Origin of the sequence: Aeromonas sp. QDB34 (genome assembly GCF_027705405.1) — a bacterium.
Lineage (GTDB): Bacteria > Pseudomonadota > Gammaproteobacteria > Enterobacterales > Aeromonadaceae > Aeromonas > Aeromonas hydrophila.
In genome coordinates this window covers 1-230686 of record NZ_JAPDBT010000004.1, presented here as the reverse complement: position 1 = coordinate 230686, position 230686 = coordinate 1, and the positions used below count along the sequence as shown (strand labels likewise).

The window sequence follows — 230686 nt, the reverse complement described above, 5'->3', positions numbered from 1 at the left end:
GCAGCAGATCGATACCCAGATCCGACCAGGGCACCACCGCATAGATCATCAGCAGGAAGGTGCCGAAGAAGACCAGCATGGTGAGCTTCTGCTTGCCGCTGAAGGCGAGGTTGCCGCTCTTCATCTGGGAGAACTCGTCGTCATAGGCGATGTCGGCCAGCACGGAGCGGGACTTGTCCTGCTGCACCTGCTTGGCGTAGCGCATCACGAACCAGGAGGCGAAGATCACCAGCAGCAGCCACTGCACAACCCTAAGGCCAATCCCCTCACCGATGGGGATACCGGCAAAACCGGAGGCGATGCCGGTGGCAAACGGGTTGACGGTGGAGGCAAGCACCCCGACCCCGGAGCCAAGCAGGATGATCCCTGCCGCCACCATGCGATCGAAGCCCGCCGCCATCATCACCGGCACGATCAGTGCCCAGAAGGCCACCGTCTCCTCCGCCATGCCGAAGGTGGAGCCGCCCAAGGCAAACAGGGCGATCAGCACCGGGATCAGCAGCCGCTCGCGCCCGGCAAAACCGCGCACTATGGCCCCCACCCCGGCATCCAGTGCCCCGCTCTGCATGGTCACCGCGAGAAAACCGCCGATGATGAGCACGAACAGCGCCACGTCGGCCGCCTTGTGAAAGCCCTGGATCGGCGCCTTGAGCACATCGAATACCCCCTGCGGTTGGGAGGGGAGCTCGGTGTAGCTGCCGGGCACCGGCAACAGCCGCTCGTCGCCGCTGTAGTCGGCCACGGCCGCCGCCGCAATCGGCTGCTGGGTCTTGGCCGTCACGTAGTTGTATTTGCCCGCCGGCAGCACCCAGGTCAGGGCCGCCATCAGGGCGATGATGATGAAAAGCAGGGTATAGACAGTGGGGAGTTGGCGCTTTTTGGGCGCTTCATGTGGAGTGGTCATAGCTTCCGTACCTCGGCAATGCCGTCATGTGATCCGATCACCGCCAGACTAGCGGGTTTGATATGGGAAAAAGGTGATCGCGGATAATAAAATTCCGCAACTTAACGGGATTTTTGCCAAAAAAACAGGGCCCCGCGGGGCCCTGTTTTCACTTGGATCAGACTCAGAGCTCGACCACATCGAATTTCACGTCCGGATTCACATCCGCATCGTAATCCACTTCGTCCAGCCCGAAACCGAACAGGCGCAGGAACTCCTGCTTGTAACCGGTGTAGTCGGTCAGTTCGGAGAGGTTCTCGCTGGTGATGGACGGCCACAGGTCGCGGCAGGTCTGCTGCACGTCTTCGCGCAGTTCCCAGTCATCCATGCGGATGCGAGCCTGATCGTCCAGCGCCATGTCGGACGCGTAGAGACGGGTGCGCATCATGCGGTCCACCTGCTCCATGCAGCCTTCGTGAATGCCCTTCTCCTTCATGATCTTGAAGGCCATGGAGATATAGAGCGGCATCACCGGAATGGCGGAGGAGGCCTGGGTCACCACGGATTTCAGCACGGCCACGTGGGCGGTGCCGCCCTTGGCAGCCAGATCGCCACGGATGGCGGCGGCGGCGCGATCCAGATCTTCCTTGGCACGGCCCAGAGTACCGTGCCAGTAGATTGGCCAGGTCAGGTCGGTGCCGATGTAGGAGTAGGCCACGGACTTGGCGCCGTCGGCCAGCACGCCTGCATCGCGCAGGGCAGCCATCCACAGTTCCCAGTCCTGGCCGCCCATGACGGTGATGGTGTTCTGGATCTCTTCCTCGTTCGCCGGCTCGACGGTGGCGGTGATGATCTGATCCTTGTTGGTGTCGATGGCGGTGGTGGTGTAGACCTCGCCGATGGGCTTCAGGGCAGAGCGCACCACTTCGCCGGTATCCGGCAGCTTGCGCACCGGTGAGGCCAGGGAGTAGACCACCAGATCGATTTGACCCAGATCCTGCTTGATGAGCTCGATCACCTTGGCGCGGCATTCGTTGGAGAAGGCATCGCCGTTGATGCTCTTGGCGTAGAGGCCCGCCTCTTTGGCGGCCTTGTCGAAGGCAGCGGAGTTGTACCAGCCGGCGGTGGCAGTCTTGGTCTCGCTACCGGCTTTTTCGAAGAAGACACCGAGGGTGGCAGCGCCAGAGCCAAAGGCGGCGGCAATGCGGGAAGCCAGGCCATAACCGGTGGAAGCGCCGATCACCAGCACCTTCTTGGGACCATTCTCGATGGTGCCCTTGGCCTTGGTATAAGCGATCTGGCGACGAACATTGGCTTCACAACCGACCGGATGAGTGGTGGTGCAGATAAAGCCGCGAACCTTGGGTTTGATGATCATATGGGGTCTCGGATCCGTTTAATGGATGAAATCGGGGCATAAGATACCTCATCTTGCCGCGATAAGGTGCTCTGATGTGTTGAATCGCAGGGAAAATGAGCAAAGCGTGGGACAAATGCCGCCCAAGGGGCCAGCCGTCAGCCTGCCGGAGCAGGACCGGCCTCCCCGCCCCTCTGCACGGCTTGTCAACATGGCAAGATCGATAATGATAAAACAAACAATTAACCCTGATGGTTGAGGCGACGACCAAACAACCTGTACTAGTATTCAGCCGGTCGGGTATTGTCATGAAAGGCCTCACCAGGGTCTTAACAAGGAGCTCCGCCATGTTTTGGAATCGCACGGGTAAAAGTGAACAGAGTGAACAAGCGGCACAGATCGCAGAACTTGGCGCCTTTGAGCAGGCCATCCAGTCACGGGTTCCCTATATCGAGTTCACCCCGGAAGGGGTGGTCACCTTCGTCAACGATCGTTTTCTCGCCATCGTGGGCTATGCCCGGGAGGAGGTGATCGGCAAGCACCACAGTTCTCTCTGCTTTCCCGAGGACGTGAAAACCCGCGAATATGAGCAGCTGTGGCAGGATCTGCGCAGAGGGGAGTCGCGCAACGGCCGTTTCATCCGGCAGGCCAAATCGGGCAAGGCGGTCTGGCTCGAAGCCAGCTACTTCCCGATCCTCCTCGATGGCAAGGTGATCAAGGTGGCCAAGGTGGCCTCCAACGTCACCGAGCAGCAATCCACCCTGGAACGCACCCAGGCCCTGCTGGCGGCACTGGACAAATCCCTGGCCGTCATCGACTTCCAGCCCGATGGTACCGTCATCACCGCCAACCAGAATTTCCTGCACTGCTTCGGCTACCGGCTGGACGAGGTGGTGGGCCAGTCCCACCGCATGTTCTGTGACGAGGCCTTCTATCAGCAGAACCCCAACTTCTGGCGGGATCTGGGGACGGGCTCCATCCAGTCCGGGCTCTTCATGCGCCGTGGCCGCCACGGCGAGAAGATCTGGCTGGAGGCCACCTACAACCCCATCTTCAACCATGAGGGCAAGGTGATCAAAATCATCAAGCTGGCGAGCAACATCAGCGAGCGGGTGGAGAAGTCCATCTCGGTGCGCGAAGCGGCCCAGAAGGCCTGCGCCATCGCCGGAGAAACGGTGCTGAGCGCCGCCAGGGGACGGGAGGTGATCGACAAGGTGCTGGAAACCTCGGCCCACATCAACAGCTCGGTCAGTGAAGTCAGCCGGCAGATAGAGAACCTCAACCAGCAATCCAGAAGCATAGAGTCCATCATCTCGACCATCAGCAGCATCGCGGATCAGACCAATCTGCTGGCGCTCAACGCCGCCATCGAGGCGGCCCGCGCCGGCGAGCAGGGCCGTGGGTTTGCGGTGGTGGCCGATGAAGTGCGCCAGCTGGCGGCCAGAACCTCCACCTCCACCGGCGAGATAGTCTCCGTCATCCGGCTCAACTCCGACATCACCTCGAGGATCACCCAGACCGTCTCGGTGGTATCGGACAAGGCGATGGCGGGCCAGGCCCAGGCCGACATCATCGCCGGCGTCATTCAGGAGATCATCGAGGACGCCAACTCGGTGTCGGACACCGTCAAGGGCCTCTCCATCTAGGGGCCTCACCATCACAACACACGGGGCCAGGCCCCGTGTTTTTTATCTTCCGATCAAAGCGTCAATCCCGCCCCGACAGATAGTGCCTGGCCTCATCATCCGCCTGCAGCAGGGCGCACTCCCACAGCTCGGCGATGCAGAGCCCCTCCTCGCCCACCGCTTCCTCTTCCAACGCCTCCAGTGCCCGTGCATCGGCCAGGGTGAAGGGATGGTGGCCAAGCAGCAGTCACGCCTGCGCCAGTAACCTCATGTCACTCATGATCCCGCTCCTCGCTGCTACCTGCCCTGACTGTAGTCAATTTGCGGCCCTCACGGGCCTGTGGTGGCCGTCGGCATCCGGGCGCGCCTGGCCGGCAGCTGTCCCACCGCGATCCCCAGCAGCACGGCGCCACAGGCCACCCATTGCAAGGCGTTGAGGGTCTCTCCCAGCAGCAGATAGGCCAGCAGCAGGGTGAACACCGGGATGAGATTGACGTAGGCCGCCGCCAGCGTCACCTTCACCTGGGTCACCGACCAGTTGTAGAGCAGGTAGGCCCCCAGGGTCACGCAGGCGCCGAGAAAGACGATGACCGCCATGTCCTGCCAGACCCAGGCCGTCGGCCAGGGTTCGCCAAAGGCAAAGGGGGCGAAGAAGAGGGTGCCGACAAACGCCTGCAACGCAGTCAGGGTCAACACGCTGTAGCGGCTGCAGAGCTTCTTGAACACCACCGAGTAGGTGGCGGCGCACAGCATGGCCGCCATCTCCAGGCTGTTGCCAAGCAGGGCATTGGGGGCAAATTCATCCGCCCCGCTGCCAAAACCTAGCAGCGCGATGCCGAAGATGGCGATGGCAAAGCCGAGCAACTGGCGCCGGCTCACCCGCTCGCGGATCAGCACGAAGGCCACCAGCGCCACGATGAGCGGCAACAGGGCACAGACCATGCCAGCCTGACCGGCACTGGTGTAGCGCAGGGCGTTGACCTCCAGCAGGAAATAGAGACAGGGCTCCAATGCCCCCATCAACGCCAGCCAGCGCCAGTCCCCCTTCTGATAGCGGAAATTGCCGAGATAGCGGTAGCAGCACAGCCAGCAGAGCGCCGCCACGCTCATGCGCATGAACAGCACCTGACCGAAGCCCCAGACCCCCAGCACGTGCTTGAGCGCGATGAAGGAGCTGGACCAGAGCAGCATCGCCAGGGTCAGGGTAAAAATGGGTAAAGGGCGCACGTTTCCTCCATGAAATTGGCTATTTGAATAATAACCATGCGGCCTTGCGGTTGTTAAAAGGCACCTAAAATCAGATAATACCGCCGCCTTCACACCGGATAACCAACCTGCAATGACTGAGTACCTGCTTTTATTGGTCGGCACTGTGCTGATTAACAACTTCGTGCTGGTGAAATTCCTCGGCCTGTGCCCCTTCATGGGCGTCTCCGGCAAGCTGGAAACCGCCATCGGCATGGGGCTGGCGACCACCTTCGTGATGACCCTGGCCAGCGCCTGTTCCTATCTGATGGAACACTATATCCTGATCCCGCTGAACATCGCCTACCTGCGCACGCTCGCCTTCATTCTTGTGATCGCCGTCGTGGTTCAATTCACCGAGATGGTTATCCGCAAAAGCAGCCCCACCCTCTATCGTCTGCTGGGCATCTTCCTGCCGCTCATCACCACCAACTGCGCCGTGCTGGGGGTGGCCCTGCTCAGCATCAACGAGCACCACAATTTCATCCAGAGCATCATCTATGGCTTCGGCGCCGCCACCGGTTTCTCGCTGGTGCTGATCCTGTTTGCCGCCATGCGTGAACGTCTGGTGGCCGCCGACGTCCCGACCCCGTTTCGCGGCGTCTCCATCGCCATGATCACCGCCGGCCTGATGTCGCTGGCCTTTATGGGCTTTACCGGCCTCATCAAGATATAGCGCTATGACTCACATACTCTTTGCCGTTCTGGTGTTGGCTCTGCTGGCTCTGGCCTTCGGCATCATCCTGGGCTTTGCCGCCGTCAAATTTCATGTGGAAGCCGATCCCATCGTCGATCAGCTCGACGCCCTGCTGCCGCAAACCCAGTGCGGCCAGTGCGGCTACCCGGGCTGCAAGCCCTACGCCGAGGCGCTGGCCAATGGCGATCAGATCAACAAATGCGTGCCAGGTGGCGATGCCACCATGCGCAAGATTGCCGACCTGATGGGGGTCGAACCCCAGCCGCTGGGCGGCGCCGAGGCCGCCGCCCCCATCAAGAAAGTCGCCTTCATTCATGAAGATCAATGCATCGGCTGCACCAAGTGCATCCAGGCCTGTCCGGTCGATGCCATCGTCGGCGCCACCAAGGCGATGCACACCGTCATTGCCGACGAGTGCACCGGCTGCGATCTCTGTGTCGATCCCTGCCCGACCGACTGTATCGAAATGATCCCGGTGCCGACCACGGTCGACAACTGGAAGTGGGATCTGGCCAACGTCGCCATTCCGGTCAAGATAGTGGAATAAGTAACCATGCAGTCCTTACTCGAACGCATCAAAGCCGGCACTCTGTGGGATTTTCACGGCGGCATTCACCCTCCCGAGAACAAAGACCAATCCAGTCTCACCCCGGTGGTGGACGCGGGTCTGCCGCCCCAGCTCATCATCCCGGTGCGCCAGCACGCGGGCCCGGCCGGCGACCTGCTGGTGCGGGTCGGCGACAAGGTCAAGAAGGGCCAGCCGCTCACTCGCCATGACAAGGGGCGTTTCGTGCCGGTGCACGCTTCCACCTCTGGCACCATCACCGCCATCGGTCACCACACGGTGGCCCACCCCTCCGGTCTCGACGATCTCTGCATCACCCTCACCCCAGATGGCGAAGATGCCTGGGGCGAGCGTCAGGGCCGCAGCGACTACTGGAATCTGGAGCGGGGCGAGCTGCTCGAACGCATCCAGCAGGCCGGCATCGCGGGCCTCGGCGGCGCCGTGTTCCCGACCCACAGCAAGCTCGATGGCCGCGGTCAGCTGACCGAGATCCTGATCGTCAACGGGCTGGAGTGCGAGCCCTACATCACCACCGATGACCGGCTGATGCAGGAGTACGCCGACGAGATCATGGACGGCATCCGGGTGCTCAAGCACCTGCTCAAGCCCAAGCTGACCCTGATCGGGGTGGAAGACAACAAGCCGGCCGCCATCGGTGAGCTGACCCGTCATGCCACAGACGAAGACGTACTGGTCAAGACGGTGCCCACCAAATACCCCTCTGGCGGCGCCAAGCAGACCATCGAGCTGCTCACCGGCCGCCAGGTTCCCAAGGGGGGCCGCGCCGTGGACATGGGCATCATGGTGCTCAACGTGGCCACCGTGTTTGCCATCAAGCGCGCCATCATCGACGGCGAACCGCTCATCTCCCGCATCGTCACCCTCACCGGCGACGCCTTCAAGAAACCGGGCAACGCCTGGGTGCTGCTGGGCACCCCGGTACGCTGGTTGCTGCAGCGTTTCGAGCTGCAACCCGAGGCGGATCAGCGGGTGATCATGGGCGGCCCCATGATGGGCTTCACCCTGCCCCATGCCATGGTGCCGGTGGTCAAGGCCACCAACTGCCTGCTCTCCCCCACCCGGGCCGAGCTGCCACCACCCGGTCCGGAGCAGGCCTGCATTCGCTGCAGTGCCTGTGCCGACGCCTGCCCGGCCAACCTGCTGCCCCAAGAGCTCTACTGGTACAGCCGGGCCAAGGAGTACGACAAGGCCGAGGGGCTCAACCTGTTCGACTGCATCGAGTGCGGCGCCTGTGCCTGGGTCTGCCCGAGCGAGATCCCGCTGGTGCAGTACTACAAGATTGCCAAGGATGACATCCGCGAGGCGCGCGCCGAGGCCGAGAAGGCCGAGCGCGCCAAGCAGCGCTTCGAGGCCAAGCAGGCCCGCTTCGAGCGGGAAAAAGCCGCCCGCGAAGCCCGCCATGCCGAGGCTGCCGCCCAGCGTCGCCAAGCCATGACGGCGGCCGGCGGAGAAGATCCGGTGGCCGCGGCACTGGCCCGCATCAAGGCCAAGCAGGACGCAGCGCCAGTCGGTGCCAGCGAACTCGCGCCGGACAACAGCGCCATGATTGCCGCCCGCGAGGCGCGCAAGCAGGAGGCCATCGCCCGCCGCGCCGCCAAGGCGGCCGCCAGCGAGCCCGACTCGGCCCAGACCGATGCACCGGCAACGAACGGGCAGGATGCCAAGAAAGCGGCCATTGCGGCGGCGCTGGCCCGTGCCAAGGCCAAAAAAGCGGCTCAGGAGCCAGGCGAATCAGCAGCTGTGGATAGCCCTGCTGCTGCGCCTCAGTCTGACCCCGTTACCGACACGGATCCCAAGAAGGCGGCCATCGCGGCAGCCATCGCCCGTGCCAAGGCCAAGAAGGCTGCTCAGGCGCAAGGGGACGCAGCCGTAACCGAAAATGAAGAGGCCGCCGTGGCAGCCCCTGCAACAGCGCCGCAGCCTGACTCAGCCGCCGACGCGGATCCCAAGAAGGCGGCCATTGCAGCCGCCATCGCCCGCGCCAAGGCCAAGAAGGCCGCTCAGGCGCAAGGGGACGCAGCCGTGACCGAAGGTGACGAGGCCGCCGTGGCAGCCCCTGCTGCTGCACCGCAGCCTGACACAGCCGACGCGGATCCCAAGAAGGCGGCCATCGCTGCCGCCATCGCCCGCGCCAAGGCCAAAAAAGCCGCGCAAGCGCAAGGTGAGGATGCCGTTGCCAAGCCCGCAGAGGCGCAAGACGAGGAGGCCACTGCCAAGCCCGAGGTGACCACCGTGGCGGCACCGGCTGCCGATGCGTCGCAGCCAGCTGCCGATGCGGATCCCAAGAAAGCGGCCATTGCCGCCGCCGTAGCCCGTGCCAAGGCCCGGAAACTGGCGGCCGAGGCAGCAGCCCAGGCCTCTCCTTCTCCATCGACCGACAAGAGCCACTGATCCATGTTCAATATCGCGAGTGCGCCGTTTGCCCACAACCGCAAACAGACCCAAACCCTGATGTTGCTGGTGATCCTGGCCTGCCTGCCCGGTTTTCTGGCGCAGAGCTGGTTCTTTGGTTGGGGCACCCTGATCCAGATCCTGCTGGCGCTGGTCACGGCGCTGGGCTCGGAGGCGCTGGTGCTGCGCCTGCGCGGACGCCCCGTCAAACCGGCCCTGTTGGATGGCAGCGCGGCCCTGACCGCCGTGCTGATCGGTCTCTCCCTACCGCCGCTGCTGCCCTGGTGGATGCTGGTGCTGGGCACGGCGTTTGCCATCATCATCGCCAAACACCTCTATGGCGGGCTGGGTCAAAACCTATTCAACCCCGCCATGGTGGCCTATGTGCTGCTGCTGGTCTCCTTCCCGGTACAGATGACCAGCTGGCTGCCGCCCTCCAGCATCGCCGCCTATGACATCGGCTTTGGCGATGCGGCCTCGGTGATCTTCACCGGCTTCAGCCTCGACGGTTACAGCATGGCGCAGCTGAAACAGGGGGTGGATGGGCTGACCATGGCCACGCCGCTCGACACCCTGAAAACCGGGCTGACTCAGGGCCTCACCGCCGGCGAGGTGATGACCCACACCGTATTCGAAGGCTGGGGCGGCATCGGCTGGAGCTGGGTCAACCTTGGCTACCTGCTGGGCGGCCTGTTCCTGCTGCAGCAGAAGGTGATCAACTGGCGCATTCCGGGGGCCATCCTCGGCTCCTTGCTGCTGGCGGCCACCCTGGGTTATCTGATGACCCCGGATGCCACCGCCACTCCCATGTTCCACCTGTTCAGCGGCGCCACCATGCTGGGGGCCTTCTTCATCGCCACCGATCCGGTGAGTGCCAGCACCACCCCGCGCGGCCGCCTGGTCTATGGCGTGCTCATCGGCGTGCTGGTCTATGTCATCCGCCGCTTTGGCGGCTATCCGGATGCCTTCGCCTTTGCCGTGCTGCTGGCCAACCTGTGCGTACCGCTGATCGACAGCCTGACGCGCCCGCAAGTCTACGGAGCCCGCCGCAAATGATCCTCGCGCACACTTCACCCTCAGGAATGATGCAATGTTAAAGAGCATGCGCAAAAACGGCGTCACACTCGCCCTGTTTGCCCTCGCCTGCACCGCCGTGGTGGTGCTGACCAACGAGCTGACCCAGGGGCGGATCGCCCATCAGCAGCAGCTGGAGAAGCTGCGCACCCTCTCCGCCCTGCTGCCGGAGGGGAGCTATGACAACGATCTGGTCGCCAGCTGCAAGCTGGTGCAGAGCCGACGCTATCTGGGCAGCGACCAAGCCATGCCGCTCTACACCGCGACCAAGCAGGGCGAAATCACCGGCTATGCGCTGGAAACCGTCGCCCCCGACGGCTACAGTGGGGCCATTCGCCTCATCGTGGGCACCGATGCCAAGGGCGCCGTGAGCGCGGTACGGGTGTTGGCCCACAAGGAAACCCCCGGCCTTGGCGACAAGATCGAGCTGAAGAAGTCGGACTGGATCAACAGCTTCGTCGGCAAGTTTCTCAGCCACGACAACGAGGCCAGCTGGGCCGTGAAGAAAGACGGCGGCGAGTTCGACGCCTTCACCGGTGCCACCATCACCCCCCGGGCCGTGGTCAAGGCGGTGAAGAACCTGTTGCTGCTGCAACAGGAGCACCCAGAGTTGCTGCGCGACGCCCCCGCCTGTGACGCCACCCCCTAACGCCGGAGCACAAGCTATGGAACAAGTCGATGTGATTGACGGGCAGAGCCCGCTCAGCGAGAGCAATGGCCGCCGCGAAGAGCTCAAGGAGCTGATGCTGCAGGGGCTGTGGAAGAACAACCCCTCGCTGGTGCAGGTGCTGGGCCTCTGCCCCACCCTGGCGGTCTCTTCCACCTTCACCAATGCGCTGGGGCTCGGCCTTGCCACCATGGCGGTGCTGGTCAGCTCCAACCTCGCCATCTCGCTGGTGCGCAACCTGGTACCCAAGGATATTCGCATCCCGGTCTACGTGATGATCATCGCGGCGCTGGTGACCAGCGTGCAGTTGCTGATGAACGCCTACACCTACGGCCTCTATCAGGCGCTCGGCATCTTCATCGCCCTCATCGTCACCAACTGCGTCATCATCGGCCGGGCCGAAGCCTATGCCTCCAAGAACCCGCCGCTGCTGGCGGCCCTCGACGGTTTCATGATGGGGCTCGGCTTTACTCTGGTGCTGCTGGTGCTGGGTGGGCTGCGCGAGATCATCGGCATGGGCACCCTGTTCGACGGTGCCGATCTGCTGCTGGGAGAGTGGGCCAAGTCACTGCGCATCGAGCTGTTCCACGCCGATGCCAGCCTGCTGCTGGCAATCCTGCCCCCTGGCGGCTTCATCGGTCTCGGCCTGATGATCGCCGGCAAGAACGCCATCAACGACTGGATGGGTCGCAAGCAGAGCGCCGAGAAGGCCCACTGCAGCGTGCCGGCCGCGGGTGCCCGCGCGACCCAGCTCTGAGCCAAGAGAGAGCCATGAACAATCAGAAACGTAGGCAGATACTGGAGCGACTGCGGGACGACAACCCCCACCCCACCACCGAGCTCAACTTCAAGACGCCGTTCGAGCTGCTGATCGCCGTGCTGCTGTCGGCCCAGGCCACCGATGTCAGCGTCAACAAGGCCACCGACAAGCTCTACCCGGTGGCCAACACCCCCCAGGCCATGCTGGAACTGGGGGTAGACGGGGTCAAGGAGTACATCAAGACCATTGGCCTGTTCAACACCAAGGCCGAGAACGTCATCAAGACCTGCGCCATCCTGCTGGAGCGCCACGGCGGTGAAGTGCCGGAGAACCGCGAAGCCCTCGAGGCCCTGCCCGGGGTCGGCCGCAAGACCGCCAACGTGGTGCTCAACACCGCCTTCGGCTGGCCCACCATCGCCGTCGATACCCATATCTTCCGGGTCTCCAACCGCACCGGCTTTGCGGTGGGCAAGAACGTCGATCAGGTGGAGGAGAAGCTACTCAAGGTGGTCCCCGCCGAATTCAAGCTGGACGTGCACCACTGGCTGATCCTGCACGGGCGCTACACCTGTCTGGCTCGCAAACCGCGCTGCGGTTCCTGTATCATCGAGGACTTGTGCGAGTACAAGGAAAAGGTCTACCCGGAGAGCTGAACACGGCTGCCGGCTCGCAAACGGCGCAGCCATGGCGCCGCTTCTGGCGAGCACGGGCTTGAGCCAAACGCCGGTATCCGTCCCCTGGGCGGCACCCATACCACAAGAACCACTACCCGGAGAATTGAGCAATGAGAATCCTGCATACCATGTTGCGCGTCGGCGATCTGCAACGCTCCATCGACTTCTATACCCGAGTGCTGGGGATGAAACTGCTGCGCAAGAGCGAGAACAGCGAATACAAGTACACCCTGGCCTTCGTCGGCTACGGTGACGAGAAAGATGAAGCGGTGATCGAACTCACCTACAACTGGGGTGTCAGCGAGTACGAGCTGGGCTCGGCCTATGGTCACATCGCGCTGGAAGCGGACGACATCTACGCCACCTGCGAGGCGCTGCGCGCCGCTGGCGCCAAGATCACCCGCGAGCCGGGCCCGGTCAAGGGCGGCACCACCGTCATCGCCTTCGTGGAAGATCCGGACGGTTACAAGATTGAGCTGATCGCCAAGAAGGATGCCGGCAGCGGCCTCGGCGACAGTTTCTGATCCAGACTGAGCCCCGAAAAACAAAAAGAGCGCCAAGGCGCTCTTTTTTATGGATTCGTTTTCTTCAGATGGCGCCGTTGCGGCCCATGTTGATCACCACCCGCCGGTTCTTGGCGCGACCATCTTCGGTTTCGTTGGAAGCGACGTGCTGCTTCTCGCCGTGCCCCTCCACCGAGATCTTGCCGGGTTCGATGCCCAGATCCACAAACACCTTCTTGATGGCATCGGCCCGTTTCTCGGAGAGCTTCTGGTTCGGCCAGCGGCCGCCATAGCTATCGCTGTAAGCGTCGATCACCACCACGTCGATGCTCTTGTCCACCTTCACATACTCGCCGATCATCGCCAGCCGCCGCTTGGAAGCCAGCGACAGCTCGTCACTGTTCTTGTCATAGGTGAGCACACTGAAGGCGATGTCGTTGAAACTGTAGGGCAGCAGACCATTGAGGCAATCCACGAAGGCCTGATACTTGACCCGGAAGTTGACCGAGGAGAGCGAGACCCGCACCGGTCGATTCTGCCGATACCAGTCGCGATACTGGAAGGTCGGCATGCGACCCCCTTCCAGCTCGTCCAGCATGGTCCAGGCGGTCTGCCCCTCCACCAGCCCGTCAAACTGCTGGTAAAAGCGCAACTGGCTCACTTCCCGCCCGGCGATACCGGGGCGCCAGACCGGCGGCATGATGCCCAGGCTGACGGTCTGGGTCTGGGCCTGCTGGCGCAGCCCCTTGAGCTCGAAGTCCAGATTGATCTTGCGACCAGCGCGGCTGACGAATGCCCCCGTGCCCCAGTTGGGGATGGGGTGCTCGAGCCGGCACTCCACCTGGGTGTCGGAGGTCAAACGCCAGACGGATTGATCCAGGCCGGCACCGAATTCGGTGACTCCCGCCTGTAACTGCATACTCACGGATATGCTGACCAACCCCAACATCCAAGCGTTCAACTGCCTGCCCTCCACACGATCTCAGGTTAGATATCGGCAGGGGCAGGACAAGCTTTAGGGCAAACCGATCAGTGGGTCGAGGCGGCGTCCATCAGTTTGAATCGGGCGATACGCCCCGCCAGCTCCCGTGCCAGCTGATCCAGCTCGGTGCTGTTTTGCTGCAGGGTTTCCGAGTGCAGGCGATGCGCCTCGTATACCTCGCGAATGGTCATCACGTTGTGCTGGATGTCGTCGGTGACATAGCGCTGCTCCTCGGTGGCGGTGGCCACCTGGGCGGTCATGTCGCTCACCTTGCGCACTTCGTTGACGATGTCGGTCAGCTCGCTGCCCGCCCGCTTGGCCTCGGTCACGCTCAGCCCCGCCTGCTCGGTCCCCAGGTGCATGGCGGTGACCGCCTGATTGGCCCCCTGTCGCAGCCGCACCAGCATCCGCTCTATGTCGTCGGCGGCCTGCTGGGTGCGCGACGCCAGCGCCCGCACCTCTTCCGCCACCACCGCAAAACCGCGGCCGGATTCGCCGGCGCGGGCCGCCTCGATGGCGGCGTTGAGGGCCAGCAGGTTGGTGCGATCCGAGATCTGTTTGATGAGGTTGAGCGCCTCACCCACCGATTCGGTGTCCTGATGCAGGCTATCCACCAGCTGCTGGGTATCACTCAAGGTACCCGCGACCTGCTGGATGGCATCGATGGTCTGATCCACCTCTTTGTCACCCTGCCGGGCCCGGCCGATGGCCTGCTGGGTCGCCAGCGAGGTCTGGGTCGCGTTGCGTGCGATCTCGGCGACCGTCGAAGCCATCTCGGTGGCGGCCGTCGCCACCAGATCCACCTGGCCAAACCCCTTGGCCACCCCGGCGTTGACGTCGGCAATGACGTTGGCCGAGGCGGCGGCGCTGCGGGCCAGCACCTCGCAGGAACGGCGCACCGCCAGCATCAGTCCCTCCAGATGTTCGAGGAAGTGGTTCAGATCCCGCGACAGCGCACCCAGTTCATCACCGGATCGCCAGTTGACCCGCACCGTCAGATCGTTCTCCTGCACCAGCCGCTTGAAGGTATGGTGCAGGGCCATGAAGCCCAGGTGCAGATCCCGCACCACCCGCCAGCAGATGAAGCTGGTGAGCAGCACGCACAGCAGGACTCCGGTGGCGGCCCACCAGAAGTCGCTGGCGCTCTTCGCCCGCATCTGGTCCACCCGCTCGGACAGCTGCTGATAGAGGCGGTCTTCGCTCTCCTTGAGCAGGCTGATCTTGTCGGTGCTCAAGGCAAACCAGGCCTCGGCATCCACCCCGAAGCCGCCGCTGGCCGCCTTGTCCAGCGCCAGCTTCTCCATGGCGGCCACCTTGCTCACCACCGGCGAGGCCAGGCTGTCGGCCAGCAGCTGACGCTGGGAGGGGCTCGCCACCGCCTGAAAACGCTCAAGATAGGTATTTTGGGCCGCCAACAGGGAGATGAACTGCTGCAACAGCGCCGGCGTGAAGCTGTCGCGGCCGAACACGTTGCTTAAGGTTGCCCGCTCCAGCCCCATCCGCTCCTTGCTCTGCAAGAAGGCGGCATAGGCATTGGTCTGCAGCGCTATGGTGGCATCCCGGCTATTGATGCTGATCTGATCCACCACCGCCAGCAACTGGGTGATCATCCGGGTATAGAAGCTGACCTGCTCCGCCACCTCGACCCCTAACGCACTGACCCGCTCGCGCATGGCGGTGAGCCCGGCCAGCTCCTGCTGCACCTCTTTGAGTGCCAGCAGGGCGGGATCCTCACGAAAGCGCTGCAGCAGGGTGTCGACCTGCTTGCGCTGCGTCGGCAGGGCATCGCGAAACTTGTTGCCACCGGACCCCAGGAAGCCAGCCGACATGCCACGCTCCTTTTGCAGCTCGTGGGCCAATTGCGCCGCTTCCCGCACCACCGCCAGTGCGGCCTGGGCCTGACTCATCTCCTGCTCGACCCGATAACGCTCATAGACGTATCGGCCGGAGAAGAACAGCAAGGCCAGCAGTGGCAGGCAGACCACCAGCAACATTTTGTGCGCCAATCCCAGCTTCTTCATCGTTGCTCCCCATTCCATTGTTGAAGTGGTCAATTATAAGTCCGCGTGTCGATAATAGAATCGGCCAGCGTGCCGATGGTGGCCGATGAGGGACAAAGGCCGGCTTTTTTGCCATAATGCCGCCTCATTTCACGCCGACCGAGATACCATGACCGACGCTGTTCACACCCTCAAGGGCCGTTTTCGTGGCTTTTACCCCGTCGTCATCGATGTTGAAACCGCCGGGTTCAATGCCAGAACCGACGCCTTGCTGGAAATCGCCGCCTATACCCTCAAGATGGACGAGCAGGGCTGGCTCGTGCCCGACCAGATCTTCCATTTTCATGTCGAGCCGTTTGAAGGGGCCAATCTGGAAAAAGCGGCGCTGGAGTTCACCGGCATCGATCCCTTCAATCCGCTGCGCGGCGCCGTCAGCGAGAAAGAGGCGCTGACCGAGATCTTCAAGGGCATCCGCAAGGGGATGAAGGAGCAGGATTGCGGCCGCGCCATCATAGTGGCTCACAACGCCACCTTCGATCACGGCTTCGTCATGGCCGCCGCCGAGCGGGCCGGCCTCAAGCGCAATCCGTTCCATCCGTTTGCCACCTTCGACACCGCCGCCCTCTCCGGCCTGGCGCTGGGCCAGACGGTGCTGGCCAAGGCGTGCCAGAGCGCGCGCATTCCGTTTGACAATAAAGAGGCGCACTCCGCCCTCTACGACACCGAGCGCACCACCGAGCTGTTCTGTCATATCGTCAACCGCTGGAAGAGCCTGGGTGGCTGGCCCCCGGCCCACCCGGACGAGGTAGCCGACGACGCCAGCGAGTAACGACGCTCCCTTCCCAAGAGGCTGCCACGGCAGCCTCTTTTCTTGCGCCATCTGGTTTGACCAGAATGTCGAAAAAAGGCCCATCCAGCACCGTTTTTTATCTCTCTCGACTCTTCACCTGGGTTGAACCGCCGGGAATGCTGTAGATAGGCCATTCACCTGATTTTTTACTCGACATTTGTCACATTTTTCGCAAACTAACTGCCTTTCACACGACAGACAGCAACACAAACTATAAGGAAAGCAAATGAATCCTGTTGTTATCGCGGTGGCGCTGATGCTGGTGCTCAGCCTGCTGCGGATCAATGTGGTGGTCTCTCTCGCCATCGGCGCCATCGTCGGCGGTCTGATCGGCGGTCTCTCCCTCGAGCAGACCCTCAGCACCTTCAGCGGTGGCCTGGGTGGCGGCGCCGAGATCGCCCTCTCCTACGCCATGCTGGGGGCCTTCGCAGTCGCCATCTCCCGCTCCGGCATCACGGATCTGCTGGCACGCAAGGTGATCAGCCAACTCGGCAAGGATGCCAGCAGCTCCCGCATCCTCTGGGTCAAGGCCCTGCTGCTCAGCTCGGTACTGGGGGTCTCCATCTCCTCCCAGAACCTGATCCCGGTCCATATCGCCTTCATTCCCATCCTGATCCCGCCACTGTTGCACGTCATGGCCCAGATGCAGATCGACCGTCGTCAGGTGGCCTGCGTCATCACCTTTGGCCTGACCGCGACCTATATGCTGCTGCCGGTGGGCTTTGGCGGCATCTTCCTCAACAACATCCTGGCCAAGAACCTGATCGACAACGGCGTGCCGGTCGAGCACAGCCAGCTGCCGCTGGCGATGGCCATTCCGGTGCTGGGTATGTTCGTCGGCCTGCTGATCGCCGTCTTCTTCAGCTACCGCAAACCGCGCCAGTATGATCTGGAGAAGATCCTGGCCGCCGAGCCGGAAACGGTCGATCTCAACCTCAACCACATCTGGGTCGCCCTGCTGGCCATCGCCGTGGCACTGGGGCTGCAGCTGATGACCAACAGCATCGTGCTGGGGGCGCTGGCCGGCTTCGTCATCTTCACCTGTGGCGGCGTCATCAAGTTCCGCGAGAGCCAGGATGCCTTCACCCAGGGCGTGCGCATGATGTCCCTCATCGGTTTCATCATGATCTCCGCCGCCGGCTTCGCCGCCGTGATGAAAGAGACCCACGGGGTGGAGAGCCTGGTCCAGGCCGTCTCCGGCATGATGGCGGGCCACAAGGGGCTGGCCGCCTTCTTGATGCTGCTGGTGGGCTTGCTCATCACCATGGGGATCGGCTCCTCCTTCTCCACCGTGCCCATCATCGCCACCATCTATGTGCCGCTGTGCCTGCACCTCGGCTTCTCCCCGCTGGCGACCATCTCTCTGGTCGGCACCGCCGGCGCCCTGGGGGATGCGGGCTCCCCCGCCTCCGACTCGACCCTGGGCCCCACCTCGGGCCTCAACGCCGACGGCCAGCACGACCATATCTGGGACAGCGTGGTACCCACCTTCATCCACTACAACATCCCGCTCATCATCTTCGGCTGGATTGCCGCCATGGTGCTCTAAGCCCCCAAGATAGATGCATAAACATAAAAGGCGACCCCGGGTCGCCTTTTTGCTGCCTTCATCGCGATGGCATAGACCCGGACAAACCAGCCCGGGCACCCCTCTCAGCCTCAGCCTGCTATTCTGCTGACCCCTTTCCTTTTATGCGGATGTGGCTCGCAGCCCCCCGCTACCCAGCATTTACCCGTCTCTTCCCTGCCCTATCCCATTCCACACAGCCAGGACGATGTCAGGCCAACCCATCGACGATATCCACGGTGCGCCATAAACTTACCCATCCACATCACCCATGTGGCACTGCGGCGCCTCCTGGGTGAACGACGGGTAACAAAAAGGCCGCTCGATGAGCGGCCTTTTTAGCTAGCAGTCAGGGTTTAGCTGTCGCGGCGCTTGCCACCGAATTTGCGACCCTTGTCGAAACCGCCTTCACGGCGATCCTTGTTGAAGGGACGGTCACCCTGCGGACGGCGATCCTTGTTGAAAGGACGGTCGCCACGGAACGGACGATCACCACGGGGCGGACGGGGAGCAGTGTTGCTGCCGGCCGGCACTTCGGTGTAGCGGCTGATCTGCAGCGGACGCTGGCAGACACGGGCCTTCTTGATCACTTCCAGCACTTCGGCGCTCATGCCCTTGGGCAGATCGACGGTGGAGAAGTCATCGGCGATGTCGATGTTGCCGATGAAACGGCTCTCGATGTTCGCTTCGTTGGCGATGGCACCCACGATCTGGCCCGGCTTGACGCCGTGATGGGCACCCACGTCGACGCGGTAACGCTCCATCTCCACGTCCGGGTTGTCTTTGAGCGGACGCGGCTCCAGGGACGGCATGCGACGAGCCGGGCGATCGCCACGGTCGGCGAAATCACGGCCACCACGGTCGTTGAAGTCACGACGCTCGAAACCACCGCGATCGTTGCCGGCGTTGAACACCGGATCCGGAATGGAGTCATCCAGCAGCAGCGGTTGGTCGCCCTGTACCAGCTTGGCCAGTGCGGCAGCCAGCTCCAGCGGATCGGCAGAGTCTTCTTCGATCAGCTCGTTCACCAGGTTCACGTAGATCTCGAGCTCTTCGCCCATCATGGTTTCGCGGATGCGCTCCTTGAACTTGGCCAGACGGTGCTGGTTGATGTCCTCGGTGCTCGGCATCTTCATCGGCTCGATGGCCTGACGGGTTGCGTGCTCGATGGCGCGCAGCATGCGACGCTCGCGCGGTGCCACGAACAGGATGGCTTCGCCCTTGCGACCGGCACGACCGGTACGGCCGATACGGTGAACGTAGGATTCGGTGTCGTAGGGGATGTCGTAGTTCACCACGTGGGTGATGCGCTCAACGTCCAGACCACGGGCGACCACGTCGGTGGCGATCAGGATGTCCAGCTGGCCTTGACGCAGCTTGTCGACGGTACGCTCACGCAGCTTCTGCGGGATGTCACCGTGCAGCGCTTCACAGGCGTGACCACGGGCAGCCAGCTTGCCAGCCAGTTCTTCGGCGGCGTTCTTGGTGCGTACAAACACCAGCAGGGCTTCGTAGGGTTCGACTTCCAGCAGACGGGTCATGGCGTCCAGCTTGTGCAGACCGGTCACCTGCCAGTAACGCTGGCGGATGGTGGTAGCGGTCGCAGTCTTGGAAGCGATCTTGATCTCTTTGGGCTGCTTCAGATGCTTCTGGGCCACACGACGGATCTGCTCCGGCATGGTGGCGGAGAACAGGGCAACCTGACGACCGGCCGGGCACTGTTCCATGATCCAGTCCACGTCGTCGATGAAGCCCATGCGCAGCATCTCGTCCGCTTCGTCCAGCACCAGGGCTTTCAGGCCGGAGAGGTCCAGGTTCTTGCGACGGATCAGGTCCATCACGCGGCCCGGGGTACCCACGACAACCTGAGCACCGCGGCGCAGGGCGCGGGTCTGGGTTTCGTAGGAGGCGCCGCCGTAGATGGGCAGCACGTGGAAATCAGGCATGTGGTGGGCATAGCGTTGGCACGCTTCAGCCACCTGCAGGGCCAGTTCACGCGTCGGTGCCAGCACCAGGATCTGGGTGTTGCGGTTACCAGCTTCCAGACGAGACAACAGAGGCAAGGCAAAAGCAGCGGTCTTCCCTGTACCGGTTTGCGCCTGCCCCAGCAGATCGTGGCCCGCCATCAGGTGGGGAATTGCTGCGGCCTGGATGGGGGACGGGCGCTCATAGCCCACGTCCTGCAGCGCTTTCAGTACAGGCGCGGCCAGTCCAAGCTCACTAAAAAGGGGCAGTTGTTCGGTATCAGACATAGATTCTTCCAGATTAAGGCAGGCGGCTAACACCGCGGAATAGCAAAAAGGCGGCGATTATAGCGCCACTTTGTTCTGCTGTCTTGAAAAATGTGATAAGCCTCTCAAGACGTTGGCAATTATAGAGGGATCTTGCGACTATGGCTTGCTTATTTTTCACTCATGGTGCGTTATTGCAGATCACGCTTCGCCAGAGTCCTTGTCCCGCTTGTGTTTGAGCACCGCCATGGTCAACCGGCTGGTGCACAATAAACGACCACGTTCATCGCGAATTTCTATCTGCCACACCTGAGTCGTCGCCCCCAGATGCAGTGGCGTGCAGCGCCCCGTCACCACCCCTTCCCGCTTGGCCCTCAGGTGGTTGGCATTGACCTCCAGCCCGACACAATAACTGTCAGGCCCGACCGCCATGTTGGCCGCGAGCGATCCCAGCGTCTCCGCCAGCACCACAGAGGCGCCGCCGTGCAGCATGCCGAGCGGCTGATGGGTACGGTGATCCACCGGCATGGTGGCCTCCAGCCAGTCGGGACCAAAGGCGGTATAGACGATGTCGAGGTGAGCCATCAGGGTGTTGCGAGAGCTGGCGTTGAGCCCTTCAAGGCTCATGGGCTTGCGCCAGATGGTGCTGCTTTCTTGACTCATGGTGAACGGACTCCTTGCGTGATCAACGGGTTATCGCTGCGCCGTAGCGGCAAACCAGCAGTGTCGGCGAAAAAGGAGCAAAAAAAAAGATGCCCACGCTGGGGCATCTTGCATCGAGGTTGACCCTCACCAGGGATAGGTCACCCCTGGCCACTCGGCCCAGGGCTGGTCCCGCCCCGGCAGGCGCGGCGCGGGCCACTGCCATACCTTGCCCAGCCAGGCGCGCAGTTCGGCCTCCAGTTCGGCATCGGTGAGCGGCGCCTCGGCCACCTTCCAGAAGAAGAGCTCCACCGTCACCTCCGGCAGCACCGAGGGGTAGAGGTAAACCCCGCCCCAGAACTCGGGCTCCCGCGCCGGGCTCCAGAGGCCATAGGCAAAGGAGCGCTTGGCCAGAAATTCGGAGTGCTGCCACTCCAGATCGGCCTCGTGCTGACTCAGGCTGAAATTGGCGGAGGGCCACACATCGTCCGGGCGAAACAGCTGATGAAGCTGCTCGCGCTCGCGCAGCATGGCGACGAACTCCACCACCGCCTGGGTCGGATTGACCGGCAGCAGCAGGAAGTGCGGGTGCCGGTAGGCTTGCGGCACCCGAAACCGCTTGGGCAGGGTCAGCATCAGAGCAGTTCCAGCAGGGCCTGCAACGGGTGTTTGAGCTTCTCCCCCTCCATCCGCTTGACCTGGCTGCGGCACGAATAACCGGTGGCCAGACAACGGGCTTGCGGCAGGCGAGCCAGGGGCTCGGCCCAGCTCAGGCCATAGATGCCCTTGGAGTTCTCCACCTGTTTGGCATCGTGGCCATAAGTGCCCGCCATGCCGCAGCAGCCCACCGACACCGGTTGCAGGGTGGCACCGAAGCGGCGGAACAGGGCACTCCAGTCACCGTGAGTCGACGGCTTGGCGGTCTTCTCGGTGCAGTGGGCGAACAGATACCAGGGCTCGGCGCCGGCGTCTGCTTCTCGCACCGGCAACGCATCGGCCGGCAAGGAGAGCAGCCACTCCTGGGGCAGCAGCACCTGGAAGTCGCCACGGGCGGGGCCGAGCGCCTTCACGTATTCGTCCCGATAGCAGAGCACCAGGGAAGGATCGACCCCCACCATGGGGATGCCGAGCGCCGCCACCTTGTTGAGGAACTGGGCGCTGCTGGCGGCAGTACGGGCGAAGGCGCGCAGGAAACCCTTCACGTGCTGGGGCTTGCCGTTGGGCTTGAACGGCAGCAGATAGGGCTGCAGGCCGAGCTTGCTGGCGAGCTTCACCAGGTCACGCACAACGGGGGCGTCGTAGTAGCTGGTGAAGGGATCCTGCACGATGAGCACCACTTTTTTACGCTGCTCGGGGCTCATGGCCTCCAGGCCCGGCAAGTCGAAATAGCGGGCGCGATGGTCGCGCAGCTCCTCGGACAGGGTCGGCACGCTCAATAGCGGCACGTCCACCATGCCGATGCTCTTCTCGGTCGCCTTCTGGGCCCACTCTTTCTCGAGGAAGAAGTTGACCAGTTTCGGCGCTTTGGCCAGCAGGGGGGCATAGCTCTCCACCGTGCCGACGAAGTAATCCTTGGGGCCGCGCAGGTAGCGGCTGTGATAGAGCTGCATGAAGCGGGCGCGGAAGGTGGGCACATCCACCTTGATGGGGCACTGGCTGGTGCACGCCTTGCAGGCCAGACACCCCTCCATCGCCTCCATCACCTCGTGGGAGAAGTCATACTCGCCGCGGGCGCGGGCCACTGTGTTGCGAAACTTGTCGACAATCTGCTTGAAGCGCAGACCGCCGCTTTGCAGGGCCACCTCCTCACTCAGCGGATCGAAGCCCTGCTCGGCCAGCTGGCGCAGCCATTCGCGCATCAGGCCGGCCCGCCCCTTGGGAGAGTGACGGCGGTCGCGGCTGATCTTGACCGAGGGGCACATGGGGGAGTCTGTCTCGAAGGTGAAGCAGAGACCATTGCCGTTGCAATCCAGCGCCCGGGTATAGCTGGTGCGCACCGCCAGCGGGATCTGGCGGTCGAACTTGCCGCGCTTGGGCCCATCCACCGACACCAGCTCGGCGCCACTGCCATAAGGCATGCAGATCTTGCCCGGGTTGATGCGGTTGGCGGGGTCAAACGCCCCCTTGACCCGTTGCAGCTCCTCCCACAGCTCACCGAAGAAGGCGGGGCTGTATTCGGAGCGAAAGCCCTTGCCGTGCTCCCCCCACATCAGGCCGCCATATTTGGCGGTGAGCGCCACCACCTGATCGGAGATGCGCCGCAGCAACACCTCCTGCTCGGGATCGCACAAGTCCAGCGCCGGGCGCACGTGCAGCACCCCGGCATCGACGTGGCCGAACATGCCGTAGTCAAGGCCGTGAGCATCCAGCAGGGCTCGAAACTCCATGATGAAGTCCGCCAGCGACTCCGGCGGCACGGCGGTGTCTTCGGTGAAGGCCACCGGCTTCTTGCGCCCTTCAGCGTTGCCGAGCAGCCCCACCGACTTCTTGCGCATGGCGTAGATGGTCTCGATGCTGGCCAGGTGGTTGCACACCTGATAGCCGATGATCCCCGCCTCCCCCTTGGCCAGCAGGCCGTCGATGCGCCGACACAGCTCGGCCACCTTGGCCTTGTGCTCATTCTCGTCAGTGTCGGCAAATTCGACGATGTTGAGCCCCTGCAGATCCTTGCCCGGCACCTCCTGAATGAACTCTTTGACCGAGTGCCAGATGATGTCAGCACGGGCCAGCCCCAGCACCCGGGAGTCCACCGTCTCCACCGACAGCGCCTGGGCCTGTACCATAAAGGGGGCATTGCGCAGGGCCGACGGGAAGCTGTCGTACTTGACGTTGACCAGGGTACGGTAGCGCGGGATGGGGGTGATGTTGAGCCTGGCCTCGGTGATAAAGCCCAAGGAGCCTTCCGAGCCACACAGCACCCGGCTGACGTCCAGAGTGTCGGTATCGGGTTGATAGAGGTGCTTGAGATCGTAACCAGTCAGAAAGCGGTTGAGCTTGGGGAAGGTGGCCTCGATGTCGGCGCGCCGCTCCTTGCCGATGCGATAGAGGGTGCGATAGATCTCCCCTTCACGGCTCTCCAGCGCCAGCTTGTCCGCCAGACGCGGGCCGGTCACCGGCTCGGTGGCCATGAGATCGCCGTTTTCCAGCACGGCCTTGAGGCCGAGCACGTGATCCGAGGTCTTGCCGTACACCAAGGAGCCCTGCCCCGAGGCGTCGGTGTTGACCATGCCGCCCAGGGTAGCGCGGTTGGAGGTGGAGAGATCCGGCGAGAAGAAGTAGCCGTGGGGCTTCAAATAGGCGTTGAGCTGATCTTTGACCACCCCGGCCTGGGCCCGCACCCAGCCCTCTTCCAGATTAATTTCCATGATCTGGTTCATATGGCGCGAGAGATCGACGATAATGCCGCCGCCCAAGGATTGACCATTGGTGCCGGTACCGCCGCCGCGAGGGAAGAAACTCAAGGTTGCGTACTCGGGCCCCTGGGCCAGCTTGAGCATCACCGCAATATCGTCCGCACTGCGCGGATAGAGAACCGCCTGAGGTACTACCTGATAGACGCTGTTATCCGTCGCCATCGCCAACCGGCTTGCATAAGACTTTTCGATATCACCACGAAATGCTGATCGCGCCAGCAACTCAAGAAACTGCAGGGTTGTAGGTGACAAACTGTCCTGGTAATCGAGTCTCGGGATCATGAATCCTTGTTCCCTTCCTTTGCTTGATGCCGGAACTCCGGCGACAACGACCGTTCGGGCCAGCCTCTTCGCGGGCCCCCGAACCAGTCCGCTCACATGTGAGCGGGCAGTATATCAGCTAGAAAACCGCTTGCGCGCGCAATCTTCACCATTTGAAAGGAGGACTTTTATGGCTCATTACAGCCATGTTATCAGTACGCTGATCCGCACCGAAAAACAGGCGCTGACCCTGTCGCTGTTTGGTTGCATCACCTTTGCCATTTTCGGGATCGGCTATGGCCTGTTCGTCGGTTCCAACGCCATCATGCTGGACGGCATCTTCACCCTGTTCAGCATGGGCATGACGGGGCTGGGGCTCATCACCGCCTACCTGGTTACCCGCCCCTCCGACGCCCGCTTTCAATACGGCTACGCCCACTTCGAGCCCATCGCCAACGTCATCAACGGCACCATCATTCTGCTGCTCTGTCTGGCGGCACTCTACAACGGCCTCACTACCCTGCTGGCGGGCGGACGGGAGATCGATCTCGGCCACGCCCTCATCTATGCCGTCGTCTCCACCTTCTTCTGCGGCATCATCTACCGGGTCGAGGCCGACGTGGCCGAGCGGGTCAACTCCGAGCTGGTGCGGGTGGACTCCAAGGAGTGGCTGGTCGACACCCTGCTCAGCACCACCCTGCTCATCGGCTTCGTGGTCGCCATCGGCCTCGATGCCATCGGCTACGGCCACTACAACCGCTACATAGACCCGGTGCTGGTCTCGCTGCTGGCCCTGTGCGCCACCCTCATCCCCATCAAGGTGCTCGGTCGCAACCTGCGGGAAGTGCTGAAGATCGCCCCCAAGGGGGATGTCTCCCGGCTGGTGGCCAGCGAAGTCGAGGCCCTGCGCCTGCGCCATGGCATCGAGTGCTACAGCCATCTGGCGAAAAGCGGTCGCCGCTTCGATCTCGAACTCAACATTCTGGTAGCCCCCGGCCAGGAGTGGCCCGTCGAACGCCAGGATGCCCTGCGCCAGGAGCTCTGGTCCCGCCTCGGCGATACCCTGGGGGACGCCTGGCTGTCGGTCTGCTTCACCCGCGAGAAACGCTGGCTGTAAGCCGCAAGGCGGGGCTTGCCTGGCAAGCTCCGCCCGCCTCTGTCGCCCGCTGGGCGAGCGCGCCTCCCCCGGTGCTTCCCGCCCCCTCTTGCCAAATACGGGATTCCCGTTATCATCAGGGCTCACTTTTAACCCGAGGTTTTATTGCCCATCATGGACAATCCCCGAAGTTGCCCTTCGTTTCTTCCCGTCAAAGCCTATCTTTATCTGCTTAATCAGCGCCTCTGAATAACGCCATTGCCTTGCTGTCACTGCGGCCATCGTACGCCGTGCTCACTCTCTGCTCTGTCTGTTTTTTATTGAGGTCACTACATGGAATTGCTGCTGGATCCCCACATCTGGATCGGTCTGTTTACCCTGATCGTTTTGGAAATCGTGCTCGGGATCGACAACCTGGTCTTCATCGCCATCCTGGTGAAAAAGCTGCCCCCCGCCCAGCGCGACAAGGCCCGCGTCATCGGCCTGTCGCTGGCCCTGCTGATGCGCCTGGGGCTCCTGAGCGTGATGTCCTGGCTGGTCACCCTGACCACCCCCATTTTGCACCTGTGGGATCACCCCTTCTCCGGTCGGGACCTGATCCTGATGGGGGGCGGCCTGTTCCTGCTGTTCAAGGCCACCTCCGAGCTGCATGAGCGGCTGGAGGCCAAGCCGCCCGAAGACGGGCCGGTTGGCGCCTACGCCAGCTTCGGCGTGGTGATCACCCAGATCCTGGTGCTGGATGCCATCTTCTCGCTGGACTCCATCATCACCGCCGTCGGCATGGTGGAACACCTCGGCGTCATGATGGCGGCCGTCACCATCGCCATGGTGGTGATGGTGCTGGCCTCCAAGCCGCTGACCCGCTTCGTCAACGCCCACCCCACAGTGGTGGTGCTCTGTCTGAGCTTCCTGCTGATGATCGGCTTTAGCCTGGTGGCGGAAGGGTTCGGCTTCCATATTCCGAAGGGTTACCTCTACGCGGCCATTGGCTTCTCGGTGCTGATCGAGTTCTTCAACCAGCTCTCCCAGCGCAGTGCCGAGCGCCACGAAGCCAAGCAGCCCCTGCGCGAGCGCACCACCGCCGCCATTTTCAAACTGATGGGCAGCAAGGCGTATCAGGACCGACCGGACGACGATCTGGACGCCCCCGCCGCCGAGCCGGTCAGCTTTGGCGAGGAGGAGCGCTACATGGTGACCGGGGTGCTGTCGCTGGCCGAACGCTCCATCCGCACCATCATGACCCCGCGCTCCGAGATGGCCTGGATCGACGTCAACGACTCCAATGACGAGATCCGTGCTCTGTTGCAGCAGGAGCCCCACAGCCTGTTCCCGGTCTGTGACGGAGATCTGGACGAGGTGATCGGGGTGGTCAAGGCGCGCGACCTGCTGTTTGCCCTCAACGAAGGGCAATCCTTGAGCGAGCTGGCCAAGCAGAACGACCCCATCATAGTGCCGCAGACCATCAACGTGATTAAGCTGCTGGCGGAGCTGCGCCAGGCCAAGGGCAGCCTCATCCTGGTGGCCGACGAGTTCGGCGTGATCCAGGGGCTGGTGACCACCCACGACCTGCTGGAGGCCATCGTCGGCGAACTGCCCGACGAAGACGAAACGCCAGACATCATCCGCGATGGGGAAGGCTGGCTCATCAACGGCAGCACCAACATCCACCACGTGGAGCAGGTGCTGGAACACGAAGGGCTGGTGAGCGAGAGCGACGAGTACGTGACCCTGGCCGGCATGCTGCTCTCCCACTTCGGCACCCTGCCCGCCCCGGGCCAGCAGCTGCAACTGCAGCAGCTTGGCTTCGAGGTGGTCGAGGTGAGCGAGCGGCGCATCGAGCGGGTGCGCGTCATGCCGCTGGATGCCTGACGTCATTGCGTGAACCATGCAGAAAGGGGGCCTTGCGGGCCCCCTTTTTTATTCAGGTGCCCCCCTGCCCCCTCTTTTCACCATTGCTGTCATCAGCGCAATTCTTTTCTGCAATTACCCCTCTTTTTCGCAAGGGATACCGGCACTAGAGTGAGCCCATCATCACCATGAGGAATTCACCATGCACCACGATCACCTGTTCTGCCCCCTGCGTCTCGGCCAGCTGCACCTCAACAATCGCATCGTCATGCCTCCCATGACCCGCTCCCGCGCCAGCCAGCCCGGTGACGTGGCCAATGCCATGATGGCCACCTACTACGCCCAGCGCGCCGGGGCCGGCCTCATCATCAGCGAAGGCACCCAGATTGACCCCATGGGCAAGGGCTACGCCTGGACGCCGGGGATCCACAGCGCCGAGCAAGTGGCCGGCTGGAAGCAGGTGACCGACGCCGTCCACGCCAAGGGCGGCACCATGTTCGCCCAGCTCTGGCACGTGGGCCGGGTCACTCACCCCGACAACCTCGGCGGTGCCCAGCCCATCTCCTCCTCCGCCATTCAGGCGAAAGGGGTGCGGGTGTTCGTCGACAACGGCAGCGATGCCCCCGGGTTCGTCGAAACCGTCACCCCGCGCGCCATGAGCCAGGCCGATATCGACGCGGTAGTGGGGCAGTTCCGTCAGGCGGCTCGCAACGCCATGCTGGCCGGCTTTGACGGCATCGAGCTGCACGCCGCCAACGGCTACCTCATCAACCAGTTCCTCGACTCCGAGTCCAATACCCGCACCGACGGCTACGGCGGTTCCTTGGAGAACCGGCTGCGTTTCCTCAAAGAGGTGACCGAGGCAGTCTGCAGCGAGATCGGGGCCGACCGGGTCGGGGTGCGCCTCGCGCCGCTCACCACCCTCAACGGCACCGTGGATGCCAACCCGCAGGAGACCTATCTGGCCGCCGCCCGCCTGCTGGGCCGGCTCGACGTGGTCTACCTGCACATCGCCGAGGCGGACTGGGACGATGCCCCGCTGATGGCGGAGGGCTTCAAGCAGGGGCTGCGCGACGCCTTCCCCAACACCCTCATCTATGCCGGCAAGTACGACGGCGAACGTGCCCGGGCGGCGCTCGAGGCGGGATGGGCCGACATGATAGGCTTCGGTCGCCCCTTCGTGGCCAACCCCGATCTGCCCGAGCGGCTGCGCCACGGTTATCCGCTGGCCCCTCACGACCCGGCCACCCTGTTCGGCGGTGGCGAAAAGGGCTTGATTGACTACCCGACCTATCAGGCGGCCCCCCAGCCCCACACGGCCTGAGTCACACCCGCCCAGGCATAAAAAAACGCGCCCACCCTCTCTGGTGGGCGCGTTTTTTTGCCTGTCATGCTTGCCGGCGCCGCAGGCTAATGGAGGCTGACCCCGTAGCAGGCGGCGTAGCTTCTGATCTCCCGGGTCAGCCGCGCCTTGTCGGCCAGGCTCAGCCAGCTCGCCTCCACCGCGTTCAGTGACAAGCGGCAGAGCTGGTTCATGCTGGCCCCCAGCTTATGGGCCAGGGCGTGGAAGTTGGCATTCATGTAGCCGCCGAAATAGGCGGGATCGTCGGAGTTGATGGTGACGCACAGCCCCTGCTCCAGCAGCGCCAGCACGTTGTGGTGGGCCATCTTGTCAAACACCTTGAGACGGGTGTTGGAGAGGGGGCAGACGGTGAGCGGCAGCCGGGTATCGGCCAGATAGCGCAGCAGATCGGGATCGTCGACGCAGCGCACCCCGTGATCGATGCGCCGCACCTCAAGTTCCCGGATAGCCTGCCAGATATACTGCGCCGGCCCCTCTTCGCCGGCGTGGGCCACCACCGGCAGCCCCAGCTCGCGGCAGCGGGCAAAGACCCGGGCAAACTTGCTGGGCGGGTTGCCCTGCTCCCCCGAGTCGAGGCCGATGCCGTGAATGCGCGACAGGAAGGGAGTGGCCTGTGCCAACGTGGCAAAGGCATCTTCTTCGGGCAGGTGGCGCAAGAAGCTCATGATGAGCCGCCAGCTAATGCCAAACTCCCGCTCTCCGCGCTGCAGCGCCCGCTCGATGCCGCCCAGCACAATGGCGAAGGGCACGCCACGGGCGGTGTGGGTCTGGGGGTCGAAGAAGATCTCCACGTGCACCACCTTGTCGGCGGCGCAGCGTTCCAGATAGGCCCAGGTGAGGTCGAAGAAATCCTGCTCGGTGATGAGCACGCTGGCCCCCAGGTAGTAGAGATCAAGGAAGGATTGCAGACAGTCGAACTCGTAGGCGGCGCGCACGCTGGCCACGTCGGGCCAGGGCAGGGCCACGCCGTTGCGCTGGCCCAGGGCAAACATCAGTTCCGGCTCGAGCGAGCCTTCGATATGGAGGTGCAGCTCCAGCTTGGGCAGACCGGCAATAAAGTTATCCATGATGACGGCTCCATCGGTTCACAGACAGCGGGACCAGCCAGTGGCAGAGCGGATCCCTCCCCTCTGTCGTTCATTGTGCACCTATCTCTGTTTATGGGGGAGACTTGTCATCAAACAGACTTATAATGGCGTCACAAAAACAACATAACTATTTGAAGATCTTGAGAGTTGGCGCAACTTTCCGCCGCCTCTTGCGCCTACACAAGGAGTCCCCATGAAGAAAAACGTCATCTGCGACATCGACGGCGTCATCCTGCACAACAACGATCTGGTGCCCGGTGCCGACCGCTTCGTCCACCGCCTGCTGGAGCAGGGCAGCAAGCTGCTGTTTCTGACCAACTACCCGGCCCAGACCCAGAAAGATCTGCAAAACCGCTTCCGCTCCGCCGGGATCGAGGTGCCGGAGGAGTGCTTCTACACCTCCGCCATGGGCACCGCCGACTTTCTCAAGCGCCAGGACGGCAAGAAGGCCTATGTGATCGGCGAAGGGGCGCTGACCCACGAGCTCTACAAGGCCGGCTTCACCATCACCGACATCGACCCCGACTTCGTGGTGGTGGGTGAGACCCGCAACTACAACTGGACCATGATGCAGCTGGGGGCCAAGTTCGTCGATCAGGGGGCCCGCTTCATCGCCACCAACCCGGATACCCACGGCCCCATGATGCACCCGGCCTGCGGCGCCCTGTGCGCCCCCATCGAGCGGATGACCGGCAAGAAGCCGTTCTACGTCGGCAAGCCAAGCGCCTGGATCATCCGCGCGGCGCTCAACCGGATGGAGGCCCACTCCGACGACACCATCATCATCGGCGACAACCTGCGCACCGACATTCTGGCAGGCTTCCAGGCCGGCCTCGAGACGGTGCTGGTGCTCTCCGGGGTGAGCAAGGTGGCCGACATCGACCGCATGCCGTTTCGGCCGAACCACATCTTCGATTCAGTGGTGGATATCGACATCGTCTGATCCCTGCCGGCTGACGGGCCGGCCTGGCGCAAGGCCAAGGCCTGCCTCGTTACCCCTGAAGGACGCGCAATGGAACCTGTCATGATCGCCGTGGCCTTTGGCTGCGGCATGCTGGTCAACCTCATCGGCCTGCCGCCCCTGCTGGGCTTTCTGGCGGCCGGCTTTCTGCTCAACGGCATGGGCTATCAGAACACCCCGGCCCTGAACGAAATCGCCGATCTGGGCGTCACCCTGCTGCTGTTCACCATCGGCCTCAAACTCAACGTCAAGATCCTGATGCGGCGCGACGTCTGGGGCACCACCAGTTTGCACCTGCTGCTCTCCACCCTGCTGTTCACCGTGGTGCTGCTGGTGTGCAAGGGGCTCGGGCTGGCACTGGCCATGTCGCTGGACTGGCGGCTGGCGCTGCTGCTGGGCTTTGCCCTCTCCTTCTCCAGTACCGTGTTTGCGGTCAAGGTGCTGGAGGAGCGCAGCGACATGAACGCCCTCTATGCCCGCCTCGCCGTCGGCGTGCTGGTGATGCAGGATCTGTTCGCGGTGGCCTTCCTGGCGGTCTCCAGCGGCCAGTGGCCCAGCATCTGGGCGCTCTGGATCCTGGGCCTGCCACTGCTGCGCCCCTTGCTGCTGAAATTGCTGGAGCGGGCCGGTCACGGCGAGCTGCAGGTGCTGTTCGGGATCTTCCTGGCGCTGGTGGTGGGGGCTGCCGGCTTCGAGGTGGTGGGTCTCAAACCGGATCTGGGGGCGTTGGTCATCGGCATGCTGATCGCCTCCCACCCCGCCTCCGCGGGGCTGGCCAAGTCACTCTTTAACCTCAAAGATCTGTTTCTCATCTGCTTCTTTCTCACCATCGGCCTCAACGGCCTGCCGACCCACGACACCATGTTGCTGGCGCTGGCGTTGGTGCTGGCCCTGCCGCTGAAAAGCGCGCTCTACTACCTGGTCTACAGCGGCGCCCACCTGCGGGTGCGCACCGCCCTGCTCTCCACCCTGGCGCTCACCAACTTCTCGGAGTTTGGCCTGATCGTCGCGGCCATCGCCGCCAAGGCGGGCTGGATCTCCCACGAGTGGCTGGTTGCGCTCTCCTTGGCGCTGGCGGCCAGCTTCATGATCTCGGCCCCCCTCAACGGCCAGAGCGAGCGCATTTACCATCGGCTCGGCAACTGGCTGCGCGGCATGCAGGCCACTACTTTGCACCCGGAGGACAGGCCCATCGAGCTCGGCGATGCCGAGGTGATCATCCTCGGCATGGGGCGGATCGGTCAGGGCGCCTACTTCGAGCTGGAAAACAAGTACGGCACCGTGATCCTCGGGGTGGAGAACGACAGCGAGAAGCTGCCTACCCTGCGCGCTCAGGGCATGAACGTGATCGAGGGGGATGCCACCGATACCGACTTCTGGGACAAGGTGCTGCTCTCCAACCAGGTCAACCTGGTGCTGCTGGCCATGCCCCACCACTCGGGCAACCTCTACGCCATCGAGAAGCTGCGCAGCCACGGCTTTGCCGGCAAGATTGCCGCCATCGTCCGCTTCGAGGACGACATCGCCTCCCTGAAAGAGCAAGGGGTGGATGCGGTGTTCAACGTCTACGACGAAGCGGGCAGCGGCTTTGCCCGTCACGTCATCAAACGGCTGCAGCCACGCTGACGGAGGGCGGCGGTCCCCTTGGCAAGGGAGACGGTATCGTTTACGTTATACGCAACCTCGTTTAATAAAACGAACAACCACGGGGCCTGGATGGCCCCGTTTTTTATCCCTTGCCAAGGAGGCAGCATGAAGACCCTTAACGACTGGATCCTGCTCGACCGCCACGAGGCGGCCCCCACCCCGCTGATGCCCACCCCCGAGCGCCTGCGCGCCGGCAATCCGCGCCAGACGGTATGGAACCACTACTCAGACCCGAGCCAGCAGTTTCACGTCGGCTTCTGGGCTTGCGAGCCCGGCCGCTGGGCCATCCACTACACCGAGCACGAGTATTGCCAGCTGCTGGAAGGCGAGGCAGTGATCCACGACGGCCAGGGCGGCAGACTGCCCCTCAAGCCCGGCGATCAGTTCGTCATCCCGGCCGGCTTTGTCGGGGAGTGGGAGACCCTCACCCCCTGCCGCAAGCTCTATGTGATCTTCGAGCCCGCCGCGACTTGACGTCTGCGTCAACCCCGGCCGCCGTAGCCGCCCTTTTTCAGGCCGATCGGGTTGACGTGTACGGCATGATTTTCTGCGGTTTTCCCGCTTGCAAAAGGTTTTTGCACTAGGCATTGTGATTGGCGAGGAATGTAAATGGAATTTCGAGCCCGAACGTGGGGGGCTCATATAAAAATCAAGAGGATTACCGCCAATGTGTTCTATTTTCGGCATTCTGGACATCAAATCCGATGCGGCCGCGCTGCGCAAATCGGCGCTGGAGATGTCCAAGCGATTGCGTCACCGCGGTCCTGACTGGTCCGGCGTCTACAGCTCCGACAAAGCCATTCTGGTGCACGAGCGCCTGGCCATCGTCGATCCGGGCAACGGCGCCCAGCCGCTCTACAACCCCGAGCGCACCCACGTGCTGGCCGTCAACGGCGAGATCTACAACCACAAGGAGCTGGAGAAGAACCTCAAGGTCGACTTCCAGTTCCAGACCCACTCCGACTGCGAGGTGCTGCTGGCCCTCTACAAGGAGAAGGGCCCCGCCTTTTTGGATGATCTCAACGGCATCTTCGCCTTCATCCTCTATGACGCCGAGCAGGATGCCTACCTGATTGGTCGCGACCACATGGGGATCATCCCCCTCTACACCGGCCGCGACGAGCACGGCAACTTCTACGTCGCCTCCGAGATGAAGGCGCTGGTACCGGTCTGCAAGAGCGTCGAAACCTTCCCGCCGGGACACTACCTGTGGAGCAAGGATGGCGAGCTTAAAACTTGGTACAAGCGCGACTGGATGGAGTACGGCGCGGTCGAGCACAACGTCAGCGACAAGGCCGAGCTGAAAGCCGCGCTGGAAGCGGCGGTCAAGCGCCAGCTGATGTGCGACGTGCCCTACGGCGTGCTGCTCTCCGGCGGGCTGGATTCGTCCGTCATCTCCGCCATCACCAAGCTCTATGCCGCCCGTCGGGTTGAAGACGATGGCAAGAGCGAAGCCTGGTGGCCACAGCTGCACTCCTTCGCCGTCGGCCTGGAAGGCTCGCCGGATCTCGCCGCCGCCCGCAAGGTGGCTGATCACCTCGGCACCATCCACCACCAGATCCACTTCACCGTGCAGGAAGGACTGGATGCCCTGCGGGACGTCATCTATCACCTCGAGACCTATGACGTCACCACCATCCGCGCCTCCACGCCGATGTATCTGATGGCCCGCTACATCAAGGCGATGGGCATCAAGATGGTGCTCTCCGGCGAAGGCTCCGACGAGCTGTTCGGCGGCTACCTCTACTTCCACAAGGCGCCCAACGCCCGCGAATTCCACGAAGAGAACGTGCGCAAGCTCGCCTCTTTGCACCTCTATGACTGCCTGCGCGCCAACAAGTCGATGGCCGCCTGGGGGGTGGAGGGTCGCGTGCCCTTCCTCGACAAGGAGTTCATGGACGTGGCGATGCGCCTGCAGCCTGCCGACAAGATGTGTGGCAAAGGAAAGATCGAGAAGCACATCCTGCGCGAAGCGTTCGAGGATCTGCTGCCCCACGAAGTGGCGTGGCGCCAGAAGGAGCAGTTCTCCGACGGCGTAGGCTATTCGTGGATCGACAGCCTCAAAGCCATGGTCGAGGAAGAGGTGACGGATCAGATGTTCGAGGCGGCGGCCTTCCGCTTCCCCGTCAACACCCCGCTCACCAAGGAGGCCTACTTCTATCGCGCCATCTTTGACGAGCACTTCCCGCTGGAGTCCGCGGCCCGTACCGTGCCTTACGGCAAGTCGGTCGCCTGCTCCACCCCGACCGCGCTGGAGTGGGATGCCAAGTTCAAGGAGATGGCCGACCCCTCCGGTCGCGCCGTGATGGACGTCCACCAGCAGGGTTACTGATCTGCCGGCGACCGCCCTTGCCTGAATGCCAAGCCCCTCCTGCGAGGGGCTTTGTTTTTTCCCGCCGACCCATTCCCGCTTTTTGCATAACAAGCGCCCATCTCGCCCTTGGCGGCCGGGCTCGCTCGTGTCACATTGTTGCGGCTTGGAAGCAACTACAACAACACAAGGAGCACGTGATGAACCGACTGCTATTGCCGCTGGTGCTTGGCACCGCCCTGTTTCATGGCGAGGCGTACAGCGCCGGCCACCTCTGGAGCCAGAGCCTGCCCGATTACAGCCAGGGCTATGACGAGCAGCGGGACCCGGCCCGCGATCTCGCCACCGCCAAGGCCAGCGCCGAGGGCAAGAAAGTCCTGCTGCTGGTGGGCGGCGAGTGGTGCAGCTGGTGTCAGGAGATGAACCACTTTCTGGACCAACAACCCGATCTTGCCGGCCAGCTCAACCGCACCTTCGTGGTGGTCAAGGTGAACGTCAGCAAACAGAACAAGAACGAATCCTTCCTCAAAGGTTATCCCGAGTATCTGGGGGTGCCCCACTTCTACGTGCTGGATGCCAAGGGCAAGCTGCTGGAATCCTTCAACACCGGGCTGCTGGAGAAGGGGGACAGCTACGACGGGGAGAAATTCGGCAAGTTCATCGCCTTCTTCCAGCCCAAGACCACCCACGGCTGACTCGCCAATCGATGCAATCGGGGCCCAGCACGGTCGGTGACTGTGCTGGGCCCCGATGGCCGTGCAAGCAGGGGTTGTAGGCCTGCGGCAAGCCGGCCATCCCCTCGACAAGGACGAAAAGATGTTACGGATACTGGGCAAAGCCTCCTCCATCAATGTGCGCAAGGTGCTGTGGACCTGCGCCGAGCTGGATCTCCCGTTCGAGCTGGAGGAGTGGGGGTCCGGCTTCAAGCCGACGGATACCCCGGCGTTTCTGGCACTCAACCCCAATGCCATGGTGCCGGTCATTCAGGATGACGACTTCACCCTGTGGGAGTCGAACACCATCATCCGCTATCTGGCGACGCGCTACGGCGACAACGCGATCTATCCCGCCGAGGCGAGAGCCAGGGCCCGGGTCGATCAATGGATTGACTGGCAGGCATCGGACTTGAACAGCGCCTGGCGCTACGCCTTCCTGTCGCTGGTGCGGCGCTCCCCCCAGCATCAGGACAGCCAGGCCCTTCACGCAGCTTGCCTGCAGTGGTCTCACTGCATGCAGATCCTGGAGAGACAGCTTCAAGCAACCGGGGGATATGTGGCCGGCCCCCACTTCTCGCTAGCGGACATTCCCATCGGGCTGTCGGTCAACCGCTGGCTGGAGACGCCCTATGATCGTCCGCTACTGCCGGCCGTGAATGACTACTACCAGCGACTGGGCGAGCGACCCGGCTTTCGGCGCTATGGGTGCAACGGAACGCCCTGAGGCGAACGGGAAAGGAGGGAGTTGGCAGAGTAAGCACGGCAGGCCGGGCCGGGATGACCGGGCCCGGCCTGCCGTATGTCAGGGTTGGGCATCCGGCTGCTGCTCTGGCGCGGCCTTGATAAACGCCTGCAACTGCTCGCAGTTGGCGACGATGCGGTTGATGGTGGGGTAGTCTTCCAGCGACATGTCGTAGCGGCGGGCGTTGTAGACCTGGGGCACCAGCATGCAGTCCGCCAGGGTCACCTCGTTGCCGACGCAATAGATGCCGGCGGTGGTCATCAGCAGTTGCTCCAGCGCGGTGAAGGTCTCGTCAATCCAGTGGCGATACCATTCGTCGCGGTGTGCCTTGCCCTGCCCCAGCGATTGCTCCAGATAGTTGAGCACCCGCAGGTTGTTGAGGGGGTGGATGTCGCAGGCGATCATGTTGACGATCTGGCGGACCCGGGCGCGCTCCTGCGGGGCCGAGGGCATCAGCGGGTGGGCGGGGTAGGTTTCGTCGAGGTACTCCATGATGGCCACCGACTGGCCCACCTGCACCTCGCCATCCACCAGAAACGGCACCAGCCCCTGGGGGTTGAGCCGGCGATAGGCCTTCTCACGCTGCTCGCCCTGCCGCAGATTGACCGGATGCTGCTCATAATCGAGCCCCTTGAGCTGCATCACGATCCGTACCCGATAACTTGCCGATGAACGCCAATATCCAAACAACTGCAACATAATCTGTCCCTGTGTTGGCAAGTGCAAGGGCACCTACCGCTCACCAGCCGGCCTCGTATCCATGCTGGCCCCTCACTTCGTCTGACTGGCCCCAGCCGGCGTGACCCGCTGCAAAATGGTGCCAAACAGACTCATCCCGTTGCGATCTTGCATCGCGATGGACACTGTATCACCAAAGCGCAGAAAGGGTGTAGTGGCTTGACCTGACTCGATAATTTCCAGCATGCGCAGCTCGGCGAGGCAGGATGAGCCGCGGCTTCTGTCGTAGTTGGAGACGGTCCCCGAGCCGATGATGCAGCCCGCCCCGAGCGGCCGGGTCTTGGCGGCATGGGCGATCAGCTCATAAAAGTTGAAGGTCATGTCCACCCCGGCGTCCGGGGCCCCGAACAGGGCGCCGTTGAGGTGGGTCTCGAGGGGCAGATGCACCTTGCCGTCGCGCCAGTCATCCCCCAGCTCGTCCGGGGTGATGGCCAGCGGTGAGAAGCTGCTGGAGGGCTTGGACTGGAAGAAGCCAAAGCCCTTGGCCAGCTCCCCCGGGATGAGGTTGCGCAGGCTCACGTCATTGACCAGCATCAGCAGCTTGATGTGGCCGGCGGCCGCCTGCGGGCTGGTGCCCATCGGCACGTCGTCGGTGATGACGGCGATCTCCGACTCGAAATCAATGCCCCACTCCTCCGACCCCATCGGGATGGTGCCACGGGGCGGCAGGAAGCTGTCCGAGCCCCCCTGATACATCAGGGGATCATGCCAGAAGCTTTCTGGCATCTCGGCGCCGCGGGCCTTGCGCACCAGCTCCACATGGTTGACATAGGCGCTGCCGTCGGCCCACTGGTAGGCGCGCGGCAGCGGGGAGAGACAGGCCGTCTCGTCGAACGGGAAGGCGTCGGCGCAGGCGCCATCGTTGAGCTGCTGATAGACGGCGGTCAGTTTGGGCGCAAGCTCGGCCCACTCGTCGAGGGCCGCCTGCAGGGTGGCGGCCAGCTGCGGCACGCGCACCGCACGGCTCAGATCGCGACTCACCACTACCAGGGCGCCGTCCCGTTTGCCATTGTTCAGGGTTGCCAGTTTCATAGGGATTCCTTTTATTTGCCGTTGGTGGCTGGCGTGAGTTCCGGGCGCAACCAGCTGGTGACGTAACGCGGGTTTTCCACCCCGTCACACAGGCTGCCGACGTTGAGCGCATCGCGGGTATCGAGCATCACCGCCACCTCGTCGGTGAACTTCTTGGCATAGGCCTGACCCGCCGCAAACGCCTTGGGATGGGGGCCGTGGGTGAACCCGGCGGGATGGAAGGTGACCATGCCCCGCTCGATGTTGTCCCGGCTGAAGAAATCCCCGGCGTGGTAGAAGAGCACCTCGTCGTAGTCGTCGTTGCTGTGGTAGAAGGGCACCTTGAGGGCACCGGGATCGCTCTCGATGGGGCGTGGCACAAAGGTGCAGACCACAAACCGGCTCGCCACGAAGGTGGAGTGGGCCGAGGGTGGCAGGTGGTAGCGATGACTCATCAGCGGGCGGATATCCCGCCAGTTGAGGCGCACCACGCAGAGATCCCCGTGCCAGCCCTGCGCATCCAGCGGGTTGAACGGCCAGGTGATGACCGAGACCTGGTTGTGACGCTTCACCTGCAGCGACCAGGGGTTCTCATCCTGCTGGGCCAGGAAGCGCTCGTTGATGGCCGGCACGTCCAGCGCCGCCGGATCGAAGATGGCGTGATTGCCCACCAGCCCCTTGTCCGGCAACTGGTAGCTGTCGTTGGTCGCCTCGATCATCAGGATGAACAGGGGCGCCGTCGGCTCGATGCGCCACATGGTGCCGCGGGGGATCACCAGGTAATCGCCATCGCGCAGGGTCAGGTGACCGTAATCGCAATAGAACTCGCCGCTCCCCTCGTGGATGAACAGGAGCTCGTCGCCATCGGCGTTGCGCACCAGAAACGGCATGGGCTCATGCAGGCGCCAGATGCGGTAGCGGCAGTGGGGGTTGCTGAGAATATCCGGCATCACCCAGGGGGAGAGGGAGCTCACCTCCTCGCCGAGGGCGTTGAGATCGAACAGGCGCGGGCGCAGCGGCCCCTCCCAGTTGACCCAGTCGGTGGGGGCATGCTTGTGGTGCATGTGGGTGGCCGGCCCGAAAAAGCCGGAGCGGCCCAGTTCACGCTCATAGATGGCCTGCTCGGGCAGGTCGGCATGAGCCTGGCGGGAGTGTGTCCCCTCCCGGTGGGGAAAGTTAATCCAGTTGCGCATCGCCAACCTCCCTTGCTTGACAACCAACCCGCGTGTGGCGGTTCCCGTTACGCATCATTGAGCACCCCACGGCGGATCTGATCCAGCTCGATGGATTCGAACAGTGCCTGGAAGTTGCCCTCGCCAAAGCCTTCGTTGCCCTTGCGCTGGATGATCTCGAAGAACACCGGGCCGATCACAGTGTCGGTGAAGATCTGCAGCAGGATGCCGTCCTTGGTGGGAGAGCCGTCGATCAGGATACGCAGCTCTTTGAGCGCCGCCAGATCCTCCTGGTGCCCCTCGACCCGGCTGTCCACCTTCTCGTAGTAGGTGTCCGGGGTCGGCATAAAGCCGGTACCACGGCCACGCAGGGTGCGGATGGTGTGGTAGATGTCGCTCGACGCCATGGCGATGTGCTGGATCCCCTCCCCCTTGTACTGACGCAGGTACTCCTCGATCTGGGACTTGTCGTCGGAGGATTCATTGATGGGAATGCGAATTTTGCCGCAGGGGGCTGTCATGGCGCGGGAATGCAGGCCGGTCAGCTTGCCCTCGATGTCGAAGTAGCGGATCTCCCGGAAGTTGCCGATCCGCTCGTAGAAATTGGACCAGACATCCATGTTGCCGCGCTGCACGTTGTGGGTCAGGTGGTCAATCTCGTACAGCCCGGCATCCACCTCGGCCATGCGCGCCTGCCAGTCGGGATAGAAGACGAAGTCCACGTCATAGATGGAGCCCTTGTCGCCGTAGCGGTCGACGAAAGAGAGGGTGCTCTCGCCGATGCCGTAGATGGCGGGGATGTTGAGCTCCATGGGGCCAATCTTGCCGACGAACGGCTTGGCGCCCTTGCCGATGGCGTACTGCTGGGCCTTGCCTGCATCGCTCACCCGAAATGCCATGCCGCAGACGCTCGGCCCGTGCAGGCTGGCAAACTGCTCGGCCTGGGAGTGGGGCTCGGCATTGACCACGAAGTTGATGTCTCCCTGGCGGTAGAGCCAGCACTGCTTGTGCTTGTGCTGCGCCACCTCGGCAAAGCCCAGCGAGACGAACAGCGCCTTGAGGGCGGCAATCCCTTTGGCATCCGGCGCCGTGTACTCGACGAATTCGAAACCATCGGTGCCGAGCGGATTGATGGTGTGAGTACGGGTAGAAGAAGTGGTCGTCATGATGCGCTCCTTGCGATTGACTGATAACGAAGAGGGTAACACCGGGGCGCTGCGGGCAGCCGCCACCGGCATTGTTAACAACTTGTTTCATTAGAGGTGGCAGCGCGGCGGAAGAGAAGAGGCGGCGTTCAGATAGTTTGCCGGGAGGGATGGCCAAAAGATGTAAATAGATTGTGACATTAAGGCCGCAGCCTTGTGGCGCGCTCGGTGGCGCCCCGCAAGGCTGTCAGCTTTGCCTTACAGGGACCAGTATCTGGGCTCGATACGGGGCAATGCGTGCCTCGCCTGTTGCAGCCGCGCCGGGGTGGGATTGATGAGCCAGGCCGCCTGCCCCTCTGCCAGCAGTGGCAAGTCGTGCAGGCTGTCGCTCAGGGCCAGGGTGGCGCCAAGGGCGTGGATCCCGGGCAGGATCTTGTGACGGCCGTGGCAGTAAAAACGCGGCATCAGACCGCCGAGGCGATAGTGCATCCGCGAACCCAGAATGCGATGGGGCAGATGGCCGGGCAGTTGCTGATGGAGCTGGCCCCGCACCAGGGCGCGAGGGCTGGCGGAGAGCACCCAGCAGCGCTGCCCTTCGTCCAGCAGCAGGGCGCGCGCCTCACGAAACAACCCAGGCCGGGAGCGGCAGTAGGCTCGCACCAGGCGTCGCCACCCCAGCGGCGACAGCCCGAGGGTGATGGCCCACCAGATCAGTGAAATGCCGCGCCGACGCTGGCTTGGCAGCAGATAGACCAGCCCGCCCAGCGCCATCACCGGCCACAGCAGCAGCGGCCAGATGCGGCGGCGCAGGATGAAACGCAGCAGCCCGGCATGGCTGTCATCCGGCGCCAGGGTGTCGTCAAAATCCGCCAGGATCCAGCCGCTGGCGGGCAGATCCGGCACGCCTGGCACTGTTGCCCCCTTCATTCGGCCAGCCCCGCAATGGCGGCGTGCAACTCGGGCAGCACAAACAGCGTGCCTTCGTCGGGCGAGCAAACGAAGTCGAACGCCTCCCCCGCCAGGGTGAACGCGAGGCGCCAGGCGTGCAGATAGCCGCGATCGGCCGCCGTGCCGCCGTAGCGCTCATCCCCGAGGATCGGCGCCCCCACACTCTTCAAGGCCACCCGGATCTGGTGGGTCTTGCCGGTTTGAGGCTTGATGCGATAAAGGCGCAGCCCCTCGCGTACCGACACGGAGTCGAACCAGCTGATGGCGGGGTTGTCGAGTGTGCGGGTCAGCATCCAGCTGCCGCCCCGCCCCTTCTGCATGTCCCCCTTCACCCAGCCCTGCTTCTTCTTGGGCTTGCGATCGGAGAGGGCCAGATACTGCTTGCTCACTTCCCGCGCGGCAAAGGCCATGCTGAGGGCACGGTTGGCCTCGGTGGTGCGCGCCAAGAGCACCAGCCCGGAGGTCATCTTGTCGAGCCGATGCACCGGATAGAGCTGCATACCAGTGTCGGCCTTGACCCGACTGACCAGGCCCGGATGGAGCAGGCCGGCCTCGTCGGTCTCGTCATGCATGCCGAGCCCGGGCCCCTTGTTGATAACCATGAAATCTTTGTGCTGCGCTAGTATCCGGTACATCAATAACCCTTTAGAATGTTTTTAATTACAAGAACATGACCCTGCGGGGTCGCACCCCATGAACACTCAGAACAAGACTCGCACGGATGAAGAGATACCTGCTTTGGCTGCTGCTGATTGGCATCAGTCATGCTGTTCCCCTGCGGGCCAGCGAATCCACCCTTGAAGCGCCGGAGCGGGTCGTACTCCAGCTGCGCTGGCTGCATCAGCCCCAGTTCGTTGGCTATCACATGGCCAAGGCCAAGGGCTTTTATGCCAGTGCCGGGCTGGACGTCGAGATACGGCCCGGCGGCAAGGACATCAGCCCGGTAGAAGAGGTGCTGAGCGGGCGGGCCGACTTCGGGGTCGGCAACACCGAGGTGCTCACCAGCTACGCCAGCGGCCAACCACTGTTGGCGCTTGCCAGTGTCTACCAGCACTCCCCGTCCATCTTTCTGGCTCGCCGTGACAGCGGCATTCTCACCGTTGACGACATGCGTGGCAAACGGATCATGATGTTTTCGGCCCATCAGGACGCCGAACTGCTGGCCACTCTCTTCTATCAGGGGCTCAATGAGCACCAGCTGATCCCGCTGCCCACCTCGGTCAACATCGAGGATCTCATCGAGGGGCGGGTCGATATCTTCAACGCCTACCTCAGCAACGAGCCCTTCTATCTGGAGGAGCGCGGCATCCCCGTCTCCGTCATCAATCCGCGCAACTACGGCATCGATTTCTACAGCGACATCCTGTTCACCACCCAGGCACAGGAGCGCGCCCATCCGGATCGGGTGGCCCGGTTTCGGGCCGCGAGCCTGGCGGGCTGGCGCTACGCCCTCGCCCACCCGCAGGAGGCCATCGCCCTGCTGCGCAAGGAGTATGGCGTCAACCGCAGTCAGGCCCACATGGAGTACGAGCTGCAGGTGAGCAAGGAGATGATCCAGCCGCTCTATGTGGAGATCGGGTATATGAATCCCGATCGCATGACCCACATCATGCAGCAGCTGGTCGAGATCGGGCTGGTGTCCAAGCCGGTCTCCTTGCACGAGTTTCTCTATCAGGCCCCTTCCGAGCAGTGGATCTTCTGGCGTCCCTGGTTCCTGCTGAGCCTGGCGGCCTGCGTACTGATCCTGCTGCTGGCCCTCTATCTATTGATGTGCAACCAGCGGCTCAATCGCGAAATCGCCCTGCGCCGCCAGCGGGAGGAGGAGATCTGGCAACTGGCCCGCCGCGACCCGCTCACCGGCCTGCCCAACCGGCTGAGCCTGATGGAGCGGCTCGATGCCCAGGTCAAGGGTCCGGCCCCCGGCTGCCTGCTGTTTTGCGACCTCGACGACTTCAAGCAGGTCAACGACAACTTCGGCCACAGCCACGGCGACGCCCTCCTCTGCCAGCTGGCGGAGCGGATCAGCCGCAGTCTCGGGCCACAGCACTTTTTCGCCAGACTGGCCGGCGACGAGTTCGTGCTGCTGTTGCCGGGCCACGATCAGGCGCAGGCCGACGCCATCGCCGAGCAGATCAGGGTCACCATGCAGTCGCCGTTCGAGGTGGAAGGAGTTCCGCTGGCGGTCGGCATCAGCGTCGGCATCAGCCAGTACCAGCCGGGCTGGCGCGCCGAGCAGTGGCTGATCCAGGCCGACCGCGCCATGTACCACGACAAGGGGTCTCCGCTGGCAGCGCCCCCAGGCTGACCCCAAGCCCCATACAACAACAAGGCCACCCGCAGGTGGCCTTGTTGTTGTATGGATGGCAGCGGCGGCTAGCCGAAGGTCTGCCCCAGGGACTTGAGCTGTCTGGCCTTGGTCAGCAGGATCTCGCTCGACTCGTCCACATCCTGCATCTTGCTGCTGTTGGCATGGGAGTGCTGGGAGATGAGGTTGACGTTCTGGCTGATGTCTTCCACCACCGCCTGCTGCTCCTCCGCCGCCGCCGAGATCTGGGCCGAGAAGTCCATCACCAGCTCGATCTCCGCCAGCACCTGATGCAGGCTGTCCGACCCCATCCGGGTCATCTCTACGCAGGCCTGGGTCTGTTGCAGGTTGTTCTGCATCATCCCCTTCCAGCCGTTCAGGGTGCGCTGGATCTGGCCGATGCTGCTCTGGATCTGTTCGGTCGCCTTGTGGGTGCGGGTAGACAGGGTGCGCACCTCGTCCGCCACCACCGCAAAGCCGCGCCCCTGTTCGCCGGCCCGGGCCGCCTCGATGGCGGCGTTGAGCGCCAGCAGGTTGGTCTGATCGGCAATGCCCTGGATTTCCCCCATCAGCACCCCGATGCGATCCGACTCGCTGGCCAGCGCCACCGCCGAGGCAAAGGCGTGCTCCGCCTCCTTCGCCAGATCGGTGATCTTGTGCTCGGTCTCGATCAACTGCTGATCCGTGTGCTGGCAGTGGGACTTGGCCTCGGCAATCTGGCTGTTGGTGTCCTGGATGTTGCGGGCGATCTCCTGGGCCGTGCTCGCCATCTCGGTGATGGCGGCCGCCATCTGCTGGGTCTGGGCATCCTGCTCGGCGATGTCCGAGCTGGCCTCGCTGGAGGCACTCTTCAGATGCACCGCCAGATCCTGCAGGGCGTGAGTGGCATCATCCACCCGGCCGAGCACGGTGCGAATACGGGCCTGCAGCAGCTTGATGTGGAAGTCGGCGATGGCGCTTGGCTCCTGGCCCGAGTAGATGAGCCGGGTCAGGCTGTCGTACTCGCCGGCCAGTTGCTGCAAGTAACGGGGGGTGGTGATCAGTTCGTGGCGATAGAGCAGCCCCAGCAAGATCAGCGGCAGCGCCATGTAAAGCGCGGCCCAGCCGCCCAGTTGCACGGTGCCGAGCCAGCCCAGCGCCAGCAACCCGGCCACCGCGACCCCGTGGCGCAGCCGCGCCAGCGAAATCCTGGGCTTGCCGCCGCCCTGCTCCGCCGCCCGCAGCCGCGCATAGGTACGGGCTGCGATCTGCTTCATCTGCGGATCGGCGCGGCAGCGCACCGACTGGTAGCCGCTGATCTTGCCCTGCTCGAAGATGGGGGTGACGTAGGCATCCACCCAGTAATAGCGACCATCCTGGCAGCGGTTCTTCACCATGCCGCGCCATGGCTGGCCCTGCTTGAGTTTGCCCCACAAGTCGGCAAATGCCGCCTTGGGCATGTCGGGATGGCGCACCATGTTGTGGTGCTGCCCCACCAGCTCGGCCCGGCTGTAACCGGCGACCCGGCAAAAGTTGTCATTGGCGTAGGTGATCACGCCCCGCAGATCCGTGGTGGACACCAGCTGTTCATCAGCTGCGAAATCCACTTCCTGATCAACAAGATGGCCTTTTTGTTCGCGCATGTAGCCCCCACTTTTACGCTGTTGCTCAGTAGAGTGTTGGGAAGCAATCAGCACCTGTAAAGGTCAATTCAAAAAGATTCTGACGGGGCGAGAACGGATCGGGTCGGCAGGAAATAATCATTGATTCAAATCAATGTTTCCTGCCTTTACGCGATATTTATTGCAGTGACAGATGGCTGGCAATGGCCTTGAACAGCACCGGATAGTCATCCTCGAAATGGTGCGAACCGGGCAGGGTCACCGTGGTCACGTTGGGCTGCTGCAGACGGGGACAGAGCCGCACCGGCGAGTCGTCATCAGCCCCCTGCACGCAGAGCATCGGCAGGGTGTGGATGGCGTTGACCTCGGGCTGGGTGGGATAGCTGCCCGCCTTGTCGTGGGTCACCATGTCGCTGACATGGATCTCGAAGTCGGAGGCGGTCGAAGGCGAGAGCATCACGGCCCCGACCAGGCTCTTGCGATAAGGTTCGGGCAATCGATTGATGACGAAGGGCACTATCTCGGCACCGAAGGAGAAGCCCACCAGCAGCCAACGCTGGCGCCCCCAGCGGGACTGGTAATCATCCAGGATCCGCACCAGATCGGCGGTGACCTGCTCTGGATCCTTCTTCTTCCAGTAGTAGGTGAGTGAGCTCCAGCCCACCACCGGCATGCCGTGCTGCTGCAACTGGGCACTGAGCCCCTTGTCCAGCGCCGCCCAGCCGCCGTCACCGCTCATGAACACCACCATGGGGGCGCTTGAGGCTTGCGCCACCGGCAGCTCCACCAGCCCCAACTCCTCTTTCACCGACGCGGCAGAGAGCGAAAAGGCGCAGCACGCCAGCAGCAATAACAGGATTTTCATGGCCGACTCCTATTTTTTGATGAGCCCGAACGGGCCTCGGCTGATCAGGGATATCAGGTTGGTCAGCACCCTCGGCAGCACCAGCTTGCTGGTACAGAGCAGGTAGCGCGGCTCCCAGTCCGGCGAGAACTTCTCCTTGTAGCGTCTGAGCCCCTGGAAATTGTAGAAACGGCTGCCCCGGGTGAAGATGGTATTGCCAAGCCGGGTCCAGTAGCCGCTCAGGGGGTGATCGTTGAAACCGGACATGGGCGCCATGCCAAGGTTGAAACTGGCATAGCCCTCGGCCTTGCCCCACAGCAGCAGCTCGACGAACAGGAAGTCCATGATGGGCGCGGTGCCCGTGTCCAGGCTGTAGCGCATCAGGTCGATGGAGAGGCTCTCCTTGTTGTCGCTGACCCAGAGGTTGGCAAAGCCGACTATCTGCCCCTCGTGACGCACCAGCGCGGCTGGGCTCAGGCTGAGGTAGGCGGGCTCGAAACTGCCCACCGAGAAGCCCTTCTCCTTGCCCTGCTTGCTCTGCAGCCAGGTGTCCGACACCTCTTTGAGGCGTGGCAACAGTGCAGGCACACATTCAGGCGCCACCACCTCGAACGACAACCCCTCCCGCTTGCCCTTGGCATGACTCTGGCGCAGGTTTCGCAGCCGGCTGCCGGCCAGCTCGAAGGCCGCCAGATCGACAATGGCCTCCTCCCCCAGCTTGAACGGGATCAGACCCAGCTCCAGGTAGAGCGGCAGGTAGCGGGCCGACACCTGGTAGAACACCGGGCTGGCATCGTGCTGGTCGCACAGCTCGCGAAACTGCCAGAGCAACTCCTCGATAAGCTCAGGCTGACCGATGGGATCCCCCATCACGATCCAGCCATTGCCCTCGACGCCGTACATCAAAAACGCCTCGCCGCCGGGATGAAACAGCAGCGACTTGTCGCCAAGCTGGGCCAGGTAGCCATGACCGCCCCCCTCCCGCAGCACCAGGGCATGGGCTCGGGTCAGCTCCTCTGCTTCCGGCTTGCGCCCCGAGACCCGCAGCGGCGCCAGCAGTTGGGCCACCCCAACCACGGCCAGCACGGCCACCACGCTGCCCATGGCCCGCAGCCCGCGAGAGGCGGCACCATGGGGCGAGAAGTGGAACCAGAGGGCGTGGTCATATTCCACCTGACGGTAGGAGAAGAGCAGCAGCCAGAGCGCCCCCAGCAGTACGGCCCCCACCGAGATGAGCCAGCCCGGGGTGAACTGGGCGTGCAGCAGGGAGCCCTTGCGATAGAACAGTGAGCGGCAGGGAGTGATGATGAGCAGGAACAGCCCGAGCAGCAGGGCCGACTCCCAGTCGAACCCCTTGAGCAGGGAGAAGATCATCCCCAGCCCCAGCAGCAACTGGGTGATGCGAAACGCCGCATCGTGGCGCCGGTAGAGGCTGCGGGCCAGCAGGATCAGCAGCACACCGCTGACGCTGCCAAGCACATGGGAGAGCTCCAGCAGGTGCAGCGGCAATACCTGCAGGAACATCTCGATGCGCCCGCGCATGGTGGGGATCATCCCCGAGCAGAGCAGCAGGCTGCCCGCCGCGAACGCTCCCAGGCTGATCAGCGCCGGTAGGAACTCGCGCACCGCCGTCATGATGCCCTGCAGCCGGCTCCAGCGCGCCTTCTGCTGCAACAGCTCCTGGCTGGTGAACAGCAGCAGGGCGCACAGGAAAGGCAGCACATAGTAGATGCAGCGATAGAGCAGCAGGGAGGCCAGCAGCTTGTCCACCGGCAGGTATTTGGCCAGCAGCAGGCTCATGCTCGCCTCGAACACCCCGATCCCGCCGGGCACATGGGCCAGCACCCCGAGGAAGCTGGCCAGCACGAAGGCACTGAGCAGCACCGGATAGGAGACGCTGTCCGCCGGCAGCAGCACATAGAGCACGGCAGCGGCCGCCATCCAGTCCAGCAGCGCCACCAGCAGTTGCAGCAGCCGGGTTCTGAATACCGGCAACACCAGCTCGTGGCCACGCCAGACCAACGCAGGCTTTGGCCAGAACAGGTAGCCAAGCACCGCCAAGAGCGCCAGAGCGCCCGCCACGTTGAGCAGCTGATCGGCCCACAGCGGCCAGTCCGGCAGCAAGGTGGTAGCCTGCCCCACCAGCAGTGCCGTGCCCCCCCAGGCCAGCAGGCCGAGGAAGAAGGTCACCGAGCAGAAGACGATGATCCTGGCCACCTCCCCGGTGCCCAGCCCCAGCGACGAGTAGATGCGATAGCGCACCGACGAGCCGGTCAGCAGGGCGAAACCCAGAGTATTGGAGAAGGTGTAGGCGATAAACGAGGTGACCCCCACCTGCTGCCAGGGCAGCCGCTTGCCGAGGGCGTGCACCGCCAGCATGTCGTAGCAGCAGAGGCAGGCATAGCTGAGCAGGGTCAGCAACAGGGCACCGCCCAGCAGCGGCAGCGGCAAAGACCAGATGGCCAGCCGGATGTCGTGCCAGTGCCAGAGGTGAGTCAGACGATAGAGCACGGCCAGCGCCGCCCCCAACAACAACAAGCTACATAACGGGCCTAACCAGATAAACAGATGACGCCGCATTGCCGATCCCTACCGACGCGAGGCCATGGCCATGCGCGTCACGTTGCTGAACATGGCCACCCGCAGCGAGAAACGCAGACTGCACTCCTTCGCGCCTTGGCCTTCAAATAGATGTTTTATGGGCCGTGGGCGGCGAACGGTCGGCACTGATGACATGGCCAATTTGGCCCTGGCTGCCCGGAAAATGCCCCCGCCCAGCATGGCATCCCACTTTATATCGACTTTTTTGCAAAAGACGAGCCTTGCCCCCGAAATAAAATTACTCAGCTGCTGGCAGATTAATTCGCCGCTTATCCTGGCGGTCAGCCCCACCACATCCCGTTGGCTCACAGCACAATTAATGAGCAGTGACATCATACACCAGATAACGCGGTTTACCCGACCCATCTGGTCAGGCTGGCAAGCCGCTCACGGGTCATCATCAGGCTGCGCCCAAATAAAAAGGGGAGCCAGGCTCCCCTTTATCTCAATATGGCGTTACTGCACGCTGCGACACTGACTGAAGATATCCAGCTGCTGGTTATATACCGCCGTATTCACATCCCAGATCCCCAGCATGGACGAGAACAGGTTGTCGTGGGAATAACGGGTATTGGCTGCCTTTTGCTGCAGACAATCGAGGTTCATTCCCTTCTCTTTGGAGAAACCGGGCGACATCCACACCTGCATGGGCACCCGGGTCTGATCATCCGGTGCAAATTTGTAAGGGGTACCGTGCAGATAGAGCCCCAATGCCCCCAGTGACTCGCCATGGTCGGAAATATAGATCAGCGCCGTGTTGTATTTGTCTTCATATTTTTTCAGCCGTTCGATCATGCTGGCAATCACAAAATCGGTGTAGCGAATGGTGTTGTCGTAGGTATTCTCCAGCTCCTGATCGGTGCAGTTCTCGATATCGCTGCGCTGGCAATCCGGCAGGAAATGGCGATGCGACCCCGGATAACGCTTGTAATAGGTCGGGCCATGGCTGCCGATGAGGTGAAAGCCCACCAGCTTGTCCCCCTTCATGGCGGCCAGCTCGTCGTCCAGCCCCTCCAGCACCACCTCGTCATAGCAGGTGTTCTTGTCGCAGAACTTGGGGTGATCCTTGGGCTTGACCACCATGTTCGGCACCCGATCGCACACGCCCTTGCAGCCGCCGTCATTCTCCTTCCAGAAGATGGAGATACCGCTCTTTTGCAGCACATCCAGCAGCCCTTCGCTGTTGCGGGCCTGGTTGCCGTCGAACTGGTTGCGCCCCATGTTGGAGAACATGCAGGGTACCGAGACCGCCGTCGCCGTACCGCAGGAGCGCACGTCGTTGAAGGAGATGATCCCCGCCTGCTTGCTGGTGAAGGGGTTGGTCTCCTTGTGATAGCCGTTCATGGAGAAGTTCTTGCCGCGCGCCGTCTCCCCCACCACCAGGAACATCATGGTCGGCTTCTCCTTGCCGGCCACCCGCTTGGCGTCGTCGCCCATGCGCTGGAACGGTACCGGCTCCGCCAGATAGCGTTTGTAGAGATACTTGGTGGTGCTGTACATGTAGTTGGCCGGCGTGATCTCCCGGTTCAGGGTCTGGTTGTTGCGCCCGACCGAGGCATAGTCCTGATAGTAGGCTGCGGCGATGATCCCCAATACCGCCAGCGAGGCCAGCATGGAGAGGCCGCGCTGCAACAGGCCCTGATACCATTTGGCCGGATACTCTATCTTGACGAAGAACAGCAGTACCGCCGGCACCACTCCGGCCAGCAATACCCAGACCACGATGGGCACGCTCAGGTAGGAGTAAGCCTCGCTCTGGTTGGTCTCAAAGATGTTCTGGATCATGTCGCCATCAAACAGCACCTTGTATTTCATCATGGTGTAGCTGGCAATGGCACCGGTGATAAACAGAAAGGCAAAGAAAGGCTTGATGAAATAACGCACAGAGAATGGCATGAATACAAAGTTCAATGCCGCTACCAATACGATGGGTATGGAGATGGCAAACCCGATTTTAAAATGCTCAAGCTGCGTCAATATCTCATAAAAATGCAGCAGGACTGGCCAGTTGAGCAAGAAGGCAAAAATAAATGCCAACAACAAAATAAATGGAACAATTCTTATTCTAAGAAAAGAAGGCATGCATATCTCCCTGTTACGCTTCTTTATTACACGTCGAAATAGCCGAACCAGAGTCGACACGCCGATATTTGGCGCCGGATAGTAACAGCGTGCTGAAAACACCAAATATACTATTTTCAAATATCTTCAATAATGTGATGTATATCAACAATCATCAGCAAACTGACAGCCTAGCCGACGATACTTAAGGAAAAATTAAGATACCCGCGTTATGCAATCGATCGAAAAACAGCCACACATATACGACTCACCTCCCCACCTGGTACTCGCACCACTCTTTTTCAAGACGGCCGCTCGTCCTTAAGTTTTGCTTAAGACTGCTCGGCGAGGCTGTTCCCTGACGAGTCCTCGTCACACGACAGATGCGAGAGAGGGTTAACATGCACAACAGCAACAGCGCAGCAATCAGCAAGGTGCCAGAGATCACCCTGGCATTCTGGGTCATCAAGATTCTGGCGACCACCCTGGGGGAGACGGGGGGTGACGCCGTCTCCATGTCGATGGAACTCGGTTATCTGGTGAGCACGGCCATCTTTGCCGTGATCTTTTTCGTGTCGGTCAGCGCGCAGATCGCGGCAACCGCCTATAACCCCCTCCTTTACTGGACCACCATCATCGCCACCACCACGGTCGGCACCACCCTGGCAGACTTTGCCGATCGCTCGCTCGGGCTGGGCTATGCCGGTGGTTCTACCCTGCTGCTGGCTTTGCTGATGGGCTCCTTCCTGCTCTGGTATCGGCTGCAGGGCAGCATCTCCACCGGCAGCATTACCACCCCGCGCACCGAGCTGTTCTACTGGGTCACCATCATGTTCTCCCAGACGCTGGGCACCGCACTGGGTGACTGGACCGCAGACGAGGCCGGCTTTGGTTATGCAGGCAGTGCCGTGCTGTTCGGCGGCATGCTGGCCGCCATCGTCGCTACCTACTACCTGACCCGGGTGTCGCGGACCCTGCTGTTCTGGGCCGCCTTCATTCTGACCAGGCCGCTGGGAGCCGTGGTGGGGGATTTTCTGGACAAGCCGCTCAGCAAGGGCGGGCTGGAGCTGAGCCGTTACTCCGCCTCCTTCACCCTGCTGGCCGCCATCGCCGCGCTGGTGCTGATCTCGACCCTGCGCAACCGGCAAGCGGTTCGGGCTGAGCTCGATATCGAACAGTAATCACGCAGCAAGCCAGCCCGGCCGCCTCTGGGTCGCCGGGCTGGCTATGCTCTGTGGGAACTGATGCGAGGCAAGGCTCCCCCGATGACGACAGGCAACAGACAAGACCCGGTTCCTCCCTCCCGCCGGATCCCGCGCGGGGTCTGGGTGCTGGGCTTCGTCAGCCTGCTGATGGACATCTCGTCCGAGATGATCCACAGCCTGCTGCCCCTGTTCATGGTGACGGTGCTCGGCAGCAGCGCCCTCACCATCGGGCTCATCGAAGGGATGGCGGAGGCCACGGCACTGATGGTCAAGGTCTTCTCCGGCACCTTGAGCGACTATCTGGGGAGACGAAAAGGGCTGGCCCTGCTCGGTTACGGGCTGGGAGCCCTGACCAAGCCGCTGTTCGCCATCGCCAATGGCAGCGGGTTGATACTGACCGCCCGCCTGCTGGACCGAATCGGCAAAGGCATTCGCGGCGCCCCCCGCGATGCGCTGGTGGCCGACCTCACTCCCCTTGAGCTGCGCGGCGCCGCCTTTGGCCTGCGCCAGTCCCTCGACACGGTCGGCGCCCTGCTGGGGCCACTGCTGGCCGTGGGATTGATGCTGCTCTGGCACGATGATTTTCGCGCCATCTTCTGGCTGGCGGTCATTCCTGGGCTGGCCTCGGTCGCCCTGCTCGCCATCGGCCTGCGTGAACCCAAAGAGAGCGATGGGCGCGAGCGCCGCAACCCCCTGCGACGCGACAACCTGCGCCGGCTGGGTAAACCCTATCGCTGGGTGCTGTTGATCGGCGCCCTGTTCACCCTGGCCCGCTTCAGCGAAGCCTTTCTGGTGCTGCGTGCCCAGCAAAGCGGTATGGCGCTGGCGCTGGTGCCGCTGGTCATGGTGGCGATGAATCTGATCTATGCCCTCAGCGCCTACCCGTTCGGCCGCCTCTCGGATCGCATGAGCCACCGCACCCTGCTGATCTGGGGGTTGCTGGTGCTGATTGCCGCCGACCTGGTGCTGGCGACCAGCACCCACTGGGTCGTGCTGCTGGTGGGGGTGGCACTGTGGGGCTTGCACATGGGGATGACCCAGGGGCTGCTGGCCGCCATGGTGGCCGCCACGGCCCCGGCGGATCTGCGCGGCAGCGCGTTTGGCTTCTTCAACCTCGTCTGCGGCCTCGCCATGTTGCTGGCTAGCCTGCTGGCCGGCCTGCTGTGGGACCATCTGGACCCCGCCTTCACCTTCTACGCCGGCGCCGCCTGCTGCCTGCTCACCCTGATGGTACTCAGCCAACACCAGCCGCCGCCATCCACCACGGCACCATGACCCGAAAACACCGGCGTCCAGACAGCAAAAAGCCCCCGGCAACCAGGTTGCCGGGGGCTTTTCTAAAGATGGCGGAGGAGGTGGGATTTGAACCCACGGATGGTCGCCCATCGCCGGTTTTCAAGACCGGTGCATTCAGCCGCTCTGCCACCCCTCCGAACGGCGTGCATACTACGTCAGGCCCTTGTTCATATGCAATACATATTTGATTTGGGATAGTAGGGGGCAACAGGCTGGGGTGGGGCTTGAAATCAGCGCTCGTCATCCCGACATTCAGTGCATACAATGCGTTAACGAGGCGGATTGCCGCCTCACCCCGGAAATCAAGAGGACACCCAAGATGGATACCCGTTCTATCTATACCGGCACCCAGAGTGCCGCGCGCGATACCAACAAGGTACTGCGCAACACCTATATGCTGCTCTCCCTCACTCTTGGCTTCTCTGCCGTGGTGGCCGGGGTAGCCACCGTGATGAACATGCCGCCCCTGCACTGGGCCATCTTCCTCATCGGCGTCTACGGTCTGATGTTCCTGACCGAGAAGAATCGCGAAAACGGCATGGGGCTGGTGTTCACCTTCGCCCTGACCGGTCTGCTGGGCTACAGCCTGGGCCCCATCATCAACATGTACATGAACAATGGCGGCGGCGAGATCGTGATGACTGCGCTCGGCGGCACCGCGCTCACCTTCTTCGGTCTGTCGGCCTATGCCCTGACCACCAAGCGTGACCTCTCCTTCATCGGCGGCATGCTGTTCGTCGGTTTCTGGGTACTGCTGGTGGCCATGATCGCCAACATCTTCCTGCAGATGAGCGCCCTGAGCCTGGCCCTGTCCGCCATGTTCATGCTGTTCTCCTCCGGCGCCATCCTGCTGACCACCCAGCAGATCGTGCGCGGCGGCGAGACCAACTACATCTCCGCCACCGTCACCCTGTACGTCTCCATCTACAACATCTTCCTGAGCCTGCTGAGTCTGCTCGGCGGCAACCGCAACTAATCAAACACCCCGCTTCGGCGGGGTTTTTATTGGCACCTGTTTCTGTCAGGATAAGTTGTAAATCAAGGATATGAAGCGAAGTGGCCCTGATCCAAATCAGGGCCGTTTCGTTGTTGACCGGTTATGCTCTGGTTTTCGTTTCGCTCAAGGGTTGCGCTCTCCCATGCCCATGGATTTCTCTGGCCTGTTGCGCCGTTTGCTGACTGACAGTCATATCTATTTCGCCCTCAAGGTACTGCTGGCCATCATGGGGCTGCTTGCCTTCACCCTGGCGACCGGTGACATCCAGCTCACCGTGCTGCTCTCCCTTGGGGTGGTGGCCGGCGCCATTGCCGAGACCGACGACAGTCTGTGGGGCCGGGTCAAGAACCTCGCCATGACCCTGCTCTGCTTCCTGTTCGCTTCCCTGTGCGTGCAGTACCTCTTCCCCACGCCCTGGCTGTTCGCCCTGGGGCTGGCGGGTTCCACCTTTATCTTCGTGATGGTGGGGGCGCTCGGTCAGCGCTACGCCACCATCAGCTTCGGCTCCCTGCTGATTGCCATCTACACCATGCTGGGGGCCGCCAAGGCGCCGGATCTCTTCTATCAGCCGCTGGCCCTCGGCGCCGGGGCTCTCTGGTATGGCCTGGTGTCGCTGGTCTGGCTCTGGCTGCTGCCCTACAAGACCCTGCACGAACAGCTGGCCCAGAGCTACTTTGCCCTCTCCCGCTATCTGCTGGAAAAATCCCGCTTCTTTCCGGCCGACGAGCACGGTGCTCAGGCCATTCGTCACAACCTGGCCCAGCTCAACATCAACCTGGTCAACGCCCTGACGCTCACCAAGTCGGCGCTCAACGCCCGCCTCAGCCCCCGTCACCGGGCCTCCCCCGAGCTGGCCAGCCTGCTGCGCCTCTACCTGCTGGCGCTGGAGATCCACGAGCGGGCCACTTCCAGCCACTACCCCTACAGCAAGCTGGAGGCCGAGCTCAAGCAGGGCATAGTGCTTGACGGCTTTCAGGAGGTGTTCCTGCAGCTCTCCGAGGCGTGTCAGCGGCTCGGCTACGCCATCCTGGTACACAAGCCCTATGCCCACAACAAGCGCATCCACTGGACGCTGGAGGCCCTCGGCGATCAGCTGGAGTTCACCCACCTCAAGCAGCACTACCCGAAGACCCTGCTGACGCCGATGAAGTTTCTGCGCCGCAATCTGGCCAGCATCAACCAGCTGCTGCAAAGCGCCGAGGAGCTGCAAAATCCCGAGCAAGCCCCGCAGAGCCTGCCGCCCCTGGCCCGCCCCGCCCGCCTGCCGCTATTGACCCAGCTCAAACAGCACCTGACCCCCAACTCCATGGTGTTTCGCCATGCCCTGCGGCTGTCGCTCGGGCTGGTGGTGGGCTATGGCATTCTGCAGGCGTTCCACCTGGACAAGGGCTACTGGATCCTGCTGACCGTGCTGTTCGTCTGTCAGCCGAGCTACAGCGCCACCCGCCGCCGGCTGGTGCAGCGCATGCTCGGCACCTTCGCCGGCCTGCTGGTGGGGATCCCGGTGCTCTGGTTGTTCCCGGAATTGCACGTACAGCTGGTGGTGATGGGGCTGGCCGCCTTCCTCTTCTTCACCCAGGTGCGCAGCAACTACAGCGCCGCGGTCTGCTTCATCACCCTCTACGTGTTGATGGCGTTCAACCTGCTGGACGGCATCGGCTTCGCCATCCTGGGGCCGCGCATGCTCGATACCTTCCTCGGCTGCCTGCTCTCCTACGCCCTGGTGGCCTGGCTGTGGCCGGACTGGCAGTACAAGCGGCTGCCGACCCTGATCGCCAATTCGCTCTCGGCCAACGCCCGCTACCTCTCGGCGGTGCTCGCCAGCCTGCAGCAGCAGCGGGATGAGTCCATCGACTACCGGGTGGCGCGCAAGAGCGCCCATCTGGCAGACAGCGAGCTGGCCATGGCCTGGCAGAGCATGCTGGTGGAGCCACAGAAGCGCCGTCGTTTTCTCGACCTCTGCTTCACCCTCACCTGGCGCAACCACGCCCTGCTCTCCTACATCTCGGCGCTGGGGGCCCATCGCGACAAGCTGGAGGCCATCGGCGAGCTGGACGAGATCAGCCGTCATCTGAGCCACACCCTGGAGCGGGCTGCCGGCCACCTGGCGGGAGAGATGCCGGAGCAGATCGAGGGGCAGTGCCCGGTCATCACCCCGGACAGCAGCGAGGAGCAGCTGATGCTGACCCAGCAGCTCAACCTCATCAGCCAGCTGGCGGATGAGTTGCTCACCCTGGCCAACGAGAGCCGGTTGCTCACCCGGGAACAAGGCGCTACCATGCCCGCCCAATCCTGACAGGCCACAAGGAGCCCACCATGTCCGAGCATCACCAGCTGGAATTCAACGGCCAACTCATCGACACCGATGCCAAGGGTTATCTGCTCAACAGCAGCGACTGGAGCGAGGCGCTGGCACTGGTTCTGGCCGAGCAGGAAGGTATCGTGCTGGAGGAGCCGCACTGGGAAGTGGTGCGCTTCGTGCGCGCCTTCTATCTGGAGTTCAACACCTCCCCCGCCATTCGTGCCCTGGTCAAGGCGATGGAGAAGCAGTACGGCCCCGAGAAGGGCAACAGCCGCTACCTCTACAAGCTGTTCCCGGAAGGCCCCGCCAAGCAGGCCACCAAGATTGGCGGCCTGCCCAAACCGGTGAAATGTATCTAAAAAAAATACCGCGCCCATCCAAGATGCAGCGCGGTATTTTTTTACCTTGTCGACCCTCTTAAGGGTTGTAAGCCACTACGGAACCACTCAAGCCGGTCATCTGGCCGATGCGGCTCTGCATGCCCTGCAGCTTTGCCTTGGAGACATCCGGCCCGATGAAGACCCGGTTGAGCTGACCCTGGACCGGCGTGCGTGGCGAGGTGTGCGCCGAGTAGCCCGCAGCCCGCAGCTTGCCCACCAGCGCATTGACGCTGTCGACGTTCTTGAAGGCGCCGAGCTGCAGGATCCAGCTGCCCTGGGCCGGCGCAGTAGCGGCAGGCGCCGGGGCTGTCGTCGTGGTCGGTTGTCCCATCTTGCTGGCGATGAGATCGTCCATCGACTTGATCTGGCCCGCCTGCGGCTTGTTCTCAACCGGTTTTTGCACCTCGACCGGCTTGGGCGGCACCACCTTGGGCTTGGGCTGCTCCACCGGTTTCTTGGCGATCACTTCAGGCTTGGGCTGGGGCTTGACCACAGGCGGAGTGACGGGCTGGGTCACCGGCTTGGCGGCCGGTTGCTGCACCGGCGGCTGGCCCTGCTTGGCCCCCAGGGTTACCGGCTCAGATACCTCTTCCACCTGCCACTGCTGGGCAGCAGAGGCCTGCTGCTGGCTGGCCAGGTGCTCCGCCGGCAAGGTGCTGGCGGCCGATACCTGCAAAGCGGGCTTGGCGGGCTCCAGCTCCGGGCGCAGCGGGATCTTGGCAAACGCCTCTTCCTTCTGCTCCAGCTTGTGGCCGTCCATCAAATCCGGCAGAAAAATGACAACCAGGGCCACCAGGATGACGGTGCCCACCAGACGGTTTTGAAACTTAGAGGCCAAGTTGAATCCTACCTTTACGTAACTCAATATGCGATTCGGCTCCCCGCCAGAGGGCCGGGGAGCCGGGGTGTGGCCTAGACGGCGACACCCGCCAGAATGTCGGCAACAGTGTAAAACGAACCAAACACAATGACCATATCATCAGGACTCGATGCGGCCAACGCAGCAGCATAGGCCAGCCCCACGCTGTCAAAGGTGGTCGCCGGCCCCCGCTCGCTGCCAAGGGCGGCCGCCAGCTGGGCCGCGCTCGCCGCCCGCGGGCCGGTCAGGCTGGCCAGATACCATTCGCCGATGAGGCCATCGAGCTCGGCGAGCGAGCCCGCCATGTCCTTGTCCTTGAGCATGCCGACCACGGCGCGGCGCACGCCGGTGCAGGGCATCTTGCGCAGCTGGGCTGCCAGGTAGGCTGCCGAATGGGGGTTGTGGGCCACATCGACGATGACCAGCGGCGCGCTTTGCAGTTGCTGCATCCGGCCGGCCAGCCGGGCATTGGCCAGCCCTTGTCGAATAGCCTCTTCCGGCAGCGGCAGGCCGAGGGACTCCAGCGCCGCCAGCACGGTGACCGCGTTCATCAGCGGCAGGCCCGGTTTGGGCAGGTCGCGCCACTGATGAAGGCCGTGATAATCCCAGCCGCTGGCGTGCTCATCACCACGAAAATCAATGCCGACCTGACGCAGGCAGGCGCCGAGGCGGGCAGCCTCGCTGGCGATGGTGACGGGCGGATTGGGCTCACCGCTGATGGCAGGTTTGCCGGCGCGATACACGCCTGCCTTCTCCACTGCCACCGCCTCGCGGGTATCACCCAGCCAGTCGCAGTGATCGAGCGCAATGGAGGTGATCATGGCGACATCGGATTCCACCACATTGGTGGCATCCAGCCGACCGCCCAGCCCTACTTCCAGCAGCAGCACGTCCGGCGCGGCGCGGCGGAACAGCCACAAGCCGGCCAGGGTGGCGAACTCGAAGAAGGTAAGGGCAATCTCGCCGCGGGCCGCTTCCACCTCGGCAAAGGCGGTGCAGTGGTCGCTGTCGGCCAGTTCGGCCCCGTTGATCCGCACCCGCTCGGTAAAGCGCAGCAGATGGGGAGAGGAGTAGACGCCGACCTGGTAGCCGGCTTCCATCAGTATGCTGGCCGCCATGGCGCAGCTGGAGCCCTTGCCGTTGGTGCCCGCCACCGTGATCACCTTGAACGGCAGTTGGGTTAAGCCCATGCGGCGGGCCACGGCGCCGACCCGATCCAGCCCCATGTCGATGTTGACCGGGTGGATCTGCTCCAAATAAGAAAGCCAGTCGACCAGCGACCGGCTTTGGGATTGTTGCATGTTGGAACTCATCTTCACTCTTCGATGACGTGAGTATTCAGCATTTTAGCGAGCAGGCTGGCCAGACGGTTACGCATCTCGCGGCGATCGATGATGAGGTCGATGGCGCCCTTCTCCAGCAGGAACTCGGAGCGCTGGAAGCCTTCCGGCAGCTTCTCGCGCACGGTCTGCTCGATGACGCGCGGACCGGCAAAGCCGATCAGTGCCTTGGGCTCGCCCACGTTGATGTCACCCAGCATGGCCAGACTGGCGGAGACGCCACCCATGGTGGGGTCGGTCAGCACGGAGATATAGGGCAGGCCGGCTTTGGACAGACGGTCCAGCGCCGCACTGGTCTTGGCCATCTGCATCAGGGAGAACAGCGCCTCCTGCATGCGGGCACCACCCGAGGTGGAGAAACAGACCAGACCGCGACCTTCCTTGATGCTCTCCTCGACGGCGCGCACGAAGCGGGCACCGACCACGGAGGACATGGAGCCACCGATGAAGGAGAACTCGAATGAACAGGCGACGACCGGCACCCCCTTGAGGGTCCCCTTCATCACCACCAGCGCATCTTTTTCTCCCGTCTCTTTCTGGGCGGCAGACAAACGATCCTTGTAGCGCTTGGAATCCTTGAATTTCAAGACATCCTGCGGCTCCAGCTCGGCACCGATCTCGGTGCGGCCCTGCTCGTCGAGAAAGCTCTCGAGACGGGCACGGGCGCTGATGCGCATATGATGATCACACTTGGGGCACACTTCGAGATTGCGCTCCAACTCTGCCCGGTAGAGCACCTGTTCACAAGCACTGCACTTGGTCCACACCCCTTCCGGAATGTTGTGACGACGAGGTGTAGTGATCTTGCTCTTGGGAAGGATCTTCTCAAGCCAGCTCATGGAATTCCTTAATGCTTTTGTGCCTGACAAAACGCATCGAGCCTAGATTGTTCAATGACTTAATAGCTCGATGGCAATAAATGACGGATCATTAAACCACAAATTTTCGGGGCCAGTTACTAAAAACTGGTCGTACCCGGTGCCGAGTCCGGCAGCCACAACGGGCCCAGCGGCATCCGCGGCAACCCCAGCTCCGCCGGGTAATCCACGTCCACCAGATAGAGTCCCCCCGCCTTGGCGGTCGGGCCCGCCAGGTTGCGATCCCGGGCTGCCAACACCTCGGCAATCCACTCCACCGGCTGGAGCCCCTGCCCCACCAGCAGCAGGGAGCCGGTGATGTTGCGCACCATGTGGTGCAGGAAGGCGTTGGCCTTGATGTCGAGCACGATGTAGGGGCCGGAGCGGCTGACACAGAGGTGGGTCACATTGCGCCAGGGGGTGTTGGACTGACAGGCGACGGCCCGGAAGGTGCTGAAGTCGTGCTCCCCGAGCAGGCTCTGGCCCGCCTGGTGCATCAGATCGGCATCGATGGTTTCGTGGTAGTGACTGACGCCACTGCCGAGGATGGCCGGCCGGTAGTTGTGGTTGTAGATGACGTAGCGGTAGCGACGGGCGGTGGCGCTGAAGCGGGCATGAAACCCCTCGTCTACCTGCTTGACCCAGCGCACGGCGATGTCCGGCGGCAGGTTGGAGTTGAGGCCCAGGGTCCAGGCCCCTTCGGCGCGATTCGCATCGGTATCGAAGTGGATCACCTGGCCGGTGGCGTGGACACCGGCATCGGTGCGCCCTGCACACTGGATGGAGACGGGGTGATTGGCGATCCGGCTGAGGGCCTTTTCCAGCTCCTCCTGTACGCTGATCACTTCGCGCTGACGCTGCCAGCCGAAATACCGGCTGCCGTCGTATTCAATACCTAGGGCAATTCGCATGGATAAACTTGTCTTCTGATGAAAAGGGGCGGTGAATGAAACGGGGCGGATTATACGCGTCTCGCCTCAAAAATCCCAAATAGCCGCGTCCAGGCCGGACCAGACGCCAAAACACAGGGACCAAAAACAAGGGGCAGCCCATCGGCTGCCCCTGCTTTCACCACTATGCGCTGGCTCTCTAACCAAGGCGCTTGAGCAGCTTCTCGGCCTCGGCCCGCTGATGCTCGGTGCCCTGCTCCGCCGCTTCTTGCAGCAGTTCGCGGGCGCTATCCTTGTCGTCGATCTCGAGGTAGGCACGAGCCAGATCCAGCTTGGCACCCACACCGCCATCATCGGCATCCACGTCAAACCCGGTGGACTCCGGCAGCACCTCGGGGAAGCCATCCAGCCCCACGTCCAGCGAGAAGCCCTGATAGGGTTCCTGCTCGGTGGTGGTGGCGTCCGCCTCGGCCAGCAGCTTGTCGATCTCGACATAGCCGCTCTCCTGGGCCTGCTCCCGTGGCTTCACTTCGCCCGGATGGGACTCCACCTCGGCGAAGGCATCCTCGAAATCGGCCAGGGCCAGCTCGTTGGGATCCCACTCCAGATCTGCAGCGGCCTCCTGTTTCCCCTTGGTCGGCTCGGGCTCCAGCCCCAGCTCCGCCAACAGCTCATCGGCGCTGGCGTCGGCCGTGGCACTGGTAGCCTTGTCGGCGCCCGGCTCGGCAAAGGCGGTCTCGAAATCGCTCAAATCGAAGGAGGCGAGATCCTCGTCGCTGACCATGGGGTCGGCATCGGGTTGACCGTCATCGCTGCCGTCCAGCGCCAAATCGGCTTCCAGATCTGCGTCCAACTCGGCGAACAGGGCTGCCTGCAGCTCCTCTTCGCTCATGATCTCGTTGCCAGCCTTGGGCTTGGGATTGAATTCGCTGGCAAGGTCCAGATCCGGCTCGGTGTCGAGGGTGATGGACTCGTCATGGGCCAGATCCAGCTCGGGCACCAGATCCGGATCCCGGATGGCGGCCTTGGCAGGCGGGGCCGGCTCGGCATCGAAGCTGGCCAGATCCATCTCGCCGTCGTCGCTGAACACCAGGTCGGCTGGCGCGGCAGGTTCTTCCACCGCCATGTAGCCATCCGGCGTATTGAGATCCGGGCGCGGTCGTACCGGCTCGTCGTCGGTGATGCCGACCGTCATCAGCTCGTCAAATTCGCTGCTCTCCTGATCCATCACCATGGCGGTGGATTCGGACAGGCTCTTCTCCTGCTCTTCCAGCTCACGACGGGCCCGCGCCCGCAGCCACAGGGTCACCAGCGCCAGCACCAGCAGCACCGGCAACAGGATGATCATGGCCAGGTTGAGCGGCGAGGAGAGCAGGTCCATCAGCCAGTTCTGCTTGGGCTCGGGGGCCGGCGCCACCGGCGGAACCGGCTTGGCCTTGAGCTCGGCAATCTCTTTTTGCAGCGCAGTCTGATCCTGCAACTGGGCCTTGAGAGTCTCCACCTCTTCGGTCAGGGATTGCAGCCGCAGCTTGAGCCTGTGGTTCATTTCGGTGACCTGGCCGAGCTGGGCATTGGCATCTTCCAGCGCCAGCGCCATCTCGGTGGAGGGCTTGCCGACCGGTTGATTGACATCGGCCGGCAACGGCGCCGGTGCGCTGGCCGTGGCGGCGCTGGTGGCAGCCGCCTGGCTGGCGACCGGCTCGGGAGCCTTGGCGACCGCCTTCACCTCGGTGGCCGGCTGGGGTGTCTCCACCTTGGGTGCCGGGGCCGGAATGGGCGCCGCCTTGGCGGGTGCGACCTTGGCTACCTCGGGTTTGGCCGGCTCGGCCGCCTTGGTCGGGGCCGCTTTGGTGGTCACCGGCTTGGCCGGCTGGGTATGCTTGCTGGCCAGGTATTTCGGGCTCAGCCCTTTCCAGCTGGCGTTGTCACTGCGGAATTTGGCGCGGGCCTCGGCATCGGTGATGACGCTGGCCTCGGCGGTGGTGGGCAGCTGGATGCGCGAGCCCACCAGAATGTGGTTGATGTTGCCATCGGCAAAACTGCGGGGGTTCTTCTCGTAGATCGCCACCATGGTCTGGTAGACGCTGACACTGCTGGAGGGGCGGTACTTGCTCGCCAGGCTCCAGAGGGTGTCGGTGGGACGAATGGGGCCATAACTGCCGGCATTGCTCGCGACCTGCCGCACGATAGGCTGGGCCGTGGCTCGGCTGGGTTGAGACGTGGCGCGGGGAGCGGCGACGGGTTGTGCCAGCGGCTGGGAATTGACGGCGGGCGGAGCCGGCTCGTCCGGGCCTTTGAGCTCAACAAAAAAAGGCTCCCGCGCCGAGTCTTCGGCCTGGGCCGTGCCCAGCAGACCCAATGCGAGTAGCGTTGCCAATGTTATGCGGGAATGTCCCATATTCGTTCCTTCGTATGACGGCCCTATCACATTGAAAAATCTGGATAGTTACCCCAAAACAGTCGGTTCAATATAAATCAGGCTCAGGTTGCAAGCCAGCAGTCCGACACATTTAGCACCCAACTTGCCCCTGAGTGTAGGAAAAAACTTAATCAGTTGATATCGCGAAAAATTCTCGGGGCTGCAGAGTGCGCCCCCGGCCACATCCACCCCATGGGTACACAGGCTGGCAGCCTGGCGGATTTCCCTCCCCGCCAGGCCAATGGACCCGACGATCAGAGGTAATCGCGCACCAGCAGTTCGGCAATCTGCACGCTGTTGGTCGCCGCGCCCTTACGAACGTTATCGGCCACGATCCACATATTTATACCGCAGGGGTGAGAAATATCCTGGCGAACCCGGCCCACCAGCACCTCGTCCTTGCCGGTGGCGTCGCGCACCGGGGTCGGATAGTCGTTCTCGTCGTCGAACAGGGTGACGCCCGGCGCATTGCGCAGCAGCTCTTTTACCTGTTCGGCGTCGAGCGGCTGGTGCAGCTCGACGTGGACCGCCTCGGCATGGCCGTAGAACACCGGCACCCGCACGCAGGTGGGGTTCACGGCGATGCTGGCATCCCCCAGGATCTTCTGGGTCTCCCACACCATCTTCATCTCTTCGCGGGTGTAGCCGTTGTCGGTGAAGCTGTCGATCTGCGGGATCAGGTTGAAGGCGATCTGCTGCGGGTAGAGGCTCGGCTCCACCGGACGACCGTTGAGCAGGTGGGCGGTCTGGCCGGCCAGCTCGCTCACCCCCTCCTTGCCGGAGCCGGAGACGGACTGATAGGTCGCCACGTTGATACGGGAGATACCTACTTCATCGTGCAACGGCTTGAGCGCCACCAGCATCTGGATGGTGGAGCAGTTGGGGTTGGCGATGATGTTGCGGTTGCGAAAATCGGCCAGCGCATCCGGGTTCACTTCCGGAATGACCAGCGGGATGTCTTCGTCGTAACGGAAGCAGGAGGTGTTGTCGATGACGATGCAGCCGTGCTCGGCGGCAATCGGTGCCCACTTGGCAGAGACCTCGGCCCCGGCGGAGAAGAGGGCGATCTGCACCTGGCTCCAGTCAAACTCCTCCACATCCAGGATCTCGACGTTCTTGCCGGCAAAACGCACCGTGTCGCCGGCGCTGCGGCTGGAGGCCAGCGGATAGAGGGTGGCGATCGGGAAGGCACGCTCTTCCAGGATCTCGATCATCGCCTCGCCCACGGCGCCGCTGGCGCCCAATACCGCTACGTTGAATTGCTGACTCACTGCTGTTCTCTCCTATGATGGTGCCGGTGACGCGCGCTGGCATCACCGCTGGCAGGCGGACCTGCCTGATAGCGGGTCTGGCGTCGGGCCAGACCGGGTATGGGCGGGACAAGGCTCCCGCCCCTTCAAGTATGTAAAGTGTTCAGTCTGGCTGGCAGACAAACCCGAGCCTGGCCAGGGCATCGCTGGCAAACGGCCCTTTCAGCTGCAGGGAAGAGAGCTCGCGCCGCTCCGGATAGTGTTTGCGCTGCTCATCGAAGCTGCCCGCCACACCGAGTCGGTTGCGAAAACGGGCGTCATCGCGGCGCACGTCATAAATAAGGTGGACCAGTTGCTTGATCAAGGCCTGATCCGCCGGCTGGCCCGGCATCACCTCGCGCACCTCGGGGATGGGCAACAAGCTCTGCAGATCCTGGCGCGGCGTGCGGCCCAGCTGGCGGCAGAGTGCCTCATAGAGCATCCAGGTACCGCGGGCCTTGCCTTCCAGGCTGTAACCCGCGATGTGCGGGGTCGCGAGCTCGGTGTGGGGTACCAGGGCCTGCAGCGGCTCCGGCTCCCCTTCCCACACGTCCATCACCAGCCGCAGCGGCGCCTGGCTCTGCTGGCGCGCCAGCAAGGCCCGGTTGTCCCACACTTCGCCACGGGAGGCGTTGATGAGGATCTGCCCGGCCGGGCGGGCGGCAATCTGCGCCGCATCCAGCAGGTGGAAGGTGGCGTCCGGCCCCTGATGGGTGATGGGAACGTGGAAGCTGACGATGTCGGCGCCAAGGGCCTGCTGGTAGTCGACAAACTGCGCCGCCTCGCTGGCCTCGGCGGCGCGGGCACGGGGCGGATCGCAGCGCAGTACCCGCATGCCGAGGGCCTCGGCCTTGCCTGCCACACACTCGCCGGTATTGCCGGCACCGATGACCGCCAGGCTCATCTCGCTCAAGTTGAGCTCATGGCGCTCGGCCAGCACCAGCAGGGCGGAGAGCACATAGTCGCCGACCGAATATTTGTTGCAGCCAGGGGCGCTGAAGAAGGGAATGCCCCGCTCGGCCAGCAGCCCCTTGTCCACGTGATCGGTGCCGATGGTGGCGGTGCCGACGAAGCTCAGTCGCGGACAGCTGGCCAGCAGTGCGGCGTCCACCCGGGTGACGGAGCGCACCAGCAGCACGTCGGCCTCTTGCAGATCCGCCGCCTGCATCTGCCTGCCGGGCAGCGGGATGACCTCGCCAAATTCGGCAAACAGCTCACGGGCGTGGGGCATATTTTCATCAACGACGATCTTCATCGGGCTCTCTCACTTCGCTAGCGGCCACAAGCGCGCCATTCTAGCCCAAACAGACCGAAGTTTCAGATGCTTATTCATCCATGAGCGGCCCTCGTCGCGACTTTCTGGCGGGAACCTGCGCGCTGCTGATTCATCTCTGCTCAACCGAGTGGGCAGCCTGCACGGACAACCCCAGGTGCTCCCCCTTGCCACCAGCCGGATTGCACGCGGCGGGTCAGCCATCACCACACTCATTTGTAACCCCGTGTTACAGCGAGCGGGGCGCGACTTGACCGACCGCACTGGGCTGGCACAATGGCGCCTCTTTTTTTGCTGCCCCTGAATGGGCACCTTGCCGAGCCCCGTTATGCCGACTCACGCCTCTTCCCTGCCGCGCCGCCAGGTGCTGTGTTTCAATGCCGCCCTGATCCTGCCGCTGCTCCTGCTGGCCTGCCTGCCCTGGCAACCGTTCATGAGCCAGGCCCTTCACTCGGACTGGCTCTGGTGGCCCTACGCCCTCACCCGCATGGTGGATGTGCCCGGCATCGGCGTCAGCATCCTGGCCCTGCTGCTGCTGACCCGACACAAGCTGACGCTGAGTCTGCCGGCACTGCTGGCCCTCGGCGCCGCCCTGTTTGCCGTGCTGGCCGGCGACTGGCTCATCAAGAGCCTGATCAAGCATCTGACCGAGGAGCCCCGCCCCTACCTGCTCTGGCTGGAGAGCCAGCAGCTGATCCCCGCCATCCAGCAGTTCTACGCCGGCAAGGTGGAGGTGCGCAGCGAGCAGGTCCATGCCGCCAGCCAGCTGCTGGCACTGCCCGAGTGGCTCGCCAACCACTGGCAGGCGGAGGTGAACTACGCCTTCCCCTCCGGCCACAGCATCGCTGCCATGAGCCTGGCCCAATTCTTCGGCCTGATCTGGCTGGCGCGCGCCCCTGCCGGCGCCTGGCTGCTGCCGCTGTGGGCCATCGGTGTCGGCCTCTCGCGCATGCTGATCGGCATGCACTGGCCGCTGGATGTGCTGGCAAGCGCCCTGCTCGGCAGCCTCACCGCGTTGTTCGCCGCCCGCTGGTGGCTGCGCCATTACTGACATGTGCACGACACAAAAAAACGGGCACCCGCGGGTGCCCGTTTTTGTTCAAAGCCTGTGACGCTGGCCACTCAGTTGCTGGCGCTCGCTCCCTGCCACCCTTCGGGGTACTTGTAACCGACGAAGCGCTTGGCGGCATAAGCCTTGAAGGCGGCCGAGTTGTAAGCCGCTGCCACATCCTTGGCAAAGGGCTTGTCCGCATCGGCACTTTTTACTACCACCCAGTTGATGAAGTCATAGCTGCGCTCAAGGAACAGGCCTGAGCTGAAGGGAATGCCGCTTGAGGCGGCAAAGTTGCCGTTGATGACCGAGAAGTCCACGTCTTCTCGCGAGCGGGGCAGTTGAGCCGCCTCCAGCAACACCAGCTTGAGGTTGTGCGGGTTTTTCACCACGTCGAACTCGCTCGCCTTGAGCGGGTTGATCCCCTCCTTCAGGGTCAGCCAGCCCAGATCCTGCAGCATCAGCAGCGCCCGCGCCTGATTGGTGGGGTCGTTCGGAATGGCTACCGTGCTCCCCTCCTGCACCGCCTTCAGATCTACCAGCTTGCCGGCATAGAGGCCCATGGGGCCGGTCGGTACCTGGGTGATGGGGGCGAGTGACAGCCCCCGATCCTTGGCAAAGCTCTCCAGATAGGGCTTGTGCTGGAAACAGTTCACATCGAGCGAGCCGTCGGCCAGCGCGATATTGGGGGTCACGTAGTCGGTGAACTCCACCAGTTTGACCTGATAACCCTTGGCTTCGAGCTGCGGCTTGATGGAGTCGGTCACCATGTCGGCAAAATCCCCTACCGTGGTACCGATGACGATCTCCTGTTTGGCCGGATCGGCGGCCAGCGCGGCCAATGGCAGAGTACCGGCCAGCAGGGCCAGGGCGGAAAGGGCAAAGAAGGAACGACGCTGCATAAAAACTCCCTGTAAACATCTCAACGGCTGGCGCGATGGCAGAGTCGTGCTTTAACCACTGCAACCATCTAGCCATCCAAACGGCTAATTAAACACACCATAACAGAGCCGTTTCTCTTCGCCAAGCAACAAAACCGGGCAAGCTTTACCGGATGGCAGTGAAGCCCGGCACTCGGCTCTGCCGGGCATCCATGACAAGAAATCTTTGATAAACCACACAGTTATTGCTTGACCCCCTCCCCAAGCCGGCCTCAAGTGACTTATTGTGGTCACTTGATAGCTGTTGTATTTGATTAACCTTGTTATTCAATCAGCAAAGGAACTGCTGTGGACACATATCTGGGAGTCAATGCTCACATTTTGCAGGCTGAGCATATTCCATGCATGCAGCAGACTGCCGCACAGTTATTATTCCAAACAGGGATAGTGTCTAGACCGTGATACGTTTTTTACAACTGGATTTATTGTGATGACAGGAGGTCACTTGAAGGATAAAGAGAAAATAGCGGTCTTTATCGATGCAGATAATGCGCCAGCCGGCAAGATGGACAGGGTATTGTCAGAACTGGCTCGCTATGGTGTAGTCAATATTCGTAAGGCATATGGTAACTGGAAAAACCCAACCCTCAAGTCATGGGAGGAAATATTGCACGAGTTTGCAATTCAACCAATCCAGCAATTCGACTTGACCAAGGGGAAAAATGCCACCGATATGGCACTGGTGATTGATGTCATGGATGTTCTCTATACCAAGGATGTCGACGTTATTTGTCTCGTCTCTTCTGATTGTGACTTCACCCCACTTGTTACTCGATGTCTGGCTGATGGCAAGTTTGTGATCGGGTTTGGCGAACGGAAAGCCCCGATGCCTTTCGTCAATAGCTGCTCTCGTTTTCTCTATCTGGATGCAGAGTGTAATAACATTAAAGAAGATCTTCCAATCGCAAAACAGATAAAAAACATTAAAAGTGATACTCGTCTAATTAATTTGCTACGCCAAGCCATCGATGCTGTTGAAGAAGGTGGTGGTTGGGCAATGCTGGGAGCGATAGGAAATCATATATCAAATCATGCTTCTTTCGATCAAAGAAATTATGGCTTTAGAAAGCTCAGCGATCTGTTCATGGCAATTGATCTGTTCGAAATGAAGAAAACTGACAACTCGGTCTTATGGGTAAGAGATAAAAAGCGGGCATCCCAATTGACCAAATCCAAGTGAAGCGATGATCGTTTTTTCGACTGGCAAGCTGACATAAGGAAAACGCCTTACCTCAAGTTTTCATTGTATAGCCAGGCTGCAACTAAATTTACATTTTGCATTACTTTATTTTTGACCTGTTCCAGCCCTGCCGGTAGTTTGCGGAAGTGATTCACATCGTCATCCCAAACGTAACAGATACCACCTTCAGGAGTAACCATGACCCCCAAACAACACCTGCTTGCCAAGGCCATCTTTATCGTTGCCACCATGCTCTCCCTCGCCATGATTGCATTCGTTGCCTGGGCCGTCGTCACGGTCAGCCCGCTCCACCCGGCTGACATGGCACCGTCGCAGAGTCTCAGCCTTGGCCTGGCAACCGCCATCGCCCTGTTTGTGCTCGCCTTCAACTATGTGGCGTACCGCGGGCTCACCGAACAGGTGACGGCCTTCAAGGTGGTCTTCTGGTGCTTCGTCGCCCTGCAGTTGTTCGCCTTTCCGATCGGTACCGTCATCGCGCTGACCCTCATCTATCTGTGGAACCAGTCGCGCGCATCCCTCGCCCGCCCACTCGGCGCCACTGTCTCACTCTGATCCGGGAGAGTATCCATGCTGACCATCACGAACACCGGCCTGCTGGTCGTCGATATTCAAGGCAAACTGGCCCGTCTGGTCGAGGGGAGCGACGCCCTGATCGCCAACACCGCCAGACTGGTGGCGGGGGCCAGACTGCTGGGCCTGCCGGTTGTCTGGCTGGAGCAGAACCCGGACAAGCTCGGGGCTACCGTGCCCGAGCTGCAGTTGATGCAGGCAGGCGATCTTGTGCTGCCCAAGCACAGCTTCGGCGCCCTGGGGGAACCGGTGCTGGCCGACGCCCTCGCCCGCCAGGGCGTCAGCCACTGGCTGGTGTGCGGCATCGAGGCCCATATCTGCGTCTACCAGACTGTGCTGGGACTGCTGGACGCGGGCAGCCAGGTGTCGCTGGTGGTGGATGCGGTGTCGTCGCGCAGCGCCGCCAACCGGGAGCTCGCCATCCACAAGCTGGCGGCGCACGGGGCCGAACTCACCTCGGTGGAGATGTGCCTCTACGAGCTGCTGGGCGATTGCCGCCATCCGGCGTTTCGCGCCATTCTGGCGTTGATCAAATAACCCTCCTGCCGACCGGCCCCACCATCCGGCATTTCGCGCCATATTGCTGGCGCTGATCAAATCACCTTCCCTGTCGACCTGCGACTTCATCCGACACGGCGCCATTGGCGCCGTGAGGCTTGCCTGCACTGACCCTCACTCTGTTTTCGATCTCGGCGGCACTCCGCCAGCACGGGGCGCCTCCCATTTCACGCCGCTCCCCCCGTCCCCTTTCGTAGCGCCCCCCACCACCAAACGTTAATGAACAGTTACTAATAGGTTGATCTACAAAGATAAATATCAACATCAGCCAGCTGAGAAAAGTTCTCAATACACCACACAAAAGGATTCACAGGAACCCCCAGATGGTCTGTAAAATATTTGTTGTGGGATTTTTTTGAGCCTTATCTCAGAATCAAAACGAGTGCTTTTTGACTCTGTTTTTCCCGTGTATAGATGCCAGTCGCACCCAGGACGGTGCGATATAAGATGGAGTTTATTAATGAGAAAAACATCGTTAGCGTTGGCAATCTCGGCCCTGCTCTCGGCCCTGCCCATCGCTTCAGTTCAGGCGAGTGAGAGTTGCACCCCATTGACCGGCAAGGAAGCCGGCCTCGATACCGGCCGCAGCAGCGCAGCGCGCTGCCTGCCCGGCATCAACCCGCTGCAGGATCAGCAGTGGCACCTGCTCAACAGCGGCCAGAATGCCTTCAGCTCCCGCGGCGGCGTGGCAGGCAACGACCTCAACCTCTGGTGGGCACACCGTACCGGCGTGCAGGGTCAGGGCATCAACGTGGCCGTGGTGGATGACGGCCTGGCCATCGCCCACCCGGACTTGGCCGACAATGTGCGCCCCGGCTCAAAGAACGTGGTGACCGGCAGCAGCGACCCCACTCCGACCGATCCGGACAGTGCCCATGGCACCTCGGTCTCCGGCCTGATCGGAGCGGTCGACAACCGCATCGGCACCCTGGGGGTGGCGCCCCACGTCCAGCTGCAGGGGTTCAACCTGCTGGATGAGCGCAGCAAGCAGCTGCAGAAAGACTGGATCTATGCGCTGGGCGGCAGCACCGCCACCGCCGACAACCGGGTCTTCAACCAGAGCTACGGCATGAGCCTGGTGGATCCGCAAAGCGCCAACGGGCTGGATCAGGTTCAGCTCGATCGGCTGTTCGAGCAGCAGACCCAGCAGGCGCAGGGCGCAGCCTATATCAAGGCGGCAGGCAACGGCTTCAACCGCATCGCCGCGGGTGACTACATGTTCAGCCGCACCGGCGCCCTGCCCAAGCTGCCGTTCGAAAACAGCAACATAGACCCCTCCAACAGCAACTTCTGGAACCTGGTGGTGAGCGCCATCAACGCCGATGGAGTGCGTTCCTCCTACTCCAGCGTCGGCAGCAACGTCTTCCTGAGCGCCCCCGGCGGGGAGTACGGTACCGATGCGCCGGCCATGGTGACCACGGATCTGCCCGGCTGCGACATGGGCTACAACCGCACCGACGATCCCAGCACCAACCGGCTGCACAACAACCCGCAGCTGGATGCCACCTGCGACTACAACGGCGTGATGAACGGCACCTCGTCGGCCACCCCCAACACCTCGGGCGCCATGGCGCTGCTGATGTCCGCCTATCCGGATCTGTCGGTGCGGGATCTGCGCGATCTGCTGGCCCGCAACGCTACCCGCATCGATGCCGGCCAGCAGCCGGTCCAGGTCAGCTATACCGCCGCCAACGGTCAACCCCGTCAGGTCATCGGCCTGGAAGGGTGGGAGCGCAACGCCGCCGGCCTCTGGTACAGCCCCACCTACGGCTTTGGCCTCATCGATGTGAACAAGACCCTGACGGCCGCCGCCAACCACACCCCGCTGCCGCCGCTGGTGCAGTTGCCGGCTCAGAAGGTGACGGTGCCGCGCAGTGAAGGGAGCATCGCGGATGTGGGCAGCAGTGCCACCCGCTCCAGCACCCAGGTGGCGCAAGCCTTGACCGTGGAAGCGGTCCAGGTCACGGTGAGCCTGGATCATCAGCGCCTGCCCGACCTGCTGATCGAGCTGGTCTCCCCGTCCGGCACCCGCAGCGTGCTGCTCAACCCCAACAACAGCCTGGTGGGGCAATCCCTCGACCGGCAGCAGCTGGGTTATGTGCGCACCAAGGGGCTGCGCGACATGCGCATGCTCTCCCACAAGTTCTATGGCGAAGCGGCCCTGGGCGAGTGGCGACTGGAGGTGACCGACGTCTCCAACAGCAGCCGCCAGCTGACGCTGGTTGACCTCAACACCAACCGCCGCAGCACCCTGACCGAGCGTAACAACAGCCAGCCGGGTCAACTGCTCAACTGGTCCCTGCGGGTGATCGGCCACGATGCCGCCCGCTCATGATCACAAGGAGTCACAAGATGAAACACAGCTTACTCGGCCTGGTCCTGGCCGGCCTCCTGGCTTCGGCCGGCGTGCACGCCGCCGATGAGTCGGTGGTGATCGACGGCAAGCAGTACCGCACCATCGAGGTGAACGGTCAGACCTACCTCACCCCGGACAACGGCAGCAAGCAGCGGGTCGCCCGCAGCGCGGACGGCAAGGCGCCCCGGCAAACCCTGCGCAGCGGCGACGTGTTGCTGCAAGGGGTGGCCAGCCCGGAACTCACCGCCAGCGGCACCCTGCTGGTGGAAGCCGATGACAACCAGGCCAGCGCGCTGGCCAGCCGTCACGGCCTGCGCTTCAAGCAGAGCAGCGGCGGCATCGCCCTGCTGGAAGCCAAGCCGGGCACCGATCTGAACGCCGTCGCCACGGCGCTCAAGCAGGAGGGGGTCAACGTGCAGATTGAACTCGCCGGGGCCCTCAAACAGCCCAAGTGAGCCGTCCCGGGCCATTGCCCGGGCATATCAGCTGATCTTCGAGGGGGCCGCCGGCCCCCTCGCGCGTTGCTCGCAGTCATCCTCAGTGACCATCAGGCCACCCGTTTTCCCAATCTCCCCTGCCCTTCTCCCCTCTGTCACTTTCAGTCCCTGGTTTGGCACTGTCTTTCGATGCGACCTTGCTCACAACTCGGCCCCCTTGCTCCCGTCGGCACATTTCTCGCTCCCCCGGGGCAAGGCGGCCATCGCCCGGCTTGTTAACCTGCCTGCAGCCAAACGTCTGCCCACGGGCCCGTTCGGCCTTCCTTGCGATATCCAATGGCAGCCGCCAGCAGAGCGGCCCAGCCCGGACGGATGCCTTCCACCCGGTGTCGATATCTCCTTTTTATTTTTATTCAGACAGTTACGAGGACGTCTTCATGCCTATCACCACAAAATTGAAAGCGGTTTCACTGGGCGTCAGCCTGGCGCTGGCCGGCCTGCTGGTCGGTTGCAACCAGAATGACTCGGATCCCCTGGCCAAGGACGATGCCTATTACCGCGGCCAGGCCGAGGCCATGGTGGCCAAGCTGACCCTCGGCGAGAAGCTGGACCTGCTCTCCGGCCCCGGTTACGGCAGTGCCAACGGCGCCATCAACGTCAAGCAGGACGTGCCCGGCGTGGCGGGTTACATCAACGGCGTGCTGCGCAGCGCCGACGGCATCGACATTCCGGCCCTCAAACTGGCGGACGGGCCGGCCGGGGTGCGGATCAACGCCAACCGCGACGGTGACAGCGCCAGCTACTACGCCACCGCCTGGCCCATCGGCTCGCTGCTCGCCTCCAGCTGGGACGTCAAGCTGGTCAAGGCCGTCGGCGAAGCCATGGGGGACGAGGTGCGCCAGTACGGGGTCGACATCCTGCTGGCCCCAGGCATGAACATCCAGCGCAACCCGCTCAATGGCCGCAACTTCGAGTACTACTCGGAAGACCCCCTGCTGACCGGCAAAATCGGCGCCGCCATGGTCAACGGGGTGGAGAGCAACGGGGTAGGCACCACCATCAAGCACTACTTCGGCAACAACTCCGAGACCAACCGCAACCAGATCAACGACATCGGTGAACCGAGAACCTTCCGCGAGATCTACCTGCGCGGCTTCCAGATAGCGGTGGACGAGGCCCAGCCCTGGGCGGTGATGACCTCCTACAACAAGGTCAACGGCACCTATGTCAACGAACGCAAGGACGCGGTGACCGACCTGCTGCGCGGCGAGTGGAAGTTCGACGGCCTGGTGATGTCCGACTGGTTTGCTGGCGATGTGGCCAACAACGCCTACAAGCAGGTGCTGGCGGGACAGGATTTGATCGAGCCGGGCAACGTCAAGGAGCAGTTGCAGCAATCCATCGAGCACGGCGACCTTGACGAGACCAAGGTGAACGAGGCCGCCATCCACATCCTGACCCAGGTGATGAAGAGCCCCTCCTACAGCCAGCTGGCCATCAGCAACAGCCCGGATCTGACCGCCCACGCCAAACTGGCCCGTCAGGCCGGCGCCGAGAGCATGGTGCTGCTGCGCAACGACGCCGCGGCCCTGCCGCTGGCGGCAAGCAGCACCCTGGCCAGTTTTGGCATCAACCAGATCAACACCTACAAGGGTGGCACCGGCAGCGGGGATGTGAACGCCGCCAGCACCACCACCATCGCGCAGGGACTGGCGGCACGCTTCCCGGTCAACGAGGCGTTGCAGAGCTATTACCGCGATTTTTACGAGAACAACAAGGTCTATCACGAGGGGCAATTTGGCGCCAAGGGCTATTACACCTGCGCCGAGGCGCCAATCAGCGGCGATCTGGCGGCCCTGATCGCCAGTGCGGCCACCACCCAGCAAGCCGCCGTCATCAGCATCGGCCGCCAGGCCGGGGAAGGGGCGGATCGCAGCAGCGGCAAGGGGGACTATCTGCTCGGTGATGACGAGCGTGCCCTCATCGATGCGGTGAGCAGCGCCTTCCACGCCCAGGGCAAGAAGGTGGTGGTGGTGCTCAACGTCAACGGCGTCATCGACACCGCCCAGTGGAGCGACAAGGTGGATGGCATCCTGCTGGCCTACATGGCTGGCCAAGAGACCGGCCATGCGGTGGCGGACGTGCTCTCCGGCGCGGTCAACCCGAGCGGCAAGCTGGCCCAGAGCTTCCCGCACAGCTACGCCAGCGTTCCCTCCGCCAGCACCTTCCCGGGTGAGGACACCGACGGGGACGGCGAACCGGACGATCTCTACTACAACGAGGGGATCTACGTGGGCTATCGCTACTACAGCACCTTCGAGCAGGCGGTCTCCTACCCATTCGGCTTCGGCCTCTCCTACACCAGCTTCAGCTACACCAGCCCCGCCATCGCCAGCAATACCCTGGAGGGCGGCAGTGCCGGCAGCCTGGTGCTGACCGCCACCATCACCAACACCGGCGCCGTGGCAGGCAAGGAGGCGGCCCAGGTCTATGTGACCGCCCCCGAGGTCAAGCTGAAGAAACCGCTCATCGAACTCAAGGCCTTTGCCAAGACGGCGCAGCTGACACCGGGGGCCAGCGAACAGCTGAGCTTCACCATTCCGGCCAACATCCTCGCCAGCTTCGATGAGGCCAGCAACCAGTGGATCGTTGAGCCGGGTCGCTACAGTGCCTACATCAGCCCCTCGTCGGATGTCTCCGCCAGCACGCCGGTCAGCTTCACGGTGAGCAAGGAGATAGTGGTGAGCAACACCACGCCAGGGGCACTGGCGCTGCCGGCCGGGGTGGATCCCGCCAGCGTCACCACAATCACCCGCTAACAGAGGCAGGCAAGGCCGGGCTCCCAGCCCGGCCTTGCCCGAAAATTGCCCAGTAATGACCCGACCACGGGACCGGCCTTGCGCCGGTCCCGTTCTTATTGGCGGGCGTTGCGATAAGCCAGCGGCGTCATTCGGGTGTTGGCCTTGAAGAAACGGTTGAAGGCGCTCTGGGATGAAAAGCCGACCCGATCGCTGATGTTCTGCAGCGGTTGATCCCCCTCGCCCAGCAAGCGGCAGGCTTCGCTCACCCTCGCTTCCCTGAGCAGGGTCGAGAAGCTGCTCCCCTCCCCCTGCAATTTGCGATTGAGGGTCCAGCGGCTGACGTTCATGGCCGCGCACACCTCCTTGAGCAGGCTCTCGTCGCTCTCCAGCTCCCCTTCCCGGATCTTGTGGCGGATCCGCTCCCCCACCAGATAGGCAAAGGGGGCACGCTCAGCGATGTCAGCGCAAATCTGTGCCAGCTGAGCCAGTTGCAGATGACCCAGCGGTTCGTTGTAGCAGTGGCTGGGACAGTCGAGCTGGACGTTGTCGATGGTCAGGGTGTTTTCCCCCTGCTCCCAGCGGCAGCGGGTGGCGAAGAACTGATCCAGCAGCTGATGGCGCGGTGGCGGCCGCCCCGTGAAGCCCACCGAGACCCGGGGATCCGCCAGGTAGACCCGCAAAATCCGGTAGAGGATGATGAAGTTGGGGATGGCCTGACTCGCCCCTAGGCTGGCAGGCCCCTGATTGACATACAGGTATTGGCTGGCCTGCGCCCCCCGCCGCACCCGCAGCTCGTCACAACTGCCGATGATGGGGCGATAGGCCAACAGCACCTCGAGCGCCGCCCGCGGCGAGGGCTGGTTCAGGCACAGGCTGATGAGGGGTGGATAGTGCTGGTAGAGCTGGCCGATGTCGTAGGAGAGGATGGTTTCGTGAAAACTGGCCAGATAGGGCTGCATCAGTTGCAGCATCCGGTAGTGGCTGTGGGCCGGCAGCCGGCCCTGCTCCCGCTCGATGTCGAACGACGTGAGGCCGCCCGCCATGAGAATGGCATCGGGATCGCCCCCCTGCTGCTGGCAGGCTCCCAGCATTCGTCTGATCACCTGGTTTGATACGCTCTGTGACATCTGCCGTCCTGGCCTCCGTGCTGACAGGAAACTGCTCGTGATCCCCCGGCCCGCCACTGGCGGCGGGCCTGCCACCCCGTGCAGCGGGCTGGCGCGACCATTATGGGGCGGTTGCAAAGCGAGCAGATGTAACGGAGTGTAAAAGCACGCGCCAGCGCGCCATTTTGGGCACATCTGGCCGCCATATCGGACCAGTTGCGTCAGGTTCGGCCATGAAAAATGGCGCCCGTGGGCGCCATTTTGATGGGGGCTGTGCAGCCTGCGTCAGCTCGCCTTGTGCTGCTCGGCCAGATAGAGCCAGGTGTCGACCACGGTATCCGGGTTGAGGGACACAGAGTCTATGCCCTGCTCGACCAGCCAGGCGGCGAAGTCCGGGTGATCGGACGGCCCCTGGCCGCAGATCCCCACGTACTTGCCCGCCTTGCGGGCGGCGGTAATGGCCATCGCCAGCAGCGCCTTGACCGCCTCGTTGCGCTCATCGAACAGGTGGGCGATAAGGCCCGAGTCCCTATCAAGTCCGAGCGTCAGCTGGGTCATGTCGTTGGAGCCGATGGAGAAGCCGTCCACGTGCTCGAGGAACTTGTCTGCCAGCAGGGCGTTGCTCGGGATCTCGCACATCATGATCACCTTGAGCCCCCGCTCGCCACGGCGCAGACCGTTCTCGGCCAGGATGTCGATCACCTGCTCCGCCTCACCCACGGTGCGCACGAAGGGGATCATCACCTCGACGTTGGTCAGCCCCATGACGTCACGCACCCGCTTGATCGCCTCGCACTCGAGGGCAAAACAGGGGCGGAAGCTGTCGGCGATGTAGCGCGACGCACCACGAAAACCGATCATCGGGTTCTCTTCGTGCGGCTCGTAGCCACGGCCACCCACCAGGTTGGCGTACTCGTTGGACTTGAAGTCCGACATCCGCACGATCACCCGCTCCGGCCAGAAGGCGGCGGCCAGGGTGGCGATGCCCTCGGTCAGCTTGGCGACGTAGAACTCACGCGGGCTCTCGTAGCCGGCAATCATCTTGCCGATGGTGGCCTTGAGCTCGGGGCTCTGGCTGTCGAACTCCAGCAGCGCCTTGGGGTGTACCCCAATCATCCGGTTGATGATGAACTCGAGGCGGGCCAGCCCGACGCCGGCGTTCGGCAGCTGGGCGAAGTCGAACGCCCTGTCCGGGTTGCCGACGTTCATCATGATCTTGATGGGCAGGCGCGGCATGTTGCCCACCTCGGTCACCGCCACGTCAAAGTCGAGTTCGCCGTCGTAGATGAAGCCGGTGTCCCCTTCCGCACAGGAGACGGTAATGAGCTGGCCCGGTTCAATGCGCTTGGTGGCATCACCGCAACCCACCACCGCCGGAATCCCCAGTTCGCGGGCGATGATGGCGGCGTGACAGGTACGACCGCCCCGGTTGGTGACGATGGCGGAGGCCCGCTTCATGATGGGCTCCCAGTCCGGGTCGGTCATGTCGGTGACCAGCACGTCACCGGGCTGCACTTCGTCCATCTGGCTGATGGAGGAGATGACCCGCGCCGGGCCCGCGCCGATCTTGTGGCCGATGGCGCGCCCCTCGATCAGCACCTTGCCCGCTTGCTTGAGGGCGAAGCGCTCGAGGGTGTTGGCCTCCTGGCGGCTGCGCACGGTTTCCGGGCGAGCCTGGACGATGTAGAGCTTGCCATCCTGCCCGTCCTTGGCCCACTCGATGTCCATCGGGCGGCCATAGTGCTGCTCGATGATGAGGGCCTGCTTGGCCAGCTCCATCACCTCGGCATCCGTGATGCAGAAGCGGCTGCGCTCGGCCTCATTGGTGTCGACGATCTGCACCTGGCGGCCGTGGCTGGCATCGCCGGAATAGGTCATCTTGATGAGCTTGGAGCCGAGCGTCTTGCGCACCACCGCCGGGCGTCCTGCCTTGAGGGTCGGTTTGTGCACGTAGAACTCGTCGGGGTTGACCGCGCCCTGCACCACCATCTCGCCAAGGCCCTGGGCGCCGGTGATAAACACCACATCGTTGAAGCCCGACTCGGTATCCAGGGTGAACATGACGCCGGAGGCGGCCAAGTCCGAGCGCACCATGCGCTGGATCCCGGCCGACAGGGCGACCCCCTTGTGGTCATAGCCCTGATGCACCCGATAGGAGATGGCGCGATCGTTGAACAGTGAAGCAAACACATGCTTGACGGCAATCATGACGGCGTCGATGCCGCGCACGTTGAGGAAGGTCTCCTGCTGGCCGGCAAACGAGGCATCCGGCATGTCCTCGGCAGTGGCGGAGGAGCGCACCGCAAAGGACGCGTCAAGCCCACCGCTGAGCTGGTCGTAGGCAACCCGGATCGCCTGTTCCAGCGCGCTCTGGAACGGGGCTTCGATCACCCAGTCACGGATCTGCTGGCCGGCCCGGTTGAGGGCGGCGATGTCGTCCACATCCAGGCTGTCGAGCAGATCGTGGATCTTGCCGTTGAGGCCGCTTGACTCCAGAAACTCGTTAAACGCAAAGGCGGTGGTGGCAAACCCGCCCGGCACGGATACGCCGGCACCAGAGAGGTTGCTGATCATCTCGCCAAGGGATGCATTTTTGCCGCCAACTCGTTCTACGTCCTGCATTCCGAGTTGCTCGTACCAGAGTACGTACTGTTGCACTTGCATGTCTCCAGGTTGGTGGGCACTGTGCCGCCATGGCACCTTGTGCGCCAGTTTATGTGCGTTATTGTCTGTTTCTACTGTTGCCAACGACCATGAAAACGTTTTCTACTTATTGTCAAAAAAATCCCCGAGCAAGATTTGGGGATGGTCGAATGACACAGACATTCTACAATGCCAACACAAAAAGGTAACGACTCAGGTTTGCAAGCCACTTCACAACTTGGGCACGGCAGACCGGTTGACAAAAACGATATGGTTTCGAGAGATACTTCTTGCTTGCCAGCTCGCCGACCCCCTCACAGGAGCCTCCAGTGCACACCGTATTCTATGTTTCAGACGGCACCGCCATCACCGCCGAAGTGTTCGGCCACGCCGTGTTGAGCCAGTTTCCGCTGGCCTTCGAGCAGATCACCATCCCCTTTGTCGAAACCCTGGAGAAGGCGCGCCAGGTACGGATGCGCATCGACGAGCAGTTCCGCCAGACCGGGGTACGCCCCATTTTGTTCCACACCATCGTCGATCATCAGGTGCGCGAGGAGGTGCTCAAGGCCCAGGCCAGCAGCCACGACTTTCTCAACACCTTCGTCAGCCCGCTGGAACACGAGCTTGGGGTAAAGGCCGAGCCCAGGCTGCACCGCACCCACGGCATGGAGAACCGCAAGCTCTATGACGATCGCATCGAGGCAGTCAACTTCGCGCTGGCCAACGACGATGGCATCACCACCAAGGAGTATGAGGAGGCCGACATCATCCTGATCGGGGTCTCCCGCTGCGGCAAAACCCCGACCAGCCTCTATCTGGCGCTGCAGTTCGGCATTCGCGCCGCCAACTACCCCTTCATCGAGCAGGACATGGGGGTCCTGGATCTGCCGGCCGCCCTCAAGGCCAATCGCCACAAGCTGTTCGGTCTTACCATCGCTCCCCAGCGGCTGCACGAGATCCGCAACCAGCGTCGCGCCAACAGCCGCTACTCCTCGCTGGAGCAGTGCGAACAGGAGCTGGCCTGCGTCGAGCGGCTGTTTCGCCAGGAGGCGATCCGCTTCCTCGACACCAGCTCCCACTCAGTGGAGGAGATCAGCGCCAAGATCCTCGAGGCCACCGGCCTGCGCCGTCAGCTTTATTGAGCTGCGCCGCCCGCCGGCAAGCTGACGACACGGCAAACGCCAATAAAAAAGCGCCGGATACAACCGTATCCGGCGCTTGTCGACTGGACCTCAGCGGGGCTGGGAGCCCGGGCGGTTCAGCTCTTTGTTGTTCATCAGCATGGCGTAGAAGTTGAGCACACCGTGACGCCGGCGTACCCGCTCGGTCAGCCAGAGGGCCGGCAGCAGGCCGATGGCACCGGCGATCAACAAGACCGTCCGCAAGTGCATCACCAGATAGTCATCACCCTGTACGGCCCATACCAGCAGACACCCCGCCGCCATGGTCAGCAGCAGGGGCGAAAGCCACACAGTGAGCCACAGCGCGACGGCCAGCAAACTGCCAATAATACGTTGCATGAAGTGCATCCTTGTTGCAAAGGAGGCTTCATAAAACAGGAATTGCCGACAGAGTCAACCAAACAGAGCCTAACTGCTCATAATACAACCAAACACTTCCCTGCCAGCTTCACCGCTCCCTAAAAACCTGCCTTTCGCCGAAAAAACCAGCGAATGATGAGGAAAACAGGTGCATCGGCGATGGATTATCACTATTCTGCTTCCGTTGGTAGTCGCCATAAAAAACAGAAAGCGGCTCACTGTAACGAAATAAATACGGATTTCGTCACGTTTCAGGCACGCTTTGCCGTGCTCGGTCACATGGAGTGACCCGACGGACGAGATGACAGACGAATGACTTCAGAAGACGTAAGGAAGGAAGAATGGATCTTCAACAAAACGGCGAGGAGCTGAAACGCGGTTTGAAAAACCGCCATATCCAGCTCATCGCGCTGGGCGGCGCCATCGGCACCGGCCTGTTTCTCGGCATTGCCCAGACCATCAAGATGGCGGGCCCCTCCGTGCTGCTTGGCTATGCCATCGGTGGTTTTATCGCCTTCCTGATCATGCGCCAGCTGGGCGAGATGGTGGTGGAAGAGCCGGTAGCCGGCTCCTTCAGCCACTTCGCCTACAAATACTGGGGTGACTTCGCCGGCTTTGCCTCCGGCTGGAACTACTGGGTGCTCTACGTGCTGGTGAGCATGGCCGAGCTGACCGCGGTGGGCATTTATGTCCAGTACTGGTGGCCCGAGATCCCGACCTGGATGTCGGCGGCCTTCTTCTTCGTGTTGATCAACGCCATCAACCTCTCCAACGTCAAGGCGTTTGGCGAGATGGAGTTCTGGTTCGCCATCATCAAGGTGGTGGCCATCATCGGCATGATCGGCTTCGGCGGCTACCTGCTGGCCAGCGGCAACGGCGGCCCGGACGCCAGCGTCAGCAACCTGTGGGCCCAGGGCGGCTTCTTCCCCAACGGCATCAGCGGTCTGGTGATGGCGATGGCGGTGATCATGTTCTCGTTTGGCGGGCTCGAGCTGGTCGGCATCACGGCTGCCGAAGCCGACAATCCCGAGAAGAGCATCCCCAAGGCCACCAATCAGGTGATCTACCGGATCCTCATCTTCTACATCGGCGCCCTGGCCGTGCTGATGTCCCTCTACCCCTGGGGCAAGGTGATAGAAGGCGGCAGTCCCTTCGTCATGATCTTCCACGCACTGGACAGCAATCTGGTGGCTACCGTGCTCAACATGGTGGTACTGACCGCGGCCCTGTCGGTTTACAACAGCTGCGTCTACTGCAACAGCCGCATGCTGTTTGGTCTGGCCAAGCAGGGCAACGGCCCGCGCAGCCTGCTCAAGACCAACAAGAGCGGGGTGCCGGTGGTGGCCATCTCCGTCTCCGCCGCAGCCACCCTGCTGTGCGTACTCATCAACTACCTGATGCCGGGCAAGGCGTTCGAGCTGTTGATGGCGCTGGTGGTCTCCGCCCTCGTCATCAACTGGGCCATGATAAGCTTGGCGCACCTGAAGTTTCGCAAGAGCAAGCAGGCCGAAGGTGTGGTTCCCAAGTTCAAGGCGTTCTGGTACCCGTTCGGCAATTACCTCTGCCTCGCCTTCATGGCCGGCATTCTGGTCATCATGTATCTGACCCCGGGCATCCAGATCTCGGTACTGCTCATCCCGGTCTGGATCATCGTGCTGGCCATCGGCTATCAATTCAAACAAAAGCGCCAGGCTCGCGTCGCGGCCAACCTTGGCTGATGGCATCAGCCTCATCCCCCTCAAAAGCCGGTCACTGACCGGCTTTTTTCTACCCGGATATGACCCCTGCAGGCTGGTATCGCCCGCCTCCCTTCTCCAGTCCACCATGGCACTGTGAGCACGAGCTCAGCCAGCAGCAATCGCCAGCCCTCTTTAACTAGCAAGCATCCTGCTCGTCTAAAAACAACAAGCCCGAGACAGAGTGCTCGGGCTTGATGCAGATAGGCAGGTAGAAAACTGCGGGATTATTCCAGCAGGAAGACGGCTTCCACGTTGTCCGTGATGGTGATCTGCTGCTGTTGGTAGCTGTTTTCCATCATGTCGGCGGCAGGTGCCATGGCGGCAGCCTTGAGGGCCCGGCTGTAGATCGGCATGGGGCTATTGTTGCGGTACTCGACGCTGTAAACCTTGCCGAGTTTCATGCCAAACGCCTTGGCCAGAGACTCAGCCTTGGTTTTGGCATCTTCAACCGCTCCGAGGCGCGCCTGCTCCTTGATGGTTTGCGGCGCCTTGAGCCCGTACTCAATCTGGGACACGGATTCCAGCCCGGCCTTGAGTGCGGTGTCCATCAGCTCGCTCAGCTTGTCGAGTTGATAGAGTTTGACCGCAAGCTGGCGCTGGGCACGGTAGCCCACCAGTTCCGGCTTCTTGTTCTGCGGATACTGGTATTCCGGAGAGATCACCAGATTGCCTGCCTCAACATCGCTGCGCTTGATGCCCAGCCCTTCCAGCTGGCCAAAGAAGGCGGCAACCTTGCCATCCACCTGCTGCTTGGCCTTGATGCCCTGCTTTTCCAGCGCTGTTACAGAGACATTCAGCGTCAGCATGTCGGGCTCGGCTTTTTGCTCGGCATAACCGCTCACCACCAGATGGGGGGCTTGCGGCACTTCAAGGGCCAACAGGGGTGCACTGATAACCAGGGCAAACAGGGTAAGCAGGGGACGCCACATAAAAAAAAGACCTCAATCTATTGGAGTGAGGTCATTATGCCCGTCGTCGAATGGGATTCATATATCGTGCAACGGCGGGATCTGATCCAGTACCTGATTGGTCATATCGATATTGATGCTGATCTCGCTACCTGGCAGCCCCTGATGAGCAGCAGCCAGTGGTGTGGCGCCGCGGGCCCCCAGCAGCACATCATCATCAAAATGGAAGGAGTCCCACGACAGAACATGTCCGGCCAGCGGAGCTACCGGCTCCGTCATCGTGGTGGTCACCAGGGGTACACAGTCGATGTTGTCGGAGTGGCCGAGCAGATCCTGCAGGCAGACATCGCTCAAACTCTGCAACGTATACTCCTGCTGCCCTTGTTCATGACCGACCAGCACCATCATGTGGGGTGGCGCTGCATCGACGGCTGGCGTGAATGAGATAGTGGCTGCCGCAAAGTCCACATTCAGTGAACCAGCAACCTCGCCATCATCACTCTCCAGATCCAGCGCATCAATCCGATCACCCGCCATCGTGGCATGATAGCCAAACTGGCCGGTACAGGTAATGCTGCCCTGCCCGTCCCAGCTATAGCGAATGCCATCGATATCGACCCAATTAAATGACTGCATGGTGACCCTCTCCTGTACTGCCGCTATCTTAGCCGCCCCCTCAGTCAAAAAACAGGGGCCAGGTATTACCCAGCCCCCTTGGCTGGTTACGGATCAACCTTGAGGTTGCCTTGATCCAGCAAGTCTTGAATGATCTGTTGATCTGTTCTTGTGCCTCCGAGAGTGAGATCCACATTATCGAAGAAGATGGTATGAGTTGTAGACGCACTTCCCGAACCATCCAAATCGATAGTTAATGTTGACTTGTTACTACCAGGACCAGATGCGAAGTTGAAATACTGATCCAGCGTGGCAGCATTGGTATGCTCACCACTCAACAATTCACTCAGGTCGAGTACATCCCCATTGGCCCCAGTGGTGAAGTCCTTGATGGTATCAACACCACCGGCGTCACCCGCCATCCACTTGAAGGTATCCTTGCCAGTGCCACCGGTCATGGTGTCACTGCCTGTTCCTCCTATCAGCATGTCATCGCCACCACCACCTATCAGGATGTCATTGCCGGCAAGACCACTGAGAACATTGGCATTGCCATCCCCAGTCAGAGAGTCATTGAACATTGAGCCAATCAGGTTCTCCATGTTGCTCAAACTGTCCGTACCTGCGCCGCCAGTGATCTGGTTATTACCATTAACCGTGACAGTGACTCCTGCTGTGCTATCAAGGTAGCTCGCGGTATCATTACCATTGCCACCATTCAGGGTGTCATTGCCCGCTCCACCGACAAGAATATCGTTACCCTCACCACCATTCAGATTGTCATTGCCTGCTCCCCCAAGCAGGATATCGTTACCAGCATTTCCGTTAAGCGTGTCATTCCCTGAACCACCAATCAGGACTTCATCAAGGTAACTGCCCGTGAGCGTAGAACCACTCTGTACATCTACGAAAACCTTGGCCGGATCCGTTGTCGTACTGTTTGTGTAGTTGAATGAACCATCATAGGCACTGGGTGTTGCACTACCCGACGTGTCGTCAAACACAACAGAGCCTGCTCCGTCTGTTACCGTGCCCCCAACCGCACCAGATACACCAGTAATGACTTGAGTGGCTGCCAATGGCCCAGTGTCATTGGCAAGCAGTGCCCAATCAGGAATAGTCGAGGGATCTTGATTGGTAATGACAAAGTCATCACGCACCACTGTCGGCCCGATAGCTGGGTTGATGATGAGAGACAGAGTGCTTGCAGCCGTGTCTCCATCATGGTCAATCACGTTGTAGCCAAATACCTGACTTATCCCACCGGACGGAATTACCGATGGCGGAGTAAAGGTATAGGCACCATTATCCATATCAACTTTCAGGATGCCGCCAGCAACCGAGATAGACCACTCATTGGTAGCAGTGTTGAATGTTCCCGCAGAGGTACCACCGGTAACACTTGAGATGTCAGTTTTCTGGTCGTAATGGTAGGTAACACCAGCAACTGTAATAGAGCCAATCCATCCACCATCAGCACCGGTACTGGCTGTTAACCCTCCGTTGAGCAATTGCCCGGACAATGGAGGAGCAACAACAGTGCTCAGCAGCGTGGCTGCCAGTTGACTGAAGTCAGTCACAATCAACGAAGTTGTATTCACCTCACTGACACCGTTATAGGCAATAGGATCCAATGCAGAGGCAGTTGAACCACTTCCCATACCTAAAGCAAATGAATTGATGTCATTCGCCTTCAGGAAATCAGCCCAGTCTTTTGCCTCACCAGTGAGAGTGGTCCCATCGCCATCAATACCATCCCCGCCACCCAAGCTGTTGTTGCCATCAGGTACTGTGGCTGAACTACCGCTCAGAGCATTTGCATTAGGCTCACCATCAGACATGAAGTAAGAGACATTCTGGGCATTAGGAAGCTTGCCTGTATCGCCGAATGCTTTGATAGCCTCATTGAGTGCATCGTCATAGTTTGTTGAATCTGTTGATACCAGACCTAGGATAATCGCCTTGGCTGTATCCACATTGACCCAAACACCTGTCGGATTCGTCGCAGAAGTAGCAAATGTGATGATATTGACCATGACATTGCCATAAGCACTGTACTTGTCGAGCAACTCCAATGCTGATTTCTGCATGACTTGCATTCGAGTCATACCTTGATAACCAGAGTCATAATCCATGCTTCCGGATATATCGAGGATAAGCATCAGGTTGGTATTTTGAACCTGAGTTGCTTGACCGGCATTGGTTACAGGGTTTGCTGTCGGTACGTCATCCTCGAAGCGGATGTTGCCGCCAAGGTCCGCACTCACCGTCCCGGTCGCGGTGTCGTTGTCGCCATCCACCACCGTCACCGTCGCACTCAGCAGTACCTTGCCATTGGCCAGGCTGATGAGGTTGTTGTCGTTGCTGTTGTCCACGTCCTCCGGCAGATGGTCCAGCTCCGCCGACTGCGTCAGCGTCACCGTGCCATTGCTCGCCACGCTGATACGGAACACCTCCCCGGCCGAAGTCGAGCCAACGATGTCGCTGCCCACCTTGGTCAGGGTGATGGCCAGCCCGTTGCTGGTCAGCCCGCTGTTGCTGTCGGTCACGCTCAGGCTGTAGCCACTCACCGTGGTGGTGCCCGGACCGTCCGCGCCATAGCTCGGTACCGCCGCCGCCAGGAACGCCGCCGCAAAGCTGCCGGTCGCCGTGTCACTGGCCGCATCAATGGTTTGTGCATCCTGGGTAGTCAGGGTGATGCCACCGTCTGCCACCGCGTTGATGGTCACGCTCGGTACGTCATCCTCGAAGCGGAACACGCCATTGGCGCCCAGATCTACCGCCGCACTGGCGCTATCGCCATCGGCGTCGGTCACGGTCTGCACCAGGGTCAGTACGCCCTGACCCAGCGTCAGGGCCACGCTGTCATCCGCATTGGTGGTGTCGCCGTGCCAGACGTTGTCCAGCAGGGCCAGGGTCACTTCCCCGCTGCTCGGGTTGATAGTCAGAGTGAAGTAGTCCACCCCACCGGCGCTGCCGGTGATGACGTTGCCCACCTGATTGAGCACGATGGCGGCACCTTGGCCGTTGGCCGTGGCCGGATCGACCGCATACAGGCCGCTCGCCACGTTGGTGCCGGTCAGCGCCAGGCTGTAGCCAATGCTGCCCGCCCCGTCAGCCCCGAAGGCCGGGTTGAACTGGGCCTGTACATTGGCGGCGCTCAGGGTGGCACTGGCCACTCCGTCAGTGCCAACGCCACCCAGGCTGACCAGGCTTTCATCCACGGTCGCACCCAGGCTCGGCGCTTCTACCGCCAGCCCGGCCCGCGGGCCGTCATCCTCGAAGCGGAACACGCCATTGGCACCCAGATCCACCGCCGCACTGGCGCTATCGCCATCGGCATCGGTCACGGTCTGCACCAGGGTCAGCACGCCCTGGCCCAGGGTCAGTGCCACGCTGTCATCCGCATTGGTGGTGTCGCCGTGCCAGACGTTGTCCAGCAGGGCCAGGGTCACTTCCCCGGTGCTCGGGTTGATAGTCAGAGTGAAGTAGTCCACCCCACCGGCGCTGCCGGTGATGACGTTGCCCACCTGATTGAGCACGATGGCGGCACCTTGGCCGTTGGCCGTGGCCGGATCGACCGCATACAGGCCGCTCGCCACGTTGGTGCCGGTCAGCGCCAGGCTGTAGCCAATGCTGCCCGCCCCGTCAGCCCCGAAGGCCGGGTTGAACTGGGCCTGTACATTGGCGGCGCTCAGGGTGGCACTGGCCACCCCGTCAGTGCCAGCACCGCCCAGGCTGACCAGGCTTTCATCCACGGACACCGCATCCAATCCTTCAGAATTGGAAGTAAGGGTGACGCTGGGAACATCATCCAGAATGACCACATCCAGGCTGCCGCTGGTATTGTCACCATCAGTATCAACCAGTACGACGCTGAAACTCTCACTAAGCGAATTATCATTGGCAGGTTGGGTATGGGTTTCACTCCCTCCCAAGGTGTAGCTGTAGTTCACGCTACCAGTGCCGGTCACGGGATTGTAATTAATGCCGGTAACGATCAATTGATTACCAAGTGGGCTGGTAATGGTTTGCGGGAAGGCTGTAACAGCTTGCCCATTGGTGACCAAAGCGACGCCTCCCAGCGTCAGACTCTGCACACCATCGGCTGCACTGAAGGTAAAAGTACCGATCTGAGTCACAGCGGCGGCATTCGGATTACTCCCTCCTGCCAATGAGGCTTCATTTAATGTCAGTTCTCCCCCCTCCAGCTGCAGACCGGCAAGCTCAACCGGCTCATCAACAGGAGTGATCGTGATTGTCAGTATGGACTGTACTGAATCTGTGCCATCTGTGACGGTATAACTCACCGCCGGGACAGGGCCGTCATAATTGGTGGCGGGCGTAAATTGATAACTGCCATCTGCATTGACCAGCAGGGTACCGACCCCTGCCAGAGTGACGGGGGTGCCCAGAATCGAGTTGGCAACCCCACCCCAGCTAAATCCGGTGACAGTAGCAGCCTGAGGCCCATCATTATCGACGGTGTTATCAAGCAAATTGCCCGATACCGTCGCATCCTCCGTCACCACGACGTTCTCACCCTGATCAGCAAGATCATTGACTGGCGTAATAGTGAGTTCCAAGGTGGATTGGACCGTATCGGTGCCATCCGTAACCGTGTATACGACAGGGGGAACAGCACCGTCGTAGTTGGGAGCCGGGGTGAATGTGAAGCTGCCATCGCCATTGACGACAAGCGTACCGATCCCGTCGATTGTCACACTGGTTCCAACAGCCACATTGGCGTTGCCTCCCCAGCTGAAGAGCAGAACCGACGCAGCTGACGGCCCATCGGTATTGACCGTATTGTCCAGCAAATTGCCATTCAATACACCGTCTTCCGCAACAACCAGCTGCTCACCCTGATCCGTCAGTTCATTGACCAGCAAGGGCTCTACTACTTGTTGTGTATCTACAATCGGCTCTGTCTGATATGTGGTGTCAAAGCCTGCAGCAGCAATGGTTGCATCACCAATGCGGTCAATGGTGACAAAGCCACCATTGCCACTGGCACCGGCTACACCACCGATCCCGCCACCACCACCGGCGGCAGGTGCCCCACCGGCAGCAGAAGCTTCAAAGTTTTGTGTCGGGTCTACCCCTTGCAGAATTGATTTTTGCAATGCAGCGATATCAGGAGAAGCCGCAGTACCCGCATCAGGGGCTTGAGGTTGACCAGGGGCTGGTGCGTCATGAGCGGGAGCATCTGGAGTAGCAGCGGCAGGAGAATCGTCATAGGGAGCCAATACCAGTTTGGCGTCATCTGCAATATTAAGCTTGGCTCCCGGCTGGAGGATCTCGCCTTTTTGCAATGGGCGGCTGCTTCCATCAGCCAGCACGATTTGAACATTGCCTTCAATGGAAGAAACCACAACCGTTTTGTCGATGATTTGAGTGCGCATATCCTTTGCTCCAACGTGACAGATCTCGATGTCTACACCATAGATGTCTGTACGCTTCGCATCCGTTGCAAAAATGTATTGGATTTGTTCCGTCTTGGCGGGATGCAATGTATTAAATCGAAGGGTCTTTTTTATAATGTCAAATCAATCACTTGGTGGCGCTTCAATCGAACCTCAAACAGAGAGGTGCCCTAAAAACACCTATTCTTATTCATCTTTAGAATAAAAAAAGGGTCCTTATGGACCCCTTTTGATTTGATAACGTTCAAGCCAGTGGGAATGCGGGATGCACAAAACCCTGATAGCCATCGATATGCAATTTGGCAAGCAGCTCAACCTGATGTTGATCTTCAACCCGAGTCGCAATGGTTGTGACGCCTGCATTGTGAGCGGCGCGGCACACTGCTGCCAGGAAGGAGGTATCCGCCCCCGGCTCCATCACCTGACTGGTGTAGCCATGGTCGACCTTGACATAGGCAGGAGCCAGCTCTTCCAGATATCCCAGTGACTGGAAGTGGCGTCCATAATGATCCACCCCCCACTGGAATCCATGTTCCTGCAAGTCCTTAACCAAGGCGGTGACATGATCTTTATGCTTCATGATGGCGGCTTCCGGGATTTCAAACAGCAGCCGTTCTTGCAGCTCGGCATGATCCGTCAGATAGCCGGTCAACCACGCCCTGAACTCATCGGAGCACAGCGAGCCAGCGGTAATATTGACCGCCAAGACCAGATCCGCCTGTTGCTGGAGCAATGGAATAGAAGCTTCAAGTATCGCCTGATCGAATTCGCCGCCCAATTTGAACTGTTCGATGGCCGGCAAGAATTGACCTGCAAAATAATCGGTGCCATCACGAGAAATAGAGGCAAACAATTCGGCATGCAAACGAACACCGTTATCAAATCTGCAGGCAGGTTGCGCCTTGAAGCGCCACAAGTGCCGAGCGATGGCATCTTGTACCAGATCGCGCCAAGCCAGACGTCCCATCAGTCCTTGATCAACACCGCCCTCCATGACTACTGCGCCACGACGTTCATTACGCGCTTTGCCCAACGCGTTGTCGGCCTTGGTCAGCAACGCTGACAAATCATCATTGCCATCGCGCCCTGCAATACCGATAACTGAGAGTGCACCACCCTCACCCATGGGGTTCACAACCAGGTCGGCAATGCGACTATTGATCACTTCCGCCAAATCTTTCAGCTGGGCCAGATCATCAGTAGGACACAGCAAGGCATATTCCGTGGCCGAAATCCGCGCCAGTGCCGACCCATCCCAGCCTTTCAATTGCTCCTTCAGAGCCTGTGCTATCGACTTGACCATGTTGTCGCGAGCGGCAAACCCCTCCTCACGGTACAGGTCATCCAGCATATCGACAGCGACCAGCATGACGCCGCCTTGTCCCGCCTCGGCAATCCATGCGTTTACCTGACCCACGAAATAAGCCCGGTTGCCCAAGCCGGATACGGCGTCCACATAAACCCGCTCCCGCAATTTTTCAGCCTCATCAGCCTGTTCCTTGAACTGCAGGGCCAGCTTGCTGGAAAGTGTATTGATGGCTTGTACCACCTGTTTCAATTCATGGGTTTTTGGTTCAGGAATGGCATGGCCAAAGTGGTGCAGTTCGATCTCCACTGCCTGCTCGCAGATCTGCTTGAGCGGCTTGAGCAAATAGTTGAGCGCACGCATCAACAAAATGGTAGTGATGAGAAAACCTATCAGAAACCAGCTCGCCAGTTCGCTCATGCCACGCCACAGCTCGTAGTAGGCTTGCCCGGGGTGACCAACAACCTTCAATTTGCCCAGTTGCAGCCAGCCGGAGGTCAGAATCGATTCGTTGGATACTTCCGGAAACAGGCCCAAATTAATGAACCACTGCGGCACCCCCTGAATATTGTTGGTATTTTCCTGCTCAATGACATCCTTGGAAGCCAACAAGTCCAGACGGACCAAGCGATAATATCCCCCATCAAATATCGCCTGGATGACGGATTCAGCCCCCACCTTGTCACCATTTTCCAGATAAGGTGTCAACGCCAATCCCAGGGATGTGGCGGTGTTGATGACTGTGGTTTCCTGCTGCTGCGCCAGATAGGTACGAGTCGAGTTGAATTGCACCCAATAGGTGGCTGCAAACAACAACCCGAACAGGATCAACATGGTGGCCAGTAATTGTCTGTAGAGCGTCATAGGTTAATCATCCAAATTCAACACAGGCTGAGCCAATCGCCCCGAAGTCATGCGATTGCGTAAATCATTCCATAATCCCAGGCGTGAGGACTGTCCAGCCAGTTCCCCTTGACCACGCGCCTTCATCAACCACAAGTGACTACCGTTAAAGCTGTATATCGGCATCAGATCCCGGCGCTGGCTGGCCGGCCGGATCGACCCAATCAAGTTATCCAAAATCACGGGGACTGAGGATGGCGTGTCATAGTAAGCAACCACCATATGAAACTGGTTGTAATCCAGTGCCTTGACATAGACCATCCGCATTTTTTCATCCGGCACCCCCAATTCCAGCAGGGTAAAGTACTTTGAAATGCTGAAGTCTTCACAATCACCACCCGCCGCGCCTAAAAATTCCAACGGGGTCGCCCAATAGTCTTTTTTGCGCCACAACTTGATGTCGTCAATAAAACGCATCTGGTTGAAAAACTGGTTTACCTTCTCCAGTTTCTGGCGATCCGTCAGACCGGCGGCACGATTCTGCATGACCAGCGTACGCCAAGTCGTGACCCGTTTGCCGGCTCTGACACCGTACGTTTCCTGTGCCCGCTGTACCAGTTTGAGATCTTCAGGGGTAAGAGGCTGGCTGGCAGAAAGCAGCAAAGGTAGAGAAACCAACAGCAGCCAGAGTGACCAGCGCAACCAGCGCGCGCGCAAAAACGGAGCCAAACCGAAGCTTGACGCCATGCCGACACTGCCTGCCCGATACTGCTCAGTCACATGCATCTTCAAAAGATCCATTGGCTGTTACTACGCTGGCCAGAAGTGGCCGTCAGAGACAAGGGATGGCGGCAGCCCGGCTGCAGCCATCCCTTTCACTCGCATCAAACCTGATGCGCACTCCATTACTGTTTAGCTTGCCAATCGGCGGGCTGCTTCACATTAAACGCATTGAGCAGACTGCCAGTGGCATTGAGGATCCGATAATCCGCCAACAAGGAGTCGTACTCGGCCGTGATGTAGCTGCGACGGGCCTCAAACAGTTCGTTCTCGGTGTTCAGTACGTCCAGCAAGGTACGCTGGCCCAATCCGAACTGCTTCTTGTAGGCCTGTACTGTGTCATAGCTGGCATCCACGTGCTCTTTCAGGAAGGTCTTCTGTTTGGTCAAAGACTCTTTGGCGTTCCAGGCCAGGCGGGTTCCCTCTTCAACCTGACGGAAAGCATTCATATGAATATCTTTCGCCTGGGAATAGAGAGCGGACGTCGCCTTGCTCTGCGCCAGATCGGAACCACCACGGAACAGGTTGTAACGCATGCGCACCATGGCAGTCAGATCGTCATTGCGTCCTTTTACTGCATCAATGTCCTCGTTCCAGTTCTGATCCACTTCAAACGTGACGTTGGGATAAAAACCGGACTTGGAGCCTTCATGCTGATACTTGGCGGCTTCGATATCCTGCAAGGATGACAGCAAGGTAGGATGCACTTCGGTCGCCGTCTTCAAGGCGGCATCCAGGCTGCTCGGAATGAGCTGAGCATCCGGCACCGGCTGAACCAAATCTTTTGGCATCTCGTTGACTACCCGGATGAACTCGCTCTCGGCATCCCGGTAGTTATTTTCGGCAGCCGCCTGATTGGCGTAGGCTCTGGCAACACGACCATCAATTTGAGTCTGGTCTGCCGTGGATCCCAAACCAGAATCGGTCCGCTTGCTGATGTCGCTGCGGATCTGCTCGTGCGTTTCCAGGTTCTGTTTGGACAGCTCCAGGATCTCCTGCTGACGCAGCATGTTGAGGTAAACCTCAGCCACGCGCAGGGCGGTATTCTCCGCCTCAGAGATCATGGCCAGACGCTGAGCATTGGCTTCGGCATCGGTACGAGCTACGTTGCTGCTGACGTTGAAACCATCAAATAGCATCTGGCGCAGGCTGATACCGGCCTCTTTACGGGTCATGGAGTCATCGATGGTGGTCGAGTTAGCGCCGGCCGCACGAGTTGACGGGCTGTCAGTCTTCTCATAGCCGACACCACCACGCAGATCGATGGTGGGATAGTAACCACCTTTGGCTCCATCATGCTGATACAATCGCGCCTGATAGAGATCAAAAGCTTCCTTGATTTTGGGATGGGTAGCCAGTGACTGTGCCACTGACTGTTCCAGTGTTTGGGCCTGGGTAAGGCCCGGGAACAGCACGGCGCCACTTACTAACATGGCAACAATCGTCTTCTTCATGGTATCTCCAGTCATGTTGTTTTTAGATTGTTGGCTTATCGTTCTCTCAGTGCCGACTGCTTTGCCCGTAAAATCGGCTTAAGCAAATAGTCTAGGACACTTTTTTTACCAGTAATAATATCTGCACTGGCTAACATACCGGGGATGATGGGAAGTGCGTTAAGCTCATCGCCCAAGTAACTTTTCTCGGTGCGTACTCGTACCAGGTAAAAGGAGTTGCCATCTTCATCCTGGATCGAGTCAGCACTTATCTGTTCAACCTTGCCATGTAATCCTCCATAAATTGTGAAGTCATAGGCAGTAATCTTGACCACGGCCTCCAGCCCTGGCCGCAAGAACGCGATATCTTTGGGCGACACTTTGGCCTCGACCAGCAGAGTGTCTTCCAGCGGAACAATTTCCATCAGATCCATGCCCGGTTGGACCACACCACCCAGCGTGTTGATCTTGAGCTTCTTGATGGTGCCCTTGAGCGGCGCGATCACGCTGGTGCGATCCACCCGATCCCGCAGCCCAACCTGGCCTTCTGACAGCTGGCTCAATTTGCCTTGCCGTTCATTGAGCTCGGTCTGTGAATCGGCCCGGAATTTCAAGGCAATGTCGTTGCGCTTGGAGATGGTCTCCCGCAACACGGAATTGAGCTTGGGAATAAGCAGCCGGTTGCTCTCCAATTCCCCCTGCATTTCGTTGACCTGCCGTTCCAGCTTGATCAGTTCGACCTGGGGCACGATCCCCTCCTTGGCCAAGGGGCGACTGATATTGAGCTCCTGCCGCGCCAGATCCACGCTACGCGCCACCGTCCTGATCTTGGCGTTGAGCTCTATGGTTTCCTGCTCTTTCTGTTCAATCTGTTGCCCCAGAATATAGAGCTGGTTGTTCAAGTTGTTGAGGCGTTCATCCTGAACTGATTTTTCTCGAGCCGCATATTCGGCAAAGACGTTTTCGAAACCATCAGGGAAATCGATGGGTTGCTTGTCGACCACAACCTGTTCACGCCACCCCAAATTGGGACCGGTCTTGACCACCACGCTCTGGATTTCGGAACGCAGCCTGGCAATATCCCCCTTGAGGGTCACCAGCTCCTGCTCCCGTTCACGAAAATCGGAGCGGAAGCGAGTGTCATCGATGCGCAAGAGCGGCTGCCCTTTTTCAACGATGTCACCCTCTTTGACGAAGATCTCCTTGACGATCCCCCCCTCCAGGTTCTGGATCACCTGCAATTGACGGGAAGGGATGACCTTGCCCTGGCCAACGGTGACCTCATCGAGCTCGGCCCAGGCGGCCCAGACGATGGCGCTCATGAAAAACAGGAAGCATGCCCACAGCAATGCCCTGGCTCGAGTCGGGGTACTCAGTAGTACCGCAGCCGCGCCGTCATCGACGAATTCAAGGTGCTCCGGTGCTGGCAGTACAGTATCGGATGGCGCCTTCTTGAACAGGCCAAATTTAGCCATTGGACGCCTCCTGCACACGCACCTTGCCCTCTTTCAACTGTTGCAGCACAACCTCTTTGGGCCCATCGGCCACCACCTGCCCTTGCTCAACCACGATGACCCGTGAAGCGACATCGAGCATGGAGGTTTTGTGAGTGATCAGGATCAGGGTCGTTTCCGGCCCCAATCGTGCCAACTCATGCTTGACCTGCATCTCGGACTGGTTATCCATGTTGGAGGTAGGTTCGTCCATCACCAGAATGGGGGGGTCGTTGAGCAAGGCTCGCGCCAGCAGAATAGCCTGGCGCTGACCACCCGAGAGCTGACGGCCTCCTTCGCCGATCTGCCGGTCCAGCCCGTTGGGATCCCGATTGGTAAAATTGGTGACGCCGGCCCGTTTGGCGGCACGCATGACCCGCACATCGTCCACCAGCGGATTGCCCAGCATGATGTTGTCGCGCACCGAGCCAAAAAACAGGGTCACGTCCTGCGGGACACAACCTATGTTGCGTCGGATCACCGAGGCTGGCAGCTGATCCAGCTCGAACCCATCGAGTCGCACCGAGCCATCGGTAGGCCGATACAAGCCCATCAAGATCTTCTCGAGCGTGGTTTTGCCCGCCCCGATCCGGCCTATGATGGCTACCTTCTCGCCCGGTTCGATACGCAGATTGATGTTGTGCAGGGTGCTGGTTTCCATTCCCGGGTACTTGAACGATACATTGTCAAACTCGATCCGACCGGAGATCACGGGATGGTGGATATACTGCTTGCCCTCTTCCTGCTCACCCGGTGTCACCATGATTTTTTCCAGGATTTCCAGTGCGGACTTGGCCTGGTTGTAGCGGGTGGAGAGCACTGACAACTGCACCATGGGCGCAATGGCACGGCTTGACAGCATGACGGCAGCAATCATGCCCCCCATGGTGACCAACCCTTCCGAGATCTGATAAACGCCGACAATCACCAGTGCCACCGTCACCACCTGCTGGATGTAACTGGCCAGCGAAGACATGGAGTTGGTGATGCGGCGGGTCTGCACTCCCCAGGTCGAGATATGGGAGACGGCCTGCTCCCAGCGATGCTGGAACATGCTCTCGGCCCCGAAAATCTTGACGGTCTCAAGGCCTGAAATGCTCTCGATCAGGTTGGCGTTCTTCTGGGAAGCAAGCCGCGATCCCTCTTCGATGGACTGCTTGAGCGGCGCCTGAATATAGAAGCTGTAAATGATGAGGATCAGCATGGCGACGATCGGCACCACGACCATGACCCCGGCGAAAATCCAGATAATGAACAGGAAGAAGACCGCGAACGGCAGGTCGATGAGGGTAGAGACGGTGGCGGAGGTAAAAAACTCCCGTACCGATTCAAACTCCTGCAGATGTTTGGCAAACGCACCGGTCGAGGCCGGCCGCGACTCCATCCTCATGCCCATCACCTTGGCGAAGATCTTGGCCGACAACAGCACATCCGATTTTTTACCGGCGATGTCGATGAAGTAGCTGCGCAGCTGGCGCATCACGAAATCGAAGGTGAACACCACCATGGCCCCGACGGCAAGCACCCAAAGGGAATCGAATGCCAGATTGGGCACTATCTTGTCGTAGACGTTCATGGTGAACAGCGGGCTGGCGATGGCAAACAGGTTGATCAGGATGGACGCGATCAGTACGTCCCGATAGATGCCACGGGATTCAAACAGAGTGCTCCAGAACCAGTGCCCGTCACGGGTCTCCAGCACCTTGGGGGAGCGCTCATCAAATTTGAACTGCTTTTTGACAAAAAACAGTCTTCCCAGATACTCATCACCCAGCTGGGCTGCATTGAGCCACTGGGCCGCATCTCCCGCCTGAGGAAAGATGACCTTGCCCTGGCTTCTGTCTTCATTCCACTCCAGCAGAATGCAGGCGCCACCATTGCGCATCTGCAGCACGCAAGGCAGCAACAAGGGAGAGATTTCGGCAAGCGGCTGGATCACTTCCCGGGCCGACAGTCCGCCCCGCTCGGCGGCACGGCCAAACAGGTTGGGTGTCAGCAGGCCGGACACCAGTGGCAAACCGGTCGTCAGGGCATCCTTGCTGTTGGGCACCCCATAAAAGCGGGTCAGAAAGACCAGGCACTCCAACAACTCGTCAATACGGTTAGTTTCTGCTTGCATAGCATCCTGTCACTGCATGATTGGGCCGGCTCTATCGCCACACCGATATTCAAGCTTCACGGGCGCAGTTTGGCGCAGACGATCCCGTGACATAAAGAACAGAGCTCCCCGAGAAGGGATCAACAGCCTGATACACATTAAGCACAGGTACATGACACTGAATGTCATTGGCAGACCTGATAGATTACACCCAAAGGCGAGACGGGCAGCTTGGTTGCGGATCGCGACACAAGATGGCGCCATATCCGATATATCCCGTCCAAATTGGAAATAATACAAGCTTATTGATAATGATATCTTTTTCAAGCCAAGTACTATATCAAGACAATTTTACCGAAACTATACCGCAAAGACTGAATTTCATCTAATAACTCACTGTTTTTTTGATGAAATCTGATTACCTAGTCGATATTGCCAGAAAGCGAAAAAGGGCGCCCCAGCGCATGACCCTGGGCGCCGGAGCGGGCCAGTTCATTAGCAATGTCAGCCATGGCTGTCCAGCGATTCTCGCACCAGGCTGGCGCCAACAGAGTCGGGCGGCGTGCCGACGCCGAGATGCGGTGGTACACCACCTCGGGCGGCGTGTGCTGGATCATGGCAACCGCCGCTTCCACATACTGCGCCAGGCTCGGCACCTCCAGTCGACCCGCCTGCCACGCCTTGCCAAGGGTGCTTCCCTCTACCACGTGCAGCGGGTGTAGCTTTATCCCTTCCACGCCCGTCTCCACGATGCGCTGCAGCGTATTCAGGCTGTCCATGGCGACTTCACCAGGCAGACCGACGATCAGGTGTGCGCACACCTTGATGCCGCGCTGATGAGCCCTGGTCACAGCGTCAACATAGGCGGCATAGCCATGGCCCCGGTTGATGCGCTGCAGCGTCCTGTCGTTGGCGCTCTGCAGCCCGAGCTCCAGCCACACCTCGTAACCCCGGGCCTGATAGCCGGCCAGCAGGTCCAATACCGCATCCGGCACGCAATCTGGGCGCGTCCCTACACACAAGCCCACCATGTCGCTCACCGACAGCGCCTCTTCATACATGCGCTGCAGGTACTCCACCTCGGCATAGGTGCTGGTATAGGCCTGAAAGTAGGCGAGATAACGTTTGGCCCGGGTCACTTCATCCCGGCGAGCCAGCAGTTGCTGCACCACCGAAAGCTGCTGGGCCGACTCGTCGGCAAAGGAGGAGACATTGCAGAAAGTGCAGCCGCCACGGCCCAGCGTGCCGTCCCGGTTCGGGCAGGTGAAGGCACCGTGAATGGAGAGCTTGTGGATCTTCTGGCCATGGCGCTGCTTGAGATCCTGGCCGAATGTATTGACGAGTTCGTGTAACTGCATGACACCTCCAGTAAAGGGGCGTCATTGTACGAGCCTGAGCGCGCACAGCGCTGCGCTGGATCAAGGGAGGAGAGAGTCGGGAAAACATATAAATATTCACCAATAACCGGATAAATATCAGCAAATGGGTAGTTATCGACGCTTTCGAGACTCATCCCCAATTTGACGAAGGCTCAACACCACCACAAAACCACCTTCTAACAGTTTGTTGAATAATGAAAATTTTCTCATAGACGGTGGTTTTGCAAATGCAAGTCATCTGCTTCGTTATTGTGATCTCGGCCATTCACTTGTCGAGTGGATTGGTAAAATTACTACAAATCCTTGCCCCCATTGAGTCAACCAGCAAAGTCCAATATGACAATACAAAATTCCACAAAAACAAAAATAACCAGAGCAATTGCCAGTTAATACCCCATATAGACCCGTATCCCGACATTTTGTTATGAGTTTGTGATAATGAAAACAGCCGGGATGTCCAATTGACCTTGCCGAAAAATCCCATTAGTTTGGAGATTCGCCACCTCAGGCGGACGGAACCACAAGAGCCAATCGCAATTTATGCAGTCTGTTGATGACAGTGCGATGCAAGGCCGAGCAAGGGAGAAATGCAATGTCACTATATGATCCAAAGCTGGAGAGGGATAACTGTGGCTTCGGCCTGTTGGCCCACATGGAAGGTGAAGCCAGCCACAAGCTTGTCCGTCTCGCGATGTCAGCATTGGCTCGCATGCAGCACCGCGGCGGTATCTCCGCCGACGGCAAGACCGGCGACGGCTGCGGTCTGTTGCTGCAAAAACCCGACAGCTTCTTCAGAGCTGTCGCCGAAGAGAAGGGATGGCACCTGGGCCGCAACTACGCGGTCGGCATGCTGTTTCTCAACCCCGATCCCGTCTTGGCGCAAGCCACTCGCGACATCATCGACGAAGAGCTGGAAAAGGAGACCCTGAGCTTGGTCGGCTGGCGCAAGGTGCCTATCGATACCAATGTACTCGGCCCCATCGCCAAGGCCTCTTTGCCCAGCATCGAACAGGTCTTTGTCAACGCCCCCCCCGGCTGGGTCGACAAGGATCTCGAGCGCCGCCTCTATATCGTGCGCCGCCGCATCGAGAAACGCATCAGCGACGACTACTTCTACGTGGTCAGCCTCTCCAACCTGGTCACCGTCTACAAAGGACTGTGCATGCCGGTGGACCTGCCGCGCTTTTATCTAGATTTGGCCGACATCCGCATGCAGGCAGCCATCTGCGTGTTCCACCAGCGTTTCTCCACCAACACCAGCCCGCGCTGGCCGCTGGCGCAGCCGTTCCGCTATCTGGCCCACAACGGCGAGATCAACACCATCGCCGGCAACCGCCAGTGGGCCAAGGCGCGCAGCTACAAGTTCGCCACCCCGCTGATCCCGGATCTGCAAGAGGCCGCCCCGTTCGTCAACACCACGGGGTCGGATTCCTCCAGCCTCGACAACATGCTGGATCTGTTCCTGGCCGGTGGTATGGACCTGTTCCGCGCCATGCGCCTGTTGATCCCGCCTGCGTGGCAGAAGCACCCGAACATGGATGACGACCTGCGCGCCTTCTACGACTTCAACTCCATGCACATGGAGCCCTGGGATGGCCCGGCCGGCATCGTCATGACCGACGGTCGCTACGCCACCTGCGCGCTCGACAGAAACGGTCTGCGTCCGGCCCGCTACGTCATCACCAAGGACAAGTTCATCACGCTGGCCTCTGAAGTGGGCACCTGGGACTACACCCCGGACGAAGTGCTGGAGAAGGGCCGGGTCGGCCCGGGCGAGCTGTTCGTGGTGGATACCAGCAACGGCAAGATCTGGACCAGCTTCGAGATCGATGACGATCTCAAGAGCCGTCACACCTACAAGCAGTGGATGGACAAGCACTGCAAGCGGCTGGTGCCGTTCGAGCAGATGGATGACGCCAGCACCGGCGCCCGCGAATTCTCCGACGATCAGCTGAAAACCTATCAGAAACTGTTCGGCTACTCCTATGAGGAGCTGGATCAGATCATCCGGGTACTGGGTGAAAACGGCCAGGAGGCGGTGGGCTCCATGGGAGATGACACCCCGATGGCGGTGCTCTCCTCCAGCCAGCGCACCCTGTACGACTACTTCCGCCAGATGTTCGCCCAGGTCACCAACCCGCCCATCGATCCGCTGCGGGAAAACCACGTGATGTCGCTGGCCACCTGTATCGGCCGCGAGCAGAACGTGTTCAACGAGACCTTCGGCCACGCCCACCGGGTGCTGTTCCAGTCGCCGATCCTGCTCTACTCCGACTTCCACCAGCTGCTGGCACTGGAAGGGGAGCACTATCGCCATCAGGTGATCAGCCTCAACTTCAAACCCGAAGAGGGACTGGAAGCGGCCATCCTGCGCATCTGTGAAGAGGCCAAGGCTGCCGCCAAGGCCGGTACCGTGCTGCTGATCCTCTCGGATCGGGACGTCAGTGCCGACACCCTGCCCATCCCGGCCGCCATGGCGGTGGGGGCGGTGCAGCGTACCCTGGTGGACAACAACCTGCGCTGCGACGCCAACATCCTGGTGGAAACCGCCAGCGTGCGCGACCCGCACCACTTCTCTGTGCTGCTGGGCTTTGGCGCCACCGCCATCTACCCCTACCTCGCTTACGAGACGCTCGCCAAGCAGGTAGAAGAGGGCGTGCTAAAGATGAGCCTGCGCCAGGCCATGCTCAACTACCGCAACGGCATCAACAAGGGGCTCTACAAGGTGATGTCCAAGATGGGCATCAGCACGGTGGCCAGCTACCGCTGCTCCCAGCTGTTCGAAGCGGTGGGCCTCTCCAAAGCCGTGGTCGAAATGTGTTTTCGCGGTGTATCGAGCCGCATCCAGGGCGCCGATTTTGCCGACATCCAGCAGGATCAGTTCAATCTGGCCCGTCAGGCCTGGCTGGCCCGCAAGGCCCTCACTCAGGGCGGCCTGCTCAAATTCGTCCACGGCGGCGAGTACCACACCTACAACCCGGACGTGGTACAGACCCTGCAAGTGGCGGTGCGCTCCGGCAACTATGCCGATTACAAGGAGTACGCCCGCCTGGTGAACGAGCGTCCCGTCGCCACCCTGCGCGATCTGCTTACCCTCAAAAAGGTCGACAACCCGGTCGCACTGGAGCAGGTGGAGCCGGCGGCCAAGCTGTTCCCCCGCTTCGACTCCGCCGCCATGTCCATCGGCGCGCTGGGCCCGGAAGCCCACGAGGCGCTGGCGGTGGCCATGAACCGGCTCGGCGGCCAGAGCAACTCCGGCGAAGGCGGCGAGGATCCCAAGCGCTTTGGTACCGAGAAGAATTCGCGCATCAAGCAGGTGGCCTCGGGGCGCTTTGGCGTCACCCCCCACTACCTGATGAACGCCGACGTGGTGCAGATCAAGGTGGCCCAGGGCGCCAAGCCCGGCGAAGGGGGCCAGCTGCCCGGTGACAAGGTGACGGCCCAGATCGCCAAGCTGCGTTACTCCGTGCCTGGCGTGACCCTGATCTCGCCGCCGCCCCACCACGACATCTACTCCATCGAGGATCTGGCCCAGCTCATCTTCGACATCAAGCAAATCAACCCAAACTGTCTGGTGTCGGTGAAACTGGTGTCCGAGCCCGGCGTTGGCACCATCGCCTGCGGCGTGGCCAAGGCCTATGCGGACTTCATTACCGTCTCCGGCTACGACGGCGGCACCGGAGCAAGCCCGCTCACCTCGGTCAAATACGCCGGCTCCCCCTGGGAGCTGGGCCTGGCCGAGACTCAGCAGGCGCTAGTGGCCAACGGCCTGCGCCACAAGGTGCGTCTGCAGGTGGATGGCGGTCTCAAAACGGGTCTGGACATCATCAAGGCGGCCATCCTCGGCGCCGAGAGCTTTGGCTTCGGTACCGGCCCCATGGTGGCGCTCGGCTGCAAGTACCTGCGTATCTGCCACCTGAACAACTGCGCCACCGGCGTCGCCACCCAGGATGAGAAGCTGCGTCGCGAGCACTTCACCGGCCTGCCGGAGATGGTGATGAACTACTTCAAGTTCATCGCCGAGGAGACCCGCGAGCTGATGGCCCAGCTGGGCGTCACCCAGCTGACCGACCTCATCGGTCGCACCGACCTGCTGGAAGCGCTGCCCGGCCTCACCGCCCGTCAGGCCAAGCTGGATCTCTCCGGTATTCTGGCCAGCCCGGTGGCACCGGCAGGCTCCAGCCTGTTCAGCCAGCAGCACAACCCCACCTTCGACAAGGGGCCACTGAACCTCAAGATGGTGGAAGATCTGCTGGAGGCGGTGGAAAACATGAGCGGCGGCGAGTTTCGCTACGACATCCGCAACACCGACCGCTCAGTGGGTGCGCGCCTGTCCGGCGAGATCGTCAAGCGGCACGGCAACCAGGGCATGGCGGCCGATCCGGTGCGGGTCCACTTCAATGGCACCGCTGGCCAGAGCTTCGGCGTCTGGAACGCGGGTGGCCTCGAGATGATCCTCACGGGGGATGCCAACGACTACGTGGGCAAGGGGATGACCGGCGGCAAGCTGGTGATCAAACCCCACGTCGGCGTGGCATTCAAATCCCACGAGGCGGCCATCATCGGCAACACCTGCCTCTATGGCGCCACCGGCGGCAAACTTTACGCTGCAGGTACTGCCGGCGAGCGCTTCGCGGTGCGCAACTCAGGGGCTCTCGCGGTAGTCGAGGGGATCGGTGACAACGGTTGTGAATACATGACCGGCGGCATCGTCACCGTGCTCGGCACCACAGGCGTCAACTTCGCGGCGGGCATGACCGGCGGCTTCGCCTACGTGCTCGACGAGTGCGGCAACTTCGCCAAGCGCACCAACCCCGAGCTGGTGGAACTGCTGGACGTGGCGGATCTCGCCATCCATCAGGAGCACCTGCGCGGCATCATCACGGCGCACCTCAATGAAACCGGCAGCTCGCGCGCCGAGGAGATCCTGGCCAACTTCGACTCCTATGTGCCCAAGTTCAGGCTGATCAAACCCAAGTCCAGCGACGTCAAATCGCTGCTTGGCCACACCAGCCGTTCCAGTGCAGAACTCAGAATCCAGGCGCAATAAGGAGGGAACCCTATGAGCCAGAACGTATTTCAGTTTATCGACGTGCAGCGGGTCGACCCGCCCAAGAAGCCGCTCAAGATCCGCAAGATCCAGTTCGTGGAGATCTACGAGTCCTTCAACCAGGCCCAGGTCGGCATGCAGGCGGATCGCTGCCTCGACTGCGGCAACCCTTACTGCGAGTGGAAGTGCCCGGTGCACAACTACATCCCCAACTGGCTGAAGCTGGCCAACGAGGGGCGCATTCTGGAGGCGGTAGAACTATCCCACCAGACCAACAGCCTGCCGGAGGTGTGTGGCCGGGTCTGTCCGCAAGACAGACTGTGTGAGGGTGCCTGCACCCTCAACGATCGCTTCGGCGCCGTCACCATCGGCAACATCGAAAAATACATCACCGACAAGGCGTTCGAGATGGGCTGGAAGCCCGATCTCTCCAAGGTGGTCAGGACCGGCAAGCGGGTCGCCGTCATCGGCGCCGGCCCGGCGGGTCTCGCCTGCGCCGACGTGCTGGCACGGGGCGGCGTCACCCCGGTGGTGTTCGACAAGTATCCGGAGATCGGCGGTCTGCTCACCTTCGGCATTCCCTCCTTCAAGCTGGAAAAAGAGGTGATGCAGCGTCGCCGCGAGATCTTCGAGGGGATGGGCGTGGAGTTTCGTCTCGAGACCGAGGTGGGTCGCGATGTCACCTTCGCCGACCTGCTCGGCGAGTTCGATGCAATCTTCCTCGGGGTCGGCACCTACAAGTACATGAAGGGCGGCTTTGCCAACGAGGAGGCACCGGGAGTCTACGACGCCCTGCCCTACCTCATCGCCAACGCCAACCGGCTGCTGGGCTTTGAGAAGGCGCAAGCCGATTACATCGACTTCGCCGGCAAGCAGGTGGTGGTGCTCGGCGGCGGTGATACCGCCATGGACTGCGTACGTACCGCCATCCGTCAGGGGGCCGCCAAGGTGATCTGCGCCTATCGCCGTGACGAGGAGAACATGCCGGGTTCCAAGCGGGAGGTGAAGAATGCCCGCGAGGAGGGGGTTGAGTTCATGTTCAACCTGCAGCCGGTCGGCGTCGAGCTGGACGCCCAGGGCCGCACCTGCGGCATCAAGGTGGTGAGCACCGAGCTCGGCGCCCCCGATGCCAATGGCCGCCGCAACCCGGTGGTTGTGACAGGCTCCGAGCAGGTGCTGGCTGCCGATGCGGTGGTGATGGCGTTCGGCTTCCAGCCCAATCCCCAACCCTGGATGGCGGAACACGGCATCGAGCTTGACGGCCGGGATCGCATCAAGGCCTCGGAGCAGGCCGAACATGCCTTCCAGACCAGCAACCCCAAGGTGTTCGCCGGTGGCGACGCGGTACGTGGCTCCGATCTGGTGGTGACCGCCATCTATGAGGGGCGCAAAGCGGCCGAAGGGATCATGGACTATCTGGCCGTGTGATCTGCCGTCGTAACCAAACTGCCATGCAAACAGCCCCGCTCGTGCGGGGCTGTTTTTTTATCTCGCTCTCGATCAGGCAGAACCGGCTAGATGCTCCAACTCTCCGGCAGCCGCTCGGTGAGGGTGGAGATGTATTCGAAGGTACGCGCCCGCTTGGGGGTAGTGAACATCTGGCGCGTACTGCCCGCCTCCACCACCTCTCCCGCCTCCAGAAAGATCACCTGCTGGGCGATCTGGGCCGCCAGGCGCAAGTCATGGGTGGCGATCAACATGGTGGTGCCCTCATTGGCCAGCTGGCGCAGTACCGCCACCACCTCCTGGGCAAGCTCAGGATCCAGCGCCGAGGTGGGCTCGTCACAGAGCAGCACCTTGGGGGCCGGCGCCAGTGCCCGGGCAATAGCCACCCGCTGCTGCTGACCGCCGGAGAGGGTGGCAGGTACCGCCTGAGCCTTGTGCCTGAGCCCCACCTTGTCGAGCAGTTGCAGGCCGCGCGCCGCCGCTCTCTCCCTGGGCCACTTCAACACAGTCACCAACCCTTCCATCACGTTCTCCAGCACCGTCATGTGCGGGAACAGCTGAAAGTTCTGGAACACCATGCCGGTCTGCTGGCGCAGGGCCAGCACGCTTTGCCGTGACAGATGTCGGGTAAAGTCGAGCTCGCTGCCCCCCAGTACCAGCTGGCCCGCATCGGGCCTCTCCAGCAGGTTCACGCAGCGCAGCAAAGTACTCTTGCCGCTGCCGGAGGGGCCGATCAGGGCGGTGACGCTGCCCGCGGCCATCGCCAGCCCTACCCCTTTCAACACTCGCTGCCCCGCAAACTGTTTCTCGATGCCACTCAAGCGGATCATAGGGCGACCTCCCGGGTCTCTTTGTAAGCCAGTCGCTGCTCCAGCTTGTCTTGCAGGGTGGAGAGTACCGAGCTGAACAACAGGTAGATGAGGGCCGTCTCGACATAGAGAATGAGCGGCTCATAGGTGACGGAGGCGAGTCGCTGGGCCGCCTGAAACAGCTCGGGCACGGTCACCGCCGCCGCCAGTGAAGTGTCTTTGACCAGGGAGATAAAGGTGTTGGAGAGCGGCGGCACCGCGATGCGCGCCGCCTGCGGCAGGATCACCCGCCACATCACCTGGGGCCAGTTCATGCCAATGGAATAGGCCGCCTCCCACTGCCCTTTCGGGATCGCCGCCAGGGTGGCACGGATGATCTCCGAGCTGTAGGCACCGATGTTGAGGGTGAAACCGATAACGGCGGCGGTGAAGGCATCCAGCACTATGCCGGCGCTCGGCAGACCGTAAAAGATCAGAAAAAGCTGCACCAGCAGCGGGGTGCCCCGAATAAGCCAGACATAAAACCGGACCAGCATCACCAGCGGGGCCGGACCATATAATCTGGCCAGCGCCACCGACAAGCCGAGCACGATTCCCAGCACGAAGGTAATCAGGGTGAGTGGCACGGTAAAAATAAGCCCCGCACTGAGCAGGGGCCAAAAAGAGTCGATCATTAACTGCAACCAGGCCGGCACGTTAATACCCTCAGTTGTTATTATGTTGCCGCGATATTATTGCGAAACGTCGGTGCCGAAATATTTCTGCGATATTTTCTGATATGCGCCATCCTGCTTGGCATTGCGCAGCGCCTGATTGATGGCGGCCAGCAACTCGGGTTGTCCCTTGGCGAGCAGGGCCCCCGATTGATCCCCCTTGGCCTCGGTGGCCGCCACCTTCAATTTGGCGTCCGGCTTCTGTTTCTTGAAGTCGAGGAACGAGAGGCTGTCGTTGAGGGTGGCATCCACCCGCCCGGTCAGCACCAGTTCGAGGGACTGGTTGAATCCCTCGGTGGCCACCACCTCGGCGCCCGATGCTTTCGCCAGCTGGGCGAAGTTGCTGGTCAGCGACTGGGAGGATTTCTTGCCCTTCAGATCGGCAAAACTCTTGATGCTGTGGTTGTCGCTGTGCACCACGATCACCGCTTTGGAGGTGATGTAGGGGTCTGAAAAATCATACTTTTTCAGCCGCTCAGGGGTGATGGCCACTTCGTTGAGCACCAGGTCGTAGCGCTTGGCGTCCACCCCGGCGATGAGCCCGTCCCACTTGCCCTCGACGAACTGCGGCTTCACGCCGAGACCGCTTGCAATCAGCTCGCCGATCTCCACGTCAAAGCCCACCAGCTTGCCGCTCTTGTCGTGATAGGTGAAGGGAGGATAGGCCCCTTCGGTACCGATCTTGATCACCCCGGCCCGCTGGATCTCGGCCAGGCTTGACTGTGCCTGTACCGATGTCATCAGTGCCAGCGGAAGTGCCGCCATCAAAAACAGGGAGTGCCGTTTTTTCATTATTCACCTCGTTATATTTATGAACATCCAGAACGCTTGCCAACCACCACAAAATAAAACCAGCCGGTTATCATGTTTAAATTAATTGTCGGCAGAGAGAACTTTCATAATGCTTGCCGGCGGTATGGATGAAACATAACGTGGCTCATGGCATGACCCAACCATGAAATACGGGGATATTTATCGAAATAATGGATAACGAAAAAATAGTGGCCGGACTGGCCGAGGAATAGCCCCGCTGGCGGCGCTCCGCCAGCGGAAACCATGTCAGGCGGGTTGCGACTCCCGCGGGATGCTGGTGACCCAGTGACGACGCCAGTGCGGCGCCTCGTAGAGATCGGGCCAGAATTCGGTCTGATGGCAGATGGTATTGCCACGCACCGTGTGGAAGGTGATGGCGCGCGCCTCGACTTCACCGTCGGTGATCACCACTTCGGTCACCACCTCCCGCCCCTGCTCCAGCAGGCGGACGATGTCAAAATCCCAGGGCCCGGCCGCCGGGTAGCGCCGATTGATCTCGACGAAGTTGGCCCGCCCCTCGATCCGCTCCCCCGACTGGGGCCAGTCACAGAGGAAGTCATCGCTCAGCCACCTGGAGGCCTTGACGAAATCGTTGCTCTGCATGGCCTGCCAATAGGCCTCCACCACTGCTTTTGGTTCCATGGTCTTGTTTTCCATGCCTGTCCCCTACAACCGCACCACCAGCCACTCCCCCTTGCCCACCGGCACCAGCGAGGTCGCAAACGCCGGATCCTGCTCCACCTGTGCCATCCACTCGGCCAGCTCCTCCCGATGGGAGATGGCATTGTCCACCACCAGCAGACCGCGGGGGGCCAGCAGGCGCTGGATCTCGGGCCACCAGGCCTGGTAGTGCAGGCGATCGGAGTCGAGGAAGATGAGCGGGTAAGCGGCCGTCGGCAGGGTGGGCAACAGCGTACCGGCTTCCCCTGCCAACTGCTCAATCCAGGCTTCAAGCCCGGCCCGCTCAAAGTTGGCGGCCGCCATGGTCCGCTTGCCCTCGTCCAGCTCGATGGTGGTGACCCGGCCCCCCAGCCGTTTTACTGCCTCGGCCAGCCAGAGGGTGGAGTAACCGTTGGAGGTGCCGATCTCCAGCACCGCAGCGGCCCCCCTCGCCTGTACCAGCACCGCCAGCAACTCGCCGGTATCGCGGGTAATGTTGAGCATCTTGCTGCCACGGGACTGTTGCGCGCCGTCATTCTGCTCGCCAAACAGCTCCAACTCCCGTTTCAGTTGTTCCAGTGCCATGTCTCCTCCTTGACGGTGTAAACGAGTCGGCCCGGTGCATGGCATGGCTGGACCGCCCCTCATGTTCATCATTTTGCTGCCGGCCCGCTCGGTGGCGTATCCCCCAGCAGGTAGCGGGGACCCTCGCCCTGCCCGGCGGCCTGATCATCCGGATTGTAAAGTGCGCAGTGCTCCAGCGAGAGGCAACCGCAACCAATGCAGGCGCCAAGTTTCTCCTTGAGCTGCTGCAGCGCCGTGATGCGCCGATCGAGCAGGCTCTGCCACTGGCCGGCAATGCCGTCCCAGTCGCGGCGATCCGGGGTGCGCCCTTCCGGCAGACCGGCCAGGGCCTCCCCTATCTCGCCCAGACTCAACCCCATGCCCTGCGCCACCCGGATGAAGGCGATGCGGCGCAGCACATCCTGCGGATAGAGCCGCTGCCCCCCCTCGCTGCGCACACTGCCAATCAGCCCCTTCTGCTCGTAGAAGCGCAGGGCGCTGGCCTTGACGCCCGAGCGTTTGGCTATCTGGCCGATGGCCAGCCATTTGCGTTCCATCGCCACGCTTGACCTCAAGTTAGCTTTAACTTGCACAATCCTGTCTCCCCTTATGAAAGGAGTCAAATGATTATGCATCATCTTCATCATCTTCATCATCTGCTCGATGCCAATCGAGCCTTTGCCCTCAACGGACGCGGCACCACCAATCACTGCCCGATGGCATTGCACGCCCTGCACGAGATGGGCGCCAATCCCCACCAGCTGCAGCAGTTCTTCGCACACTGGCAGGCCAACTATGCCCTGCCGGGGGGTGAACAACAGCAGGGGGATGAGGAGGAGCTGCAGTTTGTCCGGCTGCGTCAGCAGTTGGCAACACGGCTGGCCGACGAGGGGTGGCTGCCCACCTTTGTCAGCCTGCTGGAGCAGGGTCTCTCGCCGGCCGGCGGCGCCTTCCATCCGCTGATCCGCTTTGCCTGCGCGCTGGAAAATGGCCATCTGGGAGAACAGGCCGCCGCATTGGCCGCCTGGCAGTGCAGACCCTTGCGGGTGCCGGCCGGGCAGCGGGCGCCGGTGCAGGATATCGATGCTCTGCTGAGCGCGCTGGCCCGGCAGTGGGAAGGCGCACGCTGGCAGGGCGAGTGGATCACCGAGCGACTGCGGCAGGTGACGGATGCGCCGACCTGGGCGAGTGGGTTACCGAGCGGGGTATCATCATCGGATCTGCTGGTGCAGCTGGCCGACGCGGCCCTCGCCCTCTACTGGCAGACCGGCAATTTTACCGTGCTGCACATGGTGACCGGCAGCCGCGCCGCCGCCATCGTCGCCAGCCACCTGCCAACGCCATGGCAAGCGCGCTGGCAGACCCTGATGTGGCAGGCGGTGGCGGCCGCCTATGTCACGGTCGGCGCGCCGTCACTGCAGACGCCGGTCTGGCCCGATACCGGCAAGCTGTCGTGGCAAAACGTGCTGGCCCGGGCAGTGGCGAGCCTCGACGATCATGTGATCAAGCTGGTGCATTGCTGCTGGCGAGAGGGGCTCGCCAGGCCTTTGCTGGCAGACCGTTATCTGGCGGTGGCCGCCCGCGCGGCAGGGCTGCTGGCGCCGCTCACCGGGCCGGATGCCATCTAGGTCGTACGCAGGGGCCGCCCTAGGAGGCGGGCAGCCGGGTGAAGTGAATGACGGGGCAGCGGGGAGCCACGCCCCGGGTCAGGGTCAGCGGCTGGGCGCGGTAGCTCAGTTGGTAGCGGCCAGGGCGGGAGAGATCATAGGCCAGGGTCAGATCCGCGTCGGCCTGGCTCTGCTGACCGGCCCCCAGCAAGAAGAAATCCTCGGCGCCCGGGTTGCCCCGCTTGGCCAGCGGGCCCTTGTAGGGTATCGGCCGATCATCGAGGGTGAGATCGATGGCATCGGCAAACCAGCCTTCAAACGGCGTGAACCAGCTCAGCACCTCGAGTGGCCCCTCTCCCCGGTTGGTCAGGGTCATCACCAGCGGCAGTGGCTCGTTGACCCGGCTTTGTGTCTTGACCGACAGATCGCACTGCAGGGGGGCCAGCGCCAGGGTGGTGAGCAAGAGTGTCATCATGGTCGCTCCTTCCTATGACAAACGACATGGACAAGAAGGGGCCTTGCGGCCCCCGGTCGGCAAATCAGTTTTCGCTCGGCGTATTCTCGGCGAAGTACTCATGGTTGTCGGCGTTGTTGAGCGCCTTGACCGGATCCGTCTTCGCCAGATTGCGGGCATTGGCCTGACCGTAACCCAGATCGTCGGTGCCCGCCACCACGTTGAAGTGGCTCAGCTCGTGGACGATGGTGCCGGCACGGGAGTCGGTCCCGCTGACCGGTGCGGTCCAGAAGCTCTTGCACAGGTAGACCTTGTAGGGCTGATCCGGATAGACATAGGCAAAGTAGCTCTGCTTGCAACCGCAGTCGAAGGTGAGCGGCTTGTTGTCGATGGCATCCTTGATCTTGCTGAAGTGGGTCTCGGCCTGATCCCAGCGCGATGCATCATAGGCGCCAAACCAGCTGCGATAACGCTGGCCTTCCGGCTTGTCCACCGCCAGGTAGCTGCTGGAGTTGTTGGTGATGCCGCTGGCGGCATCGAGCGCCGCCAGGATGTCGCTCTTCTGGGTGTTGGTGCAGCGGCCGCTGAAGCTAACCGAGGCGGTCACCGCCTGCGGCTCGGCCAGGGAGGCCGCCTTGGCCAGCACCCGCTCGTCACTCACCCCGTCCACCCACAGGGTCACCGCATTGGATTCGCTCGCCTGGGCCTGCTTGGCCTTGGCGGCTTTCGCCTCTTGCGGCAACGTCGGCAGCAGGTAGCGGATGCTGTACTGGCCCTGGGCACTCATGTCGTAGAGACCGGAGACCTCGGCCTGCACCGTCAGGCTCTGGCCAGCCTTGAGCAGCTGGAAGTCCTTGTCGGTCGGGGCTGCCCGCTTGATCAAGGCCCCCTCGTAGCTGACCGGCTGGCCGTCCCGCTCCACCAGGAACAGGGGGGCATCTTCGCTGCCCGGCAGTTGCCATTTGAGCAGGCGAACCGGCTTGTCCCCGCTGTTGGTCAGGGTCAGGTTGACGCGCACGTCGTCACTGTTGCCATCCACCAGGGTGAGCTGGGCGTCGAGCCCTGCGGCGCAGAGCGGGGAGGCCAGCACGCCGGCCAGCAACAGGGCAATGGGAGTCGCTTTCATCATGTTTCCTCATTCATTGAGTGTCGCCTTGTCAGGCGGTTTGCTTCCTTCAAGGCCCTCTTTGGGGCCCACTCACCCTAGAGCAGTTTTTTTCCGCGACCATCCCACCATATGGGGGACGCCCCCCAGGATAGGGGGAATGCCCAATGTCCCCGCTTGCTGCGACAAGAGTCGCGGTGCCCTCCCCCTTTCCCCTGCCTGCCACCCCGCCCCGCGCTCATAAAAAACCCCGGCACCGGGCCGGGGTTCTCAGACAAATGAAGCAGACCCAGCTCAGGGGCCTACCAGCAGCGCCAGCGCTGGCTGCGCGTTGCCCGGCACCAGCCGGTAAGCCTTGTGGTGCTTGACCAGGGTGGTTTTCTTGTTGCCCTGGCTCAGCAGCAGGCGGTGGGCAAAGGCCGCCCGTGCCAGCCGGGCCTCGTCGCCGCGCACATAGAGGGTGAGCGGCTTGATAAGCTCGCCGGCCTCGATGTGGCCCTGATACTCGCTGGCACTGATGATGAGGCTCGGCTGACCGCCCGATTGCAGGCGCAGCTTGGCGCTCACCTCGCTGTCGGTAATCACTAACCAACCCTCGGCCGCGAGCTCGGCCAACAGGGCGGCCAGCCGGCTGCCGAGCCCGGTCGGCTCGGCCATGGCCCGCTCATATTGGCTCATGATCCGCTCAAGCAGCCCCTTGAGATCGGCGCCGGCCCCCAGGGTGCGGCCAAGTTGCACCCAATCCTTCAAATCCTCCATCACCAGCCGGGAGAAGCGCTTCTCCTTGAGGGAGTCGGCCATCCAGGTGCAGAGAAAGTGGCTCTCTTGCGCCGGGGTACGCTTGCCAGCCTTCTGCTCGGCGGTGCGGGCCAGTTCGGCCAGACTCTGGCTGGCCATCTCGAACAGGGCCTGATTGTAGGTAGGAGCGGTCATAAGCAATCCTTGAGTTGACTACCAAGGGTCAACACCGATGACAGAGATGGCAAAGGCGCCAGTGGCGCCTTTGCGGTTCAATAGAGCGGCCTGCGCGCCTTATTTCGGCTGGCGCGGCTTCTTGGCGGCAGCCAGGCGCTTGAGACGCTGGCCCTGCAGCTTGGCCTCGGCCATGGCCTGGGCGGCGGCGTTGTCTTCCCGCTGCGGGCGCTTGCCGAAGCGGCGGCGCTCCTGCAGCTGCTTGATCAGCTCGTCGCGGCTGCTCACCTCGTAGCCCGGCACCATGATGCGGCGGATCTTCTGGCCGATCAGCGCCTCGATCTCCAGCAGGGTGCGCTCTTCCTCGCGGCTGACGAAGGAGATGGCCATGCCGCTCTTGCCGGCGCGGCCGGTACGGCCGATGCGTTGCACGTAGTCTTCCGCCAGGAACGGCAGATCATAGTTGACCACGTACTCGAGATCCGGGATATCCAGGCCACGGGCGGCCACTTCGGTGGCCACTAGCACCCGCAGCTTGCCTTCGGTGAACTCGCGCAGGGCGCGGCGACGGCTGCCCTGCGCCTTGTCGCCGTGCACCACGGCGGACTTGATGCCGTCGAGGTTCAGCTCGGCCACCAGCTCGTCGCAGCTCTCGCGGGTACTGGCAAACACCAGCACCTGCGGCCAGTTCTGCTTGCCGATGAGCTCGGAGAGCAGCTCGCGCTTGCGCTTCTGCTCCACCGGATAGACGGTGTGGCTGACGGTATCGGCGGTGGAGTTCTGCTTGTTGACGCTCACTATCTGAGGCTTGTCCAGCATCAGGTTGGCCAGCTTCTTCACCGCCTCGGAGAAGGTGGCGGAGAACAGCAGGTTCTGACGGGTCTTGTTGACCGCCTGCAGGATCTGCTGCACATCGGCACTGAAGCCCATGTCGAGGATACGGTCCGCTTCATCCAGCACCAGGCACTCGACACCGGAGAGGCTCAGGTTGCAGGCGGTGAGGTGCTCCAGCAGCCGACCCGGGGTCGCCACTATGATGTGAGCGCCCGCTTTCAGTTTTCTGGCCTGCACATCCTGCTTGCCACCGCCGTAGATGGTGAGGGTGGTGATATCCAGATGCTTGGCGAAGTCATTGATGTTGCTCGCCACCTGGGCCGCCAGCTCGCGGGTCGGGGTCAGGATCAGCACCCGGGCGTTGGAAGGCTGCACCGGTGCCGGATTGTCCACCAGCCGCTGCAGGATGGGCAGGGCAAAGGCGGCGGTCTTGCCGGTACCGGTCTGGGCGCTGGCCAGCACGTCACGACCGCGGCGGATGGCCGGGATCGCCTGCTGCTGCACAGGGGTCATCTCCTGATAACCGCACTCTGAGATGGCGCGCAAAATCTCGGGGGCAAAATCGAACGATTCAAATCTCATAATGGGTTCCTGTGTTCCAGCTGGACTGTGGCTGGCTTGGTTAGCTCGGCATGAGCGAAAAGTCGGTGCAGACCACCGACGGCTGTGCCTGACATCAAGTCAGAGAGTGGCCGGAAAATGGCGGGCGCGAAGTGTAACAGATAGATGGCGCAAATTCTGCCTCAAATACGCGCCCTTTTCATGGCACCAGGGCCGCCTGGCTGGCAAGGCGAACACGCCCAACCAGCAGCCATTCATGTCCGCACGGGAGTTCAGCCACCTCGACCATTCTGGGCCAGGAAGTCTCTTTGGAACAGGCACATGCGAATGGCGGTGCGATATTGCCCATCGATGAAGAACTCCTCTTTGAGCTCCCCCTCCGGCTCGAAGCCCAGCTCCTGATAGATGTGGATCGCCCGGGCGTTGTCCCGATCGACGATGAGATAGAGCTTGTGCAGGTTGAGCACGTTGAAGCCGTACTTCATCGCCTTCAAGGTGGCGGTCTTGGCATAGCCCTTCCCCTGATGGGCGGGGGCGATGATGATCTGGAATTCGGCGCGGCGATGGATGCTGCGGATGTCCACCAGCTCCACCAGCCCCACGTTGTCCCCCGCCACCTCGAGGATGAAACGGCGCTCGTGCTGGTCGTGGATGTGCTTGTCATAGAGCTGGGCCAGCTCCATGTACGCCTCGTAAGGCTCCTCGAACCAGTAGCGCATGATGCTGGCGTTGTTGTTGAGTTGATGGACGAACTTGAGATCCTCGCGCTCGAGGGGGCGAAGGGTCAAGGTGTCATGGGATGACATAAGGTACCTGCTTGCAGCGTGAAGGGGCGCCGGCCAGCCAGGGGCGGCGGCGCCATGAAGAATGAGAGCAACAGACGGCGGGGCCCCTGCCCCGGCCGGTCAGCGAATGCGGTTGGTCGGGCGCTTGAGCAGCCGGATGGCGATGGCGGCCATGGCGATGACGAACAGGCCGAGGGAGGTCACCAGCAGGCACTTGGTCAGCAGCTCGTGATACTGGGCGAACACCGGGGCCGCCATCACCGCCTTGCCCACCAGGCTCAGCACCAGGGCCCAGAGGAAGGCGCTGGCAAAACTGGCGATCATCACCCGCGGCAGGTGCAGCCGCGAGACCCCCATCAGCATGGGGGTCAGCACCCGCACGAAGGGTACGAAACGGGAGGAGAACATGGCCCAGAAGCCGTAGTTGTGCAGCAGGCGGGAGGCCCGCGGCAGGCTGCCGTCCGGGATCATCCGCTCCACGTGGCCCATGAAGGCGGTACCGTGCAGCGCCTGCCCCTGCACATAGGCGATCAGGCTGCCAAGCCCCGCCGCCAGCGGCATGTAGAGCAGCGTCACTTCGGGGCCGAGCACCCCCATCCCCACCAGCCCGCCGGCCAGCAGCACCAGGCTGTCACCGGGCAGGGGCAGAAACACGAAACTCGATTCGAGAAAAAGGATCACCACCAGGCAGGTGACGAGCAGGCCCACCGCCTGCATCTGGATCAATTGGTCAAAGTCCTGTTGCCATATGGCAAGCAGCATGTCCTGCATCTGGTGACTCCCATCAACTTCGTGAGCATCCATCCTGGGTGGCCTGACGGCCTCCGGTGCGGCAGACCCTCCCTGTCGCCAACCCCTTTTATCCCTGAGGGTGGCCCGTTATACACCCGGCCAAGTGAACAAGAAATTAATACAGGTCATGGATAAGGGAGATAATCGGCCAGGGCCATCAAAAAAATCGGGCCCGCTCCGGCTGGAGAGGCCAAGACAGCAAAACGGCGTCAACTGCGCTTGAGGCGCTGCAACTTGGTGAGGGTGAGCAGGGTCTGGGCCGAGAGATCGCACACCGACAGCACGAAGGCGAGTTCGTCGGGATGCCATACCTCGCTCAGCCTGGCCCGCTCGGCGATGATGAAGCCGAGCAGCTCATCCCCCTGCTTGAGGGGCGCCATCAGGATGGTGCCGGAGAGCCCCTCCAGCCCAAGCTGGGCCAGCATGGCGCCAAAGCGCGCCAGATCGTAGGACTCGCGCAGGATGAGGCAGGGTTCATGCTCGGGCTTGGAGACCTCGTAGCGCCCCTGGATCAAGGCATACGGCAGGTGAAAGCCCTGCTGGTGATGGAGCTTGGGCAAAAAGAACAGATCCTGGCAGTACATGCTCTGCTTGTCTTCGGCACTGAACCAGACGCTGGCCCGCGCCGCGCCGGTGCCCGAGCAGATCGCCTCGTTGATGTGGCGCGCCGCCTGACCCGGATCCTCGCCGCTCAGCAGATCGCTCTTGGCCAGATGAATGAGGGCGCCGTGCTGCAGTTTCTGGCGGGCTTCGCTGTCGAGCTGGCGCTGACGCAGGCTGTCCAGATGATCGAGCATCCGATTGCAGTCGATGGCCACCTGGGAGATCTCGTCGTTGCCCTCCACCAGCAGCCGGCGCACCGCACCGTCGTCACCGATGAGCCGCAAATTGGCGCTCAGCCGCTGCAAACGGGCGGCGATATAGCCGTTGAGGATCAGCAGCACCAGAGCCCCGAACAGCAAGGTCCCCAGGCTCAGCAGCCAGAAAATGTGCCGCTCGATGGCCTTGCCCTCCAGCATCAGATCCCGTGGCAGGGTGAAGCGAAAGATGAGCGGGGAGTCCTCCTGCAGGGTATCTATTTGGGCCAGGGTGAGCAGTCGCTCCTCCTGCGGCAGGATCAGGCTGTCATTGGCCCTGAGCCGGGCCAGGGTGGTGACCCCCAGGCTGGTGGCCAGCTGCTGCGGGCTCAAAAAGGAGAGCGAGAGATTGGTGCGCTTTTGCAGCTGATGGACTAACCGGGTGGTGAAGGCCTTGAGCAGCAACAGGGTGCCGCGACTCGGCCCCTCCCCCTCGCTGGTCAGGATCTGGGTGGCGGCCAGCAGGTAGTAACGCTCGCCGTCAAACCAGATGCCGGCATTGGGCTTGAGGCTGCCGTAGCGCACCAGATAATCGGTCAGAGGCGCCAGCTGGGCCGGGGTCTGCGTCACCAGCTGGCCGCCATGATAGGCAAACGCCGCCTGTGGCTGCTTGTCGGCATCATAGAGGGCCACCAGATCCACCCCCAGGGTCTCGAAGGTGCGCACGTTGAGATTGGCCGCCAAATAGGCGGGATCGCGGCTCACCATGTAGGCGTAGGTCTCGTCCCATTCGGACCAGTCCTGCCCCAGCATGGTGAGCTGGCCAAGCTCGGCCTGCACCACGGCCCGGACCCGCTCGCGGTTGCGCTCCACGCTCATGCGCTCCAGCTCGCCAAACTTGTTGCCGACCACATAATGAAGGCCGACATAGCCGACCCCCAGCAACAGCAGCAGCGTCAGCACTATGGTCAGCGTAATCTTGCGGCTGATCTTCATCTTTAATCCACACTCCCGGACAGGTGACCCATTGAGTTTAATGGATTTTGCCTCTGCGCCTCTCCCTTGCGCGAAAAAGCTCGCCAGGGCGACCAACCTGCACTGCCATGGCGTGAATGAGCAAAAATGGCGTCATCCGGCTCACGGTGGGGCTGCCAAGCGAGCAAATAATCGCTACAGTGTAACCGTGCCTCATCGGAAGAGGCTTCACGGGATCCCGGCATGTTCACACCTCTCCCCCTTCCACTGCGCCCCGCTCTGCTGCTCGGCCTGCTGTGCAGCTGCCAGGCCATGGCCGATGACGACTCGCGGGTGCAACAGCGCGCCAACGCCGTGGTGTCGCTGATGACCTTCACCGTGGTGCCCGACATCACCGCCAGCAACATCAACATCGGCAGTGGCACCAATCAATCCTCGGCCCTCAACATGACCCAGATCGGCGGCGGCGCCACCATGAGCGAGAGCGTCCCGATTTATCTGGAAGGGACCCTGGGATTCAGCCGCTACGATCCCCAGTTCGTGGTCAGCAGCGGCAGCGAGAGCCGCACCGTTCCCACCAAGTGGAACAGCCTGACCGCCACCGGCGGGATTGGCTGGGACATAGGGCTGCACCGGGACAGCCACGGCGGCAACTGGGTGCTGCGCCCCATCGGCAACGTCACCCTCGGCACGGTGGCGAGCGATCTGCGCATCGGCAACTGGCTGCTGGGCCAGTACACCGGCAAGAACCTCGATTTTCTCGATGGCGGCCGGCTCGACGTCTACGGCCTCGGTGGCGCCATGATGCTGGACTACGAGCTGTTTTCCCCCGGCCAGGACATCGACGCCGAGCTGCGCTACTCCTATCAACACCTGCAGAGCTTTGGCGGCACCGCCGCCAGCGTGACCGGCCAGGCCAATGCCGAAAACCTCGGCCTCTATCTGCGCCGGCGCGCCCCCATCGGCAATCTGACGCTGCTGGGCAAACCTGTGCGCTACGTGATGGAGGGAGCCCGCACCGAATACCTGGGCGAGCAGCGCGGCCTGCTCGGCTTCAACTCCCTCAACTCCCTCGGCCTCGGGGTAGAGCTCGACAGCAGCAAGTACGATATCTTCGTCACCCGCACCCGGCTGGTGGCCCGCTATATGTTCAGCCACAACACCAGCGGCTACGGCGTTGGGCTGGCGATGAGCTTCTAACCAGATCGAAGGGCTATATCCCTTTGCACTGTTCCACCAGCCCACAACAAGATTCAATTTGAACCGTCCAGAATGTTATCCTGACCGGCCCAATGCTTCTGGAACCATCCCATGCTCATTACAACACTTTTGGTATCCGCTCTCGGCTCGTCTATTGAAGGGCTCTCTTTTCAACACAAGGACTGGGAACTGGCCTGTGACAACACACGCACATGCCGAGCCGCAGGTTATAGCGCAGAATCAGGGGGACTCTCGGTTTTGCTCACCCGAGAGGCTGGCGCCAAAGGTACATTGCATGCAGAACTTGCCATAGCAGAGGTTGATGAACAGACACCGGGAGCCCCCGCTGATGGTTTGATCACACTGCGCATCAATGGTGAAGTGCTTGGCACCGTAAAAGAGCGGACTCCGTTCAGCCAGCCTCAAATCGCAGCACTGGTCCGAGCGATCAAGGGGACTGGCAAGGTGGTATTTGAATGGAGCAAGCATCAGGAACCGCTATCCGGCGCCGGAGCTTATGCCATTTTTCTCAAAATGGATGAGTTCCAAGGCCGCCTCAATACCAGTACAGCCCTGACCAAACAGGGCCCATTACCCACTACATCCATTCCTCCTGCCTTGGCGGCTCCCGTGATCCATGCTGGCGCCGTAGCCGCAGACAACCTCTCCCGCCCGCTCACCAAGCCGGAGCAACAGAACATAGGCAAGTGGCTGAAGCGGCAAGTCGATAAAGACACCTGCCCCATGGTCGATGAAAATTCAGAGGGCGGCATGCTCTATCCCCTGAACCAAGAACGAGCCTTGGTCCAACTACCCTGCTGGCTCGCTGCTTACAACGACGGTTCGGCCTTCATTGTGATTGACACAAACCTTGATACCGCCAGTGCGACTCTCATCAGCACTGATGCAAATGGCTATGGAATGGGTGAACTGAGTGCCTCGCACAAAGGAAGAGGGATAGGAGATTGTTTTTCTTTCGAAAGCTGGGTGTGGGATGGCAAAACCTTCGTGCAGAGTGAGCAAAGCACTACCGGAAGCTGCCGCATGATTGCACTGGGGGGAACCTGGCATCTGCCGACCTTGACCAGCAAGGTAGTCAAAGCACAGTAAACAAAGGCGGCCCAGTGGCCGCCTTTGTTATTGCAGTTACAGCGACCCCAGCCGCTTGAGGCAGGTTTGCTGGCGCCACTGCACTCGCTTGGCAAACCAGGCAGTGGTGAGGTTGCGGGTGATCTTGGGGCTCTTGAGAGAGATGCCCGGCAGCACAGCGCGTGGCAGCCGGCTGCCCGCCTTGCGATCGGCCAGTACGAAGACCCTGTGGTAGAGATCGCTTTGGGCAAACTCGCTGGTGTCGCCAAGCTTCAGGCTCTGGTGGATGGCCTGCTGGCTCATGTTGAGCTGGCCGGCGATGGTATGCACCGCCAACTCGGTCTTGCCCGGCAGCTCGGAGTCGTAGCGAATGAGATCCCCATCCAGCGCCAGCGGCTTGCCGCTCAACCGGCTCACCGCCGCCTGGAAGGCCGCGTTGCGGCTCGCATACCAGCCGGCATTGAAGTCGGCATAGCGGTAGAGGTGATCCGGATACTGGGCCGGGTAGTTGAGCAGGTGGCGGGTGCCGAACCAGATGCCGCCACGGCGACTGAATACCTCGTGGCGAATGGACTCCTTGATCGGATAGGGATAGCCGTCGCTGTTGGCCTCGGCAAAGGCGATACTCACCTGCATGGGGCCGCCGGTGCGCACCGGGTTCATGTTGCCAAACAGGGTCTTGCCCATGGGCACCTCCCCTATCATGTCCTCGAAGATCTCGCTCATCTCCCGCTCGGTGCGCAACTTGTCGATGCGCTCGGCGTAAGTTTTGCCGGTGGGCGAGTTGATGGAGAGCGCGGTACGCACCACGAACTCGGGGATCAGCAGCTTGCCGGCGCGGGCGTTGATCTCCTTCCAGGCGATCTTGCCAAGGCCCGGCACCACGGGGTCGGCCTGAAAGGTGGACTCCTGCTCCGCCACCGCCAGCACGGAGCAGACGTTCTCGTCGGTCACCGCCAGATCCTGTTTGGCGAGGGCGGTGACGATATCCTGGGCCCAGCCGTTGCGATCCACGGTGCGGGCCGGCAGCAGCCGCACAATGCGTGACTGCATGCTGGCGGGCGCCCGGGGGACCTGGGCCTTGGGCAGCGGGGCGGGCTTGGCGATGGCCGGCCCGGTGACGGCGGCGCTGCCAGGCTTGCTGGCATCGCCCTGACTGACGGGTTCACTGGCACAGGCGGCCAGCAGCAAGGTGGCCAGCAGCGGGGCCAGATAATGACGACAGATGATGAGATGAGACATGAATGCTTCCCGGTGGATGAGGCGTCCCGGCCCCCGCAAGGGGTATCCGGACGCAGACAGGCAGGGCATTGTAGAGGATTGGGACGGGGAGCAGAAGCCATCAATGACAAGGGCCCCCGCCTGCGTGGCGAGGGCCCCCAAGGGTCGATATGGCGCCGGGATCAGGCGCTCTGGCGCAGCGCCTCTATCTGGGCGGCGCCATTGATCACCGCCTGCAGGGAGGCGCTGACCACGTCGCGGCCGATGGCCACCCCGCAGGTACGGGTCCCGTCGACACTCAGCAGTACGTAGGCGGCGGCGCGGGACTCGGTGCCGGCGCTTAAGGCATGCTCCGAGTAATCCAGCACGTCGATGTGCATCCCGGTCTGGCGCTGCCAGCCGTTGACCAGCGCCGTGATGGCTCCCTCCCCTTCACCACTGAGCTGCAGCGAGCCGGTCGGGGTCTGCAGCTCAAGGCGCAGGCTCTCCTGGCTGTCGCGACCGAGCTGGAAGCGACCAATGCGATAGCCGTGGGCGGGTTCGAGATAGTGGCGCTCGAACAGGGTGCGGATCTGCTCCGGACTTATCTCGCTGCTGCAAGCCTCAGCCTCGGCCTGCACCCGGCGGCTGAAGTCAATTTGCAGCCAGCGCGGCAGTTGCAGACCAAGGTCGCGCTCCAGCAGGTAGGTGACGCCCCCCTTGCCGGACTGGCTGTTGATGCGGATCACCGCCTCGTAGCTGCGACCGAGATCGGCAGGGTCGATGGGCAGGTAAGCCACGTCCCAGTAGTGATCCGGCTTCTCCGCCGCCAGGGATTTGCGGATAGCGTCCTGGTGGCTGCCGGAAAACGCCGTGTAGACCAGCTCGCCGGCATAGGGATGACGCGGGTGCAGGGCAATCTGGGTGCAGGCTCCTACAGTGGCGACGATGGCATCCATGTCCGCCAGGTTGAGTTCGGGATCGATCCCCTGGCTGTAGAGGTTCATGGCCATGGTGACGATGTCCATGTTGCCGGTGCGCTCGCCGTTGCCGAGCAGGGTGCCCTCGATGCGATCCGCCCCCGCCAGCACCGCCAGCTCGGCGGCGGCCACCCCGCAGCCTCTGTCGTTGTGGGTGTGGATAGAGATGCTCACCTCGGGTCGCGCCTTGAGGTGGCGGCAGAACCACTCAACCTGATCGGCAAACACATTGGGGGTGCTCACCTCCACCGTGGCGGGCAGGTTCAGGATCATCGGGCGGGCCGCCGGGCGCCACTGGTCGATCACCGCGTCACACACCTCGACGGCGAACTCCACCTCGGTGCTGCTGAAGCTCTCCGGTGAGTACTGAAAACTCCACTCGGTACCCGGATTGCGGGCCGCATACTCGCGCACCCAGCGCGCACCCTGCACGGCGATGGCCTTGACCCCTTCGCACCCCGAGTTGAACACATAGTTGCGCTGGGTCGGGTTGACCGAGTTGTAGACGTGGACGATGGCCCGCTTGGCCCCCTTGAGGGCCTCGAAGGTGCGGGCAATCAGATCTTCGCGCGCCTGCACCAACACCTGGATGGTGACGTCGTCCGGAATCAGGTTGCGATCGATAAGCTCGCGCACGAAGTCGAAATCAGGCTGGGAGGCGGCCGGAAAGCCCACCTCGATGTGCTTGAAGCCGATGTGCACCATCAGCGCCCACATCTGCAGCTTTTGCACCACCGTCATCGGCTCGACCAGCGCCTGGTTGCCGTCGCGCAGATCCACCGCGCACCAGAGCGGCGCCCGCTCCAGCACCCGGTTGGGCCACTGGCGATCCGCCAGATTGATGACGGGGGCACGGCGGTATTTGCGATGATCGAAGCTCATATTCTGATTCCCTTGGCAGATGTCCTGGCGGTACGGCTGGGCTGATTGACGGGGACAAGGAGGGGAAGCGGGTTGGCGCGGTAACGCTGGCCCTGGCCGGTCGTGCGGCGGTAGCCCCACGCCCGGTTTCCTGTGGCCCCTTCCGGTAAGGGGGCCGGCCGCACAACCCGATAAGGCTGCGGGCCCGATCTGCTCGCCCCTGCGTTGGCAGGCGCAGACGACCTGGGTCGATAAATCCTGTGACGAGAAACCAGTATAGAGAGGCGACGCGAGCGAGAGATTGCAAAGAAGGCTGTCAAATACATCTATTGCGCAATCATTGCGACACTTTCTGCTTCATGGTGGTGAATATCACCCAGAGCCTGTTGCTCGGTGACGCCCGTGGCCATGACAGGCCAATCTCTTTGCCAATAAAAAACCCCGCCATCGCTGGCGGGGTTTTATCGAGTCACGAAGGAGGCGTCCCTCCTTCATCACGCGGTCTTAGCGGCTTTTCAGCTGGCTTTCGACCTTCTGGTGCAGCTCCTGCACCGAGTTGACGTTGGCGGTGGCATCCACGCTGATGGCCATGCAGGTGGCAAAGGCGGCGTGCAGCGTGGTGGTGTAGGCCACCTTGTGCTGCAGGGCGCCGCGGCGCAGCTGCTTGGAATCCTGGATGGCCTGACGACCCTCGGCGGTGTTGACGATGTAGGTGTACTCGCCATTCTTGATGCGATCCAGAATGTGCGGGCGCCCCTCGTGCACCTTGTTGACCAGGCGCGGGTTGATGCTCGCCTCGCCCAAGGTCACCGCGGTGCCGTGGGTGGCGTCGAGGTCATAGCCCAGCTCCAGCAGCTTGGCGGCCAGGTTCACCACCCGCTCCTTGTCGCTGTGGCGAACGGAGAGCAGGGCGCGCCCTTCTCGCGGCACCTGGTGACCGGCCCCCAGCTGCGCCTTGGCATAGGCCTCGGCAAAGCTGCTGCCCACACCCATCACTTCACCAGTGGAGCGCATCTCCGGCCCCAGCAGCGGGTCGACACCCGGGAACTTGGCGAACGGCAGTACCACTTCCTTCACCGAGTAGTAGGGCGGGATGATCTCCTGGGTAAAGCCCTGTTCTTTCAGGCTCTGGCCGGCCATCACGCGGGCAGCGATCTTGGCCAGCGGTGCACCGGTGGCCTTGGAGACGAACGGCACGGTACGGGCGGCACGGGGGTTCACCTCGATGAGGTAGATCTCGTTGTCTTTCACCGCGAACTGCACGTTCATCAGACCGACCACGCCAAGCTCCAGCGCCAGTTTGCGCACCTGCTCGCGCATCTCGTCCTGGATGGCCTTGGACAAGGTGTAGGGCGGCAGGGAGCAGGCGGAGTCACCGGAGTGGATGCCGGCCTGTTCGATGTGCTCCATGATGCCGCCGATGACCACATCGGTACCGTCGCAGATGGCGTCCACGTCCACCTCGGTGGCGTCGTCCAGGAAGCGGTCCAGCAGTACCGGCGACTCGTTGGAGACGCTCACCGCCTCGGCGAAGTAGCGGCGCAGGTCTTGCTCGTCATAGACGATCTCCATGGCGCGGCCACCCAGCACGTAGGAGGGACGGACCACCAGCGGGTAGGTGATGCGCTCGGCGGTCAGCACCGCCTGCTCCAGCGCGGTGACGGTGCCGTTCTCCGGCTGCTTGAGGCCGAGGCGCTCGACGGCAGACTGGAAGCGCTCGCGGTCTTCGGCGCGGTCGATGGCATCCGGGCTGGTACCGATGACCGGCACGCCGTTGGCTTCCAGGGCGCGGGCCAGCTTGAGCGGAGTCTGGCCGCCGTACTGGACGATGACGCCCTTGGGCTGCTCGACGCGCACGATTTCCAGCACGTCTTCCAGGGTGACCGGTTCGAAGTAGAGACGGTCGGAGGTGTCGTAGTCGGTGGAGACGGTCTCCGGGTTGCAGTTGACCATGATGGTCTCGTAACCGTCTTCGCGCAGAGCCAGCGCCGCGTGTACGCAGCAGTAGTCAAACTCGATGCCCTGACCGATGCGGTTCGGGCCGCCACCGATGACCATGATCTTGTCACGGTTGGTGGGGTTGGCCTCGCACTCCTCGTCATAGCTGGAGTACATGTAGGCGGTGTTGGTGGCAAACTCGGCGGCGCAGGTATCGACCCGCTTGTAGACCGGGAAGATGTTGTGGCGGGCACGCAGCTTGCGCACTTCCCCTTCGGCCACGCCGAGGATCTTGGCCAGACGGGCGTCGGCAAAGCCCTTGCGCTTGAGGGCGCGCAGGAAGTCGGCATCGAGGCCAGCCATGCCGCGCTCTTTCACCTGCTCTTCCAGCTTCACCAGCTCTTCAATCTGCACCAGGAACCAGGGGTCAATCTTGGTCAGCTTGAACACGCCGTCCATGGAGAGACCGGCGCGGAAGGCGTCGGCGATGTAGAAGATACGCTCGGCACCGGCATCCTGCAGCTCGTGGCGGATGCGGGTCAGGGAGTCAGGGGCGTTCAGGTCAACCATGGGGTCGAAGCCGGTCTTGCCGGTCTCGAGGCCGCGCAGCGCCTTGTGCAGGGACTCCTGGAAGTTGCGGCCGATGGCCATCACTTCGCCGACGGACTTCATCTGGGTGGTCAGGCGGTCGTTGGCGCCGGCAAACTTCTCGAAGTTGAAGCGCGGCACCTTGGTAACCACGTAGTCGATGGCCGGCTCGAAGGAGGCCGGGGTGCGACCGCCGGTGATGTCGTTCATCAGCTCGTCCAAGGTGTAACCGATGGCGAGCTTGGCGGCGATCTTGGCGATGGGGAAGCCGGTGGCCTTGGAGGCCAGCGCAGAGGAGCGCGACACCCGCGGGTTCATCTCGATGATGACCATGCGGCCATCTTTCGGGTTGATGCCGAACTGGACGTTGGAGCCACCGGTCTCGACGCCGATCTCGCGCAGCACCGCCATGGAGGCGTTGCGCATCAGCTGGTACTCCTTGTCGGTCAGCGTCTGGGCTGGCGCGACCGTGATGGAGTCACCGGTGTGGATGCCCATGGGGTCGAAGTTCTCGATGGCGCAGACGATGATGCAGTTGTCGTTGCGATCCCGTACCACCTCCATCTCGTACTCTTTCCAGCCGATCAGCGACTCGTCGATGAGCAGCTCCTTGGTCGGCGACAGGTCTAGACCGCGCTCGCAGATCTCGACGAACTCTTCCGGGTTGTAGGCGATGCCGCCGCCGGAGCCACCCATGGTAAAGGAAGGACGGATGATGCAGGGGAAACCCACCATCTGTTGCACGCCCCAGGCCTCTTCCATGTTGTGGGCGATGCCGGCACGCGGGCACTCCAGGCCAATGCTGCGCATCGCCTTGTCAAAGCGGGAGCGGTCTTCTGCCTTGTCGATGGCATCGGCGGTGGCGCCGATCATCTCCACGCCGAACTCGGCCAGCACGCCGTGCTTTTCCAGATCCAGCGCGCAGTTGAGTGCGGTCTGGCCACCCATGGTGGGCAGGATGGCGTCCGGGCGCTCTTTCTTGATGATCTCGCGCACCACTTCCCAGGTGATGGGCTCGATGTAGGTGGCGTCGGCCATCTCCGGGTCGGTCATGATGGTGGCCGGGTTGGAGTTCACCAGAATTACGCGGTAGCCCTCCTCGCGCAGGGCCTTGCAGGCCTGGGCGCCGGAGTAGTCGAATTCGCAGGCCTGGCCGATGACGATGGGGCCGGCGCCGAGGATCAGGATGCTCTGTAGGTCGTTACGTTTTGGCATGGCTTCTCTTTTCCTCTTAAGCGCGATACTGCTTGATCAATTCAATAAAGTGGTCGAACAGACCGGCACAGTCGTGCGGGCCCGGGCTCGCTTCGGGGTGACCCTGGAAGCTGAAGGCCGGCCGGTCGGTGCGATGGATGCCCTGCAGTGACCCGTCGAACAGGGAGACGTGGGTCGCGCGCAGGCAATCCGGCAGGGTCTGCTCGTCCACCGCAAAGCCGTGGTTCTGGGCGGTAATCATGACGGTGTTGTCGTCCAGGCTCTTCACCGGGTGGTTGGCACCGTGGTGGCCGAACTTCATCTTGATGGTCTTGGCGCCGGAGGCCAGACCCAGCAACTGGTGACCCAGGCAGATGCCGAACACCGGGATATTGGTCTTGAGGAAGGCCTCGATGGCCTCGATGGCGTAGTCGCACGGCTCGGGGTCACCGGGGCCGTTGGAGAGGAAGATGCCATCCGGGTTCAGCGCCAGTACCTCGGCAGCCGGGGTCTTGGCCGGCACCACGGTCAGGCGGCAGCCGCGGTCCACCAGCATGCGCAGGATGTTGCGCTTGACGCCAAAGTCATAGGCCACCACGTGGTATTTGAGCTGGTCGGCAGCCGGGGTGACGTGCCCCTTGCCGAGCTGCCAGCTGCCTTCGGTCCAGTTGTACGCCTCGCCAACCGTGACCTCTTTGGCCAGGTCCATCCCCTTCAGGCCGGGGAAGGCGCGGGCCTGTTCGAGGGCAAACCCTTCATCTATCTGCTTGCCCGCCAGAATGCAGCCGGCCTGGGCGCCTTTCTCGCGCAGGATGCGGGTCAGTTTGCGGGTGTCGATGTCGGCGATGCCAACGATGTTGTGAGACTTGAGGTATTCGGAGAGGGATTGCTGATTGCGGAAATTGGAGGCAAGTATCGGAAGGTCCCGGATTATCAATCCCTGCGCGTGGATTTGACTGGACTCTTCATCTTCGCTGTTGGTGCCGGTGTTGCCTATATGGGGGTAAGTGAGGGTGACTATCTGACGGGAATAAGAGGGATCGGTGAGGATTTCCTGATAGCCCGTCATCGACGTATTGAAAACCACTTCACCAACGGAACATCCCTCGGCGCCTATCGACACGCCTTTGAACACAGTTCCATCTTCCAGCACTAGCAATGCAGTGTGATTCAAGACAACCTCCAGTTATTTAGCTTTAAATTCAGCAATTTACCTGGGTGTTGCGGGCTCGGTTCCGGCCTTGGACAGGACTCGAACCCGGCAGATTTCTGGCAAATTGGGCGCATTCTACTTAAAAACGATCGCATTTCAACGTCTTTTCTCATCTGAAATGCATCTAAATTCAATAAACAAGCAACATTACCCATTATCTATGCACTCAATCGCTTTGCAACCCCCACCCTGAAAAGAAAAGGCAAAAGTTGCTTCCAATCCAGACCAAGAGACCAAGATTGATACAGAAACCAATTTTTAATCCTTAAAAAACAATGCAATGAAGTTTCATATAAAAAATCTCAATGCCTGCAAACAGCTTTTTTAGGGAGGATGAGTGTCCTTGGAAAATGGAAAACGTTTTTCTGCGTTTGAATTTTTAGTCTGTTTTGATGGATGTAAAAAAATGCCCTGACGGGGGCTATTGAGGCCCAATTTCGTTACCAGCCGATGACATTTGTGCAATGGCAGATCCGGCGCAGCAGCAGAGAGGAAGGGTTTATGCTACTTCGCATGAAAATCGCTTCGTAAGCGTCATTTATACAAAATCACCAATAAAAAACCCCGCATGAGCGGGGTTTCTAGCAGACGAACGGGCCGGGCAGCCTCTCCGTGCGCACCACGGGGCCCCTGGTGTCAGCTGATGTGATTACTTGAGGCCGAGCACGTCCTGCATGTCATAGAGGCCGGCGCCCTGCCCCTTGAGCCATTTGCCGGCGCGCACCGCACCGTTGGCGAAGGTGAGGCGGCTGGAGGCCTTGTGGCTGATCTCCACCCGCTCGCCGATGTCGGCGAACATGACGGTGTGCTCCCCCACCAGATCGCCGGCGCGAATGGTGGCAAAGCCGATGGTGTTGCGATCCCGCTCGCCGGTGATCCCCTCGCGGCCGTAAACGGCGCACTCTTTCAAGTCACGTCCGAGCGTCTTGGCCACCACCTCGCCCATGGAGAGCGCGGTACCGGACGGTGCATCCACCTTGTGTCTGTGGTGCCCCTCGATGATCTCGATGTCGGTGTAATCCCCCATCACCTTGGCGGCCTGCTCCAGCAGCTTGAACACCAGGTTGACGCCGACCGAGTAGTTGGAGGCGAAGACGATGCCGATCTCGCCGGCGGCGGCCTTGAGCGCCGCCTTGCCCGCGTCGTCAAAGCCGGTGGTGCCGATCACCATCTGCTTGTGGTGAGCCCGGGCGAAGGCCAGGTTGGCCAGGGTCACCTCGGGGCGGGTGAAGTCGATGATGAGATCAAACTCATCCCGTACCTTGTCCAGGCTGTCGCTGATGATGACGCCGAGCCGACCCAGCCCGTTGAGTTCGCCGGCATCCAGCCCGATCACGGCGGAGCCCGGTCGCTCCAGCGCCGCCCCGACCACCACGCCCTCAGCATGGCTGATCGCCTCCAGCAGCACCTTGCCCATACGACCATTACAGCCCATCACGGCCACACGGATCGGATTGTCCATCTCCACCCTCTCATCTCTATTAAGGAAAAAGACCGTTTTACCAGCCTGCGTCCGCTTTGAAAAGCCCGCCGTGGCCGCCGTTAGCCACCCGAAAATTCAACGACATATCTCTTTAAATCCGAATATTTGACGGATTTAATCAATTAAGCAAAATCACCAGACAAAAAGCAGTATCCATCTGGACGGCTATCTTGACCCGGCGGGCATGACTCACTACTGTAGACGCCCCATAGCGGCAGGATGCCCGCCACGCTCACCCCACTGCGGGCTGGCTGAGACAGGGAGGTCATGTTCAACCATCGAGGAACACATGATCCAGACTCAACCCAGCGCCAGAGCCCTGCTGCCTCTGCTGGTCTTTCTTGCTCTCTTTATCGGTACCGGCACCTGGCTGACCCTGCAGGGGGTCGAGTTCGCCTTCTATCAGCTGCCCGCCCCCGTCGCCGCCCTCCCCGCCGTCATGCTGGCGCTGGTGCTGGGCAAGGAGGGGTTCAACAAGAACCTCGAGACCTTCTTCAAAGGGGTCGGTGACAGCAACATCATGGCGATGTGCCTCATTTATCTGCTGGCGGGCGCCTTCGCCACCGTGGCCAAGGCCACCGGCGGGGTGGATGCCACGGTCGCGCTCGGCCTCTCCCTCATCCCCGGCTGGTTCCTGCTGCCGGGGCTGTTCCTCATCTCCGCCTTCATCGCCACCGCCATGGGTACCTCCATGGGCACCATCGGCGCCGTGGCACCGGTGGCGCTCGGCGTGGCCCAGGCCGCCGGCATCGATCCGGTACTGATGGCCGGCACCATCCTCTCCGGCGCCATGTTTGGCGACAACCTCTCCATCATCTCCGACACCACCATTGCGGCCACCCGCAGCCAGGGCTGCGAGATGAAAGACAAGTTTCGCGAGAACTTCAAGATTGCCGCCCCAGCCGCCATCGGGGTGATCCTGCTCTATCTGACCCTGGGGTCGGTCGGGGATGCCCCCGCCACCGAGGCCCATGTCGAGCTGCTCAAGGTGATGCCCTACCTGCTGATCCTGGTGCTGGCCCTCTCTGGCATGAACGTCTTCATGGTGCTGGGGCTCGGCATTCTGGCGGCCGGCGGGGTCGGTCTGCTGGGGGATTACCCCCTCAGCCAGTTCAGCAAGGACATCTATCAGGGCTTCACCGGCATGCAGGAGATCTTCCTGCTCTCCATGCTGATCGGCGGCCTCGGCGCCCTGATGGAGCGCCAGGGAGGGCTGGCCTGGATAAGCGCCCGCATCAGCGCCCTCATCGCCCGCTTCACCCGTCAGCATGACGGCGAGCAGAACGAGAAGGCGGCCGAGCTCGGCATCGCCGGGGTGGTGAGCCTCACCAACCTCTGCACCGCCAACAACACGGTGGCCATTATCGTCGCCAGCAAGGTGGCCAAGGAGCTGGCGGATCATCACGGGGTTACCCCGCGCCGCGCCGCCTCCATGCTCGACATCTTCTCCTGCGTGGTGCAGGGGCTCATCCCCTGGGGTGCTCAGGCACTGCTGCTGGGCTCCATCTTTGCCCTCTCGCCGCTGGCGGTGGTGAGCATGAGCTTCTACCCCATGGCGCTGGCGCTGGCCGCCCTGGCGGCGGTGTTCGTCAAGCACCAGATGCGCAAAGCCGCCCACGCCTGATAGTGCGGCCGCCGGATCCCCGAGGATCCGGCGGCCGAGCCGCGCTGTTCAACCCGGCGCGGCCTTGTTAAGGTGATCGCCTGTCAGCGCGATCCGCTCGTCGCCCCCGCCCGTTCATCAGAGGAGCCCCCATGCCGGATACCCAGCCTGAAAGACAATCCCTGCGCCAACTCATCCGCCAGCGCAGAAAGAGCCTGACCCAGGCCGAGCAGCAGCAGGCGGCCCAGCAGCTGGTTGCCCAGTTCAAGCAGCATCCCGAGATCCTGACGGCCAAACGCATCGCCCTCTATCTGGCCAACGACGGCGAGCTCAACCCCTTGCCCGCCATCCACTGGCTGTGGGCCCAGCAAAAAGAGGTCTACCTGCCGGTGCTGCACCCCTTCACCCCGGGCCACCTGCTCTTCTTGCGCTACACCGCCACCAGCCCCATGACCCGCAACCGTTACGGCATCGCCGAACCGGAGCTCGACATGCAGCAGGTGGTGCCCCACAGCACCCTCGATCTGATTTGCACCCCGCTGGTGGCGTTCGATGCGGCAGGCAACCGGCTCGGTATGGGCGGCGGCTACTACGATCGTACCCTCGCCTGCTGGCATGAACACAGGCTCGGCCCCAAGCCACTGGGGCTCGCCCACGACTGCCAGCAGGTGGACGCGGTGCCACAGGAGGAGTGGGACGTACCGCTGCCCCAGATCATCACCCCCAGCCGCTGCTGGTACTTTCCCGGCTAGGACCATCCGCCCCCTCTACCGCGATCGTCACGCCCTGCTGCCACAGCCATGATGCAATGACATGGCACAATAAACAGGCAAACGATTTACATCTTGTGAGTTTTTGGCCCGGAACGTGAGCTGGGTGGTCGCTCTGGGGGGGCGGCTTGGATATAATGCGGCCGCTTTTTTCCAAAGGATCGATCATGACTCAAGATGAAATGAAGAAGGCGGCCGGTTGGGCTGCGCTCAAGTATGTGGTTCCCGGCACCATCGTCGGGGTAGGCACCGGCTCTACCGTCAACCACTTCATCGATGCACTGGCGACCATGAAGGACGAGATCAAGGGGGCGGTATCCAGCTCCGTGGCCTCCACCGAACGCCTCAAGGGCTTCGGCATCACAGTGTATGACCTCAACGAGATCGACGCCCTCTCCGTCTACGTGGACGGTGCCGACGAGATCAACGGCACCCGCGACATGATCAAGGGCGGCGGCGCAGCCCTCACCCGCGAGAAGATCGTCGCCGCCGTGGCCGACAAGTTCATCTGCATCATCGACAACACCAAGACGGTCGACGTGCTCGGCACCTTCCCGCTGCCGGTGGAAGTGATCCCCATGGCCCGCGAATACGTGGCCCGCGAGATCAGAAAGCTCGGCGGCAACCCGGTCTGGCGTGAAGGGGTGGTCACCGACAACGGCAACCACATCCTGGACGTGAAAGGCATGGCCATCACCGACGCCAAGGGGCTGGAAGTGCAGCTCAATGCCATCGTCGGCACCGTCACCAACGGTCTGTTTGCCCACCGCGGTGCGGACGTGGTGCTGATTGGTACTCCCGACGGGGTCATCACCCAATAAGGTTGCCTGCCAAGACGCAGCTCAATGGCATCATGGTCGGCACCGTCACCAACGGCCTGTTCGCCCACCGCGGAGCAGACGTGGTGCTGATTGGTACTCCCGACGGGGTCATCACCCAATAAGGTTGCCTGCCAAAACGCAGCTCAACGGCATCATGGTCGGCACCGTCACCAACGGTCTGTTCGCCCACCGTGGTGCAGACGTGGTGCTGATTGGTACTCCCGACGGGGTCATCACCCAATAAGGTGCCTGCCAAGACACCCCAATGAAAGACGGCGCCCCATGGCGCCGTTTTTATTGGTTGTTCAATGAGTTGCAAACCCTCGTTTACAACTATCGTTGAAAACTTCAAAGAATTTGACTTTCGTCACAAATATTCCCTCTCCCAAACGTTTTTGCTACTTTACGGTTTTCTTCACACACCATATCTGCACTCACTTTTGCAAACATAGAGGGATCGTCATGACTGCCAAGTTTTCACTGGACAAGGATAAAATCAAGGTACTGCTGCTGGAGGGGGTTCACCCCAACACGGTGGAAACCTTTCGTGCCGCAGGTTACACCAGTGTGGAGTATCTGAAGACCTCTCTCTCCGAAGAAGATCTGATCGAGCGCATTCGTGACGTGCATTTCGTGGGGCTGCGCTCGCGCACCCAGATCACCGAGAAGGTGCTGGATGCCGCCAACAAGCTGGTGGCCATCGGCTGCTTCTGCATCGGTACCAACCAGGTCGAGCTCGACGCCGCCCATCTGCGCGGTATCCCGGTGTTCAACGCCCCCTTCTCCAACACCCGCTCGGTGGCCGAACTGGTGCTGGGCGAGATCCTGCTGCTGCTGCGCGGCATCCCGGAGAAGAACGCCAAGTGCCATCGCGGTGTGTGGGAAAAGCTGGCCAACCGCTCGGTGGAAGCCCGTGGCAAGAAACTCGGCATCATCGGCTACGGCCATATCGGCACCCAGCTCGGCATCATCGCCGAGAGCATCGGCATGAAGGTCTACTACTACGACATCGAGAACAAGCTCTCGCTCGGCAACGCCATCCAGGTGCCAAGCATGGTCGAACTGCTCAACATGTCCGACGTCATCAGCCTGCACGTGCCTGAGACCGCCTCTACCAAGGATCTGATCGGTGCCGAGCAACTGCGCATGATGAAACCGGGCGCCATCTTCATCAACGCCTCCCGCGGCACCGTGGTGGATATCGATGCCCTGGCCGACGTCATCAAGAGCGGTCACATCTCCGGCGCCGCCATCGACGTCTTCCCCAGCGAGCCCAAGTCCAATCACGAGGAGTTCCTCACCCCGCTGCGCGGGCTGGACAACGTGATCCTGACCCCTCACATCGGCGGCTCCACCCAGGAGGCCCAGGAGAACATCGGGCTGGAAGTGGCCAACAAGCTGGTCAAATACTCGGACAACGGCTCCACCCTCTCCGCCGTCAACTTCCCCGAGGTCTCCCTGCCCGGCCACAAGGGCTCCAGCCGCCTGCTGCACATTCACCGCAACCAGCCCGGCGTGATGAACCAGATCAACCAGATCTTCGCCGACGAGGGGATCAACATCGCCGGCCAATACCTGCAGACCAGCAGCCACATCGGCTACGTGGTGATCGACGTGGAGACCGAGCACAGCGAGAAGGCGCTGGCCAAGCTCAAGGAGATCGGCGGCACCATCCGTGCCCGTATCCTGCACTGATTGGCCTGCAGAGCCGTCCAGCAAAAAGCCCGTCGTGATGACGGGCTTTTTTATGCTGCGATGCTAAGCGCACATCCGAGTCGTTGCTTCTTTGCCCCCTCTCCCCTCGCGGGAGAAGGGGTGGGGATGAGGGAGAGAAGAGACCTCCCTCACCCAGTCATCTCCCAAATGGAGAGAGCAATGACGCGAGAGAAAATGCAGCCTGACTTACCACCAACCCAGCAGGTTGCGGCCAACCAACGCGCCCCACACCAGGGCGTTCAGGGCTAGCGCGATAAAGACGGCGGCGGAGCCCAGATCCTTGGCGCGACCGGAGAGCTCATGATGTTCGGAGCCGATGCGATCCACCACCGCCTCGACGGCGGAGTTGAGCACCTCGACGATCACCACCAGCCAGCTGATGCAGACGAGCAGCAGGATTTGCTCGAGGGTATCGCCGATCCAGAATGCCAGCGGCATCAACAGCAGGATCAGCATCAGCTCCTGCCGGAAAGCGGCCTCGTTGATCCAGGCTGACTTGAGCCCCTTCATGCTGTAACCGGTTGCATTGATGATGCGGGTGACCCCGGTTGCCCCTGGCTTTGCCACGCTATCTACCTCATTTGGAATCGTTTTGGGGCTCACATCCTATCAGAGCCCCTCGAGGTTTCCATCAGGGGTTTTTTGCTTTATTTTATCCCTTTGCCTCTTCGGCACTCAGTCATTGCTACTGCCCACGCCACCCATTTCGAGAATCGAGTCGTATGTCCATTCACACCGATGAATTGCGCACCCGTCGCCTGGAGTCCCTGATCACTCCCAGCGAACTGGCGCACGCCTTCCCGTTAAGCGACACCGTTGCCCAGAATCTGCTGGATGCCCGCCGCGAAGTGGAAGCGATCCTGGCCGGTGAGGATCAGCGCCTGCTGGTCATCGTCGGTCCCTGCTCCATTCACGATCCGGCCGCCGCCCACGAGTACGCCCTGCGCCTCAATGCCCTGCGCGCGCAGTATAAAGAGAGCCTGTGCATCGTGATGCGCACCTATTTCGAGAAGCCGCGCACCATCGTCGGCTGGAAAGGCCTCATCAATGATCCGCGCCTCGATGGCAGCTTCGACGTCAACGAAGGGCTGAAACTGGCTCGCAAGCTGCTGGTGGACATCAACGCCCTCGGCATGCCCACCGCCACCGAGTTCCTCGACATGGTGACCGGCCAGTACATCAGCGATCTCATCACCTGGGGTGCCATCGGCGCTCGCACCACCGAATCCCAGGTGCACCGCGAGATGGCCTCCGCCCTCTCCTGCCCGGTCGGCTTCAAGAACGGCACCGATGGCAACACCCGCATCGCCATCGATGCGGTGCGCGCCGCCCGTCACAGCCACATCTTCTACTCCCCGGACAAGGACGGCAAGATGACCATCTACCGTACCGCCGGCAACCCCTATGGCCACGTGATCCTGCGCGGCGGCCACCGCCCCAACTACGACACCGCCAGCATCGATGAAGCGTGCGAAGCGCTGGCCGACGTCGGCCTGCCCGAGCGGCTGGTGGTGGACTTCAGCCACGGCAACAGCATGAAGGATCACCGTCGCCAGTTGCTGGTGGCGCAGGACATCTGCGATCAGCTGCGCCGCGGCCGCACCGGTATCGCCGGCATCATGGCCGAGAGCTTCCTGGTGGAAGGGCGGCAGGATGTGGAGAACGGCTGCGCCGTCACCTTCGGCCAGAGCATCACCGATGCCTGTCTGTCGTGGAGCGACACCGAAACCCTGCTGGCCATGCTGGCCGAGGCCGCCCAGGTGCGCCTTGCCAAGCAGCAGGCCTGAGTGCGGATGACGAACGCCGACTGGCGGATAGTGCCCCTCGACGAGACGCTGCTGGCGCAGTGGGCAACCCTGCGCCAGCAGCTGTGGCCGCACCACGGGATGGTGGCCCATCTGCAGGAAGGGACCGAACTGCTGGCCGCTGCCCATCTCAACGCCTTTCTGGTGCTGGATGCGCAGAGCCAGGCGGTCGCCTTTGCCGATGCCGCCCTGCGCCGCGATTACGTGAACGGCTGCGAGAGCAGCCCGGTGGTCTATCTGGAAGGGGTCTATGTGCAGCCGACTTCACGCCGGCGCGGGTTGGCCCAGGCCTTGATCGCCCGGGTGGCCCAGTGGGGCCGCGAGCTGGGTTGTCGCGAGCTGGCCTCCGATGCCGCCATCGACAACTTCGCCTCCCAGCAGCTGCACCAGCGACTCGGCTTTGCCGAAACGGAGCGGGTCGTCTTCTTCAAAAAGGCCCTCGGCTGACGCCAGGGCCTTGTTTGTTTCTCACAGGCTCGGCATAAACCAGACCCGGCCGCCCGCCTCGATGCGATCGGTCTTTATCTGAAACACCTGCGCCAGCAGCGCCTCGTCCACCAATTCGACGCCCCCCTCCCGCACCACCCGCCCCTGTTGCAGACAGAGCAGGCGATCGGCCCAGTCGATGGCCAGGTTGATGTCGTGGATGGCGAGCACCACCAGCAACCCCTGCCCGGTCAGCTGCTTGAGCAGCCGCAGCAGCGCCAGCTGATGGTGCAGATCCAGCCCCGCCAGCGGTTCGTCCAGCAGCAATACTCGCCCGCTCGGGTTGAGGCTCGGCCACACCTGCAGCAGGGTACGGGCAATCAGTACTCGCTGCTGCTCCCCGCCCGACAGCCGGCTGAAGTCCCGCGCCAGCAAGGCTTCCAGCTCCAGCGCCTGGCACAGCGCCTGAATAGCCTCGTTCTGTCTGGCCGCAGGTTGAGCCTCATCGAGCCCCAGGCTCAGCACCTGAAACACCGGGATATGGAACAGCTGGGGCTGGCGCTGGGGCAGCATGGCGCGCCGCTGTGCCAGCGCCGGCCAGCTCAAGTCCGCCAGCGACGCCCCGCCGATGCGTACCTCCCCTTGCCCCGGCAAGAGGCCGGCCAGGGCCCCGAGCAGGGTCGACTTGCCGCTGCCGTTGGGGCCGAGCAGGGCCACCAGCTGCCCCCCCTGCCAGGCAAGGTCGAGGGGCGCGAGCCGGTTGGCGACGGCCAGGGCGCGGGCCGCCAGCAAGGGGGGCTGACCCCCGAGGTGATCAGGTGCTGGCATGGGCATCTTGCCTCAACAACAGATAGATGAAGAGCGGGGCGCCGACCGAGGCGGTGATGACCCCGATGGGCAGCTCCCCCGCCCGCAGGGCGGAGCGGGCGATGAGATCGGCCGCCAGCAGCAGGGCGCCGCCCCCCAGCGCCGAGGCGGGCAGCAGGAAGCGCTGATCGCTGCCACCACAGAGCCGCAGCAGATGGGGCACCACCAGCCCGACGAAGCCGATGACGCCGCACAGCGCCACCGCCATCCCGGTGAGCAGGCACACCGCCAGCACCAGCCGCACCCGCATCTTGTCCACATCGAGCCCCATCAGGCGGGCCTGGGTCTCTCCCAGCAGCAGTTGCTGCAGCGCCTTGCCCTGCCAGGCGAGCCAGCCAAGGGCGAGCGGGAACAGCAGCCACCACCAGGCCAGTTGCTGGCTGCCGTAGGCCAGGCTGCCCATCATCCAGAACATGAATTCACGCAGGGAGCCATCATCGGCAAAGTACATCAGCCAGGTCATGGCGGCGTTGGTGAGGATGCCGATGGCGACCCCGAACAGCAGCAGCCGGGCGTGGCCGAGCCGGGCCCGGCGCGCCAGCCGAATGAGCAGCATGGTCACCAGCAGGGCGCCGCCGAAGGCCGCCAGTGACAACCCCCAGCCCGGCAGATAGACGCCGAGGGTCTTGGCCACCGCCATCGCCACCATGGCGGCCAATCCCGCCCCGCTCGAGACGCCTAGCAGGCCGGGTTCGGCCACCGGGTTGTGCAGCATCACCTGCAGCACGGCGCCACCGCAGGCGAGCGCCGCCCCCGCCAGCAGGGCCAGCAGGGCGCGCGGCAGGCGCAGCTCCAGCAGGATGCGCTGCTCGAGATCCCCCAGCGGCTGCCAGGGCAGCAAGACGAATTCGCCCCAGGCGAGGGAGCAGAGGAACAGCGCCAGGGTCAGCAGCAGCAGGCCGAGCAACCAGCGCCGCTGCCAGCGCTGCTGGCGGGCGAGCAAAGAGAGATACACAGAGGCTCTCCGAAGGTGAAAACGAGCCGGCGCCAGAGCCGGTTAAGCAGCTGGCGCGAGTCATGAAAAACGCATGATAACAGCGTGTTACTACCCGAGGTCAAGGCTGGTAAGGCTTGGCGAGGGCGGCGATCTCGCCGCTTGCCACCAGCTCCTGCAGGGCCAGTGCCAGCGGTTGCTGCAGCGCCTGATGGGGGGAGTGCTTGCTCATGCCCAGATAGAGCACCACAGGTTGCGGTGGCTGATAGGCCGCCTTGAGCAGGCCGGCCTCGTTGTCCTGGCTCAGGGCGTAGTCCACCTGGCAGTCGGTGCCGATCATCAGCGGCAGGTGACCGCGCTGCACCATACGCAGCAGCTGATCCTCGGTGGGCACCCCGTGCTTGTCGAGCCGGTTGTCTGCATCAAAGGGGGCAAAATAGGCCGAATTGAGCACATACCCCACCTTCTTGCCCTGCAGGTCGGCGTAGGTGCGCAGGGTCGATACCGCCGCCGCCTTGCCGTAGAAGGCCGGCCGGCACTGATAGTAGGCCGGCTGCAGATAATCGATGAAGGCTGCCCGCTCCGCCGTCATCGCCAAGCCGATCATCAGGTCCACCTGGCCGGTCTGCATCTGCTTGAGCGCCCGCCCCCAGGGCACCCGTTTCACCTCGAAGCGGATGCCGCTGCGGCGCTGCAACTGCTGCAAGATGTCCATGTCCAGTCCGCCGAAGCGGCCGTCCGGCTGCACGATCCGAAACGGCGGCCAGACATCGGTGGCCACCGTCAGGGTCGGCGCCCCATGCACCAGGCAGGCAAACAGCAGACCAAGCACACCCCAGCTTGTCTTGCCCATCCCGTACAACCCTCTGTGACTTCATCCTTGATGGATTAAAAATACCCTGCCGCCCCACTTATGAAAACCCGTGGTTCGGAGATAAAATGCGATTGATTTTAAAGGAGAACCTAATGAACCCTATCTTTACCAGCATCGGCCTGCTGCTGTGCAGCAACGTCTTCATGACCTTCGCCTGGTATGCCCACCTCAAGAGCATGAATCACAAACCCTGGATCATCGCCGCCCTGGTGAGCTGGGGCATTGCACTGTTCGAATACCTGTTGCAGGTGCCTGCCAACCGCATCGGCCACACCGTGCTCTCCGTCGGCCAGCTCAAGATCCTGCAGGAGGTGATCACCCTCACCGTGTTCGTCCCCTTCTCCATCTTCTATCTGAAAGAGGATCTGAAATGGGATTACCTGTGGGCCGGCCTGTGCATCCTGGGCGCGGTGTTTTTTGTCTTTCGCGAGAAACTGACCGGCGCCTGACGCTGTACACTCAATGACATTCGATGTAATTGCATCTGCTTGATAGACGAGGCAAAACCAATGGAATTGCGAGACATGCTACAGATCCTGGCCAAGCAGGATGGCTCCGACCTCTATCTGTCGACCGGCGCCCCCCCTTGCGCCAAGTTCAACGGCGGCCTGCGTCCGCTCAGTGAGACGCCGCTCGAACCCGGCGAGGTGGCCAGAATAGCCGACGCCATCATGGACGGCGAGCAAAAGCAGCAGTTCGAGCGGGAGCTGGAGATGAACCTCGCCATCTCGCTGCCCCAGATCGGCCGCTTTCGGATCAACATCTTCAAGCAGCGCAACGAAGTGTCGCTGGTGGCGCGCAACATCAAGACCGAGATCCCCCGCTTCGAGGATCTGAAACTGCCCCCCGTGCTGCTCGACACCATCATGGAGAAGCGCGGCCTGGTGCTGTTCGTCGGCGGTACCGGCTCGGGCAAGTCCACTTCGCTCGCGGCCCTCATCGACCATCGCAACCGCAACAGCGGCGGCCACATCATCACCATCGAGGATCCGGTGGAGTTCGTGCACCGCCACCGCAAGAGCATCATCAACCAGCGCGAGGTGGGGGTGGATACCCGCAGCTTCCACGCAGCCCTGAAGAACACCCTGCGCCAGGCGCCGGACGTGATCCTCATCGGTGAAATTCGCGACCGCGAGACCATGGAGCATGCGCTGGCCTTCTCCGAGACCGGCCACCTGGCCATCTCTACCCTGCACGCCAACAACGCCAACCAGGCGCTGGATCGCATCATCAACTTCTTCCCGGAAGAGCGCCGGCCCCAGCTGCTCAACGACCTTGGCAACAACCTCAAGGCGTTTGTCTCCCAGCGGTTGGTCAAAACCAGCGATGGTGGCCGCCGGGCGGCGGTGGAGATCATGCTGGGTACCCACACCATTCGCGACATGATCAAACGCGGCGAATTTGGCGGCCTCAAGGAGGTGATGGAGAAATCCAAGGCCCTCGGCATGGTCACCTTCGACAGCGCCCTGTTCGATCTGGTGGTAGAGGGGGTGATCGACGAGGAGGAGGCGGTGAAGAACGCCGACTCGGCCAACAACCTGCGCCTCAAGATCAAGCTGTGGAAGGAGAAGGGCCAGATCGCGAGCAGCAGCGATGCCACCGGCTGGAGCCTCGAGCCCACCAAGGACGAAAAAGACGATCTGTTCTGACCTCGCCCGCCCCCTGACAGCACCTGCAAACACCCGCTTCGGCGGGTGTTTGCACAAGAAATGCCCGCATCTGGCCGCCCTTCAACGCCACTGCCCTCCCCGCCAGCCCAGCCCCGCAGTGACATCTGGTGAACTATCGCGCCATCTGCGACAGATTCTGTCACCACAAATGACAAAACCATCACTTCACCAAAAAACCGTGTGAGAAGTGTGAGTGAAAGCACTTTCATACTGGCTTCAAAGGAGGCAGTATCAAGGGGTTCTATCAATAAAGGGGTATTCAATGTTGTTACAACCTGCCAATACAGCACAGTCCAGACAGTTGCTGAACGAGACCATGGCCTTGGTTCTCGCAGGAGGGCGGGGCAGTCGCCTCAAACAGTTGACGGACAACAGGGCGAAACCGGCAGTGCATTTCGGCGGCAAGTTCCGCATCATCGACTTCGTACTCTCCAACTGCATCAACTCCGGCATTCGCCGGGTCGGGGTGGTGACCCAATACAAATCCCACAGCCTGCTGCGCCACCTGCAGTCCGGCTGGTCCTTTCTGCGCTACCAGATGAACGAGTTCATCGATCTGCTGCCCGCCCAACAACGGGTGGACGAGGTCAACTGGTATCGCGGCACCGCCGATGCGGTCTACCAGAATCTGGACATCATTCGCGATCACGGCCCCAAGTATGTGGTGGTGCTGGCAGGGGATCACATCTACAAGATGGATTACGCCGCCATGCTGCTCGATCACGTCAACATGGGAGCCAGGGTAACGGTAGCCTGCATCGAGGTGCCGCGGGATGAGGCGAGCGCCTTCGGGGTGATGGCGGTGGATGGAGATCGCAAGATCAACGCCTTCGTCGAGAAACCCGCCAATCCGCCCGCCATGCCGGGCAAACCGGACACCGCGCTGGCCTCCATGGGGGTCTACATCTTCGAGGCCGACTACCTCTACCAGTTACTGGAAGAGGATCTCGCCAACCCGGCCTCCCACCACGATTTCGGCATGGACGTGATCCCGCGGGTAGTGCAAGAGGGCACCGCCTACGCCCACCCGTTCAGCATGTCCTGCGTCGGCTGCTGCCCACAAAAGCGCCCCTACTGGCGCGACGTGGGCACGGTGGATTCGTTCTGGGAAGCCAACATGGATCTCGCCTCCGTCACCCCGGAGCTCGACATCTACGATCAGGACTGGCCCATCTGGACCAGCCAGAACATGACCCCGCCCGCCAAGTTCGTGCAGGACAGAAACGGCCAGCACGGCATGACCATCAACTCCATGTTTGCCGGCGGCACCATCGTCAGCGGCTCCTTCATCGTGAGCTCGGTGCTGTTTACCAATGTGCGGGTCGACTCCTTCTGCACCCTGGATCAGGCGGTGATCTTCCCCGGGGTCGAGATAGGCCCGGGCTGCCGGCTGCGCCGGGTGGTGATCGACAAGGGCTGCAAGCTGCCGGAAGGGCTGGTGGTGGGGGAAAACGCCTGCGAGGATGCCCGCCGCTTCTACCGCTCCGAGCAGGGCATAGTGCTGGTCACCAAGGAGATGCTGGCCAGATTGTGATGCCGAACAGCCATAGCAGAGGGAGTCATAGAGGCTCCCTTTTTACATTTGCTTACCGCTCGCCCCTTGCCTGACAGGTTGCTGGGCATGCTACTCTGCGCTCGGCCCTGCCTTCGTCTCACCATGGAATCGCATATGAAAAAACTGGATGTTGCCCGCCTTGCCAGCCTCGCCGACGAGGCCGCCCAATCCCCGCGCCTGCGCATGAACCACAACCTGCATCAGGAGCTGGCCGACCCCATTCAGCGCCTGGCCATCGCCATGGAGCCGGGTACCTATATTCGCCCCCATCGCCACCTGCAGACCTGGGAGCTGCTCACCGCACTGCAAGGCCGCTTCGTGGTGCTCAACTTCGATGACGAGGGCACCGTCATTGCCCGCGCCGTGCTGGGGGAGACGACCTCGGTGCTGGAGACCCCCGTCGCCGGCTGGCATGCGGTGCTCTCTCTGGATCCTGGCGCCGTCATCTTCGAGGTGAAACACGGCCCCTACGCCCCCTTTCGGGAAGAGGACTTCGCCCCCTGGTCACCGGCGGTGGACGACCTCGCCGGCCAGCAGGCGCTGATGGCCTGGTATCGCCATGCCGAGGTGGGCCAGCGCTGGCCGGGGCGCTGATCTGCTCCGCCACCCTACGCGAACCCAGCCAATACGGCGAACACGCGCCAATAAAAAGACCCGCCAGCGGCGGGTCTTTTTGATATCTGAATGCGGGGGTTCGGACGTGAGCTCAGCCCTTCTGTACCAGACCAATCTGGCCCGGCTCGCACCACTCGAACATCACCTCCTGGCTCTTGCCGCAGCAGGAGCCGCCGCACACCTGGGTCTCCCGCTTGGCGACCCGCCCCTTGCGCATCCAGACGCCGAGCATGGCCTCCACCACATCTTCCGAGGTGTGGAAGTGGCGGGCCAGCTCGCGCCGGCTCACCTTCTGCTGCGCGGCGAGGTACTCCCCCAGCTCGCGCAGGATCATAGGGTCACCACCTTGCGGGCGACGATGTCACCGTGGCGACGACCGGCCCACCAGAGCAGCAGCAGGGAGCCGCCGTAGCTCGCCACCCAGAACAGGCTCTGCTCGGGGTGCGCGGCAAAGGTGGCCAGCTGATAGAAGACGGTGGCGCACATGAAGGCCATGTAGTTGCACCAGGCGGCGGTCAGCAGGGCCCACTGGCGGCCTGTCTCCCGCACCAGGGCGCCCATGGCGGCGGCGCAGGGCATGTAGAGCAGCACGAACAACAGGTAGGCGAAGGCACCGGCCGCCCCGTCGAAGTGACTCTGCATGTTGCCGTAGGTGGAGACGTCTACCTCCTGCGCCTCGGCGGCGGCTTTCTGGTCATCCAGGTTGCCCACCGCCAGCCCCATGGGGTCGGTCGGGTCGATGTCGGCCAGATTGGTGGCGACCGCGGCGATCGCCTCCTGGAAGCTGCTTATCAGGGAGAACTCGCTCGCCTCCTCTTCCCCGTCGCCGCTGCCGGCGTAGAGGCTGTTGAGAGTACCGACCACCGCCTCTTTGGCGAAGATGCCGGTGACGATGCCGACCGTGGCCTGCCAGTTGTCATCGCGCACGCCGATGGGGTGCAGCACCGGGGTCACCGCCTGGCTGATTTTGCTCAGCACCGAGCTTTCCTGATCCTGGTGGCCGAAGCTGCCGTCGGTGCCGAGCGAGTTGAGCACGCTCAGCACGGCGACCACCAGCACGATGGTTTTACCGGCGCCAAAGACGAAGGATTTGAGCTTCTGCCAGGTCTTGATGCCGACGTTGACCGGGCGCGGCCACTCGTAGTCCGGCATCTCCATCAGCATGGAGTCGCTCTTGCCCGGCAGCAGGGTGCTGCGCAGCAACAGGCCGGTGAGCACCGCCACCAGGATGCCGATGAGGTAGAGACCGAACACCAGGTTCTGGCCAGATTCGGGGAAGAAGGCCACCGCAAACAGGGCGTAGACCGGCAGGCGGGCACCGCACGACATGAAGGGAGCCATGGCCGAGGTCATCAGCCGCTCACGCTCGGAGTTGAGGGTACGGGTTGCCATCACCGAGGGCACGGTACAGCCAAAGCCCATCAGCATGGGGACGAACGCCTTGCCCGGCAGGCCGAGGCGGCGCATCAGGGCATCCACCACAAAAGCCGCGCGGGCCAGGTAGCCGGAGCTCTCCAGCACCGCCAGGAACAGGTAGAGGCAGCCGATCACCGGGATGAAGGTGGCGACGGTCTGCAAGCCGACGCCAAAGCCGTCCGCCAGGATGGCCCCCAGCCAGTCCGGCGCATGGACGAGCCCCAGCAGGTGGTGCACCCCGTCGACAAACAGGGCGCCGCCCATGATGTCGAAGAAGTCGATGAAGGCGCTGCCCACCTTGATGGCGAACATGAACATCAGGTACATCACCAGCAGGAAGAAGGGGATGCCGAACCAGCGGTTGAGCAGCACCCGATCGAGCCGCTCGCTCTGGGCTGCAGTGAGCTTGCCCTTCTGCTGGCACGCCTGGGCGGCCCACTGGTGGATGTGGCCGTAGCGGATGTCCGCCAGTTGCAGGTCCACATCCTGCCCGTGGTGAGCGCGAGCCACCACGTTGGCGGCGGCGGCCTGCTGGCCGGGCAGCAGGGTCTCCTGCATCACCGCATCCTCTTCCAGCAGGCGCAAAGCGCGGCCACGGGTGGTAAGGTGGTGCGGGGCGAGCAGGGTCTCGAGCTCCGCCAGATCTTTTTCCAGCTCGCTACCGTAGTCCAGCAACAGCGCTGGCTGCGGCTGGCCGATGAACTGCTGGATCTGGTTCTTGAAGGCGGCGACCTGCTGGCGGTTGTGGGCCGAGAGGGCCACCACCGGGCAGCCGAGGGTGTTGGCGAGCTTGCTCTCGTCGATGGTGATACGCCGCTTTTGCAGGATGTCCATCTTGTTGAGCACCACCACCATGGGCAGCCCCAGCTCGCGCAGTTGCAGCGTGAGGTAGAGCGAGCGCTCCAGGTTGGCGGCATCGATGACGTTGAGCAGCAGATCCGGCTGCTGGCCCTCCACGAAGCGGCTGGCGATCTGCTCGTCCAGGCTCCCCTCCTGGTTGGCCAGGCTATAGATGCCGGGCAGGTCCATCAATTTGTAGTCGTGGCTCTGGGCACTGAATTCGCCCATCTTCTTGTCGACGGTGACGCCGCTCCAGTTGCCCACCTGCTGGCGGGCCCCGGTCAGGGCGTTGAACAGGGAGGTCTTGCCGCTATTGGGATTGCCGACGGTTACCAGGGAGTAGTTCATACCGGTTCGACCTCGATTTGCTGGGCAAGGCTTTTTTGCATGGAGAGGCAGATCCCCTGACACTGGATCTGCAGCGGATCCCCGAGCGGGGCCGCGCGCAAGTAGATGACTTCAGTCTGGGGCAACAAGCCCATCACCATCAGCTTGCGCCGCAGGGGACGGGTTAATTGATTCATGTTCTTGATGCGAGCACTCTGTCCCGGTGACAACTGCGCGAGTACCATGACTGACTCCTGAAGTTAAACAATAATAATTCTCTTTTACTTGGGGCATTATAATCCGTGTTTTCAACGCTTATTTGAGTAAAATCAAACTCCGCTTAGCTAACCCACAAATAACTGCCATGAGTCACGACAACAACAGCCGCCTGGTTTACAGCACGGACGGCGGCATCATCAAAGAACAGAACCAGCCGCAATCCGCCTCCCCCTTCCCCACCGACGGGGTGGTGCGCATTCGCCGCGAAACCAAGGGGCGCAAGGGCGCCGGGGTCATCACCATCCACGGTGTTCCGGCCGAACAGCAAAAGAGCCTCGCCACCCTGCTCAAGAAAAAGTGCGGCACCGGCGGCGGTCTGAAAGAGGGAGTGATCGAGATCCAGGGGGACAAACGGGATCTGATCAAGGCCGAGCTCGAGAAGGCCGGTTTCAGCGTCAAGCTGGTGGGCGGCTGATCCCCGCGCCGCCCGGCTTGCGTCACTTTCGCTTTTTCCCTAGAATGCCCGCTCCCATCGAGGGGGAGTAGTCTCGCCAGCCGGCCCCAAACCGGTTCGCGACCCTGATCAACATACTTGGTGCCAACTCACCATGGTCAGGGTGATCCACGCCAGCCGCGGATTTGACAAGACCTTTGACGGGCCAGTGCCAATACCGGGGACGGATGGCGCAGGCTTGTCTCAGGTATAACAATTCCGTCCCCCGGTCATTTTTATGGAAGCCTTGTTAACCTCAACCCTCAGCGTGGCCATCGCCGAAATCGGCGACAAGACCCAGCTGCTGGCGCTGTTGCTCATCTGTCGTTTTCGCAAGCCCTGGCCCATCATCGCCGGCATGCTGGCAGCCACCCTGCTCAACCACGCCGGCGCCGCCTGGCTTGGCGAGTTCATCAGCCGCTGGCTCGATCCCAAGGTGATGACCTACCTGGTGGCCGGTGCCTTCATTGCCATGGCCGCCTGGATCCTGGTGCCGGACAAGATGGACGACGAGGAGAGCCCGCTCGACAAATACGGCCCCTTCATGGCCACCTTCGTGCTGTTCTTCATCGCCGAGATCGGCGACAAGACCCAGATCGCCACCGTGCTGCTGGCGGCCAAATATGACTCGCTGACCCAGGTCATCACCGGCACCACCCTCGGCATGATGCTGGCCAACGTGCCGGTGGTGCTGCTTGGCAAGCTGGGGGCCGATCGCCTGCCGCTCAAGGGGATCCGCATCGCCTGCGCCATCCTGTTCGTGGGCCTCGGGGTGAGCACCCTGCTGTTCGCCTGACCCGGCCGGATCAGAAGGTGGCGAGGCAAGGGTGAGCACTTGCCGACGCCGCTCCCGCGCCCATGTCGTGTCCTTGCAAGCAAGCCCCGCCCTTTGGCGGGGCTTTTTGCATCCGCTTGCCGGGCTGGTCGCGCCCGCAGACGGGGGCTGCCAATCGGCGCCATGGCCGTGGCATAATGCGGCAAACCTGATGGAGCATCCCATGCACTTCACTTCAAGACAGACGTTGCTCGACTGGGTCAGGCGTGGACGCCTCGAGCGGGCCAGCCTGCCCGCCGCCCTCGCCCTGTGCGAGCTGCCCCCCGGCCCTGCCCGCTGGCAGTGGCTGTTCGATCGGCTGCTGCTCTGGCTTGGCAGCCTGTGTCTCGGCGCCGGCCTGGTGTTCTTCGTCGCCTTCAACTGGCAGGAGCTGGGCCGCCTCTCGCGCCTCGCGCTGCTGGAGCTGCCGCTGCTCGCCATGCTGCTGTTGCTGTGGCGCAAGCCCCTCGCCGACAGTCAGCGCCAGGCGCTGCTGCTCGCCATCGCCCTCAACATCGGTGCCCTGCTGGCGCTGGTGGGACAGACCTACCAGACCGGCGCCGATCCCTGGCAGCTGTTCGCCACCTGGGCGCTGATGCTGCTGCCGCTGGCGGCGCTCGGCCAGAGCCCGCTGCTGTGGACCTTGAGCTGGTTGCTTGGCCAGCTGGCGCTGGTGCTCTACTGGCGGCTCGGCCTGTTCAACTTCTTCTTCGCCTTCAACGAGGAGGCCCTCGGCTGGTGCCTGACCCTGTTCAACGCCGTCCTCTGGGGCATATTGCTGCTGGTGCCCGCTCACTACCGGCTGATACCCTCCTGGCTGGCGGGGCTGGCCGCCGGTTTCGGCGTCACCCTGCTCACCCTGCTGGCGCTGTTCGATGTCGCCTCCCCCTGGGTCTGGCCGGCCTGGCTCGGCTGGCTGGCGGCCGCCTACCTGCGCTGGCACCACAGATTCATCGCCGGGCTCGCCATGGGCTGCCTGAGCCTCATCGTGGTACTGCTGACCGCGCTCGGCAAATGGATGGAGCCGGACGTGGACGGCTTCCTGCTGCTCTGCCTCATCGCCATCGGCCTGTCGGTGGCGGCCAGCCGCTGGCTGCAACAACAACGGAGGCTCCATGAGTGATCTGACCCCCTGGCAGCGACTGCAACGGGCCCAGCTGGTGGAAGGGGATGCCCCCCGTGACGACCAGCCCCACTGGTCGAGCCGCTTTCTGCTCGGCATGGTGGGCTGGATTGCCGCCCTGTTCCTGCTGTTCTTCCTGTTCATGTCGTTCTCCCAGCTCACCCGGGATGCCGACAGCGCCCTGCTGATGGGCGTCGTGCTGATGGTCATTGCCTTTTGCCTCAACCGCTTCGCCACCCGCAGCGATCTGTGGGATCAGTTCGTGCTGGCGCTGGCGCTGGCCGGCGACGCCTGGCTGCTCTACGGCCTGCTCGATCGGCTGGATCTGCACTCGGCCCCGCTCTGGTTCGGCCTCGCCCTGCTGTCGCTGGCCATCGCCGCCCTGTTCGAGCACTGGCTGATCCGGCTGTTCCACAGCTTCGCCACCGCCATCCTGCTCACCCTTGCCCTCGCCTGCCTCGGCCTGCAACTGCTGGCCCTGCCGCTGGTGATGACGGCGGTGGCCCTCTGCTGGTTGCAGGCCGAGCGCGATCCACTGCGCCATCAGCTCTATGAATCCCTCACCCTGGGGCTGGCGCTCTCCCTGCTGGTGCTGGGGCGCCTGCACCATCCGCTGTGGGACGGCGGCGCCAGCATGCTCGACGAGCTGGGCCACTCCCGCCTGCCGCTCTGGCTCAACCCACTGCTCTGCGCCGCCCTGCTGCTGGGGCTCATGGTCAGGCTGAAACTGCCGCTGCTGTACGGGCTGCCGCTGGTGCTGATCAGCGCCCTCATTCCCGGCATGGGAGCCGGCGCCCTGGTGCTGGTGCTCGGCTTCTATGCCGGCAGCGTCGGCCTGATGACCCTGGCCGGCCTGCTGCTGGTCGGCTTCGGCTCCCTCTATTACTACGATCTGGGGCTGACCCTGATGACCAAATCCTGGCTGCTGCTGGGCTCGGGCGCCCTGCTGCTCGGCGCCCGCCAGCTGCTCAAACGGCTGAGCCTGCGGAGCCCCTCATGAGACGACTCGCCCTGCTGCTGACCGGCCTCGCCATCCTGGCGGCCATCAACGTCACCGTCTGGCGCTACGAGCGCGCCATGAGCAGCGGTGAGGTGGTGCTGCTGCGCCTCGCCCCGGTCGACCCGCGCTCCCTGATGCAGGGAGATTACATGCGCCTCAACTACGAGCTGGCCCGCCAGCTTGGCAACCGGCAACAGGATGAGGCCCCCGCCAACACTCTGGTGATCCGCCTCGACGAGCAGCAGGTCGCCAGCTGGGTGGAAGGGGGCAAGCCGGATCAGCTGGCCCGCGATGAGCGGCGGCTGCAGGTGCGCCGCAGCGACGGCCAGTGGCTCATCGGCCCCGACGCCTACTTCTTCGAAGAGGGCACCGGCGAGCAGTACGAGGCGGCGCGCTACGGCGAATTTCGCTTGCAGGAGAGCGGCAAGGCGCTCTTGGTGGGGCTTCGCGATGAGCAGTTGAAACCGGTGGGAAATACCAGAGCGCGCTGGTAACTACTGGCAATATCAGGCTTTTTTGCCCACACTAGGGCAAGATGGATCGCCCGCGCTACGCCAAGGAATGCCCATGAGGATAAGGTTTTGCGGTTGCCTGCTGCTGTTGTCATGCCTTGGCACGGCGCAGGCCGAGCTCGGCAAGCTGGAGTACCTGACCGAGGAGTATCCCCCCTACAACTTCACCGACCAGACCGGCCAGCCCGGCGGGCTGGCGGTGGAGCTGCTGCAGCTGATCTGGCAGCGCACCCAGACCCCCGCCCAGCCCATTCGCATCCTGCCCTGGGCGCGGGGTTACTACCTGCTGACCCAGAAACCCAACGTGGTGCTCTTCTCCACCGCCCGCACCGACACCCGCGACCCCCTGTTCAAGTGGGTGTGCCCCATCGGCTACTCCGAGTACGTGCTGCTGGCCCACAAGCGCCGCCCCCTCACCCTCAGCGCCGTCGAGCAGATCAACGACTACCGCATCAGCGCCGTGCGCGCCGATGCCTCCGAACAGCTGCTGCTCAACCGCGGCATGGACGAGAGCCGCATCATCTCCGCCAACCGGCTGAGCCAGGCGCTGAAGATGCTGGTGTCGGGCCGCGCCGATCTGCTGGCCACCGGCAAGCTGGCGGGTTATGACGCCATCAAGGCGCTGCAGCTCGATGCCAATGACTTCACGGTGGCCTTCGTGCTGGATGCCGAGGAGCTCTGCTACGCCTTCAGTCGCCAGGTGGACGACAGCGTCATCAAACAGTTCCAGCGCGCCCTCACCCAGGCGCTCGCCTCTTCGGAATATCAGGGGCTGCGGCTCAAATACCTGCCCGCCCCCTGAGAAGGCCCCATACCTCTCACCGCCAGTACGCGGCGAGTGGCGATTTGGCGGGCTTTGATAACACTTGAGAATGACGCTACACCCCACCAGGATGGCCAACATGAAAAAATGGATTGGATTCGCCGCACTCGCGTTTGTCACCCTCGCCCAGGCCAGCCCGGAGCTTGGCAAGCTGCACTACCTCACCGAAGAGTACAAACCCTACAACTTCTCCAACGAATCCGGCGCCCCCACCGGGCTCGCCGTCGAGCTGCTGCAGCAGGTATGGCAGAAGACCAACACCCCGCAGCAGCCCATCACCATCATGCCCTGGGCGCGGGGTTACTACTTGCTGACCCAGAAACCCAACGTGGTGCTCTTCTCCACCGCCCGCACCGAGGCGCGGGATCCGCTGTTCAAGTGGGCCTGCCCCATCGGCTATGCCGAGATCGTGCTGATGGGGCTGGCCAAGAGCCCGGTCAACATCGCCAAGCTGGAAGATGCCGAAAAGTACAACATAGGGGCGGTGCGGGCTGACGTGGGGGAGCAGCTGCTGCTCAACAACGGCTTTGACGAGCAGAAGATCATGACCGCCAACCGCCTGCCCCAGGCGCTCAAGATGCTCACCTCGGGCCGGGTCGACCTCATCTCCACCAACAAGACCACCATGCTGGATCTGATCGCCTCCCAGCAGCTGGATCCCGCACAGTTCAAGGTGTTCTGGATGCTGAGCTCGGAGCAGTTCTGCTTCGCCTTCAGCCACCCGGTGAGCGACGAGCTGGTCAAGGAGTTCCAGAGCGGCCTGACCCAGGTGCTGGCCAGCAGCGAGTTCCAGCAGATCCAGGCCAAGTACTTCCCCGCCCGCTGAGGGGCGGCATGAAAAAGGGGCCCGCCGGGGCCCCTTTTTCTTGTCTCGCCTGCGCAGTCAGCTCGGCCGACGGCGCTGGCGCTTGACCTCGTACATGCAGGCATCGGCCAGCCTGAGCGCCTCGTCCACCGTACTGCTGGCCGGATCGATGGCCACCACCCCCACGCTGGCGCCAGGGTAGTGCAGCAGGCCGGCGGGCACCTCGAGCTGCACCAGGCTCGCCTCGAACAGCCGGCGCTGAAAGCCCTGCACCGCCGCCTCCCGCGTCTCTTCGCCGCACTGCGGCCCCATCCCCACCGCCACGAACTCGTCGCCCCCCACCCGCGCCAGCAGATCGCTGCCGCGCAGCACGGTTGACAGCGCCGCGGCGACCCGTTGCAGCAGCAGGTCGCCGGTGTCGTGGCCGTGGGTATCGTTGATGGCCTTGAAGCCGTCGAGATCGATGAAGCCGAGCAGCAGCGGATGCTCGACCCGCTCCGCCAGTGAAAACAGCCGGTTGAGCTCGTGCATCAGCGCCCGCCGGTTGGGCAGCCCGGTCAGCGGGTCGCTCAGCGCCTGGCGCGACAGCTCGTGGTTGGCCTGCTGCAACTGCTGCAGCAGCTGTTCGCGCTCCACCTGCTCGGCGATCAATCGGGCAAAGAAGGCGATCAGGTGATCCGAGCCCGCCGTCAGCGGCTTTTGCTCGGCACTGGCGGCGCACAGGGTGCCATAAAGAGAGCCCGAAGGGGTCTGCACCGGGCAGCTCAGGTAGGTGCGAATGCCAAGGGCCCGCGCCGCCTGGGAATCTCCCCAGCAGCTCGCCACATCTTCGGTGTAGAAGCGCCCTTCGTCGAGGGCCCGCCGGCAGAGGGCATCGCCCCACTGTACCGAGCCCCCCTCGGGGATCTGCAAGGTGGCGGCGTTGCGGGCAAAGCGGATATGTTGGGTGTCGTGACCAAGGTCGATTTCGGTCAGATAGGTGGACTCGAGCCCGGTGACCGTCTCGAGCATCTCCAGCAGCGGGCGGGTCAGGCTCTCCAGATCCCGCGCCCCGGTCACTTGCAGCGACAACGCCTGCAATATTCTGTCCATGCACACCTCCCTGCTTGCATGTCTATTCCTGAAACGATAGCCAACCCCGGGGGCCCTTCACAAGCCACGCGCCCCCGCCGTGGCACAAATTTTGCGGTTTTGGCGGCCTTTGTCGTCGAACGACCCTCGATTGTCCGGCAACGCGCTCCGTTTGCAGCCAATGCGGGGCGGCCCGGCCTGAGCCGTGGTGAGCACCCCCTATTGAGGGCAGCGGCGCCTGTCGTGCGGCATTATTGGCTGCGGCGGCTTGGCGGTGGCGCGAGTGTTGTCGAGGGGTGAGCCCATGCTGGCCCCTGACGCTCATCGCCTTTGTCGGTGGCGCAGTCCCGCTTTGCCCCTCACTGCGCCCGGCACTCTGCTTATTTGCTTATCAGCCGGGCGCGGCGCCCATCTTCCATCACACCCCGGCCGCGGGTCAACCGCCGGTTGCCACTTTGCAGCAAAGGAGAAAAACCATTTAATTCTGATAGTTGCATCACTAATTTCATGGATTTGGATGGCCCCGCCGAGGCGGGTTCCGTAAGATGACCATCGGCCCCCGTTGGCCCCGAGTATTCATGGATGGTCAAGGGCGCAAGGTGGCGGCGACAGTCAGGGGCGGCAGCGTCTTTGGCAGATAGCGCGCGGACTGTGAACCAGCCGCCCTGTTTGGCCCAACGCCCAATAGGGCCGGCGCTCTCCGGGTTATTTGACCCGCATCAGGCGATGGCGGATGTCACCCAGTTCGACCTGGATCACCTGGGAGCGTTGCATGGCATCCACCCGCTGCAGCATGTCGGCGCTGTACTGCTTGCGCCGCATCCACTGCATGGGCTCCTCGAAGCTGCCTTCGTTGACGATAAAGGTATCCGTGTAGGTGTCGTTCACTATGCTGACCACCCAGATGCGCTGCTGAAACTCCGAGAGTTCGGCAAAGAGCGCGGCGCCGCGGGTTGCCAGCCAGCGCCCTGCCCGAGTGATCTTGTTTTTACTGCCAACGAGCCGGTTTGCCATAACTGATAAGGGTTGGATAAGAAGACGGTTGGGCATCCTAGCATCCAGGGGGGTGGGCACCAAGCAGCGAGAGAGTTGCCTCTCCCACCACGGGATAAGGCGCAGGGTGCAATAAGCCTGTAGGGTCGATTAGCGAAGCGTAATCGTCCGCGGTAACCATCCCCTCCCCCCTTGCGGGAGAGGCCTTGGGATCAATGGGTGGAGTCGAGTAGGGTCGATTAGCGAAGCGTAATCGTCCGCGGTAACCGTCCCCTCTCCCCTTGTGGGAGACAAGTAGGGTGCCAATAAGCGAAGCGCATTGCACTGGGGAACGATCCCCTCTCCCCCTGCGGGAGAGGGTTAGGGTGAGGGGTTGGGTAACGTCATTGATTTGCGATGTGTCGTCCCACGCGTAAATGGCGCGGCTGGGCGAGTGACTTTGGAAAGACCCGCTCTCTTTGGCAAATAACACCAAAGGTCTTATCCCCCACTTGTTCGCCCTCCTGCGTCGGGTTCCCTCGGTTCACCCGTTTGTCCTACGGCACGCGCCGATGGGCCATCCATGGCCTCGCGGCCTGGACAAACAACAGGGGGCAACTCCAAACCTTCAGCCCAGAAACCAGTTAACGTTTCTTGATTATGCATAGATGCAATAAAACCTTATTTTTCGAATGCCCGATTAGGCTCCGCTAATCGAACCTGTGGCCCTTAACAGAATATTAAATAGCCATCATTCATATCAAAATGGTCTACTGCTAAAAAATACCGGGGTAATTTATGTTAAAAAGGATAAAGTTAGTTCAAGGCATTGGTAATTATACGCAAACTAGAGCAAGCGGTATTGAATTAACAAATGTAACAGTTGTTTATGGAGAGAACCGATACGGGAAAAGTACTTTATGTGATGTAATATATTCTCTTTCTGAAGACTCTCCCGAAATAATATTAAATCGAGAAACTATCCCCAACAATCCAGCTAAGCCTCCCAAAGTCGAGTTTCTATTCTCAACAGCCACTGGAAATTCAACTTCTAACTTTGATAATGGACAATGGCAAACAAAAACACCTGCTTGCTCAAAGCTATATGTTTTCGATCACAATTTTATTCATCGTAATGTTATTACTGGCCAGAGGCAAGAACGTCCAAATTCAGAGAATATGACAAGCTTCATACTGGGAGAAGACAACACGAATTTATATACAGCTCTTGCAGACATGAATAGAAGCCTGAGGGATGAACGCCGCAATCTTAGCGAAATCGAACGTCAGTTAAATACTCACGCCGTGGGGAATGCAGAACAATACTCAACAACAATGTTGCCCCTTCAGACAAAAGAGCAATTAGAATTAAACTTTCAAACACTAGAAATAGCGAAGCAACAGCTAGCAAACACAATACAAAATATAGATAATATAAAACGTCGAAACAATCTCACAGTCGTTGGACAACAAGTAGATTTCTCCAAAATAATTTCACACATGAATACTGTAATGGCCTCTAGTCTCAAAAATGTACACCAAGACTCGTTAGGTGTATTACAAAGGCACATGGACATGCATGTGGGTAATGTCTCCGCATTTAAAGGTTGGGCCGCTCAAGGTCTTGTTCAGATAAAAGATGACTGTCCATTTTGTGGGCAAGGCCTAAGCACTGACGCTAGAGCTCTTATCTCATCTTATCAGCAAGCATTTAATGCTGAATTTGATAGATTTAATTCTAATACGAGAACAAATCTCAACAGTCTTCGCACGCCATTTCAAATCCCAAATACTCACGAACAATTACACCAACAACATTTAAGCAATTGCCACACAATAGAGATATACGTTGAACCTCAGATCACTAGCAATCCTACATTAGCACCGTTGATCACAGCATTAGATCAAAATAGTAAAATGATATTGATGGCGTTTGATGCTGTATTGGCACGAAGCCAAGAGGCAACAATTTTTTGGACCCCTCAGTTAGAACAGAAGTTCGCTACACCATATGAACAAGCTGAAGTGATGGACTTTGACCACTTACTTGCAGCATCTAAAGAGTACAACCAAGCCATTTATGAATACTGGCAAGTTACAGAACAAATCAACACATTACTCAATGCATACAAAAATTCGCTTGATGTGGTCCAGCTAAATAATCATCTAATCGAAATCAATAGGCAACAAAACCAAATTCAAATTTCATTAAAAAGAATATATCTGGAACCACTCTGTACCTCATATCGACAAAAACAAGCCGAAGTTATAGCTTTAGACGCTGCTTACAGAACAAGAAAACAGCAACTAGACCAATCTCAAAGTACATATTTGGATACGTACTTCAATCAGATTAATAGTCTTTTTCGTCAATTAGGATCTAGTAACTTTGAAATAATTAAAGTTCCTAATAATAGAGGGCAGCAAATAGTTTATGATCTGAAAGTTAAATTCAAAGGCGAAGATATCCCAGCTGATAGAATCAATACAATATTTAGTGAGTCTGATCGCCGAGCGTTGGCTTTATGTATTTTCCTTGCAAAAGTAATATCGCTAACACCAGAAAACAAAGCAAAAGCAATTTTAGTATTGGATGACCCTGTTACCAGTTTTGACAATGAGAGAATAGCTTTAATTTTGAACAAACTTGATGAAATACAACGAACTATAAAGCAGATCATTATTACCACTCATTATAAGGGGATGGCATCTAAAGCGGTTAAGAAATTCAAACGATGTGCAAAAGCCATAAGACTACATTATGGTGCAGATACATGTTCTATTGAAGAAGTTGATATTGACAGCATGATGGCTACAGAACACGATATTGCTTTTGATAAAATCAAGTCTTTTGTTGACAGAGAAAGCAACACTGACATCCTTACAAGTTTGCGACCATTTTTTGAAGAAGAAATAAGGCATAGATATAAGAAGCAGCTTAGAGAATTAGGACATGCCAAATCTGATCTCTCAGTATGTACTGCAGCATTAAGAGATCATGGTTTTATGAGCTCAGACACGGAGGCTAGATTAAGTGCTATTAGAGACACACTCAACACCCCAATGCATGAAATAGGACATGATACTCTTGAAAATACCAGAGCATTAGCTGGAGATATTTTAGATGTTATATATAACCGACTGAATTTCCATTTATAGACTGAAATTTAGTGTTTATTTATATCTTAGTCATGCGATAGTTTTTTATACAATCCAGCAACGTTAGCTCCCCTCACCCTACCCTCTCCCCCTAGGGGCGAGGGGATCAGACCGAAGGATGCCGAGCCCTCCGGCAGACCACAAAAAAACCGCAGCCCTAAGGCTGCGGTTTTTTTATTGGGTCAACCAGTTGGCACCAACAGAGCCACCGGCCTTAGGCACGGCGCCAGCTGGTCTTGCCGGCGCTGTCTTCCAGCACTATGCCCATCTCGGTGAGACGGTTGCGGGCGGCATCCGCCGCGGCCCAGTTCTTGTCGGCACGAGCCTGATTGCGCTGGGCGATCAGTTGCTCGATTTCGGCAACCTCTTCGTCCGCTTCATCACCCTTCAAGAAGGCATCCGGATCTTGCTGCAGGATGCCGAGCACGGCACCCAGCTCGCGCAGGCGGGCGCCCAGCGCGGCGGCAACGGCCATATCTTCACCCTTCTGGCGGTTGATCTCGCGCACCAGATCGAACAGGGCGGAGTAGGCTTCCGGGGTGTTGAAGTCGTCGTCCATCGCTTCTTTGAAGCGGGCCACCTGCTCGTCGCCACCGGCAGCGGCGGCCGCCGGCAGATCGCGCAGGGCGGTGTACATGCGCTCCAGCGCGGCGCGGGCCTGCTTCAGGTTGTCTTCCGAGTAGTTGAGCTGGCTGCGGTAGTGGCCAGACATCAGGAAGTAACGGACGGTTTCGGCGTCATAGTGGGCCAGGACGTCACGGATGGTGAAGAAGTTGCCAAGGGATTTGGACATCTTCTCTTTATCCACCATCACCATGCCGCTGTGCATCCAGGTGTTGACGTAGTCGCCACCGTGGGCACAGCAGGACTGGGCGATCTCGTTCTCGTGGTGCGGGAACTGCAGATCGGAGCCGCCGCCGTGGATGTCGAAGTGGTTGCCAAGGTGCTTGGAGTTCATGGCGGAGCACTCGATGTGCCAGCCAGGACGGCCCGGGCCCCAGGGGCTGTCCCAGGTCGGCTCGCCGGGCTTGGACATCTTCCACAGCACGAAGTCCAAGGGGTTGCGCTTGGCATCCACCACGTCAACCCGGGCGCCGGCCTGCAGCTGCTCCAGATCCTGGCCGGAAAGCTTGCCGTAGTCGGCGTAGGAGTCGACGATGAACATCACATCGCCATTGTCGGCCACGTAGGCGTGCTCTTTATCCAGCAGGGATTGCACCAGCTCGATGATCTCGCCGATGTGCTGGGTGGCGCGCGGCTCGACGTCCGGGCGCACCATGCCGAGGGCATCGAAGTCGGCGTGCATGTCGCCGATCAGGCGCTCGGTCAGATCGTCACAGGTGACGCCGGTTTCGGCGGCGCGCTTGATGATCTTGTCGTCCACGTCGGTGACGTTGCGCACGTAGTTGAGCTGATAACCGCTGTAGCGCAGGTAACGGGCCACGACGTCGAAGGCGACGAAGGTGCGGCCGTGGCCGATATGACAGTGATCGTAGATAGTGACGCCACACACATACATGCCCACCTTGCCCGGGTGGATAGGTTTGAATTCTTCTTTTTGACGAGTGAGTGTGTTGTATATCTTCAGCATCTTATGACCACTGCCTGTGAGTAAAATGGCCTGCCATTCTACCCGCATCCCGCGTAGAAAACGAGGCAGAAAACGTGCCGGATCAGGCGCACCATCTATGCCGCAGGGCCCTGATGGGCTAGAATTGCCACCACTTTATGCCATACACCTGCGGGCACCTGGTCGCCCGCATCAAATGAAAGGACATATCATGGTCACTCTGCACACCAATCACGGCGACATCACCCTCACCCTGAACGCTGAAAAAGCCCCGGAAACCGTGGCCAACTTCCTGCAATACTGCCGTGACGGTCACTACGACAACACCATCTTCCACCGCGTCATCGACGGCTTCATGATCCAGGGCGGCGGCTATGCCCCGGGCTTCGAAGAGAAAGACACCCGCGCCCCCATCAAGAACGAAGCGGCCAACGGCCTGTCCAACAAGGTCGGCACCATCGCCATGGCCCGCACCATGGAGCCGCACTCTGCCAGCGCCCAGTTCTTCATCAACGTGAACAACAACGACTTCCTCGACTTCAAATCCGCTACCACCCAGGGCTTCGGCTACTGCGTGTTTGGTGAAGTGACCGCCGGCATGGACGTGGTCAACAAGATCAAGGGCGTCAAGACCGGCAACTACGGCCGCATCCACCAGGACGTGCCGACCGAAGACGTCGTGATCACCAAGGTGACCCTTGCCGAGTGATCTCTGCCTTCTGCGAGATGAACTGACTGCGGCCCCGGCCGCAGTTTTTCCATCTGCGAAGGCCGGCCCCATCGACTGGCGCCGTCTCGATTACCTGGCCCACGGCAACCCGCGCCAACGCTCGGCCCATGCCCTGCTCACTGCCGGGGTGTGGGATGAGCTGGCAGCCCAGTGCAGCGATCTGGCGCTGGTGAGCACGGTCGCCATCGGGCTCGACCGCCCCGGCAGCGATCTCGACATCGTCTGCCAGTATCCGGAGCCGGCCACGTTTGCCGCGACGCTGGACGCCCAAGGCTGGCGGGTTGCGCAAAAGGGTGCTGACATCTGGCTCGCCGAGCAGACCGTTACAGGCGTTGATGGCCACCCTTGGCCCCTTGAGCTCTACCTCACCCCAGATCCCCTCGAGCGCCTCAACGGCTGGCGCCACCTCAGCCTGATGGCTGCCCTGCTTGAACAGTTCGGCGCGGCGTTTTATCACCAAGTGCTGCGCCTGCGCCGCGAGGAAGGGCTCAAAGGGGAAGCGGCCATGTGCCACTTGCTGGGCCTTGCCGGCGACCCGTATGCTGCGCTGCTCACCCTGGAGGGCGGCGCGCTTGCCCCATTGGTGTGGCAGCCGCGGGCGACGGGCCCTCACTTCACTTCTAATTTCACTGCTAGCTCCAATACCAGCTCCACTTCCAGCCACCTCAACAGGGCCCAGCACACTTTCTCATGAGCACCCTCTTTATCAGCGACATTCACCTGTGTGCCCAGCGGCCCGACATGACCGCCGCCCTGGTGCGCTTTCTGGCGCACGACGCCCCCGGCGCCGATGCCCTCTACGTGTTGGGCGATCTGTTTGAATTCTGGATTGGCGACGATGATCCCAATCCCCTCCACGGCGAGGTGGCCGACGCCTTTGCGGCCCTGAGCCAGCAGGGGGTGCCCCTCTACTTCATTCACGGCAACCGCGACTTCTTGCTGGGCCAGGCCTTTGCCAAGCGCGCCGGCATGACCCTGCTGGGGGATCCCTGTGTCATCGAGCTCTATGGCGAGCGGGTGGTGCTGAGCCACGGCGATCTGCTCTGCACCCTGGATGAGGGCTACCAGAAGTTTCGCCGCATCACCCAGCTCAAGTGGCTGCGCTGGCTCTTTTTGCGGCTGCCGCTCGCGCGCCGCCAAGCCATCGCCCACAAGATGCGCGGCCAGAGCCAGATGGAAAATGCCCACAAGAGCCAGACCATCATGGACGTGACCCCGGCGGCAGTGGACGAGATGCTGCGCCAGCACGACTGCCGGATGATGATCCACGGCCACACCCACAGACCCGCCATCCACGACTTCAGCCTCGACGGTCATCCGGCGCGGCGCATCGTGCTGGGGGACTGGTTCGAGCAGGGCTCGGTACTGGTCTGCCGCCCCGGCGAGCAGCGCCTCGAGCAGCGTGCGCTGATCTGACCAAGCAGGCTGACGGCAATAAAAAAGGCGGGAAGATCCCGCCTTTTGTTTGCCTGCGATCTACCTCTATAACGGCTACATCACCGTCATCTGCCCCGCGTAGAGGATGAAGTAGCGCAGCAGCAATATCCCCACCAGGCTCAGGCTGCAGATAAGTGCCAGCCGGGCCGGTTGATGGGCCTTGGCCGGACTGCCCACCCGCCCCAGCAGCTGGGGCAGCAGGATCCCCAGCCCGATGACCCCGAACCAGAACACCTGGGACCAGAAGCCGCCGCCGATGGCCGCCCACATCGCCGCTTCCCGCTGGCCGCCACCAAAGTAGAGGCCGGTGAAGAAGCAGAGCAGCAGGAACAGTTCGATGGCGACGATGGGCCGCTCGAAGCGGTGCACGAAGCTCACCCCGCGGCTGTGGCCATCCTCCCGAAACAGGGTGACCGCCAGCAAGATGGTGGAAGCCACCCCCGAGCTGATGCCGGAGACCAGAAACAGCGCCGGCAGGATCGGGTTGTTGAGCATGGGGTAGGTCTTGAGGGCGGAGAGCAGAAAGCCGGTGTAGGCCCCGAGCAGAACGGCAAGCAGCAACAGCAGCGGCGCCAGCAGCCGCTCGAGGCGTGCAAGCCAGCCAATGAGGCCGTCCACAAAGGCGAGCTTGTCCATCAGCAGTTGCCGGCGCAGTACTGTAATTTCTGTCCGGAACACCACCGCCAACCAGGCGAACAGCACCGCCATGTAGACCTGAAACAGCATGACCCCCATCGACATCACGGAGTCGAACTGGTAGTGGAACATCAGCTTCCAGAAGGTCCAGGGACGGGCCAGGTGGAAGATGAGGATAAGCAGCCCCAACACGACGCTCACCGGCGCCAGAATGGCGGTCGCCTTGATGATGCCGCTTTCGCTGCCGGCCCCCTGGCGGCGTAGCAGCACCGAGAGGGTGGCCGAGCCTGCCGAGATACCGAGCAGGAACAGGTAAATGGCGATGGGGCCATCCCACACCAGCGAGTCGAAGTGAAACGCATCATGCCACATGGTGCCTCCCTCCTGTCAGCCGGTCTGCGTCATACAGATGAGATGGGATCATGACTTCACCTCCCCTTTCGGCACCCGGTACATCTTGGGCGAAGTACCGAGGAACTGCTTGTAGCGATAGGTGGTCTCCTGCACCAGCTGTTTGGCGATAGGGCTGTTGGGATCGTCCAGATTGCCGAACACCAGCGCCTTGGTCGGGCAGGCTTCCACACAGGCGGGTTGCTTGCCCGCCGCCAGATTGGTCTTGCGGCAGAAGTCGCACTTGTCAGCAACCCGGGTGACCGGGTTGATGAAGCGCACCTGATAGGGGCAGGCGGCTAGGCAATAGCGACAGCCGACGCAGAGGTCGGGGTTGATGTCGACGATGCCATCCTCCGCTCGGATGTGGGAGGCGCCGGTCGGGCAGACGTGCACGCAGGGGGCGTTGTCGCAGTGCTGGCAGGATTTGCGAAAGAAGCGGTACTCCTGCGCCGGATACTCTCCCACCGGGCCGCTGCGCAGGATCTGCAGGCGGGCGACCCCTGCCGGCACCTGGTTCACCTCGCGGCAGGCGTCCATGCAGGTGGTGCAGCCGATGCAGGCCGTCTCGTCGTGGATCATGCCGTAGCGCACGCCCTTGATGGTCATGCTGTTGGCCAGGGCGCGCGGGGCCCCCGTCAACAGGATCAGGGCGCCGGCGCTCATGCCCACCATGAAGTCGCGGCGGGTCGTGCTCATGCGCCCTCCTTGACGGCGCCGCCGAGACCGGCCTCGTGCTGCTTGCGGTGACAGTCGACGCACAGCTTGATGCGCGACTTCTCGGGGATCCCCACCATGGGCTCCTTGGCCGGGTGCAGTTGGTGACAGCTGGTGCAGCTGACCCGGGTGGCGTGCACGTCGTGGGCCCACAGGGCCTTGCGCAAATCGTCCGGCTCATGGCAGCTCATGCAGACGCCGTTTTGCTGACTCAGCGGGAAGGCGTCGTTGCCAAAGCGCATCACATCGACCATGCCGCCGCGCTGTTTACGGTGATCGGCCGACGCATTGCCGTGGCAGTTGGTGCAGGTGACCTGCTCCCCCGTGTTGGGGTTGGTGACCTGGCCATGCTTGCCGTGCATCCCCTCCTCCCCGTCGTGGCACTTCTCACACTTGGCGAAACGGGCCGCGGCCTTCTTGGCGGCGGCTTTCTTCTTTTCCGCCTTGGCCTGCCGTTCGGCCAGGGTGGGTTGCGCTGCCTGATCGGCACTGGATGTGGCACTCGGCGCAGCCGGCGTGGCATCCGCTGCCTGTGCGCTGGCCAGCGCCAGCTGACCCGCCCCCAGGGTGAGGGAGGCAAGCAGCAGCCACTTGATGATCTTTTTCATAGGAAACTCCGAAACGGTGGCACCCGCCGGGTGCCGTCTGCCCGCCTGGCAACAAAAAGGAGCTGGTGACAGCTCCTTTGACGGTCATGAACACGAGACCACACCCCGCCAGAAGCGGGGTGGCTGCGTCAGCGGGAGGGGCAGCGACGTTACTGCTGGCTGGCGTAGTACTCGGCCAGCGCCTTGAGGTCGGCATCGCTCATGGCGATGATGGCCTTGTTCATCTTCTCGTCGTTGCTGCGCTTGCCGGCCTTGAACTCCTGCAGGGAGGTCAGCAGATAGCCCTTGGGCTGGCCGGCGAGGATGGAGGCCTCGTCTTCGGCCACCGAGCCGCCTTCGGAGTGGCATTTCTTGCAGCCGGAGTCGTCGTGCAGTTTCTGCCCCGCCTTGGCCAGCGCCGCATCGAACGGCTGCTTCATCGGCTTGTAGAGCAGCTCGGCATAGTGCGCCGCCAACTCGTCGATCTGCTCGTCGCTAAGGCCCTTAACAATGTCGGTCATGTTCCCCTTCTTGCTGGTGTCACCGGTGACATGATTAACGGTCTTGGCCGGCCGGCCGTCCAGGTAGGTGCGCATCTGCTCGGCAAGATTTGATTCTGCCAGCCCTGCAATAGTCGGAATATCGTTCTGGGTGCTGATCCCCTGATTTCCATGACATGAGTTACATGTATCCACCAATGAGTCCAGGCTGGCATGTGCGGTGCCAATAGAGCCCAAAAGCAACGACAGTCCCAGTATTTCCAGCTTCACACTGCGTTTCATTTCTTATCCCTCTTCCAGAAAAGGTCTATAAACCCCAGTAAAAACAGACATTTTTATACTAAAGGTTGATTTTCGATCCGTTTTTGAGACTTAGATCAACGCCGTCTAATATATAAACCTTACAATTAAGATGGAAATGATTTATACCGTATTTAGTCCTCTTTTGACCCTTAAGTGGTATCTTTTTGGGAATTTTTTGAGCTGGCTCATATATGGAACAATAAGTCCGATAAAAAAGGATAAAACAATGAAATACTGGAAAGTATTGGTGGCTGCAGCAATGGTGTTCACCCTCTCCTCCTGTGGGGGCGGCGGTGATGGCAATGACCAGACGGATCCACCTCCCCCTCCTCCGGGAACCCCAGATTCGCTGGTGATCTCGGCCTCCACCCCACAACTTGGCGAGAGCGGTCAGCTCTCGGTGCAATTCAAGGTAACCGACAAGCAAGGCAAGGGTTATGAGCTGGGAACCACCCTTCCCTCCTTCACCCTGGCCAAGGTGATCCCCGGCCGCGACGCCAAACGGGAAGACCCTGTCATCTGGAAGAGCTTCATCTACAGCACCAAGAACAACCGCCCCACCGGCGAGAACGGCGGCAAGCTGGAAGCCCTTGGCAATGGCCAGTACCGCTACACCTTCTCCTTCAATGCCACCACGGTGCGCGACCCTTATCCGAGCGATTCGCAGGACAACAACGGCTTGATCCGCTGGGATGAGGCAGCGACCCACCGCCTCGGCATCTACTTTGGCGGCAGCAACGGCATTCCGGTCACCGACTACGTGCTGGACTGGGTACCGGCCGGCACGCCGCCGCTGCTGACCCGCGACATCCTGGAGCAGCAGAGCTGCGACAGCTGCCACATGAAGCAGCCTATTCACCACAGCAACCGGGCCGATCCCAAGCTCTGCGTCACCTGCCACAACGAGAGCGTGCCCGGCAGCGGGCGGGGCGATCTGACCACCCTGGTGCACAAGCTGCACGGCAACCTGGATGCGACCGCCACCAAGCTGGTGAGCCACTTCCCGCAGGATCCGCGCAACTGCGACACCTGCCACAAGGGCGTCACCCCGACCACCCCGGATGCCAACAACTGGCAGCACGCCCAGGAGAAACCCTGCGGCGCCTGCCACGCGGACTCCACCACGGCGACCGGCTACGTCAGCCACATCAACGGCAAGATCACCAGCGGCACCCTCTGTACCCAGTGCCACGCCGAGACACCCGGCAACACCAAGTCCCCCAGCAGCGTGCACATGGGCTACCTCGCCAACGAGGCCGCCGGTCGCGACAAGCTGGTGTTCAAGTTTGACGACGTGCGCTACGCCGCGCCCAACATCGAGGTGGAGCTGACCGTGACTGCCAACGGTACGCCAGTCGAGACCATGGACGGGGTGCTCAAGTACATCAAGTACGGCGATCTGGCCAAGGCTCCCTACGTGCTGGTCAACTGGGATCAGGGCAGCGGCTTCGAGCTGGGCTACACCAACCCGCAGACCTTCGTCGCCGGCAACAAGATTGACTTCACCAAGTGCGAAAGCCAGGGCGGCGGCAGCTTCCTGTGCCGTAAAGAGGTGGGTAACGAGGTGACCGGCACCTTGGCGGCCACGGTCGCCGAACTGCAGGTGTGCGTGGCCCGCAAGGCGGATCGCAACGGTGCCTTCGCCGCCGGGGATCTGCTCCCCTGCAGCAGCACCGCCAGCGCCCTCTCCTACGTGGCCATCAACCCGGTCAAGGCCTACTTCCGGGTCGAGGGCGGGGTCGACGGCAGCTATGTGCTCAAGGCAGGCGCGGATCTGGCCTCCTGCAACGGCTGTCACAAGGATCTGGCAGTCCACACCGAGGGCAACGCGGGCTCGGCTCACGCCTCCAAGGACTTCGCCCAGTGCACCAGCTGTCACAACGCCACCCGCACCTCCTTCTATGCGGGTGTGCCGGGGGATCTGAAGTACCACGTGCACTCCTTCCACGCCTTCGGCTCCCATCGCAGCGGTGATGCCACCTTCCCGGGCAAGCTGAACAACTGCGAGTCCTGCCACACCAAGGGTCAGTACAACCTGCCCAACCAGCAGAACGAACGACCCTCGCTGGTGGCGACCACGGCGGACAACAAGCAGCCCAAGTTCTTCAGTCCGACCCTGGTGGTCTGCGCCAGCTGCCACCTCAAGTCGCCGCTGGGGCTGGTCAAGCCGGACAGCCCGGTCGCCGGGGATGAGTGGGCCACCCACATGAAGAACAACGGCGCCATCTTTGGTGCAGAGACGATAGAGGCCGCCACCGGAGTTGAACAGTGCGCGTCCTGCCATGCCGTCGGGCAGGAACAGGGCGTCGACAAGGTTCACAAGGTGTATGACTTCCGTTGAGACCACCAGGCCGGGGGGATGCCTCCCCCCGCCCCTTTGCCGTTGAAGGACACGATATGAAAAGAATCACCCCGCAGTGGCTCCTGGCGGGTTTGCTGGCACTCGGTTGCCTGCCGGTCTGGGCCAAGAGCGATGCCCAGCCGGCGGCCGATGCCGATCCACGCCTGCAGGTCGAGGCCACCCTCGACCAGAAATTCGACCAGGGCAAATACTCCCCCAAGGGGGCCGATACCTGCCTCAAGTGCCACGATGCCGACTCGCGCAAGCCCGCCACCGGCATCTTCCACAATGTGCACGGCAACCTCGGCAACCAGAACGGGCCGATGGCCGACAAGCAGTGTGAAGCCTGCCACGGCCCCGCAGGCAACCACCCGCGCAATCCCCGCAAGGGGCAGAAGCGGGAACCCATGATCACCTTCGGCCCCGACTCGCCGGTGCCGGTGGAGAAGCAGAACAGCGTCTGTCTCTCCTGCCACACCGATACCCAGCGGATGGGCTGGCATGCCAGTGCTCACGCGGTGGAGGATGTCTCCTGCGCCAGCTGCCACAGCCTGCACCAGGCCAAGGATCCGGTGATGGACAGCAAGCTGCAGGTGGAGACCTGTACCAGCTGCCACGCCCAGCAAAAGGCCGATCTGCACAAGCGCACCAGCCACCCCATTCTCAATGGCGAACTGCCCTGCTCCAGTTGTCACAACCCGCACCAGTCGCAGAACGAGGCCAGCCTCAAGCAGCCCAGCCTCAACGAGAGCTGCTACGAGTGCCACGCCGAGAAACGGGGCCCCTTCCTGTGGGAACACGAACCGGTGACCGAGGATTGCTCCCTCTGCCACAGCCCGCACGGCTCCATCAACCAGGCGCTGCTCAACAAGCGGGTGCCCCAGCTGTGCCAGGAGTGCCACAGCGTGCCCCATGCCAACGTCTCCATCCCCGAGGGGGATCTCAAGGTACGTGGCGGCAGTTGCCTGAACTGTCATAACCAGATCCACGGGACCAACCATCCCAACGGTCAATCACTGCGGCGCTGAGGAGAGAAGTCATGAAATACTCAACACTTTGGCTCTCCCTGTTGGCGGTCTGCTCGGCCCAGGCGGCCGAGGAGCCGCTGGCAGTCGGGGATTACGCCCTGCAGCAGAGCAAACCGGCCAAAACCGAACGCTGGAGCTGCAAGTCCTGCGAGCGCGATGAGGGCTGGTTTGGCGAGGTGGGGCTGGGTGCCGGCTATGCCAACGACGATGGCGCCACCCGCTTTCGCAACTGGGTTCCCAGCCAGCAGGACAGCGGCATGCTCGGCATCTTCAACGCCGACCTGCAATACCGGGGGGAAGGCTCCCGCTACGGCAGCCTGGCGGTGAAAAACCTCGGCATGGAGCGCTTCAGCCTGACAACCGAACAGGGCCACTACGACGGCATGCGCGCCCGGCTGGGCTACTCGGAGTCCCCCTTCTACTGGAACAGCCACGGCCGCAGCGTCTATCAGCCGGGCGAGAGCCCGCTGACCCAGGGGTCGCTGGCCGAGTTCGACAAGGAGGTGGTGCGCAAGAAACTGACCGCCGGGCTCGCTTATACCCCGAAAAGCCCGTGGCGCCCCTACGCCGATTTTTCTCATGAGAAAAAAGAGGCCACCCTCGCCTACTACCAGGCGAGCGTGCCCGGCATCGGCAGCGGGCCAGGCCTTTTGCCCAAGCCCATCGACGGCAGCTCGACCACCCTGGTCAAGAGCGGCGTCAGCTACCTGGGAGAAGGCTGGCTGGTCGATCTCGCCTACAACGGCTCCCTCTACCGTACCGATGACACGGCGCTCTACTATGGCAGCGTTGCCGATCCTTACGCCAACGAGCGCGCCTACGAGCCGGACAACAACTTCCACCAGCTGAGCCTATCCGGCCAGTACAACTGGGACCGGCAGAGCCTGACCGGCCGCGTGCTCACCAGCCAGGCCACCTCCAACGGCAGCCTGACCGCGTTTCGCAACGCCCCCATCAGCCAAGATGACTTCCACGGCGAGGTCAGCACCCTGCAGGCCGACGCCAAGTGGGTGGGTCGCTTTGGCCGGGATCTCACCCTGCGCGCCGGCGGCGAGTATCGGGACCGCAAGGACAAGTCCGATGAATACGCGGTGGTCGGCAAGCAGCGCGGCAAGAGCGATCGCACCCGCAGCAAGGCGGATCTGGCGGCCGACTACCGGCTCAGCCGCTCGGTCAAGCTCACCACCGGCTATCAGTACAAGGCCGATCAGCGCGAACAGGCCGACCGGCAGGACACCGATGAGCACACCCTGTTCCTCAAGGGGCGCTACCGCCCGGCCGGGGCGCTGCAACTGGGCGGCAAGCTCGCCTGGAGCACCCGCGACGGCTCGGACTGGCGCCACGACAGCGCCGGTGGCAATGGCAGCCCGACCCTGCGCCAGTTCTATCTGGCGGACAGGGACAGGGTCGAACTCAGGGGAGACCTTGGCTATCAGTTCAGCGAGGGGATGGATGCCCGCCTCGAAGGGTGGTGGGCCAGGGATGATTACAAGGAGCCGGACATAGGGCGCAGCGAGGGCAAGGATTATGGCATCGACCTGACCCTCAACCAGCAGTTCGACGACAACCTGAGCGGCCACCTGTTCAGCAACCTGCAGTGGATCACCTCCAGCCAGAACCACGCCTACACAGGCGCACCGGACTGGGATCCCTACAGCACGGCGGTGCGCGACGAGATCACCACCCTCGGGCTCGGGCTCACCCAGAAGAAGGCGTTTGACCGGGATCTCGAGCTCGGGCTCGATTACAGCTTCGCTTATGGCCGTGGCAAGACCGACGCCAGCAAGGGCTATGACTACCCGGATCTCACCAGCAAGCAGCACCGGCTGGAAGGCTACGCCCTCTATCAGCTTACCAAGCAGCATTCGCTGCGCTGGGATGTGCGCTACGAATACTTCCAGGACGTGGATTACCTCTACACCGGCGAAGAGCGCAACCTCGGCAACCTGAACCAGGACTACAACGGCTACTTCACCGCCGTCTCCTGGCTCTACAAGTTCTAAAGGCGCGATTACACACCGATAAGGGCAGACGGTAGTATTGCCAACCCAATAAAGAGGGGAGCCCAGGCTCCCCTCTTTCATCATCTCGTCTTTGTGCTCTTGATTGCCCCTTCACTCTGTCGGCCAAGCAGGCTGCCGCGTGGCGGCCATCCACCTGTCGGGCTCGACACGGCATCAGCCGGTATAGGTCGGTTCCAGCGCATAATGCTTGAAACAGGCCTCCAGCTGGCTGCGCGCCTGCGGTATCACCTCGATGAACTCCAGCCCGTATACCTCGCCCTCTTCCGACTGACGGGACCACATCACCCTGGCCTTGATCGTCAGCGGCGTCTGGTTGCGATACAGATCGATGGAGGGCTTGGGGGTGTAGATCTTGAGCTCCACCTCGGCGCGCTTGTCCAGAGCCAGGGGCTGTACCGTGCGCAGTCGCAGGCCGGTGATGCTGAAATCCTCGGTGATCGACTCGTGGAACCCGCCCCCGGCCTGTACCTTCACCATCATGTGCTGGTACATGCGCGGCGCCCGGCGCAGCTCGTGCTCGCTGCGATCCGCCCCGCTCTCGGCCTCGAAGCGGAACTGCTCCATGATGTCGCGCAGCTGGCTCGACTCCTGATAGAGGGTGCGGCTGATGATCCCGGTGGTCTGCACCTTCTCGGTGTTCTCCGCGAGCGCATGCAGCAGATCGTGCAGATGGGCATTGAGCGAGGAGAGCTTGCCCATCTGCTCGTCGCTGGTGCCGCGGATCTGATCCGCCGCGCCGACGCTGCGCTCGATCTCCGTCATCAGGCCGTTGATGGACTGACTCGCCTCGTGCGCCTTGTCCATGGTCAGGTGAGTGCGGGCGATGACGCTCTTCACCGAGCTCTCGTTCTCGCCGATGAGCCGGCTCAGGGTAGTGACGATCTCGTTGATCTCCTTGGTGGCCTGACCGGCATTGTTGGCCAGCTTGCGCACCTCGTCGGCCACCACCGCAAAGCCGCGGCCATACTCCCCGGCCCGGGCCGCCTCGATGGCGGCGTTGAGGGCCAGCAGGTTGGTCTGCTCGGTGATGGCAGTGATGGACTGGGTGATCACCTGAATGCGCTGGCTCGCCTCGCTCAGCTGGCGGGTCTTCTGTTCCGCCTGCTGCGCCTCGGTCACGGCGTGGCGCATCTCTTCGATGTTTTCACTCATCACCCGGGTGCTGCGATGGGCGCTCTGATAGGCAAGCTCCGCCTGCTGCCCCACCTGGCTTGCCAGGCCGGAAACCGCCTCGGCCGCGCAGGAGAGGTCATTGCTGGCGCGGGTCACTTCCGTCGAGTGGTGCTGTTCCAGCTGGGAAGCGTCGGTGATGGTTCTCGAGATATCGGAGATCTGATAGGAGGACTGGGCCAGTTGCCGGGTCCGCAGGTCTATCTGGCGCATGTGGCGACTCAGCTGCGCCGCCATCAGCCGCATGGCTCCGAGCACGCTGTGATTGTCTGCCGAACGGGTCTGGATGGTGACGGTGAGGTTGCCCGCCGCAATCTCGGCGGCCACCCGCGCGGCATAATCCGGCTCGCCGCCCAGGGTGCGCATCAGGTAACGGTACTGGATGAAGTAGGCCAGCGCCACGAACAGCAGGGAGACCAGTCCGGCCACCAGCCCCATCAGCAGGGCCAGCTCCTTGGCCTCGTCGCGGCTGGCCACGGCACTGGTGATCCTGCTGTCCAGCTGATTATCAATACGCTCAAGGCGCTCGTTGATGTTTATCACCATCTGATCAAAGCCACCCTGGCTGCTCATCATCAGGTTGCCCGCCGCCTGGCCCTGGCGACTGTAGGTATCCGCCATGACAACCCCTTTCTCATACAGCCCCTTGACCGTCTCCTGCATCGGCAGCAGCTCGTTGCTCAAGTCCGGCAGGCTGCGCATCAGGGTATCGAGATTCTGCAAGGCGGTATCGCGGAACGTGGTGGCCTCGGCGAGGCTCTCTTCTGTGTTGCCAGTCACCGCCGCATCTGTGATGAACTGCTGGATCTGCACCAGGTCATAACGTGTCTCCTTGAAGATGAGGTGAGCCTGATTGAAGCGCTCGACCTTCTCCTGCGCGCGCAGCTGGGCCTGGCTGCTCCACAAGGAGACGATGGATGCCATGATCAACGGCACCGCCACCAGGATCCCCCCCAGGATCATCATCCGTTTGACCGAATGCCTTCCTCGGGGCGCATGCGACATCGCATGTGCCTCGGTCTGGTCGAAGGCGGTGTCCTGCAAGAGTCCTTGTGCAGTAGCCATGGCATCACCTCATCCTAGTAGCAGAGCGTCATTGGGCCATCGCAGCAAGGCATTCAGCTGCAAAGAGCCGATCCGTTTTGTCGACCCAAGCAAAACCCAAGCCAGAAAAAATGGCCTGGTTTCCCCCCCCTTCCGCCCCCAATGCGGGCAACTTGCCACAAGGCCCGCCCAAAGCCCGCAAAACGCAATGCAAACTGCAATGAAAGCGGCTTTATCTGCCCAAGCAGCCACCTCGGACCACCACGCCTTGCCCTGATCGACCCATCCCCCTTTATCATGCCCGGCTCACAGACACGGCTTCCCGGCCTGGGGTGAATCACCGCCAACGCCCGGTCATATTGATGATCAACACACTATTGGCAGGTACCCAGCTCAGGGGTCAGCACCATCCGTTGGCGCACCATGGCGTATTAGGCCTGGTTTTTGAATGGAGTAGCCCGAGTCAGTGGTCGGCGGGTGTTGCACTCACAAGCGGAGCCTTATACCTGCAAGGTGTAAGAGGTGGATTGAAGGCTCATTGAATGATTTGACCTGGTTGGGGAGTTCCTATGTTCAACGCAAAACTCAAGAACGAGCTGGCAGCAGAAAGAGCAAGGGCCTTGCAGAGCGAGGCACTGAGCCACGCCATGCATGGTCACCTGCCGATGATCGAATTCACTCCCGAGGGCCATATCCTCGATGCCAGCCCGCTGTTCCTCAGCACCGTCGGCTACTCCCTCAAGGAGATCGTGGGGCAGCACCATGCCATCTTCTGTCGAAAAGAGGACTCTGACTCCCCCTCCTATCGGGAATTCTGGAGGAAGCTGGCCAATGGCCACAGCCAGCAGGGCACCTTCCAGCGAGTCGGCAAGCACGGCCAGGAAATCTGGCTGGAAGCAACCTACTTCCCGGTCAGCCAGGATGGCAAGGTCAGCAAAGTCGTTAAAATCGCCTCCGACGTGACCTTGCAACATGACCTGCTCATGACGCAGAAAGCGATATTCGAAGCGCTGGATCGCTCCCTTGCGGTCATCGAGTTTGAGCCAAATGGCGTCATCATCAACGCCAACCGCAATTTTCTCGACACCATGGGCTATCGACTCGATGAAATAAGAGGTCGTCAGCATCGCATGTTCTGTGATGAGTTGTTTTATCGGGAACACCCCGATTTCTGGCAGGAACTGGCTCAGGGAACCTTCAAATCGGGGCGCTTTCAGCGCTTTGACAAGCAAGGCCATGAAATCTGGCTGGAAGCGACCTACAACGCAGTGCGAGGCAGTCATGGCAAGGTGATCAAGGTCATCAAGTTCGCCTCCAACATCACCTCGCAAATCAAAAAAGATCAGGCCGTGCAAAATGTGGCCAAAGTGGCCAACGAAACCTCCGTCACCACCAAGGCTTCCGCCATCAAGGGTGAGGACATGCTGACCACCGTTGTCTCCACTTCAGACAACATCGTCACCCAGATGGAAAATGCCAGTACGCTGATGGGCAAGCTGCATGCCCAATCCCAAAATATCACCGCCATCGTTTCCACCATCAGCAGCATTGCAGACCAGACCAACCTGCTGGCACTCAACGCCGCCATCGAAGCCGCGCGAGCCGGTGAACAAGGCAGAGGCTTTGCCGTCGTCGCCGATGAAGTCCGTCAACTGGCGGCAAGAACCTCTCAATCCACCAACGAGATCGCGAGCGTGGTCAACCAGAACCAGCAGCTCACCCATCAGGTCAGCGAACAGATCCAGTCCGCAGCAGATGGCGCCATCCATGGACAAAGGCAGATCGATGACGTCGCGAAAGTGATGCAAGAGATAAGAAATGGCGCCGAAGAAGTGTCTACCATCATCTCGGAACTCTAGAAAAAGCAGCGAGGGTCACCTTAGGAGCTCAGCTCCCTGATAGACGAGGCCGACTGGCTGCTCACCCAGGTGGTGCACGACCTCACCAATCAGGGCTACACCAACTGCTTGCAACTCGAAGTGAAACTGGCAGAGCTGCCGGAATAAATCTGTGTGAATCAAATGTGGACACTGGGAGAAAACAAAAAGGCCGCTATCACTAGCGGCCTTTTTAAGTCTTTGATTTTAATGGTGCCCGAGGCCGGAATCGAACCGGCACGACGCGAACGTCGAGGGATTTTAAATCCCTTGTGTCTACCGATTTCACCACTCGGGCACCGTAATCGGTATCAAGCTCGCGCCGCGGGCTTGTCAATATGGAGGCACGTTCCGGAGTCGAACCGGACTAAACGGATTTGCAATCCGCTGCATAACCGCTTTGCTAACGCGCCATGCAAAAGAGAGAAACTCTCTATTGTCTGAATTTGGAGCGGGAAACGAGACTCGAACTCGCGACCCCGACCTTGGCAAGGTCGTGCTCTACCAACTGAGCTATTCCCGCAATGGTCTGGCTGACTGCCTGACTACGAGGACGCATTCTAGCGATGTTCCTCGCCCAGTCAACCAAAAATGTTTAATACCCTGATCGTTCGGGTGTTTTTTGCCCTTTTCCTGCATTTTCAACGTTCACGACCGTTTCCCTGCCCCAAGTGCGGGGAAACGGTGCTTAGTATAAACGCAGACTAGAAGCGGGAGTGGTAGGTCAGATCGCCCCAGGCGGCCTTCATGTACTGGAACATGGACCAGAAGGTGAGCACGGTGGCCACATAGAGCAGCACATAGGCCAGCCACACCATCCAGATGTCGTACTGCCAGATGAGACCGGTGAGCGACACCATCTGGATCATGGTCTTCCACTTGCCAATCCAGCTGACCGCCACCGAGGAGCGCTTGCCCAGCTCGGCCATCCACTCGCGCAGGGCGGAGATGATGATCTCGCGACCAATCATGGTCATGGCAGGAATGGTCACCCAGATGGTGTTGTAGTGCTCGACGATCACCACCAGCGCCGCCGCCACCATGATCTTGTCGGCCACCGGATCGAGGAAAGCGCCGAAGGCAGTGGACTGATTCAGCTTGCGGGCAAGGTAGCCGTCAAACCAGTCGGTCGCCGCCGCCAGGATGAAGACGATGGCCGCCGCCAGATAGGACCACTGATAGGGAAGGTAGAACAGGATGACGAAGACGGGGATGAGCAAGATCCGAAAAAACGTCAGCAGATTAGGAATATTTGTCATTATTTTCAGCCACTTCTTGTATGCCGCTACATGGTAGCCCCAAGCCGATCACGGATGCAACCGGACAGGCGCCCGCCTTGGTCTATGAATCCATCAACAACCTCAGGATGTGGGCCATTATGGCATTTACGGGCCCCCTGCGTCACGGCTCTTGTGTGCCGGGATCCCCGAAGTGAATGAACCCAGAGTGAATGATGTGACTCAACTCGCCCCTTGCCGATACTTTGGGCGACAGCCCCTGTTCGCCGTCAGGGCAAACAGGGGCAGCATGGAGGCGCATTCACCCCGTCTCGGCTACCAATGGCTAGAGCGAGTGCAGGGCGTCGTGGATGGACTGGGCCAGCTCCTGGCTGATGCCGGGCACCTTGGCGAGCTCCTCGACCCCTGCTTTTTTCACCTCCTGCAGCCCGCCCAGGTACTTGAGCAGCGCCTGCCGCCGTTTCGGCCCCACCCCCGGAATGTCCTCCAGGGTACTGGTGGTGCGGGCTTTCGCCCGTCTGGCGCGGTGGCCGGTGATGGCAAAACGGTGGGATTCATCGCGAATGTGCTGAATCAGGTGCAAGGCGGGCATATCTGCCGGCAAATGCAGCTCTTCGTGGCTCTCCCCCAGGATCAGGGTCTCCAGCCCCGCCTTGCGGGTCACCCCCTTGGCGATGCCCACCAGCAGCGGATACTTGCCCCCCAGAAACTCCAGCTGGCGGGCCAGGATCTCCTCGGCGCGGCGTAGCTGACCGAGACCGCCATCGATAAACAGCACGTCCGGCACCTTGTCCGGCTCCTGCTGCTTGCCAAAACGCCGCTCCAGCGCCTGCTCCATGGCGGCGTAGTCATCGCCGCCGGTGATGCCGTCGATGTTGAAGCGGCGATATTCCGATGAGAGCGGTCCCTCCCGGTTGAACACCACGCAGGAGGCCACGGTGCGCTCACCCATGGTGTGGGAGATATCGAAGCACTCCATCCGGGCGATGGGGCGCTCCAGCTCCAGCAGCTCCTCCAGCTGGTCGTAGCGGGCGGTGGTGGTGCTCTTGTGGGCGAGCCGCGAGCGCAGCGCGGTCTGGGCGTTGATGGAGGCAAGCTTGATGAAGCGGGCCCGCTCGGCGCGGGTACGGCTCACCACCCGCACCTTGTAACCGGCAGTCTGGCTCAGGGTCTCGGCGATGACGTTCTCGTCTTCGAGTGCCACATCGAGCAGCACTTCGCTCGGGATCTGCCGCCCCCCCTGCCCCGACAGATAGAACTGCAGCAGGAAGGATTGCACCACCTCGTCAAGCTGGGTGTCGGCCGGCACTTTCGGGAAGTAGCTGCGCGAGCCCAGCACCTTGCCCTGGCGGATGAAGAGCACGTGGATGCAGGCGGTCCCCTGCTCGAAGGCCACCCCCACCACGTCGAGCTCGTCCAGCACGTTGCCGCTCACCGACTGCTGTTCGGTCACCCGGCGCAGCGCCTGGATCTGATCCCGGTAGCGGGCCGCGTCCTCGAAGCGCAGATCGCCGCTGGCGGACTCCATCTTGCCCACCAGCTCGCCTATCACCTGCTGGTTCTTGCCCGCCAGAAACAGCTTGGCCAGCTCCACCTGCTGGGCATACTCGGCCTCGCTCACCAACCCGGCCACACAGGGGCCGGCGCAGCGCTTGAGCTGGTAAAGCAGGCACGGGCGGCTGCGGTTGGCATAGACCGCATCCTCGCACTGGCGCACCGGGAAGATCTTTTGCATCAGGTGCAGGCTCTCGCGCACCGCACCGCCGGAGGGATACGGGCCGAAGTACTCCCCCTTCACCTTGCGGGCGCCGCGATGAACCCCGATGCGCGGGTGCTGGTGCGCGGTGATGATGATCCAGGGGTAGGATTTGTCGTCGCGCAGCAGCACGTTGTAGCGAGGCTGGTACTGCTTGATGAGGTTGTGCTCGAGGATCAGCGCCTCGGTCTCGGTGTGGGTGACCGTCACCTGCACGTCGGCGATCTGGCGCACCAGGGTGCGGGTCTTGATGCTGTCGACGTTGGCCCGAAAGTAGGAGGCGAGCCGTTTTTTCAGATCCTTGGCCTTGCCCACATAGATGACGGTGCCGCCGCTGTCGTACATGCGGTAGACGCCGCTCTGGTGGGTGACGGCACTGAGAAACGCCTTGCTGTCGAAGAGAGGTTCAGACGAGGTCATGCTGACTCCAGCAACGGGGATCGAGGTGCTGGATCTGGGGGATCGCGGCAAACGGAAGATTGAAAGAGAGGCTCATCGGCAACTCGGCTCAACGGATGAAAGCAGAAGACGGCACAGAGCATACTGCGCCAGACCGGCAAAAAGCAAAAAGGCGGCACAGGCCGCCTTTGATGGCTACACGCCGCCCATTACAGGGTATCGGCATCCAGCATGCCATAGCGAATGGCCAGATGGGTCAGCTCCACATCGCCATTGATGTTGAGCTTGCTGAACAACCGGTAGCGGTAGCTGTTGACCGTCTTCGGGCTCAGGTTGAGCTGTTCGGAAATATCGGTCACCTTCTGCCCCTTGGTGATCATCATCATGATCTGCAGCTCGCGCTCGGAGAGGGACTTGAAGGGGTTCTCGTCGGCCGAGGCAAACTGGCTCAGGGCCATCTGCTGGGCGATCTCCGGGGAGATGTAACGCTGACCGGAGTGGACCAGGCGAATGGCATGGATCATCTCGTCCGGTGCGGCCCCCTTGGTGAGATAACCGGCGGCCCCCGCCTGCATCACCTTGGTCGGGAACGGATTTTCTGAATGAATGGTCAGCACTATGATGCGCACATCGGGCCGGATCCGCAGGATCTTGCGGGTCGCCTCCAGGCCGCCGATGCCCGGCATGTTCATGTCCATCAGGATCACGTCGGGATGGTGCTGACGACAGAAAGTGACTGCGGTTTCCCCGCTCTGCGCCTCGCCCACCACCTTGATCCCACGGACATCTTCCAGAATGCGTCTTATCCCTGTACGCACCAACTCATGATCATCGACCAGGAATACATTAATCACCCAAACACCCCGTTTTTTATCTCGTTATATGCCAGTTAGGGTTAACACGGCGTCTTGCATCATAACCAAACTCGCTGATTTGGCAAACCATGGCCGGGAAAAGTTTGAAAGTGCTCATAAATGGTGTTTTGAATCAAATAATTATATAAAGATTAAACACAAAAAACGGCGCCCGCAGGCACCGTTTAGAGTCATTTTTGCTGTTGTCGGCATCAGTTCGCCAGCAGCGCGCGCACCTTGTCCAGATCGGCCTGGGTATCCACCCCGACCGGCGGCGCCTCGAGCGCCTGGGCCACGTGGATCTTCTCCCCGTACCAGAGCACCCGCAGCTGCTCCAGCGCTTCGATCTGCTCGAGCAGGCTCGGCGCCCAGTCCACATAACGCTGGATGAAGCCGGCGCGATAGGCGTAGATGCCGATGTGGCGCTGGTAGTGATCGCCAATCTGCTCGCGATTCGCGGCAAAGCGATCCCGATCCCACGGAATGGAGGCGCGACTGAAGTAGAGCGCGTAGCCCTCCTGGTCGGTCACCACCTTGACGGCGTTCGGGTTGAACACCTCTTCGGCGTCCTGGATCGGCACCGACAGGGTCGCCATGGGCGCCGTGGCGGTGGCCAGGTTGTCCGCCACCTGACGGATGATGACCGGCGGAATGAGCGGCTCGTCCCCCTGCACGTTGACCACTATGGTGTCGGCGGCAAAGCCGTAGTGACGGCACACCTCGGCCAAGCGCTCGGTACCGGACTGATGATCCTTCGAGGTCATGCACACCTCGAAACCGGCCTGCCCGGCGCAGGCGGCCAGCGCCTGCTGCACCCGCTCGTCATCGGTGGCGACGATCACCCGATCGGCGCCCGACTGCAGGGCTTTTTCCACCACGTGCTGCACCATGGGCTTGCCGTGGATGTCGGCCAGCGGCTTGCCCGGCAGCCGGGTGGAGGCGTAGCGGGCCGGAATGACGACGACGAAGCTCATGACGACAGCTCGTCGCTGCTGAGCGGACGGGCGCGGTTCTCCAGCAGCACCGGGATCCCCTCCTCCAGCGGATAGGCCAGCTTGTCGAAGCGGCAGACCAGCTCATGCACGGCCTTGTTGTAGTGCAGCTTGCCCTTGCAGACAGGGCAGGCAATGATGTCGAGCAACTTGATGTCCAAAGCCAAAACGATACTCCTTCAACGATGTCGCGCCGGCGGATTCATCACGCCGGCGATGGATGTCGAGCAACCAGATATTTCATGCGGGGCATGATAAGCCCCTGCTCCCCCACGCGGGCGAGAGAGATTAACCTTGTGCCTTGGTTGTGCCTTGCCCCTTCCAGCTCCCGCCCAGCTTGTGCAACAGGGTATCGAGCAGGGAGGCGGGCAACTCTGCGCTGACCGGCAGATACCACCAGTTGCCGAGGGCAAAGGCGCGGCACTTGACCGCATCCTTCTCGGTCATTAGCAGCGGCTTGCCGGCAAAGCGGCCCACCAGCTCGTCCCGATCGAAGGGGTGGTGATCGCCGTAGGCCACCCGCTGATCCAGCTGATAGCCGAGTCCTTCTAGGGTGGCGAAGAAACGGGGCGGATGACCAATCCCCGCCAGCGCGTCGACCGGACCGGCCAGTGGCGTGGCCAGCGGGGCCTCGTCACACACCCGGCGAGGAACGTCGGCCACCAGCCTCATGGGATACTCTCCCCGCCCCGGCTCGCCGCCGTTGCAGATGATGGCGTCCACCCGCTTGAGCCGGGTGACCGGTTCGCGCAGCGGCCCCATGGGCAGCAGGCAGGCGTTGCCGAAGCGACGCGTCCCGTCCACCACCACCAGCTCGATGTCGCGGGCCAGCGCATAGTGCTGCAGGCCGTCGTCGGTGATGATGATATCCACCTCACCACTTTGCTCCAGCAGACGCACCGCCTCGGCCCGCTTGGGCGCCACCACCACCGGGCAGCCACAGCGCCTGGCAATCAGTACCGGTTCATCCCCCGCCTGCGCCGTGGTGCTGGCGGCATCGAGCCGGTACGGGTAATGGGGCGCCTTGCCGCCATAGCCGCGGCTCACCACCCCGGGGCGATAGCCGCGGGCCTGCAACTGCTCCACCAGCCAGACCACTACCGGGGTCTTGCCGTTGCCACCCACCGAGATATTGCCCACGACGATGACCGGCACAGAGGCACGATAGCCCTTGCGCCAACCGTGGCGATAGGCATAACGGCGAGTGCCGCTGATGATGGCAAACAGCAGGGCAAAGGGGACCAGCAACCAGCGCCAGCCACTCTTTGCATACCAGAGCCGCTCCAGCATCAGGCGTTGCCACCTGCGGTGGCATGGCCGAACTGGATGGCGCGCAGCTGGGCATAGGTGCCCTGCTGGGCCATCAACGCCGCGTGGTTGCCGCGCTCGACGATATGGCCTTCATCGATCACCAGGATCTCGTCCGCCTTCTCGATGGTGGAGAGGCGGTGAGCGATCACCAGCGAGGTGCGCGCCTTGCACAGCTCGTCGATGGCCGCCTGGATGTGGCGCTCGGACTCGGTATCCAGCGCCGAGGTAGCCTCGTCCAGCAGCAACACGGGCGCATCGCGCAGCAGGGCGCGGGCGATGGCGATGCGCTGGCGCTGACCACCGGAGAGCGACGCGCCGTTCTCGCCGACCACGGTGTCATAACCGTTGCTCATCTTGCTGACGAACTCGTCGGCGTGGGCGATGCGGGCCGCCTGCTTGATCTCGTCGAGGCTGTATTTCTCTTCCGCGGCGTAGGCGATGTTGCTCGCCACAGTGTCGTTGAACAGGTGGACATGCTGGGAGACCAGGGCGTACTGCTTGCGCAGCTCGCTCAAGCGGTAATCGCGGATATTGACGCCGTCCAGCAGGATCTCCCCCTGTTCGATGTCGTAGAAGCGGGTCAACAGGCTGGCGATGGTGCTCTTGCCGGAGCCGGACCGCCCCACCAGCGCCACCGATTTGCCCGCCTCCACCTTGAAGCTGACGTTGTGCAGCGCCGGGGTGTCCTTGGTCGGGTAGGTGAAGGTGACGTTGCGAAACTCGATCTCGCCGCGGGCGCGCTCCAGGGTACGGGTACCGGTATCCTGCTCCGGCTCGGTGTCAAGCAGGCCGAACAGGCTGTGGCAGGCGGTGATGGCGCGCTGGAACTGGTTGTTGACGTCGGTCAGGCTTTTCAGCGGCTTGAGCAGCATCATCATGGAGGTGATCATGACGGTGAAGGTACCGGCAGTCAGCTCGCTACGCACGCTGTCGATGGTGGCCACATAGAGGAAGGCCGCCAGCGCGATGGAGGCAACCATCTGCACCACCGGGCTGCCGATGGCATCGGCGGCGACCATCTTCATGGTCTGCTGGCGCATGTTGTTGCTGACCTTGAAGAAGCGCTTCTCCTCCACCTTCTGGCCACCGAACATCAGCACCTCTTTGTGCCCCTTGAGCATCTGCTCGGTGGAGGTGGTGATGTCACCCACCGCCTGCTGAATGTGGCGGCTGATCTGACGGAAGCGACGGCTGATAAGGCCGATGATGATGCCCACCACGGGCCCCACTACCAGGAAGATCACCGACAGCTGCCAGGAGTGCCAGAACATCAGGCCGAGCAGACCGATCACGGTCGCCCCTTCCCGCACCAGGGTGACCAGAGTGGTACTGGCAGCCGAGGAGACTTGGCTGGCGTCATAAGTCACCTTGGAGAGCAGGTGACCGGTGTTCTGGCGGTCGAAGAAGCTCATCGGCATCGCCACCATGTGATTGAACACCTGCTGCTGCAGGCGCATCACCACGTGGTTGCCGACCCAGGCCATGCAGTAGTTGGAGAGGAAGTTGGCGACGCCGCGCAGGGCCACGATGCCCAGTACGAAGAAGGGCATCCACTTGAGCACGGTCGGATCGTTGCCGTTGATCCCCTGGTCGATCAGCGGCTTGATGGAATAGACGAAGGTGGTATCCACGGCGGCGTAGCCCAGCATGCCGATGATGCCGCCGATCAGGCCAAGCTTGCGGTCACGGACATAGCCGAGCAGACGCTTGAAGACAGGCCAGCTGTCTTGTGAGGTTTCTTGTTGCATGAATAGCCGTTAATAAGGGAAATGACGGGCTATTCTAGCCAAAGCGCAGGATTACACCAAGCGGTGCCCATCACCAAGGCGGGAAATGACGGTCGTTATCCCAGCCAAAGCGCAGGATTACACCAAGCATCGCCAGCGCATGTCCCTCGCCAAGACAGGAAATGACGGTCGTTATCCCAGCCAAAGCGCAGGATTACACCAAGCATCGCCAGCGCATGTCCCTCGCCAAGGCGAGAAATCACGGCATTTATCCCAGCCCAAGCCGGGTTTACGCTCAGCGATCAGGCCAGAATGCAGGCCGCCACCAGTCACCATTGCGGCGAAACCAGGGGCCCTGCTCCCGCTCGGCCCGGATCCGCAGCCCGCCCGGCGCAGGCTCGACCAGAATTTCTCCGTCCAACCCGGTGACCCATTGCTGCGCCTCCTGGTAGCGGGCCACCACTTCGGGGCGGGGAAATCCCCACTGGTTCATGAAGCCGGCGCTGTGCACCACATAGCGGGGGGCCACCGCCGCCACGAAGGGCGCCGTGGAGGAGGTGCGGCTGCCGTGGTGAGGACTCACCAGCAGGGTGCTGGAAAGCCCATCCCCTTCCAGCGCCAGCAACCGCTGCTCCGCCTGCCGCTCGATGTCGGCACTGAGCAGGATACGGCGATCCCCGTCGCGGATCTGCAGCACACAGCCGTCGTTGTTGTGACCGCGCCCCGGTTGCTGTGGCCAGAGCACCGCCATCTCGAGCCCCTGCCAGCGCCACTGCTGGCCGCGCTGGCACAGGGCCGTGAAGCGGCCAAAATCGAATGACGAGAGCTCGTGGCGCACCGGCAGAGCCTGCAGAATGGCGCGCCGATTGCCGGCGTGGTCCCGGTCCTTGTGACTGATGATCAGATAATCCAGCACCCGCACATCGAGCCGGTTGAGCAGCGGCAGGATCACGGCATCCGCCATGTTGTAGCCGCCCGGGTAGCGATCGCCGGTGTCGAAGAGGATGCCACGCTCACCCCGGGTGAGCAGTACCGCCAGCCCCTGCCCCACATCCAGCCCCCTCAGTTGCCAGTGGGTCGGCGCCGGCCAGGCCGCCAGCAGCAGAGCCACGCCCCCCGGCAACAGCAGCGGACGGCCGCCCGGCACATGCCAGGCGCACCAGAGCAGGGTCAGCAGCGCCGTGAACGGCAGTACCCAGCCCGGCACCGGCCACCAGAGCTGCCACTGGCTGGCCAGGCGGGTCAACGCCCACAACACCCACTGCAGACCAACATCGGCCAGCCAGAACAGCAGGTGGGCCAGCTCCGCCGAAAGCGGCGCCAGCAGCACCCCGATGAGCGCCAGCGGTATGATGCCGATACAAAAGAGCGGCAATGCCAGCAGATTGAGCAGCAGCGACAATGGGGCAATCCCCTCGAACAGCGCCAGTTGCAGTGGCAGCAGCCCCAGCAGCAACAAGCCCAGCAGACGGATGAGCCCGGGTTTGGCCTCCAGCAGGCTCGCCACCAGCAGCAGAGCCACCGCCAGGAAGGAGAGCCAGAATCCGGCCGAATAGAGGGCGAAGGGATCCCAGAGCGTGAGCACCACGAAGGCCCACAACCAGATGCGATGGGCAGGCCACTCCCGCCGTCGCCAGCGCAGCAGACTCCACACCAGCACCATGATGAGGGCCCGTTCGGTGGCCACCGCAAAACCGGCCAGCCAGCTATAGAGGGCAGCAAACAGCAGGGCGACCAGAATCGCCCCCCGCAGCCCGCACAGCCGCCCCAGCCACCAGCCGAGCACCGCCACCAGCGCGATGTGCTGTCCCGAGATGGCGATGATGTGGGTCAGCCCGCTGCCGCGAAACAGGCTCCACTGCTCATCCGTGATGCCACCCTGCTCGCCGAAGGTGAGCGCCGCCAGCAGCGGGCCCTGGCTCAGATCCTGCCAGCTGGCGGCAGCCCGGGCCAGCCAGCGCTCGCGCAGCCCCGTCTGCGCCGGCTCAATCTGGATCACCCGGCGCAGGTTGCCGGTGGCGGTGATCCCCTTGCCGAGCAGCAGGCGCCGCCCATCCATCCCCGCCTCGTTGGCCAGGCCGTGGGCCGGTTTGAGAGAGACCACCAGCGTGAGGTGGCTGCCTGCCGTCATGGCGGGCAGCGCCTGGTAGGCATTGATGCGCACCAGCGGCGCCGGAGTGAGCGCCTGCTCGTCGAGCCTGTTCACCCGCAGCACCAGCCGGATAAATTTATCGCCCTCGGGTTCTGCACTTTGCAGCTGTGCGGTTATGATGTGGCTCGTTTTTTTGCCAAGCTGATCCAGCCAGGCAAGCCGGTAGTGCAAACTCCCCTGCATCCAGAGGATGCCGCACAGCAGAAACAGCAGCCGCCAGCAGCGGTAACCGGCCAAGGGGAACGCGAGCAGCAGCATCAGGCCACCCCATTCCCATGAAGACAACCATGGCCAAAGCAGTGAGGAGCTTGCCCCGAGGGCAAACGACAACAGACGCAGATCCATGGTGCAAGTATTTAGCAAGGTTTCAATATGCCCAAACAACTCATACAACGCTGGCTGCCTGATCCGGCGACACTCAAGGAACACAAGCACTTGCGGCTGTTTGGCAAGCTGCTGCTGGATGCCAACCTGTGGCACCTCAATCGGCGCTCGGCGGCCGGTGCCTTCGCGGTGGGGCTGTTCATGGCCTGGGTGCCGCTCCCCTGCCAGATGTTGCTGGCGGCCGGCGGCGCCATCGCCTGCCGGGTCAACCTGCCGCTCTCGGTAGCCCTGGTCTGGCTCTCCAACCCCTTCACCATGCCGCCACTGTTCTACGGCGCCTATCTGACCGGCTGCCAGCTGCTGGGCCAATCCTCCCAGCACATCGAGATCGAGTTCACCTGGGCCTGGCTGGTGTCGGTGTTCGAGACCGTGGCCCCGCCGCTGCTGCTGGGGTCGCTGGTGCTCGCCCTGCTCAGCTCCCTCATCGGCTACGCCCTCATTCGTACCTGCTGGCGCATCAGCACCGTGCGCCAGTGGCAGAAACGCAAGGTGGCACGCGCATGCTGAATCGCTGGTTTGCCCGCTTCAAGATTGACCCCGATACCCTGCGCCAGCAGAAGTGGTTCTCCCTGTTTGGCGAGCGGCTGCTCGCCCCCGCCCTCTGGCAAGGGGGGCCGCGCGCCCTGAGCGGAGCGGTGGCAGCCGGCATCTTCGCCTGCTGGTTTCCCATCCCCATGCATTCACTCATCGCGGTCGGGCTGGTGCTGGCGTTCAGCCTCAACCTGCCGCTGGCACTGCTGGCGGTCTGGTTCAACAACCCGCTGACCCTGCCCTTCATGTACCTCTACGCCTATCGCACCGGTTGTCTGGTACTGCACAAGACACCGGAACCGTTTCACCTCAGCTGGACCCTGCACTGGCTGGAACACGAGGCGGCCACCCTGGTGCCCCCCTTCCTGCTCGGCAGCCTGCTGCTGGCGGTGCTGACCGCCGCCAGCGGCGGCCTCCTCACCCTGCTACTGTTGCGCCTCGGCAAGCTGGTCCGCAGTCGCTAGCACGCCCGCCTCGTCAGCCTCTGGCGCGCTGACGAGGCACTGCCTTGCCATCCCCGGATCCTGCCACCACACTCCTTGTAACCCGTTGTTTTTCGTCCCCCATTTGCCACAAGGAGCCCACCATGGCCGAACCGCTCACGCTGGCCCATGCCAATGGTCATCCCCTCGCCCTGCTGCCAGCCATGGCCAATCGCCACGGCCTCATCACCGGCGCCACCGGGACCGGCAAGACCGTCACCCTGCAGGTGCTGGCGGAGGGGTTCTCCCACCTCGGTGTGCCGGTCTTTCTGGCCGATGTGAAGGGGGATCTGAGCGGACTGGGCGCCGCCGGGGCGGGCTCGGCCAAGCTGGACGCCAGGCTGGCCCAGCTCGGCATTGCGGCCCCCGCCTTTGCCGCCAGCCCCACCCTGTTCTGGGATCTGTTTGCCGAACAGGGCCACCCGGTGCGGGCCACCGTCTCCGACATGGGACCCCTGCTGCTCGCCCGCCTGCTCGGCCTCAACGATACCCAGAGCGGGGTGTTGGAGCTGGTGTTCAAGGTAGCGGACGACGAGGGGCTGCTGCTGCTCGATCTCAAAGACCTGCGCGCCATGGTGCAGTTTGCCGGTGACAACGCCAAGTCGCTCACCACCCGTTACGGCAACGTCTCCACCGCCTCCATCGGCGCCATCCTGCGCAACCTGCTCACCCTGGAGAGTGCGGGCGGCGATCACTTCTTCGGCGAACCCATGCTGGACATCCAGGACCTGCTGCAGACCGATGAGGCTGGCCACGGTCATATCAATGTGCTGGCCGCCAGCAAGCTCACCCAATCCAGCCGGCTCTATGCCTGCTTCCTGCTCTGGCTGCTCTCCGAGCTGTTCGAGCAGTTGCCGGAGGTGGGGGATCCGGACAAGCCGGTGCTGGTGTTCTTCTTCGACGAGGCGCACCTGCTGTTCAACGATGCCCCCAAGGCGCTGCTGGAGAAGATCGAACTGGTGGTGCGACTCATCCGCTCGAAAGGGGTGGGCGTCTACTTCGTGACCCAGAGCCCGGCCGATATCCCCGACAGCGTGCTGGGGCAGCTTGGCAACCGGGTGCAGCACGCCCTGCGCGCCTTTACCCCGAGTGATCAGAAGGCGGTGCGGATCGCCGCCAACACCCTGCGCGCCAACCCCGCCTTCGATGCCGCCGGCGTCATCACCGAACTCGGTGTCGGCGAAGCGCTGGTCTCTCTGCTCGACGAGAAGGGACGGCCCAGCATGGTGGAGCGCGCCTTCATCGCCCCGCCAGCCAGCCGCATCGGCCCCTTGAGCGACACCGAGCGGCAGGCGCTCATTCAGGGCTCCCTGCTGCACGGCCGCTACGAGACGCCGGAGGATCGCGAGTCTGCTTTCGAGCGGCTCAACGGCGGCAAGGTGACAACCACTGGCGAGCAAGGCCGCGAACAGCCATCCAACGGGGAAGGCGGCTTGCTCGATGCCCTCAATGGCATCCTGTTTGGCCGCACCGGCCCCCGTGGCGGCCAGCACGACGGCGTGGTGCAGACCGCCGCCAAGAGCGTGGCCCGCACCGTCGGCAACGAGGTAGGTCGCCAGCTGGTACGCGGCGTCCTCGGCTCCCTGCTGGGGGGCGGTAAGCGCCGCCGCTGAGACCAGCACCAGGAAATGAAAAAGCCCGCCGGGTCTCCCCGGCGGGCTTTTTACTGAACGGATATCGGCGGTCGTGCTTACAACACCTTGGCGATCGCATCGCACAGGGGATCGATATTGGCACGGGTGATACCGGCCACGCTGATCCGGCCCGAGCCGACGATGTAGATGGCAAACTCGCTCTTGAGGCGCTCCACCTGATCCTTGGAGAGACCGGAGAAGGAGAACATGCCGTTCTGCTCGCGGATGAAGCTGAAGTCCTGGTTCACGCCGCGCGCCGCCAGTTTCTCCACCAGCAGCTCCCGCATCTCGCGAATGCGCACCCGCATGGCCGCCACTTCTTCCACCCACTCGGCATAGAGGGCCGGATCGCTCACCACGGCGGTGACGACGGCGGCGCCGTGTGACGGCGGGTTGGAGTAGTTGGCACGAATGACGGTCTTGACCTGGGTGAAGGCCACGTCGGCGATCTCCTTGGTCGCACTGACCAGGGTGAAGGCGCCGACCCGCTCGTTGTAGAGGCCGAAGTTCTTGGAGAAGGAGCTCGCCACCAGCAGCTCGTCGTGGCACTCGGCGAAGATGCGCAGACCTTCGGCATCCTCTTCGATACCGCGGGCAAAGCCCTGATAGGCGAAGTCAAACAGCGGCAGCCAGCCGGCAGCAGCACTCTGCTTGGCCAGTGCGCGCCACTGATCAGCGGTAGGGTCGATACCGGTCGGGTTGTGGCAGCAGCCGTGCAGCAGCACCAGATCGCCTGCCTGCACTTCAGCCAGCGAGGCCTGCATGGCGGCAAAGTCGAGACCCTTGCTGGCCGCATCGTAGTACTTGTACCACTTGACGGAAAGGCCAGCAGCCTGGAACACGCTGACGTGGTTGGCCCAGGTGGGATCGGAGATCCAGACAGTCTTGGCCAGACCGTTGCGCACCACGAACTCGGCGGCGATGCGCAGGGCACCGGTACCGCCCGGCGCCTGAGCAGTCTTGGCCCGGCCGCTGGCGACCAGCGCAGAATCGTGCCCGAACAGCAGTTGCTGCACGATGCGGCCATATTCGATATTGCCTTCGATACCGAGGTAATTCTTGGTCTTCTCGTCGGTCAAGAGCTTCTGCTCGGCTTTCTTGACGCAGTGGAGAATGGGGGTGGCACCGGTCTCATCCTTGTAGATCCCGACCCCCAGGTTGATCTTGTGGCTGCGAGAGTCAGCACGGAAGGCTTCGGTCAGGCCCAGGATCGGATCCGCTGGGGCGGCAACAACCTTTTCAAACATGGTATTCCCTGTATTCCGTTGAGTTCGTTGGCTGGCAAAGCGTGTTGGCACACCGTCCGTGACACGCAAAACACGTGGCAAACAAAAGCGCCCATCTGGCGAGCGCTTCGTCAACTCTTTATATCACCGTGCAGAGTGGGGGCAAACCGCTTTTTCGGCCGGATCTGCGGCAATCTCAACCGATGGCATGCCAGCCCGATGCCAGGGCACACACCTCGGCCGACAAGCCGCGGTTGGACTCCACCAGATCGCTGCACCACGCCCGCAATGGACGGGGGATCCGGCTCGGTTCCCAGGGGCGCGCGTCCTGCAGAGGGGCGGCATAGGCCTCCTTGATGGGAGCCAGATCCCGGGGCAGCCACCAGCTTGCCGGACGCCCCAGTCGCTGGGCCAGCGCCTGCACCCGATCCACCCCGGCAGGGTCGAGAGCGGTGAGATGGCTCCACAGCACATTGGGCGGCAAAGCGGCCACCACCTGCTGCAGGGCTAGGGAGGCAGATGGGGGTGCCCACACCAGCAAGCAGCCTGACTCAAGAAGAAGCTCGGCAAAGGCGCCGACGCTGTCGGTGGTGATCACCCGCTTGATATTCCCTTCCCCCCACAGGATCTTGCCAAGATCCTCAAGGGTGCGCTCAGGTAGGGCCACTTCGCCGAGGGCCTGCAGCCAGGGCGCCGCGTCGATCAGGGTACCGCTGCTAAAAAAGAGGCTGAACGGCTGGGCGGAGCGCAAGCGCAACAGCTGATCGGCACAGAGCCGAATGCCCTTGTCCTCAAAGTCGATCTGCTCGTTGGGGGTGAAGTTCACATCTGACTTGCGATAGAGCGCCGCCAGCACCCGCTCGTTAACCTGCTCCCCCAACTGCCAACCCTGAGCATGAAGCCACTCCTCAGGCTCGGGGAGAGCGGTGGCGATCTCGGCCAGCATCAGCTCGCGGGTGAGATAGCGCCGTCCGGCCGGGGTCAGCTCATAGCGGTGATTGCCAAGGGGGAGCAGCAGCTGATTGTCCTTGAGCATGCCGATGAGGGGCTGCCACTGGCGACCGCGGATAACCTGGGGCGCCTCATCCAGCAACTGCTGAGCCAGCGCTCGCCACTCGGGGTGACTGAAATCGATCACACGCATCCTTCCCTGTCGGCAGACCATCTTTCAACGAATTGAATAATCTAGCGATTTACGACTAAGGAGCCAAGGGCGGAAAAGAGACAACGTGACCTGGCGCAGGGCCAAACGGCGGAGGGAATAAGGTGAAAGGCAGATAAAACAAAACGGCCAAGCAAGCTTGGCCGTTTCATCAACTCTTTCAACGTTCCCTACGAGAGGGAAGCGTGATTAGAAGTTGTATTGCATACCAACAGTCCACTCGTCATCTTGCTGACTCAGGCCTTGGATTTTGTATTCGGTGTAAGCTTTCAGCTTGGAGTTGAAGGCGTATTCAACACCCATGGAGGTGAAATCTACGGTGTCTTCGTAAGAAGTTACACCTTCCACTTTCGCTTCAGCGAAGTTGTAGCCAGCCAGGAAGGTCCAGGCGTCTACGTTGTAGGAAGCAGCCAGCTCGTAGCCACGCGCCTTGGCATCGTTGAACCGTCGAACTTGTAGGTGGATTCGTTATACAGGGCAGCGAAGTAGAAACCCTGATAGGTGTAGCTTGCGGCAACAGCCCAGTCATTCTTGTCGGTCAGATCAGCACGGCTGAAAGTACCGTTTTCGGAAGTGATGGTGAGGGTGGAGGCATCTTCGAAGCTCTTGGACTCGTAACCTGCTGCCAGACCCAGACCAAAGTCGAAGTCATAGGTTGCGCCCAGGGTGTAGCCGTGGTCCATTTTACCTTCAACACCAGACCAGCCAGCGTAGTTCGCATCATAGCTGCCGTTGTTGGTGATGTAGCCACCCTTCAGGCCAAAACCGTTCCACTGACCGTTATAGATAGCCTGACCTTCTTGACGACCATCATAGACGTTGGCCATGTCACCGTAGTCGTTGAAGATATCGGTCTTGGCGACGGTTGCATTGTAGAAAGCAGTTTCTGTCTGACCAAACAGGAACTGGCCATACTGGGAACCATCGAAGCCAGCATAGATGTGACGAGCCTTCAGCTCACGCTTATCGCTGCCATAGGAGTTTTCGGAGGCCAGTTGCCACTCAGTTTTGGCAACGCCAGACCAGGTGTCATTCAGAGCCATTTTGCCGGACCAGCCCAGACGGGCATAGGTGGTCAGCTCACCATCATTCTTGGAGTAAGAATCTGCGTCTGCATCGTAGGAGTCGTACTCGCCGAAGTACTGGGCATGTACACGACCGTAGATGTCGAAGGTGGTACCGTCTTTGTCATAGATGACGGCAGCGTTAGCTGCGGATGCAAACAGAGCCGGGATAGCAATAGCCAGAATTGTCTTTTTCATAGTTTCCAATGCCTACTGTAATTAAACACTAAGTTGTTGTTATTCCCTGTGTTAGCGATGTTCTTTGCATCACTATGGGGCCCGAGACTAGCACCGGGTTTTGCAATCCGCAATGAAAAAACTTGGAACTTTTTGAGAAAACCATAGTCATAGGGAAAAAATTGTGAGCTGAATCCCATATTGTTTGCCCTCTCAGGGAAAACGTTTACAGCGATACGCGCTGCCTGAAACGCCCTTTTTTGGTGGTTTATTGCACGCACAATCCACCCCATGACATAAGTGCGGATCCCGGCCCATAACCCCTGCCTCACCTTGCCTCGACCCAGGCCGCCTGTTGCGGGTATCCTGTGACCATTCATCCCAGACACGGTCACACCCCATTCATGCTATCGACTCGCCTCAAAGCCACCATTCGCAATACCTATCGACAGATTGCCGATGGTTTACCCGGTTTTGTGCCGCGCAAGGAGCAGAATTTTCTGGTGGCCGAAATCGCCAAGACCCTCACCGGAGAGTATGAAAAGAGTCGCCGCATCCTGGTGGCCGAAGCGGGCACCGGCATCGGCAAGTCCCTCTCCTATGCCCAGGGCGCCATCCCGGTGGCGCGGCTCACCCAGAAGAAGCTGGTGATCTCCACCGCCACCGTCGCCCTGCAGGAGCAGTTGATCCACAAGGACCTGCCCTTCTACCATCGCCACAGCGAGCTGCCGTTTCGCTTCATGCTGGTCAAGGGGCGCCAGCGTTACTGCTGCGAACATCTGCTTGAACAAGCGGCAAGCGGCGCCGATATGGCCAATTTCGAACTCGATTTCGGCAGCTTGAGCAAACACAAGCCGTCAGATTCTGACAAGGAGCGCTATCAGGCGCTGTGGCAGGCCTACACCGAGGGGAAGTGGGACGGGGACAGGGACAACTGGCCCAAGCCGATTCCGGATCTGTGCTGGGATCGCATCGCCGCCGATCGCCACAGCTGCAACAAGGCGCTGAGCCACCACCAGCACTGCCCCTTCCACCGTGCCAGGAATGACATGGACGCCGCCGATGTGCTGGTGGTCAACCATGCCCTGCTGCTCTCCGACCTCACCATGGGCGGCGGCATCATATTGCCGCCACCGGACGAGTGTATCTATGTGCTGGATGAGGCCCACCACCTGCCGACCATAGCCCGGGATCACGGCGCCGCCTCGGCCAGCATCAAGGGGTCTCGCCGCTGGCTGGAAAAGCTGGTGCAGAGCGCCGGCAAGCTGGCCAGGGCACTGAACAAGGAGAGCTTGCTCGACCCCCAGCTCAAGCTGCAGGATGCCCTGGCCTCCCTGCAACCGGATCTCAAGGCGCTGGAGCAGTGGCTCGCCGGCAACGATCAGCTGTTTGGCACCGAGCAGCACCACAGGTTTGCCGAGGGGGTGCTGCCCGATCCCCTGCCCATGCTGGCGGAGAACCTGAAGGAGGCGAGCAAGAAGGCGCTGCGGGCGCTGGACAGGATGCAGGGTGCCATCGGCGAGGCGCTCAAGGACGGCGAAATCCGTCGCAAGGAGGCCGAGCCCCTGCTGGCGGAGAGCGGTTTTCACCTGCAGCGGCTGGAGAGTTTCTGCGCCCTGTGGGAGATGCTGAGTCGCCACGTGCCCACGGGCAAGACACCGCTGGCCCGCTGGATGGCCAAGAACGAGGATGGGGACATCTGGCTGCACGCCTCCCCCATAGAGGTGGGTTATCTGCTGGAGGAGTGGCTCTGGTCTAGGTGCCTGGGCGCCGTGCTGGTCTCGGCCACCCTCACCGCCCTCTCCTCCTTCAGCTATTTCCGCCATCAGGTGGGACTCAAGGAGCACGACGGCACCCGCTATCTGCGACTGCGCTCTCCTTTCGAGTACCACAAGGCCGAGCTCTATCTGCCAAAAATGACCCATGAACCCAGCGCCCCCGGCTTTACCCAGGAGCTGGTCGATACCCTGCCCCGTCTGCTGGCAGGCAAGGAGGCGAGCCTGGTGCTCTTCTCCTCCTATCGGCAGATGAACGAGGTGGCGGTAGGGCTGCGGGCCAAGGGGCTCTCCCTGCTGGTGCAGGGGGAAGCGTCACGCAACGCCCTGCTGACCTTGCACAAACAGAAGTGCGATGGCGGCCAGGCCAGCATCCTCTTTGGCACCGGCAGCTTCTCCGAGGGACTGGACCTGCCCGGTCACTATCTCACCAATCTGGTGATCACCAAGCTCCCCTTCGCGGTGCCGAACTCCCCGGTGGAAGAGGCCACCGCCGAGTGGGTCGAAAAACGCGGTGGCAACCCCTTCCTGCAACTGACGGTGCCGGAGGCGTCTCGCAAACTGATCCAGGCCTGCGGTCGTCTCATCCGCAAAGAGGCGGACAGGGGCCGGGTCACCATCCTCGACCGACGTCTATTGACCAAGCGTTATGGCAAGGGGTTGCTCGACGCGCTGCCCCCCTTCAGCCGTCGGATTGAGTAAGACAGGGGCCCATTGGCTCGGTCAGCACCCGTGTCGTGGCTTGCGTTCGCTTTAAGCATCGGGGCCGAGAGGCAACCCAGGCGCCATAAACGCCTATTGCTGCCCTTGGGCAAACCTGTAAAAATGAGCCCCTGTTTTTCAGTGGGCACTCGCCGACTGTTCAAGGAGATGAAATGAAACTGACTGTTCTGGTGCCGGCCCTGGCTGGTCTGTTGTGGGCAGGTAGTGCCCTGGCCGATGCCCAATTGGAAGTGACCAACCCCTACGTCGTACAGCTGGTCGATGGCCAATCCATCAATCCCAAGCTGCTCGACAAGACGAGTACCTATCCTATCAAAGCTGGCAAGCACCAACTGGTTGTCGCCTTTGAAGGCAACTACTCCAGCCGCAGCGAGACCAAGCTGGTGACTGCCGAGCCCCTGGTGATCAACTTCACCGCCGCCGACAACCAGAAGCTGGTGCTGGACTACAAGAAGCCGCGCAACGAAGCTGAAGCCAAGTTGTTCGTCAAAGAGCAAAAAGTCGCACTGAAAGACAAGAGCAGCAACCAGGTCGTTGCCAGCGAGCAGTTCGTACTGCCGAAAGTCGAAGGCTTTCAGCTGACCCGTGACTATCAGCAAGAACTGATCAACATGGGCAAAGCCTTCAATCAGCCCAAAACTGTTGCCATCTCCACCGCCGCCGTCATGGCCGCCAACAGCGCCCCGGTGCAAGTGGCCCCGAGCAAGGCTCAGAGCAACCCGGAAGCCCTGACCCAGCTGCAAAACTGGTACAACAAGGCCGATGCGGAGACCCGCAAAGCCTTCCAGATCTGGGTGATCCAGCAGCAGTAATGGCGCGCGAGCACTCGTTTCGTGCGACAAGGGGAGCCTGGCTCCCCTTTTTCATATCTGCCTCTCTGCCAAGGCCCTGCCGTCATGTCACTGCGCATCTTCTATCACCCCCTCTACTCCGCCCTGACCCTGCCAGCGCGCCATCGCTTCCCGCTGGCCAAGTACCAGGCGCTGTTCGAGCGGCTCGGCCGCCTCGGCTATCCGCTGGCAGAAGCCGCCCCCGCCAGCCCTGATCAGATAAAGCGAGTGCACGATACCGCCTATGTGGAGGCAGCCCTCGCCGGCACCCTTGATGCCGGCGCCATTCGCCAGCTCGGTTTTCCCTGGTCGCCCCTGTTGATGGAGCGCACCCTGCGCTCGGTGGGGGCCACCCTGGCCGCCAGCCGCCATGCCTTGGAGCAGGGTTGCGGCCTGCAGATCTCCGGCGGCTATCACCACGCCCACCGGGACGTTGGCAGCGGCTTTTGCCTCTTCAACGATCTGGTGATCGCCGCCCAAGTGTGCCTGGACGAAGGGCGCTGCGAGCAGGTACTGATCGTCGATCTCGATGTCCATCAAGGGGATGGCAGCGCAGCACTGTGCCAGGGGCGGCGCGACATCATCACCCTCTCCCTGCACGGGGAGCACAACTTCCCTCGCCACAAGCCCGCCTCCCACATGGATTTCCCCCTGCCAAGCGGCATGGCGGACGATGCCTATCTCACCACGCTGGCAGAGGCGCTCAACCTGGCGTTGCGGCTCTATGCCCCCGACCTCATCCTCTATCAGGCCGGGGTCGATGTGCATAAGGACGACGAGCTTGGCTATCTCGCCTTGAGCGATGAGGGGGTACGCCAGCGCGATGCCATGGTCTTTGACTGCGCACAGCGGCACGGGCTGCCCATCGCCGCGGTGCCGGGCGGCGGCTACCGGCGCGACTGGCAGCAGTTGATCCCGCTGCATATGTCCTTGTTTGAAGAGGCGAAAAAGCGCTACGGCTAGCCGTTTATCTCTTCGTGAATCTCTCCTCTCCATGAATCTCTAACTGGCAACCGTTGCAAACAACGAGGCGGCCCTGGGGCCGCCTCTTCTTTATACCCGGTACCCTATTGATAGCGGGCACCCTAGCACCGTCTTTCCCCCTTGTCGGGAAGCGAGGTTGGGATCCTGCAGCCCCCGTTCAGGCGTGGGCCACCGGCGTCGGGTGTTCACCCAGCTTGCGCAGCAACATCAGCAGATACACGCACGACACGCCAGCGATCACGATGAACAGCTGGTTGTCCGAGTAGTGCTGCATCAACAGCGAAGTACAGGCCGGGCCGAGCAGGCTGCCGATGGTGTAGCTCAGCAGCAGCGCCTGGTTCATCGCCACCAGCTGATGGTGCTCGACCTTCTCGCAGGCCCACGCCATGGCCACCGGGTAGAGGGTGAAACCGGCGGCGCCCAGCACAAACAGCGCCGGGCCCATCGCCACACCGCTGAGCATGGCCCCGCACCCCAGGATCACCACCAGCACCTGTACCCGCAGCACCGGCAGGCGACCAAACCGATCCGCCAGACGGCCCACCGGCCACTGCCCCAGGATACCCGCGCTCACCATCACCGCCATCCAGTAGCCAATGCCGGCATCGCTCACCCCGCGGTGGTTCAGATAAAGCGGCATCAGGCCGTACAGCGACCCCAATACCATGCCGGAGATGATGCAGCCATCGACCCCGAGCCGTGCCTGCCGCAGCCGCAGCATAGGCCAGACCCGGGTGCTCCCTTGCTGCTCATTGCGCTCACTGACGATGCGGGTGAACAACAGCGGCAGGATAGCCGCCAATACCAGCCCGGTCGCCCAGGGCAGCACATCCATCAGCGCGGTCGGCAACTTGCTGACCAGCAGTTGCCCAAGCACGGTCCCCAGGTAATAGACCATCATGTAGGCAGCCAGCAGCCGCCCTCGATTGCGCGCGTTGCCACTGCACATCAGCGCGCTCTCCACCACCACCCAGATCATGGCGCAGCCGATCCCGGCGAGGAACCGCCAGCCGAGCCAGCTCCAGAAACCAAGGGTAATGCCGAGCCCGACACAGCCAGCGGCAAAGAGGGCGGAGGCCAGGTAGTAGCTGCGGTTGAACCCGTAGCGTTTGATCAGCGCCCCCGCCAGCAGGGTGCCCAGCAGATTGCCGCTGAAATAGGAGGAGCTGACCATGCCCACCTGCCAGGTCGGCAGATTGTCATGGGCCAGCCAGAGTGGCACCAGGGTGTTCAACACCGCGATGGCCAGCGTGAGCAGCAGCAGGCCGCAGAGCAACAACAGCACTGGCCGGGTGTAGGTGGTCATGGGTAATACCGTGAGGAGAGTCAAAATGCGAGCGCATCATGCCACCGCCAATGCCATTGTCAATCGGCGTTAATTGGCGCAGGGGATGTTTTTTTCGCGCTGGCAACAAATCCTCATTTGGCACAGAGCTGCACTTGCTCGGCAGCCGGCTTATCCCCTTGATTAACGGGTAGTTTGGCGGTCTTGATGAGGGCATGGCCGGTCTATCATTCTCATCGACCTTGCGCGGCGCCATGAAAAGGGCCGCGGAGCGCGCACACCGAAGTACGCCACAGCAGTGGCCAAGCCGCCCCGTCACTGATGCTCAATCTGCCCAAAAACGAAGAGACGACCCCAGGGTCGCCTCTTGGTGAGTACCAGACACAACGCCGGTTAGCGCTGACGCTTCTTGGCGTACTTGCGACGTGCCCGTGCCTGACGCTCCTCTTCCCGCTCCGCCTTCTCCTTGGCCTTCTGTTCGGCCTCGGCCTCGGCTTCCACAATCTCGACGCTCACCATCGCCGGGGTCTCCAGCGAGATGCGCCCCAACAGGCCTGAGCGGAACTCGTTGACCAGGATCTCGGAGGCCTTGTGCAGATCGGCCAGGCCGCCCTTGCGCATGAAGCCGCGCTGGCGGGCGATGAGCTCCAGCAGCTCGATCTCGGTCTCCGGCAGCTCGCTCAGCTGATAGCGGGCCTGGATCCGCTCCGGGTAGGCCTTGATGAAGTAATCGGCGGCAAACATGGCGATGTCGGCGTAGTCAAATACCGTGTCCTTGATGGCGGCGGTGATCGCCAAGCGGTAGCCGCAGGAGGGCGGGTTGAGCTTGGGCCAGAGGAAACCCGGGGTATCGGTCAGGATGACGTTGTTGTCGAGCTTGATCCGCTGCTGGGACTTGGTCACCCCCGCCTCGTTGCCGGTACGGGCGATGATGCGCCCGGCCAGGGTGTTGATCAGGGTGGATTTGCCCACGTTGGGAATGCCCATGATCATGGCACGCACGCCGCGCAGCTCCAGATTGCGCTCCGGCAGCATCTCGTGGCAGAGAGTCAGCAGCTGCTTGATCTTCTCCGGCTCCTGCTGGGTCAGAGGCAACGCCTTGATCCCCTTCTCCTGCTCCATGTGGGCCACCCACAGCTCGGTGATCTCGGGGTCGGCGAGATCCGCCTTGTTGAGCACCTTGATCACCGGAGTATCGCCGCGCAGCTCGGGCACCAGCGGGTTTTCGCTGGAGAAGGGGATGCGGGCGTCGAGCATCTCGATGATGACATCGACCTGGGGCATGACCTCGGCAATCTCTTTGCGGGCCTTGTGCATGTGGCCGGGGAACCAGTTGATGGACATATCCGTTACTCTCATCTAGGGACTGCGGGCGCTGGCTTGCGGTGGCGCGAGCGGCGAGCGGTGGCGGACGCAGGGCGTCGCAAGGGGGCGCATTTTACCTGCACACGCCCTGATTTGACAGGCCATTCTAGCCGCCGACCGGTAATCCGGCCAGATTCTCCCCCACCCGGCCCCGTCGCCCACCGGTGCCCAGTACTTCGGCTGCATTAATATAAGCTATTGATACAACATAACATTCACGCAACACCTTCATCGGATTGTCATCCCGTTTCACTAAAAGTGTCATCTGCGACCTCTAGGCTGCGCTCAGGTTTTACAAGGAGCGAACCCCAATGAGAAAGATGGCAGGACTTGCATTGATGATCGGCGCCGCCCTGGCTGCCGGCTGCAACTCCAACAACGACAGCAGTGCGCCCGCCCCCGGCGCCAAGAACGTGATCTTCTTCCTCGGCGACGGCATGGGTCTCAATACCCTGACCGCCGCCCGCATCTACGGCGTCGGTGAAGAGGGCAGCCTCACCATCGATACCCTGCCGGAGACGGCCTTCATCAAGACCTTCTCCCACGACGCCCAGGTGACCGACTCGGCCCCCTCCATGTCCGCCTACATGACCGGGGTCAAGAGCAACAACGGCGTCATCAGCATGGACAGCGACGCCACCCAGGAGAGCAACTGCAGCAAGAGCGGCGGCAAGCCGGTCACCACCCTGCTGGAGCTGGCCAAGGCCGCCGGCCGCGGTACCGGCGTGGTTACCACCACCCGGGTGACTCACGCCACCCCGGCCGCCACCTATGCCCACCTCTGCAACCGGGATCTGGAAGCCGACATCGCCGCCCAGCTGGTGCCCGGCGGCGTGGGTTACAACAGCGCCCTCAAAGAGGGGGTGGACGTGGTGCTCGGCGGTGGCAGCAGCTTCTTCTTACCCAAGGCAGACAAGGGCAAGCGCGAGGATGGCCGCAACCTCATCGATGAGATGAAGGCCAAGGGCTACCAGTTTGCCGGCAATCTGGACGAGCTGAACAAGGCCGAGGCGGGCAAGCCGCTGCTGGGGCTGTTTGGCTCAAGCCACATGAAATATGACCTGGACCGGCCCGCCAGCGAGCCTTCCCTGGCCCAGATGACCCTGGCCGCCATCAAGCAGCTCAAAGACCAGAAACAGGGCTACTTCCTGATGGTGGAAGGGGGTCGCATCGACCACGCCCTGCACGACACCAACGCCAAGCGTGCCCTGCAGGACACCCTCGCCTTCGACAACGCCATCAAGGCGACCCTCGACGAGGTGAAGAAAACCGATCCCGAGCTGAAAAACACCCTGATCGTGGTCACCGCCGACCATGACCACACGCTAGTCCTGAATGGTTATGCCAAGCGCACCGGCAAGACCACCGCCGACAACCCCGGCGTGCTCGGGCTGGTGAAGAACTACGAAACCGGCGAGCCGAGCAAGGATGCCGATGGCATGCCCTACACCATCATCGGCTTTGGCAACGGCTACAACCGGGTGGACGGGCCGCGCAGCAGCGTGGCGCCGCTGGATGACGCCACCGTCTCCGCCAACGACTATCACCAGGAGGTGGTGGTCAAGGTGGGCGAAATAGGCAACGAGACCCACGGCGGCACCGACGTCTTCCTCGGCGCCATCGGCCAGGGAGCGGATAGCTTCCACGGCTCACTCGACAACACCGCCGTGTTCGGCAAGGTCAAGGCTGCGGCCGGGCTGTAAGGAGCATTCCCATGAAAATAGCCATCAACCAATCCATGAAGCAGAACCTGCATAAAACCCTGGTCAGCACGGCCCTGCTGGCCGCCCTCGGCGGCGCGGCCCAGGCACAGGCCAGCGATGCCAAGAACGTCATCCTGTTCATCGGCGACGGCATGGGCCCCACCGTGCTCACCGCCACCCGCCTCTACAAGGTGGGAGAAGAGGGCAATCTGGAGATGATGAAGCTGGCCCGCAGCGCCCGCATCAAGACCTTCTCCAACGATGCCCAGACCACCGACTCGGCCCCCTCCATGGCGGCCTACACCACCGGGGTCAAGATGAACAACGAGGTGATCGCCATGAGCAGCGACACCAAAGCCGTCGCCCCCGGCAAGGATGTCAACGGCAACAAGGGCGTCAACAACTGCGCCAGCGACAACGGCAAGCCGGTGCCCACCCTTCTCGAGCTGGCCAAGGCGGCGGGCAAGTCGGTGGGGGCCGTCACCACCACCGAGCTGACCCATGCCACCCCGGCAGCCACCTACTCCCACATCTGCCACCGGGATGCCGCCTACGCCATCGCCGCGCAGGCGGTACCGGGCGGTGCCGGCTTCAACCAGGCGCTGGGGGACGGGGTCGACGTGCTGATGGGGGGGGGCGCCAACCACTGGACACCCTACAACAGCACCAGCAACAAGGGCGGCCGCGCCGACGGGCGGGATCTCACCGCCGAGCTGACCGCTCAGGGCTATCGCTACGTCACCACCAAAGATGATCTGGCTGGCGTCAACTCGGGCAAGGTGCTTGGGCTGTTCAGCGCCAAGTCCCACCTCGACTACGAGCTGGACCGCGTCGCCAAGGGGGCGGCCAATACCCAGCCGTCGCTCTCCGAGATGACCGCCAAGGCGATCGATCTGCTCAGCCAGAACAGCCAGGGCTACTTCCTGATGGTGGAAGGGGGTCGGATCGACCACGCCCTGCACGGTACCAATGCCAAGCGCTCGCTCACCGATGCGGTGGCGCTGGACGACGCGGTCAAGACCGCGCTCGGCAAGGTGGACTTGAAAGATACCCTGATCGTGGTCACCGCCGACCATGACCACACCATGACCATCAACGGCTACTCGGCCAAGGGCAACAAGGTGCTGGATCTGGTGAAAAATGGCGATGGCTCGACCCAGAACGACGTGGATGGCAAGCCGTTCACCACCCTGGTGTTCGGCAACGGTCCCAACCGTCCCGACGTGCGTCCCACCCTCACCAGCGATCAGGTGATGGCAGACGACTACCTGCAGGAGACCGGGGTCAAGCTCGGCTCCGAGACCCACGGCGGCGGCGATGTCATGCTGTTTGCCGACGGCGCCGGCAGCAGCCGTTTCAAGGGGACGCTGGACAACACCCGGGTGTTCGGCAAGCTGAAGGAGGCGCTCGGCCTGTAAACGGCAGGGCCCGGCAGGGTGCCGGGCCCTGCTCGTTCGAGCGATCACCCATGATGCGATATTTACTTCCGTTGTGGCTGCTCGCCAGCAGCCTCTCTTTTCCCCTCCTGGCCGATGAAGTCCCCGATCTGGCCGCCCGCATCCGCTATCAGGACAGGGTCACCAGCAGCGATGGCATCAGCAAGGAGAGCCAGTGGCAGGAGAAGTGGCTGCGGGTTGGCGATCAGGTGTGGAGCCAGCGGCTCATCCCGCTGCCGCTTGCCCGCGCCTATCACGCCACCCACGATGCCACCCCGGGCCACAAGCACTTTACCCACCAGATGGCGGCGCGCTGGGTGACCCGCGACCAGCAGGGGGTGCTGCAACTGCGCTACGCCGACAGCTGGCACAACCAGCTGGTGGAGGTGCCGGAGGAGGAGTACGGTCAGGTGGCTTTCAAACCCGACTGGCCGCGGATCCGCCACCTCATCAACCCGGCCCTGTTGCAGGAGATGATCCCCCTCGACGAGGCGGCCCCCGAACAGGCACGCTGGTATGAAAAACGCGAGGGCAACCAGCGCACCCGCATCCTCTGGTCTAGCCGCTGGCAGTTGCCGCTGGTGGTGGAGTCGGCGAGCCTCGACGGTTATCGCAGCTACCGGATGGAGGTGACTCTCAAGCCCCTGCCAAAGAGCCTGCCCTGGCAGCAGCTGGAGGACTACCAGACCTTGGATCTGCGGGATTTCTTCGACTGACGGGACGCCCCGAATGGGGTGAGCTGATTTGTGCTGACGGGATGTTACACTCTGTGTACTCATCCCGGATCCGGCCTGCCATGCGTATTTCCCTGCTCTTGCTGCTTTGCGCCCTGCTCTTCCCCGCCACCCAGGCTAAGGCCGTGGTGGTCATCGCCGCCGAGATCCCCCCCTATGTCATTCGCTCCTATCAGGGTGCCCCGAGCGGCATGGCCATCGAGGTGCTGGAGGAGGCGGCCCGCCGCCTCAAGGAGCCGCTCACCATCGAGCTGATGCCGCTGGCCCGCGCCCTCAGCCAGACCCGCCACCGCCAGGACGTGCTGCTGGTGCCGCCGGTGCGCAGCCCCCAGCGCGAGCCGCAGTTTCTGTGGATTGCACCGCTGCTGGACGAGGCCTTCGTGCTGGTCAGCCATCGCCAGTACCATCCTGCCCCCATCACCAGCAAAGAGCTGCCCGGCCTCACCGTTGGCGTGATGCGCGGCTCCTATGGCCAGAGCCTGCTGCAGCCCTACCCGCAAGTGAAACAGGCGCTGGTGGCCGAGGAGATCCACAACGCCAGCAAGCTGGCGCTGGGCCGCATCCAGGGCTGGGCGGTGGCCTGGAACAGCGCCCGCTACAACCAGCAGCAGGCCGGCCTGCCGCTGGCGGATCTGGTGCGCGGCGACACCCTGCAGCGGGCCTCGCTCTATCTGGCCGCCAGCCCCCGTTTCCCGGCCGCCGAGGCAACCCGCTGGCGCAAGATCATCGCCACCATGCGCGACGATGGCAGCCTGGCGCGCATCATCAAGCAGTACGATTACCAGGCCCCCTGACAAGCTTGTCAGGATAATTGCCAAAGCAGTCCAGAATGGTTATGGTATCCCCATGAAAGCGCTCATTATTTTATCAAGCCAGCTCACACCCCGTTGAGCCCCCGCCCTCGCCTCCGACAGCGAGTCGTTCGGGGGCATCGCATTCCCGATCTGTTTTTTCGTATCGCACACTCTTTTTCGACCAGCTTGCCCGTCATCCTGGTCCTTTAACCCATTGATAAGGAATATCTTATGAAACAGCCTCATCTCGTGATCTCCAGCCTGGATCTCGATCGCATCGAGCAACTGCTCGGCAACCATCCCCAGCACCTGGCCCTGCAGGAGGAGCTGGATCGCGCCGAGATGCGCGAGCCGGCCGACATGCCGCCGGACGTGGTCACCATGAACAGCACGGTGCGCTTCAAGATGCCGAGCAGCGGCAACGAGTTCTGCCTGACCCTGGTCTACCCCAAGGACGTGCAGGGTGACGAGTCGAAGATCTCCGTGCTGGCCCCGGTCGGCAGCGCCCTGCTCGGCCTGAAGGTAGGCGACAGCATCGCCTGGCCCGGCCCGGCCGGTCGCACCATCGAGGTGGAGATCCTGGAAGTGGTCTATCAGCCGGAGCGTGCCGGCGAGCTGCACCGCTAATCCTCCCGGGTACGTGCCAAGCCGCTGCCGCAGGCCTGCGCACGTGCCCACCCCTGATCCCGATCAAGCTTTGCCACAGAAGCGCCACTGATCCCGCTCACCTGCCCTGCTTTCTCTTGAGCCCGGACGAGGCGGCAGGTATCTTGTTGGCCGCGCCAGCACCCTGGCCGCAGATTTCAGGCTGACATCATGATAAAGATTGCCCTCATCGACGATCACCAGATCGTCCGCTCCGGCTTTGCCCAACTGCTCAATCTCGAACCCGATCTGCGGGTGGTGGCCGAATTCGGCTCCGCCGCCGAGGCGCTGGCGGGCCTGCCCGGCAGCGGCGTGCAACTGTGCGTGTGCGACATCTCCATGCCGGACCAGTCCGGGCTGGATCTGCTCAAGCGCCTCCCTTCCGGCCTCGCCGTGGTGATGCTGTCGGTGCACGACAGCCCGGCGTTGATCGAACAGGCGTTGCAGGCCGGCGCCAAGGGGTTCCTCTCCAAACGCTGCAGCCCGGACGAGCTGATCGCCGCGGTGCGCACCGCCGCCCACGGCGGCTGCTACCTCACCCCGGACATCGCCCACAAGCTGGCCTGCAACAGCCAGGATCCGCTCACCAACCGGGAGCGGGAGGTGGCCCAGCTGCTGGCGCGGGGTCTGGAGGTGAAAGCCATCGCCGAGCAGCTCGGCCTCTCCCCCAAGACGGTGCACGTGCACCGCGCCAACCTGATGGACAAACTCAAGGTCAGCAACAATGTAGAGCTGGCCCACCGCATGCTGGACAGCTGGTGATCCCCCGTCTTGCCAGCTATGTCGCCATCTCGCTGGCGGCCTGCTTCATCTTTGCCGCTGGCTGGTTCTGCCTGTGGAGCATCGGCCTGCACCTGGCAGGCTCGCCCATGCTGGCGGCCCTGCTGTTCCCCTTCGGCCTGCGTCTGGGGCTGCTGCTGCAAAGCCCGATCCCCTACTGGCCGCCGCTGCTGCTGTGTGAATCCCTGCTGCTCTACTGGCTCAACCAGGAGGTGGGGCTGCCGCTGTGGCCGCTCATTCAGGCGGGCAGCCTGCTCACCCTGCTGCCGCTGCTGATCGCCCGCCGCCAGCCGGTGCGCAACGACTGGCAGCAGCTGCTGGTGCTGCTGGCCACCGTCACGGTGGCGGCGGGGCTGCAATCCCTGCTCTGGCATCTGGCTGGCGAGGATGGCCTCACCGCGCTGCTGCTCACCCTCACCGGCGGGCTGACGCTGACCTCCACCTGCATGCTGATCTGGCACTACCTCACCCGAGCCACCTGGGTGCCGCTCGGGCCGACCCTGGTGGATCAACCGGTAGACTGGCGTTTTCGCCATCTGGTCTGGTATCTGCTGCTGTTCGTGCTGAGCCTCTGGCTGCAGCTCGGCCTGCCCGACTCGCTGGTGCGCTTCACCCCGTTTTGTCTGGCCATCCCCATCATGGCCATGGCCTGGCGCTACGGCTGGCAGGGGGCCCTGCTCGCCACCCTGATGAACACGGTGGCACTGATGGCCGGCCAGGCCTGGCACGATCATCCGCTCGATCTGTTGCTCTCCCTGCTGGCCCAGAGCCTCACCGGCCTGCTGCTCGGCGCCGGCATCCAGCGCCAGCGCGAACTCAACCAGGCGCTGACCCGCCAGCTCGCCCACAATCGCCAGCTCACCGAACGGCTGCTGGAGACCGAAGAGAGCATCCGCAAGGAGGTGGCACGCGAGCTGCACGACGACATCGGCCAGACCATCACCGCCATCCGCACCCAGGCCGGCATCGTGCGCCGCCTCGCCCCGGACAATGCAGGGGTCGGCCAGAGCAGCGCCCTCATCGAGACGCTGTCGCTGGGCATCTACGACGCGGTGCGCGGCCTGCTCGGCCGGCTGCGCCCCCGCCAGCTCGACGACATGAGTCTGGAGCAGGCGGTACGCGGCCTGCTGCGGGAGCTGGAGCTGGAGCGCCACGGCATCGTCACCCGGCTCGAGTGGCAGCTGGCGGACGCCGGCCTCTCCGATGCCCAGCGGGTCACCCTGTTTCGGGTCTGTCAGGAGGGGCTCAACAACGTGGTGAAACACGCCAATGCCAGCTCGGTCACCATTCGGGCCCACCGCCAGGGCGAACGACTGACCCTGCTGCTGGAAGACGACGGCTGCGGCCTGCCCGAACACCGTACGCCCCAGGGCTACGGCCTGCTCGGCATTCGCGAACGGGTGCAGGCACTGGGAGGCGCATTGCAGCTCTCCTGCGTGCACGGCACCCAGCTGACCGTGACCCTGCCCGGCCGCAAACGGGAGGAGAGTCATGAGTAACACCCAGTCGCAGGGGAGAACCGCCTGATGCTCAGCTTCATGAGAAGCGCACCGCCCCAGCCCCTCATCCGCGATCAGGCCGAGATCGACGCCTGTTATCGCCACTGGCGGCTGCACATCTTGCTGACCATGTATCTGGGCTACGCGGTATTCTACTTCACCCGCAAGAGCTTCAACTTCGCCATGCCGGACATGCTGGCCAGCGGCATGCTGAACAAGGCCGACATCGGCATGCTGTGGACCCTGTTCTACATCACCTACGGCTGCTCCAAGTTCTTCTCCGGCATCATCAGCGACCGCGCCAACCCGCGCTACTTCATGGGCCTCGGGCTGATGGCGACCGGAGTCATCAACATATTGTTCGGGCTCTCGTCGTCGCTGTGGCTGTTCGCCGCCCTCTGGGTGGCCAACGCCTTCTTCCAGGGCTGGGGCTGGCCCCCCTGCTCCAAGCTGCTCACCAGCTGGTACTCGCGCAGCGAACGCGGCTTCTGGTGGTCGGCCTGGAACACGGCCCACAACGTGGGCGGCGCGCTCATTCCCCTCATCGTCAGCACCCTGGCCCTGCAGCACGGCTGGCGCTACGGCATGATAGTACCCGGCCTTATCGCCATCCTGGCGGGGTTGTTCCTCTGCTGGCGGCTGCGCGATACCCCGAGCGCCATGGGACTGCCCACGGTGGGCGAGTGGCGCAACGATGCCATGGAGCTGGCCCAGCAGACCCAGGATGCCGGCCTCTCCCATCGCCAGATCCTGCGCAAATACGTGCTCGGCAACCCCTATATCTGGCTGCTGGCCTGCTGCTACGTGCTGGTCTACGTGGTGCGCACCGCCATCAACGACTGGGGCAATCTCTACATGACCGAGCAGCGCGGTTTCAATCTGATGAGCGCCAACTCGGCCATCTCCATGTTCGAGGTGGGGGGCTTTATCGGTGCCCTGGTGGCAGGCTGGGGATCGGACAAGCTGTTCAACGGCAACCGCGGGCCGATGAACCTCATCTTTGCGGTGGGAATATTGCTGGCGGTGGGATCGCTCTGGCTGATGCCCTTCTTCAGCTACGTGATGCAGGCGGCCTGTTTCTTCACCATCGGCTTCTTCGTGTTCGGCCCCCAGATGCTGATCGGCATGGCGGCGGCCGAGTGCTCCCACAAAAATTCGGCGGGGGCCGCCACCGGCTTCGTCGGCCTGTTTGCCTATATGGGGGCGGCGCTCTCTGGTTATCCGCTGGCTAGGGTGTTAGAGATCTGGCACTGGCAGGGCTTCTTCGTGGTGATCTCGGTGGCCGCCGGCGTCTCCGCCCTGCTGCTGCTCCCCTTCCTCAAGGCGCAGGCGCCACGCCCCCGCGACGCCGATTGACCGGCTAGGCTTGCGCCAGCCGGCAGACCCGGTTCTTGCCCTCCCGCTTGGCCTGATAGAGAGCGCGATCCGCCTGGCTGAACAGGGTGTCGAAGTGCCAGCTGTGCTGGCAGCGCACCAGCCCCATGCTGACGGTGATGCCGATCCCGTGCATGTCCTGCGCCGCCAGAGAGCGGATGATCTGCTCGCAGCGCTGCTGCTGCGCCACTTCATCCTCCTGCGGCAGCAGCAACACGAACTCCTCGCCGCCAAAGCGACTGGCCACCAGCGCCTGCTGAGCGCCGAGATAGGCCCCCACCGCAGCCAGCACCTTGTCCCCCATCTCATGACCATGGCGATCATTGATCTGCTTGAAGTCATCGAGATCCAGCACCGCCAGGGCGCCGAACTCGGTCATCCGGCGCCGGGCCATCAGTTCCATGAAGCCGCGCCGGTTGAGCAGGCCGGTGAGCGGATCGTGGCTCGCCTGCTGGCGCAGGGCCAGTGCCCGGTACTGGGTGCAGAGCAGCAGCACCCCGAAGGTGGAGAGGTAGCTGCCCATCAGCATGGAGAGGAAGGGCAGCACGTTGACACCGCTCTGATCCATCAAGACTCTGGCGTCCCCCTGCAGCAGAAATGCCATGCGCAGCAGGTTGAAGCCATAGAGCAGGATGTTTACCACGGTGAACACCAGTACGGCGGGCAGGTAGGCAGGATAGCCGTGCCGCCAGATGAGAAAGACGATCACTGCCCCCAGCACCATGTAGCTCAGGCAGGCCAGCAGCACCCGGGGGGCCATCTGATCGTTGAAGGCAATGCTCCAGCTCAGGATCAGCACATAGCTCAGCATGAACCAGCCGCTGGCAGACCAGCTGAGAGGCTGGCCGAAGAAACGCTGCAGTGCCAGCGGCATCAGGGCGATGCAGACGGTGATCAGCAGATTGGCCAGCCAGATCCCCGCCAGACTCGGCATGAAGGCCTGCAGGGTAAAGAGGCTCTGGGCCGCCAGTGCGAACAGACTGGACCACCACCAGTATCCGAGTCCGGGGATCTCCCTGTGGGTCGACCAGATGATGGAGAGGGTGATGAAGCCGAGGCTGTAGCCACCCAGCGCCATGATCATCAGGGTGAATACATCCAGCTTGAGCAGTATTGAGGCGTCCATACCAGTGCCACTAAACGAAGGTAACTGAGTATATTGGAAGCGCAAAACAAGACCCAGCGGTGTCTGACTAAATCCTCAATTAAAAATCATCTGGTGGGTGGCAATCGCACTCGCTAAATTCATTCGAATCTGTTTTTTGGCACTTGGTGACCAGGTGAGCAACAATTGACACTGCTGATGGCGGGCTGGCCTGTAACAAAATGTGCTGAATACATTTTTGGCTTGAACCCGCCTCATTAGATAGATATGTTGTTTTCGTGTGATTTTATGAGTGTCGCCACGGGGAAAAAGCGCCACTAACCTATTGAGTCATCTGGCACAATCGGAATTTGGTACATTTTTCACTCAGCTTGCGGCAAATAGAATCTCATATGGGGCTTTTGCCTCAATCAAGACAATAATCCTGTCTTGCCCTGTTGCCGGATGCAGCAGTCTCTTGTGCCACGGAGTCGCACGGGATCAGGTTCAAGGCCGAACACACTTTTGACAGAGACGTCACTTATGATCAAAAAACTCATTCTTTCTACCCTGCTGCTGTGCGGGCTGGCCAACGCGGCGCCCACTTCCACCCTGGATGCCGTGCTGGAGCGCGGTGTGCTGCGGGTCGGTTTCGACGCCGGCTATCAACCCTTCGAAATGACCAACAAGCAGGGCCAATACATCGGCTTTGACGTGGATCTGGCCAAGATGGTCGCCAAGGAGATGGGCGTGAAGGTCGAGTTCGTCAACACCGCCTGGGATGGCATCATTCCGGCCCTCTTGACCGACAAGTTCGACGTCATCATGGGCGGCATGACCGTCACCCCCCAGCGCAACCTGCGCGTCAACTTTGCCGACCCCTACATCGTGGTCGGGCAGACCATCGTCCTGCGCAAGGACAAGGCCGGCGAGATCAAATCCTTCACCGACCTCAACGACCCGAAATACAAGATCGCGGTCAAGCTCGGCACCACCGGCGAGCAGGCGGTCAAGCGTCTGATCCCGAAAGCCACCCTGCTGCAGTTTGAAACCCAGGATGACGCCAAGCTGGAAGTGATCAACGGCAAGGTAGACGCCTTCGTCTACGACCTGCCCTACAACGCCATCTTCGCCACCCAGAACAAGGGGGCCGTGGTACACCTCGACAAGCCGTTCACCTTCGAACCACTGGCCTGGGCCATCCGCAAGGGCGACCAGGACACCCTCAACTGGTTCAACAACTACCTGCGCCAAATCAAGGGCGACGGCAGCTACGACCGCCTCTACCAGAAGTGGTTCGAGTCCACCGCCTGGCTGAACCAGCTCAAGTAACCTCGCAAGGGGCGGCCCGCCGCCCCTTCACGCAGATCCCCACACAATAACTACAACGAGGTTGCGACAGTGCACAACCCAACAAGACAGATGGAAAAACAACCCAATCAACTGCTCTGGCACGGGATCTTCCTGCTGGTCGTGCTGGCCGCCATCTTTGGCATCTACAAGGCCGTGCAATCGGTGGATTACACCTGGCGCTGGGAGCGGATCCCCCAGTACATCGCCTATCAGGTGGAACAGAAAAACTACGCCGAATTTGACGGTACCGTGGTTGCCGGCACCACAGAGGCCGACAAGGGCAAGCTGTTTTTGCAAAACGACCTCGATCCCAACCAGCGCCAAGCCATCGCCATCAGCGGCGGCCAGGTAGCGGAAGGAGACACAGTCTTTCGCGGCGACACCCTCGACACCCAGCTGAGCTGGACTGCCGGCCCCATCGCCTGGGGCGTCTGGGTCACGGTCAAACTCTCGCTGGTGGCGGGCATCTTCGCCATCCTGCTCGGCACCCTGGCCGGGCTGGCCAGACTCTCCCCCAACCCCGCCCTGCGCAACCTGGCGGTTACCTACGTGGAGCTCATCCGCGGCACCCCGCTGCTGGTGCAGATCTTCATCGTCTACTTCTTCATCGGTACCGTGCTGAACCTCGACCGATTCACCGCCGGGGTGGCGGCACTGGCGGTCTTTACCGGCGCCTACGTGGCGGAAATCGTCCGTGCCGGCATCAGTTCCATCCACAAGGGGCAGATGGAAGCGGGCAGAAGCCTCGGCATGACCTCGGCCCAGACCATGCGCTACGTCATCCTGCCGCAAGCGTTCAAGCGGGTGCTGCCGCCGCTGGCGGGTCAGTTCATCAACCTTATCAAGGACTCCTCGCTGGTCTCTGTCATCTCCATCACCGATCTCACCAAGGCAGGGCGCGAGGTGGTGAGCTCCACCTTCAGCCCGTTCGAGGTGTGGTTCACCGTGGCCCTGCTCTATCTGGTGCTCACCGGTACCCTTTCCTTCCTGGTGCGTCGTCTGGAGGTGAAATATGCGCGCAGCAACTGATCCCATTATCAAGGCCAGCGGTGTAGAAAAGTTCTACGGCACCGAGGTGCACGCCCTCAAGAACGTCAGCACCCAGGTCGCCGAGGGGGAAGTGGTGGTGATCGTCGGCCCCAGCGGCTCCGGCAAGTCCACCTTCCTGCGCACCCTCAACCAGCTGGAGACCATCAACGACGGCAATATCGTGGTGGATGGCATCAGCCTGACCGAACCCGGTGACGTCAACAAATTGCGGGAAGAGGTGGGCATGGTGTTCCAGTCTTTCAACCTCTTCCCCCATCTGAACGTGCTGGACAACATCTGCCTCGCCCCACAAAAGGTGCGCGGGCTGTCGCGTCGCGATGCCGAGGACAGAGCCAAGGCCCTGCTGCTCAAAGTCGGTCTGTCGGCCAAGGCCGAGAGCTACCCCTCCCAGCTCTCCGGCGGCCAGCAGCAGCGGGTGGCCATTGCCCGGGCGCTCGCCATGCAGCCGCGCATCATGCTGTTTGACGAGCCCACCAGCGCGCTCGACCCCGAGATGGTGGGCGAGGTGCTGGACGTGATGAAGGGGCTGGCCCGCGAGGGGATGACCATGGTGGTGGTGACCCACGAGATGGGCTTTGCCCGTGAGGTGGCAGATCGGGTGCTCTTTATGGAGAGCGGCGAGCTGCTGGTAGACGAGAAGCCGACGGACTTTTTCGACAATCCCCCCTCCCCGCGCCTGCGCCAGTTCCTGAGCCAGGTGCTGTAATAGCGCCGGTGGTATAAGCAGAAGAGGGAGCCCATGGCTCCCTCTTTTCGTTGATGCCCTGCCGACCATATCTATTTTGTCGCGTTGCGTTTTGCTTCATCCAGCATGGCTTGCAGTGCCGGCATGTTGCGCTCGGCCAGAGATTGGCCCACCAGCGAGCTCTCCTGAAAGATCGCCGGCATGGTATCCAGGGATTTCTTCCCGACCGGACTTTGATAAAAGGCGATCAGCGCCTTGAGCTCAGCCTCGGTGAAATGCTTGCGGTAGATAGCGGCCACTTCAGTACTCATGGCCCCCCAGGAGAGGTAACGGCTCACCCAGGCTTCCAATACATCGCGGTGCTGGGCCAACTCCTGTGCATGTTCACCGGCACCCCGGATGATCAGCGGGATCATCTGTGCCTGCATCTGGGCCTGCAGCTGCTCCGCCTGCTGCTCGCTGTTGAGCAGGTTGACCAGTTCCTGAGCGGGATCGGCCCACACACTGCCACTCCACACCAGAGCGATGACAACCCCTCTTTTCACCCACTGCATAACAACCTCACTAATCATATAAAAACAACAGGTTACATTGATTTATCAAACAGACCAGTCGCCAGATGGTGGTGATGCGTGCAAGGTCTGTGATGGTCACCCGGATCTGTGCCGGGGACTCCCTGTGGTACTGCCTTGCCCGCCGCCGTGACCGGTGACCCACCAAAAACAGCAGAGGGACCCTCAGTCCCTCTGCTGTGGCCGAAACCCTGTGTTTATCGGCTGAATCTGACTGGCTCCCTTATCAGTTCAGCGCGGGGACTTTCCCAGATAACGCTCCACTATGGTTCGGATCCCGTCCCGCTTCTTGAGATCGTAGAGCCGCTTGTCGAACTGCTCGGCAAAGTCCTCCTTGAAGTCGAACTCCCCCTTGCGGCTGTAGCCGAGAAACCCCTGCTCCTTGCTGAGCACCGGCCCCTGCTTGAGCTGGGACATGTCGGCCACCGCCAGCTGGTTGCCCTTGATCATGTTGAGCAGCTCATAGAGCAGGGAGAGGCGATCGTTGACGGTACAGTCCACCCGGCCGCGTACTATCTTGAGCAGGTTCTCCCGGTTGCTCTTCACCTCCTCCAACCCGATCTTCTGCTGCTGGACCGCCTGCCAGAAGGAGGCGCCACCGATGGTGAAACCGGCATTCATGCCAAAGCGCAGCCCGTAGTAATCGGCCGGGAACTGTGCCTGCGGGGTATTGACCGCCACCCCGGCGCCGCACATCACCACCAGCTCCTCGTCGAGCAGGGGTTGGGAGTAAGGCCACATCCAGGGGCGGCTGTCGGGCTGATAGTAGGGTGGAAAGATGGCGAAGGCACTGCCCTGTTCCACCATGCTGAGACCCCGCCGCCAGGGCATGGCCTTGAGCACCACCTCGTACTCATCCATGGAGGCCGTCACGCTGCGCACTATGTCGGCATAGATCCCCTTCACCTCCTCCCCCTCCTGCCAGGAGTAGGGTGGATAGTTGGCATCGGCCAGGATCTCGACCCGGGTCTTGGCCTGCGCCAGCAGGCAGACTCCCATCAACAAACAACACCACAGCCGCATCATCTGCCACTCCAGAGGTAGAAAACCTCATCAAGCATAGTCACTGCGCCATGGCCTCAGAGGGCGATCACGCCCTTTCATGGCAATGCGTTTGCGGACTCCCACCGCCAGCGTCAGATGGCGACGGCCACCGGGTGAAAATTGTTAATGAAAGATTAAATTCATCCTTTATGCTGGAGAGCAATTGCTCTGACTGGATACCCGACATGGATGTGCAACTGATCCTGCTCTACCTCTCGCCGCTCTTTCTGGCCTTCATCGGCTGGGAGATGCTCTATCTGCGCAAACATGGCGCCGCCTATCCCACCGCCGGCTACCAGTGGAAGGATCTCTTCGCCAACGCCACCCTGGCACTGATGCATCAAGGGGGGGACGCGCTGACGGCCATCGCCATCGCCTACCTCTACGACGCCCTCTGGGGCTGGCGGCTGCTGGATATCGATCTCAACCTCTGGAGCCTGCTGCTGCTCTTTTTGTTGCAGGATCTCTGCTACTGGCTGTTCCACTTCGCCAGCCACCACGTGCGTTGGTTGTGGGCTTCCCACGTGGTGCACCACAGCTCGGAGCGGCTCAACCTCTCCACCGCCTTTCGCCAGAGCCTGATGTACCCGGTCTCCGGCATGTGGCTGTTCTGGATCCCGATGATCCTCATCGGCTTCCCGCCCGAGGCGGTGGTGGCCACCGTGCTGCTCAGCCTGGGTTTTCAGTTCTTCGTCCACACCCAGGTGGTGGGCAAGCTCGGCAGGCTGGAGTGGGTTTTCAACACCCCCTCCCACCACAGGGTGCACCACGCCAGCAACGCCAAATACATAGACCGCAACTTCGCCGGCGTGCTCATTATCTGGGACAGGCTGTTTGGCACCTTCGTGGAAGAAGACCCGGCCGAGCCGTGTCGCTTCGGCATCACCAAGCCCATCCACAGCTTCAACCCGCTCACCCTCACCTTCCACGAGTGGCGCGACATGCTGCAAGAGGCCCGCGGCCTGCCCTGGCGGCAAAAGCTCGCGGTGCTGTTTGGCAAACCCGCCGGCCCCGCCAGCCGCTAACCCCTTGCCGCCGCTAACACAAGTGCATGTCGCAGACAAAAAGAGAGCGCCCCTGGGCGCTCTCTTGCATTGGGTCACAACCCGGTCAGACGTGAGCAAAAGACCAGATGGCGGGGATCAAGCTCAGCAGCGTCACTCCGGCCAGCAGCCGCTCGCGCCCGCTGAGTCGCAGCTCCGCCCCCAGCTGGCGGCGGCTGTAGAGAAACAGCAGCAGACCCGGCCCGTAGAGCAGCAAGGAGAGCAGCAGGTACTCCACGCCGGCGGCGTAGAGCAGCCAGAGGCCGTAACCACTCGACACCAGCGCTACCGCCCGCATCAGGCCATTGCCCTCCCCACGCAAGGAGAGCTTGAGCAGGAACAGACCGATCAACAGGTAGGGCACCAGGATCATCGAGGTAGAAATGAGCAGCAGGTTGGTGTAACCCTTGCCTAGCAGCCACACCAGCAGCAGGCAGCCCTGCACCGTCAGACTGGTGAGCCACAGCGATGCGATCGGGGTGCCGTTGCGGTTCTGGCGCTGGAAGATGGCCGGGAAGGCGCCGTGGCGCGCCGCGCTGAACGGCACCTCGGCCGAGAACAGGGTCCAGCTCACGTAGGAGGCCAGTACCGAGACGATAAGGCCGACACTGATCAGCAGCTTGCCCCAGGAGCCGGTCATCTGGGCCATCAACCCCGCCATGGAGGGGTTGGGCAGGGCCGCGAGCTCGGGGCGACTCAGGATCCCGAGCGCCAGCACCGAGATGAGCACATAGAGCAGCAGCGCCAGCACCACCCCGAGCACGGTGGCCGTGCCCACGTCCCGCTTGTGTCTGGCCCGGGCCGACAGCACCGCCGCCCCCTCGATGCCGGTGAAGACCCAGAGGGTGATGAGCATGGTGTTGCGCACCTGCTCGGAGACCGGTGTCGCCAGGGTACTGCCCTGCTGATCCGCCACAAAGGTGACCGGGTCGAACCAGTAGCAGGCGAACAGGATGAACAGCAGCAGCGGCAGGCTCTTGGCCAGGGTCGCCACCAGGTTGAACAGGGCCGCCTGTTGCACGCCGCGGGCCACCAGCAGGTGCACCGCCCAGAGAATGCAGGACTCGCCGACAAAAGCCGCCAGGGTGTTGCCCTCGCCAAACCAGACCCGCTCCGGGGTGTCGACGAAGCTGCCCAGCGCCGCGAAGGCGATCACCAGATAGCCCACCACGCCGATGGTGGCGCAGAGCCAATAGCCCCAGGCGGAGAAGAAACCCACCAGATCGCCGAAACCGGCGCGGGCATAGCTGTAGATGCCGCCATCAAGATCCGGCCTTAATCGCGACAGATACAGAAAACTCATGGCCAGCGCCAGGATGCCCACCCCGGTCACCCCCCAGCCGATCAGCACGGCGCGCGCGCCCGCCACCTCGGCCATGTTCTGCGGCAGACTGAAGATCCCCGCCCCCACCATGGAGCTGAACACCAGCGCGGTGAGGGACCAGAGCCCGATCTTGCTCTCTTTCATGGGCTCTCCTTAGCGCAGCCGGCTGGCCAGGGCCTGGATATGCTCCGGCCCGATGCCGCAGCAACCGCCGATAAGGTTTGCCCCGGCGGTGCGCCAGCGCTCGGCCCAGCCAAGGTAATCCAGCGGTCCCAGATCGGTGCGGATCTCGTCCAGCCCGTCGTTGGCGGTCGCCTCCTTGGGCTGGGGCGGGAAGGCGTTGGCATAGGCGCCGAGCCGGATGTCGCTGCGACCCTGCTCTTGCAAAGCGGCACCGGCCACCCTGAGCGCCTCTTCGATCACCTCGGGCTGACAGCAGTTGAACAGGATGGCGTCCACCCCGGCCGATGCCAGCGCGGTAACCGCATCGGCCACTCGCTCGCCGGAGCGCAGGGTCGGCTCACTGCCCGGCGCCTCGTCTTCCAGGGTGAAGGAGACCCAGAACGGCTTGCCATCCTCGGGCAGCAGGGCCCGGATGGCCAGCGGCTCGGCAATCAGGCTCATGGTCTCCGCCAGCCAGAGATCCACGTGAGGGGAGAGCGCCCGGATAAGCGGGGTCGCCAGATCGCTCGCCCTGCCTGCGTCGAACAAGTCGGCGCGGTAGGAACCAAACAGCGGCGGCAAGGAGCCGGCCACCTGCACGCGACCAGGCTGCTCGTCGGCCACCTCGCGGGCCAGCTGGCCGGCCAGCGCCGCCAGCCCCTCCCCCTCTGCCACAAAACGCGCGTCACCGATATGAAACGGCACCAGCGCATAGCTGTTGGTGGTGATGACCCGGGCCCCGCTCGCCACATAGGCCTGATGCACCTCGCGCACCGTCTCGGGGGCCTCCATCAGGGCCAGCGCCGACCACTCCGGCTGGCGAAACGGCGCGCCCCGCCGTGCCAGCTCGCGTCCCATGCCACCATCCAGTACCCACAAATCCTTTGTATCCATCTCTGTCTCTCTGCGTGTCCCCGTCGTGACGGGTATTTATTGTGTTGAGCCAAAAAAGCCATCAAAACATCTAGACGGCTAGAATGCCTTTTCATCATGACCCAAAGTAGAACAAGAGGCAATCGGGTGCTACGAACAAATCTGAACAAGCTCAGGGAGATAGCGGCAAAGGAAGGGAGGTATGGCTGTTGAAAGCTCAACACCGGGATGAGAAACGACAAGAGGCCACCCGAAGGTGGCCTCTTGTGGCAACAGATGATCTGGCGGCTCAACGCCCGGCCAGTACCCGCTTGGTCTGTTTGACCCAGTCGGACACCCGACCCTGCTGGGGATATCCCTGCCAGATCTGCTCCCACTGGGCGGGGCTGAGCGGGCGGCCCAACCGGCGCTGCACCCCGGCATAGAGGTAGTCGTGAGCCGTGGTGCGTGCCTGGGCGGAGGTGAGGAACTTGGCCACCGGATCGGTCAGGCGCACGTCCCGCATGCCGAGCAGCGGGTAGTCGCTGTGCACCGCCGCCAGCATGGTCTCGCGCATGGCCGATTCGATGTAGCCACGGGCAAACAGGGCGGTCACCGACTCGAGCGATCCTTGATCCGGGCCGTGATACTCCTCGTCGAACACCGGGCTCGGCTCCGCCACGGCGCTTTGCACCACCGCATCCGGGTCCTGCTGCGGCACGACCACGGCCGCCTTGGGGGCTGCCGGTTTGGCGACTGTGGTGGCCTTGCGCGGCGCGCTCTGGCTGCAGGCACCGAGTGCCAGGGCGAGCGCCACACAGGCCAGCGCACGGGAATGAGACTGCATCTTCATGATTGCTAACTAGCTCCTTTTACGATTCCTGAGCGGGTTTCTCGGCCGGCGTGGGCTCGACCCGGGTGACCAGCAGCTGGTCAATCTTGTAGCTGTCGATGTCCACCACTTCGAACTTGTAACCGGCGTATTTGACCGAGTCGGTTCGCTTGGGGATCTTGCGCAGCATGTACATGATGAAGCCGGCGATGGTTTCATAATTCTGGTTTTCCGGGAACTCCTCGATGTCGAAGGCGCGCATCACGTCGGAGATGGGGGTCACCCCGTCCACCAGCCAGGAGTTCTCGTCCCGCTGCACGATCTGCTCTTCCACCACGTGGGTGGCCCACTCGCCCATGACGGTGCTCATCAGGTCGTTCATGGTGACGATCCCCACCACCAGAGCGTACTCGTTCATCACCACGGCAAAATCGCCACGATGGTTCTTGAAGTACTCCATCGCCTCGTAGAGGTTGAGGGTGTCGGGAATGATGATGACATTCTGCACCAGCGAGCCGCTGTTGAGATCGATGCTCTGGCCGCTGATGACCCGGATCAGCAGCTCCTTGGAGTCGACGAAGCCCTTGATGCTGTCGAGGTTGTGGTCACACACCAGGAACTTGTTGTGGGGGTGCTCCGCAATCTTGGCCTTGATGCTCTCCTCGCCCTCTTGCAGGGTGAAGTAGATGAGGCTCTCGCGCGCGGTCATGGCGGAGGTGACGCCGAGGGACTGCAGCTCGAACACGTTCTCGATGAGCTGGTGCTCCTCGCGCTGGATGACGCCCGCTTCGGCGCCCGCATCCATCACCGCATAGATGTCGTCGGAGGTGATCTCGTCGTTGCGCACCATGGAGATGCGCAGCAGGCGGAACAGGCCGTTGGCCATGCCGTTGAACAGCCACACCAGCGGCATCAGCAGGGTGACGCACAGCAGCATGGGGCGCACCACCACCACGGCGATCCGCTCCGGCATGGTCATGGCGAGGCGCTTGGGCATCAGATCGGCGATCAGGATGAACATGCCGGTGACGAACACGAAGGAGGCAGCCGAGCTGATCTCGCCAAGCCAGGGCCCCTGATAGAACTCGGAGATGAACTCCTTGATGGCCGGGTTCAGGGCAGACTCGCCCAGGATACCGCCCAGGATGGCGACGGTGTTGAGCCCGATCTGCACCACGGTAAAGAAGTTGCCCGGCTGGGCCTGCAGTGCCAGTACCTTTTCGGCATGGCGGTTGCCCTCATCGGCCATCACCTGCAACTTGATCTTGCGGGAGGCGGCGAGGGAGATCTCGGAGAGAGAGAAGAACACGCTGCCGGCGACCAGCAGCATCAGGAAAAATAAACTATCGGCAAAACTCATGATTAACCTATTGCAACAGCCGCCTTAGCACAAGACGGCAAACTGGGTCCGGGGGGCCGGACCGTGAGTCAATCCGGGACTCACACAGGGGGCATATTCTAGCAGAAAAGCGCCAAGCGGGTGGCGATATCTTGCACTGACTGAAAAGGCAACAAAAAAGGCGCTCAAAGCGCCTTTTTATTCATCTCAGACTCACCCTTTCCCCAGCAGGGTGCCCAGATCGTCCGCCTTGGTGTGGCGCACATCCTTGCCCTTGACGTAATAGACGATGTACTCGCAGATGTGCTGGCAGCGATCCCCTACCCGTTCGATGGCCCGCGCCGCCCACAGCACGTTGAGCACCTGAGGTATGGTACGCGGATCTTCCATCATGTAGGTCATCAGCTCGCGAATGATGGACTCGTACTCTCGGTCCACCTTGTCATCTTCCTTGTAGACCGCCAACGCCGCGTCCAGATCCATGCGGGCGAAGGCGTCCAGCACGTCGTGCAGCATCTTGATGGTGCGGCGCCCCATGTTCTCCAGCGACACCAGCGGCGGCTGCGGCTTGTTGGCGTTGTCGGTCAGCATGCGGGCGATCTTGTCCGCCACATCGCCGATGCGCTCGAGATCGGTGATGGTCTTGATGATGGCCATCACCAGCCGCAGGTCGGAGGCGGTGGGCTGGCGCTTGGCGATGATGCGGGTGCACTCCTCGTCGATCGCCACTTCCATGGCGTTGACCTTGTGGTCGTTGGCCACGATCTTGCGCGCCGCGTCCAGATCCTGATCGTGGATCGCCGCGATGGCGTCGGTCAGCTGCTGCTCCACCAGCCCGCCCATCACCAGCACCTGGTTGCGCACGCTCTCGAGCTCGGCATTGAACTGACCGGAGATGTGTTTGTTGAGGTTCATATTGTCCATACAAATAATCCTTGATGCTCCGAGTATGCCTTAGTCGTTGAACTGACCGGTAATCTGTTTGTTGATGCTCATCTTGCTCATCTCCATCGCCAACATCCCTTAGCCGTAACGACCGGTGATGTAGTCTTCGGTCTTCTTCTTGGCCGGGGTGGTGAAGATGGTGTTGGTGTCCGAGTACTCGATGAGCTCGCCCATGTACATGAAAGCGGTCTGATCCGACACCCGCGCCGCCTGCTGCATGTTGTGGGTCACGATCACCACGGTGAACTGGCTCTTGAGCTCGTTGATCAGCTCCTCGATGGTGAGGGTGGAGATGGGGTCGAGCGCCGAGGTCGGTTCATCGAGCAGCAGCACTTCCGGCTCGATGGCGATGGCACGGGCAATCACCAGTCGCTGCTGCTGACCACCGGAGAGGCCGAAGGCGTTGTCGTGCAGCCGATCCTTCACCTCGTCCCACAGGGCCGCACCGCGCAGGGAGCGCTCGGCCGCCTCGTCCAGGGTGCGGCGGTCGTTGATGCCCTGCAGGCGCAGGCCATAGACCACGTTCTCGTAGATGGACTTGGGGAAGGGGTTGGGGCGCTGGAACACCATGCCCACCTGACGACGCAGGGCGGAGACATCGACGCTCTTGTCGTAGATGTTGTGACCGTGCAGCTGGATTTCGCCCTCGATGCGGCAGATCTCCACCAGATCGTTCATCCGGTTGATGCAGCGCAGCAGAGTGGACTTGCCGCAGCCGGAGGGGCCGATAAAGGCGGTGACCTGGCCCTTGGGGATCTTCATGTTGACGTTGAACAGCGCCTGTTTGTTGCCGTAGTACAGGTTGAGATCCTTCACTTCCAGCGCGGTCTGCTCCGGGCTCAGGTTGAGCAGGTCGGTCGCGGTGTGCTGGCTGGATGCGGTCGTTACGTTGATCATCTGTTACCTCAAAATCTGTCGGTGGCGGCGGGCACTCTCATTGCCCGCGGCCGGAACGCTTGGCTGGCAGGGAACCCCGTTCCCTGCCCGTCTCTGTGGTGCTGGTCTATCAATGTTCCAGCGACCGGAATTTTTCACGCAAGTGGTTGCGGATACCGATGGCCGTCAGGTTGAGGCCGACGATCACCGTCACCAGCAGGAAGGAGGTGGCGTACACCAGCGGGCGCGCTGCCTCGACGTTGGGGCTCTGGAAGCCGACGTCATAGATGTGGAAGCCCAGGTGCATGAACTTGCGCTCCACGTGCAGGTACGGGAAGTTGCCGTCCATCGGCAGGGTCGGTGCCAGTTTCACCACCCCCACCAGCATCAGCGGCGCCACTTCACCGGCCGCACGGGCGATGGCCAGAATAAGGCCGGTCATGATGGCCGGGCTCGCCATCGGCAGCACGATACGCCACAGGGTCTCGGCCTGGGTGGCCCCCAGTGCCAGCGAGCCCTGACGGATGGTGCTCGGGATCCGGGCCAGCCCCTCTTCGGTGGAGACGATCACCACCGGCAGGGTCAGGATGGCCAGGGTCAGCGCCGACCAGATGACACCGGGGGAGCCAAAGGTCGGGCTCGGCAGCGCTTCCGGATAGAACAGCTGGTCCAGCGAACCACCGAGGGTGTAGACGAAGAAGCCCAGACCGAACACGCCGTACACGATGGAGGGCACGCCCGCCAGGTTGATCACCGCGATGCGGATGATCTTGGTCAGGCTGTTCTTGCCCGCGTATTCGTGCAGGTAGACCGCCGCCACCACGCCGAGCGGAGTCACGATGATCGCCATCAGGAACACCATGAACACGGTGCCGAAGATGGCCGGGAACACCCCGCCCTCGGTGTTGGCCTCGCGCGGATCGTCGGAGACGAACTTGCCGATCTGGTGGAACCAGTAGCCTACCTTGGCCGGCAGACTCATGTCGTTGGGCCACACCACGTCCAGCACCTTGGACATGGGCATGGACACCAGTTCACCGCGCATGTCCTTGACCGTGATGCTGTCTCTATCCGCCTGGGCACGCAGGGAGAACAGCTCTTTTTCCAGCACCTGATAACGGTCGTTGAGGGCCTGACGCTCGCTCGCCAACTCGGCTTTAAGCTGATCGGTCAGCTTGTCGTCCAGCTCGGCCTTGCGCTCTTTGAGGCGCAGCCGCTCCAGCTGATAGTTGATGCTGCCGATGTCCCCTTTTTGCAGATCGTCGGCCTGCTCGGAGAGACCGTTGGCCCGCGCCAGCACCCGCTGCAGGGCAGGATGCAGGTTCTCGGTCAGCGCCTTGCCATCTTCTTTCACCCCGACGATGTAGCCGTAGAAGTTGCCGTTGGTGGCACGCTCCACCATGGCCAGCTCGGTCGGCAGGCTCTGGGACTTGATGTCGGTCTCCAGCACCCAGCGAAAGTCCAGGTCGACGAACTCGCGGTTGCCGGTCTTGACAAGATAGCGGGTCAGCAGCTCGCGCTCTTCCCCCTCCAGCGGCAGGCCGGCGGCCCGCAGCCGCTCTACCGGCACCAGCTCGCGGTCGTTGATTTCGCCGATCAGCACGCTCTTGTTGCCCTGGGCGTCTTCCAGTTGCCACTCATAGATGGGATGGGGCCAGAAGTAGACCAGCCCACGCCAGCCGATCAGCAGCAGCAGACCCAGTACCGCTACCAGACTCAGACTGACGGCGCCGCCGGTCATCCAGATCCAGGGGGCCCCCGATTTAAACCACTTACCCATTGTCGATTCCTCGGTCCTTTCAGAGCAGCCCATCACAGAGAGCTATATTTTTCACGCAACCGCTGACGGATGAACTCGGCCAGGGTATTGAACAAGAAGGTGAACACGAACAGCACGAAGGCAGCGAGGAACAGCACCCGATAGTGCGAGCTGCCCACTTCCGATTCCGGCATCTCCACCGCGATGTTGGCGGCCAGGGTACGCAGCCCCTGGAACATGGAGAAGTCCATGATGGGCGTGTTGCCGGTGGCCATCAGCACTATCATGGTCTCGCCCACGGCGCGGCCAAGGCCCATCATCACCGCCGAGAAGATGCCCGGGCTCGCGGTGAGGATCACTACCCGGCTCAGGGTCTGCCAGGGGGTAGCCCCCAGCGCCAGCGAGCCCTGGGTGAGGTGCTTGGGCACCGAGAAGACCGCGTCTTCGGCGATGGAGAAGATGGTCGGAATGACCGCGAAGCCCATGGCGATGCCCACCACCAGCGAGTTGCGCTGGTCGAACTTGATGCCCATCTCGTGGGTCAGCCAGATGCGCGAATCGCCGTGCATGAAGGCGTTCTCGATGAGCGGGCTCACCGCGAAGGCGCCCCAGCCAATCAGCAGCAGCACCGGGATCAGCAAGATGGCGTGCCACCCTTCCGGCAGCCAGGATTTGCCGCGCTCCGGCAGGTAGTTCCAGATCAAGGCGGTCAGCAGCATCCCCATCGGCAGCAGGATCAGCAGCAACACCACGCCGGGCAGCGCCCCCTCGATGATGGGTGCCAGCCACAGACCGGCCAGGAAGCCCAGGATAACGGTCGGCAGCGCCGCCATGATCTCGACGGTCGGCTTGACGTATTTGCGCAGCCCCGCCGACATGAAGTAGGCGGTGTAGATGGCACCGGCGACGCCGAGCGGCACCGCAAACACCATGGCATAGAAGGAGGCCTTGAGGGTACCGAACACCAGCGGCACCAGGCTCAGCTTGGCTTCGAAGTCGTTGCTGGCGGAGGTGGACTGCCACACGTACTGGGGCTCGGGATAGCCTTCATACCACACCTGTTGCCAGAGGGCCGACCAGGTCACCTCGGGGTGCTCGTTCTCCACCGCGAACAGCTTGAAGGCATCGCCCTGCTGCATCAGCAGCACGTTGTGACGGGGGGAGATGGCCAGGGCCGACAGGGCGCCGCCCTCCACCTTCTCGCTCAGCAGCTTGGTCTCGCCGGTGGCGTGGAAGAAGCTGACGGTGCCCTCTTTGTCGGCACTGATGAAGCCCTTGCGAAAGTGCTCCGGGGTCAGCTGCGCCACGGCACCATCGCCCTTGAAGTCACGGATCTGGGTGAACTGGCGCTTGCCATCCCGGGCCACTTCGAACCACTGGGAGATGACGCCGTTGTCGTTGCCCACCAGCAGGGAGGAGGCACCGGAGAGCAGCTCGACCCGGGTCACGTTGGCGTTGGGGGCATTGATCTCCATGACATCGCGCAGAGAGATGTCATTGAGGTTGTGAATGTCGTAGACGGAGAGGCGGTTGCCTTCGCGCACGAACAGAATGCGCAGGTTGGGGGTCAGCAACATCTGATCCACATGACGCGGCAGGGACGGGATGCCGTAGTTCTGGGCGCTCCACTCGATGTCACCGGAGAGGAAGTTCTCCTCGCCGCTCATCACCGCCATCACGCCACGACCATCGGCGGTCACGGCGGCGGTGGCCATCTTGTCCTTGGTGGCTTCAAACACCATGAGCGTCAGCGCTTTGCCCTGGGGGTCCACCACCACCGGTTCTTCACCGAAGGGGGACTGCAGGCTGGGCTCGATGACCCGCACGTCGTTGGGATAGGAGACCTTGAAATAGGGCTGCACCACCTGGGCCTTGCCATCGGCGAAACCATAGGCGATGAGCTTCTGGCCTGGCGCGGGCGGGGCGACGGCGGTGATGTCACCCTTCACCTGTGCCTGACCCAGCACCTGGCCCACCTTGACCTTGCCATCCCCCTGGACGGCGAAGAAGTTGACCTGGCCTTTGTCGCTGAAGCGATAGCCAATCTCGTTCTGCTCTTCCACCCCGAGCCAGGCGGTCTTGCCCGCCACGGGCAAGGTAAATGACGCGGTCGGCTCCATCGTGGCGCCATTGAAGATGGGTTTCACCACATAGAGCAGATAAAAGAAAATGAGCAACAGAGCAACCAGCACCAGAGCACCACCCGTGGTGACCCCGTACTTGGCCAACTTATCCTTGATACGGCGCTTTCTGCTGCCCGCCATACCTAAGTTTATCGATTCCGATGACATGCAAAACCTCAATGTGAGCTAGGCTTGGCGGCATTATATGGCGGTTGCATGACAGTTTTGTTACATCAAGGCCCTCTGGGAAGAGGTTATTTTGAAGGGGAATTCAGACCAGGATCCGCTGGCAAACAGCATTGCCAACCATCTGTTTTACAAGAAGATACAGGAAAGTATAAAACGCGAAGGCGGCCTCGCCGACTTCGCCGTTCTCAGTCGGCGGGGCCGCCGCTTTGTTGCAGTGCCAATCTGGCGGCCTTTTTCTCGGCGCGCCGCCGCCGAAAGAAATCCGACAACTGGGCCGAGCACGCATCGGCCAGCACACCGCCGGTCAGTTCAACCCCATGGTTATGGCGCGGGTCCTGCAATATTTCGAACACCGAGCCCGCCGCGCCGGTCTTGAGGTCACGGGCACCGTAGACTACCCGCTTGACCCGGCTGTGGATGAGGGCACCGGCGCACATGCAGCAGGGCTCCAGCGTCACATAGAGGGTGGTATCGAGCAGACGGTAGTTTTGCAGCCGAACGCCGGCGGCCCGGATCGCCATCACTTCGGCATGGGCACAGGCATCGTGCTCGCTGATGGAGCGGTTCCACCCCTCCCCCACGATCTCGTCACCCAGTATCAGCACGGCCCCGACCGGGATCTCGCCGATCCCCTCCGCCCTTTCGGCCAACGCCATGGCATGGCGCATCCAGCGTTCATCCTGCTCGCGCTGGCTCACTGATTCTGTGACGTCTGATGGTTTCACACCCTGGTTCCTCTCTGTGACGGGTTGTCGGCGATGCACTTGCAGCTTGATTGCCTGCCGACCATTGGCCGCAACCGGGTAACACCGCCAAGCAGCATGATGGCGGGATCCCCACAATACGGGGCGGCGATTATGCCAAATCTGCGCCACAGCCCCAAGTCGCATCTTGCCTGCACAATAAAGAAGCAGTCAGCATCTCCCTGATAAAAAAGGAGTTGCACCCATTTGCTCAGATCATTAGACTTCCCTCCGTCAGCTCGAACTGACCTCGTCGGTGTGTAGCGCAGCCAGGTAGCGCATCTGCATGGGGTGTAGAGGGTCGGAGGTTCGAATCCTCTCACACCGACCAATTTCCCCGAAAATAGCCCAGTCTCGCGACTGGGCTATTTTTTTGCCTGTTTTATATTTCCGCCACCACTGTCGTAGCGCGTCAGCCGACCCGCTGAACGCTCTTCCTGGGTGAACCTGTCGCAGAGTCACCACACAGTTGTGGTACAAATTTCATTCAGAACCACTTGAAACCTTTCAAGAGTCCCGCTAGGATACGCAACTTTTCCGCCGGCAGTTCAAACAGGGAGGTGGGAGCGCGGGTGATGGAGTCACCGACCGGCTTGCAATCAATGAGGCAAGCACCCATGACCAAAGCAGTTGACACACAACCCGAGTACGCCCCTCTGCCCCAGCCGGCTACCGAGTCCGCAACCAATCAGTATGCGACCGAACACGGCCCGGTCGTGCGGCTCGATGTCGTCGATCTGGCGGCCCCGGACGACGATTACTGAGCCGACGACGCAGACATGCAGCTCTTGAACTACCGTGAGAAAATGGCAGTGGCACTGGAAATGGCGCCCCGTTTTACCTCCTTTGAGGGCCAGGATGGCCCGCTGACACAAATAACAATAAAATGCTAAATAACTAAACGACAGTAGTCATATCCACTGCAACATCCCCTCCCCGCCCCCAGGCGCCTCATCCACCCAAGTGATACAAACCTACGTTATTGCGCCTCACTTTCTCATCCTCTGCCGACCAGATCCCATTCGACCCCTTTTAGCCTGGGTTGTTTTAAACAAACGTTCTCTCCTTAATGTCAGCAGGAGTTATATGCCTGCTGGGTTTACATCTTTCATTTCATACGTGTGTTTTTTAGAAGCTTGGAGTTAGGTCGGGATTTGTTTTTGCATTTGTAATTTTATTACGTAATAACTTACATGCCGGCATCCCTATCCCCCCTCACCACCCGCCACCGGCAGGGGATGAAAAACAAGAGCATAACCATCTGCATAGAGTTTTTACGCTAATCACATAAGTTCTTTATAAACATCCACTTAACATCATGCCCAAAACGTGCGTTTTAAAAAACCTGTTGACGAATAGAGCAATATTTCGCACCTTATGAATCGTGTTACCCCGTTGTTACGGGAAGTTTGAAAAAACAGGGATCGACTTTAGTCGTAGTTAATTAGTTCAAAATGTAATTCTCAAAGGAGTGAACCCTATGTCGGCACCGGCCCAGACCCACTGCAGCGCTCGTCTGCGCATCCAGGGCGAGACGCATCCCGATTACGCGCAAATTCTGACGCCGGATGCGGTGGCCCTGGTATCCGAACTGGTGGAACGCTTTGCTCCCCAACGGGACGAATTATTGAAACAACGTGTGGCGCGCCAGGCCCGCATCGACGGCGGCGAGCTGCCCGATTTTCTGCCTGAAACCGCCCACATCCGCGCCGGAGACTGGACGGTGCGCGGCATTCCCGCCGACCTGCAAGATCGCCGCGTGGAGATCACCGGCCCGGTCGAGCGCAAGATGGTGATCAACGCCCTCAACGCCAACGTCAAGGTGTTCATGGCGGACTTCGAGGATTCGCTGGCACCGGCCTGGAACAAGGTGATCGAGGGTCAGATCAACCTGCGCGATGCGGTCAACGGCACCGTCTCCTACACCAGCCCGGAAGGGAAGGCTTATACCCTGAACGCCGATCCGGCCGTGCTTATCTGCCGGGTGCGCGGTCTGCATCTGCCGGAAAAACATGTCACCTTCGATGGCGCCCCCATTCCCGGCGGCCTGTTCGACTTCGCTCTCTACTTCCTGCACAACTATCAGGCACTGCTGGCCAAGGGCTCTGGCCCCTACTTCTACGTACCCAAGCTGCAGAGCCATCTGGAAGGGCGCTGGTGGAGTGAAGTGTTCGCCTGGACCGAGGACAAATTCGGCCTGCCCCGCGGCACCATCAAGGCCACCGTGCTCATCGAAACCCTGCCAGCGGTGTTCGAGATGGACGAGCTGCTCTATCAGATGAAGGATCACATCGTCGCCCTCAACTGCGGCCGCTGGGATTACATCTTCAGCTACATCAAAACTTTGAAGAACCACCCCGATCGCGTCCTGCCGGACCGCCAGGTCGTGACCATGGACAAACCGTTCCTGTCCGCCTATTCGCGGCTGCTGATCAAGACCTGCCACAAGCGCGGCGCGCTGGCGATGGGTGGCATGGCGGCCTTTATCCCGGCGAAAGATCCTGCCGTGAATGAACAGGTATTTGCCAAGGTGAAGGCGGATAAAGAGCGTGAAGCCAACAACGGCCACGACGGTACCTGGGTGGCCCACCCCGGCCTTGCCGATACCGCCATGGCGGTGTTCAACGCCGCCATCCCGGCTGGCGCCAGCAACCAGATAGGCGTGCTGCGCGAGCAGGATGCCCCCATCACGGCCGCCGAGCTGCTCGCCCCCTGCGAGGGTGAGCGCACCGAGGCGGGCATGCGCACCAACATCCGGGTGGCGCTGCAATACCTGGAAGCCTGGATCAACGGCAACGGCTGTGTCCCCATCTACGGTCTGATGGAAGACGCCGCCACCGCCGAGATCTCCCGCACCTCCATCTGGCAGTGGATCCGCCACGGCAAGAGCCTGTCGAACGGCAAGGTGGTGACCAAGGATCTGTTCCGCCAGATGCTGGCCGAGGAGCAGGAGGTGGTCAAAGCCGAAGTGGGGGCCGAGCGTTGGCAGGCAGGCCGCTTCGCCGAGGCGAGCGAGCTGATGGAACAGATCACCTGCGCCGATACGCTGATCGATTTTCTGACGCTGCCCGGTTACGAGCGGCTCTGAACTACGGGCCTCCCCAGCGGGGCTCGCCAATAACAAGTCAATGGAAACGTGAAATCAATGAAAGAGGGAACTGATATGGCACTGACCCGTGAGCAACAGATCCAGGCTATCGAGAAAGACTGGGCGGAAAACCCCCGCTGGAAAGGGATCAAGCGCGGCTACAGCGCCGAAGACGTGGTAAACCTGCGTGGCAGCCTGCAACCGGTGCACACCCTGGCCCAGCGCGGTGCCGACAAACTGTGGGAACTGATCCACGGCGGCGCCAAGAAAGGCTATGTAAACTGCCTCGGCGCGCTGACCGGCGGTCAGGCGGTGCAACAGGCCAAGGCGGGCATCGAGGCAATTTACCTCTCCGGCTGGCAGGTGGCGGCGGACAACAACCTCTCCTCCACCATGTACCCGGATCAGTCCCTCTACCCGGCCAACTCGGTGCCGTCGGTGGTGGAGCGCATCAACAACTCCTTCGCCCGTGCCGACCAGATCCAGTGGGCCAACAAGGTGGGCCCGCAGGACAAGGGCTTCATCGACTACTTCCTGCCCATCGTAGCGGATGCCGAAGCCGGTTTCGGCGGCGTGCTGAACGCCTTCGAGCTGATGAAGGGGATGATTGAAGCGGGCGCCGCCGGCGTGCACTTCGAAGATCAGCTGGCATCAGTGAAAAAATGCGGCCATATGGGTGGCAAGGTACTGGTACCGAGCCAGGAAGCGGTGCAGAAATTGATCGCGGCCCGTCTGGCAGCCGACGTCTGCGGCACCACCACCCTGGTGATCGCCCGTACCGACGCCAACGCCGCCGACCTGCTGACCACGGACGCCGATCCGTACGATGCCGGCTTCCTGACCGGTGAGCGCACCTCAGAAGGCTTCTACAAGGTGCAGGCCGGTATCGAGCAAGCCATCTCCCGTGGTCTAGCCTATGCCCCTTACGCCGACATGGTGTGGTGCGAAACCGCCAAGCCGGATCTGGACGAGGCACGCAAGTTTGCCGAAGCCATCAAGGCCCAGTACCCGGACAAGATCCTGGCCTACAACTGCTCGCCGAGCTTCAACTGGAAGAAGAACCTGGACGATGCCACCATCGCCCGCTTCCAGCAGGAGCTGTCCGACATGGGCTACAAGTACCAGTTCATCACCCTGGCGGGCATCCACAACATGTGGTTCCACATGTACGAGCTGGCCTACCAGTACGCCCGTGGCGAAGGGATGAAGCACTATGTCGAGATGGTGCAGCAGCCCGAGTTCGCCGCTGCCGAGCGGGGCTACACCTTCGTGGCACACCAGCAGGAAGTGGGTACCGGTTACTTCGACAAGGTGACCACCGTCATTCAGGGCGGCCAATCCTCGGTGACCGCGCTGACCGGCTCCACCGAAGAAGATCAGTTCCACTGATAGGTAGCACTCTTTGAGAGAGTCCTTGAGATAGCAAAACCCCGGCCAGTGGCCGGGGTTTCTTTTTATTCATTGCCTCGGCGTCGCTCGCGCTCAAGTACACCCGAAGGGCTCAGAGCTCGAGGATCTCTTTGACAAAGGGGATGGTCAGCTTGCGCTTGGCACGGAAGGAGGCGTTGTCGAGCTGATTGAGAGTGGTGAGCAGGGTACGCATGTCGCGCGAGAGACGGTTGAGCAGGAAGCGGCCCACATCGATGGGCAGTTTGAAGCCCCGCAGCTCGGCACGCAGCTGCAGGGCACTGAGCTTGCCTTCGTCGTCCAGCTCGTCGAGGTGGAAGCTCACTCCCCAGTCCAGCCGCGAGGCGAGATCCGGCAGTTGCAGCCCCAGTTTGCGCGGCGCGCTGCAACCGGTCACCACCAGGGTACCCTCGCCCTTCTCCTGCCAGCGGTTGTAAAAATCGAACAGGGCCCGCTCCCACAGCGCATTGCCGGCGATCGCCTCCAGGCTGTCGAGGCAGACCAGCGGCAGGCTTTCGAGGGCGTCGAGCATGCTGGGATCCAGCTGTTCGAACTGATCGAGGGAGAGATAAGCGGCTGCGGCGTCGCGGGCATTGACCTCGGCGCAGGTAGCGTGCAGCAGATGGGAGCGGCCCGATCCCTTGGCCCCCCAGAAATAGAGGAAAGGTGAGCCCTGACCAATGGCCGCATTTTTGAGAGCGGTGATCAGATGAGCATTGTTGCCGGGATAAAAACTGACGAAGGTCTCATCATCCGGTAGTTGTACGGCTAAAGACAGTTGGGCCGGTTGCTTCACTCGTTGGGCTTTGACTGTGATATTTGCGGGCAAGTGTATCATCGCGAAGGCGGATAGAGAACCGCCCGGACGATGCCGGGCGGTGTGGATCCTCAGAAAGGATCCAGGCTGCGACCATTGCTAACGAAAGCGGCTACTCCTTGGCCGGCGCGAAAAACCGCACCTTGAGCTCACGCTGGTTGTGCGCGACCAGCCGGTCAGGATCCTCGCCAGGATCAGGGCTGCGACCATTGATAGCTCAGCCCCTCTGGGGTATCCGCCAGCTGGCGCAACCGGCTCTCCAGCTGCAGCCCGCGGATGAGCTCGGCCTTGTCCCCTTGCAGGCTCAGGTTGAAGGTCACCTTGTCCCCCTCCAGTTTGCCAATCTCCACCTTGGTGACGCTGGCCATCCCCTGCAACATCTTCTGTACCGTGATCATGCCGTCGATGCCGGACAGCCCCTCCACCACCAGTGTCTGGCTGGAGGCGACACCGGAGATACGCACCCCGTAGTTCTGCACCAGCCAGCCTGCCAGGGCATCGGCGAACGTCTGCGCCACCTCGGCCTGGGTACCGGCGCCCTCGCCCTTGGTCAGTTCGCTCAGCTCACCACCCGCTTTGGGGCCGTAGAGTCCCCAGTCGATGCTCCACTTGCCCTCCTCCTTGCCATCGGGCGTCAGCTTGCCCAGCACCACCATCTCGGCACCATAGCGCTGGCTCGCCTTGAGAATCGGGTCGGCGAAACGGCCCCAGACGTCGGTGGCGTTGACCGCCATGTTGTCATCGAGATCCATCAAGGGAATGCTGACCGGCAGGCCCATGGCCTGGGCCTGGGTACGCAGGGCGGCAGCCCAGCCATCGCTGGACTGATCCGGCAGAATGCGCCGCTCCCCTTCATTGATCACCAGCCAGATGGCCACTTGTGGCCGAGCCGGGCCCAGCAGGGCGAACTTGCTCTCGGCCACCAGGGCATTGACCTTGGCCACATCGAAATCGGCCTTGAGAAACTTCACCGGCCCCACGTCCTGATAACCGTAGTGCTGCACGAACTCGCCGGGGGCCGCCAGCGCCTTGACCACCGCCGGCTGGGTCAGAATGTCGCGCTTGCCGGTCACCTTGATCAGCACCTCGCCCAGGGCCTGGGACTGAGCCGCCGCCATGTCGCCGCTGGTGGGCGCCTTGCCCTGATAGAGATCGGTCACCCCCCCGGTGTCAGAATAGTTGTCGCCTGACCTGAACCATTTAAAAGTGAAGACCGGGGGCGGATAAAGAGTGTCGAA

Annotated in this window: 186 protein-coding genes, 5 tRNA genes and 3 pseudogenes (1 of these 194 cut by a window edge); 89 read left to right on the top strand and 105 right to left on the bottom strand. The window is 61.8% G+C overall.

Going from position 1 to position 230686, the window contains the following annotated elements; all coding sequences use genetic code 11:
* Both OKC29_RS08640 and fabV read right to left on the bottom strand, forming a co-directional pair.
* On the bottom strand, window positions 1-904 hold the 5' portion of the coding sequence (locus OKC29_RS08640) for a YfcC family protein (protein ID WP_073350688.1). 572 nt of this gene lie to the left of the window's left edge; the window shows 904 of its 1476 coding nt (coding positions 1-904); the start codon lies at window positions 902-904; its stop codon lies off the left edge, out of view.
* Between the two features lie 163 nt (window positions 905-1067).
* Window positions 1068-2261: an enoyl-ACP reductase FabV gene (gene fabV, locus OKC29_RS08635; RefSeq protein ID WP_073350690.1), complete on the bottom strand. Its 1194-nt coding sequence runs from the start codon at window positions 2259-2261 to the stop codon at window positions 1068-1070.
* 230 nt (window positions 2262-2491) lie between these two features.
* Here fabV and OKC29_RS23050 point away from each other — a divergent pair.
* Window positions 2492-3346 (top strand): annotated as a pseudogene (locus OKC29_RS23050) (PAS domain-containing protein); the annotation flags it as partial.
* 6 nt (window positions 3347-3352) lie between these two features.
* Window positions 3353-3886, top strand: coding sequence for a methyl-accepting chemotaxis protein (locus tag OKC29_RS23045; protein WP_256821952.1), 534 nt, complete (start codon window positions 3353-3355; stop codon window positions 3884-3886).
* 309 nt (window positions 3887-4195) lie between these two features.
* On the opposite strand, the gene OKC29_RS08625 is transcribed toward OKC29_RS23045, so the two are convergent.
* Complete coding sequence (locus OKC29_RS08625) at window positions 4196-5092, bottom strand: DMT family transporter (RefSeq protein ID WP_162275718.1); 897 nt, start codon at window positions 5090-5092, stop codon at window positions 4196-4198.
* A 112-nt stretch (window positions 5093-5204) separates the two neighbouring features.
* Between OKC29_RS08625 and rsxA the strand changes: the two genes are divergently transcribed.
* The 8 genes from rsxA to gloA all read left to right on the top strand — a co-directional run bounded on the left by rsxA (window position 5205) and on the right by gloA (window position 12483).
* Entirely contained in the window at window positions 5205-5786 is a 582-nt protein-coding gene (rsxA, locus tag OKC29_RS08620) for an electron transport complex subunit RsxA (protein ID WP_005302262.1), read from the top strand.
* Window positions 5787-5790: 4 nt separating this feature from the next.
* The gene (rsxB, locus tag OKC29_RS08615; RefSeq protein ID WP_011706450.1) at window positions 5791-6354 is read left to right on the top strand and encodes an electron transport complex subunit RsxB; all 564 of its coding nucleotides are present in this window, start codon (window positions 5791-5793) and stop codon (window positions 6352-6354) included.
* A gap of 6 nt (window positions 6355-6360) precedes the next feature.
* The gene (gene rsxC / locus OKC29_RS08610; RefSeq protein WP_073350698.1) at window positions 6361-8784 is read left to right on the top strand and encodes an electron transport complex subunit RsxC; all 2424 of its coding nucleotides are present in this window, start codon (window positions 6361-6363) and stop codon (window positions 8782-8784) included.
* Window positions 8785-8787: 3 nt separating this feature from the next.
* Window positions 8788-9840: an electron transport complex subunit RsxD gene (gene rsxD / locus OKC29_RS08605; protein ID WP_060390272.1), complete on the top strand. Its 1053-nt coding sequence runs from the start codon at window positions 8788-8790 to the stop codon at window positions 9838-9840.
* Window positions 9841-9874: 34 nt separating this feature from the next.
* Window positions 9875-10507, top strand: a complete 633-nt coding sequence (gene rsxG / locus OKC29_RS08600; protein ID WP_011706453.1) for an electron transport complex subunit RsxG — start codon at window positions 9875-9877, stop codon at window positions 10505-10507.
* Window positions 10508-10523: 16 nt separating this feature from the next.
* Window positions 10524-11282, top strand: coding sequence for an electron transport complex subunit E (locus OKC29_RS08595; RefSeq protein WP_024944880.1), 759 nt, complete (start codon window positions 10524-10526; stop codon window positions 11280-11282).
* Between the two features lie 14 nt (window positions 11283-11296).
* Window positions 11297-11938: an endonuclease III gene (gene nth / locus OKC29_RS08590; protein WP_017408071.1), complete on the top strand. Its 642-nt coding sequence runs from the start codon at window positions 11297-11299 to the stop codon at window positions 11936-11938.
* A gap of 131 nt (window positions 11939-12069) precedes the next feature.
* Window positions 12070-12483, top strand: coding sequence for a lactoylglutathione lyase (gloA, locus tag OKC29_RS08585; RefSeq protein ID WP_011706456.1), 414 nt, complete (start codon window positions 12070-12072; stop codon window positions 12481-12483).
* 64 nt (window positions 12484-12547) lie between these two features.
* Here the strand turns inward: gloA and OKC29_RS08580 are convergent, their stop codons facing one another.
* Both OKC29_RS08580 and OKC29_RS08575 read right to left on the bottom strand, forming a co-directional pair.
* A complete protein-coding gene (locus OKC29_RS08580) occupies window positions 12548-13423 on the bottom strand; it encodes a flagellar protein MotY (protein ID WP_024944879.1) in 876 nt (291 codons plus the stop codon).
* Window positions 13424-13491: 68 nt separating this feature from the next.
* Window positions 13492-15465: a methyl-accepting chemotaxis protein gene (locus OKC29_RS08575; protein ID WP_073350700.1), complete on the bottom strand. Its 1974-nt coding sequence runs from the start codon at window positions 15463-15465 to the stop codon at window positions 13492-13494.
* 148 nt (window positions 15466-15613) lie between these two features.
* On the opposite strand from OKC29_RS08575, the gene rnt reads away from it, so the two are divergent.
* Both rnt and OKC29_RS08565 read left to right on the top strand, forming a co-directional pair.
* The gene (gene rnt / locus OKC29_RS08570) at window positions 15614-16273 is read left to right on the top strand and encodes a ribonuclease T (RefSeq protein WP_029300258.1); all 660 of its coding nucleotides are present in this window, start codon (window positions 15614-15616) and stop codon (window positions 16271-16273) included.
* A 247-nt stretch (window positions 16274-16520) separates the two neighbouring features.
* Window positions 16521-17843 carry a Na+/H+ antiporter family protein gene (locus OKC29_RS08565; RefSeq protein ID WP_024944876.1) on the top strand — a complete coding sequence of 441 codons (1323 nt, stop codon included), beginning with the start codon at window positions 16521-16523 and terminating at the stop codon, window positions 17841-17843.
* Between the two features lie 374 nt (window positions 17844-18217).
* On the opposite strand, the gene OKC29_RS08560 is transcribed toward OKC29_RS08565, so the two are convergent.
* The 4 genes from OKC29_RS08560 to ydiJ form a co-directional block, all read right to left on the bottom strand.
* Entirely contained in the window at window positions 18218-20113 is a 1896-nt protein-coding gene (locus OKC29_RS08560; RefSeq protein WP_016351112.1) for a DEAD/DEAH box helicase, read from the bottom strand.
* A 180-nt stretch (window positions 20114-20293) separates the two neighbouring features.
* A complete protein-coding gene (locus OKC29_RS08555; protein ID WP_073350701.1) occupies window positions 20294-20755 on the bottom strand; it encodes a hotdog fold thioesterase in 462 nt (153 codons plus the stop codon).
* A gap of 126 nt (window positions 20756-20881) precedes the next feature.
* Window positions 20882-21370: a hypothetical protein gene (locus OKC29_RS08550; protein WP_073350703.1), complete on the bottom strand. Its 489-nt coding sequence runs from the start codon at window positions 21368-21370 to the stop codon at window positions 20882-20884.
* The gene (ydiJ, locus tag OKC29_RS08545; protein ID WP_162275719.1) at window positions 21370-24429 is read right to left on the bottom strand and encodes a D-2-hydroxyglutarate dehydrogenase YdiJ; all 3060 of its coding nucleotides are present in this window, start codon (window positions 24427-24429) and stop codon (window positions 21370-21372) included. Before ydiJ ends, OKC29_RS08550 begins: the two co-directional genes overlap by 1 nt.
* Window positions 24430-24598: 169 nt before the next feature.
* Here ydiJ and OKC29_RS08540 point away from each other — a divergent pair, with 169 nt between their 5' ends.
* From OKC29_RS08540 to OKC29_RS08530, 3 genes are all read left to right on the top strand, one after another.
* Window positions 24599-25525 carry a cation diffusion facilitator family transporter gene (locus OKC29_RS08540; RefSeq protein ID WP_011706465.1) on the top strand — a complete coding sequence of 309 codons (927 nt, stop codon included), beginning with the start codon at window positions 24599-24601 and terminating at the stop codon, window positions 25523-25525.
* A 312-nt stretch (window positions 25526-25837) separates the two neighbouring features.
* Window positions 25838-27373, top strand: a complete 1536-nt coding sequence (locus OKC29_RS08535; RefSeq protein WP_073350707.1) for a TerC family protein — start codon at window positions 25838-25840, stop codon at window positions 27371-27373.
* A gap of 181 nt (window positions 27374-27554) precedes the next feature.
* On the top strand, window positions 27555-28676 hold the full coding sequence (locus OKC29_RS08530; protein WP_073350710.1) for an alkene reductase: 1122 nt from the start codon (window positions 27555-27557) through the stop codon (window positions 28674-28676).
* Between the two features lie 86 nt (window positions 28677-28762).
* Here OKC29_RS08530 and OKC29_RS08525 read toward each other — a convergent pair whose 3' ends face one another.
* The gene (locus tag OKC29_RS08525; protein ID WP_270669259.1) at window positions 28763-29782 is read right to left on the bottom strand and encodes an adenosine deaminase; all 1020 of its coding nucleotides are present in this window, start codon (window positions 29780-29782) and stop codon (window positions 28763-28765) included.
* A 214-nt stretch (window positions 29783-29996) separates the two neighbouring features.
* On the opposite strand from OKC29_RS08525, the gene OKC29_RS08520 reads away from it, so the two are divergent.
* The 6 genes from OKC29_RS08520 to OKC29_RS08495 all read left to right on the top strand — a co-directional run bounded on the left by OKC29_RS08520 (window position 29997) and on the right by OKC29_RS08495 (window position 36162).
* Entirely contained in the window at window positions 29997-30746 is a 750-nt protein-coding gene (locus OKC29_RS08520; RefSeq protein ID WP_011706469.1) for an HAD-IIA family hydrolase, read from the top strand.
* Between the two features lie 69 nt (window positions 30747-30815).
* Window positions 30816-32390 (top strand): cation:proton antiporter family protein, encoded by a 1575-nt coding sequence (locus tag OKC29_RS08515; protein ID WP_011706470.1) that lies wholly within the window; start codon window positions 30816-30818, stop codon window positions 32388-32390.
* Window positions 32391-32516: 126 nt separating this feature from the next.
* The gene (locus tag OKC29_RS08510; protein WP_073350713.1) at window positions 32517-32885 is read left to right on the top strand and encodes a cupin domain-containing protein; all 369 of its coding nucleotides are present in this window, start codon (window positions 32517-32519) and stop codon (window positions 32883-32885) included.
* A 193-nt stretch (window positions 32886-33078) separates the two neighbouring features.
* On the top strand, window positions 33079-34743 hold the full coding sequence (gene asnB / locus OKC29_RS08505; protein WP_029300238.1) for an asparagine synthase B: 1665 nt from the start codon (window positions 33079-33081) through the stop codon (window positions 34741-34743).
* 179 nt (window positions 34744-34922) lie between these two features.
* The gene (locus tag OKC29_RS08500) at window positions 34923-35417 is read left to right on the top strand and encodes a thioredoxin family protein (RefSeq protein WP_073350715.1); all 495 of its coding nucleotides are present in this window, start codon (window positions 34923-34925) and stop codon (window positions 35415-35417) included.
* 121 nt (window positions 35418-35538) lie between these two features.
* Window positions 35539-36162: a glutathione S-transferase family protein gene (locus OKC29_RS08495; RefSeq protein ID WP_073350717.1), complete on the top strand. Its 624-nt coding sequence runs from the start codon at window positions 35539-35541 to the stop codon at window positions 36160-36162.
* Between the two features lie 78 nt (window positions 36163-36240).
* Here the strand turns inward: OKC29_RS08495 and maiA are convergent, their stop codons facing one another.
* The 6 genes from maiA to OKC29_RS08465 all read right to left on the bottom strand — a co-directional run bounded on the left by maiA (window position 36241) and on the right by OKC29_RS08465 (window position 41829).
* Window positions 36241-36879 (bottom strand): maleylacetoacetate isomerase, encoded by a 639-nt coding sequence (gene maiA, locus OKC29_RS08490; RefSeq protein WP_039214563.1) that lies wholly within the window; start codon window positions 36877-36879, stop codon window positions 36241-36243.
* A 72-nt stretch (window positions 36880-36951) separates the two neighbouring features.
* A complete protein-coding gene (locus OKC29_RS08485; protein ID WP_016351125.1) occupies window positions 36952-37950 on the bottom strand; it encodes a fumarylacetoacetate hydrolase family protein in 999 nt (332 codons plus the stop codon).
* 11 nt (window positions 37951-37961) lie between these two features.
* Window positions 37962-39122 (bottom strand): homogentisate 1,2-dioxygenase, encoded by a 1161-nt coding sequence (locus OKC29_RS08480; RefSeq protein ID WP_011706477.1) that lies wholly within the window; start codon window positions 39120-39122, stop codon window positions 37962-37964.
* Between the two features lie 47 nt (window positions 39123-39169).
* On the bottom strand, window positions 39170-40267 hold the full coding sequence (hppD, locus tag OKC29_RS08475) for a 4-hydroxyphenylpyruvate dioxygenase (RefSeq protein ID WP_073350719.1): 1098 nt from the start codon (window positions 40265-40267) through the stop codon (window positions 39170-39172).
* A 237-nt stretch (window positions 40268-40504) separates the two neighbouring features.
* Window positions 40505-41173, bottom strand: coding sequence for an HAD family hydrolase (locus tag OKC29_RS08470; protein WP_073350722.1), 669 nt, complete (start codon window positions 41171-41173; stop codon window positions 40505-40507).
* The gene (locus OKC29_RS08465; protein ID WP_073350724.1) at window positions 41170-41829 is read right to left on the bottom strand and encodes a TIGR01621 family pseudouridine synthase; all 660 of its coding nucleotides are present in this window, start codon (window positions 41827-41829) and stop codon (window positions 41170-41172) included. The genes OKC29_RS08470 and OKC29_RS08465 overlap by 4 nt, the downstream gene beginning before the upstream one ends.
* Before the next feature lie 86 nt (window positions 41830-41915).
* On the opposite strand from OKC29_RS08465, the gene OKC29_RS08460 reads away from it, so the two are divergent.
* Window positions 41916-43499 carry a GGDEF domain-containing protein gene (locus tag OKC29_RS08460; RefSeq protein ID WP_073350725.1) on the top strand — a complete coding sequence of 528 codons (1584 nt, stop codon included), beginning with the start codon at window positions 41916-41918 and terminating at the stop codon, window positions 43497-43499.
* A 68-nt stretch (window positions 43500-43567) separates the two neighbouring features.
* On the opposite strand, the gene OKC29_RS08455 is transcribed toward OKC29_RS08460, so the two are convergent.
* The 5 genes from OKC29_RS08455 to OKC29_RS08435 form a co-directional block, all read right to left on the bottom strand.
* Window positions 43568-45121, bottom strand: a complete 1554-nt coding sequence (locus OKC29_RS08455) for a methyl-accepting chemotaxis protein (RefSeq protein ID WP_073350727.1) — start codon at window positions 45119-45121, stop codon at window positions 43568-43570.
* 157 nt (window positions 45122-45278) lie between these two features.
* Entirely contained in the window at window positions 45279-45965 is a 687-nt protein-coding gene (locus tag OKC29_RS08450) for an AcvB/VirJ family lysyl-phosphatidylglycerol hydrolase (RefSeq protein ID WP_073350729.1), read from the bottom strand.
* A gap of 9 nt (window positions 45966-45974) precedes the next feature.
* Window positions 45975-48524, bottom strand: a complete 2550-nt coding sequence (mprF, locus tag OKC29_RS08445) for a bifunctional lysylphosphatidylglycerol flippase/synthetase MprF (RefSeq protein ID WP_270669257.1) — start codon at window positions 48522-48524, stop codon at window positions 45975-45977.
* Window positions 48525-48533: 9 nt separating this feature from the next.
* Window positions 48534-48878 carry a hypothetical protein gene (locus OKC29_RS08440; protein WP_257702296.1) on the bottom strand — a complete coding sequence of 115 codons (345 nt, stop codon included), beginning with the start codon at window positions 48876-48878 and terminating at the stop codon, window positions 48534-48536.
* Window positions 48879-49001: 123 nt separating this feature from the next.
* On the bottom strand, window positions 49002-50627 hold the full coding sequence (locus OKC29_RS08435; RefSeq protein ID WP_073350735.1) for an MCR-3-related phosphoethanolamine--lipid A transferase: 1626 nt from the start codon (window positions 50625-50627) through the stop codon (window positions 49002-49004).
* Between the two features lie 380 nt (window positions 50628-51007).
* Here OKC29_RS08435 and OKC29_RS08430 point away from each other — a divergent pair, with 380 nt between their 5' ends.
* Both OKC29_RS08430 and OKC29_RS08425 read left to right on the top strand, forming a co-directional pair.
* Window positions 51008-51787 carry a COG4705 family protein gene (locus tag OKC29_RS08430; RefSeq protein ID WP_073350737.1) on the top strand — a complete coding sequence of 260 codons (780 nt, stop codon included), beginning with the start codon at window positions 51008-51010 and terminating at the stop codon, window positions 51785-51787.
* An 84-nt stretch (window positions 51788-51871) separates the two neighbouring features.
* On the top strand, window positions 51872-53086 hold the full coding sequence (locus OKC29_RS08425) for an MFS transporter (RefSeq protein WP_073350738.1): 1215 nt from the start codon (window positions 51872-51874) through the stop codon (window positions 53084-53086).
* Window positions 53087-53155: 69 nt separating this feature from the next.
* Here the strand turns inward: OKC29_RS08425 and OKC29_RS08420 are convergent.
* Window positions 53156-53243, bottom strand: a tRNA-Ser gene (locus OKC29_RS08420).
* Between the two features lie 183 nt (window positions 53244-53426).
* On the opposite strand from OKC29_RS08420, the gene OKC29_RS08415 reads away from it, so the two are divergent.
* The 3 genes from OKC29_RS08415 to OKC29_RS08405 all read left to right on the top strand — a co-directional run bounded on the left by OKC29_RS08415 (window position 53427) and on the right by OKC29_RS08405 (window position 56765).
* Window positions 53427-54083, top strand: a complete 657-nt coding sequence (locus OKC29_RS08415) for a Bax inhibitor-1/YccA family protein (RefSeq protein WP_016351136.1) — start codon at window positions 53427-53429, stop codon at window positions 54081-54083.
* 163 nt (window positions 54084-54246) lie between these two features.
* Window positions 54247-56400, top strand: a complete 2154-nt coding sequence (gene yccS / locus OKC29_RS08410) for a YccS family putative transporter (protein WP_073350740.1) — start codon at window positions 54247-54249, stop codon at window positions 56398-56400.
* A 20-nt stretch (window positions 56401-56420) separates the two neighbouring features.
* A complete protein-coding gene (locus tag OKC29_RS08405; protein WP_041207220.1) occupies window positions 56421-56765 on the top strand; it encodes a TusE/DsrC/DsvC family sulfur relay protein in 345 nt (114 codons plus the stop codon).
* A gap of 58 nt (window positions 56766-56823) precedes the next feature.
* Here the strand turns inward: OKC29_RS08405 and dedD are convergent, their stop codons facing one another.
* From dedD to OKC29_RS08370, 7 genes are all read right to left on the bottom strand, one after another.
* Entirely contained in the window at window positions 56824-57624 is an 801-nt protein-coding gene (gene dedD / locus OKC29_RS08400) for a cell division protein DedD (protein ID WP_011706491.1), read from the bottom strand.
* Window positions 57625-57698: 74 nt separating this feature from the next.
* Window positions 57699-58958 (bottom strand): bifunctional tetrahydrofolate synthase/dihydrofolate synthase, encoded by a 1260-nt coding sequence (gene folC, locus OKC29_RS08395; RefSeq protein ID WP_162275720.1) that lies wholly within the window; start codon window positions 58956-58958, stop codon window positions 57699-57701.
* 2 nt (window positions 58959-58960) lie between these two features.
* The gene (accD, locus tag OKC29_RS08390) at window positions 58961-59824 is read right to left on the bottom strand and encodes an acetyl-CoA carboxylase, carboxyltransferase subunit beta (RefSeq protein WP_011706493.1); all 864 of its coding nucleotides are present in this window, start codon (window positions 59822-59824) and stop codon (window positions 58961-58963) included.
* 119 nt (window positions 59825-59943) lie between these two features.
* Window positions 59944-60753, bottom strand: coding sequence for a tRNA pseudouridine(38-40) synthase TruA (truA, locus tag OKC29_RS08385; protein WP_029300144.1), 810 nt, complete (start codon window positions 60751-60753; stop codon window positions 59944-59946).
* Between the two features lie 178 nt (window positions 60754-60931).
* Entirely contained in the window at window positions 60932-63130 is a 2199-nt protein-coding gene (locus OKC29_RS08380) for a FimV/HubP family polar landmark protein (RefSeq protein ID WP_073350742.1), read from the bottom strand.
* A 275-nt stretch (window positions 63131-63405) separates the two neighbouring features.
* Window positions 63406-64422: an aspartate-semialdehyde dehydrogenase gene (locus OKC29_RS08375; RefSeq protein ID WP_017407978.1), complete on the bottom strand. Its 1017-nt coding sequence runs from the start codon at window positions 64420-64422 to the stop codon at window positions 63406-63408.
* A 142-nt stretch (window positions 64423-64564) separates the two neighbouring features.
* Complete coding sequence (locus OKC29_RS08370) at window positions 64565-65695, bottom strand: 4-phosphoerythronate dehydrogenase (protein WP_073350744.1); 1131 nt, start codon at window positions 65693-65695, stop codon at window positions 64565-64567.
* 346 nt (window positions 65696-66041) lie between these two features.
* On the opposite strand from OKC29_RS08370, the gene OKC29_RS08365 reads away from it, so the two are divergent.
* Entirely contained in the window at window positions 66042-66764 is a 723-nt protein-coding gene (locus OKC29_RS08365) for a phosphatase PAP2 family protein (RefSeq protein WP_162275721.1), read from the top strand.
* 71 nt (window positions 66765-66835) lie between these two features.
* Here the strand turns inward: OKC29_RS08365 and OKC29_RS08360 are convergent, their stop codons facing one another.
* Entirely contained in the window at window positions 66836-67666 is an 831-nt protein-coding gene (locus OKC29_RS08360) for a MetQ/NlpA family ABC transporter substrate-binding protein (protein WP_073350748.1), read from the bottom strand.
* Window positions 67667-68150: 484 nt separating this feature from the next.
* Here OKC29_RS08360 and OKC29_RS08355 point away from each other — a divergent pair, with 484 nt between their 5' ends.
* From OKC29_RS08355 to OKC29_RS08330, 6 genes are all read left to right on the top strand, one after another.
* Window positions 68151-68885: an NYN domain-containing protein gene (locus tag OKC29_RS08355; protein WP_073350749.1), complete on the top strand. Its 735-nt coding sequence runs from the start codon at window positions 68151-68153 to the stop codon at window positions 68883-68885.
* A 198-nt stretch (window positions 68886-69083) separates the two neighbouring features.
* Window positions 69084-69458: a hypothetical protein gene (locus tag OKC29_RS08350; RefSeq protein ID WP_016351149.1), complete on the top strand. Its 375-nt coding sequence runs from the start codon at window positions 69084-69086 to the stop codon at window positions 69456-69458.
* Between the two features lie 15 nt (window positions 69459-69473).
* Window positions 69474-70013: an isochorismatase family protein gene (locus tag OKC29_RS08345; protein ID WP_073350750.1), complete on the top strand. Its 540-nt coding sequence runs from the start codon at window positions 69474-69476 to the stop codon at window positions 70011-70013.
* A gap of 481 nt (window positions 70014-70494) precedes the next feature.
* A complete protein-coding gene (asp, locus tag OKC29_RS08340) occupies window positions 70495-72369 on the top strand; it encodes a serine protease Asp (protein ID WP_073350752.1) in 1875 nt (624 codons plus the stop codon).
* Window positions 72370-72386: 17 nt separating this feature from the next.
* Complete coding sequence (locus tag OKC29_RS08335; RefSeq protein WP_073350754.1) at window positions 72387-72845, top strand: serine protease chaperone; 459 nt, start codon at window positions 72387-72389, stop codon at window positions 72843-72845.
* 419 nt (window positions 72846-73264) lie between these two features.
* Window positions 73265-75646 carry a beta-glucosidase gene (locus OKC29_RS08330; protein ID WP_162275722.1) on the top strand — a complete coding sequence of 794 codons (2382 nt, stop codon included), beginning with the start codon at window positions 73265-73267 and terminating at the stop codon, window positions 75644-75646.
* Window positions 75647-75741: 95 nt separating this feature from the next.
* Here OKC29_RS08330 and OKC29_RS08325 read toward each other — a convergent pair whose 3' ends face one another.
* Both OKC29_RS08325 and ppsA read right to left on the bottom strand, forming a co-directional pair.
* Window positions 75742-76719 (bottom strand): AraC family transcriptional regulator, encoded by a 978-nt coding sequence (locus OKC29_RS08325; RefSeq protein ID WP_073350758.1) that lies wholly within the window; start codon window positions 76717-76719, stop codon window positions 75742-75744.
* 300 nt (window positions 76720-77019) lie between these two features.
* Window positions 77020-79398 (bottom strand): phosphoenolpyruvate synthase, encoded by a 2379-nt coding sequence (gene ppsA, locus OKC29_RS08320; RefSeq protein WP_162275723.1) that lies wholly within the window; start codon window positions 79396-79398, stop codon window positions 77020-77022.
* A gap of 308 nt (window positions 79399-79706) precedes the next feature.
* On the opposite strand from ppsA, the gene ppsR reads away from it, so the two are divergent.
* Window positions 79707-80519, top strand: coding sequence for a posphoenolpyruvate synthetase regulatory kinase/phosphorylase PpsR (gene ppsR, locus OKC29_RS08315; RefSeq protein ID WP_005302533.1), 813 nt, complete (start codon window positions 79707-79709; stop codon window positions 80517-80519).
* A gap of 90 nt (window positions 80520-80609) precedes the next feature.
* Here ppsR and OKC29_RS08310 read toward each other — a convergent pair whose 3' ends face one another.
* The gene (locus OKC29_RS08310; RefSeq protein WP_010633583.1) at window positions 80610-80897 is read right to left on the bottom strand and encodes a hypothetical protein; all 288 of its coding nucleotides are present in this window, start codon (window positions 80895-80897) and stop codon (window positions 80610-80612) included.
* 362 nt (window positions 80898-81259) lie between these two features.
* On the opposite strand from OKC29_RS08310, the gene OKC29_RS08305 reads away from it, so the two are divergent.
* Window positions 81260-82636, top strand: a complete 1377-nt coding sequence (locus tag OKC29_RS08305) for an amino acid permease (protein WP_073350759.1) — start codon at window positions 81260-81262, stop codon at window positions 82634-82636.
* A 245-nt stretch (window positions 82637-82881) separates the two neighbouring features.
* Here the strand turns inward: OKC29_RS08305 and OKC29_RS08300 are convergent, their stop codons facing one another.
* From OKC29_RS08300 to OKC29_RS08260, 9 genes are all read right to left on the bottom strand, one after another.
* A complete protein-coding gene (locus OKC29_RS08300; RefSeq protein ID WP_073350761.1) occupies window positions 82882-83586 on the bottom strand; it encodes an SIMPL domain-containing protein in 705 nt (234 codons plus the stop codon).
* Between the two features lie 57 nt (window positions 83587-83643).
* On the bottom strand, window positions 83644-84201 hold the full coding sequence (locus OKC29_RS08295; RefSeq protein ID WP_073350762.1) for a hypothetical protein: 558 nt from the start codon (window positions 84199-84201) through the stop codon (window positions 83644-83646).
* Between the two features lie 86 nt (window positions 84202-84287).
* Window positions 84288-89693 carry a retention module-containing protein gene (locus OKC29_RS08290; RefSeq protein WP_270669241.1) on the bottom strand — a complete coding sequence of 1802 codons (5406 nt, stop codon included), beginning with the start codon at window positions 89691-89693 and terminating at the stop codon, window positions 84288-84290.
* A gap of 157 nt (window positions 89694-89850) precedes the next feature.
* The gene (locus OKC29_RS08285) at window positions 89851-91776 is read right to left on the bottom strand and encodes an EAL domain-containing protein (RefSeq protein ID WP_073350765.1); all 1926 of its coding nucleotides are present in this window, start codon (window positions 91774-91776) and stop codon (window positions 89851-89853) included.
* Window positions 91777-91779: 3 nt separating this feature from the next.
* The gene (locus OKC29_RS08280) at window positions 91780-92502 is read right to left on the bottom strand and encodes a transglutaminase-like cysteine peptidase (protein WP_024945793.1); all 723 of its coding nucleotides are present in this window, start codon (window positions 92500-92502) and stop codon (window positions 91780-91782) included.
* A gap of 158 nt (window positions 92503-92660) precedes the next feature.
* Window positions 92661-93989 (bottom strand): TolC family outer membrane protein, encoded by a 1329-nt coding sequence (locus OKC29_RS08275; RefSeq protein WP_011706511.1) that lies wholly within the window; start codon window positions 93987-93989, stop codon window positions 92661-92663.
* Window positions 93990-94024: 35 nt separating this feature from the next.
* The gene (locus tag OKC29_RS08270; RefSeq protein WP_049045521.1) at window positions 94025-95443 is read right to left on the bottom strand and encodes an HlyD family type I secretion periplasmic adaptor subunit; all 1419 of its coding nucleotides are present in this window, start codon (window positions 95441-95443) and stop codon (window positions 94025-94027) included.
* Window positions 95436-97580 carry a type I secretion system permease/ATPase gene (locus OKC29_RS08265; protein ID WP_011706513.1) on the bottom strand — a complete coding sequence of 715 codons (2145 nt, stop codon included), beginning with the start codon at window positions 97578-97580 and terminating at the stop codon, window positions 95436-95438. The genes OKC29_RS08270 and OKC29_RS08265 overlap by 8 nt, the downstream gene beginning before the upstream one ends.
* A 401-nt stretch (window positions 97581-97981) precedes the next feature.
* A complete protein-coding gene (locus OKC29_RS08260; protein ID WP_073350766.1) occupies window positions 97982-98917 on the bottom strand; it encodes a TIGR01212 family radical SAM protein in 936 nt (311 codons plus the stop codon).
* A 613-nt stretch (window positions 98918-99530) separates the two neighbouring features.
* On the opposite strand from OKC29_RS08260, the gene gltB reads away from it, so the two are divergent.
* The gene (gltB, locus tag OKC29_RS08255) at window positions 99531-103988 is read left to right on the top strand and encodes a glutamate synthase large subunit (protein WP_024945789.1); all 4458 of its coding nucleotides are present in this window, start codon (window positions 99531-99533) and stop codon (window positions 103986-103988) included.
* Between the two features lie 12 nt (window positions 103989-104000).
* Window positions 104001-105416 carry an FAD-dependent oxidoreductase gene (locus OKC29_RS08250; RefSeq protein ID WP_073350769.1) on the top strand — a complete coding sequence of 472 codons (1416 nt, stop codon included), beginning with the start codon at window positions 104001-104003 and terminating at the stop codon, window positions 105414-105416.
* An 86-nt stretch (window positions 105417-105502) separates the two neighbouring features.
* Here OKC29_RS08250 and OKC29_RS08245 read toward each other — a convergent pair whose 3' ends face one another.
* The 6 genes from OKC29_RS08245 to soxR form a co-directional block, all read right to left on the bottom strand.
* Window positions 105503-106264, bottom strand: coding sequence for an amino acid ABC transporter ATP-binding protein (locus OKC29_RS08245; RefSeq protein WP_073350770.1), 762 nt, complete (start codon window positions 106262-106264; stop codon window positions 105503-105505).
* Window positions 106261-106917: an amino acid ABC transporter permease gene (locus OKC29_RS08240; RefSeq protein ID WP_017410894.1), complete on the bottom strand. Its 657-nt coding sequence runs from the start codon at window positions 106915-106917 to the stop codon at window positions 106261-106263. The genes OKC29_RS08245 and OKC29_RS08240 overlap by 4 nt, the downstream gene beginning before the upstream one ends.
* A 57-nt stretch (window positions 106918-106974) precedes the next feature.
* A complete protein-coding gene (locus OKC29_RS08235) occupies window positions 106975-107748 on the bottom strand; it encodes an amino acid ABC transporter substrate-binding protein (RefSeq protein ID WP_011706519.1) in 774 nt (257 codons plus the stop codon).
* 267 nt (window positions 107749-108015) lie between these two features.
* Complete coding sequence (locus OKC29_RS08230) at window positions 108016-108426, bottom strand: nuclear transport factor 2 family protein (RefSeq protein ID WP_043123946.1); 411 nt, start codon at window positions 108424-108426, stop codon at window positions 108016-108018.
* 9 nt (window positions 108427-108435) lie between these two features.
* Window positions 108436-109014 carry an O-methyltransferase gene (locus OKC29_RS08225; RefSeq protein WP_073350772.1) on the bottom strand — a complete coding sequence of 193 codons (579 nt, stop codon included), beginning with the start codon at window positions 109012-109014 and terminating at the stop codon, window positions 108436-108438.
* Window positions 109015-109082: 68 nt separating this feature from the next.
* Complete coding sequence (gene soxR / locus OKC29_RS08220) at window positions 109083-109550, bottom strand: redox-sensitive transcriptional activator SoxR (RefSeq protein WP_017410890.1); 468 nt, start codon at window positions 109548-109550, stop codon at window positions 109083-109085.
* A gap of 72 nt (window positions 109551-109622) precedes the next feature.
* Between soxR and OKC29_RS08215 the strand changes: the two genes are divergently transcribed.
* Window positions 109623-110621, top strand: a complete 999-nt coding sequence (locus OKC29_RS08215; protein WP_408786245.1) for a questin oxidase family protein — start codon at window positions 109623-109625, stop codon at window positions 110619-110621.
* A gap of 19 nt (window positions 110622-110640) precedes the next feature.
* On the opposite strand, the gene OKC29_RS08210 is transcribed toward OKC29_RS08215, so the two are convergent.
* From OKC29_RS08210 to OKC29_RS08180, 7 genes are all read right to left on the bottom strand, one after another.
* On the bottom strand, window positions 110641-111075 hold the full coding sequence (locus OKC29_RS08210) for a protease (protein WP_162275724.1): 435 nt from the start codon (window positions 111073-111075) through the stop codon (window positions 110641-110643).
* Between the two features lie 64 nt (window positions 111076-111139).
* Window positions 111140-112183 carry a M35 family metallo-endopeptidase gene (locus OKC29_RS08205; protein WP_162275725.1) on the bottom strand — a complete coding sequence of 348 codons (1044 nt, stop codon included), beginning with the start codon at window positions 112181-112183 and terminating at the stop codon, window positions 111140-111142.
* Between the two features lie 270 nt (window positions 112184-112453).
* A complete protein-coding gene (locus OKC29_RS08200) occupies window positions 112454-113092 on the bottom strand; it encodes a DUF2913 family protein (protein ID WP_024945779.1) in 639 nt (212 codons plus the stop codon).
* Between the two features lie 99 nt (window positions 113093-113191).
* Window positions 113192-114487 (bottom strand): DEAD/DEAH box helicase, encoded by a 1296-nt coding sequence (locus tag OKC29_RS08195; protein WP_270669227.1) that lies wholly within the window; start codon window positions 114485-114487, stop codon window positions 113192-113194.
* 251 nt (window positions 114488-114738) lie between these two features.
* Window positions 114739-115272 (bottom strand): spermidine N1-acetyltransferase, encoded by a 534-nt coding sequence (speG, locus tag OKC29_RS08190; protein ID WP_016351180.1) that lies wholly within the window; start codon window positions 115270-115272, stop codon window positions 114739-114741.
* A 99-nt stretch (window positions 115273-115371) separates the two neighbouring features.
* The gene (locus OKC29_RS08185) at window positions 115372-116022 is read right to left on the bottom strand and encodes a DedA family protein (protein ID WP_011706529.1); all 651 of its coding nucleotides are present in this window, start codon (window positions 116020-116022) and stop codon (window positions 115372-115374) included.
* A 230-nt stretch (window positions 116023-116252) separates the two neighbouring features.
* Window positions 116253-117836, bottom strand: coding sequence for a CHASE4 domain-containing protein (locus OKC29_RS08180; RefSeq protein WP_073350776.1), 1584 nt, complete (start codon window positions 117834-117836; stop codon window positions 116253-116255).
* Window positions 117837-118058: 222 nt separating this feature from the next.
* Between OKC29_RS08180 and OKC29_RS08175 the strand changes: the two genes are divergently transcribed.
* Together OKC29_RS08175 and OKC29_RS08170 are read left to right on the top strand one after the other, a co-directional pair.
* Window positions 118059-119015, top strand: coding sequence for a hypothetical protein (locus OKC29_RS08175; RefSeq protein WP_073350778.1), 957 nt, complete (start codon window positions 118059-118061; stop codon window positions 119013-119015).
* A 111-nt stretch (window positions 119016-119126) separates the two neighbouring features.
* Entirely contained in the window at window positions 119127-120125 is a 999-nt protein-coding gene (locus OKC29_RS08170) for a DUF1176 domain-containing protein (RefSeq protein ID WP_073350780.1), read from the top strand.
* Window positions 120126-120161: 36 nt separating this feature from the next.
* Here OKC29_RS08170 and OKC29_RS08165 read toward each other — a convergent pair whose 3' ends face one another.
* The 5 genes from OKC29_RS08165 to dapB form a co-directional block, all read right to left on the bottom strand.
* On the bottom strand, window positions 120162-121415 hold the full coding sequence (locus OKC29_RS08165) for a DUF1615 domain-containing protein (protein WP_073350782.1): 1254 nt from the start codon (window positions 121413-121415) through the stop codon (window positions 120162-120164).
* A 92-nt stretch (window positions 121416-121507) separates the two neighbouring features.
* Window positions 121508-123166 (bottom strand): 2-isopropylmalate synthase, encoded by a 1659-nt coding sequence (gene leuA, locus OKC29_RS08160; RefSeq protein WP_073350784.1) that lies wholly within the window; start codon window positions 123164-123166, stop codon window positions 121508-121510.
* Between the two features lie 483 nt (window positions 123167-123649).
* Complete coding sequence (carB, locus tag OKC29_RS08155; protein WP_041217817.1) at window positions 123650-126886, bottom strand: carbamoyl-phosphate synthase large subunit; 3237 nt, start codon at window positions 126884-126886, stop codon at window positions 123650-123652.
* Window positions 126887-126902: 16 nt separating this feature from the next.
* Window positions 126903-128039, bottom strand: a complete 1137-nt coding sequence (gene carA / locus OKC29_RS08150; protein WP_073350785.1) for a glutamine-hydrolyzing carbamoyl-phosphate synthase small subunit — start codon at window positions 128037-128039, stop codon at window positions 126903-126905.
* A gap of 688 nt (window positions 128040-128727) precedes the next feature.
* The gene (dapB, locus tag OKC29_RS08145) at window positions 128728-129540 is read right to left on the bottom strand and encodes a 4-hydroxy-tetrahydrodipicolinate reductase (RefSeq protein WP_011706537.1); all 813 of its coding nucleotides are present in this window, start codon (window positions 129538-129540) and stop codon (window positions 128728-128730) included.
* A 310-nt stretch (window positions 129541-129850) separates the two neighbouring features.
* On the opposite strand from dapB, the gene OKC29_RS08140 reads away from it, so the two are divergent.
* The 4 genes from OKC29_RS08140 to serA all read left to right on the top strand — a co-directional run bounded on the left by OKC29_RS08140 (window position 129851) and on the right by serA (window position 134450).
* Window positions 129851-131185, top strand: coding sequence for a Na+/H+ antiporter NhaC family protein (locus tag OKC29_RS08140; RefSeq protein WP_073350787.1), 1335 nt, complete (start codon window positions 129851-129853; stop codon window positions 131183-131185).
* A gap of 131 nt (window positions 131186-131316) precedes the next feature.
* The gene (locus OKC29_RS08135; RefSeq protein ID WP_073350790.1) at window positions 131317-131916 is read left to right on the top strand and encodes a 5-formyltetrahydrofolate cyclo-ligase; all 600 of its coding nucleotides are present in this window, start codon (window positions 131317-131319) and stop codon (window positions 131914-131916) included.
* Window positions 131917-132101: 185 nt separating this feature from the next.
* A complete protein-coding gene (rpiA, locus tag OKC29_RS08130) occupies window positions 132102-132755 on the top strand; it encodes a ribose-5-phosphate isomerase RpiA (RefSeq protein ID WP_011706540.1) in 654 nt (217 codons plus the stop codon).
* A gap of 462 nt (window positions 132756-133217) precedes the next feature.
* Complete coding sequence (serA, locus tag OKC29_RS08125) at window positions 133218-134450, top strand: phosphoglycerate dehydrogenase (RefSeq protein ID WP_073350792.1); 1233 nt, start codon at window positions 133218-133220, stop codon at window positions 134448-134450.
* Window positions 134451-134657: 207 nt separating this feature from the next.
* On the opposite strand, the gene OKC29_RS08120 is transcribed toward serA, so the two are convergent.
* Window positions 134658-135038: a diacylglycerol kinase gene (locus OKC29_RS08120; protein ID WP_011706544.1), complete on the bottom strand. Its 381-nt coding sequence runs from the start codon at window positions 135036-135038 to the stop codon at window positions 134658-134660.
* A 155-nt stretch (window positions 135039-135193) separates the two neighbouring features.
* On the opposite strand from OKC29_RS08120, the gene OKC29_RS08115 reads away from it, so the two are divergent.
* Window positions 135194-136258 carry a 3-deoxy-7-phosphoheptulonate synthase gene (locus tag OKC29_RS08115; RefSeq protein WP_045789462.1) on the top strand — a complete coding sequence of 355 codons (1065 nt, stop codon included), beginning with the start codon at window positions 135194-135196 and terminating at the stop codon, window positions 136256-136258.
* A gap of 6 nt (window positions 136259-136264) precedes the next feature.
* Window positions 136265-136723 carry an aminoglycoside 6'-N-acetyltransferase gene (gene aac(6'), locus OKC29_RS08110; RefSeq protein WP_073350794.1) on the top strand — a complete coding sequence of 153 codons (459 nt, stop codon included), beginning with the start codon at window positions 136265-136267 and terminating at the stop codon, window positions 136721-136723.
* Between the two features lie 21 nt (window positions 136724-136744).
* Here aac(6') and OKC29_RS08105 read toward each other — a convergent pair whose 3' ends face one another.
* The 3 genes from OKC29_RS08105 to OKC29_RS08095 form a co-directional block, all read right to left on the bottom strand.
* Complete coding sequence (locus OKC29_RS08105) at window positions 136745-137530, bottom strand: ATP-binding cassette domain-containing protein (RefSeq protein ID WP_162275726.1); 786 nt, start codon at window positions 137528-137530, stop codon at window positions 136745-136747.
* Complete coding sequence (btuC, locus tag OKC29_RS08100) at window positions 137517-138524, bottom strand: vitamin B12 ABC transporter permease BtuC (protein WP_073350796.1); 1008 nt, start codon at window positions 138522-138524, stop codon at window positions 137517-137519. Before btuC ends, OKC29_RS08105 begins: the two co-directional genes overlap by 14 nt.
* A gap of 100 nt (window positions 138525-138624) precedes the next feature.
* Window positions 138625-139356: a substrate-binding periplasmic protein gene (locus OKC29_RS08095; protein WP_029300033.1), complete on the bottom strand. Its 732-nt coding sequence runs from the start codon at window positions 139354-139356 to the stop codon at window positions 138625-138627.
* 113 nt (window positions 139357-139469) lie between these two features.
* Here OKC29_RS08095 and OKC29_RS08090 point away from each other — a divergent pair, with 113 nt between their 5' ends.
* The 4 genes from OKC29_RS08090 (at window position 139470) to OKC29_RS08075 (ending at window position 143196) form a co-directional block, all read left to right on the top strand.
* Window positions 139470-139826 carry a DMT family protein gene (locus tag OKC29_RS08090; protein WP_005302630.1) on the top strand — a complete coding sequence of 119 codons (357 nt, stop codon included), beginning with the start codon at window positions 139470-139472 and terminating at the stop codon, window positions 139824-139826.
* Window positions 139827-139886: 60 nt separating this feature from the next.
* A complete protein-coding gene (gene tapW, locus OKC29_RS08085) occupies window positions 139887-141026 on the top strand; it encodes a type IVa pilus ATPase TapW (RefSeq protein WP_011706550.1) in 1140 nt (379 codons plus the stop codon).
* A 283-nt stretch (window positions 141027-141309) separates the two neighbouring features.
* A complete protein-coding gene (glgC, locus tag OKC29_RS08080) occupies window positions 141310-142581 on the top strand; it encodes a glucose-1-phosphate adenylyltransferase (RefSeq protein WP_011706551.1) in 1272 nt (423 codons plus the stop codon).
* 135 nt (window positions 142582-142716) lie between these two features.
* Window positions 142717-143196 carry a WbuC family cupin fold metalloprotein gene (locus tag OKC29_RS08075; protein ID WP_162275727.1) on the top strand — a complete coding sequence of 160 codons (480 nt, stop codon included), beginning with the start codon at window positions 142717-142719 and terminating at the stop codon, window positions 143194-143196.
* Window positions 143197-143308: 112 nt separating this feature from the next.
* Here the strand turns inward: OKC29_RS08075 and OKC29_RS08070 are convergent, their stop codons facing one another.
* From OKC29_RS08070 to OKC29_RS08060, 3 genes are read right to left on the bottom strand one after another with little or no spacing between them, the layout of a single operon-like run.
* Window positions 143309-143551, bottom strand: a complete 243-nt coding sequence (locus OKC29_RS08070; RefSeq protein ID WP_073350800.1) for a FeoC-like transcriptional regulator — start codon at window positions 143549-143551, stop codon at window positions 143309-143311.
* Complete coding sequence (feoB, locus tag OKC29_RS08065) at window positions 143548-145821, bottom strand: Fe(2+) transporter permease subunit FeoB (RefSeq protein ID WP_073350802.1); 2274 nt, start codon at window positions 145819-145821, stop codon at window positions 143548-143550. Before feoB ends, OKC29_RS08070 begins: the two co-directional genes overlap by 4 nt.
* The gene (locus OKC29_RS08060) at window positions 145818-146045 is read right to left on the bottom strand and encodes a FeoA family protein (protein WP_005302641.1); all 228 of its coding nucleotides are present in this window, start codon (window positions 146043-146045) and stop codon (window positions 145818-145820) included. The genes feoB and OKC29_RS08060 overlap by 4 nt, the downstream gene beginning before the upstream one ends.
* Window positions 146046-146164: 119 nt before the next feature.
* Here OKC29_RS08060 and OKC29_RS08055 point away from each other — a divergent pair, with 119 nt between their 5' ends.
* The 7 genes from OKC29_RS08055 to OKC29_RS08025 all read left to right on the top strand — a co-directional run bounded on the left by OKC29_RS08055 (window position 146165) and on the right by OKC29_RS08025 (window position 151610).
* Window positions 146165-146494 (top strand): translation initiation factor, encoded by a 330-nt coding sequence (locus OKC29_RS08055; RefSeq protein WP_024945954.1) that lies wholly within the window; start codon window positions 146165-146167, stop codon window positions 146492-146494.
* A 256-nt stretch (window positions 146495-146750) separates the two neighbouring features.
* Window positions 146751-147308, top strand: coding sequence for a TMEM165/GDT1 family protein (locus OKC29_RS08050; RefSeq protein ID WP_010633534.1), 558 nt, complete (start codon window positions 146751-146753; stop codon window positions 147306-147308).
* A gap of 202 nt (window positions 147309-147510) precedes the next feature.
* Entirely contained in the window at window positions 147511-148449 is a 939-nt protein-coding gene (locus OKC29_RS08045) for a DUF2157 domain-containing protein (RefSeq protein WP_162275728.1), read from the top strand.
* On the top strand, window positions 148442-149449 hold the full coding sequence (locus tag OKC29_RS08040; RefSeq protein ID WP_073350805.1) for a DUF4401 domain-containing protein: 1008 nt from the start codon (window positions 148442-148444) through the stop codon (window positions 149447-149449). Before OKC29_RS08045 ends, OKC29_RS08040 begins: the two co-directional genes overlap by 8 nt.
* Window positions 149446-149943, top strand: coding sequence for a GDYXXLXY domain-containing protein (locus tag OKC29_RS08035; protein ID WP_073350807.1), 498 nt, complete (start codon window positions 149446-149448; stop codon window positions 149941-149943). The genes OKC29_RS08040 and OKC29_RS08035 overlap by 4 nt, the downstream gene beginning before the upstream one ends.
* A 73-nt stretch (window positions 149944-150016) precedes the next feature.
* Window positions 150017-150763 (top strand): substrate-binding periplasmic protein, encoded by a 747-nt coding sequence (locus OKC29_RS08030; protein ID WP_045527359.1) that lies wholly within the window; start codon window positions 150017-150019, stop codon window positions 150761-150763.
* Window positions 150764-150863: 100 nt separating this feature from the next.
* Entirely contained in the window at window positions 150864-151610 is a 747-nt protein-coding gene (locus tag OKC29_RS08025) for a substrate-binding periplasmic protein (RefSeq protein ID WP_011706560.1), read from the top strand.
* Between the two features lie 57 nt (window positions 151611-151667).
* Here OKC29_RS08025 and OKC29_RS08020 read toward each other — a convergent pair whose 3' ends face one another.
* Window positions 151668-152681, bottom strand: a complete 1014-nt coding sequence (locus OKC29_RS08020) for a GGDEF domain-containing protein (RefSeq protein WP_049045573.1) — start codon at window positions 152679-152681, stop codon at window positions 151668-151670.
* A 684-nt stretch (window positions 152682-153365) separates the two neighbouring features.
* Window positions 153366-153710 carry a hypothetical protein gene (locus tag OKC29_RS08015; protein ID WP_226031517.1) on the bottom strand — a complete coding sequence of 115 codons (345 nt, stop codon included), beginning with the start codon at window positions 153708-153710 and terminating at the stop codon, window positions 153366-153368.
* A gap of 720 nt (window positions 153711-154430) precedes the next feature.
* Here OKC29_RS08015 and OKC29_RS08010 point away from each other — a divergent pair.
* Entirely contained in the window at window positions 154431-156791 is a 2361-nt protein-coding gene (locus OKC29_RS08010) for an AAA family ATPase (RefSeq protein ID WP_073350812.1), read from the top strand.
* 214 nt (window positions 156792-157005) lie between these two features.
* Here the strand turns inward: OKC29_RS08010 and cysS are convergent, their stop codons facing one another.
* The gene (gene cysS / locus OKC29_RS08005; RefSeq protein ID WP_017782367.1) at window positions 157006-158382 is read right to left on the bottom strand and encodes a cysteine--tRNA ligase; all 1377 of its coding nucleotides are present in this window, start codon (window positions 158380-158382) and stop codon (window positions 157006-157008) included.
* Window positions 158383-158572: 190 nt separating this feature from the next.
* Here cysS and OKC29_RS08000 point away from each other — a divergent pair, with 190 nt between their 5' ends.
* The 3 genes from OKC29_RS08000 to lpxH are packed head-to-tail and all read left to right on the top strand — an operon-like array spanning window position 158573 to window position 160507.
* Window positions 158573-159070: a peptidylprolyl isomerase gene (locus OKC29_RS08000; RefSeq protein WP_005302674.1), complete on the top strand. Its 498-nt coding sequence runs from the start codon at window positions 158573-158575 to the stop codon at window positions 159068-159070.
* On the top strand, window positions 159060-159785 hold the full coding sequence (locus tag OKC29_RS07995; RefSeq protein WP_073350814.1) for a DUF4269 domain-containing protein: 726 nt from the start codon (window positions 159060-159062) through the stop codon (window positions 159783-159785). Before OKC29_RS08000 ends, OKC29_RS07995 begins: the two co-directional genes overlap by 11 nt.
* The gene (gene lpxH / locus OKC29_RS07990) at window positions 159782-160507 is read left to right on the top strand and encodes a UDP-2,3-diacylglucosamine diphosphatase (protein ID WP_042067805.1); all 726 of its coding nucleotides are present in this window, start codon (window positions 159782-159784) and stop codon (window positions 160505-160507) included. The genes OKC29_RS07995 and lpxH overlap by 4 nt, the downstream gene beginning before the upstream one ends.
* A 75-nt stretch (window positions 160508-160582) precedes the next feature.
* Here the strand turns inward: lpxH and netD are convergent, their stop codons facing one another.
* The 4 genes from netD to pdsA all read right to left on the bottom strand — a co-directional run bounded on the left by netD (window position 160583) and on the right by pdsA (window position 163640).
* Window positions 160583-161536, bottom strand: a complete 954-nt coding sequence (netD, locus tag OKC29_RS07985) for an Nrf-like electron transfer protein NetD (protein WP_073350816.1) — start codon at window positions 161534-161536, stop codon at window positions 160583-160585.
* 48 nt (window positions 161537-161584) lie between these two features.
* A complete protein-coding gene (netC, locus tag OKC29_RS07980) occupies window positions 161585-162253 on the bottom strand; it encodes an Nrf-like electron transfer protein NetC (RefSeq protein WP_073350817.1) in 669 nt (222 codons plus the stop codon).
* The gene (gene netB / locus OKC29_RS07975) at window positions 162250-162879 is read right to left on the bottom strand and encodes an Nrf-like electron transfer protein NetB (protein ID WP_270669195.1); all 630 of its coding nucleotides are present in this window, start codon (window positions 162877-162879) and stop codon (window positions 162250-162252) included. Before netB ends, netC begins: the two co-directional genes overlap by 4 nt.
* 149 nt (window positions 162880-163028) lie before the next feature.
* Window positions 163029-163640 carry a periplasmic diheme shuttle PdsA gene (pdsA, locus tag OKC29_RS07970; RefSeq protein ID WP_101617404.1) on the bottom strand — a complete coding sequence of 204 codons (612 nt, stop codon included), beginning with the start codon at window positions 163638-163640 and terminating at the stop codon, window positions 163029-163031.
* Window positions 163641-163887: 247 nt separating this feature from the next.
* On the opposite strand from pdsA, the gene OKC29_RS07965 reads away from it, so the two are divergent.
* From OKC29_RS07965 to OKC29_RS07955, 3 genes are read left to right on the top strand one after another with little or no spacing between them, the layout of a single operon-like run.
* On the top strand, window positions 163888-166002 hold the full coding sequence (locus OKC29_RS07965) for an OmcA/MtrC family decaheme c-type cytochrome (RefSeq protein WP_039214189.1): 2115 nt from the start codon (window positions 163888-163890) through the stop codon (window positions 166000-166002).
* Between the two features lie 56 nt (window positions 166003-166058).
* Window positions 166059-167030 carry a DmsE family decaheme c-type cytochrome gene (locus OKC29_RS07960; protein ID WP_101617402.1) on the top strand — a complete coding sequence of 324 codons (972 nt, stop codon included), beginning with the start codon at window positions 166059-166061 and terminating at the stop codon, window positions 167028-167030.
* A gap of 11 nt (window positions 167031-167041) precedes the next feature.
* Window positions 167042-169033, top strand: a complete 1992-nt coding sequence (locus OKC29_RS07955) for an MtrB/PioB family decaheme-associated outer membrane protein (protein ID WP_101617400.1) — start codon at window positions 167042-167044, stop codon at window positions 169031-169033.
* 174 nt (window positions 169034-169207) lie between these two features.
* Here the strand turns inward: OKC29_RS07955 and OKC29_RS07950 are convergent, their stop codons facing one another.
* Window positions 169208-171289 carry a methyl-accepting chemotaxis protein gene (locus OKC29_RS07950; protein ID WP_101617397.1) on the bottom strand — a complete coding sequence of 694 codons (2082 nt, stop codon included), beginning with the start codon at window positions 171287-171289 and terminating at the stop codon, window positions 169208-169210.
* A gap of 548 nt (window positions 171290-171837) precedes the next feature.
* On the opposite strand from OKC29_RS07950, the pseudogene OKC29_RS23040 reads away from it, so the two are divergent.
* Window positions 171838-172602 (top strand): annotated as a pseudogene (locus OKC29_RS23040) (PAS domain-containing protein); the annotation flags it as partial.
* An 87-nt stretch (window positions 172603-172689) separates the two neighbouring features.
* Complete coding sequence (locus OKC29_RS23035; RefSeq protein ID WP_257796858.1) at window positions 172690-173127, top strand: methyl-accepting chemotaxis protein; 438 nt, start codon at window positions 172690-172692, stop codon at window positions 173125-173127.
* A gap of 229 nt (window positions 173128-173356) precedes the next feature.
* Here OKC29_RS23035 and OKC29_RS07940 read toward each other — a convergent pair.
* From OKC29_RS07940 to OKC29_RS07890, 11 genes are all read right to left on the bottom strand, one after another.
* Window positions 173357-173443 (bottom strand) — tRNA-Leu (locus OKC29_RS07940).
* A gap of 41 nt (window positions 173444-173484) precedes the next feature.
* Window positions 173485-173558, bottom strand: a tRNA-Cys gene (locus OKC29_RS07935).
* A 34-nt stretch (window positions 173559-173592) separates the two neighbouring features.
* Window positions 173593-173668, bottom strand: a tRNA-Gly gene (locus tag OKC29_RS07930).
* A gap of 181 nt (window positions 173669-173849) precedes the next feature.
* Window positions 173850-174404 (bottom strand): CDP-diacylglycerol--glycerol-3-phosphate 3-phosphatidyltransferase, encoded by a 555-nt coding sequence (gene pgsA / locus OKC29_RS07925; RefSeq protein WP_011706577.1) that lies wholly within the window; start codon window positions 174402-174404, stop codon window positions 173850-173852.
* Window positions 174405-174708: 304 nt separating this feature from the next.
* Complete coding sequence (gene uvrC / locus OKC29_RS07920; RefSeq protein ID WP_101617550.1) at window positions 174709-176559, bottom strand: excinuclease ABC subunit UvrC; 1851 nt, start codon at window positions 176557-176559, stop codon at window positions 174709-174711.
* Window positions 176560-176747: 188 nt separating this feature from the next.
* Window positions 176748-177392, bottom strand: coding sequence for a UvrY/SirA/GacA family response regulator transcription factor (gene uvrY / locus OKC29_RS07915; RefSeq protein WP_011706579.1), 645 nt, complete (start codon window positions 177390-177392; stop codon window positions 176748-176750).
* Between the two features lie 212 nt (window positions 177393-177604).
* A complete protein-coding gene (gene kdsB / locus OKC29_RS07910) occupies window positions 177605-178366 on the bottom strand; it encodes a 3-deoxy-manno-octulosonate cytidylyltransferase (protein ID WP_101148957.1) in 762 nt (253 codons plus the stop codon).
* Window positions 178363-178551, bottom strand: a complete 189-nt coding sequence (locus OKC29_RS07905) for a Trm112 family protein (protein WP_011706581.1) — start codon at window positions 178549-178551, stop codon at window positions 178363-178365. The genes kdsB and OKC29_RS07905 overlap by 4 nt, the downstream gene beginning before the upstream one ends.
* Before the next feature lie 121 nt (window positions 178552-178672).
* Window positions 178673-179674, bottom strand: a complete 1002-nt coding sequence (lpxK, locus tag OKC29_RS07900) for a tetraacyldisaccharide 4'-kinase (RefSeq protein ID WP_101148958.1) — start codon at window positions 179672-179674, stop codon at window positions 178673-178675.
* Window positions 179674-181443 (bottom strand): lipid A ABC transporter ATP-binding protein/permease MsbA, encoded by a 1770-nt coding sequence (msbA, locus tag OKC29_RS07895; protein ID WP_011706583.1) that lies wholly within the window; start codon window positions 181441-181443, stop codon window positions 179674-179676. Before msbA ends, lpxK begins: the two co-directional genes overlap by 1 nt.
* A 274-nt stretch (window positions 181444-181717) precedes the next feature.
* Window positions 181718-184009, bottom strand: coding sequence for a DNA internalization-related competence protein ComEC/Rec2 (locus tag OKC29_RS07890; protein ID WP_323135287.1), 2292 nt, complete (start codon window positions 184007-184009; stop codon window positions 181718-181720).
* Here OKC29_RS07890 and OKC29_RS07885 point away from each other — a divergent pair.
* The 3 genes from OKC29_RS07885 (at window position 183947) to OKC29_RS07875 (ending at window position 186584) form a co-directional block, all read left to right on the top strand.
* Window positions 183947-184465 (top strand): DUF2062 domain-containing protein, encoded by a 519-nt coding sequence (locus OKC29_RS07885; RefSeq protein ID WP_077095437.1) that lies wholly within the window; start codon window positions 183947-183949, stop codon window positions 184463-184465. The two genes, OKC29_RS07890 and OKC29_RS07885, sit on opposite strands and share 63 nt — an antisense overlap.
* Window positions 184459-184953 (top strand): DUF2062 domain-containing protein, encoded by a 495-nt coding sequence (locus tag OKC29_RS07880; RefSeq protein WP_077095402.1) that lies wholly within the window; start codon window positions 184459-184461, stop codon window positions 184951-184953. Before OKC29_RS07885 ends, OKC29_RS07880 begins: the two co-directional genes overlap by 7 nt.
* Window positions 184954-185075: 122 nt before the next feature.
* Window positions 185076-186584, top strand: a complete 1509-nt coding sequence (locus OKC29_RS07875; protein ID WP_077095401.1) for a helicase HerA-like domain-containing protein — start codon at window positions 185076-185078, stop codon at window positions 186582-186584.
* Between the two features lie 77 nt (window positions 186585-186661).
* Here OKC29_RS07875 and OKC29_RS07870 read toward each other — a convergent pair whose 3' ends face one another.
* The 3 genes and pseudogenes from OKC29_RS07870 to OKC29_RS07860 form a co-directional block, all read right to left on the bottom strand.
* Window positions 186662-187852 carry an amino acid aminotransferase gene (locus OKC29_RS07870; RefSeq protein ID WP_077095400.1) on the bottom strand — a complete coding sequence of 397 codons (1191 nt, stop codon included), beginning with the start codon at window positions 187850-187852 and terminating at the stop codon, window positions 186662-186664.
* A 175-nt stretch (window positions 187853-188027) separates the two neighbouring features.
* Window positions 188028-188969, bottom strand: a complete 942-nt coding sequence (locus tag OKC29_RS07865) for a hypothetical protein (protein WP_179101314.1) — start codon at window positions 188967-188969, stop codon at window positions 188028-188030.
* A 213-nt stretch (window positions 188970-189182) separates the two neighbouring features.
* Window positions 189183-190255: pseudogene (locus tag OKC29_RS07860) on the bottom strand (porin).
* 383 nt (window positions 190256-190638) lie between these two features.
* Here OKC29_RS07860 and dinG point away from each other — a divergent pair.
* The 3 genes from dinG (at window position 190639) to OKC29_RS07845 (ending at window position 194525) form a co-directional block, all read left to right on the top strand.
* A complete protein-coding gene (dinG, locus tag OKC29_RS07855) occupies window positions 190639-192711 on the top strand; it encodes an ATP-dependent DNA helicase DinG (RefSeq protein WP_077095398.1) in 2073 nt (690 codons plus the stop codon).
* A 173-nt stretch (window positions 192712-192884) separates the two neighbouring features.
* Window positions 192885-193544, top strand: coding sequence for a YccT family protein (locus OKC29_RS07850; protein ID WP_011706592.1), 660 nt, complete (start codon window positions 192885-192887; stop codon window positions 193542-193544).
* Window positions 193545-193628: 84 nt separating this feature from the next.
* Entirely contained in the window at window positions 193629-194525 is an 897-nt protein-coding gene (locus OKC29_RS07845; protein WP_180807327.1) for a histone deacetylase family protein, read from the top strand.
* 178 nt (window positions 194526-194703) lie between these two features.
* Here OKC29_RS07845 and OKC29_RS07840 read toward each other — a convergent pair whose 3' ends face one another.
* Together OKC29_RS07840 and ylqF are read right to left on the bottom strand one after the other, a co-directional pair.
* Entirely contained in the window at window positions 194704-195852 is a 1149-nt protein-coding gene (locus OKC29_RS07840) for an MFS transporter (RefSeq protein ID WP_101148962.1), read from the bottom strand.
* 372 nt (window positions 195853-196224) lie between these two features.
* A complete protein-coding gene (gene ylqF / locus OKC29_RS07835; RefSeq protein ID WP_016351290.1) occupies window positions 196225-197175 on the bottom strand; it encodes a ribosome biogenesis GTPase YlqF in 951 nt (316 codons plus the stop codon).
* Between the two features lie 332 nt (window positions 197176-197507).
* On the opposite strand from ylqF, the gene OKC29_RS07830 reads away from it, so the two are divergent.
* The 8 genes from OKC29_RS07830 (at window position 197508) to OKC29_RS07795 (ending at window position 206143) form a co-directional block, all read left to right on the top strand.
* Window positions 197508-198899 carry an alkaline phosphatase gene (locus OKC29_RS07830; RefSeq protein WP_223950500.1) on the top strand — a complete coding sequence of 464 codons (1392 nt, stop codon included), beginning with the start codon at window positions 197508-197510 and terminating at the stop codon, window positions 198897-198899.
* A gap of 11 nt (window positions 198900-198910) precedes the next feature.
* Window positions 198911-200317, top strand: coding sequence for an alkaline phosphatase (locus OKC29_RS07825; protein WP_372631449.1), 1407 nt, complete (start codon window positions 198911-198913; stop codon window positions 200315-200317).
* A 50-nt stretch (window positions 200318-200367) separates the two neighbouring features.
* Window positions 200368-201051 (top strand): hypothetical protein, encoded by a 684-nt coding sequence (locus OKC29_RS07820; RefSeq protein ID WP_241872108.1) that lies wholly within the window; start codon window positions 200368-200370, stop codon window positions 201049-201051.
* 80 nt (window positions 201052-201131) lie between these two features.
* The gene (locus tag OKC29_RS07815) at window positions 201132-201863 is read left to right on the top strand and encodes a substrate-binding periplasmic protein (protein WP_193558526.1); all 732 of its coding nucleotides are present in this window, start codon (window positions 201132-201134) and stop codon (window positions 201861-201863) included.
* A 231-nt stretch (window positions 201864-202094) separates the two neighbouring features.
* Window positions 202095-202490 carry a nucleoside diphosphate kinase regulator gene (gene rnk / locus OKC29_RS07810; RefSeq protein WP_011706600.1) on the top strand — a complete coding sequence of 132 codons (396 nt, stop codon included), beginning with the start codon at window positions 202095-202097 and terminating at the stop codon, window positions 202488-202490.
* Between the two features lie 189 nt (window positions 202491-202679).
* Complete coding sequence (uhpA, locus tag OKC29_RS07805; protein ID WP_011706601.1) at window positions 202680-203270, top strand: transcriptional regulator UhpA; 591 nt, start codon at window positions 202680-202682, stop codon at window positions 203268-203270.
* The gene (uhpB, locus tag OKC29_RS07800; RefSeq protein WP_241872107.1) at window positions 203267-204787 is read left to right on the top strand and encodes a signal transduction histidine-protein kinase/phosphatase UhpB; all 1521 of its coding nucleotides are present in this window, start codon (window positions 203267-203269) and stop codon (window positions 204785-204787) included. Before uhpA ends, uhpB begins: the two co-directional genes overlap by 4 nt.
* 27 nt (window positions 204788-204814) lie before the next feature.
* A complete protein-coding gene (locus OKC29_RS07795; protein ID WP_029299862.1) occupies window positions 204815-206143 on the top strand; it encodes an MFS transporter in 1329 nt (442 codons plus the stop codon).
* Between the two features lie 4 nt (window positions 206144-206147).
* Here the strand turns inward: OKC29_RS07795 and OKC29_RS07790 are convergent, their stop codons facing one another.
* Window positions 206148-207287, bottom strand: coding sequence for a GGDEF domain-containing protein (locus tag OKC29_RS07790; protein ID WP_241872106.1), 1140 nt, complete (start codon window positions 207285-207287; stop codon window positions 206148-206150).
* A gap of 501 nt (window positions 207288-207788) precedes the next feature.
* Between OKC29_RS07790 and OKC29_RS07785 the strand changes: the two genes are divergently transcribed.
* The 3 genes from OKC29_RS07785 to OKC29_RS07775 all read left to right on the top strand — a co-directional run bounded on the left by OKC29_RS07785 (window position 207789) and on the right by OKC29_RS07775 (window position 210354).
* Window positions 207789-208577 (top strand): transporter substrate-binding domain-containing protein, encoded by a 789-nt coding sequence (locus tag OKC29_RS07785; protein WP_016351298.1) that lies wholly within the window; start codon window positions 207789-207791, stop codon window positions 208575-208577.
* Window positions 208578-208667: 90 nt separating this feature from the next.
* Window positions 208668-209627, top strand: a complete 960-nt coding sequence (locus tag OKC29_RS07780) for an amino acid ABC transporter permease (protein ID WP_241872105.1) — start codon at window positions 208668-208670, stop codon at window positions 209625-209627.
* Window positions 209611-210354, top strand: a complete 744-nt coding sequence (locus tag OKC29_RS07775) for an amino acid ABC transporter ATP-binding protein (RefSeq protein ID WP_011706607.1) — start codon at window positions 209611-209613, stop codon at window positions 210352-210354. Before OKC29_RS07780 ends, OKC29_RS07775 begins: the two co-directional genes overlap by 17 nt.
* A 71-nt stretch (window positions 210355-210425) precedes the next feature.
* On the opposite strand, the gene OKC29_RS07770 is transcribed toward OKC29_RS07775, so the two are convergent.
* Complete coding sequence (locus OKC29_RS07770) at window positions 210426-210887, bottom strand: DUF2059 domain-containing protein (RefSeq protein ID WP_024944850.1); 462 nt, start codon at window positions 210885-210887, stop codon at window positions 210426-210428.
* A 249-nt stretch (window positions 210888-211136) separates the two neighbouring features.
* Window positions 211137-211904 carry a substrate-binding periplasmic protein gene (locus tag OKC29_RS07765; protein WP_241872442.1) on the bottom strand — a complete coding sequence of 256 codons (768 nt, stop codon included), beginning with the start codon at window positions 211902-211904 and terminating at the stop codon, window positions 211137-211139.
* A gap of 230 nt (window positions 211905-212134) precedes the next feature.
* On the opposite strand from OKC29_RS07765, the gene OKC29_RS07760 reads away from it, so the two are divergent.
* Window positions 212135-212974 carry a sterol desaturase family protein gene (locus OKC29_RS07760; protein WP_045527431.1) on the top strand — a complete coding sequence of 280 codons (840 nt, stop codon included), beginning with the start codon at window positions 212135-212137 and terminating at the stop codon, window positions 212972-212974.
* Window positions 212975-213059: 85 nt separating this feature from the next.
* Here OKC29_RS07760 and OKC29_RS07755 read toward each other — a convergent pair whose 3' ends face one another.
* The 9 genes from OKC29_RS07755 to tadA form a co-directional block, all read right to left on the bottom strand.
* Window positions 213060-214460 (bottom strand): basic amino acid/polyamine antiporter, encoded by a 1401-nt coding sequence (locus tag OKC29_RS07755; protein WP_270669175.1) that lies wholly within the window; start codon window positions 214458-214460, stop codon window positions 213060-213062.
* Window positions 214461-214469: 9 nt separating this feature from the next.
* Window positions 214470-215372 carry a homocysteine S-methyltransferase family protein gene (locus tag OKC29_RS07750; RefSeq protein WP_102988378.1) on the bottom strand — a complete coding sequence of 301 codons (903 nt, stop codon included), beginning with the start codon at window positions 215370-215372 and terminating at the stop codon, window positions 214470-214472.
* 268 nt (window positions 215373-215640) lie between these two features.
* A complete protein-coding gene (locus OKC29_RS07745) occupies window positions 215641-216183 on the bottom strand; it encodes a hypothetical protein (protein ID WP_024944846.1) in 543 nt (180 codons plus the stop codon).
* A gap of 19 nt (window positions 216184-216202) precedes the next feature.
* Window positions 216203-217522, bottom strand: coding sequence for a hemolysin family protein (locus OKC29_RS07740; RefSeq protein ID WP_011706614.1), 1320 nt, complete (start codon window positions 217520-217522; stop codon window positions 216203-216205).
* 192 nt (window positions 217523-217714) lie between these two features.
* The gene (gene phoU / locus OKC29_RS07735; RefSeq protein WP_005334097.1) at window positions 217715-218425 is read right to left on the bottom strand and encodes a phosphate signaling complex protein PhoU; all 711 of its coding nucleotides are present in this window, start codon (window positions 218423-218425) and stop codon (window positions 217715-217717) included.
* 99 nt (window positions 218426-218524) lie between these two features.
* Window positions 218525-219343, bottom strand: a complete 819-nt coding sequence (gene pstB, locus OKC29_RS07730; protein WP_011706615.1) for a phosphate ABC transporter ATP-binding protein PstB — start codon at window positions 219341-219343, stop codon at window positions 218525-218527.
* Window positions 219344-219452: 109 nt separating this feature from the next.
* Window positions 219453-221102, bottom strand: coding sequence for a phosphate ABC transporter permease PstA (pstA, locus tag OKC29_RS07725; RefSeq protein ID WP_270669174.1), 1650 nt, complete (start codon window positions 221100-221102; stop codon window positions 219453-219455).
* Between the two features lie 32 nt (window positions 221103-221134).
* The gene (locus OKC29_RS07720; protein ID WP_270669173.1) at window positions 221135-223372 is read right to left on the bottom strand and encodes an ABC transporter permease subunit; all 2238 of its coding nucleotides are present in this window, start codon (window positions 223370-223372) and stop codon (window positions 221135-221137) included.
* Between the two features lie 206 nt (window positions 223373-223578).
* On the bottom strand, window positions 223579-224118 hold the full coding sequence (gene tadA, locus OKC29_RS07715) for a tRNA adenosine(34) deaminase TadA (RefSeq protein ID WP_085735736.1): 540 nt from the start codon (window positions 224116-224118) through the stop codon (window positions 223579-223581).
* A 272-nt stretch (window positions 224119-224390) separates the two neighbouring features.
* Here tadA and OKC29_RS07710 point away from each other — a divergent pair.
* The 4 genes from OKC29_RS07710 (at window position 224391) to aceA (ending at window position 228613) form a co-directional block, all read left to right on the top strand.
* Window positions 224391-224467, top strand: a tRNA-Pro gene (locus OKC29_RS07710).
* A 286-nt stretch (window positions 224468-224753) separates the two neighbouring features.
* Window positions 224754-224900, top strand: a complete 147-nt coding sequence (locus OKC29_RS07705) for a hypothetical protein (protein WP_017409853.1) — start codon at window positions 224754-224756, stop codon at window positions 224898-224900.
* 716 nt (window positions 224901-225616) lie between these two features.
* Window positions 225617-227224, top strand: coding sequence for a malate synthase A (aceB, locus tag OKC29_RS07700; protein WP_011706619.1), 1608 nt, complete (start codon window positions 225617-225619; stop codon window positions 227222-227224).
* A gap of 75 nt (window positions 227225-227299) precedes the next feature.
* Window positions 227300-228613 carry an isocitrate lyase gene (gene aceA, locus OKC29_RS07695; protein WP_011706620.1) on the top strand — a complete coding sequence of 438 codons (1314 nt, stop codon included), beginning with the start codon at window positions 227300-227302 and terminating at the stop codon, window positions 228611-228613.
* Between the two features lie 112 nt (window positions 228614-228725).
* Here the strand turns inward: aceA and hda are convergent, their stop codons facing one another.
* Complete coding sequence (gene hda / locus OKC29_RS07690) at window positions 228726-229427, bottom strand: DnaA inactivator Hda (RefSeq protein ID WP_016351307.1); 702 nt, start codon at window positions 229425-229427, stop codon at window positions 228726-228728.
* Window positions 229428-229642: 215 nt separating this feature from the next.
* Window positions 229643-230608 carry a DUF2066 domain-containing protein gene (locus OKC29_RS07685; RefSeq protein WP_270669261.1) on the bottom strand — a complete coding sequence of 322 codons (966 nt, stop codon included), beginning with the start codon at window positions 230606-230608 and terminating at the stop codon, window positions 229643-229645.
* Between the last annotated feature and the right edge of the window lie 78 nt (window positions 230609-230686).

Excerpts from the sequence above, each read along its gene's own strand:
- fabV (WP_073350690.1), bottom strand. The coding sequence starts at position 2,261 with ATGATCATCAAACCCAAGGTTCGCGGCTTTATCTGCACCACCACTCAT.
- rsxA (WP_005302262.1), top strand. The coding sequence starts at position 5,205 with ATGACTGAGTACCTGCTTTTATTGGTCGGCACTGTGCTGATTAACAAC.
- rsxB (WP_011706450.1), top strand. The coding sequence starts at position 5,791 with ATGACTCACATACTCTTTGCCGTTCTGGTGTTGGCTCTGCTGGCTCTG.
- rsxC (WP_073350698.1), top strand. The coding sequence starts at position 6,361 with ATGCAGTCCTTACTCGAACGCATCAAAGCCGGCACTCTGTGGGATTTT.
- rsxD (WP_060390272.1), top strand. The coding sequence starts at position 8,788 with ATGTTCAATATCGCGAGTGCGCCGTTTGCCCACAACCGCAAACAGACC.
- rsxG (WP_011706453.1), top strand. The coding sequence starts at position 9,875 with ATGTTAAAGAGCATGCGCAAAAACGGCGTCACACTCGCCCTGTTTGCC.
- OKC29_RS08595 (WP_024944880.1), top strand. The coding sequence starts at position 10,524 with ATGGAACAAGTCGATGTGATTGACGGGCAGAGCCCGCTCAGCGAGAGC.
- nth (WP_017408071.1), top strand. The coding sequence starts at position 11,297 with ATGAACAATCAGAAACGTAGGCAGATACTGGAGCGACTGCGGGACGAC.
- gloA (WP_011706456.1), top strand. The coding sequence starts at position 12,070 with ATGAGAATCCTGCATACCATGTTGCGCGTCGGCGATCTGCAACGCTCC.
- OKC29_RS08575 (WP_073350700.1), bottom strand. The coding sequence starts at position 15,465 with ATGAAGAAGCTGGGATTGGCGCACAAAATGTTGCTGGTGGTCTGCCTG.
- rnt (WP_029300258.1), top strand. The coding sequence starts at position 15,614 with ATGACCGACGCTGTTCACACCCTCAAGGGCCGTTTTCGTGGCTTTTAC.
- OKC29_RS08565 (WP_024944876.1), top strand. The coding sequence starts at position 16,521 with ATGAATCCTGTTGTTATCGCGGTGGCGCTGATGCTGGTGCTCAGCCTG.
- OKC29_RS08560 (WP_016351112.1), bottom strand. The coding sequence starts at position 20,113 with ATGTCTGATACCGAACAACTGCCCCTTTTTAGTGAGCTTGGACTGGCC.
- OKC29_RS08555 (WP_073350701.1), bottom strand. The coding sequence starts at position 20,755 with ATGAGTCAAGAAAGCAGCACCATCTGGCGCAAGCCCATGAGCCTTGAA.
- OKC29_RS08550 (WP_073350703.1), bottom strand. The coding sequence starts at position 21,370 with ATGCTGACCCTGCCCAAGCGGTTTCGGGTGCCGCAAGCCTACCGGCAC.
- ydiJ (WP_162275719.1), bottom strand. The coding sequence starts at position 24,429 with ATGATCCCGAGACTCGATTACCAGGACAGTTTGTCACCTACAACCCTG.
- OKC29_RS08540 (WP_011706465.1), top strand. The coding sequence starts at position 24,599 with ATGGCTCATTACAGCCATGTTATCAGTACGCTGATCCGCACCGAAAAA.
- OKC29_RS08535 (WP_073350707.1), top strand. The coding sequence starts at position 25,838 with ATGGAATTGCTGCTGGATCCCCACATCTGGATCGGTCTGTTTACCCTG.
- OKC29_RS08530 (WP_073350710.1), top strand. The coding sequence starts at position 27,555 with ATGCACCACGATCACCTGTTCTGCCCCCTGCGTCTCGGCCAGCTGCAC.
- OKC29_RS08525 (WP_270669259.1), bottom strand. The coding sequence starts at position 29,782 with ATGGATAACTTTATTGCCGGTCTGCCCAAGCTGGAGCTGCACCTCCAT.
- OKC29_RS08520 (WP_011706469.1), top strand. The coding sequence starts at position 29,997 with ATGAAGAAAAACGTCATCTGCGACATCGACGGCGTCATCCTGCACAAC.
- OKC29_RS08515 (WP_011706470.1), top strand. The coding sequence starts at position 30,816 with ATGGAACCTGTCATGATCGCCGTGGCCTTTGGCTGCGGCATGCTGGTC.
- OKC29_RS08510 (WP_073350713.1), top strand. The coding sequence starts at position 32,517 with ATGAAGACCCTTAACGACTGGATCCTGCTCGACCGCCACGAGGCGGCC.
- asnB (WP_029300238.1), top strand. The coding sequence starts at position 33,079 with ATGTGTTCTATTTTCGGCATTCTGGACATCAAATCCGATGCGGCCGCG.
- OKC29_RS08500 (WP_073350715.1), top strand. The coding sequence starts at position 34,923 with ATGAACCGACTGCTATTGCCGCTGGTGCTTGGCACCGCCCTGTTTCAT.
- OKC29_RS08495 (WP_073350717.1), top strand. The coding sequence starts at position 35,539 with ATGTTACGGATACTGGGCAAAGCCTCCTCCATCAATGTGCGCAAGGTG.
- maiA (WP_039214563.1), bottom strand. The coding sequence starts at position 36,879 with ATGTTGCAGTTGTTTGGATATTGGCGTTCATCGGCAAGTTATCGGGTA.
- OKC29_RS08485 (WP_016351125.1), bottom strand. The coding sequence starts at position 37,950 with ATGAAACTGGCAACCCTGAACAATGGCAAACGGGACGGCGCCCTGGTA.
- OKC29_RS08480 (WP_011706477.1), bottom strand. The coding sequence starts at position 39,122 with ATGCGCAACTGGATTAACTTTCCCCACCGGGAGGGGACACACTCCCGC.
- hppD (WP_073350719.1), bottom strand. The coding sequence starts at position 40,267 with ATGACGACCACTTCTTCTACCCGTACTCACACCATCAATCCGCTCGGC.
- OKC29_RS08470 (WP_073350722.1), bottom strand. The coding sequence starts at position 41,173 with ATGAAGGGGGCAACAGTGCCAGGCGTGCCGGATCTGCCCGCCAGCGGC.
- OKC29_RS08465 (WP_073350724.1), bottom strand. The coding sequence starts at position 41,829 with ATGTACCGGATACTAGCGCAGCACAAAGATTTCATGGTTATCAACAAG.
- OKC29_RS08460 (WP_073350725.1), top strand. The coding sequence starts at position 41,916 with ATGAAGAGATACCTGCTTTGGCTGCTGCTGATTGGCATCAGTCATGCT.
- OKC29_RS08455 (WP_073350727.1), bottom strand. The coding sequence starts at position 45,121 with ATGCGCGAACAAAAAGGCCATCTTGTTGATCAGGAAGTGGATTTCGCA.
- OKC29_RS08450 (WP_073350729.1), bottom strand. The coding sequence starts at position 45,965 with ATGAAAATCCTGTTATTGCTGCTGGCGTGCTGCGCCTTTTCGCTCTCT.
- mprF (WP_270669257.1), bottom strand. The coding sequence starts at position 48,524 with ATGCGGCGTCATCTGTTTATCTGGTTAGGCCCGTTATGTAGCTTGTTG.
- OKC29_RS08440 (WP_257702296.1), bottom strand. The coding sequence starts at position 48,878 with ATGTCACTGCTCATTAATTGTGCTGTGAGCCAACGGGATGTGGTGGGG.
- OKC29_RS08435 (WP_073350735.1), bottom strand. The coding sequence starts at position 50,627 with ATGCCTTCTTTTCTTAGAATAAGAATTGTTCCATTTATTTTGTTGTTG.
- OKC29_RS08430 (WP_073350737.1), top strand. The coding sequence starts at position 51,008 with ATGCACAACAGCAACAGCGCAGCAATCAGCAAGGTGCCAGAGATCACC.
- OKC29_RS08425 (WP_073350738.1), top strand. The coding sequence starts at position 51,872 with ATGACGACAGGCAACAGACAAGACCCGGTTCCTCCCTCCCGCCGGATC.
- OKC29_RS08415 (WP_016351136.1), top strand. The coding sequence starts at position 53,427 with ATGGATACCCGTTCTATCTATACCGGCACCCAGAGTGCCGCGCGCGAT.
- yccS (WP_073350740.1), top strand. The coding sequence starts at position 54,247 with ATGCCCATGGATTTCTCTGGCCTGTTGCGCCGTTTGCTGACTGACAGT.
- OKC29_RS08405 (WP_041207220.1), top strand. The coding sequence starts at position 56,421 with ATGTCCGAGCATCACCAGCTGGAATTCAACGGCCAACTCATCGACACC.
- folC (WP_162275720.1), bottom strand. The coding sequence starts at position 58,958 with ATGAGTTCCAACATGCAACAATCCCAAAGCCGGTCGCTGGTCGACTGG.
- accD (WP_011706493.1), bottom strand. The coding sequence starts at position 59,824 with ATGAGCTGGCTTGAGAAGATCCTTCCCAAGAGCAAGATCACTACACCT.
- truA (WP_029300144.1), bottom strand. The coding sequence starts at position 60,753 with ATGCGAATTGCCCTAGGTATTGAATACGACGGCAGCCGGTATTTCGGC.
- OKC29_RS08380 (WP_073350742.1), bottom strand. The coding sequence starts at position 63,130 with ATGGGACATTCCCGCATAACATTGGCAACGCTACTCGCATTGGGTCTG.
- OKC29_RS08370 (WP_073350744.1), bottom strand. The coding sequence starts at position 65,695 with ATGAAGATCGTCGTTGATGAAAATATGCCCCACGCCCGTGAGCTGTTT.
- OKC29_RS08365 (WP_162275721.1), top strand. The coding sequence starts at position 66,042 with ATGCCGACTCACGCCTCTTCCCTGCCGCGCCGCCAGGTGCTGTGTTTC.
- OKC29_RS08360 (WP_073350748.1), bottom strand. The coding sequence starts at position 67,666 with ATGCAGCGTCGTTCCTTCTTTGCCCTTTCCGCCCTGGCCCTGCTGGCC.
- OKC29_RS08350 (WP_016351149.1), top strand. The coding sequence starts at position 69,084 with ATGACCCCCAAACAACACCTGCTTGCCAAGGCCATCTTTATCGTTGCC.
- OKC29_RS08345 (WP_073350750.1), top strand. The coding sequence starts at position 69,474 with ATGCTGACCATCACGAACACCGGCCTGCTGGTCGTCGATATTCAAGGC.
- asp (WP_073350752.1), top strand. The coding sequence starts at position 70,495 with ATGAGAAAAACATCGTTAGCGTTGGCAATCTCGGCCCTGCTCTCGGCC.
- OKC29_RS08335 (WP_073350754.1), top strand. The coding sequence starts at position 72,387 with ATGAAACACAGCTTACTCGGCCTGGTCCTGGCCGGCCTCCTGGCTTCG.
- OKC29_RS08330 (WP_162275722.1), top strand. The coding sequence starts at position 73,265 with ATGCCTATCACCACAAAATTGAAAGCGGTTTCACTGGGCGTCAGCCTG.
- OKC29_RS08325 (WP_073350758.1), bottom strand. The coding sequence starts at position 76,719 with ATGCTGGGAGCCTGCCAGCAGCAGGGGGGCGATCCCGATGCCATTCTC.
- ppsA (WP_162275723.1), bottom strand. The coding sequence starts at position 79,398 with ATGCAAGTGCAACAGTACGTACTCTGGTACGAGCAACTCGGAATGCAG.
- OKC29_RS08310 (WP_010633583.1), bottom strand. The coding sequence starts at position 80,897 with ATGCAACGTATTATTGGCAGTTTGCTGGCCGTCGCGCTGTGGCTCACT.
- OKC29_RS08305 (WP_073350759.1), top strand. The coding sequence starts at position 81,260 with ATGGATCTTCAACAAAACGGCGAGGAGCTGAAACGCGGTTTGAAAAAC.
- OKC29_RS08300 (WP_073350761.1), bottom strand. The coding sequence starts at position 83,586 with ATGTGGCGTCCCCTGCTTACCCTGTTTGCCCTGGTTATCAGTGCACCC.
- OKC29_RS08295 (WP_073350762.1), bottom strand. The coding sequence starts at position 84,201 with ATGCAGTCATTTAATTGGGTCGATATCGATGGCATTCGCTATAGCTGG.
- OKC29_RS08285 (WP_073350765.1), bottom strand. The coding sequence starts at position 91,776 with ATGACGCTCTACAGACAATTACTGGCCACCATGTTGATCCTGTTCGGG.
- OKC29_RS08280 (WP_024945793.1), bottom strand. The coding sequence starts at position 92,502 with ATGGCGTCAAGCTTCGGTTTGGCTCCGTTTTTGCGCGCGCGCTGGTTG.
- OKC29_RS08275 (WP_011706511.1), bottom strand. The coding sequence starts at position 93,989 with ATGAAGAAGACGATTGTTGCCATGTTAGTAAGTGGCGCCGTGCTGTTC.
- OKC29_RS08270 (WP_049045521.1), bottom strand. The coding sequence starts at position 95,443 with ATGGCTAAATTTGGCCTGTTCAAGAAGGCGCCATCCGATACTGTACTG.
- OKC29_RS08265 (WP_011706513.1), bottom strand. The coding sequence starts at position 97,580 with ATGCAAGCAGAAACTAACCGTATTGACGAGTTGTTGGAGTGCCTGGTC.
- OKC29_RS08260 (WP_073350766.1), bottom strand. The coding sequence starts at position 98,917 with ATGCAGTTACACGAACTCGTCAATACATTCGGCCAGGATCTCAAGCAG.
- gltB (WP_024945789.1), top strand. The coding sequence starts at position 99,531 with ATGTCACTATATGATCCAAAGCTGGAGAGGGATAACTGTGGCTTCGGC.
- OKC29_RS08250 (WP_073350769.1), top strand. The coding sequence starts at position 104,001 with ATGAGCCAGAACGTATTTCAGTTTATCGACGTGCAGCGGGTCGACCCG.
- OKC29_RS08245 (WP_073350770.1), bottom strand. The coding sequence starts at position 106,264 with ATGATCCGCTTGAGTGGCATCGAGAAACAGTTTGCGGGGCAGCGAGTG.
- OKC29_RS08240 (WP_017410894.1), bottom strand. The coding sequence starts at position 106,917 with ATGATCGACTCTTTTTGGCCCCTGCTCAGTGCGGGGCTTATTTTTACC.
- OKC29_RS08235 (WP_011706519.1), bottom strand. The coding sequence starts at position 107,748 with ATGAAAAAACGGCACTCCCTGTTTTTGATGGCGGCACTTCCGCTGGCA.
- OKC29_RS08230 (WP_043123946.1), bottom strand. The coding sequence starts at position 108,426 with ATGGAAAACAAGACCATGGAACCAAAAGCAGTGGTGGAGGCCTATTGG.
- OKC29_RS08225 (WP_073350772.1), bottom strand. The coding sequence starts at position 109,014 with ATGGCACTGGAACAACTGAAACGGGAGTTGGAGCTGTTTGGCGAGCAG.
- soxR (WP_017410890.1), bottom strand. The coding sequence starts at position 109,550 with ATGGAACGCAAATGGCTGGCCATCGGCCAGATAGCCAAACGCTCGGGC.
- OKC29_RS08215 (WP_408786245.1), top strand. The coding sequence starts at position 109,623 with ATGCATCATCTTCATCATCTTCATCATCTGCTCGATGCCAATCGAGCC.
- OKC29_RS08210 (WP_162275724.1), bottom strand. The coding sequence starts at position 111,075 with ATGATGACACTCTTGCTCACCACCCTGGCGCTGGCCCCCCTGCAGTGC.
- OKC29_RS08205 (WP_162275725.1), bottom strand. The coding sequence starts at position 112,183 with ATGATGAAAGCGACTCCCATTGCCCTGTTGCTGGCCGGCGTGCTGGCC.
- OKC29_RS08200 (WP_024945779.1), bottom strand. The coding sequence starts at position 113,092 with ATGACCGCTCCTACCTACAATCAGGCCCTGTTCGAGATGGCCAGCCAG.
- OKC29_RS08195 (WP_270669227.1), bottom strand. The coding sequence starts at position 114,487 with ATGAGATTTGAATCGTTCGATTTTGCCCCCGAGATTTTGCGCGCCATC.
- speG (WP_016351180.1), bottom strand. The coding sequence starts at position 115,272 with ATGTCATCCCATGACACCTTGACCCTTCGCCCCCTCGAGCGCGAGGAT.
- OKC29_RS08185 (WP_011706529.1), bottom strand. The coding sequence starts at position 116,022 with ATGCAGGACATGCTGCTTGCCATATGGCAACAGGACTTTGACCAATTG.
- OKC29_RS08180 (WP_073350776.1), bottom strand. The coding sequence starts at position 117,836 with ATGAAGATCAGCCGCAAGATTACGCTGACCATAGTGCTGACGCTGCTG.
- OKC29_RS08175 (WP_073350778.1), top strand. The coding sequence starts at position 118,059 with ATGTTCACACCTCTCCCCCTTCCACTGCGCCCCGCTCTGCTGCTCGGC.
- OKC29_RS08170 (WP_073350780.1), top strand. The coding sequence starts at position 119,127 with ATGCTCATTACAACACTTTTGGTATCCGCTCTCGGCTCGTCTATTGAA.
- OKC29_RS08165 (WP_073350782.1), bottom strand. The coding sequence starts at position 121,415 with ATGCCCTGCCTGTCTGCGTCCGGATACCCCTTGCGGGGGCCGGGACGC.
- leuA (WP_073350784.1), bottom strand. The coding sequence starts at position 123,166 with ATGAGCTTCGATCATCGCAAATACCGCCGTGCCCCCGTCATCAATCTG.
- carB (WP_041217817.1), bottom strand. The coding sequence starts at position 126,886 with ATGCCAAAACGTAACGACCTACAGAGCATCCTGATCCTCGGCGCCGGC.
- dapB (WP_011706537.1), bottom strand. The coding sequence starts at position 129,540 with ATGGACAATCCGATCCGTGTGGCCGTGATGGGCTGTAATGGTCGTATG.
- OKC29_RS08140 (WP_073350787.1), top strand. The coding sequence starts at position 129,851 with ATGATCCAGACTCAACCCAGCGCCAGAGCCCTGCTGCCTCTGCTGGTC.
- OKC29_RS08135 (WP_073350790.1), top strand. The coding sequence starts at position 131,317 with ATGCCGGATACCCAGCCTGAAAGACAATCCCTGCGCCAACTCATCCGC.
- rpiA (WP_011706540.1), top strand. The coding sequence starts at position 132,102 with ATGACTCAAGATGAAATGAAGAAGGCGGCCGGTTGGGCTGCGCTCAAG.
- serA (WP_073350792.1), top strand. The coding sequence starts at position 133,218 with ATGACTGCCAAGTTTTCACTGGACAAGGATAAAATCAAGGTACTGCTG.
- OKC29_RS08115 (WP_045789462.1), top strand. The coding sequence starts at position 135,194 with ATGTCCATTCACACCGATGAATTGCGCACCCGTCGCCTGGAGTCCCTG.
- OKC29_RS08105 (WP_162275726.1), bottom strand. The coding sequence starts at position 137,530 with ATGCCAGCACCTGATCACCTCGGGGGTCAGCCCCCCTTGCTGGCGGCC.
- OKC29_RS08095 (WP_029300033.1), bottom strand. The coding sequence starts at position 139,356 with ATGGGCAAGACAAGCTGGGGTGTGCTTGGTCTGCTGTTTGCCTGCCTG.
- OKC29_RS08090 (WP_005302630.1), top strand. The coding sequence starts at position 139,470 with ATGAACCCTATCTTTACCAGCATCGGCCTGCTGCTGTGCAGCAACGTC.
- tapW (WP_011706550.1), top strand. The coding sequence starts at position 139,887 with ATGGAATTGCGAGACATGCTACAGATCCTGGCCAAGCAGGATGGCTCC.
- glgC (WP_011706551.1), top strand. The coding sequence starts at position 141,310 with ATGTTGTTACAACCTGCCAATACAGCACAGTCCAGACAGTTGCTGAAC.
- OKC29_RS08075 (WP_162275727.1), top strand. The coding sequence starts at position 142,717 with ATGAAAAAACTGGATGTTGCCCGCCTTGCCAGCCTCGCCGACGAGGCC.
- OKC29_RS08070 (WP_073350800.1), bottom strand. The coding sequence starts at position 143,551 with ATGATCCTGCGCGAGCTGGGGGAGTACCTCGCCGCGCAGCAGAAGGTG.
- feoB (WP_073350802.1), bottom strand. The coding sequence starts at position 145,821 with ATGAACTACTCCCTGGTAACCGTCGGCAATCCCAATAGCGGCAAGACC.
- OKC29_RS08060 (WP_005302641.1), bottom strand. The coding sequence starts at position 146,045 with ATGGTACTCGCGCAGTTGTCACCGGGACAGAGTGCTCGCATCAAGAAC.
- OKC29_RS08055 (WP_024945954.1), top strand. The coding sequence starts at position 146,165 with ATGAGTCACGACAACAACAGCCGCCTGGTTTACAGCACGGACGGCGGC.
- OKC29_RS08050 (WP_010633534.1), top strand. The coding sequence starts at position 146,751 with ATGGAAGCCTTGTTAACCTCAACCCTCAGCGTGGCCATCGCCGAAATC.
- OKC29_RS08045 (WP_162275728.1), top strand. The coding sequence starts at position 147,511 with ATGCACTTCACTTCAAGACAGACGTTGCTCGACTGGGTCAGGCGTGGA.
- OKC29_RS08040 (WP_073350805.1), top strand. The coding sequence starts at position 148,442 with ATGAGTGATCTGACCCCCTGGCAGCGACTGCAACGGGCCCAGCTGGTG.
- OKC29_RS08035 (WP_073350807.1), top strand. The coding sequence starts at position 149,446 with ATGAGACGACTCGCCCTGCTGCTGACCGGCCTCGCCATCCTGGCGGCC.
- OKC29_RS08030 (WP_045527359.1), top strand. The coding sequence starts at position 150,017 with ATGAGGATAAGGTTTTGCGGTTGCCTGCTGCTGTTGTCATGCCTTGGC.
- OKC29_RS08025 (WP_011706560.1), top strand. The coding sequence starts at position 150,864 with ATGAAAAAATGGATTGGATTCGCCGCACTCGCGTTTGTCACCCTCGCC.
- OKC29_RS08020 (WP_049045573.1), bottom strand. The coding sequence starts at position 152,681 with ATGGACAGAATATTGCAGGCGTTGTCGCTGCAAGTGACCGGGGCGCGG.
- OKC29_RS08015 (WP_226031517.1), bottom strand. The coding sequence starts at position 153,710 with ATGCCCAACCGTCTTCTTATCCAACCCTTATCAGTTATGGCAAACCGG.
- OKC29_RS08010 (WP_073350812.1), top strand. The coding sequence starts at position 154,431 with ATGTTAAAAAGGATAAAGTTAGTTCAAGGCATTGGTAATTATACGCAA.
- cysS (WP_017782367.1), bottom strand. The coding sequence starts at position 158,382 with ATGCTGAAGATATACAACACACTCACTCGTCAAAAAGAAGAATTCAAA.
- OKC29_RS08000 (WP_005302674.1), top strand. The coding sequence starts at position 158,573 with ATGGTCACTCTGCACACCAATCACGGCGACATCACCCTCACCCTGAAC.
- lpxH (WP_042067805.1), top strand. The coding sequence starts at position 159,782 with ATGAGCACCCTCTTTATCAGCGACATTCACCTGTGTGCCCAGCGGCCC.
- netD (WP_073350816.1), bottom strand. The coding sequence starts at position 161,536 with ATGTGGCATGATGCGTTTCACTTCGACTCGCTGGTGTGGGATGGCCCC.
- netC (WP_073350817.1), bottom strand. The coding sequence starts at position 162,253 with ATGAGCACGACCCGCCGCGACTTCATGGTGGGCATGAGCGCCGGCGCC.
- netB (WP_270669195.1), bottom strand. The coding sequence starts at position 162,879 with ATGAAAAAGATCATCAAGTGGCTGCTGCTTGCCTCCCTCACCCTGGGG.
- pdsA (WP_101617404.1), bottom strand. The coding sequence starts at position 163,640 with ATGAAACGCAGTGTGAAGCTGGAAATACTGGGACTGTCGTTGCTTTTG.
- OKC29_RS07965 (WP_039214189.1), top strand. The coding sequence starts at position 163,888 with ATGAAATACTGGAAAGTATTGGTGGCTGCAGCAATGGTGTTCACCCTC.
- OKC29_RS07960 (WP_101617402.1), top strand. The coding sequence starts at position 166,059 with ATGAAAAGAATCACCCCGCAGTGGCTCCTGGCGGGTTTGCTGGCACTC.
- OKC29_RS07955 (WP_101617400.1), top strand. The coding sequence starts at position 167,042 with ATGAAATACTCAACACTTTGGCTCTCCCTGTTGGCGGTCTGCTCGGCC.
- OKC29_RS07950 (WP_101617397.1), bottom strand. The coding sequence starts at position 171,289 with ATGGCTACTGCACAAGGACTCTTGCAGGACACCGCCTTCGACCAGACC.
- OKC29_RS23035 (WP_257796858.1), top strand. The coding sequence starts at position 172,690 with ATGCTGACCACCGTTGTCTCCACTTCAGACAACATCGTCACCCAGATG.
- pgsA (WP_011706577.1), bottom strand. The coding sequence starts at position 174,404 with ATGACAAATATTCCTAATCTGCTGACGTTTTTTCGGATCTTGCTCATC.
- uvrC (WP_101617550.1), bottom strand. The coding sequence starts at position 176,559 with ATGACCTCGTCTGAACCTCTCTTCGACAGCAAGGCGTTTCTCAGTGCC.
- kdsB (WP_101148957.1), bottom strand. The coding sequence starts at position 178,366 with ATGAGCTTCGTCGTCGTCATTCCGGCCCGCTACGCCTCCACCCGGCTG.
- lpxK (WP_101148958.1), bottom strand. The coding sequence starts at position 179,674 with ATGCTGGAGCGGCTCTGGTATGCAAAGAGTGGCTGGCGCTGGTTGCTG.
- msbA (WP_011706583.1), bottom strand. The coding sequence starts at position 181,443 with ATGCAACAAGAAACCTCACAAGACAGCTGGCCTGTCTTCAAGCGTCTG.
- OKC29_RS07885 (WP_077095437.1), top strand. The coding sequence starts at position 183,947 with ATGCCCAAACAACTCATACAACGCTGGCTGCCTGATCCGGCGACACTC.
- OKC29_RS07880 (WP_077095402.1), top strand. The coding sequence starts at position 184,459 with ATGCTGAATCGCTGGTTTGCCCGCTTCAAGATTGACCCCGATACCCTG.
- OKC29_RS07875 (WP_077095401.1), top strand. The coding sequence starts at position 185,076 with ATGGCCGAACCGCTCACGCTGGCCCATGCCAATGGTCATCCCCTCGCC.
- OKC29_RS07870 (WP_077095400.1), bottom strand. The coding sequence starts at position 187,852 with ATGTTTGAAAAGGTTGTTGCCGCCCCAGCGGATCCGATCCTGGGCCTG.
- dinG (WP_077095398.1), top strand. The coding sequence starts at position 190,639 with ATGCTATCGACTCGCCTCAAAGCCACCATTCGCAATACCTATCGACAG.
- OKC29_RS07850 (WP_011706592.1), top strand. The coding sequence starts at position 192,885 with ATGAAACTGACTGTTCTGGTGCCGGCCCTGGCTGGTCTGTTGTGGGCA.
- OKC29_RS07845 (WP_180807327.1), top strand. The coding sequence starts at position 193,629 with ATGTCACTGCGCATCTTCTATCACCCCCTCTACTCCGCCCTGACCCTG.
- OKC29_RS07840 (WP_101148962.1), bottom strand. The coding sequence starts at position 195,852 with ATGACCACCTACACCCGGCCAGTGCTGTTGTTGCTCTGCGGCCTGCTG.
- ylqF (WP_016351290.1), bottom strand. The coding sequence starts at position 197,175 with ATGTCCATCAACTGGTTCCCCGGCCACATGCACAAGGCCCGCAAAGAG.
- OKC29_RS07830 (WP_223950500.1), top strand. The coding sequence starts at position 197,508 with ATGAGAAAGATGGCAGGACTTGCATTGATGATCGGCGCCGCCCTGGCT.
- OKC29_RS07825 (WP_372631449.1), top strand. The coding sequence starts at position 198,911 with ATGAAAATAGCCATCAACCAATCCATGAAGCAGAACCTGCATAAAACC.
- OKC29_RS07820 (WP_241872108.1), top strand. The coding sequence starts at position 200,368 with ATGATGCGATATTTACTTCCGTTGTGGCTGCTCGCCAGCAGCCTCTCT.
- OKC29_RS07815 (WP_193558526.1), top strand. The coding sequence starts at position 201,132 with ATGCGTATTTCCCTGCTCTTGCTGCTTTGCGCCCTGCTCTTCCCCGCC.
- rnk (WP_011706600.1), top strand. The coding sequence starts at position 202,095 with ATGAAACAGCCTCATCTCGTGATCTCCAGCCTGGATCTCGATCGCATC.
- uhpA (WP_011706601.1), top strand. The coding sequence starts at position 202,680 with ATGATAAAGATTGCCCTCATCGACGATCACCAGATCGTCCGCTCCGGC.
- OKC29_RS07795 (WP_029299862.1), top strand. The coding sequence starts at position 204,815 with ATGCTCAGCTTCATGAGAAGCGCACCGCCCCAGCCCCTCATCCGCGAT.
- OKC29_RS07790 (WP_241872106.1), bottom strand. The coding sequence starts at position 207,287 with ATGGACGCCTCAATACTGCTCAAGCTGGATGTATTCACCCTGATGATC.
- OKC29_RS07785 (WP_016351298.1), top strand. The coding sequence starts at position 207,789 with ATGATCAAAAAACTCATTCTTTCTACCCTGCTGCTGTGCGGGCTGGCC.
- OKC29_RS07780 (WP_241872105.1), top strand. The coding sequence starts at position 208,668 with ATGGAAAAACAACCCAATCAACTGCTCTGGCACGGGATCTTCCTGCTG.
- OKC29_RS07775 (WP_011706607.1), top strand. The coding sequence starts at position 209,611 with ATGCGCGCAGCAACTGATCCCATTATCAAGGCCAGCGGTGTAGAAAAG.
- OKC29_RS07770 (WP_024944850.1), bottom strand. The coding sequence starts at position 210,887 with ATGCAGTGGGTGAAAAGAGGGGTTGTCATCGCTCTGGTGTGGAGTGGC.
- OKC29_RS07765 (WP_241872442.1), bottom strand. The coding sequence starts at position 211,904 with ATGGGAGTCTGCCTGCTGGCGCAGGCCAAGACCCGGGTCGAGATCCTG.
- OKC29_RS07760 (WP_045527431.1), top strand. The coding sequence starts at position 212,135 with ATGGATGTGCAACTGATCCTGCTCTACCTCTCGCCGCTCTTTCTGGCC.
- OKC29_RS07755 (WP_270669175.1), bottom strand. The coding sequence starts at position 214,460 with ATGAAAGAGAGCAAGATCGGGCTCTGGTCCCTCACCGCGCTGGTGTTC.
- OKC29_RS07750 (WP_102988378.1), bottom strand. The coding sequence starts at position 215,372 with ATGGATACAAAGGATTTGTGGGTACTGGATGGTGGCATGGGACGCGAG.
- OKC29_RS07745 (WP_024944846.1), bottom strand. The coding sequence starts at position 216,183 with ATGAAGATGCAGTCTCATTCCCGTGCGCTGGCCTGTGTGGCGCTCGCC.
- OKC29_RS07740 (WP_011706614.1), bottom strand. The coding sequence starts at position 217,522 with ATGAGTTTTGCCGATAGTTTATTTTTCCTGATGCTGCTGGTCGCCGGC.
- phoU (WP_005334097.1), bottom strand. The coding sequence starts at position 218,425 with ATGGACAATATGAACCTCAACAAACACATCTCCGGTCAGTTCAATGCC.
- pstB (WP_011706615.1), bottom strand. The coding sequence starts at position 219,343 with ATGATCAACGTAACGACCGCATCCAGCCAGCACACCGCGACCGACCTG.
- pstA (WP_270669174.1), bottom strand. The coding sequence starts at position 221,102 with ATGGGTAAGTGGTTTAAATCGGGGGCCCCCTGGATCTGGATGACCGGC.
- OKC29_RS07720 (WP_270669173.1), bottom strand. The coding sequence starts at position 223,372 with ATGTCATCGGAATCGATAAACTTAGGTATGGCGGGCAGCAGAAAGCGC.
- OKC29_RS07705 (WP_017409853.1), top strand. The coding sequence starts at position 224,754 with ATGACCAAAGCAGTTGACACACAACCCGAGTACGCCCCTCTGCCCCAG.
- aceB (WP_011706619.1), top strand. The coding sequence starts at position 225,617 with ATGTCGGCACCGGCCCAGACCCACTGCAGCGCTCGTCTGCGCATCCAG.
- aceA (WP_011706620.1), top strand. The coding sequence starts at position 227,300 with ATGGCACTGACCCGTGAGCAACAGATCCAGGCTATCGAGAAAGACTGG.